Source organism: Halorientalis pallida (assembly GCF_049605515.1).
In the GTDB taxonomy this organism is placed as follows: domain Archaea; phylum Halobacteriota; class Halobacteria; order Halobacteriales; family Haloarculaceae; genus Halorientalis; species Halorientalis pallida_A.
The window spans coordinates 109,338-325,701 of sequence record NZ_CP187158.1 but is presented as its reverse complement, the minus strand read 5'-3'; the positions used below and the strand labels follow the sequence as shown (position 1 = coordinate 325,701).

The 216,364-nt window shown below is 67.3% G+C and carries 228 protein-coding genes, 5 tRNA genes and 1 other RNA gene (2 of these 234 only partly in view); 131 read left to right on the top strand and 103 right to left on the bottom strand.

The genetic code is table 11. From position 1 onward, the window contains the following. A protein-coding gene (locus ACOZ4N_RS03190; protein ID WP_092692830.1) for a dodecin crosses the window boundary here: on the top strand, positions 1 to 71 show its end. 130 nt of this gene lie to the left of the window's left edge; the window shows 71 of its 201 coding nt (coding positions 131–201); its start codon lies off the left edge, out of view; the stop codon is at positions 69 to 71. On the opposite strand, the gene ACOZ4N_RS03185 is transcribed toward ACOZ4N_RS03190, so the two are convergent. Further along, positions 68 to 427 (bottom strand): HesB/IscA family protein, encoded by a 360-nt coding sequence (locus ACOZ4N_RS03185; protein ID WP_424018495.1) that lies wholly within the window; start codon positions 425 to 427, stop codon positions 68 to 70. The two genes, ACOZ4N_RS03190 and ACOZ4N_RS03185, sit on opposite strands and share 4 nt — an antisense overlap. A gap of 205 nt (positions 428 to 632) precedes the next feature. On the opposite strand from ACOZ4N_RS03185, the gene ACOZ4N_RS03180 reads away from it, so the two are divergent. Together ACOZ4N_RS03180 and ACOZ4N_RS03175 are read left to right on the top strand one after the other, a co-directional pair. Then, on the top strand, positions 633 to 1,802 hold the full coding sequence (locus tag ACOZ4N_RS03180; protein WP_424018494.1) for a DUF7344 domain-containing protein: 1,170 nt from the start codon (positions 633 to 635) through the stop codon (positions 1,800 to 1,802). A gap of 90 nt (positions 1,803 to 1,892) precedes the next feature. Continuing rightward, complete coding sequence (locus ACOZ4N_RS03175) at positions 1,893 to 4,640, top strand: pentapeptide repeat-containing protein (protein WP_424018493.1); 2,748 nt, start codon at positions 1,893 to 1,895, stop codon at positions 4,638 to 4,640. A gap of 6 nt (positions 4,641 to 4,646) precedes the next feature. Here the strand turns inward: ACOZ4N_RS03175 and hisD are convergent, their stop codons facing one another. The 3 genes from hisD to ACOZ4N_RS03160 are packed head-to-tail and all read right to left on the bottom strand — an operon-like array spanning position 4,647 to position 7,188. Then, positions 4,647 to 5,918, bottom strand: coding sequence for a histidinol dehydrogenase (gene hisD / locus ACOZ4N_RS03170; RefSeq protein WP_424018492.1), 1,272 nt, complete (start codon positions 5,916 to 5,918; stop codon positions 4,647 to 4,649). Positions 5,919 to 5,967: 49 nt separating this feature from the next. Beyond that, complete coding sequence (locus tag ACOZ4N_RS03165; protein WP_424018491.1) at positions 5,968 to 6,300, bottom strand: hypothetical protein; 333 nt, start codon at positions 6,298 to 6,300, stop codon at positions 5,968 to 5,970. A 57-nt stretch (positions 6,301 to 6,357) separates the two neighbouring features. Further along, positions 6,358 to 7,188: a hypothetical protein gene (locus ACOZ4N_RS03160; protein WP_424018490.1), complete on the bottom strand. Its 831-nt coding sequence runs from the start codon at positions 7,186 to 7,188 to the stop codon at positions 6,358 to 6,360. 183 nt (positions 7,189 to 7,371) lie between these two features. Here ACOZ4N_RS03160 and ACOZ4N_RS03155 point away from each other — a divergent pair, with 183 nt between their 5' ends. Further along, positions 7,372 to 7,572: a hypothetical protein gene (locus ACOZ4N_RS03155; RefSeq protein WP_424018489.1), complete on the top strand. Its 201-nt coding sequence runs from the start codon at positions 7,372 to 7,374 to the stop codon at positions 7,570 to 7,572. Here ACOZ4N_RS03155 and ACOZ4N_RS03150 read toward each other — a convergent pair. Further along, positions 7,569 to 8,546: a J domain-containing protein gene (locus ACOZ4N_RS03150; RefSeq protein WP_424018488.1), complete on the bottom strand. Its 978-nt coding sequence runs from the start codon at positions 8,544 to 8,546 to the stop codon at positions 7,569 to 7,571. The genes ACOZ4N_RS03155 and ACOZ4N_RS03150 overlap by 4 nt on opposite strands. A 116-nt stretch (positions 8,547 to 8,662) precedes the next feature. On the opposite strand from ACOZ4N_RS03150, the gene ACOZ4N_RS03145 reads away from it, so the two are divergent. Then, positions 8,663 to 9,091, top strand: a complete 429-nt coding sequence (locus ACOZ4N_RS03145) for a universal stress protein (protein ID WP_424018487.1) — start codon at positions 8,663 to 8,665, stop codon at positions 9,089 to 9,091. On the opposite strand, the gene ACOZ4N_RS03140 is transcribed toward ACOZ4N_RS03145, so the two are convergent. The 3 genes from ACOZ4N_RS03140 to ACOZ4N_RS03130 form a co-directional block, all read right to left on the bottom strand. Then, the gene (locus ACOZ4N_RS03140; RefSeq protein WP_424018486.1) at positions 9,088 to 10,293 is read right to left on the bottom strand and encodes an anion permease; all 1,206 of its coding nucleotides are present in this window, start codon (positions 10,291 to 10,293) and stop codon (positions 9,088 to 9,090) included. The two genes, ACOZ4N_RS03145 and ACOZ4N_RS03140, sit on opposite strands and share 4 nt — an antisense overlap. A gap of 129 nt (positions 10,294 to 10,422) precedes the next feature. Further along, on the bottom strand, positions 10,423 to 10,689 hold the full coding sequence (locus tag ACOZ4N_RS03135; RefSeq protein WP_424018485.1) for a DUF7322 domain-containing protein: 267 nt from the start codon (positions 10,687 to 10,689) through the stop codon (positions 10,423 to 10,425). Then, positions 10,689 to 11,153, bottom strand: coding sequence for a pyridoxamine 5'-phosphate oxidase family protein (locus tag ACOZ4N_RS03130; protein ID WP_424018484.1), 465 nt, complete (start codon positions 11,151 to 11,153; stop codon positions 10,689 to 10,691). Before ACOZ4N_RS03130 ends, ACOZ4N_RS03135 begins: the two co-directional genes overlap by 1 nt. A gap of 185 nt (positions 11,154 to 11,338) precedes the next feature. On the opposite strand from ACOZ4N_RS03130, the gene ACOZ4N_RS03125 reads away from it, so the two are divergent. Continuing rightward, the gene (locus tag ACOZ4N_RS03125) at positions 11,339 to 11,932 is read left to right on the top strand and encodes an HdeD family acid-resistance protein (RefSeq protein WP_424018483.1); all 594 of its coding nucleotides are present in this window, start codon (positions 11,339 to 11,341) and stop codon (positions 11,930 to 11,932) included. Between the two features lie 12 nt (positions 11,933 to 11,944). Here the strand turns inward: ACOZ4N_RS03125 and ACOZ4N_RS03120 are convergent, their stop codons facing one another. The 4 genes from ACOZ4N_RS03120 to glyA all read right to left on the bottom strand — a co-directional run bounded on the left by ACOZ4N_RS03120 (position 11,945) and on the right by glyA (position 15,898). Continuing rightward, a complete protein-coding gene (locus ACOZ4N_RS03120; protein WP_424018482.1) occupies positions 11,945 to 12,442 on the bottom strand; it encodes an NUDIX hydrolase in 498 nt (165 codons plus the stop codon). A 4-nt stretch (positions 12,443 to 12,446) separates the two neighbouring features. Then, positions 12,447 to 13,340 (bottom strand): bifunctional methylenetetrahydrofolate dehydrogenase/methenyltetrahydrofolate cyclohydrolase, encoded by an 894-nt coding sequence (locus ACOZ4N_RS03115; RefSeq protein WP_424018481.1) that lies wholly within the window; start codon positions 13,338 to 13,340, stop codon positions 12,447 to 12,449. A gap of 80 nt (positions 13,341 to 13,420) precedes the next feature. After that, positions 13,421 to 14,590, bottom strand: a complete 1,170-nt coding sequence (locus ACOZ4N_RS03110; RefSeq protein WP_424018480.1) for a hypothetical protein — start codon at positions 14,588 to 14,590, stop codon at positions 13,421 to 13,423. 60 nt (positions 14,591 to 14,650) lie between these two features. Then, positions 14,651 to 15,898, bottom strand: a complete 1,248-nt coding sequence (glyA, locus tag ACOZ4N_RS03105) for a serine hydroxymethyltransferase (protein WP_424018479.1) — start codon at positions 15,896 to 15,898, stop codon at positions 14,651 to 14,653. A gap of 167 nt (positions 15,899 to 16,065) precedes the next feature. Between glyA and ACOZ4N_RS03100 the strand changes: the two genes are divergently transcribed. The 4 genes from ACOZ4N_RS03100 to ACOZ4N_RS03085 all read left to right on the top strand — a co-directional run bounded on the left by ACOZ4N_RS03100 (position 16,066) and on the right by ACOZ4N_RS03085 (position 21,182). Next, positions 16,066 to 18,135, top strand: coding sequence for a hypothetical protein (locus ACOZ4N_RS03100; protein ID WP_424018478.1), 2,070 nt, complete (start codon positions 16,066 to 16,068; stop codon positions 18,133 to 18,135). A gap of 230 nt (positions 18,136 to 18,365) precedes the next feature. Further along, a complete protein-coding gene (tbsP, locus tag ACOZ4N_RS03095) occupies positions 18,366 to 19,184 on the top strand; it encodes a transcriptional regulator TbsP (protein WP_424018477.1) in 819 nt (272 codons plus the stop codon). Between the two features lie 40 nt (positions 19,185 to 19,224). Continuing rightward, entirely contained in the window at positions 19,225 to 20,943 is a 1,719-nt protein-coding gene (locus ACOZ4N_RS03090) for a YcaO-like family protein (protein ID WP_424018476.1), read from the top strand. A gap of 89 nt (positions 20,944 to 21,032) precedes the next feature. Then, complete coding sequence (locus ACOZ4N_RS03085) at positions 21,033 to 21,182, top strand: hypothetical protein (RefSeq protein WP_424018475.1); 150 nt, start codon at positions 21,033 to 21,035, stop codon at positions 21,180 to 21,182. On the opposite strand, the gene ACOZ4N_RS03080 is transcribed toward ACOZ4N_RS03085, so the two are convergent. The 4 genes from ACOZ4N_RS03080 to ACOZ4N_RS03065 all read right to left on the bottom strand — a co-directional run bounded on the left by ACOZ4N_RS03080 (position 21,179) and on the right by ACOZ4N_RS03065 (position 24,852). Next, positions 21,179 to 22,318: a DUF63 family protein gene (locus ACOZ4N_RS03080; protein ID WP_424018474.1), complete on the bottom strand. Its 1,140-nt coding sequence runs from the start codon at positions 22,316 to 22,318 to the stop codon at positions 21,179 to 21,181. The two genes, ACOZ4N_RS03085 and ACOZ4N_RS03080, sit on opposite strands and share 4 nt — an antisense overlap. 91 nt (positions 22,319 to 22,409) lie before the next feature. Beyond that, a complete protein-coding gene (locus ACOZ4N_RS03075) occupies positions 22,410 to 23,201 on the bottom strand; it encodes an inositol monophosphatase family protein (RefSeq protein WP_424018473.1) in 792 nt (263 codons plus the stop codon). A gap of 26 nt (positions 23,202 to 23,227) precedes the next feature. Next, positions 23,228 to 24,394, bottom strand: a complete 1,167-nt coding sequence (locus ACOZ4N_RS03070) for a hypothetical protein (RefSeq protein WP_424018472.1) — start codon at positions 24,392 to 24,394, stop codon at positions 23,228 to 23,230. A 374-nt stretch (positions 24,395 to 24,768) separates the two neighbouring features. After that, positions 24,769 to 24,852: transfer RNA gene (locus ACOZ4N_RS03065), tRNA-Leu, on the bottom strand. A gap of 213 nt (positions 24,853 to 25,065) precedes the next feature. On the opposite strand from ACOZ4N_RS03065, the gene ACOZ4N_RS03060 reads away from it, so the two are divergent. After that, positions 25,066 to 25,239 (top strand): hypothetical protein, encoded by a 174-nt coding sequence (locus tag ACOZ4N_RS03060; RefSeq protein ID WP_424018471.1) that lies wholly within the window; start codon positions 25,066 to 25,068, stop codon positions 25,237 to 25,239. 14 nt (positions 25,240 to 25,253) lie between these two features. Here ACOZ4N_RS03060 and ACOZ4N_RS03055 read toward each other — a convergent pair whose 3' ends face one another. After that, the gene (locus ACOZ4N_RS03055) at positions 25,254 to 26,174 is read right to left on the bottom strand and encodes a sensor histidine kinase (protein WP_424018470.1); all 921 of its coding nucleotides are present in this window, start codon (positions 26,172 to 26,174) and stop codon (positions 25,254 to 25,256) included. 83 nt (positions 26,175 to 26,257) lie between these two features. Between ACOZ4N_RS03055 and ACOZ4N_RS03050 the strand changes: the two genes are divergently transcribed. After that, positions 26,258 to 26,746: a DUF309 domain-containing protein gene (locus ACOZ4N_RS03050; RefSeq protein WP_424018469.1), complete on the top strand. Its 489-nt coding sequence runs from the start codon at positions 26,258 to 26,260 to the stop codon at positions 26,744 to 26,746. A 67-nt stretch (positions 26,747 to 26,813) separates the two neighbouring features. Further along, entirely contained in the window at positions 26,814 to 27,605 is a 792-nt protein-coding gene (locus ACOZ4N_RS03045) for a succinylglutamate desuccinylase (protein ID WP_424018468.1), read from the top strand. A 3-nt stretch (positions 27,606 to 27,608) separates the two neighbouring features. Here the strand turns inward: ACOZ4N_RS03045 and ACOZ4N_RS03040 are convergent, their stop codons facing one another. Both ACOZ4N_RS03040 and ACOZ4N_RS03035 read right to left on the bottom strand, forming a co-directional pair. Beyond that, positions 27,609 to 28,064 carry a UPF0179 family protein gene (locus ACOZ4N_RS03040; RefSeq protein WP_424018467.1) on the bottom strand — a complete coding sequence of 152 codons (456 nt, stop codon included), beginning with the start codon at positions 28,062 to 28,064 and terminating at the stop codon, positions 27,609 to 27,611. A gap of 75 nt (positions 28,065 to 28,139) precedes the next feature. Continuing rightward, positions 28,140 to 28,520, bottom strand: a complete 381-nt coding sequence (locus ACOZ4N_RS03035; RefSeq protein WP_424018466.1) for a DUF5820 family protein — start codon at positions 28,518 to 28,520, stop codon at positions 28,140 to 28,142. Between the two features lie 573 nt (positions 28,521 to 29,093). On the opposite strand from ACOZ4N_RS03035, the gene ACOZ4N_RS03030 reads away from it, so the two are divergent. The 7 genes from ACOZ4N_RS03030 to ACOZ4N_RS03000 all read left to right on the top strand — a co-directional run bounded on the left by ACOZ4N_RS03030 (position 29,094) and on the right by ACOZ4N_RS03000 (position 38,745). Beyond that, on the top strand, positions 29,094 to 31,166 hold the full coding sequence (locus ACOZ4N_RS03030; RefSeq protein ID WP_424018465.1) for a PrkA family serine protein kinase: 2,073 nt from the start codon (positions 29,094 to 29,096) through the stop codon (positions 31,164 to 31,166). Continuing rightward, entirely contained in the window at positions 31,166 to 33,448 is a 2,283-nt protein-coding gene (locus tag ACOZ4N_RS03025; RefSeq protein WP_424018464.1) for a PrkA family serine protein kinase, read from the top strand. The genes ACOZ4N_RS03030 and ACOZ4N_RS03025 overlap by 1 nt, the downstream gene beginning before the upstream one ends. Next, positions 33,439 to 34,755, top strand: a complete 1,317-nt coding sequence (locus ACOZ4N_RS03020) for a YeaH/YhbH family protein (protein WP_424018463.1) — start codon at positions 33,439 to 33,441, stop codon at positions 34,753 to 34,755. Before ACOZ4N_RS03025 ends, ACOZ4N_RS03020 begins: the two co-directional genes overlap by 10 nt. Then, positions 34,752 to 36,752: a SpoVR family protein gene (locus ACOZ4N_RS03015; protein WP_424018462.1), complete on the top strand. Its 2,001-nt coding sequence runs from the start codon at positions 34,752 to 34,754 to the stop codon at positions 36,750 to 36,752. The genes ACOZ4N_RS03020 and ACOZ4N_RS03015 overlap by 4 nt, the downstream gene beginning before the upstream one ends. A 254-nt stretch (positions 36,753 to 37,006) precedes the next feature. Further along, the gene (locus ACOZ4N_RS03010; protein ID WP_424018461.1) at positions 37,007 to 37,543 is read left to right on the top strand and encodes a DUF7344 domain-containing protein; all 537 of its coding nucleotides are present in this window, start codon (positions 37,007 to 37,009) and stop codon (positions 37,541 to 37,543) included. Between the two features lie 38 nt (positions 37,544 to 37,581). Then, positions 37,582 to 37,974, top strand: coding sequence for a secondary thiamine-phosphate synthase enzyme YjbQ (locus ACOZ4N_RS03005; RefSeq protein ID WP_424018460.1), 393 nt, complete (start codon positions 37,582 to 37,584; stop codon positions 37,972 to 37,974). Positions 37,975 to 38,091: 117 nt separating this feature from the next. Then, positions 38,092 to 38,745 carry a helix-turn-helix domain-containing protein gene (locus ACOZ4N_RS03000; protein WP_424018459.1) on the top strand — a complete coding sequence of 218 codons (654 nt, stop codon included), beginning with the start codon at positions 38,092 to 38,094 and terminating at the stop codon, positions 38,743 to 38,745. A gap of 85 nt (positions 38,746 to 38,830) precedes the next feature. On the opposite strand, the gene ACOZ4N_RS02995 is transcribed toward ACOZ4N_RS03000, so the two are convergent. The 3 genes from ACOZ4N_RS02995 to ACOZ4N_RS02985 form a co-directional block, all read right to left on the bottom strand. Then, positions 38,831 to 40,813 (bottom strand): AMP-dependent synthetase/ligase, encoded by a 1,983-nt coding sequence (locus tag ACOZ4N_RS02995; protein WP_424018458.1) that lies wholly within the window; start codon positions 40,811 to 40,813, stop codon positions 38,831 to 38,833. Between the two features lie 230 nt (positions 40,814 to 41,043). Beyond that, positions 41,044 to 41,155: transfer RNA gene (locus tag ACOZ4N_RS02990), tRNA-Glu, on the bottom strand. 248 nt (positions 41,156 to 41,403) lie between these two features. Beyond that, a complete protein-coding gene (locus ACOZ4N_RS02985; RefSeq protein WP_424018457.1) occupies positions 41,404 to 43,407 on the bottom strand; it encodes a 3-hydroxyacyl-CoA dehydrogenase NAD-binding domain-containing protein in 2,004 nt (667 codons plus the stop codon). A gap of 189 nt (positions 43,408 to 43,596) precedes the next feature. Between ACOZ4N_RS02985 and ACOZ4N_RS02980 the strand changes: the two genes are divergently transcribed. The 5 genes from ACOZ4N_RS02980 (at position 43,597) to ACOZ4N_RS02960 (ending at position 48,813) form a co-directional block, all read left to right on the top strand. After that, positions 43,597 to 44,751, top strand: coding sequence for an acyl-CoA dehydrogenase family protein (locus tag ACOZ4N_RS02980; protein ID WP_424018456.1), 1,155 nt, complete (start codon positions 43,597 to 43,599; stop codon positions 44,749 to 44,751). Positions 44,752 to 44,904: 153 nt separating this feature from the next. Beyond that, positions 44,905 to 46,059 carry an acyl-CoA dehydrogenase family protein gene (locus ACOZ4N_RS02975; RefSeq protein ID WP_424018455.1) on the top strand — a complete coding sequence of 385 codons (1,155 nt, stop codon included), beginning with the start codon at positions 44,905 to 44,907 and terminating at the stop codon, positions 46,057 to 46,059. A gap of 96 nt (positions 46,060 to 46,155) precedes the next feature. After that, positions 46,156 to 47,310 carry an acyl-CoA dehydrogenase family protein gene (locus tag ACOZ4N_RS02970; RefSeq protein WP_424018454.1) on the top strand — a complete coding sequence of 385 codons (1,155 nt, stop codon included), beginning with the start codon at positions 46,156 to 46,158 and terminating at the stop codon, positions 47,308 to 47,310. A gap of 239 nt (positions 47,311 to 47,549) precedes the next feature. Beyond that, the gene (gene cysE, locus ACOZ4N_RS02965) at positions 47,550 to 48,164 is read left to right on the top strand and encodes a serine O-acetyltransferase (protein ID WP_424018453.1); all 615 of its coding nucleotides are present in this window, start codon (positions 47,550 to 47,552) and stop codon (positions 48,162 to 48,164) included. A 37-nt stretch (positions 48,165 to 48,201) separates the two neighbouring features. Continuing rightward, the gene (locus ACOZ4N_RS02960) at positions 48,202 to 48,813 is read left to right on the top strand and encodes a DNA-3-methyladenine glycosylase family protein (protein WP_424018452.1); all 612 of its coding nucleotides are present in this window, start codon (positions 48,202 to 48,204) and stop codon (positions 48,811 to 48,813) included. A 38-nt stretch (positions 48,814 to 48,851) separates the two neighbouring features. Here the strand turns inward: ACOZ4N_RS02960 and ACOZ4N_RS02955 are convergent, their stop codons facing one another. Further along, the gene (locus ACOZ4N_RS02955; protein WP_424018451.1) at positions 48,852 to 50,192 is read right to left on the bottom strand and encodes a RimK/LysX family protein; all 1,341 of its coding nucleotides are present in this window, start codon (positions 50,190 to 50,192) and stop codon (positions 48,852 to 48,854) included. A gap of 122 nt (positions 50,193 to 50,314) precedes the next feature. Between ACOZ4N_RS02955 and ACOZ4N_RS02950 the strand changes: the two genes are divergently transcribed. After that, on the top strand, positions 50,315 to 51,325 hold the full coding sequence (locus ACOZ4N_RS02950; RefSeq protein WP_424018450.1) for a succinylglutamate desuccinylase/aspartoacylase family protein: 1,011 nt from the start codon (positions 50,315 to 50,317) through the stop codon (positions 51,323 to 51,325). Positions 51,326 to 51,349: 24 nt separating this feature from the next. On the opposite strand, the gene ACOZ4N_RS02945 is transcribed toward ACOZ4N_RS02950, so the two are convergent. Next, a complete protein-coding gene (locus ACOZ4N_RS02945; protein WP_424018449.1) occupies positions 51,350 to 51,952 on the bottom strand; it encodes a DUF6517 family protein in 603 nt (200 codons plus the stop codon). 281 nt (positions 51,953 to 52,233) lie between these two features. Between ACOZ4N_RS02945 and sdhC the strand changes: the two genes are divergently transcribed. The 4 genes from sdhC to ACOZ4N_RS02925 are packed head-to-tail and all read left to right on the top strand — an operon-like array spanning position 52,234 to position 55,753. After that, a complete protein-coding gene (sdhC, locus tag ACOZ4N_RS02940; protein ID WP_092660340.1) occupies positions 52,234 to 52,626 on the top strand; it encodes a succinate dehydrogenase, cytochrome b556 subunit in 393 nt (130 codons plus the stop codon). A gap of 1 nt (position 52,627) precedes the next feature. Then, positions 52,628 to 52,996, top strand: coding sequence for a succinate dehydrogenase hydrophobic membrane anchor subunit (locus tag ACOZ4N_RS02935; RefSeq protein WP_424018448.1), 369 nt, complete (start codon positions 52,628 to 52,630; stop codon positions 52,994 to 52,996). After that, a complete protein-coding gene (locus ACOZ4N_RS02930; protein ID WP_424018447.1) occupies positions 52,993 to 53,892 on the top strand; it encodes a succinate dehydrogenase/fumarate reductase iron-sulfur subunit in 900 nt (299 codons plus the stop codon). The genes ACOZ4N_RS02935 and ACOZ4N_RS02930 overlap by 4 nt, the downstream gene beginning before the upstream one ends. Positions 53,893 to 53,923: 31 nt before the next feature. Beyond that, on the top strand, positions 53,924 to 55,753 hold the full coding sequence (locus ACOZ4N_RS02925; protein WP_424018446.1) for an FAD-binding protein: 1,830 nt from the start codon (positions 53,924 to 53,926) through the stop codon (positions 55,751 to 55,753). Between the two features lie 209 nt (positions 55,754 to 55,962). Here the strand turns inward: ACOZ4N_RS02925 and ACOZ4N_RS02920 are convergent, their stop codons facing one another. Continuing rightward, a complete protein-coding gene (locus ACOZ4N_RS02920; RefSeq protein ID WP_424018445.1) occupies positions 55,963 to 56,454 on the bottom strand; it encodes a cupin domain-containing protein in 492 nt (163 codons plus the stop codon). 156 nt (positions 56,455 to 56,610) lie between these two features. Between ACOZ4N_RS02920 and ACOZ4N_RS02915 the strand changes: the two genes are divergently transcribed. Continuing rightward, complete coding sequence (locus ACOZ4N_RS02915; protein WP_424018444.1) at positions 56,611 to 58,128, top strand: BGTF surface domain-containing protein; 1,518 nt, start codon at positions 56,611 to 56,613, stop codon at positions 58,126 to 58,128. Here the strand turns inward: ACOZ4N_RS02915 and ACOZ4N_RS02910 are convergent. Further along, a complete protein-coding gene (locus ACOZ4N_RS02910) occupies positions 58,125 to 58,805 on the bottom strand; it encodes an SOS response-associated peptidase (RefSeq protein ID WP_424018443.1) in 681 nt (226 codons plus the stop codon). The two genes, ACOZ4N_RS02915 and ACOZ4N_RS02910, sit on opposite strands and share 4 nt — an antisense overlap. A 75-nt stretch (positions 58,806 to 58,880) precedes the next feature. On the opposite strand from ACOZ4N_RS02910, the gene ACOZ4N_RS02905 reads away from it, so the two are divergent. The 5 genes from ACOZ4N_RS02905 (at position 58,881) to ACOZ4N_RS02885 (ending at position 63,187) form a co-directional block, all read left to right on the top strand. Continuing rightward, the gene (locus ACOZ4N_RS02905; protein ID WP_424018442.1) at positions 58,881 to 60,185 is read left to right on the top strand and encodes a 5'-deoxyadenosine deaminase; all 1,305 of its coding nucleotides are present in this window, start codon (positions 58,881 to 58,883) and stop codon (positions 60,183 to 60,185) included. A 66-nt stretch (positions 60,186 to 60,251) separates the two neighbouring features. Then, positions 60,252 to 60,356: transfer RNA gene (locus tag ACOZ4N_RS02900), tRNA-OTHER, on the top strand. 298 nt (positions 60,357 to 60,654) lie between these two features. Continuing rightward, complete coding sequence (gene glmU / locus ACOZ4N_RS02895; RefSeq protein WP_424018441.1) at positions 60,655 to 61,836, top strand: bifunctional sugar-1-phosphate nucleotidylyltransferase/acetyltransferase; 1,182 nt, start codon at positions 60,655 to 60,657, stop codon at positions 61,834 to 61,836. Positions 61,837 to 62,057: 221 nt separating this feature from the next. Next, positions 62,058 to 62,909: an SDR family oxidoreductase gene (locus ACOZ4N_RS02890; RefSeq protein ID WP_424018440.1), complete on the top strand. Its 852-nt coding sequence runs from the start codon at positions 62,058 to 62,060 to the stop codon at positions 62,907 to 62,909. Positions 62,910 to 62,998: 89 nt separating this feature from the next. Beyond that, on the top strand, positions 62,999 to 63,187 hold the full coding sequence (locus tag ACOZ4N_RS02885) for a DUF7576 family protein (RefSeq protein ID WP_424018439.1): 189 nt from the start codon (positions 62,999 to 63,001) through the stop codon (positions 63,185 to 63,187). A gap of 103 nt (positions 63,188 to 63,290) precedes the next feature. On the opposite strand, the gene ACOZ4N_RS02880 is transcribed toward ACOZ4N_RS02885, so the two are convergent. The 7 genes from ACOZ4N_RS02880 to ACOZ4N_RS02850 all read right to left on the bottom strand — a co-directional run bounded on the left by ACOZ4N_RS02880 (position 63,291) and on the right by ACOZ4N_RS02850 (position 69,477). Then, positions 63,291 to 64,577 carry a D-arabinono-1,4-lactone oxidase gene (locus tag ACOZ4N_RS02880; protein WP_424018438.1) on the bottom strand — a complete coding sequence of 429 codons (1,287 nt, stop codon included), beginning with the start codon at positions 64,575 to 64,577 and terminating at the stop codon, positions 63,291 to 63,293. A 57-nt stretch (positions 64,578 to 64,634) separates the two neighbouring features. Beyond that, on the bottom strand, positions 64,635 to 65,816 hold the full coding sequence (locus ACOZ4N_RS02875) for an alanine racemase (protein WP_424018437.1): 1,182 nt from the start codon (positions 65,814 to 65,816) through the stop codon (positions 64,635 to 64,637). Between the two features lie 113 nt (positions 65,817 to 65,929). After that, positions 65,930 to 66,364: a cyclic nucleotide-binding/CBS domain-containing protein gene (locus ACOZ4N_RS02870; protein ID WP_424018436.1), complete on the bottom strand. Its 435-nt coding sequence runs from the start codon at positions 66,362 to 66,364 to the stop codon at positions 65,930 to 65,932. A 96-nt stretch (positions 66,365 to 66,460) separates the two neighbouring features. Then, positions 66,461 to 67,024: a hypothetical protein gene (locus ACOZ4N_RS02865; RefSeq protein WP_424018435.1), complete on the bottom strand. Its 564-nt coding sequence runs from the start codon at positions 67,022 to 67,024 to the stop codon at positions 66,461 to 66,463. Between the two features lie 80 nt (positions 67,025 to 67,104). Then, on the bottom strand, positions 67,105 to 67,689 hold the full coding sequence (locus ACOZ4N_RS02860) for a hypothetical protein (protein ID WP_424018434.1): 585 nt from the start codon (positions 67,687 to 67,689) through the stop codon (positions 67,105 to 67,107). Positions 67,690 to 67,783: 94 nt separating this feature from the next. After that, positions 67,784 to 68,911: a copper-containing nitrite reductase gene (gene nirK / locus ACOZ4N_RS02855; RefSeq protein WP_424018433.1), complete on the bottom strand. Its 1,128-nt coding sequence runs from the start codon at positions 68,909 to 68,911 to the stop codon at positions 67,784 to 67,786. A gap of 161 nt (positions 68,912 to 69,072) precedes the next feature. Next, complete coding sequence (locus tag ACOZ4N_RS02850) at positions 69,073 to 69,477, bottom strand: MoaD/ThiS family protein (protein ID WP_424018432.1); 405 nt, start codon at positions 69,475 to 69,477, stop codon at positions 69,073 to 69,075. 131 nt (positions 69,478 to 69,608) lie between these two features. Between ACOZ4N_RS02850 and ACOZ4N_RS02845 the strand changes: the two genes are divergently transcribed. Beyond that, on the top strand, positions 69,609 to 69,917 hold the full coding sequence (locus ACOZ4N_RS02845) for a CGCGG family rSAM-modified RiPP protein (RefSeq protein ID WP_424018431.1): 309 nt from the start codon (positions 69,609 to 69,611) through the stop codon (positions 69,915 to 69,917). 61 nt (positions 69,918 to 69,978) lie between these two features. Next, positions 69,979 to 71,061, top strand: coding sequence for a TIGR04053 family radical SAM/SPASM domain-containing protein (locus ACOZ4N_RS02840; protein WP_424018429.1), 1,083 nt, complete (start codon positions 69,979 to 69,981; stop codon positions 71,059 to 71,061). On the opposite strand, the gene ACOZ4N_RS02835 is transcribed toward ACOZ4N_RS02840, so the two are convergent. Both ACOZ4N_RS02835 and ACOZ4N_RS02830 read right to left on the bottom strand, forming a co-directional pair. After that, positions 71,058 to 71,723: a helix-turn-helix domain-containing protein gene (locus ACOZ4N_RS02835; RefSeq protein ID WP_424018427.1), complete on the bottom strand. Its 666-nt coding sequence runs from the start codon at positions 71,721 to 71,723 to the stop codon at positions 71,058 to 71,060. The genes ACOZ4N_RS02840 and ACOZ4N_RS02835 overlap by 4 nt on opposite strands. Positions 71,724 to 71,791: 68 nt before the next feature. Next, positions 71,792 to 72,448 (bottom strand): helix-turn-helix domain-containing protein, encoded by a 657-nt coding sequence (locus tag ACOZ4N_RS02830; RefSeq protein ID WP_424018426.1) that lies wholly within the window; start codon positions 72,446 to 72,448, stop codon positions 71,792 to 71,794. A gap of 115 nt (positions 72,449 to 72,563) precedes the next feature. Here ACOZ4N_RS02830 and ACOZ4N_RS02825 point away from each other — a divergent pair, with 115 nt between their 5' ends. Next, a complete protein-coding gene (locus ACOZ4N_RS02825) occupies positions 72,564 to 72,842 on the top strand; it encodes a DUF2249 domain-containing protein (RefSeq protein WP_424018425.1) in 279 nt (92 codons plus the stop codon). Next, positions 72,839 to 73,180: a hypothetical protein gene (locus ACOZ4N_RS02820; RefSeq protein ID WP_424018424.1), complete on the top strand. Its 342-nt coding sequence runs from the start codon at positions 72,839 to 72,841 to the stop codon at positions 73,178 to 73,180. The genes ACOZ4N_RS02825 and ACOZ4N_RS02820 overlap by 4 nt, the downstream gene beginning before the upstream one ends. On the opposite strand, the gene ACOZ4N_RS02815 is transcribed toward ACOZ4N_RS02820, so the two are convergent. Genes ACOZ4N_RS02815 through ACOZ4N_RS02805 form a run of 3 tightly spaced genes read right to left on the bottom strand, consistent with a single transcriptional unit; the run spans position 73,177 to position 74,127 of the window. Then, positions 73,177 to 73,476: a cupin domain-containing protein gene (locus ACOZ4N_RS02815; RefSeq protein WP_424018423.1), complete on the bottom strand. Its 300-nt coding sequence runs from the start codon at positions 73,474 to 73,476 to the stop codon at positions 73,177 to 73,179. The genes ACOZ4N_RS02820 and ACOZ4N_RS02815 overlap by 4 nt on opposite strands. Next, positions 73,476 to 73,703 carry a DUF2249 domain-containing protein gene (locus ACOZ4N_RS02810; RefSeq protein WP_424018421.1) on the bottom strand — a complete coding sequence of 76 codons (228 nt, stop codon included), beginning with the start codon at positions 73,701 to 73,703 and terminating at the stop codon, positions 73,476 to 73,478. The genes ACOZ4N_RS02815 and ACOZ4N_RS02810 overlap by 1 nt, the downstream gene beginning before the upstream one ends. 52 nt (positions 73,704 to 73,755) lie before the next feature. Beyond that, a complete protein-coding gene (locus ACOZ4N_RS02805; RefSeq protein WP_424018420.1) occupies positions 73,756 to 74,127 on the bottom strand; it encodes a cupin domain-containing protein in 372 nt (123 codons plus the stop codon). 88 nt (positions 74,128 to 74,215) lie between these two features. Here ACOZ4N_RS02805 and ACOZ4N_RS02800 point away from each other — a divergent pair, with 88 nt between their 5' ends. Genes ACOZ4N_RS02800 through ACOZ4N_RS02790 form a run of 3 tightly spaced genes read left to right on the top strand, consistent with a single transcriptional unit; the run spans position 74,216 to position 76,118 of the window. Further along, positions 74,216 to 75,415 (top strand): hypothetical protein, encoded by a 1,200-nt coding sequence (locus ACOZ4N_RS02800; RefSeq protein WP_424018419.1) that lies wholly within the window; start codon positions 74,216 to 74,218, stop codon positions 75,413 to 75,415. A gap of 47 nt (positions 75,416 to 75,462) precedes the next feature. Continuing rightward, entirely contained in the window at positions 75,463 to 75,858 is a 396-nt protein-coding gene (locus ACOZ4N_RS02795; protein WP_424018418.1) for a hypothetical protein, read from the top strand. After that, complete coding sequence (locus ACOZ4N_RS02790) at positions 75,855 to 76,118, top strand: HalOD1 output domain-containing protein (protein ID WP_424018416.1); 264 nt, start codon at positions 75,855 to 75,857, stop codon at positions 76,116 to 76,118. The genes ACOZ4N_RS02795 and ACOZ4N_RS02790 overlap by 4 nt, the downstream gene beginning before the upstream one ends. Here the strand turns inward: ACOZ4N_RS02790 and ACOZ4N_RS02785 are convergent. Both ACOZ4N_RS02785 and ACOZ4N_RS02780 read right to left on the bottom strand, forming a co-directional pair. Beyond that, positions 76,115 to 76,711: a hypothetical protein gene (locus ACOZ4N_RS02785; protein ID WP_424018414.1), complete on the bottom strand. Its 597-nt coding sequence runs from the start codon at positions 76,709 to 76,711 to the stop codon at positions 76,115 to 76,117. The genes ACOZ4N_RS02790 and ACOZ4N_RS02785 overlap by 4 nt on opposite strands. A gap of 83 nt (positions 76,712 to 76,794) precedes the next feature. Beyond that, positions 76,795 to 77,442: a helix-turn-helix domain-containing protein gene (locus tag ACOZ4N_RS02780; RefSeq protein ID WP_424018413.1), complete on the bottom strand. Its 648-nt coding sequence runs from the start codon at positions 77,440 to 77,442 to the stop codon at positions 76,795 to 76,797. Between the two features lie 219 nt (positions 77,443 to 77,661). Here ACOZ4N_RS02780 and ACOZ4N_RS02775 point away from each other — a divergent pair, with 219 nt between their 5' ends. Genes ACOZ4N_RS02775 through ACOZ4N_RS02725 form a run of 11 tightly spaced genes read left to right on the top strand, consistent with a single transcriptional unit; the run spans position 77,662 to position 89,070 of the window. Further along, positions 77,662 to 78,264 (top strand): hypothetical protein, encoded by a 603-nt coding sequence (locus ACOZ4N_RS02775; protein ID WP_424018412.1) that lies wholly within the window; start codon positions 77,662 to 77,664, stop codon positions 78,262 to 78,264. Next, complete coding sequence (locus tag ACOZ4N_RS02770; protein ID WP_424018410.1) at positions 78,264 to 78,992, top strand: ubiquinol-cytochrome c reductase iron-sulfur subunit; 729 nt, start codon at positions 78,264 to 78,266, stop codon at positions 78,990 to 78,992. The genes ACOZ4N_RS02775 and ACOZ4N_RS02770 overlap by 1 nt, the downstream gene beginning before the upstream one ends. Then, positions 78,992 to 80,395 (top strand): cytochrome b, encoded by a 1,404-nt coding sequence (locus ACOZ4N_RS02765; protein WP_424018408.1) that lies wholly within the window; start codon positions 78,992 to 78,994, stop codon positions 80,393 to 80,395. Before ACOZ4N_RS02770 ends, ACOZ4N_RS02765 begins: the two co-directional genes overlap by 1 nt. Beyond that, the gene (locus ACOZ4N_RS02760; protein WP_424018407.1) at positions 80,388 to 80,567 is read left to right on the top strand and encodes a hypothetical protein; all 180 of its coding nucleotides are present in this window, start codon (positions 80,388 to 80,390) and stop codon (positions 80,565 to 80,567) included. Before ACOZ4N_RS02765 ends, ACOZ4N_RS02760 begins: the two co-directional genes overlap by 8 nt. Beyond that, positions 80,560 to 83,448 (top strand): molybdopterin-dependent oxidoreductase, encoded by a 2,889-nt coding sequence (locus tag ACOZ4N_RS02755; RefSeq protein ID WP_424018406.1) that lies wholly within the window; start codon positions 80,560 to 80,562, stop codon positions 83,446 to 83,448. Before ACOZ4N_RS02760 ends, ACOZ4N_RS02755 begins: the two co-directional genes overlap by 8 nt. Then, positions 83,445 to 84,515 (top strand): 4Fe-4S dicluster domain-containing protein, encoded by a 1,071-nt coding sequence (locus ACOZ4N_RS02750; RefSeq protein WP_424018405.1) that lies wholly within the window; start codon positions 83,445 to 83,447, stop codon positions 84,513 to 84,515. The genes ACOZ4N_RS02755 and ACOZ4N_RS02750 overlap by 4 nt, the downstream gene beginning before the upstream one ends. Then, positions 84,512 to 85,336: an ethylbenzene dehydrogenase-related protein gene (locus ACOZ4N_RS02745; protein WP_424018404.1), complete on the top strand. Its 825-nt coding sequence runs from the start codon at positions 84,512 to 84,514 to the stop codon at positions 85,334 to 85,336. Before ACOZ4N_RS02750 ends, ACOZ4N_RS02745 begins: the two co-directional genes overlap by 4 nt. Continuing rightward, positions 85,336 to 86,037 carry a molecular chaperone TorD family protein gene (locus tag ACOZ4N_RS02740; protein WP_424018403.1) on the top strand — a complete coding sequence of 234 codons (702 nt, stop codon included), beginning with the start codon at positions 85,336 to 85,338 and terminating at the stop codon, positions 86,035 to 86,037. Before ACOZ4N_RS02745 ends, ACOZ4N_RS02740 begins: the two co-directional genes overlap by 1 nt. Further along, positions 86,034 to 86,954 (top strand): phosphate ABC transporter permease, encoded by a 921-nt coding sequence (locus tag ACOZ4N_RS02735; RefSeq protein ID WP_424018402.1) that lies wholly within the window; start codon positions 86,034 to 86,036, stop codon positions 86,952 to 86,954. The genes ACOZ4N_RS02740 and ACOZ4N_RS02735 overlap by 4 nt, the downstream gene beginning before the upstream one ends. Then, positions 86,951 to 87,784 (top strand): HEAT repeat domain-containing protein, encoded by an 834-nt coding sequence (locus ACOZ4N_RS02730; protein ID WP_424018400.1) that lies wholly within the window; start codon positions 86,951 to 86,953, stop codon positions 87,782 to 87,784. The genes ACOZ4N_RS02735 and ACOZ4N_RS02730 overlap by 4 nt, the downstream gene beginning before the upstream one ends. Continuing rightward, positions 87,781 to 89,070 carry a P-loop NTPase gene (locus ACOZ4N_RS02725; protein WP_424018399.1) on the top strand — a complete coding sequence of 430 codons (1,290 nt, stop codon included), beginning with the start codon at positions 87,781 to 87,783 and terminating at the stop codon, positions 89,068 to 89,070. Before ACOZ4N_RS02730 ends, ACOZ4N_RS02725 begins: the two co-directional genes overlap by 4 nt. Position 89,071: 1 nt before the next feature. On the opposite strand, the gene ACOZ4N_RS02720 is transcribed toward ACOZ4N_RS02725, so the two are convergent. Continuing rightward, entirely contained in the window at positions 89,072 to 89,878 is an 807-nt protein-coding gene (locus ACOZ4N_RS02720; RefSeq protein WP_424018398.1) for a MarR family transcriptional regulator, read from the bottom strand. 148 nt (positions 89,879 to 90,026) lie between these two features. Here ACOZ4N_RS02720 and cbiT point away from each other — a divergent pair, with 148 nt between their 5' ends. From cbiT to ACOZ4N_RS02665, 11 genes are read left to right on the top strand one after another with little or no spacing between them, the layout of a single operon-like run. Then, positions 90,027 to 90,605, top strand: coding sequence for a precorrin-6Y C5,15-methyltransferase (decarboxylating) subunit CbiT (cbiT, locus tag ACOZ4N_RS02715; RefSeq protein WP_424018397.1), 579 nt, complete (start codon positions 90,027 to 90,029; stop codon positions 90,603 to 90,605). Further along, positions 90,602 to 91,375 carry a cobalt-factor II C(20)-methyltransferase gene (locus ACOZ4N_RS02710; protein WP_424018396.1) on the top strand — a complete coding sequence of 258 codons (774 nt, stop codon included), beginning with the start codon at positions 90,602 to 90,604 and terminating at the stop codon, positions 91,373 to 91,375. Before cbiT ends, ACOZ4N_RS02710 begins: the two co-directional genes overlap by 4 nt. Further along, positions 91,368 to 92,246 carry a cobalt-precorrin-4/precorrin-4 C(11)-methyltransferase gene (locus ACOZ4N_RS02705; protein ID WP_424018395.1) on the top strand — a complete coding sequence of 293 codons (879 nt, stop codon included), beginning with the start codon at positions 91,368 to 91,370 and terminating at the stop codon, positions 92,244 to 92,246. Before ACOZ4N_RS02710 ends, ACOZ4N_RS02705 begins: the two co-directional genes overlap by 8 nt. After that, positions 92,246 to 93,250 carry a cobalt-precorrin 5A hydrolase gene (cbiG, locus tag ACOZ4N_RS02700; RefSeq protein WP_424018394.1) on the top strand — a complete coding sequence of 335 codons (1,005 nt, stop codon included), beginning with the start codon at positions 92,246 to 92,248 and terminating at the stop codon, positions 93,248 to 93,250. Before ACOZ4N_RS02705 ends, cbiG begins: the two co-directional genes overlap by 1 nt. Next, positions 93,247 to 94,161 carry a precorrin-3B C(17)-methyltransferase gene (locus ACOZ4N_RS02695; RefSeq protein ID WP_424018393.1) on the top strand — a complete coding sequence of 305 codons (915 nt, stop codon included), beginning with the start codon at positions 93,247 to 93,249 and terminating at the stop codon, positions 94,159 to 94,161. Before cbiG ends, ACOZ4N_RS02695 begins: the two co-directional genes overlap by 4 nt. Positions 94,162 to 94,164: 3 nt before the next feature. After that, a complete protein-coding gene (gene cobJ, locus ACOZ4N_RS02690; protein WP_424018392.1) occupies positions 94,165 to 95,136 on the top strand; it encodes a precorrin-3B C(17)-methyltransferase in 972 nt (323 codons plus the stop codon). A 3-nt stretch (positions 95,137 to 95,139) separates the two neighbouring features. Beyond that, positions 95,140 to 95,391 (top strand): ferredoxin, encoded by a 252-nt coding sequence (locus ACOZ4N_RS02685; protein WP_424018391.1) that lies wholly within the window; start codon positions 95,140 to 95,142, stop codon positions 95,389 to 95,391. Next, on the top strand, positions 95,388 to 96,062 hold the full coding sequence (locus tag ACOZ4N_RS02680) for a cobalamin biosynthesis protein (RefSeq protein WP_424018390.1): 675 nt from the start codon (positions 95,388 to 95,390) through the stop codon (positions 96,060 to 96,062). Before ACOZ4N_RS02685 ends, ACOZ4N_RS02680 begins: the two co-directional genes overlap by 4 nt. Further along, positions 96,059 to 97,291, top strand: a complete 1,233-nt coding sequence (locus tag ACOZ4N_RS02675; RefSeq protein WP_424018388.1) for a CbiX/SirB N-terminal domain-containing protein — start codon at positions 96,059 to 96,061, stop codon at positions 97,289 to 97,291. Before ACOZ4N_RS02680 ends, ACOZ4N_RS02675 begins: the two co-directional genes overlap by 4 nt. A 15-nt stretch (positions 97,292 to 97,306) precedes the next feature. Next, positions 97,307 to 97,678: a DUF3209 family protein gene (locus tag ACOZ4N_RS02670; protein ID WP_424018387.1), complete on the top strand. Its 372-nt coding sequence runs from the start codon at positions 97,307 to 97,309 to the stop codon at positions 97,676 to 97,678. Next, positions 97,671 to 98,897: a transcriptional regulator gene (locus ACOZ4N_RS02665; protein WP_424018386.1), complete on the top strand. Its 1,227-nt coding sequence runs from the start codon at positions 97,671 to 97,673 to the stop codon at positions 98,895 to 98,897. The genes ACOZ4N_RS02670 and ACOZ4N_RS02665 overlap by 8 nt, the downstream gene beginning before the upstream one ends. 15 nt (positions 98,898 to 98,912) lie before the next feature. On the opposite strand, the gene ACOZ4N_RS02660 is transcribed toward ACOZ4N_RS02665, so the two are convergent. The 5 genes from ACOZ4N_RS02660 to ACOZ4N_RS02640 form a co-directional block, all read right to left on the bottom strand. After that, positions 98,913 to 99,176, bottom strand: a complete 264-nt coding sequence (locus ACOZ4N_RS02660; protein ID WP_424018385.1) for a hypothetical protein — start codon at positions 99,174 to 99,176, stop codon at positions 98,913 to 98,915. Continuing rightward, positions 99,169 to 100,239, bottom strand: coding sequence for a ribonucleotide-diphosphate reductase subunit beta (locus tag ACOZ4N_RS02655; RefSeq protein WP_424018384.1), 1,071 nt, complete (start codon positions 100,237 to 100,239; stop codon positions 99,169 to 99,171). Before ACOZ4N_RS02655 ends, ACOZ4N_RS02660 begins: the two co-directional genes overlap by 8 nt. 129 nt (positions 100,240 to 100,368) lie before the next feature. Beyond that, positions 100,369 to 101,145 carry a CbtA family protein gene (locus ACOZ4N_RS02650; RefSeq protein ID WP_424018382.1) on the bottom strand — a complete coding sequence of 259 codons (777 nt, stop codon included), beginning with the start codon at positions 101,143 to 101,145 and terminating at the stop codon, positions 100,369 to 100,371. Then, the gene (locus tag ACOZ4N_RS02645; RefSeq protein ID WP_092694277.1) at positions 101,145 to 101,330 is read right to left on the bottom strand and encodes a CbtB domain-containing protein; all 186 of its coding nucleotides are present in this window, start codon (positions 101,328 to 101,330) and stop codon (positions 101,145 to 101,147) included. The genes ACOZ4N_RS02650 and ACOZ4N_RS02645 overlap by 1 nt, the downstream gene beginning before the upstream one ends. Before the next feature lie 59 nt (positions 101,331 to 101,389). Then, the gene (locus ACOZ4N_RS02640) at positions 101,390 to 103,567 is read right to left on the bottom strand and encodes a VWA domain-containing protein (protein WP_424018380.1); all 2,178 of its coding nucleotides are present in this window, start codon (positions 103,565 to 103,567) and stop codon (positions 101,390 to 101,392) included. Between the two features lie 34 nt (positions 103,568 to 103,601). Here ACOZ4N_RS02640 and cobN point away from each other — a divergent pair, with 34 nt between their 5' ends. The 3 genes from cobN to ACOZ4N_RS02625 are packed head-to-tail and all read left to right on the top strand — an operon-like array spanning position 103,602 to position 109,010. Next, a complete protein-coding gene (gene cobN, locus ACOZ4N_RS02635; RefSeq protein WP_424018379.1) occupies positions 103,602 to 107,501 on the top strand; it encodes a cobaltochelatase subunit CobN in 3,900 nt (1,299 codons plus the stop codon). Then, positions 107,491 to 108,243 carry a precorrin-8X methylmutase gene (locus ACOZ4N_RS02630; protein WP_424018378.1) on the top strand — a complete coding sequence of 251 codons (753 nt, stop codon included), beginning with the start codon at positions 107,491 to 107,493 and terminating at the stop codon, positions 108,241 to 108,243. The genes cobN and ACOZ4N_RS02630 overlap by 11 nt, the downstream gene beginning before the upstream one ends. After that, positions 108,240 to 109,010 (top strand): cobalt-precorrin-7 (C(5))-methyltransferase, encoded by a 771-nt coding sequence (locus ACOZ4N_RS02625; RefSeq protein ID WP_424018376.1) that lies wholly within the window; start codon positions 108,240 to 108,242, stop codon positions 109,008 to 109,010. Before ACOZ4N_RS02630 ends, ACOZ4N_RS02625 begins: the two co-directional genes overlap by 4 nt. Positions 109,011 to 109,021: 11 nt before the next feature. Here the strand turns inward: ACOZ4N_RS02625 and ACOZ4N_RS02620 are convergent, their stop codons facing one another. The 3 genes from ACOZ4N_RS02620 to ACOZ4N_RS02610 form a co-directional block, all read right to left on the bottom strand. Beyond that, positions 109,022 to 110,200, bottom strand: a complete 1,179-nt coding sequence (locus ACOZ4N_RS02620) for an anion permease (RefSeq protein ID WP_424018375.1) — start codon at positions 110,198 to 110,200, stop codon at positions 109,022 to 109,024. Further along, positions 110,200 to 110,895: a hypothetical protein gene (locus tag ACOZ4N_RS02615; RefSeq protein WP_424018374.1), complete on the bottom strand. Its 696-nt coding sequence runs from the start codon at positions 110,893 to 110,895 to the stop codon at positions 110,200 to 110,202. The genes ACOZ4N_RS02620 and ACOZ4N_RS02615 overlap by 1 nt, the downstream gene beginning before the upstream one ends. Before the next feature lie 197 nt (positions 110,896 to 111,092). Continuing rightward, entirely contained in the window at positions 111,093 to 111,878 is a 786-nt protein-coding gene (locus ACOZ4N_RS02610) for a CbiX/SirB N-terminal domain-containing protein (RefSeq protein WP_424018372.1), read from the bottom strand. Positions 111,879 to 112,071: 193 nt separating this feature from the next. On the opposite strand from ACOZ4N_RS02610, the gene ACOZ4N_RS02605 reads away from it, so the two are divergent. The 6 genes from ACOZ4N_RS02605 (at position 112,072) to ACOZ4N_RS02580 (ending at position 116,988) form a co-directional block, all read left to right on the top strand. Then, entirely contained in the window at positions 112,072 to 113,241 is a 1,170-nt protein-coding gene (locus ACOZ4N_RS02605; RefSeq protein ID WP_424018370.1) for a multicopper oxidase domain-containing protein, read from the top strand. A gap of 49 nt (positions 113,242 to 113,290) precedes the next feature. Further along, positions 113,291 to 113,587 (top strand): Htur_1727 family rSAM-partnered candidate RiPP, encoded by a 297-nt coding sequence (locus ACOZ4N_RS02600; RefSeq protein ID WP_424018369.1) that lies wholly within the window; start codon positions 113,291 to 113,293, stop codon positions 113,585 to 113,587. 51 nt (positions 113,588 to 113,638) lie between these two features. Next, the gene (locus tag ACOZ4N_RS02595; protein ID WP_424018368.1) at positions 113,639 to 113,869 is read left to right on the top strand and encodes a DUF2249 domain-containing protein; all 231 of its coding nucleotides are present in this window, start codon (positions 113,639 to 113,641) and stop codon (positions 113,867 to 113,869) included. Between the two features lie 52 nt (positions 113,870 to 113,921). Beyond that, on the top strand, positions 113,922 to 115,292 hold the full coding sequence (locus ACOZ4N_RS02590) for a hypothetical protein (RefSeq protein WP_424018366.1): 1,371 nt from the start codon (positions 113,922 to 113,924) through the stop codon (positions 115,290 to 115,292). Positions 115,293 to 115,393: 101 nt separating this feature from the next. Next, on the top strand, positions 115,394 to 116,344 hold the full coding sequence (locus tag ACOZ4N_RS02585) for a ring-cleaving dioxygenase (protein ID WP_424018365.1): 951 nt from the start codon (positions 115,394 to 115,396) through the stop codon (positions 116,342 to 116,344). Then, positions 116,341 to 116,988: an alpha/beta hydrolase gene (locus ACOZ4N_RS02580; protein ID WP_424018364.1), complete on the top strand. Its 648-nt coding sequence runs from the start codon at positions 116,341 to 116,343 to the stop codon at positions 116,986 to 116,988. Before ACOZ4N_RS02585 ends, ACOZ4N_RS02580 begins: the two co-directional genes overlap by 4 nt. Here ACOZ4N_RS02580 and ACOZ4N_RS02575 read toward each other — a convergent pair. Continuing rightward, positions 116,983 to 117,825 carry a 3-keto-5-aminohexanoate cleavage protein gene (locus ACOZ4N_RS02575; protein WP_424018363.1) on the bottom strand — a complete coding sequence of 281 codons (843 nt, stop codon included), beginning with the start codon at positions 117,823 to 117,825 and terminating at the stop codon, positions 116,983 to 116,985. The two genes, ACOZ4N_RS02580 and ACOZ4N_RS02575, sit on opposite strands and share 6 nt — an antisense overlap. Beyond that, on the bottom strand, positions 117,822 to 118,001 hold the full coding sequence (locus ACOZ4N_RS02570) for a hypothetical protein (RefSeq protein WP_424018362.1): 180 nt from the start codon (positions 117,999 to 118,001) through the stop codon (positions 117,822 to 117,824). Before ACOZ4N_RS02570 ends, ACOZ4N_RS02575 begins: the two co-directional genes overlap by 4 nt. Before the next feature lie 98 nt (positions 118,002 to 118,099). On the opposite strand from ACOZ4N_RS02570, the gene ACOZ4N_RS02565 reads away from it, so the two are divergent. Together ACOZ4N_RS02565 and ACOZ4N_RS02560 are read left to right on the top strand one after the other, a co-directional pair. Further along, complete coding sequence (locus tag ACOZ4N_RS02565) at positions 118,100 to 119,308, top strand: iron-containing alcohol dehydrogenase family protein (RefSeq protein WP_424018361.1); 1,209 nt, start codon at positions 118,100 to 118,102, stop codon at positions 119,306 to 119,308. Next, complete coding sequence (locus tag ACOZ4N_RS02560; RefSeq protein WP_424018360.1) at positions 119,308 to 119,472, top strand: hypothetical protein; 165 nt, start codon at positions 119,308 to 119,310, stop codon at positions 119,470 to 119,472. The genes ACOZ4N_RS02565 and ACOZ4N_RS02560 overlap by 1 nt, the downstream gene beginning before the upstream one ends. 19 nt (positions 119,473 to 119,491) lie before the next feature. On the opposite strand, the gene ACOZ4N_RS02555 is transcribed toward ACOZ4N_RS02560, so the two are convergent. The 6 genes from ACOZ4N_RS02555 to ACOZ4N_RS02530 form a co-directional block, all read right to left on the bottom strand. Next, positions 119,492 to 120,241, bottom strand: a complete 750-nt coding sequence (locus ACOZ4N_RS02555; RefSeq protein ID WP_424018358.1) for a hypothetical protein — start codon at positions 120,239 to 120,241, stop codon at positions 119,492 to 119,494. Positions 120,242 to 120,244: 3 nt separating this feature from the next. Continuing rightward, a complete protein-coding gene (locus ACOZ4N_RS02550; protein WP_424018357.1) occupies positions 120,245 to 120,934 on the bottom strand; it encodes an HdeD family acid-resistance protein in 690 nt (229 codons plus the stop codon). Between the two features lie 151 nt (positions 120,935 to 121,085). After that, on the bottom strand, positions 121,086 to 123,521 hold the full coding sequence (locus tag ACOZ4N_RS02545) for an efflux RND transporter permease subunit (RefSeq protein WP_424018356.1): 2,436 nt from the start codon (positions 123,519 to 123,521) through the stop codon (positions 121,086 to 121,088). Further along, positions 123,521 to 127,057, bottom strand: coding sequence for a hypothetical protein (locus ACOZ4N_RS02540; protein ID WP_424018355.1), 3,537 nt, complete (start codon positions 127,055 to 127,057; stop codon positions 123,521 to 123,523). The genes ACOZ4N_RS02545 and ACOZ4N_RS02540 overlap by 1 nt, the downstream gene beginning before the upstream one ends. Before the next feature lie 264 nt (positions 127,058 to 127,321). Continuing rightward, positions 127,322 to 128,332 carry a sulfite exporter TauE/SafE family protein gene (locus tag ACOZ4N_RS02535; RefSeq protein WP_424018354.1) on the bottom strand — a complete coding sequence of 337 codons (1,011 nt, stop codon included), beginning with the start codon at positions 128,330 to 128,332 and terminating at the stop codon, positions 127,322 to 127,324. 109 nt (positions 128,333 to 128,441) lie between these two features. Next, positions 128,442 to 128,846, bottom strand: a complete 405-nt coding sequence (locus tag ACOZ4N_RS02530; RefSeq protein WP_424018353.1) for a DUF5518 domain-containing protein — start codon at positions 128,844 to 128,846, stop codon at positions 128,442 to 128,444. A gap of 616 nt (positions 128,847 to 129,462) precedes the next feature. Between ACOZ4N_RS02530 and ACOZ4N_RS02525 the strand changes: the two genes are divergently transcribed. After that, positions 129,463 to 130,512 carry a DUF4397 domain-containing protein gene (locus tag ACOZ4N_RS02525; protein WP_424018352.1) on the top strand — a complete coding sequence of 350 codons (1,050 nt, stop codon included), beginning with the start codon at positions 129,463 to 129,465 and terminating at the stop codon, positions 130,510 to 130,512. A 90-nt stretch (positions 130,513 to 130,602) separates the two neighbouring features. Here ACOZ4N_RS02525 and ACOZ4N_RS02520 read toward each other — a convergent pair whose 3' ends face one another. Genes ACOZ4N_RS02520 through ACOZ4N_RS02485 form a run of 8 tightly spaced genes read right to left on the bottom strand, consistent with a single transcriptional unit; the run spans position 130,603 to position 139,171 of the window. Continuing rightward, on the bottom strand, positions 130,603 to 130,983 hold the full coding sequence (locus ACOZ4N_RS02520) for a metal-dependent transcriptional regulator (protein ID WP_424019928.1): 381 nt from the start codon (positions 130,981 to 130,983) through the stop codon (positions 130,603 to 130,605). 22 nt (positions 130,984 to 131,005) lie between these two features. Then, a complete protein-coding gene (locus ACOZ4N_RS02515) occupies positions 131,006 to 132,196 on the bottom strand; it encodes an ABC transporter substrate-binding protein (protein WP_424018351.1) in 1,191 nt (396 codons plus the stop codon). Positions 132,197 to 132,255: 59 nt separating this feature from the next. Next, positions 132,256 to 134,205, bottom strand: a complete 1,950-nt coding sequence (locus ACOZ4N_RS02510; RefSeq protein WP_424018350.1) for an ABC transporter ATP-binding protein — start codon at positions 134,203 to 134,205, stop codon at positions 132,256 to 132,258. After that, positions 134,202 to 135,137 carry an FAD-dependent oxidoreductase gene (locus ACOZ4N_RS02505; protein ID WP_424018349.1) on the bottom strand — a complete coding sequence of 312 codons (936 nt, stop codon included), beginning with the start codon at positions 135,135 to 135,137 and terminating at the stop codon, positions 134,202 to 134,204. The genes ACOZ4N_RS02510 and ACOZ4N_RS02505 overlap by 4 nt, the downstream gene beginning before the upstream one ends. Next, complete coding sequence (locus ACOZ4N_RS02500; RefSeq protein ID WP_424018347.1) at positions 135,134 to 135,634, bottom strand: DUF7552 domain-containing protein; 501 nt, start codon at positions 135,632 to 135,634, stop codon at positions 135,134 to 135,136. The genes ACOZ4N_RS02505 and ACOZ4N_RS02500 overlap by 4 nt, the downstream gene beginning before the upstream one ends. Positions 135,635 to 135,636: 2 nt before the next feature. Then, positions 135,637 to 136,827, bottom strand: a complete 1,191-nt coding sequence (locus ACOZ4N_RS02495) for an ABC transporter substrate-binding protein (RefSeq protein WP_424018346.1) — start codon at positions 136,825 to 136,827, stop codon at positions 135,637 to 135,639. After that, the gene (locus ACOZ4N_RS02490; RefSeq protein ID WP_424018345.1) at positions 136,827 to 138,005 is read right to left on the bottom strand and encodes an ABC transporter substrate-binding protein; all 1,179 of its coding nucleotides are present in this window, start codon (positions 138,003 to 138,005) and stop codon (positions 136,827 to 136,829) included. The genes ACOZ4N_RS02495 and ACOZ4N_RS02490 overlap by 1 nt, the downstream gene beginning before the upstream one ends. A 2-nt stretch (positions 138,006 to 138,007) precedes the next feature. Continuing rightward, positions 138,008 to 139,171, bottom strand: coding sequence for an ABC transporter substrate-binding protein (locus ACOZ4N_RS02485; protein WP_424018344.1), 1,164 nt, complete (start codon positions 139,169 to 139,171; stop codon positions 138,008 to 138,010). Between the two features lie 127 nt (positions 139,172 to 139,298). Between ACOZ4N_RS02485 and ACOZ4N_RS02480 the strand changes: the two genes are divergently transcribed. Beyond that, positions 139,299 to 139,619, top strand: coding sequence for a zf-TFIIB domain-containing protein (locus tag ACOZ4N_RS02480; RefSeq protein ID WP_424018342.1), 321 nt, complete (start codon positions 139,299 to 139,301; stop codon positions 139,617 to 139,619). Between the two features lie 328 nt (positions 139,620 to 139,947). Here the strand turns inward: ACOZ4N_RS02480 and ACOZ4N_RS02475 are convergent. Further along, positions 139,948 to 140,022: transfer RNA gene (locus ACOZ4N_RS02475), tRNA-Arg, on the bottom strand. 139 nt (positions 140,023 to 140,161) lie between these two features. Here ACOZ4N_RS02475 and ACOZ4N_RS02470 point away from each other — a divergent pair. The 3 genes from ACOZ4N_RS02470 (at position 140,162) to ACOZ4N_RS02460 (ending at position 142,253) form a co-directional block, all read left to right on the top strand. After that, positions 140,162 to 141,022, top strand: coding sequence for a geranylgeranylglycerol-phosphate geranylgeranyltransferase (locus ACOZ4N_RS02470; RefSeq protein ID WP_424018341.1), 861 nt, complete (start codon positions 140,162 to 140,164; stop codon positions 141,020 to 141,022). 129 nt (positions 141,023 to 141,151) lie between these two features. Continuing rightward, complete coding sequence (locus ACOZ4N_RS02465) at positions 141,152 to 141,787, top strand: RAD55 family ATPase (RefSeq protein ID WP_424018340.1); 636 nt, start codon at positions 141,152 to 141,154, stop codon at positions 141,785 to 141,787. A gap of 58 nt (positions 141,788 to 141,845) precedes the next feature. Further along, positions 141,846 to 142,253: a CoA-binding protein gene (locus ACOZ4N_RS02460; protein ID WP_424018339.1), complete on the top strand. Its 408-nt coding sequence runs from the start codon at positions 141,846 to 141,848 to the stop codon at positions 142,251 to 142,253. A gap of 17 nt (positions 142,254 to 142,270) precedes the next feature. Here ACOZ4N_RS02460 and ACOZ4N_RS02455 read toward each other — a convergent pair whose 3' ends face one another. Then, positions 142,271 to 142,585 carry a DUF5798 family protein gene (locus tag ACOZ4N_RS02455; RefSeq protein ID WP_424018338.1) on the bottom strand — a complete coding sequence of 105 codons (315 nt, stop codon included), beginning with the start codon at positions 142,583 to 142,585 and terminating at the stop codon, positions 142,271 to 142,273. A 111-nt stretch (positions 142,586 to 142,696) separates the two neighbouring features. Here ACOZ4N_RS02455 and ACOZ4N_RS02450 point away from each other — a divergent pair, with 111 nt between their 5' ends. The 4 genes from ACOZ4N_RS02450 (at position 142,697) to ACOZ4N_RS02435 (ending at position 145,070) form a co-directional block, all read left to right on the top strand. Continuing rightward, entirely contained in the window at positions 142,697 to 143,092 is a 396-nt protein-coding gene (locus ACOZ4N_RS02450) for a DUF7548 family protein (protein WP_424018337.1), read from the top strand. A gap of 97 nt (positions 143,093 to 143,189) precedes the next feature. Beyond that, positions 143,190 to 143,501: signal recognition particle sRNA (gene ffs, locus ACOZ4N_RS02445), an RNA gene on the top strand. A gap of 236 nt (positions 143,502 to 143,737) precedes the next feature. Further along, positions 143,738 to 144,100 (top strand): VOC family protein, encoded by a 363-nt coding sequence (locus ACOZ4N_RS02440; RefSeq protein WP_424018336.1) that lies wholly within the window; start codon positions 143,738 to 143,740, stop codon positions 144,098 to 144,100. Positions 144,101 to 144,194: 94 nt separating this feature from the next. Beyond that, complete coding sequence (locus tag ACOZ4N_RS02435; RefSeq protein ID WP_424018334.1) at positions 144,195 to 145,070, top strand: formate/nitrite transporter family protein; 876 nt, start codon at positions 144,195 to 144,197, stop codon at positions 145,068 to 145,070. Between the two features lie 15 nt (positions 145,071 to 145,085). On the opposite strand, the gene ACOZ4N_RS02430 is transcribed toward ACOZ4N_RS02435, so the two are convergent. From ACOZ4N_RS02430 to ACOZ4N_RS02420, 3 genes are all read right to left on the bottom strand, one after another. After that, complete coding sequence (locus ACOZ4N_RS02430) at positions 145,086 to 145,970, bottom strand: mechanosensitive ion channel family protein (protein WP_424018332.1); 885 nt, start codon at positions 145,968 to 145,970, stop codon at positions 145,086 to 145,088. Next, positions 145,967 to 146,215, bottom strand: a complete 249-nt coding sequence (locus tag ACOZ4N_RS02425) for a YhbY family RNA-binding protein (RefSeq protein WP_092693833.1) — start codon at positions 146,213 to 146,215, stop codon at positions 145,967 to 145,969. Before ACOZ4N_RS02425 ends, ACOZ4N_RS02430 begins: the two co-directional genes overlap by 4 nt. Before the next feature lie 95 nt (positions 146,216 to 146,310). Beyond that, positions 146,311 to 146,595, bottom strand: a complete 285-nt coding sequence (locus ACOZ4N_RS02420; protein ID WP_424018331.1) for a ribonuclease P protein component 4 — start codon at positions 146,593 to 146,595, stop codon at positions 146,311 to 146,313. Between the two features lie 108 nt (positions 146,596 to 146,703). On the opposite strand from ACOZ4N_RS02420, the gene ACOZ4N_RS02415 reads away from it, so the two are divergent. From ACOZ4N_RS02415 to ACOZ4N_RS02405, 3 genes are all read left to right on the top strand, one after another. Then, positions 146,704 to 147,765 carry a glycosyltransferase family 4 protein gene (locus tag ACOZ4N_RS02415; RefSeq protein ID WP_424018330.1) on the top strand — a complete coding sequence of 354 codons (1,062 nt, stop codon included), beginning with the start codon at positions 146,704 to 146,706 and terminating at the stop codon, positions 147,763 to 147,765. A 25-nt stretch (positions 147,766 to 147,790) separates the two neighbouring features. After that, entirely contained in the window at positions 147,791 to 148,897 is a 1,107-nt protein-coding gene (locus tag ACOZ4N_RS02410) for a glycosyltransferase (RefSeq protein ID WP_424018329.1), read from the top strand. A gap of 89 nt (positions 148,898 to 148,986) precedes the next feature. Beyond that, on the top strand, positions 148,987 to 150,060 hold the full coding sequence (locus ACOZ4N_RS02405; protein WP_424018328.1) for a sensor histidine kinase: 1,074 nt from the start codon (positions 148,987 to 148,989) through the stop codon (positions 150,058 to 150,060). 51 nt (positions 150,061 to 150,111) lie between these two features. Here ACOZ4N_RS02405 and ACOZ4N_RS02400 read toward each other — a convergent pair whose 3' ends face one another. Genes ACOZ4N_RS02400 through ACOZ4N_RS02380 form a run of 5 tightly spaced genes read right to left on the bottom strand, consistent with a single transcriptional unit; the run spans position 150,112 to position 153,760 of the window. Next, complete coding sequence (locus tag ACOZ4N_RS02400; protein WP_424018327.1) at positions 150,112 to 150,573, bottom strand: hypothetical protein; 462 nt, start codon at positions 150,571 to 150,573, stop codon at positions 150,112 to 150,114. A gap of 49 nt (positions 150,574 to 150,622) precedes the next feature. Next, positions 150,623 to 150,937, bottom strand: coding sequence for a hypothetical protein (locus tag ACOZ4N_RS02395; RefSeq protein ID WP_424018326.1), 315 nt, complete (start codon positions 150,935 to 150,937; stop codon positions 150,623 to 150,625). Next, positions 150,934 to 151,953: a DUF7490 domain-containing protein gene (locus tag ACOZ4N_RS02390; RefSeq protein WP_424018325.1), complete on the bottom strand. Its 1,020-nt coding sequence runs from the start codon at positions 151,951 to 151,953 to the stop codon at positions 150,934 to 150,936. Before ACOZ4N_RS02390 ends, ACOZ4N_RS02395 begins: the two co-directional genes overlap by 4 nt. 60 nt (positions 151,954 to 152,013) lie before the next feature. Continuing rightward, positions 152,014 to 152,772 carry a DUF2797 domain-containing protein gene (locus tag ACOZ4N_RS02385; RefSeq protein ID WP_424018324.1) on the bottom strand — a complete coding sequence of 253 codons (759 nt, stop codon included), beginning with the start codon at positions 152,770 to 152,772 and terminating at the stop codon, positions 152,014 to 152,016. A gap of 58 nt (positions 152,773 to 152,830) precedes the next feature. Next, entirely contained in the window at positions 152,831 to 153,760 is a 930-nt protein-coding gene (locus tag ACOZ4N_RS02380; protein ID WP_424018323.1) for an NAD-dependent epimerase/dehydratase family protein, read from the bottom strand. A 256-nt stretch (positions 153,761 to 154,016) separates the two neighbouring features. On the opposite strand from ACOZ4N_RS02380, the gene ACOZ4N_RS02375 reads away from it, so the two are divergent. Further along, complete coding sequence (locus ACOZ4N_RS02375) at positions 154,017 to 154,682, top strand: hypothetical protein (RefSeq protein ID WP_424018322.1); 666 nt, start codon at positions 154,017 to 154,019, stop codon at positions 154,680 to 154,682. Here ACOZ4N_RS02375 and ACOZ4N_RS02370 read toward each other — a convergent pair. Next, positions 154,639 to 156,030, bottom strand: a complete 1,392-nt coding sequence (locus tag ACOZ4N_RS02370) for a hypothetical protein (RefSeq protein WP_424018321.1) — start codon at positions 156,028 to 156,030, stop codon at positions 154,639 to 154,641. The genes ACOZ4N_RS02375 and ACOZ4N_RS02370 overlap by 44 nt on opposite strands. A 91-nt stretch (positions 156,031 to 156,121) precedes the next feature. Next, entirely contained in the window at positions 156,122 to 156,439 is a 318-nt protein-coding gene (locus ACOZ4N_RS02365) for a hypothetical protein (protein WP_424018320.1), read from the bottom strand. Between the two features lie 131 nt (positions 156,440 to 156,570). Here ACOZ4N_RS02365 and ACOZ4N_RS02360 point away from each other — a divergent pair, with 131 nt between their 5' ends. The 6 genes from ACOZ4N_RS02360 to ACOZ4N_RS02335 all read left to right on the top strand — a co-directional run bounded on the left by ACOZ4N_RS02360 (position 156,571) and on the right by ACOZ4N_RS02335 (position 160,604). After that, positions 156,571 to 157,119, top strand: a complete 549-nt coding sequence (locus ACOZ4N_RS02360; RefSeq protein WP_424018319.1) for a tRNA (cytidine(56)-2'-O)-methyltransferase — start codon at positions 156,571 to 156,573, stop codon at positions 157,117 to 157,119. Between the two features lie 103 nt (positions 157,120 to 157,222). Further along, positions 157,223 to 157,756, top strand: a complete 534-nt coding sequence (locus ACOZ4N_RS02355; protein WP_129067325.1) for a transcription factor — start codon at positions 157,223 to 157,225, stop codon at positions 157,754 to 157,756. Continuing rightward, positions 157,756 to 158,421 carry a DUF2110 family protein gene (locus ACOZ4N_RS02350; RefSeq protein ID WP_424018318.1) on the top strand — a complete coding sequence of 222 codons (666 nt, stop codon included), beginning with the start codon at positions 157,756 to 157,758 and terminating at the stop codon, positions 158,419 to 158,421. The genes ACOZ4N_RS02355 and ACOZ4N_RS02350 overlap by 1 nt, the downstream gene beginning before the upstream one ends. Beyond that, a complete protein-coding gene (locus tag ACOZ4N_RS02345) occupies positions 158,418 to 159,185 on the top strand; it encodes a DUF5803 family protein (RefSeq protein ID WP_424018317.1) in 768 nt (255 codons plus the stop codon). Before ACOZ4N_RS02350 ends, ACOZ4N_RS02345 begins: the two co-directional genes overlap by 4 nt. A gap of 56 nt (positions 159,186 to 159,241) precedes the next feature. Next, positions 159,242 to 159,877 carry a chemotaxis protein CheC gene (locus tag ACOZ4N_RS02340; protein WP_424018316.1) on the top strand — a complete coding sequence of 212 codons (636 nt, stop codon included), beginning with the start codon at positions 159,242 to 159,244 and terminating at the stop codon, positions 159,875 to 159,877. A 31-nt stretch (positions 159,878 to 159,908) separates the two neighbouring features. Beyond that, the gene (locus ACOZ4N_RS02335; protein WP_424018315.1) at positions 159,909 to 160,604 is read left to right on the top strand and encodes a competence/damage-inducible protein A; all 696 of its coding nucleotides are present in this window, start codon (positions 159,909 to 159,911) and stop codon (positions 160,602 to 160,604) included. Between the two features lies 1 nt (position 160,605). Here the strand turns inward: ACOZ4N_RS02335 and ACOZ4N_RS02330 are convergent, their stop codons facing one another. Then, on the bottom strand, positions 160,606 to 160,746 hold the full coding sequence (locus tag ACOZ4N_RS02330) for a hypothetical protein (RefSeq protein WP_175452899.1): 141 nt from the start codon (positions 160,744 to 160,746) through the stop codon (positions 160,606 to 160,608). A gap of 132 nt (positions 160,747 to 160,878) precedes the next feature. Between ACOZ4N_RS02330 and ACOZ4N_RS02325 the strand changes: the two genes are divergently transcribed. Continuing rightward, positions 160,879 to 161,946: an ATP-NAD kinase family protein gene (locus ACOZ4N_RS02325; RefSeq protein WP_424018314.1), complete on the top strand. Its 1,068-nt coding sequence runs from the start codon at positions 160,879 to 160,881 to the stop codon at positions 161,944 to 161,946. A gap of 103 nt (positions 161,947 to 162,049) precedes the next feature. Then, positions 162,050 to 163,084, top strand: a complete 1,035-nt coding sequence (locus tag ACOZ4N_RS02320) for a PhoU domain-containing protein (protein ID WP_424018313.1) — start codon at positions 162,050 to 162,052, stop codon at positions 163,082 to 163,084. A 53-nt stretch (positions 163,085 to 163,137) separates the two neighbouring features. On the opposite strand, the gene ACOZ4N_RS02315 is transcribed toward ACOZ4N_RS02320, so the two are convergent. Next, positions 163,138 to 163,557 (bottom strand): DUF7528 family protein, encoded by a 420-nt coding sequence (locus ACOZ4N_RS02315; RefSeq protein ID WP_424018312.1) that lies wholly within the window; start codon positions 163,555 to 163,557, stop codon positions 163,138 to 163,140. 141 nt (positions 163,558 to 163,698) lie between these two features. Continuing rightward, positions 163,699 to 164,904 carry an LEA type 2 family protein gene (locus ACOZ4N_RS02310; RefSeq protein ID WP_424018311.1) on the bottom strand — a complete coding sequence of 402 codons (1,206 nt, stop codon included), beginning with the start codon at positions 164,902 to 164,904 and terminating at the stop codon, positions 163,699 to 163,701. Between the two features lie 127 nt (positions 164,905 to 165,031). Here ACOZ4N_RS02310 and ACOZ4N_RS02305 point away from each other — a divergent pair, with 127 nt between their 5' ends. The 4 genes from ACOZ4N_RS02305 to ACOZ4N_RS02290 are packed head-to-tail and all read left to right on the top strand — an operon-like array spanning position 165,032 to position 166,786. Continuing rightward, the gene (locus tag ACOZ4N_RS02305) at positions 165,032 to 165,217 is read left to right on the top strand and encodes a DUF7525 family protein (RefSeq protein ID WP_424018310.1); all 186 of its coding nucleotides are present in this window, start codon (positions 165,032 to 165,034) and stop codon (positions 165,215 to 165,217) included. 53 nt (positions 165,218 to 165,270) lie between these two features. Then, positions 165,271 to 165,495, top strand: a complete 225-nt coding sequence (locus ACOZ4N_RS02300) for a DUF7123 family protein (RefSeq protein ID WP_092660546.1) — start codon at positions 165,271 to 165,273, stop codon at positions 165,493 to 165,495. A 50-nt stretch (positions 165,496 to 165,545) separates the two neighbouring features. After that, the gene (locus ACOZ4N_RS02295; RefSeq protein ID WP_424018309.1) at positions 165,546 to 165,974 is read left to right on the top strand and encodes a CoxG family protein; all 429 of its coding nucleotides are present in this window, start codon (positions 165,546 to 165,548) and stop codon (positions 165,972 to 165,974) included. Further along, positions 165,971 to 166,786, top strand: a complete 816-nt coding sequence (locus ACOZ4N_RS02290; RefSeq protein ID WP_424018308.1) for a carbon-nitrogen family hydrolase — start codon at positions 165,971 to 165,973, stop codon at positions 166,784 to 166,786. Before ACOZ4N_RS02295 ends, ACOZ4N_RS02290 begins: the two co-directional genes overlap by 4 nt. A 211-nt stretch (positions 166,787 to 166,997) precedes the next feature. On the opposite strand, the gene ACOZ4N_RS02285 is transcribed toward ACOZ4N_RS02290, so the two are convergent. From ACOZ4N_RS02285 to ACOZ4N_RS02275, 3 genes are all read right to left on the bottom strand, one after another. After that, positions 166,998 to 168,524: an aldehyde dehydrogenase family protein gene (locus ACOZ4N_RS02285; RefSeq protein WP_424018307.1), complete on the bottom strand. Its 1,527-nt coding sequence runs from the start codon at positions 168,522 to 168,524 to the stop codon at positions 166,998 to 167,000. Between the two features lie 74 nt (positions 168,525 to 168,598). Continuing rightward, positions 168,599 to 168,961 (bottom strand): hypothetical protein, encoded by a 363-nt coding sequence (locus ACOZ4N_RS02280; protein WP_424018306.1) that lies wholly within the window; start codon positions 168,959 to 168,961, stop codon positions 168,599 to 168,601. A 93-nt stretch (positions 168,962 to 169,054) separates the two neighbouring features. Beyond that, a complete protein-coding gene (locus tag ACOZ4N_RS02275) occupies positions 169,055 to 169,852 on the bottom strand; it encodes an RIO1 family regulatory kinase/ATPase (RefSeq protein ID WP_424018305.1) in 798 nt (265 codons plus the stop codon). A gap of 94 nt (positions 169,853 to 169,946) precedes the next feature. On the opposite strand from ACOZ4N_RS02275, the gene ACOZ4N_RS02270 reads away from it, so the two are divergent. Further along, positions 169,947 to 171,089, top strand: coding sequence for an acyl-CoA dehydrogenase family protein (locus ACOZ4N_RS02270; RefSeq protein WP_424018304.1), 1,143 nt, complete (start codon positions 169,947 to 169,949; stop codon positions 171,087 to 171,089). 169 nt (positions 171,090 to 171,258) lie between these two features. Beyond that, a complete protein-coding gene (gene nth / locus ACOZ4N_RS02265) occupies positions 171,259 to 171,942 on the top strand; it encodes an endonuclease III (RefSeq protein ID WP_424018303.1) in 684 nt (227 codons plus the stop codon). 559 nt (positions 171,943 to 172,501) lie between these two features. Here nth and ACOZ4N_RS02260 read toward each other — a convergent pair. Further along, on the bottom strand, positions 172,502 to 172,987 hold the full coding sequence (locus ACOZ4N_RS02260) for a DUF7321 family protein (RefSeq protein ID WP_424018302.1): 486 nt from the start codon (positions 172,985 to 172,987) through the stop codon (positions 172,502 to 172,504). A 94-nt stretch (positions 172,988 to 173,081) separates the two neighbouring features. Between ACOZ4N_RS02260 and ACOZ4N_RS02255 the strand changes: the two genes are divergently transcribed. The 8 genes from ACOZ4N_RS02255 (at position 173,082) to ACOZ4N_RS02220 (ending at position 178,237) form a co-directional block, all read left to right on the top strand. Then, positions 173,082 to 173,972: a DUF7319 domain-containing protein gene (locus ACOZ4N_RS02255; protein WP_424018301.1), complete on the top strand. Its 891-nt coding sequence runs from the start codon at positions 173,082 to 173,084 to the stop codon at positions 173,970 to 173,972. A gap of 69 nt (positions 173,973 to 174,041) precedes the next feature. Further along, a complete protein-coding gene (locus ACOZ4N_RS02250) occupies positions 174,042 to 174,692 on the top strand; it encodes a halocyanin domain-containing protein (protein ID WP_424018300.1) in 651 nt (216 codons plus the stop codon). A gap of 2 nt (positions 174,693 to 174,694) precedes the next feature. Further along, a complete protein-coding gene (locus tag ACOZ4N_RS02245) occupies positions 174,695 to 175,084 on the top strand; it encodes a DUF7318 family protein (RefSeq protein ID WP_424018299.1) in 390 nt (129 codons plus the stop codon). Between the two features lie 2 nt (positions 175,085 to 175,086). After that, positions 175,087 to 175,962: a ubiquinol-cytochrome c reductase iron-sulfur subunit gene (locus tag ACOZ4N_RS02240; RefSeq protein ID WP_424018297.1), complete on the top strand. Its 876-nt coding sequence runs from the start codon at positions 175,087 to 175,089 to the stop codon at positions 175,960 to 175,962. A gap of 2 nt (positions 175,963 to 175,964) precedes the next feature. Further along, the gene (locus ACOZ4N_RS02235) at positions 175,965 to 176,768 is read left to right on the top strand and encodes a cytochrome b (RefSeq protein WP_424018296.1); all 804 of its coding nucleotides are present in this window, start codon (positions 175,965 to 175,967) and stop codon (positions 176,766 to 176,768) included. Between the two features lie 4 nt (positions 176,769 to 176,772). Then, a complete protein-coding gene (locus tag ACOZ4N_RS02230) occupies positions 176,773 to 177,534 on the top strand; it encodes a cytochrome bc complex cytochrome b subunit (protein ID WP_424018295.1) in 762 nt (253 codons plus the stop codon). 90 nt (positions 177,535 to 177,624) lie between these two features. Further along, entirely contained in the window at positions 177,625 to 177,978 is a 354-nt protein-coding gene (locus tag ACOZ4N_RS02225; RefSeq protein WP_424019975.1) for a DUF7315 family membrane protein, read from the top strand. Beyond that, on the top strand, positions 177,971 to 178,237 hold the full coding sequence (locus tag ACOZ4N_RS02220) for a DUF7314 family protein (protein WP_424018294.1): 267 nt from the start codon (positions 177,971 to 177,973) through the stop codon (positions 178,235 to 178,237). Before ACOZ4N_RS02225 ends, ACOZ4N_RS02220 begins: the two co-directional genes overlap by 8 nt. Before the next feature lie 372 nt (positions 178,238 to 178,609). Here the strand turns inward: ACOZ4N_RS02220 and ACOZ4N_RS02215 are convergent, their stop codons facing one another. Both ACOZ4N_RS02215 and ACOZ4N_RS02210 read right to left on the bottom strand, forming a co-directional pair. After that, positions 178,610 to 179,050, bottom strand: coding sequence for a DUF7313 family protein (locus ACOZ4N_RS02215; RefSeq protein WP_424018293.1), 441 nt, complete (start codon positions 179,048 to 179,050; stop codon positions 178,610 to 178,612). Between the two features lie 57 nt (positions 179,051 to 179,107). Then, on the bottom strand, positions 179,108 to 179,875 hold the full coding sequence (locus ACOZ4N_RS02210; protein ID WP_424018292.1) for an ATP-NAD kinase: 768 nt from the start codon (positions 179,873 to 179,875) through the stop codon (positions 179,108 to 179,110). Between the two features lie 120 nt (positions 179,876 to 179,995). Here ACOZ4N_RS02210 and ACOZ4N_RS02205 point away from each other — a divergent pair, with 120 nt between their 5' ends. Continuing rightward, positions 179,996 to 181,060: a polyprenyl synthetase family protein gene (locus ACOZ4N_RS02205; RefSeq protein ID WP_424018291.1), complete on the top strand. Its 1,065-nt coding sequence runs from the start codon at positions 179,996 to 179,998 to the stop codon at positions 181,058 to 181,060. Here ACOZ4N_RS02205 and ACOZ4N_RS02200 read toward each other — a convergent pair. After that, entirely contained in the window at positions 181,057 to 181,377 is a 321-nt protein-coding gene (locus ACOZ4N_RS02200; protein ID WP_424018290.1) for a C2H2-type zinc finger protein, read from the bottom strand. The genes ACOZ4N_RS02205 and ACOZ4N_RS02200 overlap by 4 nt on opposite strands. Continuing rightward, positions 181,374 to 182,768, bottom strand: coding sequence for a hypothetical protein (locus ACOZ4N_RS02195; protein WP_424018289.1), 1,395 nt, complete (start codon positions 182,766 to 182,768; stop codon positions 181,374 to 181,376). Before ACOZ4N_RS02195 ends, ACOZ4N_RS02200 begins: the two co-directional genes overlap by 4 nt. 149 nt (positions 182,769 to 182,917) lie before the next feature. Here ACOZ4N_RS02195 and ACOZ4N_RS02190 point away from each other — a divergent pair, with 149 nt between their 5' ends. Beyond that, complete coding sequence (locus ACOZ4N_RS02190) at positions 182,918 to 183,787, top strand: cytochrome c oxidase subunit 3 (RefSeq protein WP_424018288.1); 870 nt, start codon at positions 182,918 to 182,920, stop codon at positions 183,785 to 183,787. 18 nt (positions 183,788 to 183,805) lie between these two features. On the opposite strand, the gene ACOZ4N_RS02185 is transcribed toward ACOZ4N_RS02190, so the two are convergent. Then, positions 183,806 to 183,997 (bottom strand): hypothetical protein, encoded by a 192-nt coding sequence (locus tag ACOZ4N_RS02185; protein WP_424018287.1) that lies wholly within the window; start codon positions 183,995 to 183,997, stop codon positions 183,806 to 183,808. Positions 183,998 to 184,223: 226 nt separating this feature from the next. On the opposite strand from ACOZ4N_RS02185, the gene ACOZ4N_RS02180 reads away from it, so the two are divergent. Beyond that, the gene (locus tag ACOZ4N_RS02180; RefSeq protein ID WP_424018286.1) at positions 184,224 to 185,417 is read left to right on the top strand and encodes a PAS domain S-box protein; all 1,194 of its coding nucleotides are present in this window, start codon (positions 184,224 to 184,226) and stop codon (positions 185,415 to 185,417) included. Between the two features lies 1 nt (position 185,418). Here ACOZ4N_RS02180 and ACOZ4N_RS02175 read toward each other — a convergent pair whose 3' ends face one another. Continuing rightward, positions 185,419 to 186,876, bottom strand: coding sequence for a PAS domain S-box protein (locus tag ACOZ4N_RS02175; RefSeq protein ID WP_424018285.1), 1,458 nt, complete (start codon positions 186,874 to 186,876; stop codon positions 185,419 to 185,421). A gap of 150 nt (positions 186,877 to 187,026) precedes the next feature. Here ACOZ4N_RS02175 and ACOZ4N_RS02170 point away from each other — a divergent pair, with 150 nt between their 5' ends. After that, positions 187,027 to 188,319 carry a sulfatase-like hydrolase/transferase gene (locus ACOZ4N_RS02170; protein WP_424018284.1) on the top strand — a complete coding sequence of 431 codons (1,293 nt, stop codon included), beginning with the start codon at positions 187,027 to 187,029 and terminating at the stop codon, positions 188,317 to 188,319. Between the two features lie 112 nt (positions 188,320 to 188,431). On the opposite strand, the gene ACOZ4N_RS02165 is transcribed toward ACOZ4N_RS02170, so the two are convergent. Both ACOZ4N_RS02165 and ACOZ4N_RS02160 read right to left on the bottom strand, forming a co-directional pair. Next, a tRNA-Thr gene (locus ACOZ4N_RS02165) sits at positions 188,432 to 188,506 on the bottom strand. A gap of 84 nt (positions 188,507 to 188,590) precedes the next feature. After that, positions 188,591 to 189,628, bottom strand: a complete 1,038-nt coding sequence (locus ACOZ4N_RS02160; protein ID WP_424018282.1) for a class I SAM-dependent methyltransferase — start codon at positions 189,626 to 189,628, stop codon at positions 188,591 to 188,593. Positions 189,629 to 189,709: 81 nt separating this feature from the next. Here ACOZ4N_RS02160 and dph5 point away from each other — a divergent pair, with 81 nt between their 5' ends. Further along, complete coding sequence (gene dph5, locus ACOZ4N_RS02155) at positions 189,710 to 190,489, top strand: diphthine synthase (protein ID WP_424018281.1); 780 nt, start codon at positions 189,710 to 189,712, stop codon at positions 190,487 to 190,489. Position 190,490: 1 nt separating this feature from the next. Here dph5 and artA read toward each other — a convergent pair whose 3' ends face one another. Both artA and ACOZ4N_RS02145 read right to left on the bottom strand, forming a co-directional pair. Next, the gene (artA, locus tag ACOZ4N_RS02150; RefSeq protein WP_424018280.1) at positions 190,491 to 191,459 is read right to left on the bottom strand and encodes an archaeosortase A; all 969 of its coding nucleotides are present in this window, start codon (positions 191,457 to 191,459) and stop codon (positions 190,491 to 190,493) included. A gap of 159 nt (positions 191,460 to 191,618) precedes the next feature. Further along, positions 191,619 to 194,891: a BGTF surface domain-containing protein gene (locus ACOZ4N_RS02145; protein ID WP_424018279.1), complete on the bottom strand. Its 3,273-nt coding sequence runs from the start codon at positions 194,889 to 194,891 to the stop codon at positions 191,619 to 191,621. A gap of 571 nt (positions 194,892 to 195,462) precedes the next feature. Between ACOZ4N_RS02145 and ACOZ4N_RS02140 the strand changes: the two genes are divergently transcribed. Then, positions 195,463 to 195,750 carry a hypothetical protein gene (locus ACOZ4N_RS02140; RefSeq protein WP_424018278.1) on the top strand — a complete coding sequence of 96 codons (288 nt, stop codon included), beginning with the start codon at positions 195,463 to 195,465 and terminating at the stop codon, positions 195,748 to 195,750. Next, entirely contained in the window at positions 195,747 to 196,184 is a 438-nt protein-coding gene (locus ACOZ4N_RS02135; RefSeq protein WP_424018277.1) for a type II toxin-antitoxin system VapC family toxin, read from the top strand. The genes ACOZ4N_RS02140 and ACOZ4N_RS02135 overlap by 4 nt, the downstream gene beginning before the upstream one ends. Here ACOZ4N_RS02135 and ACOZ4N_RS02130 read toward each other — a convergent pair. From ACOZ4N_RS02130 to ACOZ4N_RS02120, 3 genes are read right to left on the bottom strand one after another with little or no spacing between them, the layout of a single operon-like run. After that, on the bottom strand, positions 196,174 to 196,929 hold the full coding sequence (locus ACOZ4N_RS02130) for a VOC family protein (protein WP_424018276.1): 756 nt from the start codon (positions 196,927 to 196,929) through the stop codon (positions 196,174 to 196,176). The two genes, ACOZ4N_RS02135 and ACOZ4N_RS02130, sit on opposite strands and share 11 nt — an antisense overlap. 46 nt (positions 196,930 to 196,975) lie before the next feature. Beyond that, on the bottom strand, positions 196,976 to 197,494 hold the full coding sequence (locus ACOZ4N_RS02125; RefSeq protein ID WP_424018275.1) for a TIGR04206 family protein: 519 nt from the start codon (positions 197,492 to 197,494) through the stop codon (positions 196,976 to 196,978). Next, positions 197,494 to 198,606 carry an OBG GTPase family GTP-binding protein gene (locus tag ACOZ4N_RS02120; RefSeq protein ID WP_424018274.1) on the bottom strand — a complete coding sequence of 371 codons (1,113 nt, stop codon included), beginning with the start codon at positions 198,604 to 198,606 and terminating at the stop codon, positions 197,494 to 197,496. The genes ACOZ4N_RS02125 and ACOZ4N_RS02120 overlap by 1 nt, the downstream gene beginning before the upstream one ends. A gap of 186 nt (positions 198,607 to 198,792) precedes the next feature. On the opposite strand from ACOZ4N_RS02120, the gene ACOZ4N_RS02115 reads away from it, so the two are divergent. Together ACOZ4N_RS02115 and ACOZ4N_RS02110 are read left to right on the top strand one after the other, a co-directional pair. Then, entirely contained in the window at positions 198,793 to 200,253 is a 1,461-nt protein-coding gene (locus tag ACOZ4N_RS02115; protein WP_424018273.1) for an APC family permease, read from the top strand. 1 nt (position 200,254) lies between these two features. Then, positions 200,255 to 200,911 (top strand): potassium channel family protein, encoded by a 657-nt coding sequence (locus tag ACOZ4N_RS02110; protein ID WP_424018272.1) that lies wholly within the window; start codon positions 200,255 to 200,257, stop codon positions 200,909 to 200,911. Here ACOZ4N_RS02110 and ACOZ4N_RS02105 read toward each other — a convergent pair. Together ACOZ4N_RS02105 and ACOZ4N_RS02100 are read right to left on the bottom strand one after the other, a co-directional pair. Then, positions 200,889 to 202,133 carry a cation:proton antiporter gene (locus tag ACOZ4N_RS02105; RefSeq protein ID WP_424018271.1) on the bottom strand — a complete coding sequence of 415 codons (1,245 nt, stop codon included), beginning with the start codon at positions 202,131 to 202,133 and terminating at the stop codon, positions 200,889 to 200,891. The two genes, ACOZ4N_RS02110 and ACOZ4N_RS02105, sit on opposite strands and share 23 nt — an antisense overlap. After that, the gene (locus tag ACOZ4N_RS02100) at positions 202,134 to 202,658 is read right to left on the bottom strand and encodes a cation:proton antiporter regulatory subunit (protein WP_424018270.1); all 525 of its coding nucleotides are present in this window, start codon (positions 202,656 to 202,658) and stop codon (positions 202,134 to 202,136) included. Between the two features lie 118 nt (positions 202,659 to 202,776). Between ACOZ4N_RS02100 and ACOZ4N_RS02095 the strand changes: the two genes are divergently transcribed. Continuing rightward, on the top strand, positions 202,777 to 202,977 hold the full coding sequence (locus ACOZ4N_RS02095; protein WP_092692014.1) for a hypothetical protein: 201 nt from the start codon (positions 202,777 to 202,779) through the stop codon (positions 202,975 to 202,977). A gap of 119 nt (positions 202,978 to 203,096) precedes the next feature. Further along, positions 203,097 to 203,579 (top strand): 50S ribosomal protein L11, encoded by a 483-nt coding sequence (locus ACOZ4N_RS02090; protein WP_424018269.1) that lies wholly within the window; start codon positions 203,097 to 203,099, stop codon positions 203,577 to 203,579. Between the two features lie 17 nt (positions 203,580 to 203,596). Here the strand turns inward: ACOZ4N_RS02090 and ACOZ4N_RS02085 are convergent, their stop codons facing one another. Further along, positions 203,597 to 205,219, bottom strand: coding sequence for a phytoene desaturase family protein (locus tag ACOZ4N_RS02085; protein ID WP_424018268.1), 1,623 nt, complete (start codon positions 205,217 to 205,219; stop codon positions 203,597 to 203,599). Between the two features lie 36 nt (positions 205,220 to 205,255). Between ACOZ4N_RS02085 and ACOZ4N_RS02080 the strand changes: the two genes are divergently transcribed. The 6 genes from ACOZ4N_RS02080 (at position 205,256) to ACOZ4N_RS02055 (ending at position 211,814) form a co-directional block, all read left to right on the top strand. Next, positions 205,256 to 206,269 carry a Brp/Blh family beta-carotene 15,15'-dioxygenase gene (locus tag ACOZ4N_RS02080; RefSeq protein ID WP_424018267.1) on the top strand — a complete coding sequence of 338 codons (1,014 nt, stop codon included), beginning with the start codon at positions 205,256 to 205,258 and terminating at the stop codon, positions 206,267 to 206,269. Between the two features lie 110 nt (positions 206,270 to 206,379). Then, positions 206,380 to 207,018, top strand: a complete 639-nt coding sequence (locus tag ACOZ4N_RS02075) for a 50S ribosomal protein L1 (RefSeq protein ID WP_424018266.1) — start codon at positions 206,380 to 206,382, stop codon at positions 207,016 to 207,018. A gap of 1 nt (position 207,019) precedes the next feature. Continuing rightward, positions 207,020 to 208,060, top strand: a complete 1,041-nt coding sequence (locus tag ACOZ4N_RS02070; protein ID WP_424018265.1) for a 50S ribosomal protein L10 — start codon at positions 207,020 to 207,022, stop codon at positions 208,058 to 208,060. A 31-nt stretch (positions 208,061 to 208,091) separates the two neighbouring features. Further along, on the top strand, positions 208,092 to 208,445 hold the full coding sequence (rpl12p, locus tag ACOZ4N_RS02065; protein ID WP_424018264.1) for a 50S ribosomal protein P1: 354 nt from the start codon (positions 208,092 to 208,094) through the stop codon (positions 208,443 to 208,445). Between the two features lie 158 nt (positions 208,446 to 208,603). Continuing rightward, positions 208,604 to 210,511 carry a histidine kinase N-terminal 7TM domain-containing protein gene (locus tag ACOZ4N_RS02060; RefSeq protein WP_424018263.1) on the top strand — a complete coding sequence of 636 codons (1,908 nt, stop codon included), beginning with the start codon at positions 208,604 to 208,606 and terminating at the stop codon, positions 210,509 to 210,511. 55 nt (positions 210,512 to 210,566) lie between these two features. Next, positions 210,567 to 211,814, top strand: coding sequence for a tripartite tricarboxylate transporter permease (locus ACOZ4N_RS02055; protein ID WP_424018262.1), 1,248 nt, complete (start codon positions 210,567 to 210,569; stop codon positions 211,812 to 211,814). On the opposite strand, the gene ACOZ4N_RS02050 is transcribed toward ACOZ4N_RS02055, so the two are convergent. Beyond that, positions 211,811 to 212,320, bottom strand: a complete 510-nt coding sequence (locus ACOZ4N_RS02050; protein ID WP_424018261.1) for a type IV pilin — start codon at positions 212,318 to 212,320, stop codon at positions 211,811 to 211,813. The genes ACOZ4N_RS02055 and ACOZ4N_RS02050 overlap by 4 nt on opposite strands. Positions 212,321 to 212,377: 57 nt before the next feature. Next, the gene (gene corA, locus ACOZ4N_RS02045) at positions 212,378 to 213,355 is read right to left on the bottom strand and encodes a magnesium/cobalt transporter CorA (RefSeq protein WP_424018260.1); all 978 of its coding nucleotides are present in this window, start codon (positions 213,353 to 213,355) and stop codon (positions 212,378 to 212,380) included. 258 nt (positions 213,356 to 213,613) lie between these two features. Here corA and ACOZ4N_RS02040 point away from each other — a divergent pair, with 258 nt between their 5' ends. After that, a complete protein-coding gene (locus tag ACOZ4N_RS02040; protein WP_424018259.1) occupies positions 213,614 to 214,138 on the top strand; it encodes a FlaD/FlaE family flagellar protein in 525 nt (174 codons plus the stop codon). A gap of 99 nt (positions 214,139 to 214,237) precedes the next feature. Then, positions 214,238 to 215,290 (top strand): hypothetical protein, encoded by a 1,053-nt coding sequence (locus ACOZ4N_RS02035; RefSeq protein ID WP_424018258.1) that lies wholly within the window; start codon positions 214,238 to 214,240, stop codon positions 215,288 to 215,290. Here the strand turns inward: ACOZ4N_RS02035 and ACOZ4N_RS02030 are convergent. Further along, positions 215,284 to 215,469, bottom strand: coding sequence for a hypothetical protein (locus ACOZ4N_RS02030; protein WP_424018257.1), 186 nt, complete (start codon positions 215,467 to 215,469; stop codon positions 215,284 to 215,286). The two genes, ACOZ4N_RS02035 and ACOZ4N_RS02030, sit on opposite strands and share 7 nt — an antisense overlap. Positions 215,470 to 215,659: 190 nt before the next feature. Here ACOZ4N_RS02030 and ACOZ4N_RS02025 point away from each other — a divergent pair, with 190 nt between their 5' ends. Next, positions 215,660 to 216,364, top strand: partial view of a PH domain-containing protein gene (locus tag ACOZ4N_RS02025; RefSeq protein WP_424018256.1) — the 5' portion only. The gene runs 684 nt beyond the window's last position; the window shows 705 of its 1,389 coding nt (coding positions 1–705); the start codon lies at positions 215,660 to 215,662; its stop codon lies off the right edge, out of view.

The window sequence follows — 216,364 nt, the reverse complement described above, 5'->3', positions numbered from 1 at the left end:
TGGAGATCGCGGCGGCGGAGAATCGCGAGTACCAGGCCGAAGTGGAGGTGGCCTTCGAGCTGGCCGACTAGGTCCGGAAGCTCTCGCCACAGCCACACTCGGAGACGACGTTGGGGTTCTCGACGTGGAACCCTTCGCCCTGCAGTCCGTCCTCGAAGTCCAGGACGCTACCTTCGATGTAGTTCATGCTGGCCTCGTCCACGAACACGCGCAGGCCGTGGTGTTCGAAGATGGTATCCTCGGCTTCGGGTTCGTAGTCGAACCGCATCCCGTAGGAGAGGCCGGCACAGCCACCCTGCTGGACGAACAGGCGCAACCCGGCCACGTCCGTGTCCATATCCTCACTCTCCAGCAGTCGGACTGCCTCCTCGGCGGCGGCCTCGGTGACCTCGATCTCGGTCTCGGCAGCCGCAGACGTTCCGCTCATGGACGTGGATACTGGACGAACGGTGTTAACTGTGTTGCCAGCCGGGGCCACGGACACAGTGTCGCGCTCGGTGACAGATCCAGCCCCGGTTTCGGAACGTAGGGCCCTGTTACCGCCTAGACCGGCGATATCGGGAGATCCATCGCGGTCGCCCTAATCGTTTTGGCAGTAGAGTCAACCCCGCGTCGGAGAAAGGAGAGAGTACATGTCCACCCCATCGCAGACGACCGTCGACGAGGCCGAACCGCGAGCCCTCTCGCGACTGCTGGCAGCACTCGCGGACGACCGACGGCGGCGGATCGTGTCGCTGCTCAGAGAACGACAGAGTGCGGTCTCCGAATCCGAGCTGGCGACCCTCCTCGCTAGCGCCGAGACCGACGTGCCCCTGCGCGCGGTCACCGACGAACAGTACGAGGCCGTCATCCTGAGCCTACGGCACCACCACCTCCCAACGCTCGAATCGGTCGGACTCGTCGACCGTGCCGACGAGACCGTCGCCTGGTCGGCCCCGGCCGAACCCTGCGCGACCACCGTCGAGACGGCACTCGGGCTGGACGCGTCGCCCGCGGACACGGGAACTGCGCTCGAACTCCTCGCGTCGGCGCGCCGCCGACTCGTGATCGATCACCTCCGCACCGAGGCGGAGACGACGGTCGACGAGTTGGTGAGAACCGTCACGGCGGGGAGCGACGACGAGAACGTCCGCGTCTCGCTGGTCCACAGACACCTCCCCAAGCTCGCGGACGCCGGCGCAATCTCGTACGACGAGACCGGCGAGGGGCGGGCAGTCACCTACGAGGGTCTGCCTGTCGGCGATGCGACCGTCGACGAACTGGTTCCTACCGGTGGCACGGAAGCCTGCGGCCGGACGGGCGACGACGCGGCGACCGTCGGGACGACCGAGGGGAGGGTTCGGACGCTGGAAGGCCGGGAGGCAATCGTCGCTCACGGCCAGGCGCTGTTCGACCGGGCAGACGACGAACTGTTCGTCATGATCACGACCGACGGGTTGCTCGCCCCGCTGTGTCTCGAACGGCTCCGGAACGCCGTCGACCGCGGCGTCGACGTGTACGTGGGTTCACAGACGGGAACGGTCCGGGATACGGTCCGGGAGGCGGTACCGGGCGCGACGATCTGGGAACCCCAGCGCAACTGGCTCGACCTGCCGGTGAGCCGCGACCGCCTCGGCAGACTGGTGTTCGCCGACCGCGAGGCAGTCATGCTCGGCACTATCGGCGAGAACGGCACCGAACGGGCACTGGTCGGGAGCGGTGCGGACGACGCGCTCGTCATCCTCCTCCGGGAACTCCTCGGCGAACGCCTCGACCACCTCGACGGCCAGAGCGACGACGTTCTCTCGCACCTGCCGCTCTGAGCGTGGGTGTCGGTCTCCGCGGCGACCGCTCGCCTGGCCGGAGGTGACAGACCACCGAAATATAAACCGTAGGGCGTGAACGAAGACACGATGACCGAGTCGTGTCGCTACACGGTCTCGCCAGACGAGGGGGACGATTTGGCGGGTCCCGTCGACGACGAGTGGACGTGTCCCCACGAGTCACATCCCGACGCGGAGTACTGTCTCTTTCACCTGCCACCGTCGGACCGGGACACGCTCGGTGTCGCGCCCGGGGAAGTCCGGGACGCGCTCCTCCGGGCCGTCGAGTCCGGCGACCGGGCGACGAACGCGTTCGTCGGTGCTCACTTCGACGGCCTCGACCTGCGCGCCCGGACGCTGGACGCCGACGACCGGTTCACCGTCGACCTGCGCGGCGCGGAGATCGAGGGGACGCTAGACCTCTCGAACGCCGTGATCGAACAGCCGCTCCGACTCGACGGCGCGCGGATCGAGGCGGTCGAGGCGACCGACACCTCCATCGAGGGCGCGCTCTCTGCACAGGGCGTCCACGTCGCGGGCGATGCCGACTTCGAGCGGGCGGCCTTCGACGGCCCCGTCGACTTCGACGACGCGGTGCTGGACGGCCGGACGGGATTCCGGAACGCCGACTTCGATGGCCGCGCGACGTTCGCGGACGCCGTCTTCGCGGACGCCGTCTTCGCGGAGGCGACGTTCGACGCCGACGTGGCCTTTCGCGGCGCGCGGTTCGTCGGCGACGCGGTACTCGCCGGCACGGAGTTCGCGGGCGGGGCCAACGTCGCGGTCGACGACGCGGACTTCTCCGGGGCGACCTTCGAGTCGACGGCCACCTTCGAGATGGCGCGGTTCCGGGCCGGGACCTTCATCGAGGCGACGTTCGGCGACGACGCCACCTTCGAGCGCGCCGCGTTCGACCGGGACACGACCTTCGCGGCCGCGCAGTTCCACGGGCCGGTCGATTTCACCCGGGGCGCGTTCGACGGGAACGCGGCCTTCGAGGCGGCCCGGTTCGAGCGCGCGGCCACCTTCGAGGAGATGGAGTGTGAGGGCGACGTGGTGTTCGCCGACGCGACCTTCGAGTCGACGGCGGGATTCGCCGGCGCGGAGTTCCGTGGCGGCTCGAACCTGCTGGTCGACGACGCGGACTTCTCCGGGGCGACCTTCGCCGACGAGGCGACCTTCCACATGACGCGGTTCCGGTACGCGAGTTTCGACCGCGCGGGGTTCGAGGCGGACGCCGGCTTCGAGGACGCAGACTTCGTTCGCGGCGGGAGTTTCGACGGCGCGCGCTTCGACGGCGAGGCCCGGTTCGCCGAGGCCAGTTTCGACGGTACGTCGACGTTCGCGAACCTGACCGTCGACGGCCCGCTCGTGTTCGAGGAGGCGGTGTTCACCGACGACGCCGCGTTCACGGACTGTCGCGTGACCGGGGACACCACCTTCGAGGGCGCGGAGTTCCGTGGCGGAGCCAACGTCGCCGTCGACGACGCGGACTTCTCCGGGGCGACATTCGAGGGGGAATTCACGGCCCGTCGCGCCTCGTTCCGGTGGGCGCGGTTCGACGAGGCGGCCGTCGGCGGCCCGGTCACGCTCGCCGAGGCGACATTCGAGCGGGGCTGTTCGGCCGTCGGGGCGACGTTCGAGGACACGTTCGACTGTCAGCACGCGCGCTTCGTCGGCGAGACCGACTTCCACGACGCACGCTTCGACGCGGTGCGGTTCGACGAGGCGGTCTTCGGACACGACGTGTCGTTCGTCGGAGCGTGGGTGGACGGCGCGGCGTCGTTCCGCGGCGTGGAGTTCCGCGGCGGCGCGAACGTGACCGTCGACGACGCGGACTTCTCGAACGTGACTATCGCCGGCGAGGCCACCTTCCGGGACGCCGCTTTCCGGCACGGCCGGTTCGACGACGCCACCTTCCGCGAACCACCGACCTTCGACGACGCCACCTTCCGGAAGGGGGCCGCCTTCGTCGACACGGCCCTGCCCGAGACCGCCTCGTTCGAGGATTGTTACGTGGAGCGTGACCTCCGCTTCGAGCCCGTTCCCGCGGCCGACGCCACCCTCGTCGACATGCACGACGCGGACCTGGAACACGGGCGGATCGCCCAGTCGGCCACGGGGAGCGTCTACTACGACCTGACCGACGCGACGCTGGGGTCGGTCACGCTCGCCCGCGACGAGGGCGACGACACGCCGCTTTTCGATTCGTTCCTGTTCGACAACACGGCGTTCGAGGAGTTCGACTTCTCGCGACACCGCGGCTACCTCGAACGCAACCAGTGGGAGATCCACCGGCTCTCGGACGCCTTCTCGGCCGCGACCGACGTGCGCCCCGACGGCGGGTTCGAGCCACAGGCCCTCGAATCCACCTACCTCAAGGCGAAAAACGGCGCGTCCAGCGTCGGTGACAACAAGGCGACCTCGGAGTTCTTCATGAAGGAGATGGCCTACCGCCGCCGGCAGTACCGGCGCGTCCTCCTGGGCGACGGGGACGGCGGTGCGCTCTCGAAGCCCCGCGCGCTCTCGAAGTGGCTGACCAACGCCTTCTTCCAGGCGACCTGTGGGTACGGCGAGCGCCCCTCGCGGGTCGTTCTCGTCTCCGCGCTCGTCATCGCGCTGTTCACGATCCCCTACGCCGTCGTCGGCGTCGACATCGCCAACAGCCAGGTCGCGGACCCGCTGGTCTACAGCCTCCAGTCGTTCACTAGTCTGGTACTCGACCCGCCACAGGGGGCCAACACGGTCGTCAACACCCTCACCGCCTTCGAGGGGTTCGTGGGCGGGTTCTTCATCGCCCTGTTCGTGTTCTCGCTCACCCGGTCGCTCCACCGGTAAGCGGGGTCAGTCCTCGAAGCGCTTCCGGACGCTCTCGGCGTGTGCCTCCAGTCCCTCGGCCTCGGCCAGCGTCGTGATCGTCTCAGAGAGGTCGCCGAGCGCGTCGTCGTCGAGCCGCTGGACGGTCGTCGAGCGCAGGAACGTGTCCACGGAGAGGCCGCCGTAGCGGCGCGCGCCGCCCCCGGTCGGGAGGACGTGGTTGGGACCGCTGGCGTAGTCGCCCGCCGCGACCGGCGAGTACGGGCCGAGGAAGACGCTGCCGGCGCTGTCGATGCGGTCGAGCAGGGCCTCGTCCTCGTCGGCGACGATGGCCAGGTGTTCGGCCGCGTACTCCTCGACGAACAGGACGGCTTCGCTCATCGACCGCGCGAGGAACACGCCGCTCTCGTCGTTGTCGAGCGCGCCCCGGATCGTCTCCTCGCGCTCGCGACCCGGGACCTGGGCCTCGACGGCCTCCGCGACCGCCTCGGCCAGCTCCGGATCGTCCGTGACCGCGACGACGGAGGCGTGGGTGTCGTGTTCGGCCTGCGCCACGAGGTCGGCGGCGACGAGTTCCGAATCGGCCGTCCCGTCGGCCAGCACGGCGACCTCGCTGGGCCCGGCCAGGAAGTCGATCTCCACGTCGCCCCGCACCTCGGCCTTGGCGGCCGTCACCCACCGGTTCCCCGGCCCGACGACCGTCTGGACGCGGTCGACGGTCTCGGTGCCGTAGGCCAGTGCCGCGATCCCCTGTGCGCCGCCGACCTGGTAGACGGCGTCGGCCCCGGCGATCTCGATGGCCGCGAGGGTGACCGGGTTGAGTTCCTCGGCGGGCGGCGTCGCGACGGCCACGTGATCGACGCCCGCCACTTTGGCGGGGATGACGCCCATCAGCGCGCTGGAGGGGTACGCGGCGGTGCCGCCGGGGACGTACACGCCGGCCCGCTCGACGGCGGTGAACCGGCGGCCCAGTTCCCGGCCGTCGAAGTCCTCGCGCCAGTCGTCGGGGACCTGTCGCTCGTGGAACGCGCGGACGTTGTCGGCGGCGGTCTCGATGGCCTCGCGCACGCCGTCGTCGATCTCCTCGACGGCGCGCTCGGCGGCGTCGGTCACGTCGAGATTGCCGACCGACACGTCGTCGAACTCCTCGCTGTACTCGCGAATCGCCACGTCGCCCTCCTCGCGGACGCGGCCGACGATCTCGCGCACGTCCTCGCGGACCTCCTCGACCCCGGCGTCGCGCGCGAAGATCGCCGCCCGCTCGTCGGGCCGCAACTCCGAAATCTCCCGGACGTTCATACCACTCCTCGTCGGGCCAGGGAAAAACGGTTGTCGAAATTCGGGCCGGTCAGGCGGCCGCGTCGGTCCCGTCGGGACTGTACGTGTTCAGCCGGTAGAGCAGTCGAGCCACGTCGAGGACGACCACGGCGGCGAAGATCCCCGACAGGGCGGCGGGCGGGTCCGCGACGGCGTAGGCTCCCCCGACGACCAGCGCGGCGACCCCGATCCGGAGGACCGTGTTGCCGGCGACGCTCGCCGCGACGGCCGAGGGGACCGGCGACGTCTCGTCGTAGCCGGCGAGCAGGAACGTCCACTCCCGGAACCTGATCAGGTAGCCCAGTACCAGCAAGAGCGCGGCCACGCCGAAGTACTCGATTGCGATGGAGGGCAGTCCGAGCATACTCGACGGTAGCCCGCGACGGTTCAAAAACGTTTCTCGGACCGAACGTTCGGTCCCTCAGGACCAGTTGTCCACGACCGTCGGCACGCACCCGTCGTCGGGCAGCGGGAAGCTGTCGTGATCGCTCACGTCGTCGGTCACGTCGTACTCCTCGTAGTTGTCCGGCGGTTCGCCTTCCGCGCCGGTGTCGCCGACGGCCTTGTCCCACTCCTTCCAGGCGTAGGTCCAGCCGAGGAAGTCGTCGTCGGTCTTGTAGTAGTTGCGGCAGGTGTCACAGTGGTCGGCGATGGCCTGGCCGTACTGCCCGTCGGTCGCCACCGAGTCGTTGTCGATGGCCCCGCCGAGGAAGTCGACCGATTCGACGGTCGTGTCGTATCCCCGGTCCATGAAGAACTCCAGACACTCCGCGACTGTTTTCGCGCCGCCGCCGTGAGCGACCAGCCTGATGTCGGTATCCGGCCGTTCGTCCTCGTAATCCCGGACGAACGTGCCGAGTTTGTCCGCGTTCCAGTCCGCGATGGTCACGGTCTGGCCCCAGCGGCCCTCGTCGGCGTCCCAGTCGTACCCGATCAGCGCCTCGTCGTAGCCTGCCGACCGGAGCGCGTCGTTGAACCCCCGCAGCGATTCCAGCGCGCCGGTCAGGCCCTTGTCGTATCGGTGGACGAACACGACCAGTTCCGACGGGGAGGCGTCGTCGGTGAGTCCCGGTATCGTGCCGCTGGTCTCGTAGTCGGTGCGGTCGTGTCGCGGCGTGTAGTCGACGCTGAACAGGCCCGCCGACAGGTGCCCGCGAGTGGTGATCCGCCCGGCGTACGACCCCTCGAAGGCCCCCGCCGTTCCGGTCGCCGCCGCCCCCAGTCCGACAGTGGTTGCCGCCCCTGTACCCACCGTGCGCAGATACGTCCGTCTCGTAACTCGCCTCGTTTCGTCCCCACGTCCCATAGTGCCACCCTTTCGAACCGCGCGATATGCTAAATAAATTATGCACCGTACCTCCGTGTCTTTATACGAAGGGAGCGTCAGACGCACGTCTGCCGGGGAGTTTTGCCCGTAGCGGTCCACGGAGCGTGTATGAGTTCGGAGTTCGTCTGGGGGGCGACGAAAGTCTGGCACTGTCAGGTGTGTGAGAGCCGCAACGTCACGACGGAGACGGACGTGTTCTCCGACCAGTGTCGCAACTGCACGATCTACAACCAGCTCGACTGGTCAGAGAGCGGCGAGGTCAGCGTCGTCGAGGCAAAGCGCATCGCCGAGGGCATGGAAGCCGACTAGGAGTACACCTGCGAGACCATGTGCAGGATCGAGAAGAAGACCGTCGCTCCGAGCAACAACAGGGAGACGAACAGCATCGGGACCGACGGGATCCAGCTCATTATCAGCCAGATCGTGACGAACGCGCTGATCAGGAACACGAAGTGAAAGGCCAGCCAGGGACCGACCTGCCGGAGTACGTCCCGCAGTGACCCGACACCCACGTCGCTGGTCGCCGCCGCCGTCGGTTCGTACCCCGAGGGAGTGTAGGCGTTCGTCGAGGCGTGTGCCGCCTGCCAGCCGTCGGCTCGTGCCCGGTCCCGCGGGTCCGCGCTGTGGCCTCCGGTCGCCGTCGACGTCGACGACGACGACGACCCCGAGAAGGCCCAGTCCTGGCCCGCGTCGGTCGACCACGTCCCGTACTCGTCCGTATCGCTCCCGCTGGCGTCGCTTCCGCTGGCCTCGCTGGCACTGGTGTCGGTTCCGCCAGCACCGGAGTCGGTGGTGCCGGCCCCGCCGGAATTCCCGGTCCCGGTGTCGGTCCCGGTGGTCCGGTCGGTCCGCTCCCGTCGGCCGGTTCGTCCCGTCCGGCGTGACCTGTCGCGGCCGCTCGAACTGGCTTCGGCGTGACTGGACCGGTAGCGCTGGTAGTTCTCGGCGTTCTCGTCCTCGTCGGTTCCCCGCTGAGTCGAGGTGTTCGACGACCCCGAGCCAGCCGCGGGGCCAGCCGACCCCGCGTCCTCGACGGACCAGGCGGAGCTGTCGAGGTGGTCGCGGACGTACGCGGTGTGGCCGACGCGGTCGTACCGACTGCGGGACGCCTCGTCGACCAGCACGTCGCGGGCGGCGGTGAGTCGCTTGAAGCTGTCGGCAGCGTCGGCGTCGTCACTCACGTCCGGGTGGGTCTCCTTGACCTGGGCCCGGTAGGCGTCCCGTATCGCCTCGACGTCGGCGTCGGACTCGACGCCGAGGACGCTGTAGAACGTCTCTGCCATGCGGGTGCCTGATTGTGTCACGTTCGTTCCCCGGAAGGTTAAATTTCACCCAGGTTCCGGCCGTGGCGCCCCGATCCATCGCCGGACTACTTGTGTCCGGGGCGACTACGGCCCGTATGGCCTCTCACGTGCTGGTACCGCTCGACGGGTCACCGCTGGCCGACGACGCGCTCGCGCACGCGCTCGACACCTTCGACTGCCGAGTGACGGTCCTGAACGTGGTGACCCCGCTGGACGGGGGGATGAGCGAGGGCGGCATCCTCGACGCCGACGACGAACGCGAGGACGCGGCCCGGGACCGCGCCGAGAACCTGATCGAGCGGGCGCGCCGCCAGGCCGAGGAGGCCAACCGTGACCTCGATACCGTCGTCGAGACGGGCGACCCGGCCGACACGATTCTGGCGTACGTCGACGACCACGACGTGGACCACGTCGTCATGGGCGGGCACGGCGGCGCGAAAAGCGACCTCGCCAGCCGCCTGCTCGGGACCGTCGCGACCGTCGTGGTCGGCGAGGCCCCCGTCACGGTCACCGTCGTCCGCTAGCCGAGGACGGCGGCCAGGACCCGGTAGAGTCCGAACCCGACGCCGACCGACGTGATCAGTGTCAGAATCCAGAACGTCAGCGTCACGCCGATCTTGCGCCGCGAGACGCCCGCCGACCCACCCGCGAGGCCGCCACCGATCACACCCGAGATGATGATGTTGTTGAAGGAGATGGGGATGCCCAGCGCGATGGCCGCCTGCGCGATGACGAATCCGGGGACCAGCGCGGCGATGGAACGGCGGACACCGAGTTGGGCGTACTCACGCGAGGTCGCCTGCAGGAGGCGTGGCGCGCCCATCCACGCCCCGCCGAGGATGCCGACCGCACCGATGGCGAGCAACGCGATCCCCGGCAGTCCGAGTTCGGCCCGATAGAGATTCTCCAGGGGCCCGGTCGCGAGGCCGACCTGACTCCCCCCGCTGGAGAAGGCCACGAGACTCCCCAGCACGACGAGGAACACTTTCACTCCGCGGTCCACCGACTGCTGGGTCGCCCGCCGGATGAACTGGAAACTCAGGGCCGCCAGGAGGGCGGTCGCGAGGGCGGTCGCGGCGAGTTCCGCGCCGGTCACGCCGGTTCGTGCGGCCATCCCGCCCGCGTACCCGGCGATGGAACCCTGGGGCTGGCCGGCCGGGGAAGGAATGATGCTCAACTGGACGTTCGCCACGATGCCGCCGACCAGCGCCGCCAGTAACGGCACGCCCACCGTCTCCGGAATGTCGTCGCGGCGCAGGACGGTCGCGGTGAGGTAGGCCAGTCCGCCGGAGACGGGGGGCACGAGCGCCCAGAACAGCGCGATCCGCTGGTACGTGCCGTACGCGGGCGCGCCGCCCAGCGAGAGGCCGACGCCGACCATCGCGCCCGTCGTCGCGAACGCGGCCGGCACGGGATAGCCCGAGTAGATCCCGAAGGCCATGAACGCGGTCGCGGTCAGCAGGCCGGCGGTCGCCGCGAGCGAGGTGATGGCCACGCCGTCGATCAGTCCCGCGCCGACGGTCTCGGAGATGCTACCCCCCTGGGTGAGCGCGCCGAGCGCGGCGAGGATGCCGATGAGGAAGGCCGCCCGCATCGTCGAGATGGCGTTGGCCCCGATAGCGGGGGCGAACGGCGGGGAGTTGCTGTTGGCCCCGAGCGTCCAGGCCGTGACTAACCCCGTGAGCGTCGCGAACGCGACCAGGCCCCAGAACACGAGTTCGACCACCGACTCATCGACCCCCGTGGCAGTCGTTGCTGACCGAGTGGGCGGAGCCGGCGGCGCGAATCGGACAGCGGATACCCTCGTGCATTCGGCGATGGTTCGTCCGGAGGGGTCAAAACCTTCGTGGGGAACTCACCGCCGCCGGTGCCACCGGACGATGCCACCGGCGAGCGCCAGCGCGACGACCCCACCGCCGATCAGCACCCCGCCGAGCGTCCACTGCCCCCGAAAGCCAGCGAGCATGAGTCCGAGACTCGCCGCGAACAGGCCCGCCTGGGCCAGTCCAGCGGCGGCGAGGAACCCCCAGAACGTCGCTGCGTCGGCGCGCTGGATCGAGTCCTCCAGCCCGTCGGGTGGCCCCGTCCCCTCCTCCTCGATCACGGAGAAGGGGTCGAACATCAGTCGAACCCCGGCGGCAGGCCGGTGTGTTTGACGCCGCTTCGCTCCTCGATCGGAAACCGGTAGACCGCCACGTCGGCCCCGGCCGCGGCCTCCTCGATCAGCCCCGGTCGCCAGGCGTCGGCCAGCAGGTCGTCGATGTCGTCCCACTCTGTCTCCGGGACTTCCTCGATCCGTCCCGTCAGCGAGACGCTCTCCCAGTTGTAGGGTGATTCGGCGCTATACACGAGAAAGCTGGCGCGCTCGGCCCGCTCGCTCAGGTCTACTTTCCGGCTCTGGCCGCCGACGACGTAGGTGAAGTAGAGTCGCGACTCGCCGTCGAAGCCGAAGGACAGCGGGAGCAGGTACGGCCCGTTCCCGGTCGGCAGTCCCAGCACCCCCATCCGCTGATTCGCGAGGAAGGCGTCGATCTCGTCGTCGGTCAACTGTTCGAGTCCGTACGCCCCCAGTTCGTCGACTGTCATCCCACCGCATACCAGAGGCCGGACGGGCATCAATCGCTCGCCGCCTCTCGGCCGGGGGACCTGTAGACCGGGCGAGGAATCGGCGGGAGACCGACGGGCCCGGCGCGAATCGCGCATGCGACCCACCACAACCAGCGAACGAACCCGAAAGTACGCTTTTCGAGACCTGCGACCAACGTCTACCCATGGTATCACGGCACACGGCTACCGAAAGGAGCGTCGACCAGGACCAGTTGATCCGCGGGAGCATGCTGGGCGGCGTGTTGCTCGCGCTGTTCGGCATCGTCGCGCTGTTCGCGCCGTTCGTGATCGGCCTGTCGCTGGCGGTCGTCCTCGGGGCGTTGCTCGTCGTCGGCGGACTCGTGCACGTCGCAGCCGCCTTCTCGGCGGGCAGTCTCCTCGGGCTCGGCTGGCAGGTGTTCCTCGGCCTCGTCTACGGGGTCGCCGGGATCGCGGTGCTGGTCAACCCCCTGCTCGGGCTGACCACGCTGACGTTGCTGGTCATCGGCTTCTTCCTCGTCAGCGGCCTGCTCCAGCTCGGCTGGGCGGTCACCGGCGGCGAGGGGAGCCGGACATGGCTCGCCGTCAGCGGCGTCCTCGGACTGTTGCTCGCCATCCTGCTGTGGGTCAACTTCCCCGCGGACGCGCTGTGGGCCGTCGGCGTCCTCTTCGGGGTGAACTTCCTCGTGACCGGCGTCTCGATGATCCTCCACAGCCGAGAGCGCCGCCCGGCCGCGGCCGTCGAGACGCCCAGCGAAGCCGGCGGACAGGGGACGTGACGCCGCCTCGGTTCAGTCGCGGCCCCGCCGAACGACCTCGCGGTCGACCGTATTCGCGGGGAGCTTCTCGACCCACTCGACGGCCTCGATCCCCTCGCCGTCGACGCCCGGATCGTCCGTGAGTTCCGTCGTCTCCGGCGTCGCGGTGTAGTGGGCGAAGTAGAAGGCGAGGCTGTCGTCGCCGCACTCGAAGGCGACTTCGGTGACGGCCACGAGCGAGCCGACACTGACGGGTACGCCGGTCTCCTCTCGGACTTCGCGGACCAGTGCCTCCGCGTGGGTTTCGCCAGGTTCGACCTCCCCGCCGGGGGCGAGCCACTCGCCGTCTTCCCGGACCAGCAGGACGCGACCCGCGTCGTCGGTGACGACCGCGCCGACCGCCCACGTCATCGGGTCGACCTTCGGTTCCAGTTCTGCGAAGCGGGCGGCGTCGACGGACTCGACTTTGCGGCGCGTCTCGACGCCGTCGCGGGCCGCCAGATCCGCGAACGCGGGATCGGTCGCGACCATCCGCTCAGGGGAGGGACACGTCGGTCCCGGTCTGGAGGCTCGCGGCTTTGACGGTGTTCCAGAGGAGCATCGCGCGAGTCATCGGCCCCACGCCGCCGGGGACGGGCGTGATCGCGCCCGCCACCTCCTTCGCGCTCTCGTAGTCCACGTCGCCGACGAGTTCGTAGCCCTTGTCGTTGTCGGCGTCGACACGGTTGATCCCCACGTCGATCACCGTCGCGCCCTCGCCCAGCATGTCGCCGTCGATCATCTCCGGGACGCCCGCCGCGGCGATCACGATGTCGGCTCTGCGGGTCCGAGCGGCCAGGTCCTCGGTCCGGGAGTGACACACAGTAACAGTAGCGTTGCCGCCCTCGGTCTTCTGGAGCAGGAGGTTCGCCATCGGCTTGCCGACGATGTCCGAGCGACCCACCACGACCGCGTCGGCCCCCTCGGTCTCGACGCCGGCGTCGGCCAGCAGTTTCTGGATGCCGTGGGGCGTGCAGGGCTTGTACCGGGCGTTGCCCGCGACGAGGCGACCGACGTTCTCGGGATGGAACCCGTCCACGTCCTTCAGCGGGTCGATCCGGCGGAGGACCTCGCGGTCGTCGACGTGGTCCGGCACGGGCATCTGGACGAGGATGCCGTTCACGTCGGGGTCGTCGTTCAGTTCGTCGATAGTGTCGAACAGTTCCTCGGCCGGTGCGTCGGGGTCGATCTCCACGTCGCGGGCCTCGATGCCGACCTCCTCGCAGTCGTCTTGCTTCATCGAGACGTAGGTCTCGCTGGCGGGGTCGTCGCTCATCAGCACGGTCGCGAGCGTCGGCGTCGTCCCGGCGTCGGCGAGCGTGTCGATGGCGTCGCCCAGTCCGTCGCGGACCGCCTGTGCGACGGCGTTCCCGTCGATGATCTCGGTCATGGCTGAACAGGCGGCGGGGCGACCCTTGAACGTCTCGAAAGCTCGCGGCGGGCCTGGCGCTGGCTCGCGACACCGGCGACTCAGATCGCCCGGGCCAGGTACGGACCGACGTCGAGGGCGGCGAGGAAGACGGCGAACACGACGGCGGGAACCCACACCGAGCGGACGCGTTCGTAACTCACACTCGCGATGGCGGCCACCGCCAGGTAGGCGGGGGCGCTCAGCACGATTCCCAGGGCCGCCGAGATCGCGTCGGGACCGAACAGCGCGCCGAGGACGAGCGCCCAGAACGCGCCGACGGCGATCAGTACGACGGCGGCGGTTACGCCGAGCACGAGCGCCAGCTCGCGCGCCTCGGGTTCGACCGATACCGCCCCGACCGATGCGATCCCCTCGACCGCCAGAACCGCCGCCAGGACCGGCAGGACGGCGCCCGCGGCGACGGTCGTGAGGACGAACAGCGGCCCGTCGAACGGAAACGGGACGGCCGCGAGGCGGAACGTCGCGACCAGCGCCGTCACCACCGCGACGGCACCGACTGCGCCGAACCGCTCGCGGAGTGACGCCTGAATCACGCCGTTGAACAACAGTCCGTAGGCACCGCCCACGAGGACCGGCGTCAGCACCGCGGTCACCAGAAGTGTCGTCAGCGGCGGCGGCCCGAAGTAGAACCCACCGGGTCCGGGGAACCCACCCGAGAGTACCGAGGCCGCGAACGGCGGCACTCCGCCAGCGATGGCGGCGAGCACGATAGCGGGACCGAGGATCGGCCCCGCCGCTACCCCCGGAATGGAGAGGGAGATTTCGACCCCGCGCCGGCGAGCGTACGCGACGGCGAGCAGTCCCATGGGGACGACGGTCCCGAAGAACAGCTCGACCACCGACGCCGGGAACGGTTCGATGTCGACCGTCCCGAGCAGGACGTACGCACCCACGGCGAGAACGCCCCACGTCAACAGCGGCAAGCGAACCGTATCCGCCGGTCTGATCGCCACGTCCGGCTCTGCCAGCCGGAGGAAGACGGCCGCGAGCGTGACCACGACGACGGTTCCGGCGGTGGCGTAGACGACCGTCCCGAGGAGGTGCGGGTCGAGCAATCGCGGCGGCAGCGCGTCGAGTCTGTCGACCACGCCGCCGACGACCGTCCGCGAGAGGAGGGTTCCGAGCAACACGGCCAGCAACCACCCGTACTCGGTGGTTTCGGGGCCAAAGCGGTCGACGGCGGCACGGTGGAGGGACTGACCGACCATACCCGCACGTGGCCCCCGAAATGGCAAAAAACCAACTGGCTCGGGCCGTCGCCGACCACGCTACTCGTACAACAGGTGGGCGTCGGTCAGCTTCTGGACGCGCTCTGCGGCGTCGGCCTTCACGTCCGCGTCGTCGTAGTCGTCGATCACGTCGGCGATGATGTCCGCGACCTCGCGGCACGCCGATTCGTCGAAGCCGCGGGTGGTGAGGCCGGGGGTGCCCGCGCGGATGCCCGAGGGGTTGAACGCCGAGCGCGTCTCGCCCGGCACGGTGTTGGCGTTGAGGACGACGCCCACGTCTTCGAGAGCTTCCTCCGCGTCCTTGCCCGTCGTCTCGGGATGGGACTCGCGCAGGTCCACGAGGACGAGGTGGTTGTCCGTCCCACCGGAGACCAGCGAGAGGCCGCGCTTCTGGAGCTGGTCGCCCAGCGCTTTGGCGTTCTGGATGGTCTGTTCGGCGTACTCCTCGAACTCGGGTTCGAGGGCTTCCTTGAACCCGACGGCTTTGCCGGCGACGTTGTGCATCAGGGGCCCACCCTGGCCGCCGGGGAAGACGGCGGGGTCGATGTCGTCGGCGTACTCCTCGTCGCACATGATGATGCCGCCACGGCCGGCGCGGATCGTCTTGTGCGTCGAGCCGGTGACGAAGTCGGCGGTGCCGACCGGGTTGGCGTGGACGCCGGCGGCGACGAGGCCGGTGATGTGCGCGATGTCGGCGAGGTGGTAGGCGTCGACGGCGTCGGCCGCCGCCTGGATGGCCTCGAAGTCGACCTCGCGCGGGTACGCGGAGTAGCCCGAGACGATGATGTCAGGGTCGAATTCCTCTGCCTGTGCGTGGAGGTCGTCGTAGTCGATGTAGCCCGTCTCCGCGTCGACCTCGTACTGTTCGACCTCGTAGAGCTGGCCGGTGAAGTTCGCGGGGTGGCCGTGCGAGAGGTGGCCGCCGTGGTTCAGATCCAGCGAGAGGATCTTGTCGCCGGGTTCGAGCATGGCGTAGTAGACGCCCTGGTTGGCCTGCGTGCCCGAGTGGGGCTGGACGTTGACGTGTTCCGCGCCCCACAGCTCCTTGGCTCGCTCGATGGCCAGTTCCTCGACCTCGTCGGCGTACTCACAGCCCGCGTAGTAGCGCTCGCCCGGGTAGCCCTCGGCGTACTTGTTGGTGAGCGCACTGCCCTGTGCTTCCAGCACCGCCTCGCTGACGTGGTTCTCGCTGGCGATCATCGCCAGCGTGTCGTTTTGCCGCTGCACTTCGCCCTCGAGGGCGTCCGCGACCGCCGGGTCCACTTCCCGGACGTGCTCGTAGTTCATGTTCGTGGCTCGGTCCTGGGCCGTCAATAATCTACCCTTCCAGCCCGGACTTTTCACCACCGATAGTCGCCCTGTAAAGAAACACCGGCAATCGTGGGCTATTTAATAACCCGGTCATACCCCGTCCGAAAAATAATGAGTGAGTAGTCCGTGCGAGTGAGTGTAGCATGATGGCCTGGGTGGCGGCCAATGGGGGGGTTAGAGCCATCGGGGGCGCCGGGGAGACGACGGTTCGGACCGTCGATTGGGAGGATCGCACGTCCGGGCCGGAGCTCGTCCAGCCGGTCGAGGACTGCGTGACCGGGAGTCTCTCCGAGTTGCGCGTTCCCGTTGAGAACGCAACGCTGACCGACGCGTCCGGGGGGCGGCGGTACGATTTGAGCGAGCCAGTGGCGCTCGATAGGGGCCAGTTCCTGCTCGACTGTCGGCTGGCAGTCGGCGGTGGACGGACGGCTGATCGCGAGCCGAGCATGGAACTGTACTGCCGGTTCGACGGCCCCGCGTTCGTCCGTCGTGTGGGCGACCAGGTCGTGGTCAGCCTCGGGGAGGAGCGACCGGTGACGCTCGGGTTCAGGGAACACTGCGAGGACCCGTCGACGGTCACCGTCCCACCGACGCCTGCCGGCGTCGCGGACGCGATCAGTCACCTGTCGGCGGCACTGCGGACGACCGGGCCAGCGCGGTCGCATCCGTCGATGCGGGATCACCCGCCCGTCGTCGAGGTGGGCGACGAGCGGTCGATCCCCGACGCCGTCGAGGCGGCGACGCCCGAGACGGGGATCGAACTCCAGTTGCCGGAGCGACTGGAGTACCTGTTCGTCGGCGCGCCGCTGGCGTACTATCTGGGCGCGACGGTGACCGTCGAGCCCGAGGCGACGCCGAAGCTGGTCGCCCCGAGCGCGGACGTGGAGTGTCGGTTCCGGGAACTCCCGACCTTCCAGCACGGCGTCGCACGCCTGCTCAGACAGGTGTTTTTCTACGATACGCTGGTCCGGGACCTGGAGGGGGAATCGCCGGCGTGTCGCGACGCCTTGCTCGACCGGTTCGACCTCGACCCGGCGACGTTGCGACGCCGGACGCCCGCCCAGCGGCTGGCGCGGTACTTCTGTGTCACGGAACCGGACTTCGACGAGTACCTGCCCGAGTGGCACTTCTCGACGTACGCCGCGCCGGAACCGGACAACGTCCAGTCGCTCCCGTACCTGCTGGACGCGTTGAGCCTGATCTACCTGCCCGAATCCTCGGAGCTGCGTGGGACGGAGTTGCTCGAACGGACGCTCGACGACTTCTACCGGTCCGGGAGTCACGCCAGCCGACGCTCGGTGGCGTCCGTCGACCGGGTGGACCCGGAGCTTCGGGCCGGGCGCATCCACGCCTGGCTGGCCGGTGGGGCACCCATCGACGCGTTCAAGACCTCGCCCCAGGCCTACGAGAACCGGCGGCGGTACCAGGACCGGCGCGGGACGCCCCTGTCGGTGACGGTCGTCCTCAACGACGAGGAGATGTACGACGAACACGCGGCGGTGGCGGACATCTACCAGGAGCGGTCGGCGGACCTGCCGCTGTCGGTCGACATCGAGGAACACCTCACGAGCGCGGAACTGGCCGAGGTGTTCGCCTCGCCCAACGACTTCGTCCACTACATCGGCCACTGCGACGCCGACGGACTGGAGTGTCCCGACGGTCGGTTCACCGCGTCGTCGCTGGACACCTGTGAGACGCGCACGTTCTTCCTCAACGCCTGTGGCTCCTACCACGAGGGACTGGAGCTGATCGAACGGGGCAGTGTCGGCGGCGCAGTCACGCTGACGAAGGTGCTGGATCGACAGGCCGCGAAGGTCGGCACGGCCTTCTCGCGCCTGCTCGTCCACGGGTTCGGGCTCGAACCGGCGATGCAGTTGTCGCGCCGGCGCATCATGATGGGGAAAGACTACGCCGTCGTCGGCGACGGGACCTACACGCTCGCGCCCACGCCGGACAGCCCGGTCGTGGGCTGGCTGGAACGCGACGACGGTCGCTTCCGCCTGTCCTGTGAGGCGCTGACCGGCCGTCGGATCGGCGACTGCTTCCAGCCGGCCTTCGCCGAGGAGTCGGCGTACCACGGGACGGCGACCGAGACCGTCCTCACCCGGGACGAACTGATCGAGGTCCTCTCGGAGACGCCGCTGCCCATCATCTACGACAGCGAGTTCCACTGGTCGGACGACCTCGCCGCGGAACTCGCGACCAGTCGCTGATCGTTTTCACTGCCGAAACGTTCTCGCCGGCCGCCGATATCCCCCGGCCGGCGGGTCTGCGGGCGGTTTTACTGTCCAACTGGTAGCCCGATATTCACTTTTGATATTCAGACCAAAGACATATAATTAGCCGGCTCGAAGCTCAGATGTATAATTGTTGGCCGAGTAATTCAACTCGTTATCAACGATAAAATTAAATACCGTAATACAATATATACATTCATAGGACGATGAGCCAAAACCTGCTTGCGGACGGCATCACGGACCTACTGAGGACCGAGTTGTCGGCTGCCCCCACCGAATCGTATCTCGTGAACCCCTCACGGGAGACCATCGAGGAGCTGGTATCGGTAATGAGTACGCTGGAGTCCCCACCCAGTGTGAACCTGCTGGCGGCGGAGCGCCCGCTGAAGGACGTGATGGACGACTTCATCATCGCGAGTCGTGCGGCGAACCTGATCGCCGACGGCGTCCTCGCGATCCGGACGGTCGAGAACCCGCCGGAGAACGCCCTGTTCGTCACCGACGACGAGGTCGTCGCCATCGTGGCGGCCGGCGAGACGGTGGCCGGCCTGACGACCGACGACGAGGCCTTCGTCGAGAGCGCTCGTGAGCGCTACGACGCCATCTGGGAGAGCGCCGACGAGTTCGGTCTCCGGACCCCGCCGCTGACGGAGGTCCGCGAGACGCTGTCGTCGGACATCAGCGAAGCCACGGCGACGGACTTCGACGAGGTGCTCGCATCTCTTCAGACCGCACGCGGCAACGGGGACGGCCTCGACGAGGTGACGATCAGCCTCCTGGTTGCCGCGAAAAACGGCGAGTTGCTGTACGACATCAGCAAGTGGGGCGAGGACATCGGCCTCGCCTCGAAGGCGACGTTCTCCCGCACCAAGACGAAGCTCGAAGACATGGGCCTGATCGACACCGAGAAAGTGCCCATCGACGTGGGCCGCCCGCGGCTCCGCCTGATGCTCGGCGACGAGCGGCTGGAAGACGCCGACTCCGACCAGCTGGCGAACGTGGCCCAGAGTCTGCTGTCGAGCTGAGGCCTGCGCTTTTTTCACCCCCGGTCGCGTTCGGCCACCAATGACAGTCGCTCTCGTCGGTTCGGGACCGGCACGTGACGCGGTCGCCGCGGCCCTCGCGGACGTGGACGCGCAGGTCACGGACCTCGATCCGACGGTCGTCGGCGGCGCCGACCTCGCCGTCGTGGTCGGCCAGGCCGGCGACGTGGCCTTCGAGACGGTCGACGAACGCGCCCGCGAGTCCGGCACGCCCTGGCTCGCGGTCGAGATCGGCGGCGTCGGCGGCTACCCCGTCGTCGAGGCCGCCGTTTCCGGCTTCGGTCCCGGGACCGCCTGCTACCGCTGTCTCCAGTCCCGCGTGCGCTCGAACGCCGACCCCGACCAGGAACCACAGGCCGCACCCGACGCCGAGACCGCGCGGTTCGCCGGGGCCATCGCCGGTCGGGAAGCCGCCAAACTCGTCTCCGGCAAGCGGTCCTCTGTCGTCGGCGGGGTGATCGAGGTCCCCCACGCCCAGCGACAGTTCCTGCCGGTCCCCAACTGCGTCTGTGCCGGCGAGCGCGACCGACGGCTGGGCGACGACCACGCCGACCGCGACCTGGACGAAGCGCTGACCCGCGCCGAACAGGGCCTCGACGAGCGAGTCGGCGTCGTCGCCGAGGTGGGTGAGGCCGAGTCGTTCCCGGCCCCCTACTACCTGGCCAACGTCGCCGACACGGGCGAATTCAGCGACGCGACGGCTCCCCGACAGGCCGCCGGCGTCGCCGCCGACTGGAACGCCGCGTTCATGAAGGCGCTGGGCGAGGGCTACGAGCGCTACAGCGCCGGGATCTATCGCACCGCCGAGTTCGAGACGGGGACGGCCGCCGGGATCGACGACGCAGTCCCGCCGTCCACGTTCGTCTGTGCCGACGGCGACGACTGGACGACCGCCGACGAACACACCGAGGTCGAGTGGGTGCCCGGCCGGAACCTCGATACCGACGGCGACGTGTGGCTCCCCGCGGAGTTCGTTCACTTCCCGCCGCCGACCGAGCGGTTCCGTCCGGCGGTGACCACGGGACTGGGACTGGGCAACAGCACCACCGAAGCGCTCCTGTCCGGGCTGTACGAGATTATCGAGCGCGACGCCGCGATGCTCTCGTGGTACTCCACCTTCGACCCGCTCGGCCTGTCGGTCGACGACGAGACCTTCGGCACCCTCCGGCAGCGGGCCAAGTCCGAGGGTCTGGACGTGGTGCCGCTCCTCCTCACCCAGGACGTGGACGTGCCCGTCGTGGCCGCCGCGGTCCACCGCGAGGAGTGGCCCCGCTTCGCCGTCGGCATCTCGGCCCACCTCGACCCGGCACGGGCCGCACGGTCGGCGCTGGCCGAAGCCCTCCAGAACTGGCTCGAACTCCGCGGGATGGGACCGGACGACGCCGCCGAGGAGAGCGGTGCCATCGGGCACTTCGCGAACTTCCCCGGCGAGGCGCAGACCTTCCTCGCCGTCGGCAGTAGCGTCCCCGCAGAACAGGTCGGCCCCGCGGAGGTTCCCGAGGGCCGGGACCACCTCGACGCCGTCGTGGAACGCCTGCGTGACGCGGACCTGGACGTGTACGGGTCGCGGCTCACCACCCGGGACGTGGACGCGCTCGGGTTCGAGGCCGTCAGAGCAGTCGTCCCGAGCGCCCAGCCGCTCTTTTTCGACGACCCGTACTTCGGCGAGCGCGCCGAGGAGATCCCCGAGAGCATGGGCTTCGAGGCCCGACTCGACCGGGACCACCACCCGTACCCCTAGGGAGAGATAGTTTTATTTCGGCGTGTGTGAAATGTACACATGGGGTTGCTCGCGGACAGGTCAGCACCGTCCGGTAGCGGCCCGTGTCCATGACGACCGAATTCGACCTCCCGTGTGCAGACTGTGGCCAGGCACTGGTCCGGCGACAGGTCGACCGCGCGGGTGCGACCGTGACCGTGGCAGCGTGTCAGAACTGCGGCGGTCGGTACTACCCGGAGTCCGCCCTGCGGAAGCTCTAGATGCCGAAGGTGGCGCGGATCATGTCGCGGGTTCCCGGGCCCAGTCCGACCGCGACGATAGCCGTCAGCAAGAGCAGGGCGTAGCGCGGACTCTCCTCGAAGATCTCCCGGTCGAAGATCCAGACGACCGCCAGCGCGACCACCAGTTTCACGAGCAGGAAGGGCCAGGACGAGCCCAGTGCCGTCAACAGCGACGCTGGCAAGATCGCCTCGGCCGTGCTGATGATGAACGCGTTCGCGGGGTGTTTCGGGCTGTAGACGGCGTCGACGCCGAGCGCGCCGAGCCAGTCGGCGGCGATCACGTTGGCGACGCCGTCGATGGCGTGGCCCCACAGCACGACCAGTCCGATCAGGCCCGTCCCGGCGTTGATCTCGGGCCGGAACCGGTCGACGGCGAAGTAGATCCCGCCGGCCAGGGCCGTCGCGATGAGGACCACGCTCAGGAGGACCTGCGGGTAAAACGCGACGTAGTCGGCCGACAACGCCAGCGAGACCAGATAGCCAAAGGTCAGGAGGAAGGCCGCGCTCCCGACCGCCACCATCGGTCCCGCGTAGGTCTCGACGTACCCCTCACGCCGGAGCCAGACGGTCACCAGGAGGGAACCCAGCGTCACGAAGAAGACGGTGAAGTAGATGATCGGACTGATGATCAGCGAGTTCCACGGGTAGGCGATGGCCTGGGTCACGCCCTCGGGAACGGCATCGTTGGCGTCCTCGACGACGCGGAGGGCACCGCCAAAGAGCATGAACGGGACCAGCGCGAAAAACAGGTCCCGGTCACGTCCCACGTCGAGCCGGCGGAGCAACTGGAGGACGCCGATCAGTCCGAACAGCAAGACGACCATGTACCCGACCTCCGAGACGAGCGTGTAGCCGGGTTCGGCGACGATGGCACCGCCCGTCACGGCCTGCTGACACGCGACCTGATTGTACAGCAGTTCCACGGAGCCGCCCCGGTGGACGGCACACAGCGCGTTGTTCGCGTCGGCGTAGACCGGCCCCCAGAAGTAGTGCCAGACGAACCCGCGGTAGACCGTGTCGTAGAACACCAGCGAGCCGAGGACCAGCGCCGCGACACCGGCCAGGGCGGTCAGCGTCCAGGCGCGCCCGGCGTCGATCCGCTCGGTCACCTGCATGCTCGACACCGCGCGAGCCGCCCGTTTCAGGGTTCCGATCCTGTGCGACTGGCGAACACGACCGGGACCGGTGGCTCGCCCGCTCGTATCCTCACTGGTCGACGCGCGCACCCACGTCCCGGGCCAGTTCCACCAGCCGCTCGTGGGCCTGCCCGTTCGAGGCCACCAGCCCCTGGCTGTCGTGTCGCCAGCGCTCACCGTCCAGATCCGTCACGGTCCCGCCGGCCGCTCGAACCATGTGCGCACCGCCGACCGAGTCCCAGGGGTTGGGCCGCCGCGTCGTGATCGCCGCGTCGAGCCCACCGCTGGCGACGAACGCCAGCGCCGACTGCATACTCCCGAGCCGGCGCATGTCACCACACTCCCGCACGACCGCGTCCGCGAGCGTGGCGTAGGCCTCACGGTCCCCGTGTGGACCCCACCCCAGCACCGCGACCGCGAACGTCTCCGGGTCGGCCCTGTCGCTGACCGAGACCGACTCCCCGTTCAGCCGCGTCTCCTCGCCTGCCAGGAACTCGTCGTCCATCGCGGGCATGACCGTCGCCGCGGCGACCGGTTCGCCGTCTTCGACACGTGCCACGCTGGTCGCCCACAGGCGCAACCCCCGGAGGTAGTTGGCCGTCCCGTCGATTGGATCGACGATCCAGGCCGGGCCGGTCGCCGGCACCGTCGACGGCGTGTCCGACTCCTCACCGACGACCGGCGCGTCGCTCTCCGCCTCCAGCAGCGCGACGACCCGATCCTGGGCGTCGGCGTCCGCGTCGCTCACCAGGTCGTTCTTGTGTGCTTTCGCCTCGAACCGAACGTCGGTCCGGAACCGCTCGACTGCGACCGTCCCGCCGGCACGGGCCGCGCGGGCCGCGAGGGTTGTCGGATCGTCCATATCGGACCCTCGCCGGCCGCGGACAATTAGGTGATGATCTGTTCGGCGGTCCGCATGTCCGAGGCGATGTCGTTCGATTCGACGGCCCGCTCGGCCGCGCGTCGTGCCTCGAAGAACTCCGGCTGGGGGTCGTTGTCGACTTTCACCTCGGACGCGCGGTGCAGCGCACCGGCCGCCGCCTCCAGTGCCTCCATGACCCCGGCGACTTCGTTCGCCTTCTCCTGAATGCCCGTCGACTCGTCGATGATTCCGAAACTGGACTGGGCGGACCCGAAGCTGAACTGGGCCGTACTGAGCGGCGAGAGTGCCTTTTCGTAGTTCTGTTCGTAGAACCGCGGCACGCCCTGCTTGAACGCGTCGATACCCCGCGCGGCGCTTTTGACACCGCCTCGAAGCTCTCGGAACGCCTGCAACTCCGCCCGCACCTGGTCGATCTTCTTCTCGTACACCTTCCCGATGGGATTGAACACGGAGACCGCCTCGGGGTCGATCTCGTTTTTCAGCGGCCGGTACAGCGACTGACCCTCGTCGCGATAGTCGTCGATGTTGTACGTCGTCTGTTTGGCCCGGAGCGTACTCTCCGCGTAGAGACGTTCGACCGCGAACAGGAACTCGTCGTAGGCGTCGATCAGCGCCTCCCGGACCCGTGCGAGGTCCTCCAGGAAGATCGTCACCTGCACGAGCGAGAGGATGATATTCTTCTGTCCTTCGGGCGCGTATTCGGTCGCTTTTTCGAGGGGGTCCCGAGCGTTCTGTGCCAGCGTCCGTATCTTCGGTGCGTGGAACGATTCGGTGGTCGCGTCCACGTCGAGCAGATTCGCGTCCGGGCCCGCGTACCCGACGTAGGTCGCGTAGGTCTTGCGAATCCGATCCATCGACGTGGCCATCAGTTCGGTCGCCTTCGGATCGGTCTCGATCGGCGTCGGTGTCGGCCCCGCGTTCTCGCCGAATCGCGAATCGAAGTTGGCCTCGAAGGAACTCTCGTTGAACTCGAAGTCCACCCCGTCGAAGTCCCCCATGGAGAAGTTCCGCTCGCTGCTCATGTCGCCGAAGTCGAACTCCGAGGCGTTGGAGTCGTTGATGAACCCGTCGACGTGCGCCCCAGGACCGCCCCCACGCCCGCTGCTGTCCAGTGCCCCACACCCAGCGGTGAGTAACGTGCCAGCCGTCGCAATGAATGTGCGACGTCTCATGAACTACTGCTCAGTAAATCGCCTCAACCTATTTAAAAATGCCCCGGCTAGAGCCGGTTCTTTTTACCGTCTACCGGAATCGAACGGTCGGCGGCCGCCCGGCTGGCGGCACCAGTTCACGAGTGGAGTTTGCGAGGGAAGATCGCTCCTGCGCACGGGACACCGCGTGTCCCGTTCGCTTCGAGGCCGCCCGGTCGCGGCCTCGCCGAACGGATCTTCCTGCACTGTTTGCGAGGGGCCGTAGTGGCCAACAGTGCGAGGGAAGGGATTTGAACTACGTCCAGACGGTCGGGCTCACACCGTTCGCCCGCTGCGTCTGGCCTCATTCAAACCCTTCTTCGCAGCCGAGCGCGCCGTCTTGGCGCGCTCAGGCATGCGAGGGAAGGGATTTGAACCCTTGGACCCCTACGGGAGCGGATCTTGAGTCCGCCGCCGTTTCCAGGCTTGGCTACCCTCGCACGCGTCCAGTACTCGGCTCTCGCCGGTATAAAGATTCCACGGAAGCGGGCAGGACCGGGAGAAGTTCCATATCTACACCGATACGAGCTATATTCCTCCTATACTCCAGTTCTGTCCGGCCTTTGCGATCTATTGGACGCAATTTCGGACTGAAAGTGACTACTTGAGCAAGTTTTATTGTAGTGGATTCACAAACGAGGAATGTCGAAGCGATGGACCGATCACCCCAGATCATCGAATCGATCCGCGAACGGTTCCGCCCGAGTCCGACCTACCGCTGTGGCGGTTGCTCGCTGTCGTTCGACCGCGAGCGTCTCAACTGTCCGGCCTGTGGCTATTCGGAGATTACAGAAGCAGGCAGCCGACGGTCGACAGCGAATCAGTGACCGACGCCCAGACCTCAGGCGACCGCCGTCTCGGTCGCCGACGGCAACTGGATTCTGATGATCGACCCGCGCGGTTCGTTGTCGATGACTCGAACGTCGCCGTCCGACTGGTCGACGAACACCCGAACGATCCACAGGCCCAGTCCCTGTGAGTGAAACATCGGTTTCTCGATCCCGTCTTCGAGTACGTCCCGCTCCATCTCCGGAATGCCGGGACCGTCGTCGCCCACGTCGAGTCGGACCGTCCCCGCGGGATCCGTCGTGACGGATATCCAGACGGTCGGATCGTCGGCGTCGTGGTGATCGACCGCGTTCCGGACGAGTTCCTCGACGACGACGTCGAAGCGGCCACCGATCCGAACCGGAGCCGCGTCCGGCAGTGTGGTCTCGATGGTCGCCGCCGGGAACGATTCGTCGAGGTCGGCGACGAGCGTCCGCAACCGCTCACGCAGGTCCACGGTTCGCTCGTCGTCGGCGGTTTCGAGCAGCGACTTCAGATGACGGGACTTCTCGCTCAGCGCGACGAGGTCGTCGGTCGCTCGCCGTATCCGTTCCATGTCCGCCTCGTCGACCCGTCCCGTCTCGATCAGGTCCGAACAGGACTTGATGACCGTACAGTGATTCCGGAGGTTGTGTCGGAGGACACGGTGGAGGACCGACAGTTGCGTCTTGGACCGTTCGAGTTCCATCCGCGTCGCGCGCAGTTGTTCGTCCCGATACGAGACCATCCCGTACAGGAGGACGCCCGATACCCCGACGAAAACCCAGCCCTTCCCCGTCATCACGGCATCGAACAGCGGGCCGGGCGGCAGGGCTGCGACCAGCAGTCGGTCCGAGAACGCGATCCAGGCACCGCCGACGACGACGTAAACCAGCGCGATTCGTGCCGGTGTGAGGTCCGCGAACAGCGATCTGTCCATCGTCGGTCCGTTCACCTTGCCAACACGTCCGGATAAAACCCATGACGAGCGCGGTCGATCCGACGGATTGACACCGGCGTCGGTGCAAGGGAGTTCCGATGGACGACCACACGCGCGACGACTCGGTGGGGCCGCCGGTCCGTGGGTCACCGACGGGATGGCGACCCACGGAGGACCGGTGGGAACACGGGACCCTCCGGCGTGCGACGGTCCACGGGGTTCGGTTGTACAACGTCGGCGAGTACCACGAGTCACACGACTGCTTCGAGGACGAGTGGTACAACTACGGCCGCGGGTCGACCGAGAGCAAGTTCCTGCACGGGATGGTGCAGGTCGCCGCCGGCGCGTACAAACACGTCGACTTCGAAGACGACGACGGGATGCGCTCGCTCTTTCGCACCGCCCTCCAGTATTTCCAGGACGTGCCCAACGACTACTACGGCGTCGACCTGCTCGACGTGCGGACGGTGTTGACCAACGCGCTCACCGATCCGACGGCGGTCGAGGGGTGGCAGGTGCGACTGGACGAGCGTCGGCCCGAGGCGACCGACGCCGACTTCGCGTACGCCGAGTCGCTGGAGCACTGACCTGTCCGGGACGGGACCCGGCACGGTTTCGTGGGTACTAAGACCGGTCGACCGTTGCTGTGAACCGATGCGAGTCGAGACCGTCGGCGACGGCCCCGCGGAGATCGCCGTCATCGGGGGCATCCACGGCGACGAGCCCTGTGGCGTCCACGCCGTCGAGACGTTGCTGTCCGCCGACGTCGAGTTCCGGCGCCCCGTCAAGTTCGTGATCGCCAACGAAAAGGCCCAGCAACGGGACGTGCGCTACGTCGACGAGGACCTCAACCGCGCGTTCCCGGGCGACCCCGACGGCGACACCCACGAGTCCCGGCTGGCTCACGAACTCTCGATGGAAGTGGCCGACTGTCAGATCCTCGCGCTCCACTCCACCCAGTCCTACGAGGGACTGTTCGCGCTGGTCGACGAAGTCGGCGAGTACGAGCGCCGGATCTGCCCACGCCTGTCGGTCGACGCCGTCGTCGAAACCTGCGAGTTCACCGAAGGCCGGCTGTTCGAGGTGACCCGTCGGCTGATCGAGGTCGAGTGTGGCTTCCAGGGCTCGGACACCGCAACCGAGAACGCCGTGCAGGTGACCCGCGAGTTCCTGGCCGCCGTGGGCGCGCTCCCCGACGACGAGGCCCCGCGCCGCGACGAGTTGCCGGTCTATCGACTCACCCATTCAGTCCCCAAGGACTCGGCGGAGGCCTACGACGTGTTCGCCACGAACTTCCGGCAGGTCCGAGCGGGGCAGCCCTACGCCGCGGCCGACGGCCAGGAGTACGTCGCCGAGCGCGACTTCTACCCCGTCCTGATGTCGCCGTACGGCTACGAGGACGTGTTCGGCTACGCGGCCGACCACGTCGGCACGCTCGAATCCTGAACCTCAGTCTTCCTCGACCGGCGGCGCGAACTCCACCAGCGTCAGGTCACGGTCCAGCATGCAGTAGTCGTGGGGTGGCTCGCCGACGACCTCGTTGATCTGGTACTCCACGTCGAACTCGGCGCCGGCCGGCTCACAGTACTCGTGTGAGGGACAGCCCGTGTGCGGACAGGGGCCTTCGAGCGCGGCTTTGCTGCCGGCGTAGGCCCCCTGGGCGTCGACGTTCGCGAGGACGGGTGCGGGTTCGACCTCGACCGCAGTCACCCCCGAATCGTGGACCGCACAGTCGAGCGTCGAGGCGTTCTCCCGGACCGCGGTCACGCGGTACTTCTGGCCGGCGGCGAGGTTGAGACACTGGTCCCGGTAGGGACAGCCCTCGCAGGCGTCGGCCGCCCCGTGATAGACGAACTCGGTCCCGACTTCGGCGAGTCGGGTCCCGACGAGCGTGACCGTAGTCATGGGTCCCTCTAGCTCCGGCCGGCGGTTAAGTCCCACCGTTTTTGCGGTTCGGTAGGCGGCAGGATTGCGCGCCAGTCACTCGCCGAGAATCGCGTCGAGTTCGTCGAGATAATCCTCCCGGGGGACCTGGTAGTACTCGCGCGGGTCGAACTCGCCGTCGGCGAATCGGGCGGCGAGGTCGTGGACGCCGGCGACGGCCTCGTCGCGGTCGTCGTAGCGCGCCGACGCGACCTCGATCTCGGGTTCCAGGGACAGCGTCACGTGCCAGGGGTCGTCGGGCGCGGGCTGGTGGCGGCCGGGGCGGCGGCCCCGCTGGCCCTTCGTGAGGTAGATGGTCGGCAGACAGGGCGCGGGAAACTCCTTGCTGTCGAAGATATCCGGGCGGTAAGCCAGCACGTAGCGTGTCTCACCCGCCGACCAGACCTCCCACCCGGCCGGTAGATCCGCGGAGTCCATACGTCCCGTTCCGGCCGACCGGTCTTGAGTGACGCGGTCTCGGCGGCCCCGCTCGTGCCCATCTGTTCACCCAGTATATAAAGCCGAGTTTGCAGGTACGGTGAACTGAACTGGCACCCCGGTTCCCGTGCCCGAGTTTCGGCCACTGAGACGGCCGGAACAAACGGGCCGAAAAACCGCTGTGGGGACAATGCTTATACCCGCGGGATTCTCATTAAATAAATAGTATCGGTGGTAAGCCCACCCATACACGACCCCCACTACCGCCCCTGCTCTCGCCGCCCAGGCACCCCGGTATTTTTTCGGGACTCTCCGATCTCGGGCGTTCTGGGCCGTGGGAGTGGTATGGATACACATGGCACGCAAACGGATCGGACCCGCAACCGGGCGGGCGCGCGGTTGCTCGCGTCGCGCGAGCGCGCGCTGTAGTCCGGGACGGGGCCGACCTGCCAGTCGCCGGCGGAGTGTGGGCTGGTGTGGTGGACGCCACCGAGACCTGCGGGCTCGCGCCCGTGGCAGCAGGGGGAACCGCGACCGCCGCGGTGGCCCCGCGTTCAATCTGTCCGTGATAGCATGACCGATACAAAGGAAACCCTCGCAGAGCTGAGTCGGGAGTACCAGGATTCGATTCCAGCGGACCTCAGAGAGACCCAGACGTTCGACTGGTACCTGGACCAGCTGTACGACCATCCGCGGATCGCCCGCAACGCCCACCAGCGCGTTGCCGACATGTTCGACTACTACGGGACCGAATACGACGAAGACGCCGGCGTCGTGGAGTACGCCCTCGCGGCCGAAGACCCGCTGAACGACGGCGAGAACACGTTCTACGGCCGGGTCATCCACGAGGCCATCCACGAGTTCGTCAACAAGGTCAAATCCGGCGCTCGCGGCCTCGGTCCCGAGAAACGGATCAAACTCCTGCTGGGCCCGGTCGGTTCCGGGAAGTCCGACTTCGACCGGCAGGTCCGCCGGTACTACGAACACTACACCCGCACCGACGAGGGGCGGATGTACACCTTCCGGTGGAGCAACCTCTGTGACATCATCGACGACCAGGACCCCGCCGACGACACCGTGCGGTCCCCGATGAACCAGGACCCCATCGTCCTGCTCCCACAGGAACAGCGCGAGCAGGTGATCGAGGACCTCAACGCGGAACTGGACGCCCCTTACACCATCCGCAACGAACAGGCGCTCGACCCGGCCAGCGAGTTCTACATGGACCGCCTGCTGGCCTACTACGACGACGACCTCGAAGCGGTGCTGGACAACCACGTCGAGATCGTCCGGATCGTCGCCGACGAGAACCAGCGCCGCGCCATCGAGACCTTCGAGCCCAAGGACAAGAAGAATCAGGACGAGACCGAACTCACCGGCGACGTCAACTACTCGAAGATCGCCATCTACGGGGAGTCCGATCCCCGGGCGTTCGACTACTCCGGCGCGTTCTGTAACGCCAACCGCGGGATCTTCTCGGGCGAGGAACTGCTCAAGCTCCAGCGGGAGTTCCTCTACGACTTCCTGCACGCGACCCAGGAACAGACGATCAAGCCCAAGAACAACCCCCGGATCGACATCGACCAGGTGATCGTCGGGCGGACGAACATGCCCGAGTACAAGGACAAGAAGGGCGACGAGAAGATGGAGGCGTTCAACGACCGCACCAAGCGGATCGACTTCCCCTACGTCCTCCAGTACGAGGAGGAGGCCAAGATCTACGAGAAGATGCTCCGGAACGCCGACCTCCCGGACATCCAGGTCGAACCCCACACCCTGGAGATGGCCGGCCTGTTCGGCGTCCTCACCCGGATCGAGGAACCCGATTCCGGCACCGTGGACATCGTCCAGAAGGCCAAGGCCTACAACGGCGAGGTCGACGAGGCCGAGGACGTCGACGTAAAGAAGCTCAAAGAGGAGGCCGCCGAGATGGCCGAGATCGGCGAGGGCATGGAGGGCGTCTCGCCCCGCTTTATCGGCGACGAGATCGCCGAGGCCATCATGGACTCGATGCACCGGAGCCGTGACTTCCTCTCGCCGCTGACGACGTTCAACCACTTCGAGGAGAACCTCGAGAATCACGGCTCGATCCCGGAAGACCGGTTCGAGACCTACTACCGCTACCTCGAACTCGTCCGCGAGGAGTACAAGGACCGGGCCATCGAGGACGTGCGCCACGCGCTGGCCTACGACATCGACGAGATCCAGCGCCAGGGCGAGAAGTACATGGACCACGTCATGGCCTACATCGACGACGACACCGTCGAGGACGAGATCACGGGCCGCGAGCAGGAACCCGACGAAACCTTCCTCCGGAGCGTCGAGGAGAAACTCAACGTCCCCGAGGACCGCAAGGACGACTTCCGCCAGGAAGTGTCGAACTGGGTCTCCCGGCGCGCCCGCGAGGGTGACACCTTCAACCCGCAGGACAACGACCGCCTGCGCCGCGCGCTGGAACGCAAACTCTGGGAGGACAAGAAACACAACATCAACTTCTCGGCACTGGTCTCCAGCAACGAGATGGACGACGACGAACGCAACGCCTGGGTCGACGCGCTGATCGAACAGGGCTACACCCGGGAAGGGGCCAAGGAGGTGCTGGAGTTCGCCGGCGCCGAGGTCGCCAAAGCCGAGATGGAAGAGTAATGGCCGGACACGATTACATCGACGCCGCGGATACCGCCCTCGAGGAGACCTACCAGGAGCCGATGAGCCTCGGCGAGTACGTCGACCTGGTACTGGAGAAGCCCCACCTGGCCTCTCACGCCTCGAAGTACCTGCTGTCGGCCATCGAGGCCGCCGGCACGCGGACGGTGATCGAGGAGGGCGAGGAGAAGGAGCGCTACCGCTTCTTCGACGACCCGCACAACGACGGCGAACACGCCATCCTGGGCAACACGGACACGCTCAACCAGTTCGTCGACGACCTGCGCTCCATCGCGGCGTCGCGTGGCAAAGACGAGAAGATAATCTGGCTCGACGGGCCGACCGCCACGGGTAAATCGGAGCTCAAGCGGTGTCTGATCAACGGCCTCCGCGAGTACTCCAAGACCGACGACGGCCGGCGCTACACCGTCGAGTGGAACGTCGCCGGGGCCGGCGGCGGCTCCTCGGGCATGACCTACGGGGACCAGCCGGTCAGCGACGAGGACGACTGGTACGAGAGCCCCGTGCAGTCCCACCCGCTGACGGTGTTCCCACAGGAAGTTCGGGCCGACCTGATCGCGGAGATCAACGACCGCCTCGACGACCACGTCCAGATCCGCGTCGAGGGCGACCTCGATCCGTTCTGCCGGGAGGCCTACGACTTCCTCGAAGAACAGTACCGCCGCCAGGAGATCGAGGACCTGTTCTCGGCGGTGACCGACCCCAAACACCTGCGGATCAAGAACTTCGTCGTCGACGTGGGCCGGGGCATCGGCGTCCTCCACAGCGAGGACGACGGCAGTCCCAAGGAGCGCCTCGTCGGCTCGTGGATGGCCGGCATGCTCCGGGAACTCGACTCGCGGGGTCGGAAGAACCCGCAGGCGTTCAGTTACGACGGCGTCCTCTCGCAGGGCAACGGCCTGCTCACCATCGTCGAGGACGCCGCTCAGCACGCCGACCTGCTCCAGAAACTCCTGAACGTCCCCGACGAGGGGAAGGTGAAACTGGACAAGGGCATCGGGATGGACATCGACACCCAGATGATCATCATCTCGAACCCCGACCTCGAAGCCAGGCTCAACCAGCACGCCGACCGCGAGGGACAGGACCCGCTGAAGGCGCTGAAGCGTCGCCTCGACAAACACGAGTTCACGTACCTGACGAACCTCTCGCTGGAGGCCCAGCTGTTGCGTCGGGAGTTGACCAACGAGACCGAGGTCTGGACCGCCCAGTCCTGGGACGAACTCGAATCGTGGATTCGGGAGCCCCTGCACATCCACGTTCGCGACTCGGACGCCGAGGTCAACGAGAAGGAACTGGCTCCCCACGCCATCGAGGCCGCCGGGCTGTACGCCGTCGTCACCCGACTCGACGACGAGGACGTGCCCAGCGGCCTCGACCTCGTGGACAAGGCCATGCTGTTCGACCGCGGTTACCTGCAGGAGGGCGACGAGCGCATCGAGATGGACGACTTCGAGTGGGACGGCGACGCCGACGACGGCGAGGGCGGCATCCCCGTCACCTACACGCGGGACGTGATCGCGGACCTGCTCCACGTGGAACAGGATCGCTACCACGCCGACCTGCCCGTCGAACACGTCATCATGCCCCGGGACATCCTCAACGCGATGGCCGAGGGGCTGGTCGACGCCCCCGTCTTCTCGGGCAGCGAACGCGTCGAGTTCGAGAACCAGGTGGTCGCCGTGAAGAATCACGTGTTCAGCCAGCAGGAAGACGACGTCCTCCGGGCGATCATGCGCGACAAGCGGGTCGACGAGGAGACCGTCGAGGAGTACATCGAGCACGTCTACGCCTGGGAGGCCGACGAACAGATCGAGAACGACCGCGGCGAACTCGAAGACCCCGACCCGCTGAAGATGAAGGTCTTCGAGATCGAACACCTCGGGCGGTTCTCCGAGGACAACTACGACGGACCGGAACCCGACGACGCCGTCGAGCAGTTCCGGACGAACAAGATCATCACCGCGCTGAATCGTCACGCCTGGCACAACCGCGACGAGGAGTTCCAGATCTCCGACGTGAACCCCAAGGAGATCCCCGTGATCAAGTCGGTGCTGGGCACCCACGACTGGGAGGACGTGCGGCGGACCTACGAGGACTTCGACCCCCGACAGTGGGACAACCCGCCCAGCGGCACCGAGACGGCGACCGTCAAGGAGGCCACCCTAGAGAACATGACCGAGATGTTCGACTACACGGAGGCCTCCGCCGAGTTGACCAGCCGCCACGTCATGAGCCAGGTGAGTTACAAATGGGACTGAAAGACGACCTCGACCGGTACAGAGAAGTCGGCGAGGAGCGCCGGCAGGACCTCGCGGAGTTCATCCAGTACGGCGACCTCGGGCAATCGCGTCCCGACGAGGTGAAAATCCCCATCAAGATCGTCGACCTCCCCGAGTTCGCATACGACCAGCGCGACATGGGCGGGGTCGGCCAGGGCGAGGACGCCGAGGAGGGCCAGCCCGTCGGCCAGCCCGAGCCCCAGCCCGGCGACGGCGACGAGGACGGCGAACCCGGCGAGGAGGGTGGCGAACACGAGTACTACGAGATGGACCCCGAGGAGTTCGCCCAGGAACTCGACGAGGAACTCGGCCTGGACCTCGAACCCAAGGGCAAGCAGGTCATCGAGGAGAAGGAGGGCGACTTCACGGACATCACCCGGACCGGTCCCACCTCCACTCTCGATTTCGAGTCGCTGTTCAAGAAGGGCCTCAAGCGCAAGCTGGCGATGGACTTCGACCGGGATTACCTGCGGGAGGCACTCAAGGTCGACGGCATGGGACCGGCGTCGGTCTTCGAGTGGGCGCGCGGCGAGAACATCCCCGTCTCGAAGGCCTGGCTGGAAGACGAGTACGACGCGTTGACCAGCGAGGAGAAGACCGAGTGGGCGTCGATGGACGAGATGGACGAAAACGTCGAGCGACAGTCCACCGCCGAGCGCATCCGCCGGGAGGGCGTCGATCAGATCCCCTTCCGCCGGGAGGACGAGCGCTATCGGTACCCCGAGATCATCGAGGAGCGCGAGAAGAACGTCGTCGTCGTCAACATCCGCGACGTGTCCGGGTCGATGCGCGAGAAGAAACGGGAACTGGTCGAGCGGACGTTCACGCCGCTGGACTGGTATCTCACGGGCAAGTACGACAACGCCGAGTTCGTCTACATCGCCCACGACGCGGAGGCCTGGGAGGTCGACCGCGACGAGTTCTTCGGCATCCGGAGCGGCGGCGGGACGCGCATCTCCAGCGCCTACGAGCTGGCCGCCGCCGTCCTCGAGGAGGAGTACCCCTGGCACGAGTGGAACCGCTACGTGTTCGCGGCCGGCGACTCCGAGAACTCCAGCAACGACACCGAAGAACGGGTGATCCCGCTGATGGAGGAGATCCCCGCGAACCTCCACGCCTACGTGGAGACCCAGCCCAGCGGGAACGCCATCAACGCGACCCACGCCGAGGAAGTGGAGCGCCACTTCGAGGGGAGCGACAACGTCGCCGTGGCGTACGTCTCCAGTCCGGAGGACGTGGTCGACGCCATCTACGAGATCCTGAGTACGGAGGAGGCAGACACATGAATTCGGATCGCTACGAAGCCAAGCGCATCGCCGAGGACCTCGAAGAACCGGTCGACGAGGCCTCGAACCTCGCGGAGAAACTGGGCCTGCACCCGTACCCGGTCAACTACTGGATCGTCGACTACGACGAGATGAACGAGTTGATCGCCTACGGCGGGTTCCAGCAGCGCTACCCCCACTGGCGCTGGGGGATGCAGTACGACCAGCAACAGAAACAGAGCCAGTTCCTCGGCGGGAAGGCCTTCGAGATCGTCAACAACGACAACCCATCGCATGCCTTCCTGCAGGAGTCCAACTCCATGGCCGACCAGAAGGCGGTCATCACCCACGTCGAGGCCCACGCGGACTTCTTCGCCAACAACGATTGGTTCGGGATGTTCGCGGACGACCCCGATGCCGCGGCCATGCTGGCCCGCCACTCCGAGACGATTGAGGAGTACATGCAGGACCCGGACATCGAACGGGCCGCGGTCGAGAAGTGGATCGATCACGTCCTCTGTCTGGAGGACAACATCGACCAGCACCGCCCGTTCGCACCGGTCGAGACCGACGGTCGTGACGAGGTGCTGGACCGCGAGGAAGACATCGAAGACATCGAGGCGAAACTCGACGAACTCGACCTCTCGGAGGAGGTCGTCGGGCAGGTGTTCGACGAGGACTGGCTGGAGGCCCAGCGCGACGACGACGGCGAGGTCACGTTCCCGGACGAACCCGAGAAGGACGTGATCGGCTTCCTCCGCCAGCACGGGATGGCCTACGACCGCGACGCCGAGAAGGCCGTCACGATGACCGACTGGCAACGCGAGATCCTCGAAATCCTGCGCCGGGAGGCCTACTACTTCGCCCCCCAGAAGATGACGAAGGTCATGAACGAGGGGTGGGCCTCCTACTGGGAGTCGGCGATGATGTCCAAGGAGGCCTTCGCCGCCAGCGACGAGTTCGTCAAGTACGCCGACCACATGGCCCAGGTGCTGGGCTCGCCGGGGTTCAACCCGTACAAACTCGGGCTGGAACTCTGGCAGTACGTCGAGAACACGGAGAACCGCCGTGAGATCGTCGAACGCCTCCTCCGGGTCGAGGACATCACCTGGCGCAACCTCCACGACCGCGTGGACTTCGAGCAGGTGCAGGACCTGATCGCGCCCGACCCGGAACTCACCGACGTTCCCAGCCACCTCGACGACCTCGACCCCGAGGACCCGCGGGTCGACGCCGAGGCACTCGAAGCCGCCCGCGAGGGCGAGATCGACGTGGCGAAATACCCCTGGAAGGTGCTGACCTACGAGGGGCTGGCCGAACGCCACTACTCGCTGGTCGAACCCCAGAACCGCGGGTTCGTCTCCCGTGTCGGACAGGAGGAACTCGAACGCGTCTCGCGGTACATGTTCGACGACACCCGCTACGAGAGCGTCGCCGAGGCCCTCGAGGACATCGACTACACCCGCGGCTGGGACCGGATGCGGGAAATCCGGGAGAGTCACAACGACGTGACCTTCCTCGACGAGTTCCTCACCCAGGAGTTCGTCGACGAGAACGACTACTTCACCTACGAGTACACCCAGTCCACCGGCGACTACCGGGTCACCTCGACGGACTACGAGGACGTGAAAAAGAAGTTGATGCTCCGGTTCACCAACTTCGGGAAGCCGACCATCGTCGTCGAGGACGGCAACTACAACAACCGCAACGAGTTGCTACTCGCCCACAAGTACAACGGCGTGATGCTCGACCTCGGGCAGGCCGAGGACACCCTCGAACGGGTGTTCGAGCTGTGGGGTCGGCCGGTGAATCTGAAGACCATCGTCAAGGAACTCGACGAACACGACATCGAGGTCGCCAAGCGCCGGGACCGCGAACCCGAACCCGAAGAACAGGGCAAACTCATCCGGTACGACGGCGAGGAGATCACGACCCGCGACCTGGACTGGGAAGAAGTCGAACACCTCGCCGCGACCGACGTGGACTACGACACGAAACCCGACGAGTGGCTGGCGTAGCCAGGCGGAACCCCCCGTGGCTCGTTCTCGGAAATCGAAGCCCGAACCGGTGCCCGTTATCACCAGTTATCAGATGTGTAATCCCGGACGGGACGGCCGTGGGTTCCCCCATATTAATCTGCCCCTCGTGTAGCGTAATGAGTTGTTAGGAGCCATTAACAGCAAAGAGAACGCTTTTCGAAGCGAGAATGCTATCGGTTAGAGACGGCAGAGACCGCGTCCCGAGCGACGCGGGCGGAGCCAGGAGGTGATCGATGGGAGCACAGACGACAGAACGGGCCGACCTCGACGCGGGCGAGATCCACGACATCCTCAGGAACGACCGGCGGCGGCTGGCGATCAAGTGTCTCCGCGAGCAGGATGGGGCGCTGAGCGTCCGCGACCTCTCGGAGGAAGTCGCGACTCGCGAGACCGGTGAATCCCCCGCACCGCGGGACAAACGCCGGAGCGTCTACGTCTCGCTCCACCAGACCCACCTCCCCAAACTCGACGACCTCGGGATCGTCAACTACGACACCGACTCGAAGGAGGTGCGCCTGCGTGACCGGGCGGCCGAAATCACGACGTACATGGAAGTGGTTCCCCGCTACGGGATCACCTGGGCGGAGTACTACCTCGTCCTGGGCATCCTCGGGTTCGGGACCGTCCTCGCCGCGAGCATCGGCACGCCGCTGCTGGGTGCCATCGGAACGCCCGCGGTCGCGGCCGCTTACCTCCTGATTCTGACCGGCTCGGCGGCGTTCCACGTCCGTTCACAGGACCGCGACCTCTTCGAAGGGCTACGCGCCTGACACGGGGTTTCAAGCGACCGTCGCCCGTCCGTCCCCCCATGGGCACCCACGCGACGTTCGAGGTCTCGACCGGCGAACGAGTGACGACCGAGGACATCACCGACCGGGTGGCGAGCCGGCTCCCGGCCGACGCCAGCGGGACCTGTACTGTCTTCGTCGAGCACACAACGGCGGGGATCAGCGTCAACGAGGCCGAACCGCGCCTGCTGGGCGACATCGAGACCGTACTCGCCGAACTCGTCCCCGAGACGGGCTGGGACCACGATCAGCTAGATGGTAACGCCGACGCCCACCTGCGGTCGATGTTGCTGGGCCGGGACGTGACGGTTCCGGTTGTCGACGGCGAGCCCGGCCTCGGAACCTGGCAGTCGATCCTCCTGGTCGAGTGCGACGGACCGCGAACCAGGACGGTGACAGTTGTGTGTGAGTGACAGTTCGGGAGACGGCTTCGGGACGATGGCCCCCGCGCGACGGAGGTGTGTGCCGAAACACATAATGTGCCGTGTACGAAAGGGACGATGACATTCGTTCGCTAACAGGACCCGCACATGAGGTATTTCGACTTCACAATTTCGCCGGAAGACGGGGCAATCCATCCCGCAGACAAGCTGATCGCCGATCAGCCGGACGTGACGCGGGACGCGCTGATGCACGTCAACTCGCTGGGGGACGGGACGGGCGTCCTCCTGTACCGGATCTACGGTGATCCCGAGCCACTGACGGAGGTCATCGACGAGTCGAACCAGGTCCTCGCCTGGGACGTACTGGACGTACAGGACGACGTGTTCCACCTCTACCTCCACGTCCCGCCGGGCCAGCCCGCGGGCGGCCTGATGGCGCTGGCCCAGAAGTACGCGCTCATCATCGACACGCCCCTGAAGTACACCGACCAGGGCGGCCTCCGGACGACCATCGTCGGGACCCACGAGATGCTCCGGAAAGCCCTGGAGGAGACACCCGACGGCGTCCGCTTCGCCGTCGAACAGGCCGGCCAGTACTCCCCCGACCGGGAGGACATCCTCTCGATTCTGACCGAACGCCAGCACGAGGTGTTCGAGACGGCCATCTCCGAAGGCTACTACGAGATTCCGCGGGAAGCGACCCACGAGGACATCGCCAACGCGCTGGGCTGTGCGCCCTCGACCGTCGACGAACACCTCAGAAAAGCAGAATCGCGCGTGCTGTCCGCGTTGATGCGGTAGGAGCGGGAGTGACGGTGAGAGCCGCGTCTCGCCTCGCGGCTATCGCCGCTCGGCTGTTCGGGGACACTCCCTGCGGTCGTGTCCCCTAGTCGTCCGCCGTCGCCGGTTCGCCCTCGTAGATCTTCGTCACCTTGTCCTGGAACTCCGACTTGATGTTGCGGCGCTTCTTCTTCAGCGAGGGGGTGAGCATGTCGTTTTCCGGCGTCCACTCGAGGTGGGCCAGCTCGAACTGCTTGATCGTCTCGTGTTTCTCGAGGTTCCGGTTGACGAGCTGGACGTCCTCGTTGACCCACTCCTTGACCCGCTCGTCCTCGCAGATTTCCTCTTTGGAGTTGGGCAGGTCGATGTTGCGGTTCGACGCCCATCGGGTAATCGCGTCGAAGTTCGGGACGATCAGGGCGGAGACGAACTTCTCGTCGTCGCCCATGATCATGATCTGTTCGACCCGCGAGGAAGTCGAGAACTCGTCTTCGATGGGTTCGGGAGCGACGTTTTTCCCCGTGTCCAGCACGATCAGGTTCTTCAGCCGGTCGTGGTAGACGAGGTAGTCGTGTTCGATGCGTTCGACGATGTCACCGGTCTTGAACCAGCCGTCGGCGGTGAACGCCTCCTCGGTCTTCTCGGGCATCTCCCAGTAGCCCTCCGTGACGTTGGGGCCCTTGATCAGCAGTTCGCCCACTTCACCCTCGACGTCCTCGAACTGGTCGTCGGCAACCTGTGACTCGTCGATCCTGATATCGACATCCGGCAGGGGCGGGCCGAGGGTTCCGGTTTCGAGGATCTCCGGCGGGTTCGTCGAGACGACCGGGGCGGCCTCCGTCAGGCCGTATCCCTCGAAGATTGGGATGCCCATTCCCTTGAACAGATCCGCGAGGTCTTTGCTCAGGCTCCCCCCGCCACTGACGAAGAAGTCGATGTTGCCGCCGAGTTCCTCTTTGACCTGCTTGAAGACGAGTTGGTTGGCGACGGAGCGTTTGATCTTCAGTCCGAGTCCGGGGTTCTCTGCCCGGCCGTAAGTACGGGCGACCTCGACGGCCCACTCGAAGATTCGCTCTTTCGTGTCAGACCCGCTGGCCTGCTCGCGCATCTCGTCGAAGATGCGCTCGTACACACGAGGGACGCTCGACCCGCCACCCGGCTTGATTTTTTGGATGTCCTCGCTGACGGTGTCGGTGCTCTCGGCGTAGCCGACCGTCACGCCGGACGCGAACATCAGGAAGTGCCCGGTCGTGCGCTCGAAGACGTGCGCCAGCGGGAGAAAGGAGATGGTCCGGCGGCCGGGATCCAGTGACGGAACGTCGTCGTCCTTGTCGGGTCTGGGGCCGACCCGCTTGCGGACCTGGTTGACGTTCGACCGGAAGTTGTGGTGGGTCAGCTTCACGCCCTTGGGCTTGCCCGTCGTCCCGGACGTGTAGATCAGACTCGCCAGGTCGTGCATGTCCTGTTCCTCGATCCAGGTCCAGTACTCGTCCTCGTCGAACCGCTCCTCGCCGAGTTCGTACACCTCCGAGAGGGTGTGGATCTGATCGACGTCGTCGTACTTCTCCAGTTCGTCGATGACGACGACGAACTCCAGACTGAGTTCGTCCTGCACCTTGATGATACGGTCGAGCAGATACTCGTTCTCGACGACGACACCGGTCGCACCGGGGTTGTTGAGAAGGTACTTGATCTGTTTCGGCGAGGACTCCGTGTACACAGTGGTGACCGTCCCACCTGAAGCCAGCAGTCCGAAGTCCGAGAGCGCCCACTCCATCCGGGGGTTGGACATGATCCCGACACGGTCGTCTTTCTCGACGCCGAGTTCGCGAAAGCCCGCCGCCAGTCGTCTGACGAGGGTTCGCATCTCGTCGTATTCGAGCGACGTGTACTCGCCGGGTTCGGGTTCGTCGATGATCTCCGGAGTGAGCGTCCGCTGATAGATCCCGCCCTTGTACATCTGGGCGTCGAGGTCGCCGTACCGCTCCGCCGCGTCCTCGAACATCTCGGGGAGCGTATTCTCCTCGATCACCTCGTCGGTGTACTCGCGCTCGTTCTCTCGGATCGTTTCGATGTCAGGTGGGGCCATGCATTGTGGTATCGCGTCAGTCGTTAAATATGCCCGGGTCGTTCATGATAGATGAAACGGGCATGGCCGCGTGCGTGCCTCTCCGGTCCGAATCCGATTGCACCGGCACCGTCCTGACCCGGTGAAATAAAGGGGCCCTGACACGAAAGCGAAGCGTCGGGCCGTTCGCAAATACGACAGGACACCGGCGACGCGACTGCGGAGGCTATCCGGATCGGTTCCCCTGAAAATGCACCGTCAGGGATTTGAACCCTGGTCCTCGGCTGTCTTCTGCCGTAGCCTTCGTGTTAGACTTTCGACACCGAAAGGCCAAGATGATTGGCCGGACTACACCAACGGTGCGCACTCATAGCTGAGAGGGGTTCGGTAATAAACCCTGCTTTTCGGAAGCGCAGTGGGGATCACTCACAGAGGGCAGGCGTGGCGAGGGCGGGCGACTTCCCAATCGAGAGTTCAGCGGCTCCCGGCGACGAGCAGTGACACGCAGCCGAATCGTCGAAAAAATCGCGACGGTCGGTCGAAGTCCGTTACTGACCCTCGAAATCGGGCTCACGTCCGTTAGACCGCAGGTCTAACGGCGTTCGCCGGACCTACTGCCCTTCGAAGTCCGGCTCACCGTCGCCCATGAAGGCGGTCATGCCCTCCATGACGTCGTCGGTGCCGATGAGGTGGCCGAAGGCCTGGGACTCGACTTCCAGTCCGGCCTCGGTGTCGTCGCGGCCCTTCAGCATGGCGCGCTTGGTCATCTTCTGTGCGACCGGCGGGCCCTGTGCGAGCTGTTCGGCCAGCTCCAGCGCCTCGTCGAACAGGTCGTCCTTCGAGACCACGTCGCGCAGGAAGCCGAAGTCTTCCATCTCCTCGGCGTCGTAGCGCTCGGCGGTCAGGATGATCTCCTTTGCGGGACCCTCGCCGATGACGTTGGCGAGGCGCTGGGTGCCGCCCCAGCCGGGGAGCAGACCGAGGTCGAGTTCGGGCTGGCCGAACTCGGAGCGGTTGGAGGCGATGCGGATGTCGGTACACATCGAGAGCTCCATCCCACCGCCGAGACAGAACCCGTCGATGCCGGCGACGACCGGGAGCGGGCACTCCTCCAGGCGGCCGAACGTGGCCTGGCCCTGTGCGGAGAGTTCCTGAGCCGAGAGCGGGTCGGCGCTGGTGGCCATGGACTGCACGTCGGCCCCGGCCGAGAACGCCTTGTCACCTTCGCCGGTGATCAGGATGGCGCGAACCTGCTCGTCGTCCTCGAAGATCTCGCGAGCCTGGTCGAGTTCGTCCAGCACGTCGAGGCTGATCGTGTTCATCCGGTGGGGCCGGTCGATCTTGATGTGACCGACCTGCTTCTCGTTGTGGCCCTCCGGGACGTCCACGTCGATGCGCTCGATGGCGATGACCTCGAAGTCGGGGCCGCTGTCCTCGTCGTCACCGGCACCGTCGTTGAACCCGCCCTGTTCGGCGGCTTCTTCGAGGTAGTCGGGGTGCTTGTAGCGGGCCGCACCGGTCTCCTCGTACAGTTCTTCGAGCTTGTTCAGGCACTTCTCGACGCCGTACTCGTCGATGGACTTGGTCGGGCCCTCGGGGAAGCCCGCACCCATCATGACGGCCTCGTCGATGTCCTCGGGCGGGGCCACGTCGCCGCCGACGAGGTTGGCGATCTCCTTCGCGAGCGCCGCGTTGAGGCGTTCCTCGACCTCCTCGCTGTACTCGTCGGTCGGCACGTCGGCACCGTCGCCGTCCTCGTAGTCGTAGAAGCCCTTGCCGGTCTTCTGGCCGAGTTCCTCGTTCTCGACTTTCTCCTCCATGATCGGAGCCGGCTCGTACTCGTCACCGAGCACGTCGTTCATGTAGTCCAGGACGTGGTAGGAGATGTCGATGCCGGTCATGTCGGCCAGCTCGAAGCTCCCCATCGGCAGGCCCATGTGGTACTTCGTCGTGGAGTCGATCTCCTCGACGGTGGCCACGTCCTCGCTGAGCATCCAGCAGGCCTCGTTCATCAGCGGGACGAGGATGCGGTTGACGATGAAGCCGGGCGAGTCCTTCCGGACGCGGACGGGGGTCTTGCCGAAGTCCTCGGCCAGATCCTCGATGACCTCGACGGTCTCCTCGGCGGTGTGTTTGCCGTTGATGACCTCGACCAGCTGCATCCGGATCGGCGGGTTGAAAAAGTGCATCCCGCAGAACTGCTCGGGTCGGTCCGAGACTTCCGAGAGGTCGGTGATCGACAGCGACGAGGTGTTGGTCGCGAAGATCGCGTGGTCGGGAGCGGACTCCTCGACCTCCTCGTAGACGTCCTCCTTGATCTCCATCTTCTCGGGGACGGCCTCGATGATCACGTCCGCGTTGCCGACGGCCTCCTCCATGTCGACGAGCGGTGTGACCGAATCGAGGGCCGCGTCGGCCTCCTCCTCGGTGATCGTGTCTTTCTCGGCCAGTTTCTGGAGGCTCCACTCGATGTCCTCGTAGCCGCTCTGGACGAACTCCTCTTTGATGTCGCGCAGCCGCACGTCGTACCCCGCGAGTGCGGCGACCTCGGCGATGCCGTGCCCCATGTTCCCGGCGCCAAGCACCGCGATGGTTTCGATATCTTCGAGTTGCATGAGTCATTGGAACACTCTCCGCCAGCCCCTTTCAGTGTTTTTCTTTGGCCGCAGAAACGGATTACAGTCCGTCTATCGTTTACTCTCGGCGGAAACATCGTTATCCTATCGCGATCAGCAACTAACAACGCTTGACGAGTTGTCTACCGATCACAAACAATTATGTTCCATAAGTCCTCACGGTGGCGTATGGATTTTGAACTACCAGAGGGAATCGACCAGATCCGGAAGGAAATCCGCCGCTTCGGCGAGAACGAGATCGAGCCGGTAGCCAAAGAGTACGACCGCGACGAGAAGTACCCCCACGAGGTCATGGACAAGGCCAACGAGATGGGCCTGCTCGGTGCCTCCATCCCCGTCGAGTACGGCGGTGCCGGCTACTCCGTCCTCGAGACCTCGATCATCTGTGAGGAACTGTTCGCCATCGACCCGGGGATCGGCTTCTGTATCGTGGCGTCCTCCTTCGGGACCGAAGCGATCCAGGAGTTCGGGACCGAAGACCAGAAAGAGGAGTTCCTCGAACCCGTCGCGCGCGGTGAGAAGATCTCCGGTGCGGCCATCTCCGAGCCCCACGCCGGCTCCGACGTGTCCTCCATCTCGACCCGCGCCGAGAAGGACGGCGACGAGTACGTCATCAACGGCAACAAGATGTGGATCTCGAACGGGTCGATCGGCGACTTCTTCGTCGTCCTCTGTCAGACCGACCCCGACGCCGAGGGCCGCTACAACGGCTTCTCCCAGATCATCGTCGAGTCCGACCGCGACGGCTTCGAGGCCGACAAGATCAAGGGCAAGCTCGGCATCCGCGCCTCCGACACCGCGGAACTGATCTTCGACGACGTGCGCGTGCCCGAGGAGAACGTTGTCGGGACCGAAGGCATGGGCTTCCTCCAGCAGATGCAGTTCTTCGACGCCACCCGCGTCGGGGTCGCCGCACAGGGTGTCGGTCTCGCCAAGGGCGCGGCCGACCGCGCGCTCGAATACGCACAGGAGCGCGAGCAGTTCGGCCAGCCCATCTCCGAGTTCCAGGCCATCCAGCACAAGCTGGCAGAGGCCTACACGGACATCGAAGCCGCCCGCAACCTGACCTACAAGGGTGCCTGGGCAGTCGACCAGGGCGAGCAGATCACCAAGCTCGCCTCCATGGCCAAGGAGTACGCCTCCCGCGTGGCAGTGGACGTGGCCAACGAGGCCGTCCAGATCCACGGCGGCGCCGGCTACGTCGACGACTTCGACGCTGAGCGGTTCTACCGCGACGCCAAGATCCTCCAGATCTACGAGGGCACCACCGAGATCCAGAAGAACATCATCGCCCGCGAGCTGATGGGCAAGGGCCTCTCGTAAGCCGTCGCGAGTTCACAACACGGGGGGTGTGGTCGGGTTCTGATCCCGGCACCTGCGCCCTAAATTTTTCTCTGTCGGATTCTCGAAACAATCACCAGTCCGTGGTAAGGGGTTGCAAAGGAGTATTAATACTGTAACCCCATTTGGGGGTGTATGGACTTCGAGCTTCCCAGCGAGATCGACCAGATCCGGGACGAGATCCAGCGGTTCGGTGAGAACGAGATCAAACCAGTCGCGAACGAGTACGACCGCGAGGAGAAGTATCCCCAGGAGGTCATGGACAAGGCCGCCGAGATGGGGCTGATGGGGGCCCAGATTCCCGTCGAGTACGGCGGGGCCGGCTACTCGATGCTGGAAGCGGCGATCATCTCCGAGGAGATGTTCGCCATCGACCCCGGCATCGCGCTCTGTCTCCAGTCGGCGTCGTTCGGTGCCGACGCCATCATGGAGTTCGGAACGGAAGACCAGAAAGAGGAGTACCTCGAACCCATCGGCAAGGGCGAGGCCGTCATGGGTGCGGCCATCTCCGAGCCCCACGCCGGTTCGGACGTGTCCTCGATCTCGACGGAAGCCGAGAAGGACGGCGACGAGTACGTCATCAACGGCAACAAGATGTGGATCACCAACGGCTCGGTCGGCGACTTCTTCGTCGTCCTCTGTCAGACCGACCCCGACGCCGAGGGCCGCTACAACGGCTTCTCCCAGATCATCGTCGAGTCGGATCGCGACGGCTTCGAGGCCGACAAGATCACCGGCAAACTCGGCATCCGCGCCAGCGACACGGCCGAGTTGATCTTCGACGACGTGCGCGTGCCCGAGGAGAACCTGGTGGGCACGCCCGGTATGGGCTTCCTCCAGCAGATGCAGTTCTTCGACGACACCCGGACCGGTGTCGCGGCACAGGGTGTCGGTCTGGCCCGCGGTGCCGCCGAGCGCGCACTGGAGTACGCTCAGGAGCGCGAGCAGTTCGGTCAGCCCATCTCCGAGTTCCAGGCCATCCAGCACAAACTCGCCGAGATGTTCACCGACATCGAGGCCGCCCGCAACCTGACCTACAAGGCCGCCTGGTCGGTCGATCAGGACGAGCAGATCACCAAACTCGCCTCCATGGCCAAGGAGTACGCTTCCCGCGTGGCAGTGGACGTGGCCAACGAGGCCGTCCAGATCCACGGCGGCGCCGGCTACGTCGACGACTTCGACGTGGAGCGGTTCTACCGCGACGCCAAGATCCTCCAGATCTACGAGGGCACCACCGAGATCCAGAAGAACATCATCGGTCGCGAACTCCTCGGCAAGGGCCTCTCGTAAACCGACGGTTACCGACTCGCGCACTTGGTTAACACTGTTAACCACACCTCAGTTTTATTGTTCATTGGTAATTACAGAGCTAGTGGAGCGACACAAATGAACTTCGAGCTTTCGGACGAACTGCAGCAGATTCGCCAGGAGGTGCGCCGGTTCGGCGAGAACGAGATCGCGCCCGTCGCGAACGAGTACGACAAGGAAGAGAAATACCCACACGAGATCGTCGAGAAAGGGGCCGAGATGGGGCTGACCGGGACCAAGATTCCGGTCGAGTACGGCGGTGCCGGCTACTCGACGCTCGAGTCCATCGTCATCGCCGAGGAACTGTACGCCATCGACCCCGGCATCGCCGGGTCGGTCCTCGGGACAGCGTTCGGCTGTGAGGCCATCCAGGAGTTCGGGACCGAAGACCAGAAAGAGCGGTTCCTCCCGGACGTGGCCGCGGGCGAGAAGATCGCCGGCGCGGCGATTTCGGAACCCGACACCGGCTCGGACGTGTCCTCCGTGAGCACACGCGCGGAGAAAGACGGCGACGAGTGGGTGATCAACGGCAACAAGATGTGGATCACCAACGGCTCGGTCGGCGACTTCTTCGTCGTCCTCTGTCGGACCGACCCCGACGCCGAGGGCCGCTACAACGGCTTCTCCCAGATCATCGTCGAGTCCGACCGCGACGGCTTCGAGGCCGACAAGATCACCGGCAAACTCGGTATCCGCGCCTCCGACACCGCGGAACTGATCCTCGAGGACGTGCGCGTGCCCGAGGAGAACTTGGTGGGAACGGAAGGTATGGGTTTCCTCCAGCAGATGCAGTTCTTCGACGCCACGCGGACCGGCGTCGCCGCACAGGGCGTCGGCATCGCGAAGGGCGCGGCCAACGCCGCTCTCGAATACGCCCAGGAACGCGAGCAGTTCGGCCAACCGATCGGGGAATTCCAGGCCATCCAGCACAAACTCGCCGAGATGTTCACCGATATCGAGGCCGCCCGCAACCTCGTGTACAAGTCGGCCTGGTCGGTCGACAACAAGGAAGAACAGCTGACGACGCTGGCCTCCATGGCCAAGGAGTACGCCTCCCGGGTCGCCGTCGACGTGGCCAACGAGGCCGTCCAGGTCCACGGCGGGGCCGGCTACGTCGACGACTTCCCGGTCGAACGGTTCTATCGCGACGCCAAGATCACCCAGATCTACGAGGGCACCACCGAGATCCAGAAGAACATCATCGCCCGCGAACTCCTCGGCGAGGGTCTCTGAGTCCCGCGGAGCGCCCCTCGACCAGTAGCGCACCACGGCACGGCCCTGATCCGCACCCGTTCCGGACAGCATTTATACGTGGGCGGCGACGAATTACGATATCATGCGCGTCCAGCGAACGCAGGCGACCGGCTCGCTCGCGACCAGCCTCGCCGACCGGCGCGGCTGTTGCCGGTGCTGACTCCCTTCTCGATCCGCTGGACGTACCGGCACTCTCCCGTCTCACACCACAGATTACAATGTTCGACCGACTCGACGATATCAGGAAACACGTCACCGAAGACGTCCGCACAGCGCTCGCGAAAGACCCGGCGGCCAAGAGCGCGCTGGAGGTCGCCCTGCTGTACCCCGGCCTCCACGCCGTCTGGCTCTACCGCATCGCCCACACCCTCTGGACCGGCGACCACCGCCTGGCCGCCCGCGCGCTCTCCGAGGTCGCCCGCTTTTTCACCGGCGTGGAGATCCACCCGGCCGCGACCATCGGTCGCCGGCTGTTCATCGACCACGGCCAGGGCGTCGTGATCGGCGAGACCGCCGAGATCGGTGACGACGTGCTGATGTACCACGGCGTGACCCTCGGTGGCGACTCCATGCGCCGGGCCAAGCGCCACCCGACGGTCGAGGACTGTGCGACCCTCGGGGCGAACGCCACGCTACTCGGAGCGATTACCGTCGGCGAGGGCGCGACCGTCGGTGCCGGGTCCGTCCTCACCGAGGACGTGCCGGCCGGTGCGACGGCCAAGGGGGTCCCCGCAGAGGTGACCGAGCGGGCCGAGGACCGCGACGATGCAGACGACGCGCGGGACCCGATGGCCGACGCCGAGTCCGAACCCCACTGGCTGGCCGACTGTTGAGGAAACGTATTTTGCCGCGCGACCCCTGTGCCGGGACGTGACAGGTCCACACGACGAGCTGGCGACCGACGCGTATCTCGGGCCGCTGATCGAGAGCCACGGCCGCCTGACCATCGAACCGGCCGACGACTTCTTCCGGCGGTTCGTCACGTCGATCCTCCGCCAGCAGGTGTCGATGGCCTCGGCGGCCGCGACCCGGGAGCGCCTGTTCGACGCCGTCGACGTGACGCCCGCCGGGATTCGACAGGCCGACGACGAGGTCCTTCGGGACGCCGGCCTCTCCCGGCAGAAGACCCGCTACGTCAACAACGTCGCCTGGGCCTTCGAACAGCGGGGCTGGTCCCGGGAGTTCTTCGCGGGCATGGACGACGACGAAGTGCGTGCGGAACTGACCGACGTGACCGGCGTCGGGACGTGGACCGCGAACATGCAGTTGCTCTTCTCGCTCGGCCGCGAGGACGTGTTCCCCGTCGGCGATCTCGGCGTCCGCAAGGGGATGGAGACCCTCTTCGACGCCGACCTCACGCGGGCGGAGATGGTCGAGGAGGCCGACCGCTGGCGACCGTACCGGAGCTACGCGAGTCTCTACCTGTGGCGTATCGAGGAGGACATCGCCGAGAGCGTCGCGGAAGTCGTCGGCGAGGACTGAAAGACGGGGCGGTCGAGGGGTAGGATCGGCTTACCGGCTCACTCCTCGGTGTCGGTCTCGGTCGCGGCCCGGTCGGCGCGTCGGGTCACGTCGACGTGGTAGTGTTCGAGGATGTCCCGGCCCAGCAGGAGTGGATAGTCCATGTGACTGCGGTCCTCGACACTCGCGGTGACGGTGTGCTGGCTCCCGCCGACGCCGACCACGAGGTCGACCACGGGCCGCGAACGCCCCTCTTTGACGCTGCCCGACCGGATCTTCACGATGTCCTTGATCGGGCCGGTGCCGATGTCGGCGGCCAGCGACGCGTCGATACTGGTCCGGGTCGCGCCCGTGTCGGATTTCGCGTAGACGGTCTCGGCGCCGCGGGTTCCCCGGACGACGACTTCCTCGGTGTAGCCGATGACGACCGGATCGGTCGCGTCGGGGGCCTCGACCTCGGGCATGCAGTCCGGCCGGGAGTCGTCCAGCGTGGTCGCCAGGTCCGCGACCGCCTCGTCGTCGACGGCCCCGCCGGCCCGCTCGATAGCGAGTTTGGCGATGTGGGGTGCGGGACTGATTCCGGTCGCACCGAACAGCCCCTTGAACCCGGCGGTGGGGTTGACCTCCAGCACGTACCAGCCGTCCTCGCCCTCGATCACGTCGACGCCGGCGTAGTCGAGACCGACGGCATCGGTCGCGCGGCGAGCGATCTCGGCTACCCGGTCGGGGAGGTCGTCGGTCACGTCGGCGGTTTCCCCGCCCAGCGCGACGTTGGCCCGCCACTCCTCGCCCTGTGCGGTGCGGGACATCGCGGCGATCACGTCGTCGTCGACGACGTAGACCCGGAGGTCGCTGTGGCGGTCGTCGCTCGGGGCGAGAAACTCCTGGAGGAACGCCTGCCGCGGGCCGACCTGTGCGTTGACGGTGTTGCCAGCGTCGACTTTCCAGGCCCCGCCGCCGTGGGTGCCGATGGCTGTCTTGTAGACGGCGGTGTCGCCGAAGCGCTCGCGGTCGGCGTCGAGCCGGTCGTTCGACAGCGCCAGCAGGGCGTCGGGAACCGGGACCCCGGCCTCGGCGAGCGCGGTGGCTGTGGCGAACTTGTAGGTCGCGGTCAGCGTCGGTGCCGGCGGGTTGAGCATCGGGCGCAGGTTGGCGATGGTAGCGGCGAGTCCGAGGCCCTCGGCCGGCTGTTTCTGTTTCGAGAGCAGGAGGCGGTTGACGATCACGTCGGCGTCCGGTTCGAGCGTCGCGCGACCCTCGCGAACGTCGATTGCGGTGTTCTCGCCGCGGAGCCACTCGGCCTCGTACCCCAGCGCCGTGACGGCGTTACAGATGGCCTTCGACTCCTTGCTGGTGTGGGGGCTGAGAACACCGATAGTGGGGTCCGTCGCGTCGGTCATGGTGGAGGGTACACCCGACCGAACGTATGTGTGGTGATCGGTCGGCGAGCAGTCCACTGTAGTGAGTTTCCGGACTCGAACCGTGTGAACGGTTTTTGTACTTGCCTGCCTCACACGTTGCCATGGCCGAGGGGGTATTCACGTACAGTGGCGGTCGGGTCGAACCCGGCGAGACCGACGACATCCGGTTTCCGGTCAGCGAGACGTATCTCGGTGACCCGATCCGCATCCCGGTGACGATCATCAACGGGTCGAAACCGGGGCCGACCGTCTACCTCAGCGCGGCGGTCCACGGCGACGAACTCAACGGGATCGAGGTGGTCCGCGAGGTCGCCCAGGAGTGGGACCACGACGGTCTCGAGGGCACGCTCGTCTGTCTCCCCGTCCTGAACGTCCCGGGATTCATGGCCCAGCAGCGCTACCTCCCGATCTACGACCGCGACCTCAACCGCTCCTTTCCCGGCGCGGAAGACAGCACGAGCGCCCGTCGGATGGCGGCCTCGATCTTCTCCGAATTCGTCGAACCCTGCGACCTCGGTATCGACTTCCACACCTCCACTCGCGGCCGGACCAACATGCTCCACGTCCGGGCCGACACCGACGACCCGCAGGTCGCCCGCCTCGCCAAGGCCTTCGCCTCACACGTCATCATCTCAAGTGACGGCCCCTCCGGGTCGCTCCGCCGGGAGGCGACCGACGCCGGCGTCCCGACCATCACCGTCGAGATGGGCGAGGCCCACCGCTTCCAGCGGGACCTGATCGACCGCGCGCTCGACGGCGTGGTGAGCGTCCTCGCCGAGTACGGCCTCCGCCCGACCGACGCCGTCCGCTGGCCGGGCTGGCGGACCATCGTCGGCGATCAGGACGAGAAGACGTGGTTGCGAGCCAACGCCGGCGGCGTCGTCGAGATGCACCACACGCAGGGCGCGCTGGTCCACGAGGGCGACCGGATCTGCACCATCACGAACCCGTTCAAGGCCGAATCCGATACGGTCTGTGCGCCGTTCACCGGCGTCATCGTCGGCGTCCTCGAAAACCCCCTCGTGTACCCGGGGAACCCGCTCTGTCACCTCGTCCGACTCGACGCCGACACGCTCCGGGCGGTCGAACGGGAACAGCTTAACGCGGAGTGAAAGACGTGGCGGCGTCGAGCGCGATCAGCTATCAGTCCGGTGCGTGAGGCCGTTCAGGAGGGTGACGACGTTGTCCTCCTCGCCAGAGGCCCGCTCGGGGTAGATGGCGACGACACCGATGTAGTCGCTCCCGTGTTTGAACTTGCCGGCGTGGATGACGACGTCGACCTCCTGTCCGGCGAGGGTCGCGGTTCCCTCGAACTGTTTGATCGAGCGCTCGGTGCCCAGCGCCGAGACGTTCTGACTCCCGGTCTGGTTCCCGACGGAGATGCCCTCGTAGCCGGTGTTGAACCGGGTGAGGATATCCTTCTCGGACATCTTCGAGAGCGGGTTGAGCGTCTGGCCGGCGATCTCGATCTGCGGACTGGAGAAGGCGACGAACACGGCCGCGCGCTGTTCGCCGAACTGTTCCAGCCCGACCTGTCGTTCGTACTGGGCGAGCCAGTTGGTCACGACGACTTCCCGGGTCTGTCCGGCGGCGCTGAACTCCCGGGTGACGTTCTTGTCCGTGACGTTGGTTTCTTCGTAACCGGTGTCTTCGAGCGAGGCGTCGGAGACGGTCGCTTTCGAGGCGGTAAAGGAGAGTGACTCCGTTCCGAGGAGGAAGCCACATCCCGCCAAGGTCATCAGTCCCGCGACGGCCACTACTGCCAGTATTCGTCTACGCATGGTGTACCAGTCAATTAATGGAGATGAGGGGGACCAATATGCGTTTCGGCCGGGCGGGCCGGATGCGGTGTGTGGGAAAGCCACAGCCGCCCCCGGATCGGGGTGGACGAACGGGGGGAAACACGTCGTCGAACCGGACAGTCGGAACCGAACATGAGCGGGCCGTCGGGGGCTGAAAAGTGGGATCAGGAGGCGAGGTAGAAACTACTATACACCCCCAGTACCTGCCAACGAACGTTATGAGTCAGTCGTACGACCGGGGCACCATCGAGGACTTCGGCCGGTGGAAGGAGTTCTCGGCCGGCATGTGGGCCTGGATCTTCCACAAGTTCTCCGGCTGGGTGCTGATCGGGTACCTGTTTACACACATCGCGGTGTTGAGCACTGCGACCCAGAGTGGGACGATGTACACGCAGACGATTCGCGGGCTGGAATCGCTCGCCGTCGTCCGCGTCCTCGAGGTCGGCCTGCTCGCGGTCGCCGTGTTCCACATCCTCAACGGCGTCCGCTTGCTGTTCGTCGACCTCGGCGTCGGACTGGAGGCACAGGACAAGAGTTTCTACGCATCGCTCGTCGTCTCGGCGGCCATCGTCGTCGCGAGCGTGCCGACCTTCCTCGCGGGGGCGTTCTAAGATGGCCGAACACTACTCATCCTTCGAGTACAAAGGGACGCGGTGGTTCCTCCAGCGGATCACCGCCGTCTTCCTGATCGGCGTCCTCGCCTTTCACTTCATGCTGTTGCACTTCGTCAACCACGCCGCCGAAGTTACCTTCCTGGGGACCCAAGCGCGGATGCAACAGGTCGGCTACTTCGGCACGATGGTCGCGTTCCTCGTGACCGCGACCTTCCACGGCGTCAACGGCGTCTACAACGCCCTGGTCAACCAGGGACTCACCGGCACACGCAAGACCACCGTCAAGTGGGTCCTGATCGTCGCGAGCGGCGTGTTGATCGCCCAGGGCATCCGGACCGCACTCTACATGGCAGGGATCCTCGCATGAGTACTGAAGTCAAAGAGAAAGAGACCGAGACCGAGACAGAGGCAGAGACCGAACCGGCGGAGTCGCCCCACCAGACCCGCCGGATGGAGCAAAAGCGCCAGCGCGCGGCCCAGCGGGACCTCGAGGAGGAAGCCCGCGAGGAGGTCGACGAGTCCGAGGAGACCGTCGAGATCAAGGTCTTCCGCTTCGACCCCGAGGTCGCCGGCAAGGAAGAACCACGCTTCGACACCTTCCACGTCCCCTTCTTCAAGGGGATGACGGTGCTCGACGCGCTCATCTACGCCCGCGACCACTACGACTCCTCGCTCACCTTCCGACACTCCTGCCGGCAGGCGATCTGTGGCTCCGACGCACTGTTCGTCAACGGGACCCAGCGCCTGGGCTGTAAGACCCAGATCGCTGACCTCGAAGACCACCTCGACTCGACCATCCGCATCGAACCGCTCCCCCACGCGGAAGTCGTCAAGGATCTGGTCGTGGACATGCAGCACTTCTACGACCAGATGGAGGCCGTCGAGCCGTTCTTCGACGCCGACGAACTCCCCGACGGCGAACTCGAAGAACAGCGCCAGGACCGGGAGAACCGCGAGAAGATCAAGATGTCCACGCGCTGTATCTGGTGTGGCGCGTGCATGTCCTCGTGTAACATCGCGGCCGGCGACAACGAGTATCTCGGCCCGGCGGCCATCAACAAGGCCTACCGCTTCGCGATGGACGAGCGCGAGGGGGAGAACCGCAAGCAACAGCGGCTCAACATCATCGAGCAGGAGCACGGCGTCTGGCGCTGTCAGACCCAGTTCTCCTGTACCGAGGTGTGCCCGAAGGACATCCCGCTCACCGAGCACATTCAGGAACTCAAGCGTGAAGCAGTGAAGAACAACTTGAAGTTCTGGTAATCCCTAGCGAACACAACCGCATTTAAAAACTATGTACGAACACGACGTTCTGGTCATCGGCGGCGGCGGAGCCGGATTGCGCGCTGCCATCGCGGCGCACGAGGAAGGTGCCGACGTGGCCATCGTGACGAAGCTCCACCCCGTCCGGAGCCACACGGGCGCGGCGGAAGGCGGCATCAACGCCGCGCTCCGGGACGCCGACTCCTGGGAAGACCACGCCTACGACACGATGAAGGGGTCGGACTTCCTCGGCGACGCGCCGGCCATCGAGACCTTCGCGAAGAACGCCCCCGACGAGGTCATCAACCTCGAACACTGGGGGATGCCGTTCTCCCGCGAGGAGGACGGCCGCGTCTCCCAGCGCCCCTTCGGCGGTCTCTCCTTCCCGCGGACGACCTACGCGGGTGCCGAGACCGGCCACCACATGCTCCACACGATGTACGAGCAGGTGGTCAAGCGAGGCATCGAGGTGTACGACGAGTGGTACGTGAGCCGCCTCGCGGTCACCGATCACGACGATCCCGAGGATCGGGTCTGTCACGGCTGTGTCGCCTACGACATCAAGTCCGGCGAGATTGCCGGCTTCAAGGCTTCCGGTGGTGTGATCCTCGCCACCGGCGGTCTCGGACAGGCCTTCGACCACACCACCAACGCGGTGGCCAACACCGGCGACGGCCCCGCGATGGCGTATCGGGCCGGCGTCCCGGTCGAGGACATGGAGATGATCCAGTTCCACCCGACCACGCTCCCCTCCACGGGGGTCCTCATCTCCGAGGGTGTCCGTGGCGAGGGTGGCATCCTCTACAACGACGAGGGCGAGCGCCTGATGTTCGAGTACGGCTACGCCAACAACGAGGGCGAACTCGCCTCCCGTGACGTGGTCGCCCGCGCGGAACTCACCGAAGTCAACGAGGGCCGCGGGATCAACGACGAGTACGTCCACCTCGACATGCGCCACCTGGGCGAGGAGCGCATCCTCGACCGCCTGGAGAACATCCTCCACCTGGCCGAGGACTTCGAGGGCGTCGACGGCCTCGAAGAACCGATGCCGGTCAAGCCCGGCCAGCACTACGCGATGGGCGGCATCGAGGTCGACGAGAACGGCGAGACCTGTATCAACGGCCTCTACGCCGCCGGCGAGTGTGCCTGTGTCAGCATGCACGGCGCGAACCGCCTGGGCGGCAACGCCCTGCCGGAACTGCTCGTCTTCGGCGCGCGCGCCGGCTACCACGCCGGCGGCCGCGACCTTGGCGAAGCCCGGATCGACACCGGCCCCTCCGCCATGAGCGAGGAGGAAGACGTCGACACGCCGGTCTCGCCCGGTGCCGTCGACGCCGGCGACGAGGACATCGCCGCCGACGGCGCACTCGTGGAACCGTCGGAAGTCATCGACCACCACGTGACCGCCGAGGAACGGCGCGTCGAGGACCTGCTCGAAAAAGACGACGGCGTCAACCACGCCGAGGTCCGGGCCGACGTGCAGGAGACGATGACCCAGAACGTCAACGTGTTCCGCCGCGAGGACAACCTGAAGGAGGCGCTGGAGGACATCCGCGTCGCCCGCGAGCGCTACCAGGACGTGTACGTCCGTGACCCCTCGCGCACGTTCAACACCGACCTGATCCACACCATCGAGACGCGCAACATCATCGACGTGGCCGAGGCCATCACGCTCGGCGCGCTCGCGCGCGAGGAGTTCCGCGGTGCCCACTGGCGCGAACAGCACCAGGAACGCAAAGACGACGAGTGGATCAAGCACACGATGCTCGCCTGGAACGACGGCAACCCCAAACTCTACTACAAGCCCGTCGTCCTCGAAGGCGAGAACAAGACCTACGAGCCGAAGGAACGCTCCTACTGAACCCACTTTTTACACGAGGGGGTGCGCTGTGCGCACCCCCTCTCTGCTCACGGACGGCGAAGCCGTCCGTTCGCATGGTACGAGGGACCGAAGGTCCCTCACTAGTCCAAAAACTTAGGGAAAAAGGCGCGACTCGCGTGATACCCGCGAGTGACCGCAGGGAACGAGCGGATGCCAGACACCTATCTAACCATATCCGCCCGACGGAGCTACCCCTCCAGCCCGTGCCGTTCGAGTAGTTCCGGCACGCTCGCGGGGTCCATCTCCAGCCCGTACTTCTCGTTCAGTTCCTCCAGCTGGGCCACTTCCGCCTCGTTCGGAACGCCGTCCTCGGGCAACACCGCCGCCGTCTCCTCGAAGAAGCCGGCGAACTCTCCGGGCGCGATGATTTCGAGAAAACGGAGCGGCCCGGGACCGGGATTCCAGAAGGTGTGCCAGACGCCGCGTTCCTTGACCGCGAACTCGCCAGCCTCGGCGGTCGACACCTGATCGCCCTCCTGTATGCCCATCGTCCCCTCGACGATGTAGGAAATCTCGTCTTCGTGGCTGTGCCGATGCATCGGGGCGGCGAGTTTTCCCGGCTCGAGCGTGTGTTCGACGACCGCGATTCCGCTCTCGGTCTCGTCCGGTGTGACTTCGAGGACGGCACCGAGGTTCTTGTTCAAACCGGCGTCGACATCGTAGGGCTCTCGGTCAGGCATACCAGAGACGACACACCATACGTGTCGTTGACATGTCCATCGTGATAACTGTAGGGGGCGGACCGACTCGACCCACCGGTAAGCCACCGGCTTCCGGCGGGTCCCCGGCCGGAATCCGACGCGTAACAATGGCCGAGTCGACGGTAGCCCGACCGCATGCTACCGTGGGGGTCCCACAGCGAGACGCGGCGTACAGTGTCCCAGCAGGCGGCCGTCTCGGGGTTCGTCTTGCTGATCGCGGTCGTCGGACTCGCGGCTCTGACCGCACCCGCGCAGGCGTCGGCTCACACCGGCCCAGCGCCGGCGAACCAGAGCGACGGCCACGGCGGGGCCATCGGTGACACCGTCGAAATCGAGGTGAACGTCCCCGACGGAGCGACGGGCCGCTACTTCCTGGGATCGAGGGAGGTCGCGTATCTGACGGGCGTCGCGTTCACCGACGACGGGGACGGCGAGGTGACGCTCTCGGTCAACACCTATCTCGCCGGCGGGCATCTCGGTGCCGAGCGTCGCGCGTGGTCGGCCGAGAGCGGGCGCATCACCAACGTCACGCGCTACACCGAACCGCTCTCCGACCCACTGGAACCGACCGTCTACGACGCGAATCTGACCGTCGGCGGCACCGAGCGCGCGGTCACACCGGTCCCGCTCCGGGCCGCCTCGGTCCGTGCCGTGAGCGTCGGCACCGCGCCGGCGAGTGCGTTCGGTGACGAGCCAGCGGATATCGCGTCGACACCGACCGACCGGATCGCCGTCGGTGATACGCTCGTCACGACGGTGGGTGTCGATGGCGTGTTCGGGCTGCTGGCGAGCCAGCCAGGCGAGACGACGACGGCCAGGTTCCGCTCGCTGTTGGACTCAGACAACGCGTCCTTCGAGATCCGACCCGGGACGGTGGACGCCGACCTCGATCTCGACCGGAGTTTCGAGAACGACGCCTTCGACGTGTACGCAGACGCGGACGCTGGCAATCTCACGGTGGTCGCGGACACGTCGGCGCTCCGGTACGAGGGCGACGTGAACGAACTCGAAGCCGGCGAAGACTACACCGTCGTGTTCGTGATCGAGTCCGAGAGCGGACTCAGCATCGAGGAGGCCGCCCGGGCGGACGACTTCCGGGCCACCGACCGGACTGCGACGTTCGAGACGGGATCGAACGGGACCGTGCAGGTACCGTCGGTGCCTCGTGCCCGACTCGCCGGGACCACCACGGTTGCACCGGGAACCGAACTCGTCGTCGAGGCGCGAGCGGGCGGCGTCTTCCTGCGCCGGAACCGGACGCGAGTCGGAACGGGGGGCGCGTTCGCGACGCTTCTGAACCTGTCGGCGGTCGAACCCGGAACCGAGTTCGTCGCGCGGATCGACGATCTGGAGGTGGAAACTCCCGGTGTCGTGATCGACGCGACGGAACGCACCGCCGACACCGGCCAGGGGGTGACACCACAGCAAACCGAATTCGGAACACCCGACGTGATCCCCCGGGACGAACGGAAGCCACTGGCCGAGCGGCGTTCGGTCGCCGACGAGTCGGTCACGTCACCGACGGCAACGACTACGGCGAACCGACCGACGAACACGACCGACGAGTCCGGTCCGGGGTTGGGAATCCCGGCGGCGCTCGTGGCGCTGCTGGTCGTCACGGGACTGGCGCTCGGGCGGAGGCGGGTCGCCTAATCCGCGAACTCCCCGAGCCCCGACTGCTCGGACTCGTCGGGTTCGATGATCGACGGCGAGTCGTTGCTGGGGTCGTTGACGGCCGTCGAGACGGGATACGCGTCGAGGTCGTCGCCGGGGTACGGCCGGCACAGCGACTCGCGCTCGTCGGGTCCTGCGGTCAGCCAGGTCTCCTCCTCGTCGCGGGGCAGGATCACGGGCATCCGGTGGTGGATCGGTTCCACGACGTCGTTCGGTTCGGTCGTGAGGACCGTGACCGTATCGAGCGTCCCGGCGTCGGTCTCGCGGCGCTCCCAGAGGCCGGCCATGGCGAAGGCAACGGTCCCCTCGACGTGGAACCGGTAGGGCTGTTTCGGGCCGCGCTCGACGGGTTTCCAGTCGTAGAATCCCGAGGAGAGGACGAGACACGGGCGGGACTCCCAGGCGGCCTCGAAGGCGGGTTTCTCGGCGGCCGTCTCCGACCGGGCGTTGATGAACCCCTCGTCGTCGGCGTCGGCCCACTCCGGGAGCAAACCCCAGCGAAATCGGTCGATCCGGTCGGGGGCCTCGTTCGTGACGACTTCGACTGGTTCGGATGGCGCGACGTTGTACCGCGGCCGGTAATCGTCGGGGACAGTCGCGTCGAAGCGCTCGCGGAGTTCAGCCGCCGGCGCGAACAGGGAGGTGCGGCCACACATGGGTCGACTGTGGGCCGGCGAACGGTTGGGTCTGTCGGGAGCTTTTTGCCCGGGACTGCCGAACGTGTGTGCGAGATGTTACTGTCGGGAACGGTCGTCGTGGACGCCGAGACGGTCGTCGAGGGTGGCGCGGTCGTCGTCGACGGCGACCGGATCGAGGCGGTGGGATCGGCAAGCGACCTCGGAGAACGCTATCCAGACCACGAGTCCCGGGAGTACGACATCATCGCGCCGGGACTCGTCGGCGGACACGTCCACTCCGTCCAGTCGCTCGGCCGCGGCATCGCCGACGACACCGACCTCCTGGAGTGGCTCACCGATCACGTTCTCCCGATGGAGGCGACACTGGACACCGAGGGCATGGAACTCGCGGCCGAGGTCGGCTATCTGGAGGCCATCGAGTCCGGCACGACGACGGTGATCGACCACCTGTCGGTCCACCACGCGGATCGAGCGTTCGAGGCGGCCGCCGACCTGGGCATCCGCGCCCGGATGGGAAAGGTGCTGATGGACCGGGACGCGCCCGCCGGACTGCGGGAGTCCGCCGACGGGGCGCTGGCCGAGAGCGAGCGACTGATCGAGCGCTATCACGACACCTGCGGCGGGCGCATCCAGTACGCCGTCACGCCGCGGTTCGCGATCAGTTGCACCGAGGCCTGCCTCCGTGGCGCGCGCGAGCTGGCCGACGCGCACGAGGGAGTCCGGCTCCACACCCACGCCAGCGAGAACCGGAGCGAGGTCGAACGGATCGAGGGGGAGACCGGCATGCGAAACGTCGAGTGGCTCCACGAGGTGGGGCTGACCGGCGAGGACGTGGTGCTGGCCCACTGCGTCTGGACCGACGGGCGCGAGCGGGAGATCCTGGCCGAGACCGGGACGCACGTCACCCACTGCCCGTCGGCGAACATGAAACTCGCCTCCGGGGTCGCCCCGGTCGCGGACTACCTCGACCGCGGCATCAACGTCGCGCTGGGCAACGACGGGCCGCCCTGCAACAACACGCTCGACCCGTTCACCGAGATGCGGCAGGCCAGCCTGCTGGGGAAGGTGGACGCGCTCGATCCGACGACTCTGCCCGCCCGGACGGTGTTCGCGATGGCGACGGCAAACGGGGCGAAAGCCGCCGGCTTCGAACGTGTCGGCCGACTCCGCGAAGGCTGGAGAGCGGACGTGATCGGCCTGCGGACCGACCGGATGCGGGCGGTTCCGATCCACGACGTCTACTCCCACCTCGTGTTCTCGGCGCACGGCGACGACGTGGCGTTCACGATGGTCGACGGCGACGTGCTGTACGAGGACGGCGACCACGTCGGCGTCGACGCGGCGGCGGTCAGGGAGCGGGCCCGCGGGTACGAGCTGGATGGCGCGGTCGGCGAGTGAGAACACCGGGCGATTTCGGGGGCACCGTAGGGTTCATACCGCTCGGAAACCAATCAATTAGCGCTTGGAAGGGTGGCTCAGTGGTAGAGCGCCGATGGTTGGACATGCCAGAAATCCGGCTATCGGTCAACCCGCAATGGGCTTCGCGTGGTTCAAATCCCGCCCCTTCCGTCCAGCGATTCATCCGACGAGGCGTGCCAACGCCGAGTCACAACTGAATCGCTGGGCGGTCTCCGGGATTTGAACGAGGCCAGTCGCAGCCCGGAACGACCGAGCGGAGCGAGGTCGGATGCCCGGACCGTCTGGACGTTGTTCAAATCCCGCCCCTTCCGTTCACACCGGACATTTCTCGTGAGGCGCGCCAGCGCCGAGCGATGCGTCCGGCCCTGGGGAGTTCGCGATAAGAATGCGGGTCCTACGCTGGCCAACAGCCGGTAGGGCTATGTGGGAGCCAGCGGCAGGGCCGAACATGCAGGCTGTGATCCTCGCCGCGGGAGAGGGGACGCGGATGCGTCCGCTGACGGCGTCGCTGCCGAAACCGATGTTGCCGGTCGCCGACCGGCCGCTCTGTGCGCACACTGCCGACGCCGCGGTGGAGGCCGGGGTCGACGAACTCGTCTTCGTCGTCGGCTACGAACAGGCGGTCGTCCGGGACCACTTCGGCGAGCGCTACCGGGGCGTGCCGGTGTCGTACGCCGTCCAGGAGGAGCAACTCGGGACGGCCCACGCGGTGCAAGCCGCCGAGGACCACATCGACGGGGCGTTCGCTGTCCTGAACGGCGACGACCTCTACGATCCGGCGGCGCTCTCGTCGCTGTTCTCCGGCGGCCCCGCGGTCGGCACGTACGCCGTCGAGGACCCGACACCCTACGGCGTCTTCGACGTGCAGGACGGCACCGTCACGGACATCGAGGAGAAACCGACGGAGCCGCCCTCCAATCTGGTCAACGTCGGCGCGTACGTCTTCCCCGCCGAGGCGCGGGACTGGCTGGACGTGCCGATGAGCGAGCGCGGCGAACACGAGATCACGGACGTGCTGGAGCGGGTGATCGGCGAGTTCGACGTGCGGACGGTCGCGGTCGAACGCTGGCTCGGCGTCGGCCGCCCGTGGGAACTGCTGGAAGCCAACGAGTGGAAACTCGACGACCTCGAACCCGCGGTCAGGGGCGACGTGAGCGAGGCCGCCGAACTCCGCGGCCCGGTCGTGGTCGAGGAGGGTGCAACGGTCGAACCGGGCGTCGTGATCGAGGGGCCCGCACTGCTCCGTAGCGGTGCGGACGTGGGTCCGAACGCGTACGTTCGGGGCTCGACACTGCTCTGTGAAGACACCCACGTCGGCAACGGCGTCGAGATCAAAAACAGCGTCGTCATGCAGGGGACGAACGTGCCCCACCTGTCCTACGTCGGCGACAGCGTCCTCGGACGGGACGTGAACTTCGGCGCGGGGACCCAGGTGGCGAACCTCCGGCACGACGACGAGGAAGTGAAACTGACGGTCAAAGGCGAGCGGGTCTCGACCGGCCGGCGGAAGTTCGGCGTCGTGGCCGGCGACGGGGCCAAGACTGGCATCAACACGAGCCTGAGTCCCGGGGTGACGCTCTCGCCCGGGGCGACGACGAAACCGGGCGAATCGGTCACGCGCGATCGCTGACTCAGGGCACCGCACCGACCGCCAGCGCGACGGAGAGGGCGGCGACAGCGAGACTCACGAGCCAGACGACGAGGCGTTTTGCGTTGGCGACGACCGAGGGCATGGTCGTCTGTTAGTGGCCCGGGACTTAATTTCACGCCGTTCGGTCGCGGTCCACCGCTTCCCGTAGCGACCGCCGTTGCAGGAATTATATGAGGTATGCCAGAGTGGAACAGTCACGGATGATCGAGACACCAGACCTGAGCGGTCAGACGGCGTTCATCACCGGAACCACCCGCGGCATCGGCAAGGCGCTCGCACTCGAACTCGCCGAGGCCGGCTGTAACATCGTCTCGACGGGCAAGACCGTCGACGACTCCGACACCGATCTGGAGGGGACGATCCACAAGACCGCGGAGGAGTGTGCCGAGAAAGGCGTCGACACCCACGCGATCCAGCTGAACGTGCGGGACGAGGACGCCGTCGAAGCCGCCGTCGAGGAGGCCATCGAGGAGATGGGCGAGATCAACATCGTCATCAACAACGCCAGCGCGATCCAGATGGCGAACGTCGAGCAGATGCCGGCCAACCGCTACGACCTCATGAACGAGGTCAACGTGCGTGGCACCTACCTGGTCTCCCGCGCGTTCATCGACCACCTCAAGGACACCGAGGAGGACGCGTGGCTCCTGACGAACGCGCCGCCGGTCGAGATCGACCGCTCGCCCGGCAAGGCCGCCTACTCGTGGTCGAAGATGGGGATGTCGTTCATCACGCTCTCGCTGGCCCAGGAACTGGGCGGCTACGACATCGGCTGTAACTCCTTCTGGCCGGTCACCGCCATCGACACGCGTGCGACCCGCTACTTCGGCATGGGCACCGAGGACGACTGGCGGACCCCCCAGATCGTCGCCGACACCGTCATGGAGATCCTCTCGCGGGACCCCGCCGAGTTCACCGGCAACGCGGTGTACGACGAGGAACTGCTCTCCGAGGCCGGCGTCACCGACTTCAGCGAGTACAACCTCACCGAGGGCGACCCCGCACCGATGTCGGCCCAGATGTTCGATCCCGAGTACGAACGCTCGATCTGACGAGCCCGACGGAGAGGCCGCCGCTTTCTGGCCTCGTCGCTCGGCGGCGATATGTGGGATTAAGTACGTCGGTTGCACAGGTACACTCAATGGTCGATCCGACATCGGATATCGGCGAGGACGTATCGGAGGACGACGCGCCCGTCTGTGAGACGTGTGGGGATGTTGTCGTCGACGAACCGGACCATCGTGTCATCACGTGGATCGAAGACGAGCAGGTGCAGTCGGCGCACTTCTGTAACGAGTCGTGCCGGATGGACTGGGACGGCGACCAGTAGACGCTCTCTCGGGGGACGGTCCGTTCTGGCGGTCTTTCTATCGAGGCCCTGTGCGGGGATGCGTCGGTAGCGCGACGGTGACCGGCTCAACTCGACGGCCAGTTCACTGTCCGAACAACCGGTCGAGGTGGTCGTTCAGGAACAGGCGGCCGGGATCACACTCCTCGCGAACGCGCCGGAAGGTGTCCCACTCCGGGTACAGGTCCGGACCGTCCGTGGCGTCGAGCGAGTGGAGTTTGCCCCAGTGGGGTCGGCCGTCGCGTTCCCGGAGTATCGACGCGGCGGCCTCGAAGTACCGGTCGTGGGGCTTGCGGTGGTACTTGTGGACGGCGACGAAGCCGGATTCGCGGCCGTAGGCGGGGCTGAGCGGGATGTCGTCGCCGGCGGTGTATCGAACTTCGACCGGGAAGGTGACCGGTTCGTCGTGTCGCTCGATCCAGCGCTTTAGCTCCCGGATCGCGGGCGCGATCTCGTCGGCCGGAATGCTCCACTCGCTCTCGGCGAACCGGACCGTCCGGTCGTGGGCGAACAGTTCGTGGCTCGGGCCGACGGCGCGGTCCGGCGAGAACGACCACGCGGCCACCCTGGTCGCGTACGGCGCGGTCGACGGGAACCGCGTCGAGAGTCGGCACAGCCCCTCCCACGCGAGGTTCTCGACCCGACTGTCGAAGTCGCCGCCCGTCCCGGTCCGCTCGGCGTCGGTCCGGTTCATCGTCTTGACGAAGGCCGTCTCCGTGTGCGGGAACCAGAAGAACTCGAAGTGGCGGTTCTCCGAGCGAAGTTCGGGGAGCCTGTCGAGACAGACTTCGAGCGCCATCGGCCGTGTCCGGAGTTCGAGGTCGTACGCGGGCACCACGTCCAGCGTGACCGTCGAGATGACGCCGAGCGCGCCCAGCGAGACCTGTGCGGCCCGGAACAGGTCTGGCCGCTCGTCGGGTGAACACTCGACGACGGTCCCGTCGGCGGTGATGAGGCCCATGCGAGCGACCTGCGTGGAGAGGATGCCCAGATCGCTCCCCGTGCCGTGGGTGCCGGTACTGATCGCCCCCGCGACGGTCTGGTCGTCGATGTCGCCGAGGTTCTCCATCGCCAGCCCGTAGTCGGCCAGTTCGCTCGACAGGTCCGAGAGCGGCGTCCCGGCGCGGACGGTCACCTGCTGGGCCGCTTCGTCGATAGCGACGATACCGGTGTAGTTCTCCAGCGAGACCAGCACGTCGCCGCTGGGGACGACCGGCGGGAACGAGTGGGCCGAGCCCGCGACACGGAGCGTGCCCGCCCCTGGCCCCAGGCCGGCGACCAGTTCGCGCAGTTCCTCCTCGGAGGCGGGCGTCTCCCAGTGCTGTGGGTGACACGACGCCGTCCCGGCCCAGTTGCGCCACTCACTGCTCATCGCGACCCTCCCGCTCGGCCCCAGGTCGTTCGTCGGTCTCGGCTGTCGGTGTGGTGGTTACATGAAACATGTCCCGTCACCTCGGTAGGTGGGTACCGTCTCGACGACCGCGCCGTCGGCGACGACCGCCATCGAGGCGAAGTTGCGACACAGTTCGCCGGCCTTCGCGTGGCGGCAGACGACCGGATCGCCCAGCGAGAGCGACCCGTCGTACTCGACCGGCGTCTGGACCTCGCCCGCGCCTTCGGTGTCGGTCAACGCGGCGTCCCGGGGGCGCGCGACGGTCGGCGTCTTGTCGGAGCCGGCGGGACCGGACGCGACGTAGCCGCCGCCGCGGCAGGTGTAGACGCCGTCGGCTGGTCGGCGGACGACCTCGATCGCGTACCCCGCCGCCGGCGTGTGCTGGAAGTCGTCGTAGTGATCGAACAGCGTCGGCGCGTAGAACCCGGAGCCGACGGTCACTTCCGTGACGGCTGGGTCGTCGGTCGTGTACGCCAGACTCCCGGTCCCGCCGCCGTTGACGAACCGGAGGTCGTGTCCACGGTCGGCCAGCGCGTCGACGATTGCCCCGCGGCGGTCGGCGACGGCGCGTTTCGACCGTTCTTTCAGCAGGCGGACGGCCGCGTCGACCGCCGCGTTGTTCGCGGGATTCCGATCCGGGAGGCCGGCGATCTGGCCCTCGTATCCCATCACCCCGTCGAGTCGGACGCCGTCGGTTCGCTCGATAGCGTCGGCCACCGCCAGTGCGTCGGCGGGCGTCCGAACGTCCGAACGGCGCGTGCCGAAGAACACGCCCAGATGCTCGCTCGACATGTCCACGTCGAGACAGAGCGGGACCTCGACGCCGGCCGCGGCGGCCACTTCGCCGGCGCGTTCGACGTGGGCCGCGCTGTCGACCATGAGCGTGATCGTCGTCCCCGACTCGACCGCCTCGCAGACGGACCGCAGTTCCGACCGTTGATAGACCGGATACGCCACGAGCAGGTCCTCGAACCCCCGGGCCGCCAGATGTGCGGCCTCCTGGCCGTGGTAGCACATGACGCCGCGCAACCCGTCGTGATCGAGGACGTACTCCATGATCGCCCGACATCGCAGTGACTTCGAGGCGATCCGAACGGGAAGCGAGCCGGCGCGTGACTGCACCTGCTCGACGTTCCGGTCCAGCGCGTCACGGTCCACGAACGCCAGCGGGAACTCCCGGTCGGCGAACACCTGCCGATAGTAGTCGTACTCTCGCATTCCGGCACCCACATCCTTGCGGATGGGTCACAACCCAGGGGATAGCGGGTATAGTTTCGGGGCCACTGATGAGGACAATTAAGACGCGGCGGCGGTCGGCGTCGGGTTGGTGGTTACTCGAACTCGCCGTCGGAGACGTCTTCCTCGGTCTGTCCGGCCATCTCCAGGCGGTGGTGGGGCAGGAAGTGTGCCAGGTCCGTCGTCGTGACGATGCCGACGGGCTTGCCGCCCTCGGTGACGGGCAACTTCTTGACGCCGTTGTTGCCCATGCGGTCGCCGGCGTTCTCGACGGTGTCGTCGGGCCGGATGGTCACGACCGGTTCGGACATCAACTGGCCGACGGTCGTGTCAGCCGGGTCCTTGCCCTGCCCGATGGACTTGACCACGTCGTACTCGGTGATGATGCCGTCGATGGGGTCCTCGCCGATGATGAGTGACCCGACGCCCTCCTCCGCGAACACACGCGCCACCTCTTCGACGGTCGCGTCCTTCCCGACCGTCTGGACCGGAGAGCTCATGATCTCGCTGACTGGCGTTTCGTCTGCCATAGCTGTACGTGGGCGGTCGTACGCCGCACTCTTAAGAGTAGCCCTCGACCGCCCGAACCGGGCGAGGGGAGCCCGATATACGCTCGCCTGGCGACCTCACTGACTGAGGCGCTCGCGCAGCTCCTCCATCTGGGTCTGGAGCTGTTCGAACCCGTCGAACGGCGTGCCGTCGGTCTCCTGCTGGAGCTTTTCGAGCTGTTCTTCGGTCTGTTCGAGGAAGGAGAGGGTCTGTTCTTCGAGGTCCTCGTGGGCCTGGCGAAGCTGTTCGACCTGCTGGTCGACCGACTCGACGTAGGACTCTGCGGCCGACTCGGCGTTGTCGAAGCCGGCCTCGGTGAACTCAAGCGCCTGCTCGTTGGCTTGCTGGGTCGCCTCCTCGGCGGCGTCGAACTGCTGGTCGATGGCCTCCCGGATCTGGTCGAAGTCCGTCTCGTCCTCGGGGACCATCCCCTCGATGGCGTCGAGGGTGCTGTGGATGGCCTCGCGCGTCATCTCCGAGCCGCGTTCGGACGCCTCGGCACCGCCTTCGACTCCGCTCAGCATCGCCTCGTTGAGCCGTTGCTGGAACTCGATGCCCTGCTGCATGGCCTTCTGGCTCCGTTCGAGCGCCTGCCGCTGGAGTTCGAACGCCTGGCTCACCGGATTATTGTCGTTTGCCATGTGCCGAGTGTCGATAGCCAGCCGTTTGAAGGCTAGTGATACGAAACTGGCAGTTCGGCCTCGCCCGATCACCCCCGAAATCAGTCGGCCGGCCCGGCCTCGTAGCCGGCCAATCGGGCGTGCATCGCCTCGAGGTCCCCCTGGAGCGTCGACAGCTGGCGGCGGAAATCGGCCACCTGCTCGGCTTTCTCGTCCTCGTCGAGGGACTCGACGTACTCGCGCAGTCGCGCTTCGAGCGCCTCGTGTTTGGCCAGCAAGACGTTGAGCCGGCGGTTGAGCGCGAGCAACAGCGACCGAAGCCCGCGCTCGTACCGGTCGAATCCCGCGTCGGCGGCGTCGACGAGTCGCTGGCCGGCGGTCTCGTTCGCACTCACGAGGGCGTCGAGCGGTCGCTCGACGAGTCGCCGGAGCGGGCCCGACTGGTCGGCGGCCGGGTCGCCGCGGAGCGCGTCGTCGAGCCAGCCGGCTCCGTCACGTACGGCGTCGGCACAGAACTCGACGACCGCCTCGCGTGTGGCCGCCTCCGCCTGCAGGCCGGCCAGCACCGCGTCGTCGATCTGGCGCTGGAAAACGAGTCCGTTCCACACAGCCATGCGGCCCTCACGGACGGCCGTCCGCTGGAGACCGAACGTCCGACCGAGCGCGTCGGCCTCGTGGTGTGACATATCACACCACAGTGTTTGGGGACGGATTAACTCTGGTGTCTAACACACCGAACGATATCGAGGGTCGAAACGGGAAGCCCGGTCCCGCAGTCGGTCACTCGTAGATGGGGCCTTCGTGGCTGGACCCCTTCGCGTCGGGGTCGTAGATCCGGTCGTTCTCGCTCCCGTTCACGTCGACTTCGGCGAGCAGGCCCTTCCGGGCGACCCGGGAGAGGGCGTGGTCGACGAGCTTGATCCGTTCGGGGACCGGCGTCTCCATCTCGCCGATCATACAGCTTCCCGGCGGGACCTTCATCGTCTGGATGTTCCTGTCCGCGTAGCCGGCGAAGTCGCCGTCCTCGGGGAGGCCGCCGTCGCGGTAGGCCTCGCTCCAGACGTTCCCGATGGGGTGGAAGTTACTGGAGAGGTTCGGGCCGCCGTCGACCAGGAACACCCGCACGCGGTCGCCCTGGTCGACGCCGACGGGGCCGTACCGTGCGGCCGCCCAGGCGTACTTCTCGCCGTTGAGGACCACGTACGTGGGGTTCTCGTCGGCCATCGCCTCGAAGTCGAACTTGTGGTGGCCCTCCTCGCCGGTGTCCTTGTCCGTGTACAGTTCGTGCTGGCCGAGGTACAGCTCCTGATCCACCTCGGGGAGTCCCTGCTTCGGCTCGACCAGGATCATCCCGAACATCCCGGCGCTGATGTGGTAGTCCAGGTTCGGGACGGCACAGTGGTAGATGAAGGCTCCGGGGTAGCGAGCCTGGAACCGCATCGAGTTCTCGCTGCCGGGGTTGGCCGTCGTCGCCACCGCACCGCCGCCGGTCCCGTAGACTGCGTGGAGGTCGACGTTGTGGGCCATCGCGTTGTCCGGCAGGTTGTCGAGGGTGAGTTCGACGGTGTCGCCCTGCCTGACGCGGATCATCGGGCCGGGGATCTGCCCGTCGAAGGTCATGTAGTCGAACGTGACGCCGGGTTCGATCTCGGCGGTCACCTCCTCGACTTCCAGCGTCACCTCGTGGGTCTTCGGGGACGACCAGTCGACGGGGTCGGGGAGGTCGGTCGGGTCCGCTGCCACCCGGTCCGCGTCGGTCTCGGCCGATCCGCCGGACTGGGCGGGGGTGGAGTCAGTCGCCGTCTCGGTCACCGATGGGGCCTCGTTCCCGGCACAGCCGGCGATGGTCGCCGCCGCGCCGCTGATCCCGAGGGCCTGCAGCCACTTCCGCCGCGTGGAGTCGAACATTGTGAGTCACCGTACATGTAGTCGTATCGGGCCGACGGGGATAAAGCGCGAAGTGCGTTCCTGCGGCGTGAGAAGCCTTCTCAGCCGGTAAGAACGGACTCGGGAAAACGCGAATCGGTTCGGATCGTTTATACCATCGCCGGGCCGAGAGTTCGGATTCCTCAGAGACAGAACATGAACGGGTAGACGAGCGCGACCCGGTCCCCGTCGTCGAGACGGGTGTCGAGACCCTCCAGTGACTCGTTGAACCGGCCGTTGACGAGTACTCGTGCGTACGCGCGAGTCTGTTCACCCTCGGGATTCGCGTTCCACGTCCCGGGCACGTCCTCGTCCACGGGTGCCCAGCCACGGGTGGTCGCCTCCGCCTCCGTCTCGGCGATGAGCATGTCGGCCACGTCGTACTCGTCGAAGAAGGCGTCGAGGAACGCCCGTAGCGTCGTCCCGGTAAAGGTAAACTCCAGTCGCGGCTGGCCAACGGCCGACCGGACGTGCCCGGTGCAGTTCACCGTCACCGTCGTCAGTCGCTCGTCGCTCCCGGTCTCGGACCCGACGGCTGTCCCTGGCATGGACACAAGTATTCAGGCGCCATCCCAAAACCCAGTGCCGAACACGTTCGTGTCGGCCGCCGAGTACGTTCGTGGAGACGAACATGTTCGCCAGAGATGGTTCGGGGGAGCGATGTCAACATGAACCCGAGATGACTGTCTCACACGATTCGGTCGAGCCGGTGACGGAGTCGACCCACGACAACTCCTGGTCGGCGAATCTGGAGAAGCCCCACCACGCCGAGGACCGGGAGCTGGTGGTCGCGCAGGCCCGCGACGCCGTCGACCACACGGTGGCGGGCAACCACGTCAACCTCGTGACCCACGGCGACCACGGCCACCCAGAGACGTACCTCTACGACGAACTCGACGCGGCCTACGGTGACGCCGTGGATTACGAGTACGTCGAGCAGTGTGGCTGTGGCGGCCACGTGACCCGCGTCCACGTCCGCGAGCAGTGACCGTTCCCGGGCGGTGGGAATCCTGCCCGCAGTTACGACGATCCGACGACCACCCCAACCTATGAACCGAGACCTCGACACGAGCCGACGGCCCCTGGTGTTGATCTGGGAAGTCACGCAGGCCTGTGAACTCGCCTGCGAACACTGCCGGGCCGACGCACAGTCGATGCGTCACCCCGACGAACTCACGACCGACGAGGGGAAGGCTCTCCTCGATTCGGCCCGGGAGTTCGCCGAGAACCAGCTCGTCGTCCTCTCCGGGGGCGACCCGTGCAAGCGATCCGACCTCACCGAACTGGTCCGCTACGGGTCAGAGCAGGGGCTGAGTATGTCTCTGACGCCCAGCGGCACCGACGAGTTGACCGCCGACGTACTGGACGACCTGTCGGCGGCCGGCCTCCGCCGGATCGCGCTCAGCCTCGACGGCGGCGACGCCGAGAGTCACGACGCCTTCCGCGGGGAGACCGGGAGCTTCGCGGCGACGGTGGACGCGGCCGAGGCCGCCCGCGATGCGGGCCTCCCGCTCCAGATCAACACGACGGTCTGTGCGGAGACGGTCGAACAACTGCCCGAGATCCGCGACCGCGTTCGCGAACTGGGCGCGGTGCTGTGGAGCGTCTTCTTCCTCGTTCCGGTCGGCCGCGGCCAGTTGCTCGACCCCATCGCCCCCGAACGAGCCGACCGCGTGATGGACTGGCTGGCCGAGACCGCCGACGAGGAACCGTTCGGCGTCAAGACGACCGAGGCACCGCACTACCGCCGCGTGAAGCTCCAGCGTCGTGCGGCGGACGGAGACGGGAGCGCCGACGCCGGACTCCAGCGACGGGGCGGCATCGTCGCCGGCGACGGCTTCGCGTTCGTGAGCCACACCGGCGACGTGTATCCCTCGGGCTTCCTGCCCGAATCGGCCGGCAACGTCCGGGAGGACGACCTCGTGGACTGCTATCGGAACTCGGACCTGTTCACCGCGCTCCGGGACCGTGATCGGCTCTCGGGGAAGTGCGGGGCCTGCGAGTTCCGGCACGTCTGTGGCGGGAGTCGGTCCCGGGCGTACGCGACCACCGGCGATCCGCTGGCGAGCGACCCGCTCTGCCCCCACGTCCCCGAGGGGTTCGATGCGGGTGAGGGGGCGACGGGCGACTAGAGCGACTCGCGGGCGACGGGTCCGAGGACTTTCTGCTGGGCGGCGGCGAGGTGTTCCGCGAGCGTCGACGGCGAGATGCCGAGTTCGCCGGCCACTTCCTCGGCGTTGGCCCCTTTCGGGTAGTCGAAGTAGCCCATCTCGTAGGCGGTCGCCAGGACCTCGCGCTGGCGCTCGGTCAGCCGCCCGGTGTCGACGGAGACGAAGCCGTTGCCGACGAGTTCGCCCGACTGGCTGAGGTTGCGGACGGCCACGTCGTCGAACCGCTCGCGGGCGGCGGCGACGATCTCGCGCACCCGGTCGGGATCCGGTGCGTAGAACACCAGGTACAGCGTCCCGTCGACGGCGTGCACGTCGCTGACCGGACAGCCGTAGCTCTCGACCAGATCCGCCAGACAGGTCTCGGCCTCGCACTGACAGCGGTACCGGACGCCCTCGTCGGTCCGGAACACCGGGTCGCCGTCGACGCCGTCGGCCGCCGAGTCGCTCTGGACCGTGAACTCCGTGCTGGTACTCGTCTGTGACCCGCAACTGGTCCGGGCGACCGAGTCGACCCGGGCCCCGGAATCGGTCGACGCGGCCGCGAGCGGACACTCACAGGGTCGCGTGATGGCGAGGGTCACCCTGACACCGGCCTGGATGGGGTCGGGTTCGGTCGTGCTCATACCTGCACGTTCACAGCCCCACGTCAAAACCGGCGGGCGACGTTCTCAGACTGTAGGAACGACGAACGTCACTGCGCCTCGGCGATCAGCCCCTCGTCGAGTTCCGCGACGAACTCCTTGACGATTGTCTCCTCGGCGCGGTGTAACGTCTCGCTGACGGTCGATTTCGCCATCCCGAGATGGTCGGCCAGCTCCGTCAGCGAACTCTCCCGCGGCGTGTCGTAGTACCCCTGCTGGACAGCTTCCACCACCAGGTCCCGCTGGCGGTCGGTCAGCAACTGGTCCGTCGAGTCGACCGTCCGCCGGACGTACTCCACGTCGAAGCTCATCCCGAACTGCTCCAGTTGCGAACCGAAGGTCGACAGCCGGTCCTGCGAGGCGGTCACCTCCACGGTCGCGCGGCCGTCGCGGATCTCGACCGGCGGTTCCAGCGGAATCCCCGACTCCTTGACCGAGAACAGCAAGAGCGGTTCGGTCGTCTCGAACTGGATCAGCGTCCGGTCGTCGGACTCGCCGAGCAGATCCAGCGACACGATGGTCTCGCGCTCCTGGATGCGCCGGATCACCTCCGGGAGGTTCGGGCCGCTGAGTTCGACCAGCCCGACGCCGGTCTCCCCGGTCGGGAGCGCCGCCAGCACCCGAAACTCCACGTCCGGATAGTCCGTCGAGAGGTCGCCGATCCAGGCCGCCTGGGGCAGTCGGACGCTCAGTTTCGCTCGTGGCATGGGTTACCCGATACTTGTCGGCACGCCGCCCAGTACGTGTCTCCGAACATGTTCGGTATTTCGTCCGAACTGGTTCGGGATAAGGGTTGGGGGCGGCCTCGACGAACGTTCGAGTATGGGAGTCGAATCCACAGACATCGCCCGCAGAGCCGTCGAGGAGACGGGTGCGCCGCGCTCGGCACCGCGGGAGCGACTGGACGCGCGGGATCTCGGGCCGCCCGAACCGCTGAAGCAGACGCTGGAGCGGCTCACGGAACTCGACGACGACACGGTGCTGGTCCAGCTCAACGACCGCGCGCCACAGCACCTCTACCCCAAACTCGACGACCGGGGCTACGCGTACGGCACCGTCGAACTGGACGCGGCCGTCGTGACCGTCGTCTGGACGCCGTGACCCGGACTGCCGAGTCCGACGCGGTCGGTGAGCGTCCCGGCGACGAGGCCACGGATGTCGCGCGCGCCATCGAGCGGATCGACGACCGCGCGGCCGCCGTCCGGGAGCGACAGGTCGAGCGTGCGCTGGCCGAACTGGAGACGGTGGGCGACCCCGACCCGGAGACACGCGCCGCGGTCCGCAGGCTGGCCGACCGGCTCACCGAGCGGCTTGTCGCGACGCCGAAAGCGGCGCTTCGACGGGCCGCGGATCGCGACGGTGGCGAGAACGAGACGGCGGCGGACCCGGGGGCCGACGACGAGGCCGTCCGCGTCGCGCTGGACCTGTTCGGCGATTAATCCTCGACCCGTCGAGAGAGTACCAGCAGTGCCTCGCTGTCCGCGACGGCCTTCGGGGACACCTCGCGGCGGCCGTCGAACCGGATCACGTCGTCCGGTTCGAGATCGTGGGTCTCGTCGTCGAGGTCGAGCGCGATCTCGCCCGAGAGCAGGTGCAGGACGACCGTCCGCTCGGGGTGGCGGTGGGGATCGACCCGCTCGCCGGCCGCCAGGTCGAGCCGGATCACCAGCGGTTCGTCGAACAGTTTCGCGTGGGGCGACCCGGTCAGTTCGTCGAGTGCGACGGTCTCGGCCATCACTGTTTGGGGAATTCCGCGACGAATTTCTCGGCCTCCTCGCGGCGCACCTCGTAGTTGTCCGCGTCGAAGGCGTCGACCTCGGCCTCCATCTCGTAGTACAGCGGTTTGGGATCGTGGTCGTTGATCAGCCGCAGCGTCTCACCGGAGTCCATCGCCGTGAAGGTGTCCATGATCTTCGGGTGTCGCTCCTTGGGTGGAATCTCGCGCACGTCGATTTCTGGCATACACCGACAGTTCCCACCGGGTCGTCCTCCGGGTTATCCCGAACGTGTTCGGTTACGGTTCGAACTCCCCCTGTTTCAGGCCCCGGCGGACGGGTTCGTGTTCGGCGTCGGTCGGGGGCGGTGCGGTCACCAGCACGGCTTCCAGGCGCTCGCCCTCGGTGGCTCTGACGCCGCGGTCCTGGCCGGCCGGGACGCTCACGACCGACCCCGGTTCGACCTCGTGGTCGGTGTCGCCGTCCCGGACGATCCCCTGCCCGGACTGGACGACGACCGTCACGTCGCTGTCGGGCGCGTGGACCGGGATGAACTGTCCGGGCTCGAAGTACGCACAGACGGCCTTCGAGCGCTCGGTTCGGAAGACGCCCTGCGCGCTGAACTGGTCGTCGGCGTAGTCCCGTTCGCTGTCGAGGTCCGTGGCTGGCATACCCGGAGCTACCGGGGCGGCGGGCCTGCCGGTTGTCCCGAACCGGTTCGGGACCGAGGCTTTTCACACCGGCGTGCGAGACGCCGCTATGTCGACGGCGAGCGCCACAGTCTCCCGGTGGACCCGCCGGTTCGTCGCGGCCGGGGCTTGCTGGCTGGTGCTGTGGAGCCTCGCCGCCCTGGTCGGCCTCCCGCGCCGGACCGAGGTGACCCTCGCGCTCTCTGGCTTCGTCTTCCACACGCTGTTCGGGAAGGCCTACGCGCTCGTCCCCGCCTACTTCGACCGTGAACTGGCCGTCCCCCGCGCGCCGACGGTGCAGTTGCCGCTCTCGGTTCTCGGGACTCTCGGACTCGCCGCGGCGGGCCTGCCGTGGGTCCCCGGACTCGTCGGTGCGTCCGGCGCAATCCTGTGGGCTACCGGCGTCGCGGTGTTTCTCGGGACACTGGCGTGGACGGTCAGGGACAACCTCGCCGGGGCCGAGACGGGAACGGGCGACCACGACGCGGCCCGGCGGCCGGTGGACCGCATGGCCAACGCCGCGATGCCCGTCGCGTTCGCGTATCTGGCTGTCGGAACAGCGGTCCTCGTCACGGCACACACCCCAGTCGACGCGCCGTTCGCGTACGCGCCCCAGCGAACGCACCTGTTCGCGGCGGGAACCGCCGCCCTGCTGGTCTTTTCCGTCGGCTTTCGACTGCTTCCCCGATTCTTCGTCGCCGATCCACCGAAACCGCTGGTCGCGGTCGCACTGTCGCTGGGCGCGGGCGCGCCGCTGATCCTCGCCCTGACGCTGCCAGCGGGGCCGATCTTCCGGTTCGGGGCGACGCTGGAAGCCCTCGCGGTCGTCGCCTTCGCGCTGGCGGTGCTGTGGCTGGTCGTCGAGAGCGACCGCGAGCGCGTCGGTCGGTACGGCGTCGTCCTCGGGGCGCTCTCGGGCGTCGCCGTCGTCGGACTCGGCCTCTCGTTCGCGTTCGTCGGCCTCGATGCGGCGCTCGTGGTGACCCACTACCGGGTCGCACTGGTCGGGTTTCTCGGATTGACCATCGTCGGCGTCGCCACGCAGTTCTACCCGCCGGCCGTCGGCGCGTTCCCCGTCGACGCCGACCGGCTGGCACTGGGCGCGATGGCGGCACTCGCGAGCGGACTCGTCGTCGACGCCGCGGGGCGGCTGGCCGATCAGCCGACTATCGCCACCGGTGGGCTGGCACTCGCGACGCTCGGGACGGTCGGGTACGCGTGGCTCCTGCTCGGCATCTTCCGGGAGCGAGCGCGAGGGGGGCCGGCGTGAACAATCCGGCAAAAATACTTTCAGGGAAGTCCCGACTCAATGGGTATATGCCATCCCGCGAACAGGCCAACGCCGAGATGATCTCGCGCTGGGACGCCGTGTTCCGGGCAGTCAGCGCGGAACCCCGACGACAGATCGTCGTCAACCTGATGGAGGCCCCGCCGGGCCGGGCGCTGTCGCTCCCGCAGGCGGCCAACCCGCCGTATCTGCTCGACGATCCGGAACGGCTCTCGACGGAACTGATACACACGCACCTCCCGTTGCTGGCCGACGAAGGGTTCGTCGAGTGGGACCGCGATCCGTTCTGCGTCGAGCGCGGGTCGGCCTTCGAGGAAGTTGCGACAGTGTTCGAGGCCTTGCACGGCCACGCGGACGAGATTCCACCGCAGTTGACCGAGGGGTGCCAGCGCCTCGAGGAGAAACGGGAGGGTGGGACAGTATGAGCCGCGAGAGCGTCGTCGTCGAACTGGTCCGTGCGGTCGCCGCGGTCGAAGGCGTCGAACCACACGAACTCGACTACTCCCTGTACGACTACGTCGACACGGAGGCTATCAGGTCACTGGCCGCGTTCGACCGGGAGAACTGGTCGCTGACCTTCGAGATCCCCGATCACGAGGTCACGCTCACGGGGACGGGCGAGATCAGGGTCGACGGCGAGGTACGGCGCCAGCTCGACGCCGTCGAGTTCGAGCGACTCGACTAGAACGGCGTCTCCGGCCCCTCTGCGTACCCCTCCTCGCTGGGGACGCCAGCCTGTCCGCCGCCAGCGCCACCGCGCTCGTCCGGGAGTTCCCCGGACTCCAGATACCGCGCCTCGTGGTCGCGCAGTTCCTCGTTGATCACGCCGCTTTTGTGGTGCATCTCGTCGACCCTGACCCGGACGAGGTCGTACTCGTGGCGGTCGGCGAGGCCGTTCCAGGCCCGGAACGACCCCTTCGCGAGCGTCGTACTCTGGGGACAGAACTCAGTCGTCGGCGTGAACTCGGCGACGAGGACGCGACGGTCGCCGGCGTCGGGGCCGTCGGTCGCGTCGCGCTCGCGCGCGTACCGGTAGCCGGCGTCGGGGTGGCGCACGTCGAGGTTCAACCGCGCGAGGTTGTAGCCGAAGGTCATGTCGTAGACGCCGCGCTCGTCGAACAGCGCGCGGGTCAACCGGTGGAAGGCGAGGTGGTCACGGCCGGTCAGCACGTCGTGATCGGCGAGGTACCTGCCGGGGTCGGGGATGCTCTCGGGAACGAACGCGTCGTAGTCGTCGAAGGTCGCGTCGTCGCCGGAGAACGGCGAGGGGATGTTCATACTGACGGGTACGGCCAGCCGCGCCGTGGGTGCAGTCCCGAACTGGTTCGGGTGGGGCTGGCCGCGTCCAGCGGCCGGCCGACTCAGGTCTCGTCGGCAGGCGCGCCGAACAGCGCGGCCATGAGCTTCGTCTGGGCGGCCGCGAGGTGTTCGGCGAACGTCGAGGGGGCGACCCCCAGTTCGGTCGCCACCTGCTCGGCGTTGGCCCCTTTCGGCCGCTCGAAGTAGCCCAGTCGGTGGGCGGTCCGCAACACTTCACGCTGTCGGGCGGTGAACGTCGCCTTGTCGACGAAGACTGGTTCGGAGTGACTGCCGGTCCCGTCCGAGCGCCGGAGCGACAGGACCGTGACGCCCTGTTCCCGTTCGCGCAGGTCGGTGACGACCTCACGGAGGACGTCCAGATCCTCGGAGATGAACGACAGTTCGATGGTGCCGTTCTCGGCCGTCACGTCCCGGACCGGACAGCCGTACTCCTCGACGCGCTCGCAGGCGCAGTCCTGTTCGGCCCGACGCTCGACTCGGTGGACCGCCTCCGAGTCGTAGCTGAAAATCCGTTCGCCGGGAACGTCGTCCCCGGCGACCGACTCGTCGGTCGTCACCTCGACGGTGACGGTCCCGTCGACCGGCTGGCCCTGCGAGACCGACCGAACGCGACCCCCGGTACTCATCGGCGCGACCGGACAACAGTTCGGTTCCCTGACCGCGACGGTCGCGAGAATCCCCTCGACCATGGCGAACCAGTTGCACGTGCCGGGACTAAACTGTTACCCCCATTTTAAAGGCCCCCTATTCAGTGGGTCGTCCTCTAACACCGGGGACGGACCAGGCACACGTATCCACGCGTCGACACCGACCCAGCGGGCTGGCGGACCGACAGATGCAGGGACGGCGTGGGTGTGTCCCCTCGTGGTCGGCCGGACCGGGTCGCGAACTGACTGCACGATACCACCATGCAAGGGAAAACCATCGTCATTCTGCTCGTACTGCTGGCAGTGTTGCTTCCGACGTGGTACGTGGCGGCACAGGGTGAGCCGCCGTCGGAGGAGATCGAGATCGACCAGAGCGTCAACGAGATACGCCCGCTGGGCGGCTTCGTCGATACGCCGACGAAGCTCTCGCCGAGTCAGGTCGGCGTGGTCGTCTGGGTCGCGCTGTTCGGACTGGTCGGAACCCTCGCCTTCTTCCACCGGTTCATGAACCGCGCGGCGAGACCCGACGAGGGCGCCGAGGCCACGGTGACCGAGACGGCCGCCGATGGCAGGGAGGCGACCGACGGGGGTGTCACGCTCCCCTGGATCGAGACCGAGGACCGCTGGCTCGTGGAGTATCACCCCTCCAGCGACGCCATCGAGGGCCTGATCGCCATGGGTGGGCTGACCGCCCTGACCATCGTGTTCGCCGCGCTGTTCACCGGCGAGTACCTCACGCTGGCTCGCACCCAGTACTTCGGCGTCTACGCGTTCGGGATGTTCATGTCCCTGACCGGCCTGACGGTCTCGTACTACGCCTGGTTCATGCCCCACCTCAAGGTGGCCGAACGGAGGGGTCACTGATGAGCCGCGACACGCCTTCACCGGACCTCGGGCAGTCCTACCCCGAACCCGACGAGGACGAGGGAGACGCGGACGACGGCGGGCCGGGCGAATCCGGATGCCCCTGTTCGGCCGGGGGTGGCGACGCCGACTCGGCCGGGCCGAGCCTCTACCAGGACTTCTACGGCGACGCCCGGGCGGAGATGGAGCGTCGCGACTACGCGAAGGCGCTGGCGACCATCGGCGGGCTGACCGCTATCGGGAGCCTCACCGCGCCGCTGGTGGGGCTCTCCCGGGTCTTCGAGCGGGAGTACACCGGCCCGATCTACTCCGACGGAGTCGCGCTGGTCGACGACGCCGGCGAGCGCATCGCCGAGGACCGCCTCGGCGAGGGCGAACAGCTCACCGTGTTCCCGGAACCGCGACCGGGGCTGGCCGACGCGCCGACCCTGCTGGTCCGGTTCCCGGAGGACGCCTACGGCGGCGACACCAAGTCGGCGTTCACCGTCTCGGGCTACGCGGCCTACTCGAAGGTCTGCACCCACGCCGGCTGTATGGTGGCCGACCGCGACGGGCAGACGCTGGTCTGTCCCTGCCACTCCGGCCGGTTCGACCCGCTCTCGGGCGCGGCGGTCACCGGCGGGCCACCGCCGACGCCGCTGCCACAACTCCCCATCACGCTGTCCAGCGAGGGGTATCTGGTCGCCACCGGCGACTTCGAGGGGCCCATCGGCCCCGGAGGTGAATGATGGGGCGACTCGACCGCATCTACGGCTTCTTCGACGACCGGCTGGACCTCGAGGAGAGTCGCTCGTTCCTCGGGAAGGCCTTCCCCGCCGAGGACTCCTTCTTGCTCGGCGAGGTCGCGCTGTTTTGCTTCCTGATCCTCGTGCTGACGGGGATGTTCCTGGGTTTCTTCTTCGAGCCCAGCACTTCCGAAGTCGAGTACGAGGGCAGCGTCGCCGAGTACCAGGGCGAGGAACTGCCCGAGGCGTTCGTGAGCGTCCTGAACATCACCTACGACGTGCCGTTCGGGATGCTCCTCCGGCGGATGCACCACTGGGCGGCGCACCTCTTTATCGCCTCCATGGCCCTGCACATGTTACGCGTCTTCTTCACGGGGGCGTACCGGAACCCGCGGGAACTCAACTGGCTCGTCGGGACCGGGCTGGCGGGCACGTCGATGTTCGCGGCGTACACGGGTTACGCGCTCCCCTTCGACGAGTTCGCCAGCACGGCGGTCGGCATCGGCTACAACGTGGCGAAGTCGGTGCCGCTGATCGGGGAGACGCTGGGGCAGATCGTCTTCGGCGGGAGTTTCCCGTCCAGTGCGACCATTCCCAGGCTGTTCTTCCTGCACGTGCTGGTCTTGCCGCTGGTGATCGGCGGCCTGCTGGCGTTGCACATGCTGATACTGATACGCCAGAAACACACCGAGGCCGAGCGGGACGGCGACGTGGCGGGCCGGGAGCCGGTCGACCGGGACGACGACAGCGTCGTGATCGGTCTCCCGGCGGTGCCAAATCAGGTGGCGGTCAGCGCCGTCGTCTTCTTCCTGACGCTGGCGCTGCTCTCCCTGCTGGCCGGCTTCCTGCCGGTCCACAACATCGCCGAGTACGGCCCCAACGATCCGGCGTCGACGCCGTCGCTCATCATGCCCGACTGGTTCCTGATGTGGGGCTACGGGTTCCTGAAGCTCGTGCCGGCGTGGCTGAGCTTCGATTTCCTCGGCATTCACGTCAGCGCCGAGTTCGTCGGCGGCCTGCTACTGCCGGGCCTGGTGTTCGTGGCCGTCGCGGTGTGGCCGTTCATCGACTACCACGAGGAACAGACCCACTTCGCGACCAGCCCCCTCAAGCGACCCTGGCAGACCGCGGTCGGCGTCGCCGGGGTGACGTTCATCATGGTCGCCTCCATCGCGGGGATGGACGTGATCGTCGCGGACATCGTGGGCTCGACGACGGCCGCGATCAAGCCCTACCTCCTGGCCGCGCTGTTTGCCGTTCCCATCGCGTCGGGGCTGATCACCTACGCCGTGTTGCGCGGTGGCGAGGAGGACCCGCCCGCGAGCGGGGAGAGCGCGGCGGCTGACGGCGGCGTCCCGGAGACGAACAGCGCGGGCGGCGGACCTGCGGAGGACACCGATGACTGAGATCACGTTGAGCGCACGGCGGTATCGCTGGCTGGATCGGGCGAGCAAACTCTGCGGGGTCGCGCTGATCGCGGTCGGCCTGGAGGTCGGCGGCGGCACGGCGGCGGGCCTCGCACTCGCGGCACTCGGAGTGCTGTGCGGACTGGCAACTGTGGTGATGACGGATGAGTGAACGACACGACACGACCGACGAATCCGACGGTATCGAGGCCGCACGCCGGGACTTCCTGAAGGGACTGGGTGCGGCGACCGCGGTCGGGGTCACCGGCTTCGGTCTGGGACAACAGAGCGAGATGGACAGTTTAGAGATCGTGGACGATCCCATCGGCTCCTACCCCTATCGGGACTGGGAGGACCTCTACCGCGAGGAGTGGGACTGGGACTCGAAGGCCCGGTCGACCCACTCGGTCAACTGCACAGGTAGTTGCTCCTGGCAGGTGTACGTCCGCAACGGCCAGGTCTGGCGGGAGGAACAGGCCGGCGACTACCCGCGATTCGACGAGAGCCTCCCGGACCCGAACCCGCGGGGCTGTCAGAAGGGGGCCTGTTACTCGGACTACGTCAACGCCGACCAGCGCATCCTCCACCCGCTCAAGCGCGTGGGCGAACGCGGCGAGGGCCAGTGGCAACGGATCTCATGGGACGAGGCGCTCACGGAGATCGCCGAGGAAGTCATCGACACCGTGCAGGCCGAGGAGTACGACGGGATCAGCGGGTTCACGCCGATTCCGGCGATGAGCCCCGTCTCCTTCGCCTCCGGCTCCCGCCTCGTGAACCTGCTCGGCGGTGTCAGCCACAGCTTCTACGACTGGTACTCGGACCTGCCGCCGGGCCAGCCGATCACCTGGGGCACCCAGACGGACAACGCCGAGAGCGCGGACTGGTACAACAGCGACTACATCATCGCGTGGGGCTCGAACATCAACGTCACGCGCATCCCCGACGCGAAGTACTTCCTCGAAGCTGCCTACAACGGTACCAAACGCGTGGGCATCTTCACCGACTACTCACAGACGGCGATCCACACGGACGAGTGGATCAGCCCGGAACCGGGCACCGACACCGCGCTCGCGCTGGGGATGGCCCGAGTGATCGTCGACGAAGGGCTCTACGACGAGGCTCACCTGAAAGAGCAGACCGACATGCCGCTGCTCGTGCGAGAAGACACCGGAAAGTTCCTCCGGGTCGACGAGGTTCCGGGCCTCACCACCGACGCCGACCGGCCCGACCAGATGTTCGTGATGCAGGACGCCCAGGGCAATCTCCGGGTCGCGCCCGGGTCGCTGGGCGAGCGTGACGGACAGTACGACCCCAGTGAGAGCATCTCGCTGAATTTCGAGCCCCAGTTGGCCGTCGAGCGGTCGGTGCAGACGACCGACGGGACCGTGCAGGTCCGCTCGGTCTGGAACAACCTGAACGACGAACTGGCGAACTACACGCCCGAGTACATCTACGAGGAGACGGGCGTCGGTCGCCAGACCCACCAGGAGATCGCCCGGGAGTTCGCCCAGGCCGAGAAGGCCAAGATCATCCACGGCAAGGGGGTCAACGACTGGTACCACAACGACCTCGGGAACCGGGCGATCCAGTTGCTCGTGACGCTGACGGGCAACCTGGGCGAACAGGGCACCGGCCTCGACCACTACGTCGGCCAGGAGAAGATCTGGACGTTCAAGGGCTGGAAGAACCTCTCGTTCCCCACCGGGTCGGTCCGGGGCGTGCCGACGACGCTGTGGACGTACTTCCACGCCGGCATCCTCGACAACACCGATCCCGACACCGCGGCGAAGATCCGGGAGTCAATCGAGAAGGGGTGGATGCCGCTGTACCCCTCCGAACGCGAGGACGGCACCCGCCCCGATCCCTCGATCCTGTTCTGCTGGCGTGGCAACTACTTCAACCAGGCCAAGGGGAACGTCGCGGTCGAGGAACAGCTCTGGCCGAAACTCGACCTGGTCGTCGACATCAACTTCCGGATGGACTCGACGGCGATGAACGCCGACATCGTCCTGCCGGCCGCCAGCCACTACGAGAAACACGACCTCTCGATGACGGACATGCACACGTACGTGCATCCCTTCACCCCGGCGGTCGAACCCCTCGGCGACTCCAAGACCGACTGGCAGATCTTCCGGGAACTGGCCGCGAAGATCCAGGAACTCGCCACCGAGCGCGGCGTCGATCCGGTCCCCGACCGGAAGTTCGACCGCGAGATCGACCTCCAGAGCGTCCACGACGACTACGTGCGCGACTGGCAGACCGGCGAGGCGGGCGCGCTGGCCGAGGACAAGGCCGCCGCGGAGTACATCCTCGAACACTCCGAGGAGTCGAACCCGTCGGACACCGACGAGCAGTTGACTTTCGACGAGATCGACGAGGAGCCAAAGCGGTTGCTCGCGACGGGGGATCACTGGACCTCCGACATCGAGGACGGCGAGGCCTACACGCCCTGGAAGCGCTACGTGCAGGACAAGGAGCCGTGGCCGACCTTCACGGGTCGCCAGCAGTACTACATCGACCACGACTGGTTCCTCGAACTCGACGAACAGCTACCGACGCACAAGCAGGGGCCGGTCCTGCAGGAGAAGTCCGAGTATCCGCTGGGGTACAACACGCCCCACGGCCGGTGGTCGATCCACTCGACGTGGCGCGACAGCACGAAGATGCTCCGCCTCCAGCGGGGGGAACCCGTCGTCTACATCAACCCGGACGACGCCGCGGAGCGCGGCATCGAGGACGGAGACACGGTCCGAGTGTACAACGACCTGGGTTCCGTCGAGGTGCAGGCCAAGATCTACCCCAGCAGCGAACCCGGGACGGTCCGGCACTTCTTCTCCTGGGAGAAGTTCCAGTACCCGGACCGTGACAACTTCAACACCCTCGTGCCCATGTACATGAAACCCACCCAGCTCGTCCAGTACCCCGAAGACACCGGCGAACACCTGCACTTCTTCCCCAACTACTGGGGCCCGACCGGCGTCAACAGCGACGTGCGCGTGGAAGTCGAGAAAGTCGACGACGGTACCGGCAGTCAGGGAGGTGACGGCCAGTGAGTTCCCAGTCCGACGGCAGCGGCACGCCCGAAGACGTGGACCTCGCCGAGGGTGTCGACCACCAGGTCGCGATGGTGATGGACCTGAACAAGTGCATCGGCTGTCAGACCTGCACCATCGCCTGCAAGACCAACTGGACCGAGGGCGGCGGCCGCGACTACATGTACTGGAACAACGTCGAGACCCGCCCCGGCTCGGGCTACCCGAAAGACTGGGAGGAGATGGGCGGCGGCTGGAAGTCGGAGGAACACGCAGAGCGCCAGCCCGGCCAGCTCCCCGACAAGGAGGCGTACGGCCGCGCCTGGGAGTTCAACCACGAGGAGATCTTCTACGAGGGCAGCGACGAACCCCTCCGCCCCATGGACGGCGCGGAGTGGGGTCCCAACTGGGACGAGGATCAGGGAGCCGGCGAGTACCCCAACTCCTACTACTTCTACCTGCCTCGCATCTGCAACCACTGCACCCATCCCTCCTGCGTCGAGGCCTGCCCTCGCAGTGCCCTCTACAAGCGCGAGGAGGACGGCATCGTCCTCGTGGATCAGGACCGCTGTCGGGGCTACCGCTACTGCGTCGAGGGCTGTCCGTACAAGAAGGTGTACTACAACTCGGTGACGAAGAACTCCGAGAAGTGCATCTTCTGTTACCCCCGGATCGAGGGTGAGGGGCCGGAGGGTGAGGTCAGGGCACCCTCCTGCGCGGAGGACTGTCCGCCCCAGCTCCGCATGGTCGGCTTCCTCGACGACGAGGACGGCCCGATCTACAAGCTGGTGAAAGAACACGAGGTCGCGGTCCGGCTCCACCCCGAGTACCGCACCGAACCGAACGTCTACTACATCCCCCCGTTCGCCCCGCCACAGCACTCGGAACGCGGCGAGAGCCTCGATTCCGAGCGCATTCCCCGGAACTACCTCGAAGAACTGTTCGGTCCGGAAGTCAACGAGGCGCTGAACACCATCGAGCGGGAGCGCGACAAGGTCGAACGCGGGGAGGAGAGCGAAGTGATGGACCTGCTCACGACGGAGAATCCGGCGAAACAGTACCGACTCGAAGTCTTCGACGAGGAATGACCATGAAACACAAAGAACTCACGCTGGCGGCCGCGCTCGCGGTGGCGCTGGTCGCCACGACGGTCGCGGTGCCGGCGATGGTCGATGCGCGACCGGCCTTCGCGGTGCCGGTCCACGACGCCGACGAGAGCGCGGCGCTCGACGATCCGGCCAGCGAGGACTGGGACGCCGCGCCCGCGGCGACCCTGCACCTGGCCAGCGCGGAGAGTGGCCTCCCCAACGCCAGTTCGACCAGCGTCGAGCAGGTGGACCTGCAGGCCGCCCGCTCGAACGGCCAGCTCTACCTCAAGCTCAGCTGGGCGGACGCGACGAGAGACACGTCGACGGCCGAGGTGCGGCAGTTCGCCGACGCCGTCGCGGTCCAGTTCCCGGTCAACGAGAGCGCCCGGCCGCCCATCGCCATGGGCGGGGCGAGCAACCGGGTGAACGTCTGGTTCTGGCGGGCGGACGGCACCAGTCAAGAACTGCTCGCGGGCGGCCCAGGCTCGACGACGCCGCTCGATTCGACCCTCGGGAACGCCAGCCGCTACGAGAACGGCACCTGGGAGGTCGTCCTCTCGCGGGACCTCTCGTCCGGCGGGGCAAACCGCACCGAGATTCCCGACGATCAGGACCTCGACGTGGCCGTGGCGGTCTGGAACGGCTCGAACGGCGAGCGCTCGGGCGTGAAAGCCGCCAGTAGCTGGCACTACCTGGCGCTGGGCGGTGGTCCGCAGGGCCCGCCGTACGAACTGCTGCTGTGGGCGGTCGCCGGCGCGGCCATCGTCGTCACGACCCTGGTGACCGTCGAGGGCGTCCGGCGAACGCGAGGTGAGGCCTGATGGCGGCCAACGAGGCGCCCGGCGGTCCGGGCCAGTTGGCCGGCGAAGTCGACACCGACGCGGGCGCTCGCGGCGCGATCTACGCCCTGCTGGCGGCCGCGTTCGATCAGCCCGACGAGGAACTGTACCGCGCCATCGACACCGGCGCCTTCCGCGATGAGGTCGCGGCGCTGGTCGACCGAACGGATCTGGACGTGGAGGTGCCCGACTTCGAGACCGACGACGACTACGAGAAACTCTGTGCGCGGTACAACGACCTGTTCGTCATCGGCTTCTCCGAGGTCGTCGACGCCACCGACGGAACGATGGCCCACGAGGAACCGCCTGTCTCGCTGTACGAATCGTCCCACCGGCCGGAGGTGTCCTGGAACGACGTGAATCTCGACCTGGCGCGGGCCTACGAGTACTTCGGCTGCCAGGTCGATCAGGACGAGCGCGACAACCACGATCACCTCCAGTTGCAACTGGAGTTCATGGGCTATCTCTGCCGACGGGAGGCCGCGGTCGATCCGGACGTGGCGGCCGCGCGACTGGACTTCCAGGACCGCCACCTTCGGGTGATCAGCGAGGCCGTCGCCGACGCCCTGGCCGCCGAACCCGGCACGGAGTTCTACGGCGACCTCGGCGAATTCCTCGACGACTTCACCGCCGCCGACGTGGAAGACCTGGCCGCCCGCCGCGAGGGAGGTGGGTCGGCGTGAGCGGCGAATCGCCCACCGCAGGACCGACCGCCGAGACTGCAGAGGCCGAGGAGAGCCGGGATTCGTCCCTGCTGTCCGCCCTGGCTCGGATCGACGTGGACGGCGACCGGGCCGCGCTGTGGGCCGGCGGTGCGGCCCTCACGGTCGTCGCCGCGGGCCTCGCGGTCAGAATCGCGCACAACGCACCGTTCGATCCGCTGGCGGTGCCGGCCGTCGTCTTCGACGCGCTCGCGGTCGGGACGCCGCTGGTGCTCGGCGCGGCACTGTTCGCCGTCGCGCTCACGACGACCGATCCGACGCGGCGCGTCGGCCTGCTGTTCGCGGGTGCGTTCGGGCCGCTGGCCACGATCTCGCCGGCGGCGACGCTCCCGGCCGTCGCGGGCGTGATCGGCGGCGGCGCGCTGGCGCTGGTCGGCTCGCTGGAGCGACCGACGACGTATCGAGAGGGTCGACGCGCGGCCGTGGTCGTCGGGTTCGTCGTGGCGGTCGCCGTCTCGCTCTCCCGGGCCGTCGGTCTGCTCGATGCGGGCATGACCGTCGGCGCGGGGCTGGCGCTCGTGGCGACCGCCGCGCTCGCCCTGCTCGTGCGGGTCGACCGCGTGGCCGCGCTGGCCGGACTGGCGGCCGCGGGCACCCTCGTCGCGGCTGCCGTCACCATGCCCTACCTTGCGGGGAGCGTCCTGCTCGTCGGACTGGGCGTCGTGGGCGTGCCGCAACTGCTGGTCGCACTGGCGCTGGGCGGCGGCGTCGCCGCGGCCGTCGCGGGCCTGCGCGAGGGGGTACCACTGCTGGCGGTCGGCGCACTGCTGATCGTGCTGGCGGGCGTGCCCGCCGCGCTCCCGCGGGTGATGGCGGTCCTGCTGGGGGTCGCGCTGGTGACGCGCGCGACCGCCCAGCGCCCGGAGGTGAGAGCGTGAGAGACCCCGAGGAAGCCACAGACGGCCCGCCCGACCCCCGAACGCACCCCGAGCAGAGTCCGGGCTTCGGCGAGAGCCCGGAGGGCCTGGAAGACATCGAGGTGAGTCGGGACATCACCATCGGCGACGCGACGCCCCGGGAACTCCAGGCGACCGATCTCGCGCCCGTCGCCGACGCCTCGACGGCCGAGAAGATCGAGGATCTGCTGGACGGCGATCACGTCGAGCGCCGGCGGGCCGCGCTCGCGCTGGGCGAGGAGCGTCCGGAGGAGGCGGTCCTGGACGCGGTGATCGCGGCGACGAACGACCCCGACGACGACGTGCGCCAGTTCGCGGTCGAGTCGCTGGCGGAACTGGGCGGCGAGCGGGCCGCCGCGGCGGTCGTCGAGACGCTTTCCGACGACGACCCGTGGGTGCGAGCCGAAGCCGTCGTCGCCCTGGACAACATCGACCGGATCGAGTACGCGGACCGCATCGAGGCGGCACTCGACGACGACCACCACGCCGTCCGCCGGAACGCCGCCATCTCGCTGTTCAAACACCGCGGCGAGGACCTCCTGCCCGTCCTGCTGGAGCAGTCCCGGGCCGACAGCGAGCGCCTGCGGGAGTGGGCCGCCCACCTCATGGCCGGGATCGAGGACGACCGGGCGACCGAGCGCCTGACCGAACTGGCCGAGGACGACGACGAGCCACAGATCGTCAGGAGTACGGCGGCCCGGGCCGTCGAGGCCGATCCCGGGAAGTTCCGGCGGCAGTTCACCGGCGGGATCGAGGGCGAGAGTACGGCGTTGCCGGGCGAAGACCGGCTCAACCGGAGACCCGATCTATGAGTTCAGAGGACACCACCACGACCGAACCGCTCACAGACCGCGTCGAGGCCGCGCTCCGCAGGGTGCGGGACCCCGACGCCGACGTGAACGTCTTCGAGGCGGGCCTGATCGACGACGTGCGGATCGACGGCGGCGACGTGACGGTCCAGGCCGACCTCTCGGAGTTCCCACCGAGCGAAGGGCAGGCCGTCACGTCGACGATGATGCGCGCCGTCTCCGACGTGGACGGCGTCGAGCGCGCCCACGTCGAGCAGGCACCTCGTTCCGTCGACACCGAGGACCGCGAGGTGGGCGTCGAGCGGGCCGACCGCGTGATCGCCGTCGCCAGCGCGAAAGGCGGCGTCGGGAAGACGACGGTGGCGACGACGCTGGCCTGCGCGCTCGCGGCCGACGGCGACGACGTGGCGCTGTTCGACGCCGACATCCACGGTCCGAACGTGCCCGAACTCCTCTCGGTCTCGGGACCGGTCCAGAGCGACGACGAAGGGCACCCCGTGCCGGTCGACGCGAGCGCCACCGACGCCGACGATTCGGCGGGCGACCTCGAAGTGATGAGCGTCGGCCTGATGAACGACAGCCAGCCGCTGGCCTGGCGGGGTGCGATGGCCCACGACGCCCTGACGGAACTGTTCGAGGAGACGGCGTGGGCCGGGCCCGACACGCTGGTGATCGATCTCCCGCCGGGGACCGGCGACGTGGCGCTGACCACCCTGCAGGAAGTGCGGGTGGACGGCGTCGTCTTCGTGACCACGCCGTTCCACGCCGCGGTCTCGGACACCCATCGTTCGCTCCAGCTGTTCGAGGAGAACGAGGTCCCCGTCCTCGGTGTGGTCTCGAACATGGGCGAGTTCGTCTGCGACTCCTGTGGCGAACACCACGACCTGTTCGACGGCGACGACCCCATCGACGCGCTCGACGCACCCGTCCTCGCCGAGGTCCCGTTCACCGGCGACATGCAGTCCCGACCCCGACCGACCGCCGACGGTGTGCCAGAGGTGGCTCGCGAACTCGGTCGAGCCGTCGGCGACCGGATCGAGGAGATCTGGACCGTCGAGGTTCCCGAGAACGCGGTCGACCTCCGAGGGGTGCCGCCGGAGGAACGCCGCGACCGCGTTCGTGACGCCTTCGAAGGAATCGAACCCGGCGAGCGGTTCGAGGTCGTCAGCGACCGGAATCCCGGCCCAGTCCGGGAGTTTCTGGAAGAACAGCTAGACGGCGAACTGGCGACGTTCCAGGTCAAACGGCAGAATCCGGAGACGTGGCGGTGCCGGACCGAGAAACCCTGAGTTACTCCGCGGCGTCGACGATCTCGTAACTCACGTTGTCTTCTCGCAGGCGGTCCGTGTGGCCAGCGAGGTCGGTCTCGACGACCAGCAGGAGGACGTCCAGTCCGCGGGTCGCGGCCTCGCGGACGGCTTCGGCCGTGCCGAAGCGCAGGTCGGGGTCGCAGTCGGCGGCGCGGGCGGCGGCCAGCGCCTCGGTTCCGGCGACCGCGAGCAGGTCCGCGTCGGCCGCGAGGTCGGCCACGCGGCCGGTGTCGGCGGCGCGACTCCCGCCGTTGTCGACGCGGGGCAGGGAGACGATGGTCACGTCGCCGAGTTCGTAGTCGAGGACGCCCTCGAAGTCGGTGACGCCCACGTCCGAGCCGGCGTCTGCGTCGGTGACCGCAACGGCCGTCGCGGAGCCGGTTGTCCCCGGTGTCGCCTGGAGGGTGCCGTCGTGCATCGACAGCGAGACGGCCTGTCCCTCCTCGATATCGCTCGCCGCCAGCGCCGTTTCGATCTCCACCTGCCCGATGACCTCCTCGGAGACGTGGGTGACGTACTCCTGTAAGCGGCTGGTGTGGGAGATGAGCCAGTCGACGCCTTCCTTGGTCACCTCGTACCGGCCCCGGCCGTGTTTCCGAACGAAACCCTGCTTGATGAGATCCTGCAGGTAGTCGCTGACCGCCTGGGACGTGATGCCGATGGCGTCGGCGACCTCCTGCTGGCTGACCGCTGGCTGGCGCTCGGCGATCTGGACGAGGATCTGGTAGCGCGTCGCGTCCCGCTTGCTCCGGAGCACGTTCGCGTCGCCGGACTCGTCCCCTGTCATGCCTCTCCGTGCGGCCCGGAAACTCAAGTACCTTTGCCATACTCCCGACGAACTTTCCCGAGAACGCCACTCTCGGTGCAGTTTGAAAATCTAGCTTTCGTTAGTACAACCAAAATTGTTTTATTCGAGACTCCGGTTGTATTCGGTGATGTCCCGCGTAGCGCTCCCACACGACGCGAAGGCGGGGCCGACCAAGCCCGAGGTCCGGGCCGTGTTGCTCTCGAAGCTGGGGCTCACGGACGCGGATCACTTCGTCGAGGTCGGCTCCTGTACCGGTGCGGTCACCATCGAAGCGGCCCGGCGCGCCGGTCGCGTCACGGCCGTCGAACGGAAGGAATCGCGCCTGGAGACGACACGGAAGAACCTGGCGGAAAACGAGACCACCGCCGCGGTGGACCTGCGGGCGACGGAAGCTCCCGCGGGATTGCCCGACGACGCCGACGCGCTCTTTCTCGGCGGCAGTCGCAACTACGAGGCCGTCCTCGATCACGCCGCCGAGACCGGCGTCGACCGCGTGATCATGAACGTCTCGCGGCTGGAGGTGGCCGGCGCGGCCACCGAGGCGTTCCGGGAGCGTGGCCTGCTCGAAGACGTCGTCCAGTTCCAGGTCAGCCACGGCTACGAACTCGCCGGCGCGACGAGTTTCGACTCGGACAACCCGGTCTACATGCTGATCGGGAGCGCGAGCGAAGCGAACGGGAAGCCGACCTCGGGAGGCCAGCGATGACCCTCTACGGCGTCGGGCTCGGCCCCGGCGAGGCCGACCTCGTGACAGTCCGCGGCAAGCGGATTCTGGAGACCGTCGACGTGGTGTACTCGCCTGGCCGACTCTCGCGGACGGTCGCCACCGCACACGTCCCAGAGGAGCGGATCGGGGACCTCGACTTCCCGATGACCCGCGACGAGGAGAAACTCCGGCGGGCCTGGAAGGAGGCAGCGGCCGAGATCGCTCCCCAGGCGCGGGAGGGCGACGCCGCCTTCGTCACGCTCGGGGACCCGAACGTCTACTCGACGTTCGGCCACCTGCGACGAACCCTCGACGCCTTCCACCCCGACGTGAACCTGGACGTCGTTCCCGGCGTCAGCGCCATGACCGCGTTCGCGACGGCGCTGGGCGTCGAGATCCCGGCCGGTTCGGGGCTCGCGCTCCGGGAGGCCGACCAGGGACGCTCGCCGACCGGCCCCGACCGCATGATCCTGTTCAAGGTGACCGACGCGCCCGCGACCCACCAGGGACTCGTCGACGCGGGTTACGACGTGACCTACGGCCGCCGGCTGTTCATGGAACAGGGCGAGACGGTCGTGACCGACGACCCCGGCGAGATCGACGAACGCGACTACTACACGCTGGCCTACGCGACGCGGAGCGACGCCGAGTCGGAACTGGCGACCGCGCAGTTCGAGACGGCCGACGACCGCAGTGGTCCCGTCACGGAGGAACGCGCGGAAGGCGTCGCCTGTGGCGACGAGCCACCGGAGGTGCGTTCGGATGACTGACACCGAGACCGACCCGCAGGATGCTATCGACGCGACCGCGGGCCGGGCCGAACGCGATTCCCGTGTCTACGAACACAGCGCCGGCGACGAACAGGAGGGGATCCCCTTCATCGGTGCCGGGCCGGGCGATCCGAAACTGCTGACGGTGGCCGGCCGCGAACTCGTCGAAGCCGCGGATCTCGTTGTTCACGCCGGCTCGCTGGTCAACAGCGAACTCCTCGACGAGTACTGCGCGGACGCGGAGACGGTCTCCTCTATCGGCAAGGACCTCGAAGAACTGATTCCGCTGATGCGGGACGCCTACGAGAACGGCGAGAACGTCGTCCGACTCCACAGCGGCGATCCGGCGATCTACGGCGCGGCGCTGGAACAGATGGACGCGCTGGAACACGAGGGTGTCCCGACCTACTTCGTCCCCGGCGTGACCGCGGCGTTCGCCGCCAGCGCCACCCTCAGAACGCAGTTGACCCTCAACGAGGTCTCGAACCACGTCGCGTTCACCCGGCCCCAGGGCAAGACGCTCGACGCAGACGAGGACCACATCGCCGAGTTCGTCGAGATGGGCGACGTGACGACCTGCGTCTATCTCGGCACTCACGCGGTCGCCGAGACGATGGACCGACTGCTGGAGCAGGGCCACGACCCCGAGACGCCCGTCGCGGTCGTCTACCACGCGTCCTGGCCCGACGAGGACGTGATCGAAGGCACCATCGCGACCATCGGCGACCGCGTGGAAGACGCGGGCTATCGCGCCTCGGCGCTGGTCATCATCGGTGAGGCGGTCGCGGGCGACGGCTACGAACGATCCTACCTCTACGACGGCTGGGCGTCGCGTGGGAGCGACGACGCGGAAACGGAGGCAGACGACTGATGAGTACGGACACGGACGACACGGCGGACGGGAGTACAGACGCGGACACTGACGGATCGAGCGGCGGCCACTGCTCGACCCCCGACAGCGACGGGGAAGTCGCCGAGGAGATCGCGATCGTTTCCTTCGAGCGCAAGTGGGAGACGGCGGAGGAAATCAAAGCGGAGATCGGCGACCGCTACGACACCATCGACCTGATCGAGTACCACGGCGAGGTCTTCGCCGAACACTGGGGCGAGTACGACTGCTTCGTCGGCCTGATGGCCAGCGGGATCGCGATGCGCAAGACCGCGCCCCTGCTGGACGACAAGTGGGACGATCCCGCCATCGTCGTCGTCGACGAGGAACTGACGTGGGCCATCCCGATCACCGGGGGCCACCACGGCGCGAACCAGGTGGCCGACGACCTCGCCACGATGGGCGCGGTGCCGGCGATGACCACGGCTTCGGAGGCCGCGGACAAGCAGGGCGTCGAGAAGCAGGCCAAGGCGCTGGACGCCCACGTCGTCAACGGCGACTCGACGGTGGCGACGAACCTCGCGGTTCTAGACGACGAACTCGGCCCGGTCGAACGCCTCGACGGTCCGAGAGCAGTCGTCGTCGACGACGACGTGACCGTGCTGAAACGGAACGGCGAGGACGGCGTGGTGCTGGGCACCGGCAGCGTCTCCGGCGCGAAGGCCGAGCAGTTCGAGACTGCCTGGAAAAGTGCCCTCGAAGGGACGGAGTACGACCTCGGCGACGTCGATTTCGTCGCGACCGGTACCCGGAAGGAAGACGAGGACGGACTGCTGGAAGCCGCGGCCGAACTGGATCTGGGCGTCGTCTCCTTCGAGAAAGCGACGCTGGAGGAGTTCGAGGGGCCGACGCCCTCCCGATCCAAGGAGTTGATCGGCTGGCCGGGCATCTCGGAGGCCTCGGCGATTGCAGGGGGCCGTGACCACGAACTCCTCAGTGAGAAAGAGCGCTACGACGAGGCCGTGACGGTGGCGGTCGGCCGATGAGCGGGACCGAGGAAACCGAGGGTGAGCGGACGCCGACCGAGGAGTACGGCACCCTCTACGTCGTCGGCATCGGCCCCGGACTCCCCGGCGGGATGACCCAGCGGGCCAAGGACGTCATCCGGACCGCGGACTGCGTGATCGCCTCGAACCTCTATCAGGAGTTCCTCCGGAAGGACGGCACTCTGCCACCGGAGAGCGCGGCCCTGGAGGCCGCGACGGACGGAGGGGCCGCGGCGAGCGAGGAGGGGGCCGTCCTGGAACGCCCGAACGGCGACCGGCAGACGCTGATCCGGTCGACGATGGGCCGGCAGGTCGAACTCGCCCGGGAAGCGTTCGAGCGCGTTCGTGCCGGGCAGACGGTCGCCCACGTCTCCGGCGGCGACCCGAACGTCTACGGAAAGAGCGACCTGCTGTTCACGATGGCCGAGGAGGACGGCGCGACGGACGTGCCCATCGAGATCGTCCCCGGCGTCACGGCGGCGCTGGGCGGGGCGGCCAACCTCGGCGCGCCCCTCTCGAACGACTTCTGTACCGTCTCGCTGTCGGACAAGTGGCGCGGCTGGGACGAGATCGCCGAGAAACTGCGCGCCGCGGCGATCTCGGGCTTCGTGATCGTCCTCTACAACTGCTGGCGCGACTACGAGCGGGCCATCGAGGTCGTCCGGGAGGAGCGGGCCGACGACGTGCCCGTCGCGATCATCAACGACGCCGGCCGCGACGACGCCGGCCGCAACGTCGACGGCGAAACGCACACGATCACCACCCTCGACGAGGTGACCGACCACGACGAGAAGGTCGGCGGGATGGGGTCGTCCATCCTGATCGGCACCCACGAGACCGAAGTCTGGGCCAACGACCACCGCGAGTTTCTCGTCACGCCCCGCGGCGGACGTGACGTGGAGGATTTCTGATCCATGAGTACCGACGATACCACCACGAGCGACGCGAGTACAGAGACGCAGACCGAATCGAAGTGTGGCGGAACGACGGCCACCGACGAGACGAGTAGTGAGTCGAAATGCGGTGCATCCTCGGACACGTCGAGTTCGAGTTGTGGCGCATCGACCGACGACGAGGAGGAAGTCGGCGCGACCGTCGACGACTTCGACGCCGATCCCGGCCAGCTGGTCGCGGTCGGTCTCGGCCCCGGCCAGCCCGAAGGGATGACCGACCGGGCCAAGACGGCGCTCGCTGACGCCGAACACATCGTCGGCTACACGACCTACGTCGAACTCCTGCCCGACGAGATCACCGAGTCGGCCGAGGACATCTACGACACGCCGATGTGCGGCGAAGTCTCCCGGACCGAGGAGGCCATCGACCGGGCGCTGGCGGGCAACGACGTGGCGATCATCGGCAGCGGCGACCCGAACGTCTACGCGCTGGCCGGCCTCGCACTGGAGATCGTCGAGTCGAAGGGCGCGACGGCCTCGATGCTGGATTTCGACGTGGTGCCCGGCGTCCCCGCCGCCCAGTCCTGTGCCGCCCGTGTGGGCGCGCCGCTGGTGAACGACACCGTCTCGATCTCGCTGTCGGACCACCTCACGGACATGCCGACCATCGAGTCACGGCTCCACGCCGCCGCCAAGGAAGGGTTCACCATCTCGATCTACAACCCCTGGAGCCGCAAGCGACGCGAGAACTTCGAGAAGTGCTGTGAGATCCTGCTGGAACACCGCGATCCCGAGACGCCGGTCGGCGTCGTCCACGCCGCGGGCCGCGAGGACGAACGGGTCGAGATCGTCGACCTGGAAGAACTGCCCGAACTCGGCGAGACCGACCTGATCGACATGACCACGACGATCCTCGTGGGCAACGAGGACACCTACGTCTGGGACGACCGGATGGTGACCCCCCGCGGGTACGAGACCAAGTACGACTACTGAGCCATGCCGGAGTACACCATCAGACTCGACCGGGAGGCCTGCGACGGCGTCTTCGCCTGCCTCGTCCGGGACGACCGGTTCACCGAGCGCGCGGACGGACTGGCTGGCATCGAGGGCGAGTCTGCCGACGGAGACGAGTCGACCGACGGGACGGTGACCGTCACGTTCGACGACGACCGGCGCGCCGACGCCGAGCAGGCCGCCGCGGCCTGTCCGGTCGACGCGATCAGCGTCACCGGGGAGGGAGAGCCGTGAGCGTCGAGACCGGCGTCCCCTCGGACCTGCTGGCCGGCCATCCGGAGACGGCCTACTTCTGGGGTCGCGTCGTCGGCGACGGCGACCTCGGCGAGGATTCGGTCACGGTTCGGACGAGCGACGAGACGGCGGCCCGTCGACTCGCCGCCATCGCCGGTGCCGAACAGGTCGACAAGCGCATCCGCGAGCGGGAGTACGCCCACGACACGTCGATCACCCGGACCGAGGAGGAGTTCACGGTGCAGGTGTTCGGCGAGTTGCCCGGTCGCGCCTCGGCGGCCTTCGGCCTGCCACGGGACGGCCAGCCCGGCGGCTACCGGTTCGACACCTTCGCCGACCACGACCGCGAACTCCTGCGTGGCCTGCTGGAAGGCTGTGGCACCATCTGCTTCAAGAGTTCCGCGGGAACGGTCGGTCTCTCCTTCGTCGCCGACGACCGGCGACTGCTGGAGACGATCCAGGGTCTGCTCGACGGACTCCCCGTCGACGCACCCACTGAGGAAATCGCCGAGACCTCCTCCGGCGGCTACTGGTTCGGCGTCGACGACGCGGCCGTCCCGACCGTCGGTCCGTGGCTCTACGAGGGGAGCGAGGAGACCGGGCTGTTCGCGCCGTCGCGGCGGCGGAAACTCCAGCGGAGCCTCGACCAGGCGGAGGAGGTCGACCCGTGAGTCGAAGCACGACCGGCGCGGAGGGCGGACGGCCCTTCGACGACGAGGCGGTCCTGCTGGTGGGCCACGGCTCCCGCCGCGAGAAGTCCAACGAGCAGGTCCGGGAACTGGCGGTCGCCCTCGAAGACCGACTGGGCGTGCCCGTCGACGCAGGCTTCCTCGAACTCGCGGAGCCGGCGATTCCCGAGGCCATCGACGGACTCGCGGGTGCAGTCTCGGAAGTCACAGTCGTCCCGCTCTCGCTGTTCGCGGCGAGTCACGTCAAGAACGACGTGCCGCTGGCCGTCCAGCAGGCCCGGGCCGAACACGACGGGTTGACCGTCAACAACGGCGCACACCTCGGGATTCACCCCGCCATCGTGGACCTGCTGGACGACCGCGCGGCCGCCGTCGAGGCCGAACTCGGCGTCGACCGGACCGAGGACGACGTACTCGCCGTCGTCTGTGCCCGCGGGTCGAGCGACCCCGACGCCAACGGCGACGTACACAAACTCGCCCGCTTGCTCGACGAAGGGCGCGAGTTCTCCCGCGTGGAGGCGTCGTTCATCGGCGTTACCGAACCCGTGCTGGAGGACTCCCTGCACGGCGTCGCCAAGCATCGCCCCGACGCGGTGGTCGTGCTTCCGTACATGCTGGGCGACGGCGTGCTGACTCAGCGCATCCGTGACCGCGCCGACGAGTTCGACGAGGAGTATCCCTACGTCGACGCGGCGGCGGGCGACCCGCTAGGCACGGATTCCCGATTGCTCGACGTGCTGGGCGACCGCTGGCAGGAGGCCCGGAGCGGGAGTGTGGAGATGTCCTGTGACACCTGCAAGTACAAGGTCGAACTCGACGGCTACGAGGAAGACGTGGGCGGCGCGCGAGCGATGCTCCGGGCGCTGACCCATCAAGAGACTCACGCCGACCGCGAGGACGTGGCCGACGACCCGCACGTCCACGACGCGCCCGAGAAACACGTCGCGGTCTGTACGAACCAGACCTGCGCCGCCGACGGCGCGCCCGCCGTCCTCGAACGCCTCCGGCAGGCCGTCCGGGACTCCGAGGAGTGCGACGCTCGGGTCACCCGCTCGTCCTGTCTCGGCCGCTGTGGCGAGGGGCCGATGGTCGCCGTCTATCCGGACGGCGTCTGGTACGGCGACGCCGACGAGGACGACGCCGACCGCATCGTCTCGTCCCACCTCGACCGGGACCGCATCGTGTCCGACCTCGTCGATCAGACGCTGTGATCGACACCGAATACTATGAGCTGTGACGAACTCGAAGCCCTGCGACTGGGCGTCATGACGGCACTCGGCATCGGCGACGAAAGCACGCGCGAACACGCGAGAAACGAACTGGAGGGCAGCATGGAGGGGCCCATCGAGGCCCTGGCCAACGCGGAGACGTTACCGGAGATCGAACGCCACCTCGACGCCGCGCTCGTCGACCTCGAAGAGGAGGTCGCGCGGATGGACCCGGACGACCCCGAGTACGACTACACGCGGGGCCGACTCGTGGCCGTCCGGGACGCCGAGCGGGCGATCCACAGGCTGACCCAGCAGGCCGAGAGCGTCCTCGACGGGTTCGGCGAAGCCCACCACCACCTCCACGAAGCGTTCCCCGTCGATGAGTAGCCTCGGCCGCCGAACGGTCTCGCTCGGAGAGGTCGAACCCGCCGGATCGCGCCACCTGGGCAAGCGGTCGGCCGTGGCGCTCGCAGACGACGCCGTACTCGTCGGGACGGCCAGCGGCGACCTGCGTGCGTTCGACCGCAATCTCTCGCCGCAGTGGACCGCCGGCGGAACCGGGACCGACGGCGGGAGCCTCGTCTCACTCGATACCTTCGAAGGTACCACCATCGTCGGCGAGCGCGGTCCATCGGGAATAGTCCGGTGTCACGACCTGGAGACCGGGGACCTGCGGTGGCACTACGAGACGGCCGACGATATCGGCGACCCACAGGATGAGACGCGGTTTCTCCTGCCGTTCGTCGCCGACGTGGTGGCTGGCGAGGAGCGAATCTACGTCGCGGCGCGGCGGTACGAGCGCGGCGACGACGGCCGAACGTTCCACAGCGTCGTCTACGCGTTCGATCCAGGTGGAACCGTCGAGTGGCGCTACCGTGCGGACGCCTCGCCGATCAGCCTCGCCGTTCGGGACCGTCGCGTGGCCGTTGCCTACAACCGCTGTCCCGGAGACCACCAGTGCGGGCTGGTCGTGTTGGATCGGGAGTCCGGTGACGAACGCATGACGTGGGACCCCGGGACCGACGGCGGCCGACGAGTCGGGGACGTGTCCCTACTCGCCGACGGGGTCGCCGTCGCGAGCCACGGCGACTACTGCGGCTACCTGCTGGACGGCGACGGCGGTCACCGCTGGCGGGTTCCGCTGGCGACGCCCGCGACGGTCGACGGCGAGCGGGTCTACGCCTACCCGAACCACGTCCACGCCACGTCGGCGGGCGCGGTGTTCGTGACCGGCAACACCTACCCCGAGGACGGGCGCGAGACAGAGGCGCGACACCACGACGAACACACGGCAGTCGGGGTCACGCTCGACGGCGAGCGCGCCTGGCGCGAACCCGTCGGCGGGTTCGCGACCGGCATCGGGACTGCGGGGGACCGCATCGCAGTGCCCAGCGCACAGCACTTCCGGGACCGCGACGCCACGTGCCACGGGCTACAGGTTTTCGACGCGGCCGACGGCCCGGTGTCGGCCCTCGACGCCGACGGCGTGGTCACGGCCGCGGCGCTCGACGACGAGATCGTGGTCGCCGTCGAAGAACCAGTCGCGTACCACGACGAAACCGAGCGGCGGGGGGCGTACCGCGCGCTCGTACACGAACGAGAGTGAGTCGGTCTGGCCCCCTCAGAGCCGTTCGTTGAGTTTGTAGATTTCCAGTGCCTCCAGCCGCGGGTCGGACGAGGCCGTCGCGTTCGCACCGACGGAGGTCCCGGCGACGCCCTCGTTGGTCGCGCTCCCGGTCCCGGAGTCGAGGATGTAGGCGACCTCCTTCTCGATCTCGGCGACCGGTTCGCCGAGTTCCTCGCTCGCGTCCTCCAGCGCCTGCTCGATCTCCTCGTCGGAAGCGGTGAACTCGCCGCCACCGCCGATCTCGGTGAGGTCAGTCATCCGCGACACCTCCGGTGACGACGTTGCTCTCGTCGAGGTCGAGTTTCTTCGCGTAGGTCTCGGCGTGGTGTTCGATGCGGCCGTCGTAATCGGTCTCGTTGGCCTCGTTCGCGGCTCGCTGGGCCACCTGCGAGAAGGTGTTCGGTGCGTAGTGTTCGAGGTCCAGCGTCTCCTTGAACTGGCCGTGCCACAGCTCCATCCCGCGCTGGATGAGCCCGTCGAAGTCCGCGCCCAGCGGGTCGTCCATCGCCGCCGAGACGAAGTAGGCGGTGTCGATGACGTGGGGCAGACACTCCAGTGACTCCTCCCAGATCGCCTCGTCGACGCCCTGGTACTCGGGGATGCCCTGCCGTTCTTTCTCCAGGAGTTCCGAGAGCAGTTCCAGTCCGTGGGTGACGTGGCGGCCCTCGTCGGTGCTGACGAACTGGAAGCCCTTGTTCAGCAGGGGGAGCGGCGACTCCTGCATCATGTTGTTCTTCAGGAAGTAGCCGCCGCGGGCGGCGATGCCCTCGACCATCATGTGGTAGGTCGTGGCGGCGCGGGCGATCTCGACGGGATCGCCGTTGTTCGCCGCCAGCGCCATGTGTGCGCCCTGTCGCTCGCCGAGTTTGGACATCCCGCAGGCCGAGGTCCGGGGCAGGGGCTGGCCACCCCGGCGGATGTCCAGGTGCGTCTCCGGAAACACGTCGTCCATGACGGTGTTGATGTACATGTCGAAAAACTGCGTGTGTTTGGCCTCCGTCATGGCGAACACCGTCGCGTACATCTCCTTCTCGATGGAGTCGTCGAGGTACGGCGAGGCCATCTGCTCGATGATGCGCCGACCGTCCTCCGCGACCGCGTGTTCCAGGTCGACGAACGCCGCGATCAGCCGGGCCCACTGCTCTTTCTCCTCGGGTTCCAGCGAGCCCCAGACCTCGATGTCCTCGTCGACGCCGATGGCGTCGACGAGCTTCGACACGTCCCAGGTGCCGAGTTCGATCCCCTTCTGGTACAGCTCGAACCACTTGCTGTCCATGTCCACGCGACCCGTCTCCACCACTGGCATGTCTTGCAACGACATACCAGAACCCACGTGAACGTATCGCGTAGGGATTCCCCCGGAAAATGTTGGCAATTTATGCCACACCCGTCCGAAACGAACATGTTAGGCCACGAACCGGGTGTTCTCGCGACGAAGCGCGAATCCGGCTCAATCCGACGAGGGACGCGGGTCCGACGGGACCGACCCGACGGAGCCTGCCGTGGTGGTCTCGTCGGTGTCGGCCGAGAGCCAGGCGTGTGTTGCGGCCAGCAGCGTCCAGACCATCGCCTGACCGAAGACGACCTGGGCGCGGAACGCGGCGACGAACGCGGCCGGGAGCGACTGTGTCGCCGGGTTCGCGGGGAGAACGAACGCGAGACCGACCAGCAGACAGAACGGCACCGCCGCGCCGGCGAGGGCGCGCCCTCGACCGCGGTCCCGGAGTCGCGTGTAGGCGTATCCAGCGAGCAGGCAGGCGGTCAGTCCGGCGAGCATCATCCCGGCGTAGAGGCCGAGCCGCGCGTCCGTCGAGAGTGCCTGTTCGACGCCCGGTGGCTGGGGCGGCAGGACGAGCCAGGGGGCACCCGAGACGGTGACGAAGCCGCCCGCCGCCGCGATGGCGCTCTCGACGGCCCCCGACCCCGGAATCGCCGGTTCGAGGAAGTAGAAGGCCAGACCGAACGTGACGACGCCGAGCAGGAGGCCCCAGAACACGCCGCCCGCGACGCTGATCAGGGGCGCGGAGACGACGCCGAGAACGCCCGACGCGCTCTCGTGGCCGCCGTGGTCGTGACCGCCCTCGCCCGCGTGGTGGCCGCCGTGATCGCCGGCCAGTCCCTCCGCCGCGGCGATCATCGGGTTCGCCAGGACGGCGACGAAGATGCCGAGTGCGACGCCGGCGACCAGCCCAGCTTTCAGCCCGCGCACCAGATACGATTCGAGCATCAGTGGCAGGTGATTCCGGCGGCGTGCCGCGCGTTGTGCAGCGAGTCGTGGACCAGCGGTTCCTGAACGAACAGGAGCGTGAATCCGACGATTGCGAGCAGTGCGAGTCCGAGCGCGACCCGTGGCGTCGTCAACGCCGGCCGCGCCGATTCGATGCGTCCGTGAACGGTGTTCGCTGTCGCCATAGTAAACTACGGTTGTAAAACAGCAACCTTGGTTGTAAAACTTTCGAGTGCGCCAAACCTCAGTTGCGGTCGACGGCGGCGCTCACGCGGTCGGCCGACAGCGCCGACAGGGGTACGCGGTCGGCGTCGAGCGTATCACAGACGAGGTCGGTCACCGCCGCACGGGTCCCGTCCCCGGCGTCCACGACGACGGTCTGGGGGTCCAGCGTGGCCAGTTCGCGGGCGGCCGCGCGTGTCTCTGCGGTCGGACTCCCGTCGGCGACGTTGGCCCGGCCGTCGGTGACCAGCACGACGACTGCGGCGTCGGGGTCGGCGCGTTCCAGTACCGCCCGCGCCGACCGGAGGCCGTCGGGCAGGGGCGTCCGGTCGCCCGTCGGGAGGTCCTTGAGGTGGCGGGCCGCGCGGGTCACGCTGTCGGTCGGCGGGAGGATCACCTCGGCCTCGTCGCCCGCCGCCGCGACGAACCCGACCTCGTCGCGGGCCTCGTAGGCGTCCTGTAGTAGTTCCAGGACGGTCCCTTTCGCCGTCCGCATCGCGCCTCGCATCGACGCGCTCGCGTCGACGACGAACAGGACCAGTGCCTCGGTATCGCCGGCCCGGACCGACTGCCGGAGGTCGCGCGACTCGACAGACGAACCGCCCCTCTGGGCCGCCGCCCGCACGGAGGCCGCTGCGTCGATACCGTCGCTCCCGTCGGTCGGCGTCGTCCGCACGCGGGCCCCCTCGGCGTCGGGACTCGGGGCCGAGCGTGCGCGCGAGCCACCGCCGTCCGATTCGCCCTGACCCAGCGAGTCGGCGCCCGACAGGTCCGGCGCGGCGGCGTCCCCGACTTCCGCGCGTCGCTGGCCGGGGAGCAGCGGTGTGGCCGGCGTGGCGTCGTCCTCGTCCTCGCCCTCCGAATCGGTCCCGGACTCGTGTTCGTGGTCACCGGACTCGCCGTCACCGCCCGTGTCACCGTCGGCGGTCGGCGAGGGTTGCGTGTTCCGGCCGCCACCATCGTCGGAGTGGTCTCGGCCGTCGGAGCGGTCGTCGTCGCCGTTGCCGGATCGGTCGCCGCTCTGGCCGTCCGCTGGATCGCCTCCGTCGGATTCCGACGCGTCGTCGCCGCCCTCTGCGTCTTTCGAGTCTTCGGGACTCTCCTCGCCCGCGTCGGTCTCGCTCCCGTCGTCGTCCGTCCCGTCCGGCTCGTCGCCGTCGGCCTCCTCGCCGTCCTCGAAGTGATCGTCGAGAACGTCCTCCGGATCGGGCGCGTCCTCGAAGGGTCGGGACTGGAGTCGATGCGGGAGCGCCAGTTCGGCGGCCCGGCGCACGTCGGACTCGATCACCCTCGCGCGGCCATCGAGCGCCGCGAGCGCCCGGGCCGCCCGCGCCGTGGCGATGTCCCCACGGTGGCCGTCGACGTCCGCGTCACGACACAGCTCGGCGATATCGGCCGCGAACTCCTCGGGCAGTGCCACGTCCCCGAGGGCATCACGCGCCCGCTGGAGTCGGGCGGCGGGGTCCGCGTCCCGCTCCGGCCCCGAAGACTCGCCGAGCGCCCGGCGGATGATCGCCACGCGGTCGTCGATCTCGCGACACCCCGTCACCGTGGCCTGGAGGGCGAAGCGGTCCCGGAGCTGGGGGCGGAGGTCGCCCTCCTCGGGGTTCATCGTCCCGATCAGGGTGAACTCGGCGGGGTGGCTGACGCTCACGCCGTCGCGCTCGACGCGGTTGACGCCGCTGGCCGCCGCGTCCAGCAACACGTCCACCAGGTGATCGTCCAGCAGGTTCACCTCGTCGACGTAGAGGATACCGCGATTGGCCCGCGCCAGCAGTCCCGGCTCGAACTCGCTGTTTCCGTCGAGGGCATCTTCGACGGAGAGCGTCCCGACGACCCGATCCCGGGTCGCACCGAGCGGGAGCGTGACGAGCGGCACCGACCGCGTCTCGACCGGCGGATCGTCACGGTCCCGGCAGTCCGCGCACTGTCCAGCGGGGTCGTCGGGCGGACAGCCGTACGGGCAATCCGCGACCGCTCGTTGCTCTGGGAGTAAATCCGCCAGTGCGCGGACGGCCGTCGACTTGGCCGTCCCCTTCTCACCGGACACGAGGAGTCCGTCGAGGTCGTCGTTCGCCGCGACGACGAGTAAAGCCTGCTTGAACTCCGCCTGCCCGACGATCTCGCCGAACGCCGGCCTGCTCGTCCCGCGCTCGGCCCGGGCCTGCGAAGCTTTTTTGCCGTCGCCGTAATCAACCATACTTGCGTTAAGTAAACAGAGGTTTAACAACGTTATGCCGAAGATCGGGTTATACACTGCGACGGAGAACGAACTGGGCGCGGTCCAGCGCGCGGCCGCGGAGGTCGAGACCGACCTGGTCGTGCGCTCGGACGGGGACCTCGACGACGTGGCCGACGTGGACGCGTTCGTCGACGAATTGACCGACGCGACGGCGGTGGTGTTCTGGTTGCACGGCGGCCAGGACAGCATGCCGGGCTACGACCACGCCCGCGACCGACTGGCCGAGGCTGGCGTCCCGCTGATCGTCGAGTCGACCGGCGACGCCTTCGCCGCCGAGGACACGACGGTCGCCAGCGCCGAACGGGAGCGGGTCTGTGACTATCTCGAACGGGGCGGCACGGCCAACGTCGCCAACTGTCTGCGCTATCTCTCGGCTACCTACGCGACCGACGCCGACCCGGCCTACGACGACCCCGTGGACCTCCCGACCGAGGGCGTCTACCACCCCGATCACCCGGCGGCGAGCTACGACGAACTCGTCGAGACCTTCGACCCCGACGCGCCGACCGTCGCGATCTGGTTCTACGAGTCCCACTGGGCACACGAGAACACGCGCTACGTCGACGCGCAGGTCCGGGCCGTCGAGGCCCAGGGCGCGAACGCGCTCCCGATCTTCTGTGAACCCGCCACCGACGCCGACGGCCAGTGGGACGCCGAGCGCGTCACCGAGGAGTGGTTGCTGGACGCCCGCGGCGACCCCGTCGTCGACGCCGTCCTCTCCTCGTTCATGTTCTCGCTGTCGATGGACGAACGCGGCCGGAGCGCCAGCGACGAGGGCGACTCCGCCGAGGACGTGTTCCTCGACAGGTTGGGCGTCCCCGTGATCCAGACCGTGACGACGATGCGCTCGCGGTCGCGCTACGAGGCCAGCGACACCGGCGTCATGGGGTTCGAGCTGGCCCTCTCCGTCGCGCTCCCCGAGTTCGACGGCAACGTGATCACCCATCCCATCAGCGGCAAAGAGCGGACCGACGACACCGCGGACATCGGGAGCGCCCCGAAACAGCACTTCCCCATCGACGACCGCGTGGACCACGCCGCCCGCCTGGCGGTGAACTGGGCCGAACTCCGCCACACCCCGAACGAAGACAAGCAGGTCGCCGTCGTCCTCCACAACTACCCGCCCAGCGACGACGGCATCGGCACCGCCTTCGGCCTCGACAGCCCGGAGAGTACCGTCAATCTGCTCGACGAACTGTGCGCTCGTGAGTACGACCTCGGTGGTCACTCGCCCCCGGATGGACAGTCGCTTATCGACGATCTCACCGCGCAGCTGACCCTGGACGACCGCTGGGTCGCCCCCGAGGACGTGCGGGAGTTGTCCGTCGACACGGTCGCGCCCGACCGATACGAAGGGTGGTTCGCCGAGTTAGACGAGCGGTTCCGCGAGAACGTCGTCGACGAGTGGGGCGAGGCCCCCGACCGGGCGTTCGCCATCCCGGGCGTCGAATTCGGGAACGTCCTCGTCACCGTCCAGCCGCCGCGCGGGTTCGGCATGGACCCCTCGAAGGTGTACCACGACTCGGACCTCCAGCCGCCACACGACTACGTGGCCTTCTACGAGTGGCTCAAGCGGGACTTCGACGCCGACGCCGTCGTCCACCTGGGCACGCACGGCAGTCTGGAGTGGCTTCCCGGCAAGACCGTCGGGCTGGACGGCGAGAGCGCGCCCGACCAGTTGATCGACGCGATTCCGAACGTCTACCCGTACATCATCAACAACCCCGGCGAGGGCACGCAGGCCAAGCGCCGCTCGTACGCGGCCGTCGTGGACTACCTCACGCCCGTCATGTCCAACGCCGGCACCTACGACGACCTGGCCGACCTGGAGGAGCTGGCCGACCGCTATCGGGAGGCCGGGATGGAGGACGCCCGCACGGACGACGGTGAGGCGCTGGCCGACCGCATCCGCGAGACCGTCGACGACCTCGATCTGGCCGTCGAGCTGGGTATCGCCGGGGAGATCGACGAGCAGGCAGATGTCAGGGGGCCAGACGAAGCTGGCTCCACGCTGGCAGAGGGCGAGGTATCGGGCGAGGACCTCGACATCGACGAACTCGTGGAGCGCATCCACGAGTACCTGACAGACGTGAAGACGACCCAGATCCGGCTCGGGCTGCACACGATGGGCGAGCCGCCCGAGGGCGACCGACTGACGGAGTACCTGGTCGCGCTCACGCGGCTCGACAACCCCGGCGGACCGAGCCTCCGCGAGGCCGTCGCGGGCGTGCTCGGCGTCGACTACCAGCGGATGCTCGACGAGCCCGGGACTTACGACGAGGACCTCGGAATGACCTACGCACAGGCGGCCGACGAAGTGTACGAGACCAGTCTCGACCTCGTGGGGACGCTGGCCGCCCACGACTTCGACGTGCCCGAGAGTGAGGCCGGGGGCGACAGCGAGGTCAACATGAACCTGCTGGTCGTCGACATCGACCCGCTCGGGGACGCCCGCGTGAAGTCGGGCGCACACGAGGACCTGCGAGAGGCGCTGGCTTTCATCTGCGAGGAGGCCGCGCCACGCGTCGCGGGCGCGAGCGAGGAGATTCCCCGCACCGCGGACGCGCTGGCCGGCGAGTACGTCCCGCCGGGCGGTTCGGGCGCGCCAACCCGCGGCGGCGTCGATCTGCTCCCGACTGCGCGAAACTTCTACACGCTCGATCCCCGGAAGGTCCCGGCCAAGAGCGCGTGGGACGTGGGCCGCGAGGTGGCCGACGGCGTGGCCGAGCGTCACCGGGAAGACGAGGGCGAGTACCCCGAGGAGATCGGCGTGGTCGCCTGGGGTACCCCGACGGTCCGGACGCGCGGCGAGACCATCGCGCAGGTACTCGCGCTGATGGGCGTCGAACCACAGTGGACCGACGCCGGCCGCGTGGACGGCGTGGAACCGATCCCGCTGGCGGAACTCGACAGACCCAGAATCGACGTGACGACCCGCGTCTCCGGCCTGTTCCGGGACGCCTTCCCCGCGGCGGCCGGCGTGATCCACGACGCCGTCGACGCCGTGGTCGATCTGGACGAACCCCACGACCGAAACTACGTCAAGAAACACGTCGAGCAGGAGGCCGAGGAACTGGAAGCGGAGGGGCTCGACGCGAGCGAGGCCCGCGACGCGGCCAAACACCGCGTGTTCACCACCCGCCCGGGCGGCTACGGCGCGGGGACGAACAAGGCCGTCGACGAGGGCAACTGGGACGACCGCGGGGACCTCGCCGACGTGTACGTCCAGTGGGGCGGCTACGCGATGGGGTCCCGTGGGAAAGTCTCCGAGGCCCACGACGCCTTCGAGCGCCGCCTCGGCAACGTCGACGCCACCGTCAAGATCGAGGACACGGCCGAGCAGGACGAGTTCGACTCCTCGGACTGGTACGCCTTCCACGGCGGGTTCATCACCGCCGTCGCGGAGACGAGCGGCGAGGAACCCGCGTCATACGTCGGCGACTCGGCCGACCCCGACAACGTGGACGTGTACACCAACGAGGAGAAGGTCCGGAAGGCGATGCGGGCCCGCGTCCTGAATCCGGAGTGGATCGAGTCGATGGAGGACCACGGCTACAAGGGCGCTGGCGACCTCTCGTCCACCGTCGACGTGGTGCTGGGCTGGGACGCCACCACCGGCGTCGTCTCCGATCACCTCTGGGACGACGTGGCCGAGAAGTTCGCCTTCGACGAGGAACGCCAGGACTGGCTGAAAGAGGTCAATCCCTGGGCGCTCGACTCGATCACCGACACCCTGCTGGAGGCCATCGAGCGGGGTCTCTGGGACGCCGACGAGGCCACCGAAGATCAGTTGCGCGATTTGAACCTCGAAGTCGACGGCGATCTGGAGGAACGCGCCGCCGCCGACAGCGCCGGTCGCGATTCCGAGGAGGTGCCCAGCGATGACGACTGATGGCGCGACTCCGGAGGAGTCGCGAGATGGAAGCGGTGCAACCGCCGACGCTGATGGCTCGAATTTCGAGGAGTACGCCGACCTCGGCGCGACCACCGAGAACGCCATGGAGATCGCCGAGACCTCGATGGACCGCGTGCGCGAACTCGTGCCCGACGAGACGCTGGCGGACCGGATTCGCCAGAAGTCGGTCCACGCGACCGGGGACCCCGAGTTCCAGCACCTGGTCCGGTTCACGGGCGAGACCGACGACGAACCCGTCGTCGCCGGCGCGCGGGCGGTCGAGGGCGAACGCCCAATCGTCACCGACATCACGATGGTCAAATCGGGGATCACCGGCCGCGGGCACGACTGCCCGGTCCGGAAGGCCATCGGCAACGGCGCGGACCTCGCGGCCGAGACCGGCATGACCCGCACCGCCGCCTCGGTCCTCGAACTCGACCGCGAGGGCGTCTACGACGACGCGATTGCCGTCGTGGGCAACGCCCCGACGGCGGCGCTCGCGCTGGCCGACTGCATCGAGGACGGGACGAGGCCCGCCGTCGTCGTCGCCACACCGGTCGGATTCGTCAAGGCCGCCGAGAGTCGGAAACGCCTGCGCGAGGTGGCCGCCGAACACGGCGTGCCCGCGATCACGAACGTCGGCCGCCGGGGCGGGAGCGGGCTCGCCGCCGGGCTCACGAACGAACTCGTTCACGTCGCCAGCGACGTACGGGACGGCGAGGTGGAACTCCCGGAATGACCGACGACTACGATCTCGATTCGGGCCCCGACCCGGCCGCGTTCGCCGCGCGCCGACCGGAAGCGGTCGATCCCGACGACCCGATCCACGCCGTCGGCATCGGTCCGGGGAACCCCGAGTTCCTGACGCCGCGGGGGCGGCGTGCCATCGCCGAGGCCGACGTGGTCGTCGGCTTCGAGACGGTGGTCGAGTTCGTCGCGGACCTGACCGACGCGGCCCTGCTAACCTGTGGCTACCGGGACGAGGGCGAGACCCTCGCCCGGTTCGCCGACCGCGTCGCGAGTGGCGAGCGCGGCACGGCGGTCCTGATGGGCGACCCGAACCACTCGGGGTACCAGTTCCTCGGGAAAGTAGAGCGTGCCGCCGAGGAAGCCGGGGCCGGGCCTGTCCGAGTCGTCCCGGGGATCTCGGCGCTCCAGATGGCGGCTTCGCGTGCCCGGACGCCGATGGAGGACACGACGTTCGTGACCCTGCACAAGAGCGGGGACCTGTCGGCCGATCTCGAACGGCTCCGGCGTGACGTGGGCGAGCGGCACCTGCTCGTCCTGCCCCGGCCCTACGACCTGATGCCCGGGGACGTGGCCGCCGAGTTGGTGGACGCCGGCGGGGCCGACGCGCTCCCGGCACTGGTCTGTGAACGGCTCACTCACGAGACCGAGTCCGTCACGGAGACGACGCTCGGGGAACTGGCCGAACACGCCGGTGGCGACGGTTCCGACGAGACACCTTTCTCCGATCTGTCGGTGCTGGTCGTGCGGCGAGCGTAGGCCGGGGCCGCTCAGAGACCGAAGATTGGGACGAAGCGGAAGGTCAGGTACGCCCCGAGCGTCGCGATGGCGGGCACGACGTTCTGCATCAGGACCACGCGCGCCGTCGTCGCGGGGTCGAACAGATCGCCCGCACTCGGAACGTGCTTCGGGTCCTCCTCGCCGATGGGTGGTAACTCCTCGCCCGGTTCGTCGTCGGCCAGCGCGTCGATGGAGACTGGCGGCGCTTTCTCTTTCCGTACCGCCTCCGGAACGGTCACTGGTCGAGTCGCTCGTCCCCATCCGAGCCCGATGATCGACACCGTTGCGATGATGACGAAACTGGCGGGAATGCCGAGGATCGAGAGGAACACGACGAGCGTGGAACTGACCGACGCGACGACGATGGCGGCGGTCAGCGGGAGTTCGGTGATGTCACTCCCCATCGTCTCCAGTGTCCGCCGGGCGATCGTGAACGCGCCGACGGCCACGGCGACCCCACCGAGGATGATCGCGGGGTCCATCGCCAGTTCGCCGCTCCCGACCAGCGGTGCGACGGCGTTGGCGATGTTCGAGGTTCCGGAGCTGAAGGCCATCAAACAGCCGATCGCGACGACGGTGACCGTCCCGATCAGCTCCCGGCGGTTGGTCGTCCGGTGGAGTCGAGGGATCGGAAGGACCCCCGAGCGATCGATATCGAGGAGTGGCCCGTCGCTGCGCTCCATCGCGACCATGCGATTGAGCCGCGCGTAGAAGTAGCGACCGATGATCAGCGACACCCAGAAGCCGATGATCGGGGAGACGATCCACCAGATGACGATCTCACCCATGACGGCGAGATCGAGTACGTCGCCGGCCAGTGCCAGGCCGGCTATCGCGCCCACTGCGGTCATCGACGTCGACGCCGGCACGCCGAAGACGTTCCCGACGAGCAGGGCGATCCCGATGAAAAAGAGGACCGCGATGGACGTTTCGAGCGTGAACACACCGGTGTTGGTCACCAGTTCCGTCCCGAGTTTCGTCACGACGTTCCGACCGATGGTCCAGGCACCGAGGAAGAAAAACACCCCCATCAGCGCCGCCGCTCCCGTCTTCGAGATCGCGTCCGCACCGACTGCGGGGCCAAAGGCCGGCCCCGTCGTGGAGCCGCCGATGTTGTACGCGACGAACATCGCCACGAGGACGCCCACGACGAGCAGTAGCTCGACCATCAGTTCCACCTGTCTTCGCGGTCCGACGTCTCGTCCTCGTCTTCGTCCTCGTCCGCCGATTCGCCGTCGTCCAGTTGTTCTTCGAGCGTCTCCTCGACGGTCTCCGTCACCTTCTCCTCGACGGTCTCGCCGACGGTTTCTTCGACCGCTTCACCGACCTTCTCCTCGACGGTCTCGCCGACCGTCTCCTCGACAGTCTCGCCGACCGCCTCCTCGACAGTCTCGCCGACCGTCTCCTCGACCGTTTCCCCGACCTTCTCTTCGACCGCCTCGCCGACTTTCTCCTCGACGGTTTCGTCGACCGTCTTCTCGACCGACTCACCGACCGTCTCCTCGACGGTCTCGCCGACGGTTTCTTCGACCGTCTCACCCACTTTCCGTTCGACCGTTTCGCCGACAGTCTCCTCGACGGTCTCGCCGACGGTTTCGTCGACTGTCTTCTCGACGGTCTCGCCGACTTTCTCCTCGACCGTCTCGTCGACGGTCTCCTGGACGGTCTCTTTGACCGCCGTGGTCATCCAGTCCGGGTCGAACCGGGCCATCTTCCAGACGACGTGGATGAGATAGGAGAGCAGGACGCCGAAGCCAAAGGCCAGGCCGATGGCGTTGTCGGCGACCACGATCAGCGCCACCGAGAGCGCGATCAGTAGACCGTAGGTGAGGTCGACTATCGAGTCGACACGGCTCGGGTTCACAGTTCACCCGACGCGGGCGCGGACAGTTCGAGGACGAGAGCGCGTTGCTGGGTGCCGGTTCGCGAGAAATACACGTACATCGTATCGGAGGAGGTCACGATTCAAGAGTGTTAGCAAAGTCGCTCGGGAGTCGACGGCAGGTGAGAACGGGTGACACTCGACGGACCGACGGGCGTCAAGATCGAGGGCTCGTCGAGCTAGGGTCGGCCTTCGCCGTCGGTAGCGACAGAGCGCGCACCCTGAACGAGCGCGTCCTCGAAGGAGGCCGGCTGAGTGCGGTCGGCGGTCGCCAGTGCGCGCTGGCGGGTGATCTCGCCCTCGATGGCGTCGGTCACGAGCGAGTGGTCGCCCAGCGGGTCGGCGTAGGCCATCCCGCCGCGGTCGAGTTCGAGCTTGGCGGGGATGCGGCGGTCGGTCGTGGCGTTCGCAGTCAGAAAGAGCGGGACGGCGACGGATCGCTCGGTCTCGACGGCGTAGCGGACACACTCGACGGCGGGGTTCTGGAGGAGATAGGTGGGTTCGACGGCGGCGTAGTCGGTGCGCTCGGCGATGCGTGTCGCGTGGTACTCGACCATCTGTCGGTGGTACGGCTGGGAACTGCTGCCCTGGCCGACGAGGACGAGCGTCCCGTCGCGGTCGGCCTCGACCAGCGCGGTCGCACGCTCGATCACCAGCCGGGTGATCGCCGGGCTCCGTCCGATGGGTTCACAGTACCGGACGGTCCCGTCGAACGCGGGGAAGGTCCGCGGCAGTACGTCCGTCGTCTCGCGGCTGTGGGCCAGCGCGGCCGGGACGACGTACACCACGCCCTCGGGCAGGGAACGGAACCGCTCCCGGAGTTCACGGCCGGGTTCCTCGGAATACGTCACGGCGTGGGCTGCGTCGACCGCACCGCGGCGCGCGATGCGGTCCGCGTGGGTCGCCAGCGTCTCCCTGACGTGTGTCCCCTCCTGCCCGACGAGTACGAGTGTGTCCTGGGTCATGGATGGATTACAAGTTCGCTTTGACTACAGCAAGCGAGCTTGCCCAAGCTGATGCGAGAGAGCAGGAAATAAGTTTTGGTCAGGGGGCCGAGACTCACCAGGACGTCCTTTGGCCGAACATGTTCGAGTGAATTCCCGAGCCGTTGGAATTCCCATGCCCCGTATATATCAAAGCCCCCAAGATGAAGGTGTCATGAGCGACCAGATGAGTGCGCCCGGAACGCGGTTCTCGCGTCGTGATTTCGTGAAGGCAACTGGCGGTGCGGCGACCGTCGCGCTGGCCGGGTGCCAGGGCGCCCCGCGCGCCGAGAACACTGCCGGGACGCCGGAGACGACCCCGGCGTCACAGTCGAACCAATCGTCCCTGCCGGCGGCGGCCCCGCCGGAGATGATCGATCTCGCCGAGCAGGACAACAAGGTCACCCTGAAGACCCAGCCGGCGCGGCTCCCCGTCCACCCCGAAGATTCACTCGGTGGACCCATCGAACTCCCGCGGGTGTGGGCGTTCCAGGCCGACGACGGCCAGCCCAGTGTCCCCGGCCCCGTCCTGCGGGCCCAGGAAGGTGACGTGATCGAGGTGACGCTCGACAACACCGACGGCAAGCGGCCACACACCGTCCACTTCCACGGCGTCCAGAAGGCCTGGAAGGACGACGGCGTCCCGACGACCTCGGGCATCAAGGTTCCGGCCGGCGAAACCCACACCTACGAGATCCCCGCGAACACGCCCGGGACCCACGGCTACCACTGCCACTATCAGACCCACGAGCACATCGAGATGGGGATGTACGGCATCTTCCGGGTCGATCCGAAGGGCTACGAGGAGGCCGACCGCGAGTACTTCCTGACCGTCAAGGACTGGGACTCCCGGCTCTCCCGGATGTACGCCGGCGAGGACGTGACCTACAGCGCCCACCGGCGCAAGGCCGACGTGTTCACGATCAACGGACGGAGCCTGCCCCGGACGCTCCACCCCGAGGACGGCTCGCCGCTGATCGTCAGCCAGGGCGACACGGTCCGGGTCCACCTCGTCAACGTCGGCGGGTACATGGCCCACCCGATGCACACCCACAACCACCGGTTCGATCTGGTCGAGAAGGACGGCACCCAGCTCCCCGAACCCCTCCAGTACGAGCGCGACATCACGAACATCGCGCCCGCAGAGCGCCGGACCATCGAGTTCGAGGCCAGCGCCGAACCCGGCATCTACCTGATGCACTGCCACAAGGTCAACCACGCCACCAACGGCCTCGACGCCGCCGCGTCCTACCCCGGCGGCATGGTCACCGGCATCGTCTACGAGGAGGCGATGGACACCGACATCTTCGCCGACCTGATGGACTACGCCGGCTACGAGATGTGACGAACCGGTTCGGCACAACTGACACCCAGCCCTCGGACTGAGGCGATACATGGTCGAAAAACCCGAACGCGCCCGCGTCGGCGACGCGCCGCGGGACGCCACCGAACGCGAGTGGGAGGTGTTCGTCCGCGAGGAGACGGACGGCCGCATGCGGTACGTCGGGAGCGTCACGGCCCCCGACGCCGACGTGGCCTACGAGCAGGCGACGAAGCTGTTCGCCTGGTTCGCCGAGGACGTGTGGCTCTGCCCGGCCGATGCGGTCAGGCGGTACTCCACCCACGACCTCGACGAGGACGCCGATCCCGTCCCGCTCGACACGGGCGATGAACCCCGAACCGTCGAGTGAGCCGAACCGGTTCGGGACAAGACCGACCGCGATTTACACGAACCTCGAACTATGAGCCAGGATGCACCCACCCACAGACGGCTCGACGTGCGCGACATCGACGGCGAACCGTTCGACGAGATCATGGCGGCGCTGGAGGACCTCCCCGAGGACGGCCGGCTCCGCCTGATCAACAGCTTCGAGCCGGAACCGCTGTACGGCGTGCTCACGGAACGCGGGTTCACCCACGAGACCGAACAGGTCGGCCCCGAGGAGTTCCACGTCGATATCGAGCACGCCTGAGCCGAACACGTTCGGCCACACTCGTTCGGCCGGTCGCCACGTACCTTCGACCATGAGCGTCGTTCCTGGCGACATCGACACCGGACAGGGGCCGCCGATGACCGTCCCGCTCCGGCACTTCGTCGTCGCGGTCGGCTTCCTCGTCGGCGCGACCGCCCTCGCGGCCGCCGACGCCGCTCGTACACTCCCCGGACTGGCGGGTCTCGCCCACGTCCACCTCCTGCTGGCCGGCTGGGTCTGTATCACCATCATGGGCGCGATGACCCAGTTCGTGCCCGTCTGGTCGGGCGTCGCGCTTCACTCCCGACGACTGGCGAGCGCCCAGCTCTGGCTGGTCGCCACCGGACTCCTCGGGATGGCGGGCTGTTTCCTGCTGGCCGCCCTGCCCTGGGTCCACGTCTTCGGGACGCTCGCGCTCGCGGGGTTCTGGACGTTCGCCTACAACATCGGGCGAACCCTGGCCCGCGTCGACGGCCTCGACGTGACTGAAGCGCACTTCGCGTTCGCACTCGCCTGTTTCCTGGCCGTGACGACGCTGGGCTTCCTGCTCGCGCTCTCCTACGCGACGCCCGTCTTCGCCGCACTGCCGGTCGCGCGGACCGGCGCGGTGAGCGCACACGCCACGCTCGCCGTGTTCGGCGCGATCCTGACCACCGTCTTCGGCGCGCTCTACCAGCTCGCGACGATGTTCACCCAGACGGAACTCCACGGCGTCGATCACCACCTCCGCCGGGTCGAGTCCTACGGGTACCCCGCCGGCGTCCTCGCGCTCGCGACCGGCCGGCTGGTGGGGTCCGCGCCGCTCGCACGGGTCGGCGGCGCGCTCGTGTGCCTCGCCGTCGCCGGCTTCTCGGTCCTGCTGGCTCGCAGACTGATCGAGACCCGCGTCGACCGGACGCCGATGCTCTCGCGGTACGCCGTCGTCGCCGTCGCGATGGCCGGCTGGAGCCTGCTCTCGGCCCCGGCGTGGCTCACCGATCCCCTCGCGCTCGCGCACCGATTCGGCGGGCCCGATACTGTCCACCTGCTCGCGCTGGGCGTCGTCGGGTTCGTCGTGCTCGGCACGCTCTACCACATCGTTCCCTTCATCGTCTGGGTCCACCGGTACAGCGACCTGCTCGGGTTCGAGGACGTACCGATGATCGACGACCTCTACACAGACCGACTGGCAGCGGTAGATTTCGGCCTGTTTTCCGCCGGTACAGCCGGACTCGTCGCCGCGGACCTGCTGGCTCTGCCCGCCGTGGCCGTCCCGCTCTCGGGAGCGCTCGTGGCCGCCGGGACCGTCGTGTTCGCCGTGAACCTGCTCTCGGTCCTGCGGAACCACAGCCCGCGGACGCTCGGCGGCGTCCTGTTCGGCCGGGCGAGCGGCGAGGAGGACGCCGGCGCGGACGACGGCGCGAGGGAGGAACGCCCGGCCTGACGGAGCCGTCCGGTGACACTGGCGTCACCTGATAACACCCCGGCCAGAGAGCGCCTATATGCCTCGGTCGCGTAGGTGGTCACATCCCAGGAGTCCACCAGATGAGCATTCAGACACCCGGCATCCACCACGTGACGGCCATCGCGAGCGATCCGCAGGCCAACGTCGACTTCTACACCGACGTGCTCGGCCTGCGGCTCGTCAAGCGCACCGTCAATTTCGACGACCCGCACACGTACCACCTCTACTACGGCGACGAGGTCGGCACGCCCGGCACGATCCTCACGTTCTTCCCGTTCGAGGGCGGCCAGCCCGGCTCCGTCGGCCGCGGCCAGGCCAGCGCGACCGCGTTCGTGATCCCCGAGGGATCGGTCGCGTTCTGGGTCGACCGCCTGGAATCGGAGGGGCTGGCGGTCGAGGACCCCGTCGAACGGTTCGCCGAAACCGTCGTCGCCTTCGAGGACCGGGACGGCCAGCCGCTGGAACTCGTCACCGGCGAGAGCGATATCGAACCCTGGACCGACGGGCCGATTCCCGCCGAACACGCAATCCGCGGGTTCCACGGCGTGACGCTCGACTCCCTCGATCCCGAGGCCACGGGAGATCTGCTCGAGGCGATGGGCTTCCAGCGCGTCGCCCAAGCGGGCGAGCGAGCGCGCTACGAAGCCGACGGCGAGCGCGCGACCGCGGTCGACGTTCTCGACCGCCCCGATGGCGACCGCGGTCGGCAGGGCACCGGTACCGTCCACCACGTCGCCGTCCGCGCCCCGGACGCAGAGACACAGCTGGACTGGCGCGAGGAACTGATCGAGCAGGGCCAGCGCGTCACCGAGCAGAAGGACCGCCAGTACTTCCAGTCGATCTACTTCCGGGAGTCCGGCGGCGTCCTCTTCGAGATCGCGACCGACCCGCCGGGCTTCACCCGCGACGAGTCGGTGGCCGAACTCGGGAGCGACCTGAAGCTCCCGCCGTGGCTCGAATCGGACCGCGAGACCATCGAGTCCCAGCTCGCGGAGATCGACGAACCCACCCCCGCGGAGGCCGAGCGATGACCGGGCCACACCAGGACCAGCCGCTGGTCACCGCCGGGACCGACCTCGACGACGCCGCGGTGGCCGTCGTGCTGACCCACGGCCGCGGCGCGAGCGCCGAGAGCATCGTCCAGCAACTCGGCCGGGAGATCCACCGCGACGGCGTCGCCCTGCTGGCCCCACAGGCCGCCCGAAGCACCTGGTATCCCAACTCATTCCTCGCGCCCGTCGAGCGCAACGAGCCCGGCCGTTCCTCCGGCCTGCAGGCCGTCGAGAACGCCGTCGAGACGGCCGTCGACGCCGGCGTCCCTCACGAGCGCGTCCTGCTCGTCGGGTTCTCGCAAGGCGGCTGTCTCTCCAGCGAGTTCGTCGCGCGCACCCCCCGCCGCTACGGCGGGCTGGCGGTCCTCTCGGGCGGATTGATCGGCGAGACGGTCGATCCCGACGACTACCTCGCGGTCGAGGGCGACCTCGACGGGACCCCGGTCTTCCTGGGCTGTAGCGACGTGGACCCGCACATCCCGGAGGAGCGCGTCCACGCGACCGCCGAGATCCTGGACGACCTCGGCGGCGACGTGACGACCCGCATCTACGAGGGGATGGGCCACGGGGTCAACGCCGACGAACTCGATCATCTGGACGGGCTGGTCGCCGACCTCCTATAGCCCGAGAATCTCGCGGGCCTGCTCGGTCGTCGCCACGGGTCGGCCCAGCGTCTCCGCGATACCGGCCACGCGCTCGACCAGTTGCGCGTTGCTCTCGGCCAGTTCGCCACGCTCGTAGTAGACGTTGTCTTCGAGGCCGACGCGGACGTGGCCGCCGAAGAGGATGCCCATGGTTGCGAACGCGAGCTGGTGGGGGCCAAAGCCGAGCGTGTTGAACAGCGTGCCCGCGGGCAGGTCGTCGATGGAATTCAGGAAGTTCCGCGGGCGCGGTCGGGTGAGCGTCCCCGAGCCGAAGATCAGCGTCGCGTACAGCGGCTCGGCGAGGTCGCGCCGCTCCAGCAACTGGTGGGTCTCGTTGATGTGCCCGTCGTTGAACAGCTCTAGCTCGGGTTTGATGCCCCGATCCTGCATTTCCTCGTGGAGCGCGTCGACGGTGGCGCGCGTGTTCTCGCTCGTGAGCCGGTCGTAGCGGTTCAGCGGCCCCATGTCGAGACTGGCCATCTCCGGCGGCGGGTCGGTCCGGAGCGGTTGGGCGCGGGTCTCGACCGGCGCGCCGGTCCCGCCGGTCGAGTGCTGGACGATCACGTCGTCGGTCCGGGCCCGCACCGCGTCGGTGACCGCCTGGAACCGCTCGGTCGAGAACGCGCGCTCGCCGTTATCCTGTCGAGCGTGGAGGTGGACGACGCTCGCGCCGGCGGCTTCGGCCGCGGCGGCGGCCGCGCCGATCTCGGCTGGCGTCTCCGGGATCGCCGGAGTGGCCTCCTTGCCGTGGACGCCGCCGGTCAGCGCCGCGGTGACGATCACCGGCTCCCCGGCGAGGTAGGTCTCGTAACTCATTCGTCTGCCTCCAGGTAGATCTCGCAGTCGGTGGCGTGGTCGAGGTCGTGCCGGTCGTTGCAGATGTCCGCACGCATCGGCTGGACGAAGGTTTCGGCGGCCGTGCAGTAGGCACGGTCAGTGTCGAAACTGTGCTCGGCGTCCTCGCGGCGGTACGCCAGGTAGGGGCAGACCATGGGAGCCACAGGCACGGCGCGGGTAAAACCGTTCGGCGCGGGACCGGTGTCGATACTGGGGCGGCACGCCTAATGCCCCGGCTCTCCCAACGGCGAGTATGGACGACTACGGCGACGGATTCCGATTCGCCTACGACCACGGCCCGATCCAGTACGGCCGCGGGTGTGTCGACGCGCTGGCCGACGAACTCGCGGGGATCGGTGCCGAACGGGCGATGATAGTCTGTGGCAAAACCGTCGGGTCGACCCCCGACGTGATCGACCCCGTCGAGGACGGCCTCGGCGAGTACCACGCCGGCACGTTCGCCGGGACGACACCGGACAAGCGCCTGGGGTCGGCCGTGGCCGGACTGGAGGCCATGGAGGATCTGGACGCCGACGCGCTGGTGAGTCTCGGCGGCGGGAGCAGTCTCGACGTGGCCAAGGCCATCGCAGTACTCGCCGGCCGAGAGGAGTCGCCGGCGGAACTCGCGGCCGAACTCGAGTCGACGGGCACTATCGCGACGCCCGAGGACGTGCCGCCCATCGTCGCGGTCCCGACGACGCTGGCCGGGGCCGACCTCTCGATAGCCGCGGGGATCACCGCCACCCCGGCCTCCGGGCTGGTCGAGGAACCCGTCGGCGGCGGGCTGTTCGGACAACAGCTGATGCCCGCCGCCCTGCTGTACGACCCCGACCTGTTCGCGACGACGCCGACGGATATCCTCGCGGGCTCGGCGATGAACGGCTTCGACAAGGCCATCGAGGCCCTCTACGCCAGCACGCGGACCGCCCTGACGGACGCGACGGCCAAGCGGGCGCTGGAACTGCTCTCGGCGGGCCTCCCCGACCTGCGCGAGGACACGGACGAGGCCCTGGAACAGGTGGTCCCCGGGATCGTCCTCGCACAGTACGGGGCCTCTCGCCCCGACGGGATGACACTCTCGCTGTTGCACGCGTTCGGCCACGGGCTGACCGCCGGCTACCCGGTCCAGCAGGGGGTCGCCCACGCCGTGATCGCACCCCACGCGCTCGACTACCTCTTCGAGCAGGTCGACGGCCGCCGTCGCCTGCTGGCCGACGGCCTGGGCGTCGACACCGGGGGCGCGAGCGACGAGGAACTGGCCGACGCCGTGGTCTCACGGGTCACCGAGCTCCGCGACGCGCTCGATCTACCGTCCAGCCTCCGCGAGGTCGACGGGATCGAGCAGTCGGACCTCCACGACATCGCGGCGTACACGCTGGACGATAGCCTGATGGGCTACGCGCCGGCCGAGCTAGATCCGACGGTCGAGGACCTCGAACGTGTCCTCCGGGAGGCGTGGTGATGGGGGCGGCGGACGAATCCCCGCGCTGTCGGCTCTGCGGGTCGGACCTGACGACCGGACTCGTCGCGACCGGCCGCCGCGTCGGCTGTTGTAACGCCACACCCATCGTCGGGACCTGCCCGGAACACGGCCCGCTCGGCCCGCATCACGTCGTCGACGGGTGAGTGTCTGCGTTCCACATCGTCACACCAGCAGAACCAGCCCGGCGTAGACCGCGGCCCCGCCGAGGAAGGCGAGAAAGCGGCTCTGCCCGGCCTCGGGGAGTTCCTCTTTCAGGACGTTCAGGACGACACTGCCGGCGACGAACGCGAACAGCAGTGCGAGCGAGAAGGGGCCGATCTCGGTGAGCGCGCCGACCAGTCCGCCCAGAAGCGTGCCCGCGACGAGCAGGTAGCGGCCGCGGTGGTCGAAGGCATCGCCGTGGTGGCGGTGGAATCCCTCGTCCGTGACGACGAAGTGCAGTCCCATCGCGACCGTGTAGAAGACGTAGTTGACCGGTCCGGGCCGCTCCTGGTGAAAGAGGAGGTAGCCGATCACCCCGCTGTAGACGGCGAAGACGGCGAGGTGTGTCCAGTAGAGGGTCGTCGAGGATTCGGTATCCCCGCCACACCGGTGGGCGACGGTGACCTCGACGCCGTAGAAGGCGACGAAGCCCGCCAGTGCGACGAGGTAGGCGAGCTGTTCGGCCGGGAACGCCTCGCCGAGGCGCTCGCCGACGACGAGTGCGACTTCGCCGACCTCGGGGAGGACGAGGACGAAGACGTACGCGACGGCGGCCCCACCGCCGGCCGAGAGCCACTGGCGGACCCGGGCGGAGGCCGCGACCTCACCGCGACCGCCGAGAGTGTGAGCGAGCGCGAGTGCGAGCACGAGCGGCGCGGCCAGTCGCGGGTCGGGACCGCCCGACAGCGACGCGAGTGTGAGCGGCGGCACCGATCAGGACGATCCGGTGCCCGACTCGCCGACGCGCCGGGTCGTGCCGACCTCCCTGGCCGACGGGGCGGCCGCGCCGACGAGGACCAGCGCGAGGCCGGAGGTGAGCAGGTTCACCCCGAACAGTAGCCCGACGGCCCAGTCCGCACTGGCTGGGAACCCGAGCAGGATCAGCGAGGACAGCAACACCGAGACGATGCCGGAGGCCAAAAGCCACCCCCAGTTCTCGTTGGCCCGCAAGCGCAGGCCCATCACCAGCTGGACGACGCCCTCGGCCAGGAAGTAGACGGCGAGGACGAGCGTCAGCGCCACCAGTCCCAGCGCCGGGTTGGCCAGCATCGTGATGCCCGCGAACCCGTAGAGGAGGCCCAGGACCACGGCGAAGATCGAGCCACGCCACCCCCGTGCCGAGAAGGCCGCGGCGGTGTGGACGAGCGCGCCGACGACGAGGAAGCCGCCGAGGAGGATCGAGATCGCGATGCCCGTGACGTACGGGACGAGGATCGCCGCCAGCCCCAGCAGGACGAGCAACACGCCACCGAGCATGACGGACGTCCGGTTCCGGGCGAGCGACCGCTCCGAGCGGCTGTAGGTCGGGCCGGGGGACCGTTCCCGAGGCGCGGCGTTCCGTGTCTCGGCCGCCTCGGCGGTGCTATCGCGGTCGTCGGTGTCGTGTTGGTCGTCGGAACTCATGGGTTGGTGGGTTCGCGCTCGAAGGGCGTCGACGGTCGGCGGAATCGCGTCGAAGTTCGACAGCCGGGGAAAAAGCGGTATTTCCGGAACGGGTGTCCGAGCGGGGCCCGGTTGTTTCGGCGTAGTTGCCCGACGGTGCCGATTACGTCGTCTATCGCGCCCAGACGGCGATGGCCGACGGCGTGACGACGAGGGCGACGGCGTAGGAGTAGACGATGCTGAGCGCGGTCAACAGACCGAACTGGCCGAGGACGGGCGTGAGCGCGAACACGAGGACGCCGATGCCGGCCGCGGTGGTGAGCATACTGCCGGTGAGTGCGCCGCCGGTTCCCGCGACGGTCCGCCGGAGCGCCGGGAAGGGGTCACCGTCGTCGGTCTGTCCGTCGTACTCGTCGGCGAACCGGTGGACGACGTGGGCCGAGTAGTCGATACCGAGGCCGATAGTGATCGAGAGGATCGTCGCGGTGAAGGCGTTGAACGAGAGGCCGAGCAGGCGCATCGTGCCGGCGATCAGCGCCACCGACACCGCGATAGGGACGAGGTTGACGAGGCCGAGCGCCGGCGCGCCCTCCAGCACTGCGTAGACGGCGACCAGAAAGACGGCGACCAGCAGAAGCGCCGTGACGAGGCTCACAAGCGCCGATTCGAGGATCAGCGCGGCGATGGACTGGAAGACGACGACCTGCCCGGTCGCGGTCGCCTCGAACCGATAGCGGTCGGCCACCGCGCGGGCGTCGGCGGTGACCGCGTCCTGTGACGCCGTGGCTTCGGTCGTGTACTCGACCTTCGCCGCCCGGCGGTTCTCGGTGAGGTACTGGCGCGCCCGGTCGCGCTGTGGCGAGGCGAGCAGGGCGTCGTAGACCTGCCGGAGATTGTCGTCGGGCACACCGTCGTCGTCCACGTCGTTGCGCTCGACCAGTGCCCGGAACCGGTCGGACTCGTCGGCGTAGTCACGGATCACGGTCACGATGCTAGTGGTCTCGGCGTCCCGGCCGCGGGCGACGAACGAATCCGGTGGGTTTCGCCAGGCTTTCTGGAAGGATTCCAGCGTCGTGTCCCGCGTTAACGGCCCCTGGACGAAGATGGTCACCGACTCCCCCTGGACGGCCTCGAAGTTGTCTTCGAGGAACTGGATATCGCGAGTGACGGTATATCGACTCGGCGCGAACGGTTCGGGCAGGTCTTCGAGGTAGCCGGGCGTCTCCTCGGGCGGCAGGAAGTCCTCCTCGGAGAACGCAGTGTCGATACCGGTCGCGTAAGCGGCCGAACCGGCCGAAATCAGGAGGACGACGAACAGGAACGCGAGCGGGGCGCGCCGTGCAACCGCGACGCCGCCCGAGAGGACGCTGGCCAGTCGGGACCCCTCCCGACCGAGCGGTTGCTGGCCGAACGTCGGGAGGTCGCGGGCCGCGCGGAACCGGTCGCTGGCGACCTTCGCCGCCGGCAGAAAGAGGCCGAACACGAGGAAGGTGATGGCGATGCCGACGGCGGCGACGATTCCGAACTGTCGGATCGGCTGGAGTGCGCTGGTCAGGTTGGCGGCGAAGCCGATGACGGTCGTCCCGGTGACGATGGCGAAGGCCACGAGCAACTGGTCGAGCGCGCGCCGGATCGCCGCCGCGACGGTCGCGCCGGTGACCCGTTCCTCGCGGTAGCGGTTGATCGTGTGGATGCCGAAGTCGATGCCGACCGCCAGCAACAGCGGCGGCACCGCGATCAGGAATTGCGTGAACGGGATGCCAGCGAGGCCGAGAAACCCGACGGTCCAGACCAGCGTGAGCGCGAGCGAGAGCGTCCCCAGCACGAGATCGACGGGATCGCGGTAGGAGACGATCAGGAAGGCGAGGATCAACGCCGCGGCGGCCGGCACGACGACGAGCAGCGAGTCCGCGATCACGTTGGCGAACTCCGCAGTGACGATTCCCTGTCCGAACACCCGGATGTCGGCATCGAGCGCGCCGACGATCCCTCGCGCCCGGAGCTGGATCGGTGTGAGCGGGCCGGGCTCGCCGCCACCGCCGCCGCCCTCGTCGAGTTCCGCCGGGATGCGGTGGGTGACGACCGCGACCGTCGCGCTCGCGGTCGCGGTCGTCGGGTTGAAGTCGTCGCTCAGGAGGTCGGTGAACGACGGGCGATCCGAGAGATCGGCGACCGCGGCGTCGATCTCGGCTTCGCTGGCGCGGTCGAGCGCGCGGCGCTTCTCGGCGAGGGACTCGGCGTCCGGGTCGAGTTCCGTGGCGATCAGCCCGGCCGCACTCTGGGTCGACTCGACCCGGAGGTCGGGACGGTCGGCCAGCGCGTCGAGCGCCCGCAACGTGGCGCGCAGTTCGGCCTTCGAGAGGATGTTCCGGTCGGTCTGGATCAACTGGGTCGTCCCACTCGACGGCCCGAACGGCGTCCCGAACTCCCGTTGCACGTCCTCGAAGGCCTCCTGTGCCGGCGTGCCCTCCGTGAACTGTTCCGTCCCGGCGGTCGTGGAGACCCGGCCGAGACCGACGGCCAAGAGCGCGGTCACCAGCAGAAAGACGATAACGACCGTCTTCGGCCGCTCGACGATCCAGTCCGCGACGCTCTCGGTGGCGTTCATCACTCGGTCCGGACCTGCCGGCCGACCAGGCCACCCGTCAGGGCGAGCAGGGTGACGACGCCCAGCGGCCAGAGCCGCCCGATCAGGCCCTCCTCCTCGGGTTCGGTGACGTTCACGCCGACCTGGTAGGTCTCGGACAATTCGGTGTCGCCGTCGGGCAGTTCGTACTCGAAGTCGACGCGGAGCGGGACGGTTCTCGCACTCGCGTCACCGGCGGCGCGCAGGTCGAAGTCGAGTCGGACGGTCTCGTCGGGGTCGAGGACGGGGACGAACGCCTCGTCGTCGTCGCTCTGGAGCGGATCGTCGACGAACACCTTCGCGTTCACGTCCCGGAGCGTCTGGTTCCGCGTGTTCCGGACGACGAGTGTCACGGTGCCGGTCTCGCCGCGGGCGACCGCCGCGTCCACGCCACGGACGGCGAAGCGGTCGCGCTCGGGACGGACCCGGACGCGGGCCGTGAGTTCGCCGCTCGCCGTCCGGTCGCCGTCCCGGTCGGCGTAGGCCACGCGGAAGCTGAGTAACCGTGGCGTGGCCGCGGCGTCCTCGGTGATCTCGACCGGGACGGAGAACGGACTCGACCCACCGGCCAGGAGGTCGCCGAGGGCGAACGCGGTCTCTCGTGGGTTCGTGGTCTCGGTATCGGTGCGCAACCGCAGGACTGCGGCGGTGACGTTCCTCGGCCCCTCGTTGCGGACGCGACCTTCGACGACGCCCTCCTCGGCGACCCGGAGGGTACTCGTGACGTTCGTGATCGCGAAGGTCTGTTCGGGAAGCGGGACGACACCGAACCGGATCGGCCGGCTCTCGCGGTCGTCGCCTTCGGCGTCCCGGTAGGCCACCAGCGCCCGGACGGCGTAGGCCTGGACGGCGCTGTCGTTTGCGGCCCGCACCTCGTACTCGACGGTCCGGTTCTCACCGGGGTCCCACCCGCCGACGAACCGCGTGGAGTTGTCCGCACCGCCGACGGTGAGTTCGGCGCTGTTCGACCGGAGCGCGACCCGGGCGTCGGTCACGGACTCGTTGCGCCGGTTCGTGACGGTGAGCGCGAGCGTGCCAGTGTCCCCGACCTGTGTCTCGACGGTGGTGTCGACGACCGCGAACCCGTCGCGTTCGGCACTGACGGCCACCGTGACCGTGTCCCGGTCGCTCCGCCGGCGGTCGCCGGCGTCGGTCTCGTACTCGACGGCGACGCGGAGCTGGCGAGGCCCGGGTTCGGCGTCTTCGGCCACCTCGAACGGGTAGGTGAACGCCGCACTCTCGTCGACAGTGAGGTCGCCGAGGGGTACCGACGGCCGGTCGGCGGTGATGGCCTCGTCGCCCGTCGCCACGACCAGCGCGGCGTTGGAGACGTTCCGCGAGCCGGTGTTCTCCACGCGGCCCTGCACCGTGCCGCCCTCGCCGACGCGGAGCGTCGCGGTGACGTTCCGGACCGCGAAGGCCTGCTCGGCGTCGGGTTCGACGCTCGTCCGGATCGGGTCGGATCGCCCGTCGTCACCGTCGACCGTGTACGCGACCCGGACCGTGAGCGGGTACGCGGCGACCGCGGAATCGTTGGCCGCGGTCACGTCGACGGTGACGGACTCGTTGTCGCCGTCCGCCCACGCGCCGACGAAGCGGGAGGCGTTGGTCCCGCCGCCGACGAGGAGGGCGTCGCTCCGGGCGGTGAGCGACACCCGCGCGTCCGTGAGGTCCTCGCCGACCTCGTTCGACAGCGTCACCGTGACCGTCCCCTCCTCGCCCACCTGTACGTCGCTCTCGACGGCTTCGAGGTCGAAGTTCGGTTCTTCCTCGTCGACCTCGGCCGCACCCCGGAGGACGGGGCTCTCGCGGGGATCGCCCTCACCGTTCAGGTAGTCGACGACGAACTGAACCTGCACGTCGCCGGGTTCGGCGCCGTCGGGCACCCTGACCGGGAGTTCGAAGTCTTCGTCCTCGCCGGCGTCGAGGTCGCCCAGCACCACCGACTCGCGGCGGGCGACGACGGTCGCGTCGGTCTCGCCGATTGGATCGACGGCCACGTCGGACCCGGTGACCAGCCGGATCGCCGCGTCGGTGGCCGGGGCCGGTCCCTCGTTGGTAATCTGGCCGCTGATCGTGCCGTCGGCGTCGACTTCGAGGTCGGCGTCGAGCTCCGACAGCGTGAACTCCTGTCGTTCGTCGGGCGTGACGCCGAATGTGAGGTCGCGCGACCGCCGCCGGTCGCCGTCGGGATCGACGTAGCGGACGACGGCCTCCAGCGCGTACGCCTGGGTCGCCGAGCGATCGGTCGGCGTCGCCGAGAACGTGACCGACTCCGTGTCGCCAGCCTCCCAGTCGCCGATAAAGCGGGTCGCCCCGGCACCCGCGGCGCCACCGTTCTCGCCGGTTCCCTGACGGCCGGCGCTCCCGTCGACCAGGAGCGCACCGGTCCGTGAGCGGACCAGTACCGAGGCCTCCGTGAGGTCCGCCGATCCCGTGTTCTCCAGGTCGAGTTCGACCGTCCCCTGCTCGCCGACCTGGAGGTCGCTGTCGACGGATTCCACCTCGAAGCGGCCCTGCTCGGTGACGACGAGTTCGACCGGGACCGTGACGGTCTCGGTGTCTCGCTCGCTGTCGTTCGCGTCGATCTCCCCGGTGAACGCGTACTGGATCTCGGCGTCGAGGTCGTAGGTCCCCGGGTCGGCGTCGTCGTCGACGGCGAGTCGGAAGTCCGCGCGCGAGACCGACCCGCTCTGGAGGTCTCCCAGCGGGACCGTTCCGGACTCGACGGTCACGGGCGCGTCGCCCTCGGTGAGCGCCACTCGGACGTTTCGGGCGGTGGTGACTGCCCGCTCCGCTTCGGGGTCGGTCCCCGTGCCGCCGTCGTCGACGGTTCCCGAGTTGACGACGCTGACCGCCAGCCGTCGGTCGACGCCCGGCTGAACGGTCCGGTTCGGTGCGAACGCGTCGAGGTCGGGCTCTCCCGTGACCGGTTCGGTCTGTTCCGGTGTGGGGGCAGTTCCGCCGCCGGGGGCCGGCGTTCCGGTTCCGTCGCCAGGCGTCGGCGTCGGTCCTGACTCCGACGGGGTGGGCTCGTCGGGCTCTCCGTCGAACGGTGCCTCTCCGGCCCCACCGTCGGTCGGCGATTCTTCGGACGGTGGCGGCCCGTCCCCCGTCGTCGATTCGCCGTTATCGTCCCCGTCGGCGGGAGTCCCATCGTCGCCCGGCGTGTCTCCGTCGGGTCCATCCGACGGTGTGTCGCCGCCTCCGTCGGATTCGTCCGGGGGTCTCTCGCTACCGCCGTCCGCTCCGTCCGGCGGCGACTCTCCGCCGTCATCGTCGTCGGGGAACCCGGTCCGTTCCGGGCTACCGGTGGGAGTTCTTTCGTCGTCGTCCTCACAGTCGTCGCTCGGTGTAGTGGGGGAGGGAGTCACCGGAGGCGGAGTGGCCGTCACCGTGTCGGTCGAGTCACACTCGTCGGTGCCCGGTCCAGTGTCGCCGGTCCCGGGATCGGCCAGCGAGAGGCCCGCGCCGAGGGCGGTCACGGTGACCGCCAGCAGGATGGCGCGGCGTTTCATTGGCTGATGGCCGCGGCCCGAACCCGATCGGTCGACGGGGCGCGATCCGCACGCCGAAAGCGTCGATCCGTGGGCACCAGTCGACCGTGCCGGTACCCACTGCCGCTCGGGGCGGGGCAGGTTTCCCAGTCGTCGGTGGCCAGTCGCATCTTTCGCCGACTCTGGTGCCAGAGACCCGTTAGTACGCGGTCTGTACGCGCCGGTTAACGGGAGCGTATTCGCAAGGAACGATTTTTGAACCAGTCTACGACCCACGGCGGACCGTCACACGAGTTGTGAGAGCACGACCAGTCCGATCCCGAAGGCGTACGCGGGGATGAGATAGCCCAGCACATTGCCGGGCACGACCCTGACGAGGTACGGCGCGACGACGGCGGCGACGACCGATCCGACGAGCAGCGAGGGGAGCAACCGGTAGTCGACTGCGAATCCGGCGGCGAACAGCGTCAGGTACACGACCGTCCCGACGAGCGAGACCAGCCCCTCCGCGAGAGAGGTGATCGCCGTCGCGGTCTTCTCGTAGACGCCGGCGAAGATCTGCCCGAGGGTCACGACGGGTCCGAAGCCGGCCCCAGAGATGCCCTTGTTGACGCCCGCGAGCAGGGCGAACCCCGCCAACCGGCGTGGGCGGTAGACGGTCGAGCGGGGGAGGGACTGGCGGGCGATGCCGACGAGGCCCATGCCGATCACGAGGACGGCGACGTACCCCTCGATCAACGCCGCCGGAAGGCCAAGCGCGAGGTACGCGATCAGGACCGAGATGACCGTTCCCGTGATACCGCCAGCGGCCAGCACGATCACCGCGCGGGTCGCGTCGGTCAGGGGCGGCCGGATCGAGAACTCGGCGTTCTCGAACTCGTGATGCATCGCACCGGCGAGTAAGCCGGTCATACTCTCGGTGACGAACAGCGCGGGGACGACTTCCAGCGGGGCGTACCCCAGCGAGAACAGGAGCGGCGAGAGCGCCGTCCCGAACCCCATGCCCGAGGCCGAGTCCAGCGTCTCGAAGACGACACCGGCGACGATCACCGACGGGACGAACAGGCGGCTGACGGCGGTGGGATCGGCCGGTCGCACACCGGCGGCCCAGACGCTGGCGAGGAGTCCGACGGTGAACACGAGCGCGAGCCAGCCGAGTCGGCGTCGGGTTCGGGTACCGATCCGGGCTCGATCCGCGAGCGGTCGGTCGTCGAGCTCGCGCGCCACGGCGTCGATCTCGGGCTCCCGGTACGCCGGCTCGACGGCCTCGATGTCCGTGATCCGTCCCTCTGACATCGCTCCCGTCGGTGGAAGTCGGACACCGAGATTGTAATCTAGCGCGTACTGGCTGTCGCTGGCGGCCGTGAACTAGTGGGAAAAGAGGGTCGTGAGTCGGATCGAGGATTCAGCGGCCGGCCGGGCGGCCGGCGGGTTCGGGTTCGCGTCGCTTGACCATGCCGCCGAGGCCGCCGCCGATGGCACCGGGAATCGCGTGGAAACCGAGGAACAGCGCCCACACGAGAACGGTCGCGAGGCCGACGAGGCCGAACAGCACCGTTCCCAGAACCGCCAGAATACCGCCGACGATCAGCGCGCCGAGCGTGGTCCCGACGATGCCGTTGACTGCCCCGTTCCCGACCCCGTCGCCGGCGATGTAGCCCGCGACGAACCCACCGAGGAGGCCGGTGGCCGCCCAGCCCACGCTTGGGAGCGTGATGCCCGTCAGCGGGAGGGTCAGCCCACCGAGAATCCCGATGGCGAGGGTGACGACGAATCCGGAGAGTACTGCGCGCGTGTCGAGTGTTGCCATAACGTCTAGAACTACGACGGCTGAGACCGTAACCGTATGTGACAAGTTCGGTCTTTTCCTCCGTCTTGCGTGGCTCTGCGTGGCGCTTTCGGCCCGATAGCTCCGTGTCGGTCGGCTCGGTTCGGAGAGCGAACGTCACCTCGATCACTGACCGAGCGTTGGAGGGCGTCGTCGCGCCGGCGTAATCCGAGTCCCGACAGCCGGCGAAACGATTGGGAATCGGCTTACCCGCGCTGCAACTGGACCGACGTTTCGCTCCGGGCGACAGTCAGTCCCGACGAGTCGAGCACGAGTCCACCCCGGCGCAAATTCAGTCGGTGTGCCGATAGAAAGCCGGATAAAATCGTAACCACCCGGGAATCGAGAGCCGCCACAGTCGTGGCTACGTGGTTCGTGCGGATCGGTTCAGAACCCGCCACTGAGGGGATTCGACCGTCGTTTGGCCGGTCGAGGACGTTCAGTTCCGGGGACAGCAGACCGTCTGTTCGGGGCCGGAACGCCCGTCTCTCTCGCTCGTGACAGTTCCGGCTATCTGCACTTACGTGAGCGTGCAACAGTCGTCCCGTCTGCTACTTTCCACATAACCAAGGGTTGGCCTGTGGTGGACTGGTGGTGCATGGTTTCAGTAAGAAAGCGCAGTACGCAGGTGGTGGCGATTACGCTGCTCTTAGTCGCCGTCGGGGGGCTGGCAGTCGTCGGCCCCACGCTCGCACAGGAGGACGACGAAGACGACGAGGAGGAACCGGGCTCTCAGATCCGTCTCGTACACGGGGTAGCCGACGGTCCCGCCGTGGACGTGTACATCGACGGTGAGCGCGTCCTCCAGGAAGTCGATCCCGGCGAGGTGATCGACTATCAGGAGGTCGAGCCAGGGAACCACAGCATCGTGCTTGTTGCGGCCGAGGAACCCGGTGGCGTCGTCCTCGATACGCGGGTCGAGACCGAAGAGCGGGGCAACTACACCATCGCGGCCACCGGCCAGTTCGAGGGCGGGGACGGTGAGACCGAGCCCGTCGCCCTGCTCGACAACGCGACCGAGGTGCAAAGCGAGTTCGCGGCCGTCCGACTGGGCCACCTCGTCCGCGGTGCCCCCGACGTCACGGTGACGCTCAACGCCACCGGCGGCGTGGTGTTCGAGCAGGTCCCGTTCGGCGAATCCACGCAGTACAAGACGATCCCCGAGGGAGAGTACACCCTCGATATCCGCGCAGATGGCGCGGAGGGTGACGTCATCGCGACCGTCGATGCTGATCTCAGTGGCGGCGAGGCCACGTCCTTGCTCGCCATCGGCGCGGAAGACGAAAACGAGACCCTCCAGGTCCTCCAGCAGACCGACCCCACCGGTCCGGAAGAACTCTCGCCCGATATCGTTCCCCAGCCAAACGGTGACGAAGCGGCTGCCACCGACGAGGAAGACGCCGAGGCGGACGACACCGACGAGGAAGACGCCGAGAACGAGACCGACGGAGAACCGCTCGATATCAACGAGACCGACGTGACCGAAGCGGTCACTGACGACGAAGATACCGACGAGGAAGACGCAGCTGACGAGGACGCTGCAGACGCCACCGATGGGGAGGCCGAGGACGAAGCCGACGGGGAAGAGACCGGTGACGAGACCGACGAAAGCGACGAAGAAACCGAGACGGTCACGCCCGAGGAGTGACGAGCGCACCGGCTTGAGCGCCGACGCCGGGTCGACCTCGATCCTGTGACGGCCGACCCTCTTTTTCGGATCGATACCGAGCAGCGGCGGCTACGGGGACGATTCCGCGGGTGTCGGCCCGTCGTCGGACAGGAGCAGGAAGGCGAGCCGTGCCGCGATGTCGGGGCTCACCGACCCGGCCAGCCGCATCGCCCCAGTCTCGTGATCGTCGAGGTCGAGTACGTCCCGGAAGAACCACGAGAGCGTGACGTACCGCTCGTGCAGGTCGGCGGCCCGCGACCGGCCCTCGGCCGTGAGCGTCGCACCGTCGTACGGTTCGTAGGTGATCAGCCCCTTCGAGTCGAGCCGCTGGCACATCTCGGTCGTCGCCGCCGGTGACTTGTCGAGGCGATCCGCGAGCTGGCCCGGCGGGATCGGCGGCGAGCGGCGCTGTTGCTCGACGTACAGCGCGAGCAGGTACTGGTCGACCATGGTCGCGGTGTCGGGCACGGGTTCACACCCCGTCGACGATGTCGCGAACGCGCTGGCGGTCGAACAGCTGGTTTTCTGCGGGCACCTCGGGGAACCGCTCGGGGTCGAACTCGCCGAACTCGTCGGGATAGAGCTGCTGTGCCAGCATCTCCGTCTGGAGGAGGTTCACGATGGGCCCCTGCTCACCGTAGGGACCCGGGTAGACGTTCCGCTCCTGAACGGCGGTGAGTTCGCTGCCGACGGAATCGGTCGCCATCGGATCGACGTACTGCTCGCGGAACGCCGACGCGGAGAAACTGCTCGTGTCGCCGGTGGTCCCGATCCCCCAGTGGACGAGGATGATCTCGGGGTCCACGTCGAGCAGTCCCTCGTAGTCCGTGGTTCCCTGTTCCTCCATCTCCGCGGGGAACGCACTCGCCACGTCGAGGTCCCGATAGGGTTTCATCTCGTAGCCCTCGCCCTGGGTGTGCAGGGGGTAGAACTTTCCCTTGGCCGGTTCGGAGCCGCCGTTGACGAGTCCGACCTCGGGACGCTCGCTCTCCGGTGGCAACCGCGACTGGATCTCGGACTGGACCTCGTCGTGGAGGGTGGCGAACGCCTCGTATCGCTCCCGTTCCTGAAACAGCGTGGCCAGTTTCTCGAAGGCACCGTACAGCGAGTAGAGCTTGTAGTCGTGGAACTTGCGCCGACGGCGGCAGTTGTTCCCGAACAGGGGCGCGACGTTCTCCGCGATCTCCTCGGTGTCGTCCTCGTCCCAGTCGTCGTCCCAGCCGGTCCCGTGGAGGTAGTTCGGGTCCATCAGGATCACGTCGGGATCGAGTTCGTAGAACACCTCCTTGTCCCAGCCGCCGGCGTCCCAGTTGGCGAAGGCGGTGAGTTCGTCCTGAGGCGGCACGTCGAGGCCGAACGGCTCGAAGAAAAAGCCCGGAATCATGTTCCCCGCGGTGAGGAACCCGTCACGCTGGCCGAGCGCGAACGCCATGTCAGCCCACCCACCGTTGTACACCATCCACGTCTCCGGGACCTCCTCGAAGGAGACACACCCCGACGGGACGATACACGCCTCGTAGCTCCCCTTCGATTCCGTCGGTGTGCCGCCCCCGCCGGCCCCCATCAGATCGCTACACCCGGCGACCGCACCGCCGAGAGCGGCGCTCGCCGACGCGAGAACCCGTCTCCGATTCACCCGTTGTCGACCGTCCGTCCGTGGCATGTTTTTAGGCTCGCCTAAAACACACAAGTAGGTTTCGGATTTTAGGTCGGCCTAAAAAGTCAGCTCCGGTGGTTCGGTCCGAACTCGGTCGGCGACTCGGTTCGGGGATCGATCTCGCCGGCCTGGACGGCCCAGAGGTCGGCGTAGAGGCCGTCGCGGTCGAGCAGTTCCTCGTGGGTCCCGCGTTCGACGATCCGGCCGTCCTCGAGGACGAGGATGCGGTCGGCGTCCTTGATCGTCGAGAGCCGGTGGGCGATGGCCAGCGTGGTTCGGTCGGCCGTAATCTCCGCCAGGGAGCGCTGGATCGCCAGTTCCGTCTTCGTGTCGACGCTCGCGGTCGCCTCGTCGAGGACGATCACGTCCGGGTCCTGCAGGATCGTCCGTGCGATGGCGATGCGCTGTTTCTGGCCGCCGGAGAGTTTCACGCCGCGTTCGCCGACCTCGGTGTCGTAGCCGTTCGGGAGCGCGGCGACGAACTCGTGGGCCTCGGCGGCGCGTGCCGCGTCCCGAACCTGCTCGTCGCTGGCGTCGAACCGGCCGTACCGGACGTTCTCGGCGATGGTTCCGTCGAAGAGGTAGGTGTCCTGGCTGACGAACCCGATCGAGGCGCGGAGGCTCTCGGTCGTCACGTCCCGAACGTCGTGGCCGTCGAGGCGGATCGCCCCCTCGTCGGCGTCGTACAGGCGCGCGAGGAGTTTGGCCGTCGTCGACTTGCCCGAGCCGGTCGGGCCGACCAGGGCGACGGTCTCGCCGGGTTCGGCCACGAAGTCGATGCCGTCGAGGACGTGTTCCGCGTCGGGCTGGCGTCCCTGCCCGCCCGACCGCTCCGACGCGGGTTGCGTATCACTGCCGTACGAGAAGTGGACGCCGTCGTACTCGATCCGCCCGTCGACCGCCTCCAGCGCCACCGCGTCGGGCGTGTCGTCGATGTCGACCGGCACGTCGAGCAGGCCACAGATCCGCTTGCCGGACGCCCGGGCGTTCTCGTACCAGTCGACGATGTTCGACAGCTGGGCGAGCGGACCGGTGAGTTGCTGAGTCAGCAGCACGAACACGACGAAGTTCCCGACGGTGAGCCGTCCCGAGAACACCAGGGGCGGGCCGGAGAACACCCAGATCCCGCCGAGGACGAACGTCGCCAGCAACGCGACGCCGGTCAGAAATTTCATCCCCGGCCGGTAGAAGTAACTCAGCTTCATCGCCGCCATCTCCGCGACGAACAGGTCCCGGGACACGTCCCTGACCCGCCCGGTCTCGTAGTCCTCGGTGGTGGCGGTCTTGACGAGTTCGATCCCCCCGAGGCTGTTCTCCAGCCGCGTGTTGAGATTCCCCACTTCGGTCCGGTGGGCCGCGTACCGGGGTTCGATGGCGCGCATGAACCACCACGTGAACGCCACCAGCATCGGGACGACGCCGAGCGTGAGGAGTGCGAGTTGCCAGTTGGTGTAGGCCAGCAGCGTCGTGATACCGACGACGAGGACACCGATCCGGACGCTCTCGCTCAGGGCGTTGTCGAGGAAGATCTCGAGGTTCGAGGTGTCGTTGTTGAGGATCGACATGATCTCCCCGGTCTCCTTGTCGTCGAAGAAGGCCATCCCGAGGCGTTGCATCTTCTCGTAGGCGTCCGTCCGCACGTCGTACATGACGCCGTGAGCGAAGAAGTTCATCGCCATCCCGCGAATCCACGAGAACAGCGCGGACGCGAACAGCGCCGCCCCCACCAAGGTGGCCGAGAGCCAGAACTGTGCGGCCGGGGCCGTCGGCAACCACGACCCCGGCACCAGCGGGAGGGCGTACTCGCCCTGCCCGGTGAACACGGCGTCGATGGTCGTCCCCAGCACGACCGGCGTCACCAGCGTCGCGGCGTGCGTGACGACGCTCGCGACCAGCCCGAGCCAGAGCCACCGGGAGTGGTCGCGTCCGTACCGGCCGAACAGTCGCCGGAGGGGCTTCTCGACCCGCTCGCGGTGCGGTTCGAGGAGCGACTCGTCGGCCTCGGGACCGCTCATGGCTCGTCGAGATACGAGCGGATGGTGTCGTCGTCGAGCGAGTCGAGGACGACCGTCGGGTCGTCGAGTCCGTCGACGATGGCGTCGTCGTCGAGGGTCGCGGCCAGTCGGCGGTGGCCGCGCTCGGCGCGCCGCTCGATCTCCGCGTCGTCGATGTAGGCCGCCAGCTTCTCGTCGATGACCGCCTCCCGAACGCGGTCGACCGTCTCGGCCTCGCGACTCAGGTCGTCGAGCACCTGACCGTCGAACCACTCGCGCCAGCGCTCGCGGTCGGTCCACTCGTCGTCGAGTTCGGCCGCACGGCGCACCCAGTCGACGCGGTCGGCGACCGCGTCCCAGTAGCCGTCGTCGCGTCGCGCATCGGCGATCAGGGTGCGCGCGACCGTCGCACCGTGCCCGGCGGCGACGATGGCCTGATCGGCCACGCCGGCCAGCGGACCGGCGACGTACAGCCCTTCGATTGGTGTCCGGCCGTCGTCGTCGGGATACTCGCGGTCGAAGTACGCCTCGCTCTCGCCGTCGTGCTCGTGCGTCGTGAACATCGCGTCCTGCGTCCCCAGCGGCCGGAGGTAGTCGGCGTCGTACTTCGCCGCCGCGACGAGCCGGTCGGTCTCGACGACGCGACCCTGCTGGGTCTCGACGCGGAATCCGGTGTCGGTCCGGGTGACCGATTCGACGAGGTCCGAAACCAGCTCGGCCCCGAACTCGCGCATCTGGGCCCGGGCCAGTTCGTAGAACGTCGCCACGTCGATCCCGCCCGGGAACCCCAGGTAGTTCTCCAGGTGGGCACAGCGCTTGAGCGAGGAGCGACCGCGGTCGAACACCAGCGTGTCGAGGCCGGCCCGGGCACAGAACACGGCCGCCGACGCGCCAGCTGGCCCACCCCCGACGATCACGGTTTCCGCAGTCCGCCGGTCCGTCTCGTCGGTCACGCGTCCTCACCCAGTTTGGAGTCCAGTTGCCGCGTGACGAACTCGTCGTCGAGCAGGGAGTCCGGCCCCGTGAAGTGGACGACCGGCCCGTTCTCGACGCGCAGCCACTCGTCGTTGCCGCTGCCGGCGAGCGTCACGGTCTGTCGGGAGTGGGGCAGGCCGTTCGCCCGTCGCCGGTCGGTGGCTTCCCGGACCGCGGCGAGGTCGACCGCGCCCTCCTCGACCGTCGAGACAACGAGGTCGTGCTGGGTCAACTCGGGGTCCAGTTCCCGCATCGCGGTCCGGTACCGGCGGGCCGCCGAACACGCTCGCTCGGCGTCGGCGTACGACGCGAACCGCGCGTCGGTCACCGGTTCGGGCCGAACGCCGGAGTCGCGGCAGGCGACGACGAACTCGCCGTCCTCCGTTCGGCGGTCCTCGATCCGGGCCCGGGCCGTCCTGATCGTCTCGAGACGGGTGGTCCCGTTCCCGTCGCTCGCAGTGTGGGTGTCCGACACGGCTACACCTCGCCCCGGATCGCGGCCGCGACCCGTTCGCGGTCGAACAACTGCTCCTCGGACGGAATCTCCGGATACGGATCGCCGTCGGCGTACGCGGGCCACTCGCCGAAGCGGTCGGGGTAGAGTTGTTTTGCGGTCATCTCGGTCTGGAAGAGGTTCATGATCGGGCCCTGGTAGCGCATTCCCTGGGGATAGACTCGCCCGTTGCTGACCGCGCCGAGTTCCTGCCCGATGGAGTGTGACTGGAGTTGCGACCGGACCTCGGCCATGTCGTAGTTCGGCGTCAGGCCCCAGAGGTGGAGTATCACGTCCGGATCGGCCTCGGCCATCGCCTCCCAGCCGACCTCGCCCCAAAGCTGACCCCAGTCCCGTTCGGCGAAGGCGTCGCGAGCGCCCAGCGGGCGCGTGTCGGCCAGCCAGTAGCCCGGCTTGTTGAGATGGTACGTCCAGAAGGCGTCGCCGCTGTAGGTGACCCGGACGGCCGTGGGCCGTTCGTCCTCCGGCGGCAGGTTCGACTCGATCTCGGCGAGCATCTCCGACCGGACCGACGCGAGCGCCTCGTACCGGTCCCGTTCCCGGAACACGCTGGCGACCGTCCCGAACAGGTCCCAGAGCCCGTAGTACTCGTAGTCGCTGCCACCACTCGGCGGGTCGGCGTGGGTCCCGCTGTAGAAGTTGCCGACCCACGGCCCGACCTGCTCGCTCACCTCCTCGACGTCGTTCTCGTCCCAGCCGTCCTGGTTGGCCGCCCACACCGGATCGGCGAGGTGTACGTCGCTCCCGTGAGCGATCACCGACTCCTTCGAGAGCCCGTCGCGCAGCGGGTCGGCCAGCCGCGACCAGTCCAGCGAGACGCCGTCGAGGTGGTGATAGTAGTGGTTCATCGTCGTCCCGGACATCTCCGGGACGTACACCGAGTCGAGCGCGTCCCCGTGTCCGAGTGCGACGGCCATGTCCGCGTACTGCGGGAAGACGGTGAACACCGAGTCGGGCACCGCGTCGAACTCGACGGTCCCCGTCGGCGACATCGTCACCGAGTAGGTCCCGTCAGTCCGGGTCGATCCCGCGCTGTCGCTGCCGACGAGGTCCGAACAGCCCGCGAGCGCACCGCCGGCCGCGAGCGCCGCCCCGGATTCGAGTGCGGTCCGGCGCGTCACTGCCGGAGTCGGCTCCGTATCGTCCCCGGCCATCAGACATCGCCCCGGATCGCGGCCGCGACCTGTTCGCGGTCGAACAACCGTTCCTCGGCCGGAATCTCCGGATACGGCCCCTCCTCGTAGGTGGGCCACTCGCCGAAGGTGTCCGGATAGAGTTGCTTGGCAGTCATCTCCAGCTGGAACAGGTGCATGATCGGCCCCTGGTAGCGAGCGCCCTGGGGATACATCCGACCGTTCTGGACCGCGGTGATTTCCGAGGCGACGGGGTCCGAACGGAACGCTTCCTTCCGTTTGGGCAGACTCGTCCCCGGCTCGAAGCCGCCGAGGAAGAAGATCACGTCGGGGTCGGCCGAAAGCAGCGTCTCGAAGTCGACGACGGTGTTCGTCTCGATCTCGCCGTCGAAGGCGTCCGAAACCCCGAACGGCCGCGTGTGGGCAGTCAGGAATCCCGGGTTGTTCACCGTGTACGCGTAAATCTCGTCCAGATCGGCCGAGGCGAGCATCACCGCAGAGGGCCGCTCGGACTCCGGCGGGAGGTCCGACTCGATGGTCGACACGAGGTCGTCGTGGACCGCGGCCAGTTTCTCGTACCGCTTCCGTTCTCTGAACGCGTCGGCGACGATCTCGAACTGCTCCCAGAGGGTGTAGTACTCGTAGCCCTCCTGCCAGCCGGGAGCCGGTTCGGTGTGGCGGTCACTCAGGGAGTTGCCGAACCACGGGGAGATGTTGGTGGCGACCTCCTCGAAGTCCTCGCGGCTCCAGGCGTCCTGTTCGGCGATCCAGGCCGGATCGGCGAGATGCACGTCGCTGTCCAGTTCGTAGAGTTTCTCCTTGCTCGGTTTCCACGAGGAGTACAACCCGGTCCAGTCCAGCGTGACGCCGGGCAACCGCTCGACGAACTGGTTCCAGAGGCCGTCGTAGTAGTCCGGCGCGTGCATCGCGGTGATCGAGTCACCGCGACCGAGCGCGAACGCCATGTCGGCGTGGTGGGTCAGGCGCGTGAAGACCGTCTCCGGCGGCTCCTCGAAGGTGACCTCGCCCATCGGCGACATCGACACCGTGTACGATCCCGACCCGGATTCCGTATCGTCGCTTCCCCCGCCGAGGATACTCGAACAGCCCGCGAGCCCACCGCTGGCGGCGAGTGCAGTGCCGTATCTCAGTGCGTCCCTGCGTGTCGGCGTCGTCCATCGAATCGTGTCGTCGGTCATACTCAGAGGTCCCCCGTGATCGCGTCCGCAACCCGCTGGTGGTCGAACAGCTGTGCGTCCGCGTTCGAGAGCGCGTCGACCCCGCGCCACTCCCCGAACTCGTCGGGATAGAACTGCTTGGCCGCGATCTCGGTCTGGAGCAGGTTGATGATCGGGCCCTGATAGGACGTGCCACCGCGGTAGAGCCGGTCGTTCTCGACCGCCGAGAGCCGCTGACCGACCGGGTCCGCTCGCATCTTCGCGGTCCGCTCCTCGAACTCGGTCTTCGAGGCGTGAGAGAGCCCGTACGAGAAGACGAGCACGTCCGGATCGACTTCGAGGATCTGCTCGTAGTCCCACTGCGCGTAGCCACCGTCGATGTGGGGGCCGAAGGCGTCCTGAACGCCCAGATCCTGATACTGTTTTTTCCCGTTGCCCTCACCGATGGGATAGGCGTAGAACGAGCCGTTCTCGAAGTCGGAATTGATCGACAGGAGTCCGATCTCCGGTCGTTCCCCTTCCTGCGGCAGGCGCGATCGTACCTCCTCGATGAACGAGTCGTGGACCGACGCGAGCGCCTCGTACCGGTCACGCTCCTGGAACACGTCGGCGATCTTCTCGAACGCCTCGTACAGCGAGTAGTAGCGGTAATCGTGCCAGTCCTGCCCGCGCCGACGGATGGAGTTGCCCACGATGGGACCCACTCGCTGGTGGATTTCGTCGAAGTCCGACGCCGAGAGCCCGTCCGCCAGCCGCTGGAGGTGGTTGGGATCGAACAGGTGTACGTCACACCCCATCTCGTAGAACACCTCCTTGTCGATACCGCTCTCGCCCATCAGTTGCTGGACGCCATCGAAGGACACGTCGACCCCGGGGAGTGTGTCGTACAGCTGAATCGGCCAGTTCTCCGTGAAGACGAGGCCGGAGAGCCGGTCGAGCTGGCCGAGCGCGATTCCCATATCCCCGTACGTGCTGAAGTAGGCCATCCACGTCTCCGGGACCCCCTCGAACTCGACGGTCCCCATGGGTGCCATCTCCACCGTGTACGGGTCCCCGGAACCGTCGGGTGTCGTCCCGCCGTCCCTGCCGACCAGACTACTACAACCGGCCAGCCCCCCACCAGCGATGGCAGCAGCGCCTGTCTTCACGTACGTCCTGCGCGTCACGTCACGTCGTGATCGATCCATACGGTTTAGGCTCGCCTAAATACATAAACCGCTTTCGAAATTTAGGGAAGCCTAAATCGAAGGTAGATATCCATGCCCCACGCCAGTGGCCGAAGTTTTTTCCACGTTCTACGAACATGTATGATCGATGACAGCGAGCAACTCGTTGAACTGTCTGGCGTGTGGGACAACGCTCGATCAACGTACGGAACACGGCGTCACGATAGATTACTGCCCGAACTGTGGGGGCGTCTGGCTCGACCCCGGCGAACTCGAACAGCTCACCGGCCACGAGAGCCACAGCCACCACCGCGACGTCGACGTCGATATCGAGGGCGAGGAGGAAGCTGAAGACGAGGGCGGCATCCTCGGCACCATCGCGGGCGCACTCGGCGGGGACGCCGAAGACGGTGAGTTCGAGGACGAAGGCGAGATGGACACAGGATTCGAGGAAGAAGAGGACTTCTGAGCCCGATCTCCGCGACAATACGGCGGTTCCCTCTCCAGCATCCGAGAGGGCCGGGACGACAGTACAACTGGCAGTCCAGTGCCGCCGTTGGGATCTGTCCGACCCTCCGTCGCTCCCAGTGACAGCCAGATATCCGTTCGACGTATGAGGGGTGTCAACACTTTCGAGCCCCAGCCGATGTGGCGCTATCGGTCGAGCGGGACCCGTAACGAGGGAGCACTGCAGGATTTGAACCACGGTCGTTCCGCTCGCTTCGCTCGCTACACACCCTGATTCAAATCCTTCGCGGACACGTTGCTGGCGCTCACGGATTGTTCACGCCACCAAGTGGGCGCTGCAGGATTTGAACCCGCGACAGCTTGGTCCGAAGCCAAGTACTCTGTCCAGACTGAGCTAAGCGCCCTCGGTCGCTCGGTAATCAACCTGCCGTGTTAAACCACTCGGTTGGCGTCGGTCGATGGGACGTAGAGGCACGGTCCCGGAGCGGACCACTGGCGAGGCGTATCGGGTGGTTTATCAGTCGGTCGTCGGGAGGACAGCACATGGGAACGGTGGAGCGCGTTCGCGGGCTGGTAGAGTTGACGCGGCCGGTCAACGCCATCGCGGCAGGCGTGCTGACGTTCATCGGCGCGTTCGTGGCCGTCGGCAGTTCGCTCCCGGCCGTGCCGGTCCTCGCGGCCCTCGTCGCGACGGTGCTGGCCACCGGCGCCGGCAACGCCATCAACGACTACTTCGACCGGGAGATCGACCGGATCAACGCGCCGGACCGCCCGATCCCCCGTGGAGCGGTGTCGCCGCGGGGGGCGCTCGTCTTCAGCGCCGCTCTCTTTGTGATCGCGGTCGTACTCGTTCTGGCGCTGTTACCGCTCCTGGCCATCGGCATCGCCGTGTTCAACCTGCTCGCGCTGATCACGTACACGGAAGTGTTCAAGGGGCTCCCCGGTGTCGGGAACGCGCTGGTGGCGTATCTCGGCGGGAGTACGTTCCTGTTCGGGACTGCGGCGGTCTGGCCGGTCGATACCACCGTTCTGGCCTCGGTCGTGGTCCTCTTTTTGCTGGCCGCGCTGTCGACGCTCGCTCGGGAGATCATCAAGGACGTGGAGGACGTGGCGGGCGACCGCGAGGAGGGGCTGAACACACTGCCGATTGCGGTGGGGGAGCGACGGGCGCTCGGTCTCGCGGCGGGGCTGCTGGTCGTCGCGGCGCTGGCGAGTCCGGTGCCGTATCTGCTCGGGACGTTCGGTGAGGCGTATCTCGTGGTGGTCGTGCCGGCGGATCTGGTGATGTTGTACGCGGGCTACGAGGGGTTCGGCGACCCGACAGCGGGCCAGTCACACCTGAAGTACGGGATGTTTCTGGCGGCGGTCGCCTTCGTGGTCGGGCGTGCAGTGACGCTGGCGTAGCCGCGTCCGCGGGCGGTCAGCAGCGGTCAGTACACAAAAGCATATATGTATGCCGGCAGCACAGTATAGTATACCAGGACCGGCCGCGTCCAGTTGCTCGCGGTCGAGTGCTCTCAACGAGGCCATTCCATGTACGATCTGGGTACGGAGTTCGGAAACGCGACGGTCGATCCCGGGACCAACATCCTCGTCGCCGGGCCGCCGCTGTCGGGCAAGCGCGAGTTAGCGATGCGTGCCCTCGAAACCGGGTCCGAACAGGGGGACGGGTCGATCATCGTCACGACGCGGGACAACTCCGACCGCGTGCTGACGGACTATCGCTCCTTGCTCACGGACCCCGACGAGGCGCACATCGGCGTCGTCGACTGCGTCACCAAACACCAGGGTCAGTCGGCCTCGGATACGGACGTCGTCAAGTACGCCTCCTCGCCGGTCGACATGACCGGTATCGGGATCAAGTTCTCCGAGTTCGTCGAGGAGTTCTACCGCAACCGCAACAGCAAGCGCAACCGCGTGATGGTCGACTCGCTGTCGACGCTCCTGCTGTACTCGAACCTCCAGACCGTCTTCCGGTTCATGCACGTGTTCACCAGCCGCATCGAGAACGCCGACGCCGTCGGCATCCACGTCATCGAGTCGACCGCCCACGACGAGGAGACGATGAACACGCTCATCCAGCTGTTCGACGGCGTCGTCCGCACCGACGAGGATCGCTCGGTCACCCTCCAGTTACCCGGCGTCGACACCGAAACCGTCGGCCCCTGACTCCGGGTCGGCCCCCGTCGCCAGCAGTCTTTTGGTCGCGCCCGGCCTCAATTTTCCCATGCCAGTCGAGACAGACGACGAACTCCGTGAGATACTCGACCTCGAAACCATCGCCGTCGTCGGCTGTTCGTCGACCGCCGGGAAAGCCGCCCACGACATCCCAGCGTACATGCAACGCCACGGCTACGAGATCATCCCGGTCAATCCCTACGCGGACGAGATTCTGGGCCGAACGGCCGTCGATTCACTGGCCGACGTCGAGGCGGAGATCGACATCGTCGACGTGTTCCGCCCCAGCGAGGAGGTGGCCGGCATCGTCGACGCGGTCCTCGAACGCGACGACGTGCAGGTCGTCTGGATGCAACTGGGCATCGAGGACGACGAGGCGGCCGCCAGGGCCGAAGACGCCGGGCGCAGGGTGGTACAGGATCGCTGTCTGAAAGTCGAACACCAGCGGCTCGTCTGAGCGGACGGGGTCGCCGGTCAGTCCTCGGGTTCGGCCGCGCTCCCACCCGCCGCACCGCTGGTTTCGGCACTGTTCTCGGCGTCGGCCTCCTCGATGGCGGCCTCGGCGAGAACTTCGTCCACGTCGATCCCCTGCTCGCGGGCCATCCGTTCGATCAGCACGCGCTGCTCGTCGAGGTCGTGTTCCATCGCGTCGACCTGCTCGCTGGTCTTCTCGACTTTCGACCGGAGGTCGTCGATCTGTGCCCGCAACTGGTTCATCTTCTCGTAGAGGTCCTCCGCCGCCGAGATCATCTTCTCGATCTTCTTTTTCGTGTCACCGAGTCCGACCATGCGGGAGCGTTTTGCGCGCATACTTGTGGCCGTTTCGGCTGGCCGCCGCGATGGTGGCTCGGCCGACGGCACAACGCCGCGGTTAAGTCCGGGCGGTGAGCAGGTGCGGGTATGGACGACCTCCGGATCGCCCCGCTGGTCGGTATCGTCGGCTGTCTGGCCGTCCTCCTGGCGCTGGGTGCCCCGTACGTCCTCGTCGAGGACGCCGGCGGCGTCGGCCTCTACTACGGCTCCGGCGCGGTCAATCCCCTGCTGGCTGCCCTGTTCGCCATGGTGACGCTCATCGCGCTGGCCGCCGGTCGCGAGGGTCGCTCCGATCCGGCGATGGCTGCCGGCGTGGCGCTCGTGCTCGGCGCGGCGATCACCGTGATCGCGCTCGTGTGGGCGCTCACCGCCCGCGTCGACGTGATCGCCATCGACACCGCCCACCGCTGGATCGTCGCCGGCGTGAGCGTCCTCGTCCCCGCCGGGTCGGCGTGGTTCGCCCGCGCACTGGGGCTGGTGTGACCGGCCAGTGCCGTGACTCGGACAGCCCCCGGCCCCCGTCGAAACCGGACGACGGGAGCGCATCCGAAAGGCCCTTATGGGGCTCCGGATAAGGAGGGAGTGGACTAGGTCGGGCAGTTAGGCCCTGCTCAGAACCCGCGATATGGTCTTCAGCGGGGACCGAAGCTCGGGGGCGTCCGGTCAGACGGACGCGGGCCCCGCAAGCCAACTTAGAAGCCTCGTCCTGCGGGGGCGGCGGTCCCCACGGGCTCGCCTGCAGGGGCGATCCGGTGGGGTTAATCGGAGACACCCCGTCAGGCGCGGAAGCGAGCAGCGGATCACCGGACACCCGTCGCTCGTAGGGTCGCGGGGTGGAGGAGGCACGCGGGATTACCCGCGCCCGAACGCCGGGCAAACCCGAGGTCCATTCCATTCATCCTAAATTTTTACTTCGGAGGGTGCGCTCCGCGCACCCTCACTCGCAAAAATTTAGTATAAAAACTACCCGGACGCTCGGCTTCGCCTCGCGTCCGGTGAACCGCGGCGCAAAGCGCCGCGGATGCTGGTGAAGACCGCGATCCGCACTTCCGGGACCGCCCTATCGACCGTGGCAGTACTTTCCGTCGTCACCAGTGACATATCCCGGCCAAGTAATTCTTATGACGCATGACAGAGTTAGAATTTATTACCTTCGCTTGTTCCGACCCGGACACACTGGCCGAATTCTGGGCGGCCGCACTGGACGGCGAGCGCCGGGAACTGCCGGGGTCGCTCGATCCAGAAATCGTCGACCGGCCCGGAGCGGGTCCGGATCTGCTGTTCAAGCGACTGTCGAAAGGGACCGAGCGGGACCTGCCGATCCACCTCGATCTGTCGACTTCGGATCGGGAGGGAACCGTGGAACGACTTCGGGACCTCGGTGCTTCGGTCCGGGAGACCAAAACCGAGGAGTACGAGACCCACACTGCGACGTGGACCGTGATGGAAGATCCCGAGGGCAACGGCTTCTGTGTGAGCGAGTACCGATAGCCGGGCGTCGACGGTGACAGCCCGGCCGAAATCCAGCACGCTTTTTCGGCTCGCGCTCCCGGTTCCGACTGGAAACTTCGTTCCGCGTACCAGTATGGCTCGGAGCGACGAGGCTGATTCGAGAAGCGGCGTCACGTCGGACCGACCGGAACGGGAACGGCTCGACGACTCTCTCTCCTACCACGACATCCTCCAGCGCGAGATTCGGAACGCACTCCGGGAGATCAGACGGCCGACGCCGGCGGTGTTCATCTCCGGCGTCTCGGCGGGCCTGAACGTGAGTTTCGGCGCGCTGTTCATGGGGATGGTGCTGTCGCTGTCGAACGGATTCTCGTCGCCGGTCGTCGCCCGGCTGACCCTCGGCTCGGTCTCGACCATCGGCTTCCTGTTCGTCATTCTCGGCCAGACGGAGCTGTTTACGGCCCACACGACCATGGCCATCCTGCCGGTGCTGGACGGGCGGGCCTCGCTCCGCGACCTCGGCGAGCTGTGGGCGGCCGTCTACGTCTCGAACCTCCTCGGCTGTGCCGGATTCGTCGTCCTGATCGCCATGCTCGGCCCGACGCTCGACATCGCCGGTGGCGCGGCGTTCACCGCGCTCGCGACCGAACTGGTCGACCCGGCCGGACCAGCGATCTTCCTCAGCGCCGTCATCGCCGGCTGGCTCATGGGGCTGGTGACGTGGCTCGTCGCCGGCTGTCAGGACACGACCAGTCGCGTCCTCGTCGTCATCATCGTCACCGCCGGCATCGGGTTCGCCCCCTTCCACCACGCCCTTCTCGGGACGACGGAAGTGCTGAGCGCCGTCGTCCTCGGCCCGGCCGTCACGCTGGCCGACTTCGGCCACTTCCTCCTCTGGACGACCGCCGGAAACGTCGTCGGCGGCGCGGTGTTCGTGGCCCTGCTGAACTACGGCCACGTCGCTTACTTCGCCGGGAGCGAATACAGTTACTACGACGAGAATCAGTGAGTCAGCGGACCCCGGTCAGGACTCCGCGAGCGCGTCGACGTTCTCGATGGAGAGGTCGCCGCCGATGGTGCGGTTCGGGTAGGGGATGTCGATCCCTTCCTCGTCGAACCGCTCTTTGACTGCGGTGACGTACTCGCCGCGGACCTTCACGAAGTCCGCGCGGCTGGGGTTGTCGATCCAGATGCGCGATTGCAGACCGACCGAGGAGTCACCGAGTTCCGTCAGCCGCACGGAGGGTTCGGGGTCGTCCATGATGCCGTCGTGGTTCTCGGCCTCCTCGACGATGATCTCGGTCGCCTTGTCGATGTCGTCGTCGTACCCGATGCCGAACAGGAACTTCAGGCGGAGTTGCTCCTTTGCGACGGGATTCTTGATGACGCCGCCGGTCAACTGGGAGTTCGGGACCGTCAGGAGTTCGTTGTCGAACGTGCGGACCCGCGTCACGCGCAGTGAGATGTCCTCGACGACGCCCGAGTAGCCGTCCCACTCGATCCAGTCGCCGATGCGGAAGGGCTTGTCCGTGTAGATGAACACGCCGGCGACGAAGTTCGCGAGGACGTCCTGCATCGCGAAGCCGATAGCCAGCGTGGCGGCCGCACCGATGGTCGCGATGGCGGTGAGGATGTTCCCGTACCCGGCGAAGGTGAAGGCGATGGCGACCGCGGCGAAGGCGGTCACGATCCGCACGAGTTTCACGAGCGGTTTGCGCGCGTGTGCGTCGAGGTCCCGCCGCTTCAGCACACGGTTGACGACGGGGACGACGGAAATCCGGCCCAGGATGTAGAGGACGAGAAAGGCGACGAGAAACGTGATGGCCGAGCCGACAGCACCCGCGGCGGGGATGCCGAGGTCGGCGAGTTGATCCGCGAGAAACGTGTTCGCGGACTGCAGCGGGATCACCGCTCGATCACCGCCGTGTGCCCCCGGGTCCTGGCGAGGTCACCGCTGACCCGCTCTGCCAGGTCCTCGGCCAGGTCCTCCGTCGTGGTCCCCCCACGCGCCGCACGGAGGAATTTGACTTTCACCATGTCGCGGTCGTCGAGCTGGTCCGACAACTCCTCGACGACGGACTCGACCCCGTGCTTCCCGACCCAGACGGTCACGTCCAGATCGTGCATCCGCCGGCGCTTCTCCTGTTCGGTCATGTCGTCTTCACTATACGGCAACCGTTCTTAAAAGCTATCACCGACCGAGCGTGTGCGATGCCGTCTCATTCCCGCGTTCCGTCGGCTCGGCGCGGTCAGTACGGGTATCTCGCGTGCCCGCCACAGTCACAGGTAATCACCACGTGGCCGTCCCGGGTCCGGACGCGGGCGTTCACGCCGGGCTGGAGGTAGGCGTCACAGCGGTCGCAGGTGAACCGCTTGAACTCGGGCGGGAGCGAGAGCCGGTTGCGCTCGGCGACGCGGCGGGCACGGCGGACGTACGCCCGGGCGCGGTCGGTCTCGCCCGCGGACGTCGCGGCCTTCGCGAGCGCCTGGAGGCGCTCGATGCGCTCGGCGGCCAGTTGCTCCTCGCTGGGCATACCCGTGACTCACCGGGCGAGACGGGGTATAGGTTCTGCTTGCCGTCGCGGCGCCGTCCTTCGTGTTCTTTCGGTAGGGTTTTTTCCCACGCTCGTCTCGCCTCGCCTGTGCAGGCGCTCAACTACCTGGAACTCGCAGGGAAACTCGACCGGAGCGGCATCGGGACGGCCGTCGAGCAACAGCGCCGTGCGCTCGCCGAGACGGACGTGGACGTGCGCACGTCGCCGTGGGCCGGTGGCGATCCGGTGAGCGGACTGCGACGTGCCGTGACCGACGGCGACGCCTTCGCCGATTTCGATCTGGCCCACTGCAACATGATCGGGCCAGGGACGGTCGCGGTCGCCCGGTACGCGCGCCGCAACGGCGTCCCGCTGGTCTTGCACTCGCACGTCACCAGCGAGGACTTCGCCGAGAGCTTTCGCGGATCGACGTATCTGGCCGACCCACTGCGGCGCTACCTGCAGTGGTTCTACTCCCTGGCGGATCTGGTCCTCTGTCCGAGCGAGTACACGAAACAGACCATCGGTTCCTACCCCGTCGACGCACCGATCCGGCCGATCAGCAACGGGGTCGACCTGGAATCGCTGGACGGATACGAGGACTGCCGGCAGGAGTACCGCGACCGGTTCGATCTGGAGGGGATGGTGGTCTTCTCGGTCGGCAACGTCTTCGAGCGCAAGGGCCTGACGACGTTCTGTCGCCTGGCCCAGGAGACCGACTACGACTTCGCCTGGTTCGGCCCCTACGACACGGGGCCACAGGCCTCACAGACCGTCAGGGAGTGGACGCAGGACCCGCCCGAGAACGTCACGTTCACGGGCTGGATCGACGACAAACGGGGCGCGTTCGGTGCCGGCGACGTGTACCTGTTCCCCACGAAAGCCGAGAATCAGGGCATCGCCGTACTGGAGGCGATGGCCTGCCGGAAAGCCGTCGTCCTCCGGGACATCCCGGTGTTCGAGGAGTTCTACACGCACGGCGAGGACTGCCTGAAGTGTGAGACACGCGCGGAGTTCCGGGAGGCGCTGGCGGAACTGGCGGCGAACCCGGATCTGCGCGAGCGACTCGGGGAGAACGCTCGCGAGACGGCCGAACGACACGCGCTCGGACGCGTCGGGCAGGAGCTGAAAGGAATCTATCATGATCTCGTCGATGACACAACGTATTAGAGACCGGTCGTCGAACGGTCCGGCGATGGGTCGGACCGTCGCCGTCTTCACCGACACGTATCTGCCGACGGTCAACGGCGTGACCTACACGGTCCAGACCTGGCGGAAACGGTGGGCGGATCGCGGCGGACGAATGCCCATCGTCTATCCCGGGACCGACGATTACGAGCCCGGCGAGGACGAACACCCGGTCAGGAGCATCGAGTTTCCGTTCTACGACGGGTTCCACGCCGCGGTCCCGGGCGTCCCGGACGACATCACGGCGGCCGACCCCGAGCTGGTTCACACCCACACTCCGTTCCTGCTCGGTCTCAGCGGCCTGAAGTTCGCCCGGAGCCACGGCGTCCCGCTGGTGGCCTCGTACCACACACCGACGGCCGAGTACGCAGACTACATCGCGGAAGGGTGGCTCCGCTCGCCGGTCGAGCGGGCCGCCCGGGCCTACGAGAAGTGGTATCTCAACCGGGCGGAGATGGTGGTCGTCCCGAGCGAACCCGCTCGCCACCACCTCCGGGAGATCGGCGTCCGGACGGCGGTCGAGGTCGTCCCCAACGGGGTCGACACCGACCGGTTCGGTCCGGTGGACACGAGCCAGTTCGTCGAGGCGCACAATCTCGACACCGGGAAGCCACTGGTCGGTTACACCGGACGGCACGGGTACGAGAAGCAACTCGACCTCATCGTCGAGGCTACCGACGGGATGGACGTGACCGTCGTGTTCGGCGGCGACGGCCCGGCCCGGGACCGGCTGGAGAACCTGGCCGCCGACGCCGACGTTGACGTGCGTTTCCTCGGCTTCCTCGACCGGGAGGACCTCCCCGCCTTCTACAGCGCGCTCGACGTGTTCGCGTTCCCGAGCCCCGTCGAGACACAGGGACTGGTGGCGCTGGAGGCCAACGCCTGCGGAACGCCCGTGGCGGCCGTCGACGCCGGCGCGCTCTCCGATACCGTCGTCACCGGTGAAACTGGCTACCGCGCACCGCCGGGCGACGCCGAGCGGTTCCGGACGGCCATCGAGCGGACGCTCGCCGAGCGCGACGCGTTGCGCGAACACTGTCTCGACCGCCGGGACGCCGTCAGCGTCGACCACGCCGTCGACAAACTCTCGGACGTGTACGAGATGTTGCTGTAGGGAGCGAGCGTGGCCTTCGAGTCTCGTGCCGTGAGCAGGGTTCATTACCGTGGCCGCCATCGATCCGACGAATCGACGGGCCGCAGACCATGATCGACGACAGGGACCAGCGACGGACGGTCGGTTTCGGAGTGGCGTCGCTCCTGATCGTGTCGTTCCTGCTGTTGGCCACGAACGTGGCCCTGATTCTCAGGTCGAACGCGGCGGAGGTGACGGTCGCGTTCTGGCTGATCGCGCCGACCGCGGTGATCGTCCTGCTGGTCGCGGTCGCCGTTTGGGTCCGGGCGGACCGCGACCGTGCGAGGTACCTCACTCGCGTCGCGGCCTGGGCGTTCGTCGGTGCGGCCGCCCTGGGTATCGGCGGCGCGCTGAACGGATACCTGAACGCCGTCGAGGGCGTCAGGTTGGGCTCGACGGTGGATCTGTTCGTGGGCTGGGCCGCCGGCGGCCTGCTCGACGGCGGTCTCATCGGGATCTACGACGCCGAGCGACGGCTCGAACGCGAACGCACCGAAGAAGCTCGACAGGAGGCCGAACAACTCGCGGCCGGGCTGTCCGTCGTCAACCGCGTTCTGCGCCACGATCTGCGCAACCACGCGACCGTCCTCGAAGGACAGATAGACGCACTCGACGCCGACGACGAGGACGTCGAGACCATCCGGCGACACGTCGACCGGATCGTCGAGCTGGCCGAACAGGGCCGACAGATGGAGTCCGTCCTCCGGACCGACGACCGGATCGTCGTCGACGCGAGCACAGTCGTCGAGCGTGTCACCGCGGACCTCGATGCCGTCCACGCGGACGCGTCGATCACGGTCACCACGCCCGACTCCGCACCGGTCACCGTCGGCAGCATGTTCGAGGTCGCAGTCGAGAACGTCGTCGAGAACGCCATCGTCCACAACGACAGTCCCGAGCCCACCGTCGACGTGACCGTCACGAACGGGGACGGAACCGTGGCAGTGACGGTGAGCGACGATGGCCCGGGGATTCCGGACCACGAACTCGACATGCGGGAGTTGCCCGCCGAGTCCGCACTCGAACACAGCAACGGACTCGGCCTGTGGCTGGTCGACTGGTTCGTCGAACGGTCGGAGGGCGACCTCCACATCGAGACCGACGACGACGGCAGTCGGGTCCGGATGGTCCTGCCACGGGCCTGAGCGGGTGCTGACTGGCGGACGAAACGTGAAAATTCGAGACCGCGAGCGGCGTCAGTCTTCGAGCGCGTCGGCGATCCGGTCGAGCGTCCGCCGGATGTCGTGGACCTCGTCGCGGAGCTTGCGGACTTCCCGGGTTAGCTCCTCGTTGTCGCTGCCCCCTTCCTGTCCGCGACCGCGGCCTTCACCGCCGGGACCGCCGGGACCCATACCGCCGGGGCCGCCACCGCCGGGACCCATGCCGCCGCCGGGACCGCCGCCCATCATGCCGCCCATCATCTGTGCGAACGGGTTGCCGCCGCCGCCCATGCCACCGGGGCCGCCACCGCCGCCCATCATCTCTTCGAGGCGCTCCTCGCGGCTCATGCCTTCACCCTCCTCGCCCTCGCCTTCCTCGGCTCGCTGCTGGCGGATCTCCTCGACCCGCTCGCGGAAGGACTTCTCCTCGCCCTCGCTCTCGGGTGCCTCGCTCTCGCTCTCTGCTTCTGTCTCCTCGGAAGGATCGTCGTCTGCCATGGGTCCCGGTTCGGGAGCGGCTGGGAAAAGGATTGTCGTGTCCGACGACTCAGGACGGCACCGATCCGAGCCGGCGGGCCAGCCGCGCGATGCCCGCGACCGCGCCCAGCAGCAAGGCGAGGTTGAACGCGGCCATCACGACGGGCTGGTAGCCCGTCCCGACCCAGACCTCGATGGCCCGGGTCGCGCTCAGGTAGAACTGCGCCGTCGCCCAGATCGCGGCGACGACCAGCAACACCAGCGCGCCCCACTGGAGCTGTTCGAAGATGTCCATCTCGCCGTCCATCGGGCCGGACGCGTCGGAGCCCCCCGGCGACGGATCGGCGGTCGGTGCGTCGTCGGTCGTGTCGGTCGAATCTGTCATCGGAACCTCCGTGCGTAGATGGCCACGACGAGGACGGCGAGGGCGGCGACGCCCACGCCGAACCCGGGGCCGGACTGCGTCGTCGTTCCTCGCTGTTCGGCAGCGGACTCGGTCTGCTGGACGTCCCGGTCCATCTCGAAGTCGCTCGTGTCGAGCGTGTCAGCCGACGCGTTGGTGGTGTTGACCGTCACCGTCTGATTCGGGTTGAGGGTCGCGGTGGCCTGGGCCGTCCCGACGAGCACGTCGTCGGCCTGGATCATCGCCATCAGTTTGTAGTTGTAGTCGTCGGGCACCGTCAGCAGCGTCGAGGGCGTGGCCGTCCGTCCCGGTCGGATCGACCCGACCCGCCTGACCGACCGGTCGGCGACGATGTTCGAGTCGGCCTGCCGGGCCAGGAAGGTGATCTTCAGCCGGTCGTTGGCCACGTCACCGGTGTTGGTCAGGTAGGCGGTGACGTTCAGCGTGGCCGAGGACCCCTCGGCCTCGGCGATGGAGAACTGGATCGGGGGCAACTGCCCGGAGCCGAACCCCTCGAAGCTGTGGAACTCCACGCCGGTCCGGGCGTACGCCGGCTGGAGACCGCCGACGCCGCGGACCGTCTTCGTGCCCGACGCGACCCGCTCGCCGTCCTGGTAGACGAGGGTCTCGATACGGTAGTCGCCGTCGCGGTCCACGCTGACGTTCTGGACGACCGGGACCTCGCGGGTCCCCTCGACGGTCCCGACCTCCCGAGTGGTCTCCGCAGCGATCAGGTCGGTGTCGAGATCGACTGCCCGGACCAGCACCGTCACGTTCTCGCCGGGGCCGCCGTCGTGAGAGAGGCGACTCCGCACGGACAGCGTAGCGGTCCCGCCGGTTACCTCGTCGGCGGCGATGGTCTGTTCACGGACGGAGAGGTCGGAGGGCGGTGGATCGGGCGTCGCGTCGGCCAGCGCACCCGGCGCGACGGCGACGAACAGGGCGGCCGCGACGAGGACCGCCCCCGCCGCGCCCAGGAGTTTCGTTTCACGCTCCATACACGACGATCCGCGCTCCCCGGTAAGTGTTTTGTGTGAAACACGACTGGCGCGAAGGAATCAGAACGCGCCGAGGCTGGCCTGGAGGTCTCGATCCGTCCCGCCCGCCGAGAGGTCGTAACCGACCAGATCGCGCATGTCCACGGCGAAGGTCGTCCCGCCGTTGTCGAGGACGAGGACCCGGCCCTGGGTGCCCCGCACGGTACCGGTCAGCAGGGTCTCCGCGACCGGGCGGTCGGCCAGCGCGAACCCGTAGTCGAAGTCGTAGGTCTCCTTTGGATCGTGGTCGGCCAGCAGGTCCCGCCACGCTCGCTCGTCCACGTCGCGGTGGAGGCCCTCGATCTTCGTCGGGACCCGCACCCGGTCGCCCACCTCGCGGGCGATATCGGCCTCGACCTGCCGGGCGATCCGGCCGTCGGCGACCGTCCGCAGGTGGGCCGCCCTGTCGGCCCCCTGCTCGCGCAGGCGAGTGTCCAGCCGCCAGGATCGGGTGACACCGACCTTGAACGTCGCCGGGCCGAACGCCGCGAGGTAGACCGCGTGTTCCTCCCGACAGGAAGGCAAGGGGAGGTCGCAGTTCCCGACACAGCGGGCGCAGGCCCACCGGCTCGTGTGGTCGTCGCAGTACGGTGCCGTCGGAGTCGAACAGGCTTCGTGAGTGCCGTCGCTGATCGTGCCGGCGCAGTGGCGGTCGTCGAGGGTGTAGGCGAGATCGGTCCCCGGCGCGAGCGACAGCCGGTCGAGCCCCTCGGCCGTGGACAGTTCCAGCGCGGGGTCGCGGTCGTCACCGACGCCCGTGTCGTACCCGACGATCTGCACGGGTCCGCGTACGAACCGGGCGATAAAAGGACTGCCGTTGGGCGCTTCGGGTCGTCAGTCAGTGCTCCTGCACGAGTTCTTCGGCGGCCTGCCGGACCGCGTCGTCGCTGGACTGGTCGGGTTTCCAGCCCAGCGCCGCTAGCTTCTCGATGGACAGGCGCATCCGTGGTACGTCGCCGACCCAGCCGCGGTCGCCGCCCGTGAACTCGTACTCCGGATCGAGCCCCATCGCGTCGCTCACGATGTCGGCGATGGTGGTGACCGACGTGGTGGTCCGGGTCCCGAGGTTGTAGACGTTCAGGTCGTCGTCGGCGTTCTCCACGACGTGGCACATGGCGTCGACGCAGGATTTCACGTGCATGTAGGACTTCTCCTGGCGGCCGTCGCCGAGGATCTCCAGCGAGTCCGGGTTCTCCCGGAGCTTGTGGATGAAGTCGGGGATGACCGCGCCCTTCTGGAGGCGCGGGCCGACGATGTTGGCGAAGCGGTAGACCCACGCGGTCATACCGTAGCTCTTGGCGTAGACGGAGATGAGCGACTCCTCGGAGAGCTTGCTCGCGCCGTAGGCCGAGATGGGCTCCATCGGTGCGAAGTCCTCGGGCGTGGGCCGGGGCGCTTCCCCGTACACCGTCGAGGAGGAGGTGAAGGCGATGTTGTCGACGCCGACCTCGCGCATCCGTTCGAGCACGGTGAGGGTGAGGTCGCCGTTGAGTTCGTACTGGGCGCGCGGGTCGTCGGTGTCCACGGTCCTGTCGGCCGCGAAGTGGAAGACGCCGTCCAGGTCCTCGGTGATGACCGCCTCGGCCACCGCGGGGTCGGTGAGGTCGCCCTCGACGAATTCGACGCCGTCGGGTACCCACGAGGGATCGCCGTTCGAGCAGTCGTCGACCGCCCGCACGTCGTTGTCCTCGACGAGCCGTTCACAGAGGTGTGAGCCGACGAAGCCCGCGCCGCCGGTCACCAGGAGTGATTTTCCTGTCAGGTCCATACCATTCCTGCGAAACCACCGGTCAAGACACTTGTGAATGGGGCCAGCACTGCCACACGGTTCGTGCGTTCCTCGGGTCCGAGCGACCGCCCGTAGCCACCCGGTCAGTATCCGTCGCCAGCCCGCAAGTAGCCTTATTCCATCCCCACGTGCAGCCGGCACACGTCGCAGGTGTGCAGATGATTGCAGGAACGCGAACGAACGGACCCGACGTGCAGCGACGACGACCCACCGTGTATCCGGTCAGGGAGCGGCGATGACCGGCCCGTGTGAGTGGCTCGCGACCCGGACGAGCCAGCGCACGCTCGCCCGGTTGACCCTCGCGTTCGCGGCCGGATTCGTCGTACTCGGTGCGAGCGTCACCTGGTACGTCGGGAGCGTCGGCCTCTCTATGGGCGCGATGGCCTACGACGGCGACGACCGGACGGTCGTGATCGATGCGAGCGAGCGTGCCGCCTTCGCCAGCCACTACGACGAGCGGACGGAGGTCGGCTGGTGTCTCTACGGGACGACCAACGAGTCACACGTCCGCATCGCCGAGGTGGTCCCCGCCGCGCCCGTGAGCCAGGGGTCGGAACGCGTCACGTTCACCTGCCTGCCCGAGACGGCGGGGCAGTTGCTCGCCGGCGAGAACGCCGCCCTGCTGGGCACTGTCCACAGCCACCCCGGCCACGACGAGAGCGAACTGAGCGGACTCGACATCGCGCTGTTCGGCCGTCTCAGCCCCCTCGTCGACGTGATGGGCGTCTACACCGAAGCCGACGGTCCCGCGTTCTTCACGACCGGCAGTATGACCAACCCGCTCGACACGCGAGTGGTCGGCGACGGGACCGACGGACCGGGAGACGGCCAACCGCGCAACCGGTCGGCCCGACTCCTCAACGGATCGGCCGACCCTGCCGTTCGAGATAGATCGCGGTGAGGTAGCCGCCGGCGGCACCCAGCGCGGCGGGGAACATGACGCCGCCGAGCAGGACGATCGAGGCGAGGTCGTTGGCCGTCGGCAACACGGCGGCGAACAGCCGCGGACTGAACGGCATCGTCACGACGATGGTGCTCAGCGGCAGGAGGATCGTGAGGAAGATCACGCCGGTCGCGTATCCGAGGACGATCCGCGCACCGAACTTCGCGGCTTCGAGCTTGGTCGTGATGCTGTCGCGGTCCAGATACGCCCGCAGGAAGCCGGCCAGTACCGTGACCAGCGCGACGGCGATCAGGATCACGGTCCCCTGACTCCCGAAGCCGGGCTGGAACTGTATCGTCGAGAGAAAGCCCGCGATGCTGGCGACGAGTTTCTGTGGCACCGTCAGGGAGAGTTCCTGGGCGACGCTGTCGGCACCGGCGGCGGCGGCCTGCTGTTGGATCTCCTGGAGCTGGGCCTCCGCCCGATCCGGCACCGGATCGAACAGCAGGAACGTGACGAGCAGTCCACCGGCCACACCGATCCAGCCCGAGATACGGCTGGTGAAGCCGGTGTCGTCGTCGAACGCGTAGACCGACAGTCCACCGAGCGCACCGACGGCCGCGGGCACGACGAGCCCGACGACCAGCAGTCGACCGACGAGTTCCTCGACGCCGAAGACGAGGCCGAGCAGCAGCGCGACGGGGAACGTACCGGCGACGACCGCCGTGCCGGTCGTGGCGTGATCGACCATCTCACCCTCGACCGCGTAGTTGCGCGAGAGGTATCGCCCGCCGATGTAGAGGACGAACGGCCCGAGGAAGTACAACAGCAACAGCGCCGCGTCCGGGTTGGTCTGCAGGAGGTCGATGGTGTTGGCGAGTTTCTGCTCGACCGACGGGTAGTCCGACGGATTCACGTCCGACAGCGAGTCGAAGCTCGCACCACGGAGGAACGTCGAGACGATGGTCTCGGCCGAGCCGAAGCTCGCGACGACGAAAAACAGCGTCGCCGCGGCCGCGAGTGGCTCGAAATCGAGGAAGATCAGCGCCGCCCCCGCCAGCAGTCCGAACGGCAAGAGTACGGACGCGGTGCCGAAGACCGCACCGGCAGTCAGCGGGAGGTCGCTCAGCGCGGCCTGCAGCTGCTCGGCCAGCCCCTGCTGCTGGCCCACCGCGTTCCCACCGGGCCCGCCCATCTGTTGGCCCTGCGCCGGTTGCTGTCCCTGCGCGGACTGCTGTCGATTCGAGTCCACGGGGTCGCCCCCGTCCCCAGCCGCCACGGTCTGGCCGGCCTCGATGGCCGCCCCACACGAGGGACACGACGACGCGTCCGCCGCCACGTCACGTCCGCAAGCCTGACATTCCATGGATGCAATGTGTATTGAAATTTGATAATAAGGTAACGGAATCTTCCAGGTACGGGAGTTGAACACACTCGCCACAGAGCGAAACGATCGGTCAGAGAGTCTCCCGGAGCGTCGCCCCGTAGGTCACGTACAGGACGGCGGCCGGAATCGTCACGACGAGCCCACCGAGATTCCAGAGGATCTGGCTGAATGGCTCGGGTGGAGCCAGCACCGTCCCCGCGAGAAACGAGCCGAGCGTGGCGAGCGCACAGGTGGTCACCACTCGCTCGCGGCGGGTCTCGGGCGCACGCTTGGCGAACAGCACGTCGGAGGAGGTCAGATAGGTCGCGACGATCATCACCGTCCAGAAGACGATCATCACCGCCAGAATGGCGGTTTCCGGGATCGAAGCCACGGAGAGCGGGCGCATGGCGGTTCCTTTCCCGGCGGCTGTGTAACTCTTTGCATCCTCGGAGCGGGGACGGTCGGCCGGCGATGGGGAGTCAACGGTGCCACCGGTGGATCGAAACCCCCTAACCGGGCAGGGTTCTTCGGGGGCATATGCAGGGAGACCCCGAGGTCGCGGTACTCAGACTCGGCCACCGGCCGGGCCGGGACGAGCGGATCACGACTCACGTCGGGCTGACCGCGCGGGCGCTTGGGGCCGACCGCGTGATCCTCGCCGGCGACGGTGCGAGTCGGGCCGAGACCATCGCGGACATCACCGAGCGTTTCGGGGGCCCCTTCGCGGTCGACACCGTCGAGTCCTGGCGACCGATCCTCCGGGAGTGGGAGGGCAAGATCGTCCATCTCACGATGTACGGCGAGGAGGTCCAGACCGTCGAAGACGGGATCCGCGAGGCCCACCGCGAGCGACGGGAACCGCTGCTCGTGGTGGTCGGCGCGGAGAAGGTCCCCTTCGACGTGTACGAGGACGCCGACTGGAACGTCGGCGTGACCAACCAGCCCCACTCCGAGATCGCCTCGCTCGCGGTCTTTCTCGACCGCCTGTTCGAGGGGCGAGAACTCGACCGGGAGTGGGAAGACGCCGAGAAAGTGGTCGTCCCGCAGGCGGTCGGGAAGCGTGTCGTCGAGGCCGACGACGAGTAGTCGGCGACTACAGACAGGCCGGGCTCGGACAGCCCCGGGAACGCACGATGTCGGGGATCCGGTTCGGTGCTTTTAAACGAACTAGGCACGGATAGATACACCAATGGCTTTTGAGGAACTCTTGGAGGACCCGGTCATACAGAAGTACCTCCACGAACTGGTGGGCCCGAAGGGGATGCCCGTCGCGGCCGCACCGCCGGACGGCGAGGTGACGGACGAGGAGCTCGCAGAAGAGTTGGGGCTGGAGCTCAACGACGTTCGCCGCGCACTCTTCATTCTCTACGAGAACGACCTGGCGAGCTATCGCCGGCTCCGCGACGAGGATTCGGGGTGGCTGACCTACCTCTGGACCTTCGAGTACGACAAGATTCCCGAGAAGCTCGAGGAGGAGATGTACCGCCTGCTGGACGCGCTGGAGGACCGCGAGCAGTACGAACACGACAACGAGTTCTACCTCTGTGACGTGTGTGGCATCCGCTTCGAGTTCGGCGAGGCGATGGACTTCGGGTTCGAGTGTCCCGAGTGTGGCTCGCCGGTCGACGCCATGGAGAACACGGCGCTGGTCCAGGCCATGGAGGACCGCATCGACGCCCTGCGCGACGAACTGAACGTCGAACGAGAAGAGACCGAAGCCTGATGGTCGTCCTCGCAACGAAGTGCTACGTCGACGGCGACGCCCGCGAGCGCGCACTCGACGGACTGGGCTCGCTGATCCAGAACGCGGTCGGCGATCTGGACGTGAGCTACGAGGTCGGCCTCCGGGACGACGACTTCCCCTCCGTGACCGTCGAGGGCGAGGACGCCGTGATCGCCCGGAACCTGCTCCGCGAGGAGTGGGGCGCGATCACGCCGGACTTCGAGGCCGGCGAGACCTACGTCGGCACCCTCGAATCCTGGGACGCGGACGGATTCGTCCTCGACGCCGGTCGGGAGGTCCGGATTCCGGCAGACGAGATCGGTCTCGGCCAGGGGTCGCCCGAACAGATCCGCACGCGGTTCGGGCTGGTCCAGCACCTCCCGCTTTCGTTCGTCTGGGACGACTCGCCACGCCTCTCTGACGACCAGCGCGACGACCTGTACGACTGGACCCGCGGGACCGGTCGGGTCAACGTCAACAGCGCGACCCGGGCGGAAGTGCGGGCCACCGTCAACCGCGCGGGCCACGCCCAGGACATCGTGACCGTCGAGCGGCAGGGCCTGCTCGAACAGTCGGTCATCTGCAAGGAGGGGACCGACCCGCCGGGACTGGTCGCCAGCATCGGCACACACCTACCCTCGGAGATCCTCGCCGTCGTTCCATGAATCGTCGCCTCGTCCTCGGAGTCGTCGCGCTGGCCGCCCTCGTCACGCTGGCGGGCTGTTCGGTCCTCGGTCCCGGAGAGCCCGACGCCGAGGCGCTGGGCAAGAACGTCTCGTACAACTGGTCGACCGACGCGAACGCGACCATCGACATCAACGACACGCGCTACGAGGCCGTCTACCGCGTCGAGAACCGGTCGTCCATCGAACTCTACGACCGGGACGCGCTGGGAACGGAGCACCCACTGGAGATCGAGGGCCTGAAGTTCCGGTTCCGGAACGGGACCGTCCGGAACCTCACCGCGGACGACGTGGAGCTGAGCCGCAAGCGCATGACCGTCTCCATCCCCGGCGAGAACGTCTCCGGGAAGGTGGCGTTCTCCTCGCCGCGGAACGGCAAGAGCTTCAGCCTGCCGACCTTCCTCTCGGGGCGATACGTGGTGACGCTCCCCGAGAGCGCTCGCGTCGGCGTCCCGATCCTCGCGCAGGTCAGCCCCGGCGGCTACGACTCGACGCTCCGGAACGACCGCGTGACGCTCACCTGGGACGACGTGGAGCAGCGGTCGCTCTCGATCCGGTGGTACCTGGAGCGGGACCTGTGGCTGTTCGGCGGACTGGTCGTGATAGCCCTGCTACTCGGCATTGGTGGCACGCTGTACTACCTCCGGCAGATCCGCGCGCTCGAAAGCAGGCGCGAGGAGGTCGGACTGGACGTGGACACGGGCGACGACTTCGACGACGACGGGCCGCCGCCGGGAATGCGGTAGTTCGGGGCTCGAAGCGGCCAAAAGCTTGAACCGGGCGGCCACCCTCCCCACTGTGAATGCCGCTGTTAATCGACGTGCGGAAGCTCCGGATCATCAACGTCCTGATGGAGAGCGGTGCGGGCAACGTCGCCGACTCGCTGTCGTCGCTGGCGGGGCTCGACGCGTCGGTCGCGGTCAAGAGCCTCTCGATGGTCGAGCCGGGCGACATCCCCGACGAACTGGGCGACGAGCACGTGTTCTGTGCCTCGATCAAGTTGACCGAACCCCCCTACGGCTACTTCGTCATGACCTTCGGGATGGAGACGGCGGTCAACGTCGCCGAACACATGACCGGACGGGACGTCGACGGCGAGTTGAACCAGTTCCACGAGAGCGCCCTCCAGGAGATGTGTAACATCTTCACGTCCGGGTTCATCGACGGGCTGGCCAACACCCTCGGACGCTCCATCGAGATGGGCACGCCGGAGCTCGAACGCGGGACCGGCCGCGAATTGATGACGTCGAACCTCTCGCACATCACCGACGACTCGCTGGCCATCGTGCTGGACTCACAGGTCGACGTGACCGAACCCCGCCGGGAGTTCCGGATTCGGATCTTCCTCGTCCCCGACCCCGGTGCCTTCGTGAACGTCCTCGATCACCTGGAAGTCGAGGACATCCGGACCGAGGAGCCGGACGTGGCGGGACTGTAGGACTTTTATTCGCGGGTCGCTAACCCGAGGTATGCGCGTCGCGCTGGTCACGGTGGGCGACGAGTTGCTCGCCGGGGACACGGTCAACACGAACGCCGCCTGGCTCGGCGAGCGACTCACCGAGCGGGGGGCGACCGTCGAGCGAGTGACGGTCGTCCCGGATCGGATCGGGGAGATCGCCCGCGTGGTCAACGAGTACCGCGCCGAGTACGACGCCGTCGTCGTCACCGGCGGACTGGGGCCGACCCACGACGACGTGACGATGGACGGGGTCGCCGCGGCCTTCGGTCGCGAAGTGACACGGAGCGAGGAGGCCCTCGCCTGGCTCGAGTCGGAGGGCGGCTACGCCCGCGAAGACCTCGCCGAGGGCACCGCCGACATCCCGGCAGGTGCGGAGATGCTGCCGAACCGCGAGGGCGTCGCACCCGGCTGTGTCCTCGAGTCGGTGTACGTCCTGCCGGGGGTGCCGGCAGAGATGAAGACGATGTTCGAGGCCGTCGCGGACCGGTTTTCGGGCGAGCGCCGCCACGTCGAGACCGTCGAGGCCGACGAACCCGAGAGTGCCCTGCTCACCCGGGTCCGGGACGTTCGCGACCGCTTCGACGTGAAAGTGGGGAGCTACCCCGGCGAGACGGTCGAGATCAAACTGGAGAGTACCGACGAGACCGAGGTTCGGGAGGCGGCCGCGTGGCTGGCCGACCGGGTCGAGAAACCGGAGAAGGAGTGAGTCAGCGGTAGAGGTAGGCGATCCACGCGGCGGCGAGCAGGAGACTCACCAGGCCGACGAGGGCCCCGGCGCTGTTGATGACGGCCGTCTGGACGCCCGGCTCCGTCGCGTTCGTGGCGGCGGTCGAGAGTATCGCGTTCATGATCGGTCGTTCCGACCGCTGGGTCTTAAGAATCCCGAACCACGGGCGGAGCGTCTCGTCAGTTGAGAGGTCGGGAGTGACTGGCCTGCCGTCAGCGGACGGCTTTTGACCCTCCCGCGGGTACGTCCGACAATGCGAACTATTGGGGTCGTCGTCAACCCCATTGCCGGGATGGGTGGCCGCGTCGGGCTGAAAGGGACGGACGGGAAAGTCGACGAAGCGCGCGCACGCGGTGCGGAACCGCGCGCGCCGTCACGTGCCCGTGCGGCCCTCGACCGAATCCACGAACTCGCCCCCGAGACGGAGATTATCACCTACGATGATCCGATGGGTGCGGGACTCGCCCGGGAGGCCGGCTTCGAGCCGACCGTGGTCGGCACGGCCGAGCGCGACGAGACCACGGCGGCCGACACGCGGGCCGCCGTCGCTGACTTCCTCGACCGGGGCGTCGATCTGATCCTGTTCGTCGGCGGTGACGGGACCGCGGTGGACGTGGCCGAGACGATCCTGGAGTGCGACGCCGACGTGCCGATGCTGGGCGTCCCCGCTGGCGTCAAGGTGTACTCGTCGGTGTTCGGGGTCACGCCACGTGCCGCGGGCCAGATCGCCGCGTCCTTCGAGGACACCGAACGCGCCGAGGTCAACGACATCGACGAGGACGAGTACCGCGAGGGGGAGGTCCACACGGAGTTGCGCGCGGTAGTACGGGTGCCGGCGGCCGAACAGCGCCAGGCGAGCAAACAGCTCGGCGGTGGCACCGTCGAGAGTCTCGCGGCAGGCGTCGCCCGCGAGGCCCGCGACGGCGTGACCTACGTCCTCGGTCCCGGCAGCACGGTCGGCGCGGTCAAGGAGGCGCTCGGGTTCGAGGGGTCACCGCTCGGCGTGGACGTGTGGCGCGACGGGGAGGTACTGGTCGCGGACGCGAGCGAATGCGAGATTCTCGACGCACTCGGCGAGGAGAACGTCATCGTCGTCTCGCCCATCGGCGGGCAGGGATTCGTCTTCGGCCGCGGGAACCAGCAACTCTCGCCGGCCGTCATCCGACAGTGCGACCTCGAAGTCGTCGCCTCGAAGTCCAAGCTCGACGAAATCGGGACGCTCCGGGTCGACACCGGCGATACCGACCTCGACGAGGAACTCCGCGGGTGGCTCCAGGTTCGTGTCGGCCGGTACGAGCGACGGCTGATGCAAGTGATTTAGGAACGTGGGGTTTCTGCCTGATCGATCAAGCACTATTACATTCGTCAGCGGATTAAGTGGTGTATAGATAAGATTAAGGTCGCTGGGGTATGACAAAGGGAGTATGGAAACGCGGAAAGTGCAGCGGCTCGGTCCCTCCACGCTGGCGATGACCCTACCGGCGGAGTGGGCGTCCGAGCACAACGTCGAGAAAGGCGACGAGGTGTCTCTCCGCATCGGCGGCAAAGGGACGCTCACCGTGATGCCCGAGTCGGTGCAGACCGAGGAATCGGAAGCGATCATCTACACCGAAGACCTGGACGCGGACGCCGTCGAGCGGGCCATCGTGGCCCAGTACGTCCTCGGGCGGCGCATCATCCACGTCGAGGCGGGCGAGGACGGCACCCTGAAATCCGAACACATCAACGCCGTCTACAACGCCGAGACGCAGCTGATGGGCCTGGGCGTCATCGAGGAGACCCCCGAGCGCATCGCCATCCGCTGTTCGGTCGACCCCGAGGACTTCACGCTGGACAACCTGCTGGAACGGCTGGAATCGACGGGCTCGACGATGCGCAACGAGGCCGTCAAGGCGCTGGCCCACGGCAACCCCGACCTCGCCCAGCGGGCGCTCAACCGGGAACGGCAGGCCAACAAGATCTTCGTCCTCCTCCTGCGATTGATCTTCACGGCCTACCAGAACCCGAACCTCGCACGGGCGGTCGGTCTGGACAACGGCTTCCCGCTGATCGGGTACCGCTCCATCGCGAAGAACCTCGAACTCACCGCGGACAACGCCGAGGACATCGCCGAGATCGTCCTCGAAACCGAGGGGCACACGCTCAACGTCGAGTCCTCGACGATGCGGCGCATCCGGGAGTTCACCGATCAGGTCAACGAGATCACCGAGATGGCCGTCACCGCCGCCGTCGAACGCGACTACGACGCCGCCATCGAGGTCCGGGAGCTGTACGCCGAGATCGGCAACCGCGAGCAGGACATCCTGAGCGACCTCCCGGAGATGGAGAACGAGGAACTGCTCCGGGTCCGGGAGGTGCTGGTCAGCCTCCAGCAGACCGCCCAGTACGCCGTCCGGAACGCCGAGATCGCGACGAACCTGGCGCTCAACGAGGAGTCCGTTCACACGGAGATCCAGTAACGCCTCACTGTCCCTTCTTCGAAACGACGTGACCGGCTGGCGAGCGAAGCGAGTTAGTCCGCAGTCGCTTCGTCGCCGGTGCCGTCGGGCGTCGTCTTCCGCACCGTCAGCGGACTCCGGCGCGTGATCGTACAGTCGAACGCCGGATGTTCCGCGTAGTGACGCACGAGCATGTGCCGGCGCGAGCCGGTGATGCCGGACCGACTGACCGCGTCGGCCGTGAACTCCGTCGGCAGTCGCTCGTAGAGCCGGCGCACCTGTTCGAAACTCTCGAACACTTTGCTGTTGCCGGCCGAGTCGGCACCGCGTCTGGAGACGACGTACGCGCCGTCGTCGCGGTACTCGCCTGCGGTGTGCAGGTACTCCTGGCGACTCGTCAGCGCGTCGTCGATCTTCCCCCTGAGTTCGGTCGCCTGTTCGCGGGTCAACTCGTGGGTCACCCCGTCGACCTCGACCCGGATGCGATCCCCCATCGCCGTAACACCCTTCCCGGTGTCGCGATCCTCGTTACCCTCGAAGAACGCGACCAGGAGCGTCAGCACTCCGTGTCATGCAACCACACGTTTCGATGCGTGTGATAAAGCCCTGTCCGCGGGATGACATGGTGTTTTAAGTCAGCCCAGCAGTCCGCCGTCGTCGTCGGTCGTCGTCACCGACCCGCCGGTGTCACCGTCGGTACCGTCTGCGGTCTCCGTGGTGGAACCCTCGTCGGTCGTCGTCTCGGACGACCCGCCGTCTGGACTCCCGTCCGTCGGAGCCGTCGGGGTCGTCTGGCCACCCTCGCCGTCACCGCTGCCGGAATCTGAACTTCCGCTGGCGCTTTCGTTTTTCGTGCCGAACATATCGGTCTCGATGGTGGTCCGGTAGTCGAGCGGGTCGAGCGGGATCCGGAACGACCCGGTGCCCCCGAGTCCGCCACCGACGGCGTCGTCGGCGGGGTCGACGACGGCGTAGAACTGGATCTCCAGTTCGGTCACCTGCCCGTTTCGGAGGTGGGTCACCCACCAGTCGTCGAGGTTCCGGTTCCGGATGGCGACGTCGGCCCGGATGCGCTGGGTGGTCCGGGGGAGAATCGTCGCCACGTCCTGGCTACTGCCCTCGCCGACCTGTACGTCGTTCATCGTGATCGTGTACCCGAGTTCGGAGATGGCGTAGGGGTACTGTTTGGGGTTGTACGCCCGGAACGACATCGCGATGGGCGTGCGTTCACGGGACAGGTCCGCCCGGTCCCAGCGGGCGCTCGTCTCGTTGACGAACAGGATCGGGTCCGAGGGGAACGAGCGGCCCGCCTCGATGGGGCGCGTCTCCGAGGAGTTGAACTGGCCGATCAGGTCGGTCTCGATGGTTCGTTTCTGCGGGAGGCTGATCCGGCGACCCCCGAGCAGGCCCGACCTGACGACGGCGTCGATCACGACCTCGGTCCGCTCGCGGTTCTCGATGTGTGAGTGCCACCACGGCGGGATGCGGTCGTTTTGCATGTAGGTCCGGAACGAGAGCGTCGAGTTGCCCGAGTCGATGGAGAGCCCCTCTTTCTGCCCGGTGGCCATGGATACGTCGTTCATCTGCACGGTGTAGTTGACCGTCGTGCCCGACAGCGAGACCCCGACCGGGTTGGGGTTGGTGACGACCATGTCGGTCTCGATGACGGTGGTGGAGTTGTTGACGGAGCCAAAGCGGTTCTCGACGGCCCCGACGCCGGGGACGCCGATCACGCCCAGGAGGACGGCGAGGACGACCAGCACGACCAGTCCACCCCCGACCGACCCGGCTATGCGAAGCTTACTGCCGAGAAACGCCGACTGAATCCGTTCGGTATCCATTGGCGGGGTGTGGTACAACGGATCGGATATGTCTTCCGGCCGACAGCGGGGGCACCGGCGAGACGGGGCGCAGACGGCAGTAGCGCGGTTCGAATAAACTAAGTACGCGCTACCGGTAGCCCGCACAATGGCAGAAACCGGACTACAGTCGGACAAGGCGCTGGGCCTCGGACTGCTCTTTGGGGCGCTCGGCATCGCCGGAGCAGTCGTGATGTACGTGGCGGCCGCACAACAGCTGTTGGCCGGCTGGGGCTTTGCCCTCGCGATCGTGTTCGGATCGCTCGCCGTCGCCGTGATTCACGTCTTCTCGTAGGCAGGCGTTTCGCTAAAACGAGAGCTTAAAGGTCTGGACCGCCTACGTCTGGTATGGCCGATTTCAGCGAAGAGGAACAGCGTATCCTGGAGCACCTCCGTGACCAGGTCGGCGGGGACGAAGCCTACGTCCGGGCCAAGAACATCGCCGAGCAGATCGGACTCTCGGCGAAGCAGGTCGGTGCGCGCCTCCCCCGACTGGCCGAGAAATCCGACGACGTGGACATCGAGAAGTGGGGCCGTGCGCGGTCGACGACCTGGCGCGTCACCCGAAGTTGAGTCTCGAGGGAAGTCGGACTCTTTTTTGACCGGCGGTCCGAAGGTAGGCTATGACCGTCCGGGTCGAGCGGACGTTCGAGTTGCCCGCCGAACGGGACCGCGTATGGTCGTTCATCGCAGACCCGGAGAAACGGGCCCGTCCGATCAGCGTCGTCGACGATTTCGAGAAGACGGGTGAACGCACCGCGACGTGGTACGTCAGGCTCCCGATCCCCGTCATCGACAGACGCGTCGCCATCGAGACCGAGGAGACCGAATTCGACCCGCCACGATACGTCGAGTTCGTCGGTCGCTCGAAGGTGATGCGCGTCGTCGGCGAGCACGAACTCCACGAGACCGACGCGGGCACCCGCGTCGAGAACCGCTTCACCGTCGACGGCAAACTGCCGGGCGTCGAGCGCTACTTCAAGCGGAACATGGACGAACAGCTCCGCAACATCGAGGCCGCGATCCGCGAGGACCTGGGGATCGAGGCGTGAAGGTCGCGCTGGCCCAGCTGTCCATCGAACCCGGCGACGTGCGCGGCAACGTCGACCGCGCAGTCGCCGCCGTCGAGCGGGCCGCGGCGACGGGCGCGGACCTCGTGGCCCTCCCCGAGATGTTCTCGGTCGGCTACTTCGCCTTCGACCTGTACGCCCGCACCGCGGAACCGGTCGGCGGCGAGACACACCGGCGACTCGCCGCGGCCGCACGCGAACACGGCGTCGCCGTCCTCGCCGGTACCGTCGTCGAAGACCTCGGCGCGACGGCCGCACAGACCGACCTCGCAGTACCGAGCGAGGAGGGGCTTGCCAACACCGCCGTCTTCTTCGACCGTGACGGACAGCGCCGCGCAGTCTACCGGAAACACCACCTTTTCGGGTACGATTCGGCCGAGTCCGACATGCTGGTCCCCGGCGAACGCGCGCCCGTGGTCGAATTCGAGGGGTTCGGCGTCGGGATCACGACCTGCTACGACCTGCGCTTCCCGGAACTCTATCGGGACCTGGTCGACGACGGCGCGACGCTCGTACTCGTGCCGAGTGCCTGGCCGTACCCGCGGGTCGAACACTGGCAACTCCTCCCGCGAGCGCGGGCCGTCGAGAACCTCGCCTACGTGGCGACGATCAACGGGAGCGGCGCGTTCGAGGACGCGGAACTGCTGGGGCGCTCGACGGTCTACGATCCGTGGGGGACGGTACTCGCGAGTTCCGACGACGACCCGGCGCTGGTGACCGCCGACCTCGACCCGGAGAAAGTCGCGTCGGTCCGGGCGGAGTTCCCCGCGCTGGCCGACCGTCGGAACGGGTGAGCGGTCCGAATATTTATGCAGTGGGCAGCCCAACCATCGGTTGCCGGTACGGCGCTTTTCACGTCACGCCGGCAACTAACAGGCGCCCGCCTCGCTGCTCGGCCACCGCCACTCGGTCCGTCCGGCGGCGTCGAGAGACGCCAGCCGCCTCGTCCCGTCGGCGAGACCGACTCCGGTCGGGATGCCGGCCGGCTGGAGCCGGTTTCGACGGTCACTCCTCGGTCGTGATATCCGCCGACAGTCCCTGTGCCATCTCGATGTCTTTGGAGTTGTTGAGCGTCCACGCCGTCCGTTCGGTGACGGCCTCGATGACCTCGCGGGCGCTCGGTGCGCCTTTGCCCGATTTCTTGACGCCGCCGAAGGGTAGCTGGACCTCCGCGCCGATACAGGGCAGGTTGGCGTAGGCCAGGCCGACCTCGCCGTGGTCGCGGTAGTAGTTGAGTTGCCGGTAGTTCTCCGAGACGATGGCCCCTGCCAGTCCGTAGGGCACGTCGTTGTGGATCTCGACGGCGCGCTCGATGGCCCCGCTGTAGGGGATCAGGGCGACGTGGGGGCCGAACACTTCCTCTTTCAGACAGCGCATCTCGGGGTCGTACTCGGTCTCGTAGACGAACGGGCCGACCCAGTAGCCGTCTGCACTGCCGTCGGGGATTTCCCCCTCGTCCAGTTCGGCGCGGTCGACGAGTACGTCCACGCCCTCCTCGCGCGCCAGTCGGTTGTACTCGTGGAACTTCTCGACCTGGCTCTCGTCGACGACGGGCCCCATGAACGTCGACTCGTCGAGTGGGTCGCCGACCGCCACGTCCTCGGCGAGATCGACGAATCGCCGCTTGAACTCGTCGTAGACGGCCTCGTGGACGATCAGGCGCTCGGCCGAGACACAGCGCTGGCCGGTCGTCTTGAACGCCGACATCACCGCGGAGTGGACGGCCACGTCGAGGTCGGCGTGTTCGGTGATCACGATGGCGTTTTTCCCACCCATCTCCAGGGCGACCTCCCGTCCGGGTTCGCCGCCGAGTTTGTCCGCGATCGAGTGTCCGACCTCGGCCGAGCCGGTGAACAGGACGGTGTCGACGCGGTCGTCCTCGACGATGGCGTTGCCGGCCTCGCCGAAACCCTGGACCATGTTGAACACGCCCGGCGGGACGCCGGCGTCGTCGAGCATCTCGGCGACGACCTGTCCGCACCACGGCGTCTGTTCGGCGGGCTTCCAGACGACGGTGTTGCCCTCCACCAGCGCGACGGCCATGTGCCAGAACGGGATGGCGACGGGGAAGTTCCACGGCGTGATACAGCCGACGACGCCGCGCGGACTCCGCCGCATGTAGGAGTCCTTGCTGGCGATCTCGCTGGGCACCACGTCGCCGTGGGGGTGGCGGGCGTTGCCCGCGGCCCACTCGACCATGTGCCAGGCCTCGGTCACGTCGGCTTTGCCCTCGCTGATCTCTTTCCCACACTCGCGGGTGACGATCTCGCCCAGTTCCGCGTGGCGATCCCTGAGTTCGTGGAACACCTCCCAGAGGTGTTCCGCGCGGTCGACGTACGAGAGGTCACGCCAGACCGGATACGCCTCGGTGGCCGCCGTCACTGCGCGCTCGACCTCGGCCGGTGTCCCGCGGTAGAACTCGCCCAACGACTCGCCGGTCGCCGGGTCGACGCTCTCGAACCGCTCGCCGCCGCCCTCGATCCACTCGCCGTCGACGTAGTGGCCTGCCGGACCCTGGATTTGCTGGCTCATAAGCTCCGGCAAAAATTGCATCGGCGAGGATAAAAATCCATCCCCGCTTGGCGGTTCGGTGGTCGGAGGTCAGGTCAGAGGAACCCACCGTCTTCGGTCGTCGTGGTCTCGTTCTCGGGCATCGATGGGGTTCCCTCGGTCGTCTCCTCGCCCGGCAACGCGGGTTCCTCGGTGGTCGTCTCCTCGCCCGGCATCATCGGCGTCTCCTCCTCGGGTGTCCCCATGCCATCCTCCGTTGGTGTCTCCATCTCCTCCGCTGTCGGTGTCTCCATCTCCTCCTCGGGCGTGCCGCCGAGTCCCCCACCTTCGGGCGTGCCGCCCGCCTCGCCGGCGGGACTGGTCTCGTTACCGCCATCCTCCGGGCCGGCACAGCCCGCCAGCGCGGCGGCGGCCGCGGCCGTCCCAGCGAGCAGTCGTCGGCGTGTGAGTCGAGTCATCGGCACGCGGCGGTTCCGAACCCAGCGTGATAGCTATCCGCCGCCTACTCGGGGAGTACGCCGGCCGTTACGGGTGAAACGGTCGACGGCCCGTCAGGTCGCCTCCCGCTCGATCTCGCCCTTGACCGCGGCCGCGTCGAAGCTGTGGTCCGGACGGATGTTGACGAAATCGAGGAACGCTCGCGCGTCGAGCAGGTCCGCGGGCGAGTACGCCGTCAGTGCCGCTGCGACGGCCTCGCGGGCTCCGATCTCGGGAGCCAGCGCCCCCAGGGCACAGGCCACGTCGTAGGCCCGTGCGTCGTCGAGGCCGTCCCCGCGGACGTTCGTCGCGTCGATGAAGTAGAGGTCGCCCTGAGCCACGAGGACGTTCTCCGCCCGCAGGTCGCCGTGGACCAGCCCGTCGGCGTGCATCCTCGAGAGCGCGGAAAACAGCTCCGGGGCGTGCCCCTCGACGGTCGCCGCGTCCAGCTGATCGAGCGTGCGGAATTCCGGGAGGAACTCCAGTACGAGGACGCCGAAGCCGTCGACCTCGAAGGCCTCCAGGGGTTCGGGGACGTTGAGCCCGAGTTCGCGCATCCGCTGGGTCGCGGCGAGTTCGTGTTCGGCCATCTCGACCGGCGAGTCGTAGTGGCCGAAAAACCCCTCCGTGCCGCTGGAGAACGCACCGAGGTTCCGCCCGGCTGTCAGGAGCGCGTGGACGAGCGTGTGCCGGTCGGTGATGACCTTCACGAACACCTCGTCGTCGATGACCAGCGGGGTCGACAGCCAGTTATCGGCCTCCAGGAAGGTCACGCGATTGGCGGGCAGATCGTACCGCTCGGCGACCGCCTCGACGACCGGTTCGACCGCCGCTGCCGAGAGCTGGCCCCTGAGCAGTCGACGGATCGCCATCGGTTCGAGGGAGACGGGCCACGGACAAAGCCTTTCGGCCCTGCGACCGGTTCGACGGCCGAGAGCTTTTGTCGTCCCCGTGCCATGGAGCGCCATGGACTTCGACCTCCCCGACGAACACCGGATGATCCGGGAGACGGTCCGAGAGTTCTGTGCCGAAGAAATCGAACCCATCGCACAGGACATCGAGGACGACCACCGGTTCCCCGCGGAGATATTCGACGAACTGGCCGACCTGGACGTGATGGGCGTCCCCGTCGCCGAGGAGTACGGCGGCCTCGGCGGCGACTACCTCATGTACGCACTCGTCGCCGAGGAACTCGGCCGCGTCTCCGGCAGCATCGGCCTCTCCTTCGTCGCCCACACGTCGCTGGGCGCGAAACCCATCGAGGCCTTCGGGAGCGACGAACAGAAAGAGGCGTGGCTCCGCCCGCTCGCCGAGGGCGACGGGCTGGGCGCGTGGGCGCTGACCGAACCCGGGTCGGGGAGCGACGCCTCGAACATGCAGACGACCGCAGAGCGTGACGGCGACGGCTACGTCCTGAACGGGACCAAGCAGTTCATCACCAACGCCAGCGTCGCCGAGTCCATCCTGGTGAAAGCCGTCACCGACCCCGAGGCCGGATACGACGGCATCTCCACCTTCATCGTCGACCCCGAGGCCGACGACGGCTTCTCGGTCTCGACCGTCTGGGACAAGATGGGACTGAACGCCTCGCCGACCTGCGAGATCCAGTTCGAGGACTGCTGGGTCCCCGAGGAGCGCCTGCTCGGCGGCGAAGGCGAGGGGTGGACCCAGACGATGAAGACGCTGGACGGGGGCCGCATCTCCATCGCGGCGCTCTCGGTCGGGCTCGCACAGGGCGCGTTCGACGCCGCACGCGAGTACGCACGCGAGCGCGAACAGTTCGGGCAATCCATCTCGAAGTTCGACGCCGTCCGGGACAAACTGGTCTCGATGGACCGGAAGATCGAACGCGCCCGCCTGCTGACGCACAAGGCCGCGACGACCTACGACGCCGGCGGCGACGCGACCCGCCTCTCGTCGCTGGCCAAACTCGACGCCAGCGAAATCTCCCGGGAGGTCGCCGAAAACGCCGTACAGGTGCTGGGCGGCTACGGCTACACCGAGGACTTCTCGCCCCAGCGGTTCTATCGCGACGCCAAACTCATGGAGATCGGCGAGGGGACCAGCGAGATTCAACACGCGATCCTGGGCGACGAACTCGGCCTCTGAACGCGACCCGGCGAATCCATTTGTCCGAAGGCGCGACCACCGCGGCCCGTGACCTGACAGTCGCCGCGAAGCGTCCCGCGGGAGCGCGACACAGCGCTTCGCGACCGCCAGCGTGTCGCCTGTTCGCCCCAAACGGAACGGCAAAGGTCCCGGGGTCCGCTGACCCGGTATGGGCACGCCGCTCTCCTCGCGCGAGGAACAGACCGAGGAAGTAATCGACCGTCTCCACGCCGAGTATCCGGACACCACCATCTCGCTGAACTTCTCCAACCGGCTGGAGTTGCTGATCGCCGTGATCCTCTCGGCACAGTGTACCGACGAGCGGGTCAACAAAGAGACCGAACACCTCTTCGAGAAGTACGAGTCGGCCGAGGACTACGCCGCGGTCGACCAGGACGAACTCGCCGAGGACCTGAACTCCATCACCTACTACAACAACAAGGCCGGCTACATCACGAACGCCTGTCGGACAATCGTCGAGGACCACGACGGCGAGGTCCCGGACACGATGGCCGAGCTGACCGACCTCCAGGGCGTCGGTCGGAAGACGGCCAACGTCGTCCTCCAGCACGGCCACGAGGTCGTCGAGGGAATCGTCGTCGACACGCACGTCCAGCGGCTGACCCGTCGGCTGGGCATCACGGAGGAGGAACGCCCGGAAGCCATCGAGCAGGACCTCATGCCGCTGGTCCCCGAGTCCGAGTGGCAGGACTTCACCCACCTGCTGATCAGTCACGGTCGAGCGACCTGTTCGGCACGGAACCCCGACTGCGCGGACTGTATCCTCGAAGACATCTGCCCGTCCTCGAAGGTGGACAGCGACGTGGATCTGGCCAGCGGCGAGGCCTGGTAAGTCGTCCCTTACTCGCGGTATCGCGGCTGATCGTCGACCGATCCGACCGGCCGGTGGTCCGCGGGTCCTGTTCAGAACGGCTTACCGCGGCCGCGACGCGCTGGTCCGCCCGGCGACGACCTGGCCGCCAGCACTCCACCGAAGTGTGCCCGAGCCGCAACCATCCGTAGTCAAGCGGTAGCGATAGCTGAAAAGGCGGCTCACAAGCCCGAATAGCCCGAAAAAACGGTTATACGTCTATCGTGCGCTTACTGAATCGTAGGGTCGATAGGAAGACCCTACGGAGACGAGACGTGGCCGACGCCACGCCGCGACGCCGCACTCTCGGGCAAACGCGGCGTCACTGACGATCCGTCGCTCGGTTCGACCCGCGTCGGCCTGTCGGAACGCGACGACACGTCGTCTTCGCGCGACAATCTCCCCCTACCCACTTGCACCCACCACACGGGCGTCGGTCGGCCAGCACCCACCCGGATCGACACCCGTTTTCCGGTCCCCTCCGCGATCGGTATCGGGCATCATCCTGTCATCCCTGGCCGGGCTCTCCGGCCACTCACTTCTAGAGGTACTTGATCGCGTACCGGCCGACGCCGACGACGTACGCGAGGATCCAGAAGAACGTGTAGCCGAACACGCCGATCCGGATGCGCCGTCGCCAGAACTGCATCCTGTCGGACCCGATCTCGTCGAGCAACACGTCCTCGTCGTAGTCGTGATAGAGGTCGTGTTCCCACTTCGCCCTGAAGACGCGAACGATACCCGTGAACCCGAACGCGAGCATCGCGTAGGCCTGCAGGCCGAGGAACGCGTGTATCGCGGCGGCCCCGGCCATCTGATCGAACAACCGCGGGGCCATCCACAGGACCATCGGGACCGTAGTCAGCGTGAGCCCGGTCCCGATGAACTTGAGATGGTGGGTCAACACACCCCACGTCACGTCCTCGGCGTCGATCATGATCCAGGCCCCGTAGAGGAAACAGGGGAAGCTCAGCGAGACCGCGACGAGGACGAGCGTCGCGATCATCGCGTCCGACAGGGCGACCATAGCCAGGCCTAGGGACAGGGGCCGCTAAAACGTGCCGAAACCGGGGGAACGCGGGTCGGAAAGCGTATACGGCTTCCCCCCGTATCGCCGGCAAATGGCCGATCCAGAGTCGACGTCCGCCGGCGACGAGGACGGTCCAGCCGACGCTGGGACGGGTGCGCCAGCGAGCGACAGCCCGGACGACGCGGAGGCGGTGTCGACCGACGAGTTGCGCGAACAGGTCGAGGCCCAGTACGACTTCGACGACTTCGGCCCGGAGCAGATGGCCGAGATGAGCGCCGACGAGTGGGAGGCCGCGTTCGACCCCGACACGTGGATCACCGGCCAGGAGTTGCTCGACCGGGTCGAGGCGGACCTCAAGAACCGGGTGGTCGTCCGCGACGTGTTCGCACGCGTCGAGCGCCTGAAGGACGGCCGAGTGGTCGCTTACTCCGACGAGGGGTACGCCACCGTCTACCCGGACGGCAGCGTCGAGGGGTTCGGAACCGTCTTGCGGGACGTGAAACCCGTCGTCGCCCTCTGTTCGATGGACGAGTACGACGTACCCGACATGCCGGAGGGCGAGGTCCTGCCCCAGCCGACGGAGGTGCCCGAGGGGAGCGGCGAACTCGGGAACCTGATGCTCCAGTTGGTCGGCGGGATGCAGGTGCTGGCCGGGATCGGCCTGCTCGGGGCCTGGATCGTGTTCAGTCTGAACGTCGTCGCTATCGTCGCCGGGTTCGGCTTCCTGTTGATCGGGGTCGCCCTGTTTTTCACCGTGGCGAACGCTCGGCTCTCGGACCGGTTCCGGGCCGAGGAGTACCGCAACCGGTTGCGAGCCATCGGGATCGAGGACGGTGAGCGCCCGGACTTCCTCCCCGTCGAGGACGACGAGTGGCGGGACGGAGCTGACGGATCGAGTGGGGAGTCCACGGCGGAGATCGGGGCCGCCACGGCGGCCGACGAGCGCGACGAGGAGGCCCACGGTTCCGGACCGGTTTCCTGAGTGTCAACCCCGGTCTCGGGGCCGTATTCGGTGGGTTTATACAAACCCAGTCCTGAGTCCGATGTGTACATGAACAGGCGGGACTTTATCCGGACAGCCGGCGGGGCTGCCGGCGCGACCGCCGCCGTGTCTGCGAGTGCAGGCACAGCCGCCGCGTCCTCCGAAGGCGGCGGTGGTGGCGGCGCAACCAAGCCGGACTTCGGTGGCTGGCTCGACGGCGCGAACGGCTACAGCGGGTCCGTCGCCGACAAGACAGGTAACAAAGAGGTGACGGTCAAGGTCGGGGCCGGCAGCCAGGGCTACGGATTCAGCCCGGCGGCCGTCCACGTCGACACGGGAACGACCGTCAAGTTCGAGTGGACCGGGAACGGCGGCGCACACAACGTCGTTTCCCAGGGTGACGGCCCGCTCGATTCCGGGTCTGCCGTCGGCGGCTCCGGCGTCCAGTACGAGCACACCTTCGAGGAGAGCGGCATCTTCAACTACAAATGTGGCCCCCACGAGGGGCTCGGCATGAAGGGGTCGGTCGTCGTCGGATCGGACTACCCGACGGTCGAAGCAGGCGGTGGCGGCGAGAAGAGCCTCCACGAGATGGGTGTGCCCTTCCAGGCCCACTACGTCGGCCTGGCTACCATCCTGATGGTGCTCGTGTCGCTGGTTTTCACCTTCTTCCTGCTGAAGTACGGTGAATCGCCACACACCAAAGGAGGGAACGACTAACGATGTCCTCGGAAGGTAGCAGTTACGGCGACATCCACCGGTACGAACCGCCCAGGGAGAGTACGGCCGCCGCGCTGGCCATCGTGTTGCTGACGGTCGTCGAGATCATCTTCGTCGGCCTGTTCACCTACGGCCTGATCGGCGGCTGGGGACTGTCCGAGGTCGGGAACATGTTCCTCGGCGGCATCCTCGCGGTGATCTTCATCGACCTGGCCTTCATCCTCCTTTTGTACCGCAAGGAGTTCCTCCCCGACGTGATGATCGTCAAGAAGCGTCGGCGCAAGTGGGAGGACCTGTACATCCGTGAGGATCAGGTCGACGGCGAGTCGTTCACCGACGAGAGCCCCTGGGAAGGAGTCAAACGGGCGCTGTATCCCTACTACAAGAGATAATTATGCCACTTGACGAAGACAAATATCCGAGCGAGACGGGTCGGCGGCGCTTCGTGAAAGGCGTCGTCGGCAGTGCTGCGTTGTCCAGCGTCGGTGTCGGCGGTGCGGTCGCCCTGGACACGGCGACATCGCCCACCGGTGTCGGCGGTGGGATCACGCAGTTCGTAGGCATCGAGAACACGGACGGTCCGGCACCGCGCGGAATGCCGCTGGTTCCGCTGACCATCGACTCCGACGGTGCGCTGAAGGGTCGCTGGCCCGAAGTGAAGACCGAGACCGTGCAGGGTCGGGAAGTCACCATCGCGGAGACGACGATCGAGGGAACGACGTACTCGTCGGCCTGGTACCAGTACTGCGGCATCCAGACTGCGGAGGGGCTGAGTCCCGACGCCGATCAGGACAACTTCTTCCGGGCCGTTCCCGGTGCGTCGCTTTCGTGGCAGTCCGAATCGAAGGAAGCCGGCGAGAAGTTCTTCGTGGACGACTTCGACGACTACGAGAGCTGGGGCAACGGCATCGGTCAGAGCGGTCTGGGCAAACCCGCGAAGGGGCAGTGGCGCTCCGACGGTGACGTGCAGACCATCCCGGTGCAGGTGCTTCGCAGCCCGGAAGTCTCGAAGGTCGCCAACGGCGAGGGTCGCTACAGCGACATCCCGGCGGACGTCCGGAACTTTTTCGACGCGGCGACCGAGCAGGACTTCATGGCCTGGCTGAACAAGTGCACCCACTTCTGCTGTGTCCCCGGGTTCAAGACCTACGAGGGCAGCGCGAAGTTCGGCGCGGAAGATCGGGTGTACTGCCAGTGCCATCAGTCGGTGTACAACCCGTTCAGTCCGGTCAGCAAGTCATTCGTCGCGCTTCCGCGGCCGGGTGAATAACAATGAGTCTCGAGAAAAAAGACGAACACGATCACAAAGGCTGGATGGAGGAGCGCGACCTCACGGTGCTCGAGGAGCGCTACCTCACCCTGTTGATGTGGCTCGACAAGCGGCTCCGGTTGGTCGACTACCTGGAACTGCTGGAAGACCTCTACTACAAGGTCAACATGCAGATGCCAAAGAGCCACACCGAGCAGTACGGGCTCGACAACAAGTTCTGGTACTGGTACCCGCTGTACGCGCTCGGGTCGTTCTCGACCATCGCGTACCTGGTGGCGGCGGTCTCCGGGGCCTTACTCGGGTTCTACTACGCGCCGGCCGCAGCGGGCGCGTCGGGCGACCCGACGGTCGCCTTCGAGTCGCTGCGATACATCATGCAGGATCTGAACTTCGGGTACATGCTCCGGTCGATCCACCGCTGGAGCGCCCAGGTGATGACAGCGGCAGTGTTCCTGCACATGCTCCGTGTCTACTTCACGGGCGCGTACAAGGAGCCCCGCGAACTCAACTGGATCATCGGCATCGTGCTGATCTCGCTGACGATGGTCTTCGGGTACAGCGGGTACCTGCTCCCGTGGAACCAGCTGAGCTACTGGGCGGGGCAGATCGGCGTCGAGATGGCGCTTTCGATCCCGCTGGCGGGTGAGTGGACGGCCCAGCTCCTGTTCGGCGGCTTCACGCTGACGCAGGCCACGTTGCAACGGATGTACATCCTGCACGTGTTCTTCCTGCCGTTCATCGTGACCGGCCTGATCGCCGTCCACATCGGCATCGTCTGGATGCAGGGCATCGCGGAACCACACTAATACAATGAGCGACAACGACACTCCCGAAACGGAGACCGACGGTGGTACCGGCATCGTCCCGCCGGACGACGAGACGCCCACCTGGAGCGAGCGCAAAGAGCGCACCCAGGGGCTCTCCCGGCTGACCTACGAGTACTTCGAGCGGGCGCGCCGCGAGGACCAGGACCTGCGCCAGGAGTCCAGTTACGTCGAGCGTGACGTGCTGGGCTTCCCGGCCTGGCCCCACGAGATGATCCGGAACCTCGCGCTGACGAGTTTCTTCGTCGGTATGATCATCTTCCTCTCGGCGACGCTGCCGCCGGAGATGATGCCGCCGGCGAACTCCTCGAGTACGCCCGCGGTCATCCTGCCCGACTGGTACCTCTACTGGTCCTTTGGCCTGCTGAAACTCGGCCCGCTCAACCCCGAGCTGGCCCTGCTGGGCGGGAGCAAGCTGATGGCCGACCGGACCTACGGCGTCCTGGCGAACCTGGTCGTCGTCGGTGCGATCACCATCGTCCCGTTCCTCAACAAGGGGGCGGCGCGGCGGCCGGTCGAACAGCCCTTCTGGGCGTCGGTCGGCGTCTTCGGTGTGATCTTCGCGTTCACCATCGCCGTGCTGTCGGTCAAGAACCTGGTGCCGATGGACTCGCACCTCCTGTTCGACCTGACCTTCCTGCTCCCGTTCGTGGGCGGGTTCATCAGCTACGCGATCCTCAAGTCGATGCGCGAGGGGTACATGTTCACCCTCAACCGTCGGTACTACCGGCTGCGGCCGCCGAAGTGACGGTCCGTCCCGCCTGACGGTCGACTGCCTGTTCATCCTTTTCCCATGACATCAGACGACGAGCCCGATCCGTCCGAGGCGTCACCAGAGATAGAATCCGCCTACACGGCCGGCAGTGAGTCGTCGAGCGAGACGACGGAGCGCGAGACGGACGGCGACGGAAGTGCCGACCGCGACATCGAAGTTCCGATGCGAGTCTACAAGGCGATCACGGTGTTCACGACGCTGTTTGCCATCGTGACGGTCGTCGGCGGGTTCGTGGTGCTGGACTCGGCGACCAACCGGGCGACCGCGTCGCTCTCGGAGATTCAGCCAGTCGCGGCGCTTTTCGGCGTCGGGCTCATCCTGGCCGGAGCGGCCGCTTACGCGTTCTCGACACGGTTCCGTGCAGAGGGAATGGGAAAGTCTAAAGACGACACCGCCGAAGGTACAGATAATGGCTGACGAATTCGCCAAGGGTCTCGGGATCCTGACGACCGCGGGACTGGCCTGGATGGTGCTGGCGGGCTGGTACACCACGGCAAGCTTCGAGGAAGGACAGCTACTCGCGGCGCCGCCGTCGGACCCAGGCGTCTACGCCAGCATCGGGCTCGTCCTGAAGGACGCACTGTTCTGGTTCGCGGTCCTGGGCGCGCTGACGTTCTGGGTCGTCGTCCCGATGGTCGAACAAGCGCGCGAGGCCTGGGCCGAGCGCAGTAGCTGATCGCACTCACATCAACGGTTCTTGGCTGCCCGTCGCACTGGCCTGTGAAACGGGCGGCCGTCACTCGCTTCTCACCATCATCCGGTACGTCGAAGTGTGTCGACACGCCGAGCCAGTGCCGACCTCGCGGCGAGCGCCCGTCGACGAGTCACTTTGGACGTGATCGATCGCTGGTCACGCATCGGGCCACGCAGGGACCGGACACGAGCAGGGGGCGACGCGTCTGATTGCGACGGGGCGTGCTTCGGAGGTGGGAGGCGCGGTCCGAGCCTGAGGATTCGACGGGACGACCTCACCGCTGGCGGTTTCGGCATCGAAACCTGTCCCACAGTGGGCGGGTGACCGGTGACGCAAAAAAGAGCCCTGCCGCGTTCAGATGACCTTCCCGACGAGGCCCTCGACCAGGAAAAAGAGGCTGAGGTACGCGATGTACATGAGTGCGAGCAGGGACGCGCCGATGGCACCCTTTGGTCGCTCGATGTCGATCCCGCGTCGGGCCTCGACCTTGCGGGCCTCGAACTCGAAGAAGTCCGCGATGAAGACGCCGGCGACGAGGACGGAGACGACGACGCCGGAGTGGGCGTGCAGCGTCGTGTAGTAGAAGGCCGCGAGGATGAACAGGACGTTGCTCGCGGCGTGGATCGGGTTCCGCTTGACTGCCTCTGCGCCGCCCTCCTCGGCCTGCGTGACGTGTTGCCGGTAGGTGAACGCCCGGGTTCCGATGTTGATCACGGCGAGCGCCAACAGGACGTACTCCATCTGGCCACCCAGGATCGCGTCCAGCGGGCCAAACAGCGTTACCGAAGGTTGCATATCCGAATCTCCGTCCGTGACGCTTTAGTGTTTTTCCAATCCGTCCGCGCGGACGGCTCAGCGTGGGTCCGTGTACGGGTGACCGCTCTCGGGCACCGAGAGGACCGGGAGCCTGTCGGCGACCGAGAGCGAGACCGGTACACCGGGGTCGATTTCGTCGACGCGGCGGTCGTCGGCCAGCAACTCGACGGGCACTTCGTCGCGCTCGACGCGCAGCGAGACGGTGTCGATGTCGAGGATCCAGTGGTCGTCGTCGGTCGCGAACGGCGCGATGGGTGCGACAGCCGCCACGCCCGTGTCGTGGGCGACCACGGGCGCGTCGACGCGGCGAGCGTACCCGTGGGAACCTGCGGGAGTCGCGACGACCACGCCGTCGGCCCGGAACTGCGAGACGGTGGTCCCGTCGGTCGCGACCGCGTACTCGGAGATGCGCGCCGGTTCGGCGGTGAGAAGCGTCACGTCGGCGAGCGCACGGGCCCGGCGGGCGTCACCGACGTGGACGCCGAGGACGGGATAGGAATCGACCTGTCCCGCACCGGCGACGAGGGTGTCCATCGCACCCTCGACGCGCGACCGTGGGACCGACCGGACGCCACGGCCCGCTTCGACGGGGAGCACCGGGGTTTCGGGTAGCTCCGACCGTGCGGCGAGCGCGAACAGCGCGTCCTCGCCGACGGTGACGAGGGCGTCGGGTGCGGCCGCGAGGACGGTATCGAGGTCGCCGGTCTCGGGAGTGCCGCCGGCGGCCGTGACGGCGTCGGTGACGCGGTCGGCGGTTCGCTCCCCGACGACGCCGACGGTCGCGCGCTCGGCTGGATCACTCATCGGTGTCCCGTGGGGCCCCGGCAGGCAAAAGCATGCGGTCTCGGGAGCGGCGGTGACGACAGCCGCCGGAGGAGGCCGTGTTTCTGAACACTTTTGAGGAGCGGGTGTGACCACTCGGGTATGCGAGACGTGCTCAGGGAGTGGCGACCGGTGGTCGACGAGGCCATCGAGGAGTTGCTCCCGCGAGTCGTCGACGAGTCGTATCTCGCGGAGTTTTTCGGTCCGGCGAGCCACGCGTACGACCCGGACGCGATCCAGGTCGCGCTGGCCGACCCGATCTGGGAGTTGCTGGACAGGGGGGGCAAGCGGTGGCGGGCCGTCGTGTTCTTGCTACTGGTCGAAGCCTTCGGGGAGGAGCCCGACGAGTACCTCCCCTACGCCTGCATCCCCGAAATCCTCCACAACGGGACGATCATCGTCGACGACGTGGAAGACGGGGCATCGAAGCGGCGTGGCGAGGCGGCGATCCACCACGTGTTCGGGACCGACATCGCACTGAACGCCGGGAACGCGATGTACTTCCTCCCGCTGAAAGTCATCACCCACGACCCGGGCGACCTCGACGCCGAAACCCGGTTGGCGGCCTACGAGATGCTGATGCACGAACTCAACCGCACGCATCTTGGACAGGGAATGGACATCACCTGGCACAACGAACGGGAGATCGACATCACGGAGGCACAGTATCTGGAGATGTCGGCCTGCAAGACCGGCTGTCTCGGTCGGATCGTGGCCCGGCTGGCGGCCATCGTCACCGGCCAGTCCGACGCGGTCGAGGCGGCCGTCGCCAACTACGCCCAGCAGATGTCCATCGCCTTCCAGATCGGCGACGACATCCTCGACGTGGAACACTCGCTGGACAAGGCCGGCGAGTTCGGCAAGGCCTTCGGCAACGACATCCGGGAAGGCAAGAAGACGCTCATGACCATCCACGCCGTCGAGAACGCGACGCCCGAGGACGCCGCCCGCCTCGAAGAAATCCTCTGGGCCGAGGACAACACCGACGCGGAGATCGAGTGGGCCCTCGAGCTCTACCAGTCGACCGGCGCCATCGAGTACGCCCGCGAGCGGGCCCAGTCGCTCTCTGAGCGAGCGCGAACGCACCTCGACGGTCTGGACCTCGACCCCGAACCGAAAGCACAGCTCGCGGAGTTCACCCGCTTCGTCGTCGAGCGCGACGTCTAGGCGAACACGGAGTAGGTGATCAACAGCCCGAAGTACAGGAGTACCAGCGCACCGAGTGCCTTCAGCCGGAACAGCCGCAACCGCTCCTGTTCGCTCTCGTACGCCGCCTCGAACGCGTCACGCTCCGACTCGTCGAGGGCATCGGGGTGGTCGATCCCACGGTGGAGCGCCAGCAGTTCCTCGTCGGCGAACGGTGCGCCACAGTGAGCACAGACCGACGGATCCGCGTCGGGCGGGAGGTCGTACTCCGCAGGAATCTCCGGCTCGGGGCCGGTAACGGTGCCTGATCGGTCGGTCGACTGGGTCGTGTCGGTCATAGGAACGGTGGCGTGACGCTCGGTTGCGAGACGATCCAGAGACTGGTCATGGTGTAACAGATCATCACCAGGGTGAACGTGTACTGGCTCCGGATGGCCTGGAGTCGGCCGGGGAACCGGTCGAAGGCCGCGGCGTGGGCGACCCAGATGGCCAGCAGGTGCCCCAGCAGGACGAAGGTGAGGTTGAGCGCGCCGAACCAGCCCGGGACCACCCCGACGGGGACTTCTCCGGTCGCAGGCCCGGCAAGCGGTGTCGGGGCGACCGCGAGCGCGGCCGGGGCGAGCGAGAGGAAATACTCCAGATAGTGGGCCAGGTGGTAGCCGGCGGCGATGGCCAGAAGCGGCGGCGCGAACCGCTGGGCCAGGACGCGGGTCGAGACGTACGAACCGGCCAGGCGGCGCGCACCGCGAGCCGCCAGCCAGTAGGCCCCGAAGAAGGTCAGGTAGCCGGCGACCAGTGCGGCCGGGTAGAGGACCGCGGGCGGGACGCCGACGCCGACGATCCAGGTGGCGAACCCGCGCCACAGCGGGGTCGCGACCAGTCCGTCGTAGGTGGTGACCCAGACGAGCGCGACCACGAAGGCCACTTCGTCGAGGCCGTCGACGAGACGGGCGTCCGTGAGCGCGCTCCCGGGGAGTCGGAGCCGGAGGCGGCCCGTGTCGTCGTCGCGAGTCAGGGGGGCGACCCGGCCGTAGTACCGGAAGACGCGCGCGACTGGATCGGCGTCGGCGAACCACTGGTCGGGGCCGAAGACGAACGCGCCCGCGAGCGTCACGGCCGCGTAGCCGAGGATCGTGGTCGCGAGCAGTCGGGGGTCGTCGGCCAGCGGACTGACGACTTCGAGCCAGATCAGCGCGAGCAGGCCGACGACGCTCGGCCAGGCTCCGAAGCGGTCCGGATAGTCGCGGTCGAGCGTCGGGAGGGCGGTCGCAATCGTTCGGAAGGGGTTGAGGACCGGCCAGCTGTTCCCGACGAGGTAGGTCGTCATGGTGAAGCCGGCCCACCAGCCGACCCAGACGAGCAACAGGCCGAGATTGGCCAGCGCGGCGTCCGGACCGAACAGGCCGATCCCGACGATGGCCGCGAGCCCGGCGAGGCCGGCGAGGTGGCCCAGGACGACGAGGAGGCGGCGGGCGGGAACGACGGCGTCCCGGCCCCACCCGTGGAACTCCTGGATGAACAGCCGGTCGGTGACGAAGGAGGACAGCAGGAACGAGGCCCCGACAGCGCCGCCACCGGTGAGCAGGAACAGCCAGGTCGGAATCCGTATGGACTCCCGGCTGCCCGCACCGAGACTGCCGCCGTGGGCCGCGGCGGTCCCGACGAACAGCGTGGCGGCCAGCACCGGAACGAGGAGGCGGCCACAGTGGCGACGGAGTGACGGACGCATCTGTCGACGCTTGGGATGGGCCGATGGAGTAGCTTCCGGAATGGGACGGGCTGGCCGCCGTGGGGGTGGCCGGCAACGGGCGGGAGTGGCCCCCAGCGGCGACGACTTGGGCAGGTTTTTACCGGTCGACTCGTAACCCTCATTCACATATGGGCGTCGCAGACGAAACTTCGGACGACCACGGTGGCCACGGCGGTCACCACCTGCCCGCGGTCGACGACTGGCCGCGCGGGTTCGGTGAAGCCAGCTGGTGGCCGTTCATCACGGCCATCGGCGGCAGTGGCTTCTACATCGGCGCAGCGCTGTACGTGCTGGGCCGAGGTGACAGCGCCATCGTCGGCCCGATGGTCGGGCCCGGGGTCTTCATCGCGAGCGCGGTGATGTTCCTGGGCGGCCTGTACGGCTGGCTCTACCACGCCTTCGTGGTCAACTTCTGGGAGCACGGCACCGGTGAACACGACGACTCGACGTTGCGGCTGGCGATGATACTGTTCCTCGGGACGGAGATCGCCACCTTCGGCGCCGGGTTCATCTACTACTTCTTCATCCGGGCGGGCACGTGGCCACCGGGTGAACTCCCCGAGCTGTTCGGGACGCTGGTGATCGTGAACACGCTGATCCTGATCGCCAGCAGTTTCACCCTGCACTTCGCACACACCGGTCTCCTGAAGGACAACCGCAAGCAGTTCCTCGGCCTGCTGGGGATCACCCTGTTGCTCGGGATCATCTTCATCGCCGGCCAGGTCTACGAGTACTACGAGTTCATCGTCCACCGCGGGCTGGAGTTCCAGGGCGCGGTCTTCGGCAGTGCCTTCTTCGGCCTGACCGGCCTGCACGGCCTGCACGTGACGCTGGGCGCGATCCTGCTGTCCATCGTGTTCATCCGCGGGCTGCTGGGCCAGTACTCGGCGGAACGGCACACCTCCGTCAGTACGGTCTCGATGTACTGGCACTTCGTCGACGTGGTGTGGATCTTCCTCGTCGTCGTACTCTACGTCGGCGCGGAGTTCGGCATCTGAGACGGCCCTCGATTCTTTTTAGCGCAGATCCGGCACCAGCGGCGCGTCCGCCTCCGCGGTCGCCGCGGCGTCCGACCGGGCGCCTGCCCGGCGGTCGCGGCCTCGCAAATCGGTCCCGGCAGCGCCGCCGTCCGTCCGGGTGACGGAACGGGGCATCGTCGGGACGAGCGGTGCGAAATCGGCGCTTGCGTCTGTCGTGTCGTGTGGCATGTGTCGTCGGTGTGTGGCAGTCGAACGGCTGTACGCGGCGGAGAATCAGGCGGAGCGACGTACGAATATCATGATCATTTGTTCACGATACAGTGAGACGGATGAGATAATAAACGTTCCTATCATCGTGAAATAAAACGTGGAGAACAGCGCAACTGGTTTAAACAGCGAGTGGGATTCGATGTGTTGCCAACACTTATCACGAAACGTGCGCAGTTGATGATCAATGGTACAGGTCGGCCGGGGTCCGCTCAGAGTGTGTTACGTCGGTGGAGACGAGGAGGTGGCGGACTGGATCAGAGCGGGGTTCGAGCGCGTCGACCCGGAGGTACGGCTGGTCGTGGAAGCGACGTTCGAGGACGGCCTCGAACGGATCGCCGAGGCACAACAGCGGATCGACCCGCAGATGCGGAGTCCACTCGCCGACACGGAGGACCCGTTCGACTGCCTGGTCTGTACGGACGACGCCGAGTACGATCCGGTGGCGTTCGTGGAGGCAGTGCGTGCAAAGCAGGACGATCTACCCATCGTCCTCTTTGCCGCGAACGGGGACGAAGAACTCGCCAGTGATGCCATCTCTGCAGGTGTCAGCGACTACGTGACGACAGACGGGGAAGATCCGACCGGGACGCTCGCCGAACACGTGGTCGCACTCTGTTCGGAGTATCGGGACGAGTTGAGCGAGAAGCGCCGCGGCGAACAGGCCCAGCGTCTGCTGGAGGCCAACCCGGATATGATCAGCGTCGTCCGCCCGGGCGCGGCGATCACCTACCAGAACGAGACGATCACGGAGGTACTCGGCCACCCGGTCGAAGACCTGAAAGGCACCGTACCCTACGACCGGATTCACCCCGAGGACTGGCGTCGCCTGCGCGAGGAGTTCTACGACGGCGTCATCGACACGGACCGTCCACCGAGCGCCGAGTTCCGCATCGAGGACGCCGACGGCGACTGGCGCTGGGTCGAGGCCCGCGGGCGGAACCTGCTCGACGACCCGCTGGTCAACGGGTTCGTCGTCACGACCCGTGCTATCGACGACCGCAAGCGTCGCGAACAGGATCTCGAAGGGTACCAGCGCGTCGTCGAGAACGTCGGCGACCCCGTCTACCTGCTCGACCCCGACGAGCGGCTCACGTGGGTCAATCAGGCCTTCCTCGAACACACCGGGTACGAACGGGCGGTCGTCGAGGGCGCTCAGGTCTCCCGGTTCATGCGCGAAGAAGACCTGAAGCGGGGTCGGGAACTGGTCGCCGACCTGCTCGCGGACGACGACCGCCGCTGGGGCGTCTTCGAGTTCGCGACCCAGACGGTCGACGACGAGGTGCGGTGTTACGAGGCCAACGTCGCCGTCATCACCGACGACGACGGTCAGTTCCAGGGGACGGTCGGCGTCCTCCGCAACGTGACCGATCGAGAGTGACTCACTCGCCGCCGACGCCGGTGATCTCGACGCGTGTCCCGCCGTCGGTACTGTCAACGATCCGGAGCGACCAGCCGTGTGCCTCGGCGATCCGCCGAGTCAGCGCGAGTCCGAGCCCCGAGGCTTCGTGATCGGTCGTCTCCCCGTATTCGAGCAGGCGGTCGCGGTCGTCGTCGGGAATGCCCGGGCCGTCGTCCGCGACGTAGAAGCCGTCGGCCACGTCACCGACGGTCACAGTCACGTCCGGCCCGGCGTGTGTCACCGCGTTGTCCAGCACCTGTTCGAGGAGCCGGCGGAGCCGGTCGCGGTCCGCGAGGAGTCGCCGGTCGGTTTCGACGTGGATCGACGCCGCGTCGGTTCCACAGTCGCCCCACACGGTCTCGACCAGCGATGCCAGCGCCAGCGATTCGGTCTCCTCGACCGGCTTGCCCTTCCGGGCGAGCGTGACCAGATCGTCGATCAGCGTCTCCATCCGGTCGGTCGAACGTTTGACCGCGTCGAAGTGTTCCTCGGCGTCGTCCATCTCGCGGGCCAGCTGGAGCCGGCCCGAGATGACGTTCAGCGGGTTCCGCAGGTCGTGTGAGACCGCGCCGATCAGCTCTTCGAGACGTTCGTTCTGCCGTTCGAGTTCGCGTTCGTAGGCGATCCGGTCGGAGATGTCACGCGCGACTCCGGCGATGCCGACGGTCTCACCGGCGTCGTCGGTCAGCCGTGCGCTCCGGAACTCGACTGGGACCTCGCCACCGTCGCGTCGCTGAACGGCGGCCTCGACCGTCGCCCGCCCGGTCTCGAAAGCCTCGTCGATGGCGTCGGTGATCCGCTCGCGATCCCCCGGCGCGAAGAAGGACGTGGGGTCCATCCCGTCGATTTCGGTGTCTTCGTACCCCGTGACGCCGGGAATAGACTCGTTCCAGTAGACGACGGTCCGGTCCCGGTCCAACACGAAGAATCCGTCCTGAACGGTGTCGAGGGCGTTCGCGAGGACGGCCCCCTGCCCGCCCAGATCGAGGTCGGCCAGTTCGGGTCGTGCCGAGGGTTCCGATCCGCCGTCGGTGTCGACGCGACTGCCCTGGCCGACGGCCGCGAGGATCTCCGAGGCCAGCGTCGCGTACCGGTCCGTGCCCGACCCTTTCTGCAGGTAGCCGGAGATTGCGGATTCGATGTCGGCGTCGATCCGTGCGCGGTCACGGCCGGTAAACAGGATACACGGGAGATCCGGATCGATGTCGTTGACGACCGTCACGAACTCGGCACAGTCCATGTCCGGGAGGTGATAGTCGCTGACGAGACAGTGGACGTCACCCGCACGGACGCTGTCGAGTGCCTCGGCAGCGGTCTCCGCGGAGGTCACTTCGAGGCGGTCGTCCTCGCGGCGGAGAAAGGTCGCGGCCAGATCGACGATTTCGGGGTCGTCGTCGACGTGCAGAACCCGAACCCGATCGACATCGGCGTCACTCATGCCAGCCCCTTCGGTGAGTGTACTGTTAAGGGTTGAGGGCGTTTCGGCGCCCAACGTCGTCGCCCCGCCGCAGTATGGACCGACTACTCCCCGACACCCGGCGTCGGGAAGCGAACGCATAACCAAACGCCCCCACCCACATCCGGGGCCATGGACAACGTCGCCGTCGTCGTCCTCGATACGCTACGGTACGACGAGTTCACCAGCGCCTTCGACTGGCTCCCCGGCCGTCGGTTCACCAGCGCGTTCTCCCCGTCCCACTGGGCCGTTCCCGTCCACGCCGCCCTGTTCACCGGCCGCTACCCCAGCGAAGTCGGCGTCCACAGCCAGTCCCCCGACCTCGACTGTCCAGCCCCGACCCTGGCCGAACGCCTCTCGGCCGCAGGCTACCGGACACGCGCGTTCACCGCCAACCCTCACCTCCGCCGCGACGACGGCTGGGCGCGCGGCTTCGACGAGTTCGTCGGCTATCACAGCCTCGACGCTTACCACCCCGACTCGTTCGACTGGGGCGAGTGGGTCGACGACAACACTACGACCGGCTACCGCCGCTACCTCGATGCCGTCTGGCAGTGCCTGCGCGCCGACTGCGACACCGTCCGGTCGCTCCGGGAGGGCTACGACCTCCTGACCCGTTCACCGGCCGACGGCGGCGCACGGGCCGTCCGCGACCGCCTGCGAGCCACCGACTTCGGCGACCGGGAACTTTGCTTCGTCAATCTCGCGGACGCTCACCCGCCCTACTACCCGCCGAGCCCAGGCGACGACCCGGTCGACGTGGCCGCGGCCGACGCCGTCACCGACGCGTCCATCGACCTCGACCGCGCCCGCCGGGCCTACCGCCGTTCGGTCGCCACTCTCGCGGAGACCTACCGCGACATCGTCGCCGAACTCCGCGACGCGTTCGACTACGTGATCACCTGCTCCGATCACGGCGAACTGTTCGGCGAGTACGGCATGGTCGGCCACTCGTTCGGCCTCTCCCCCGAGTTGACACGGGTTCCGCTCGTCGTCAGCGGCCCCGATCTGGAGGGCCGCGAGAACCGCGTCGTCAGCCTGCTCGACGTCCACCGGACCGTCGCGGACCTCGCCGGGATCGAGCTGGACGGCCGCGGCCAGAACCTGCTGGACGACCCCCAGCCCGTCGACCGCCTCGTCGAGTACCACGGGCCGCCCCCCGGGCAAGCGGACGAGTTCGAGCGCAGGGACGCCCCGCTCGACGCTCTCGAACGCCGTCGGTCACCGCTCTGGGGCTTCGTCGCCGCCGACGGCTCCTACGCCTACGAGACCCACACCGACGGCTTCCGGACCGTCGGCGAGTTCGACGGGGACCCCCAGGTGCGACTTCGTAACCTCCGTGCCGACCTGGACATCCGCCCCGTCGAAGACGAGTCCCCCTCGGATTCCGTCCGCGAGCGACTGCAAGAGCAGGGCTATGCGTGAGTCGATAGTTCGGGTGGAGAGGATCGTGAACCACGGTCACAGCAAAGCTGCTCCCTGATTGCAAATCCCACCACAGAGGTCGCTTTCGACCTCGCAGTGCTCGGTCAGAAAGAGCCGGTGGAGGGATTTGAACCCTCGGCCTATTCCTTACGAAGGAATCGCTCTAGCCAGTCTGAGCTACACCGGCATTTTCTTTCTCGCACTCTGTTGTCGGCGTATAACCGCAATAAGGATTGCGGATCGAACCGACCACCAGAAGCGCCACCGCCTCTCACACCCGCGTCAGTCGAACGTCCAGAACCACGTTGAGTTCGTGTGGGGCGTACGACCGCACCGTGTGGCGCGTTTCGACCGTCACGTCGTACGCCGGTTCGGCCGCCGCCCTGATCGCCCGCTCGCCGGGGCCGTAGGGATCGTCCTCGTGCTGGATGTCGTAGTAGTGCAGGACCGCCTCGTCGCCCGCCAGCGCCACCGCCGTGTCGAGGAACTCGTCGGCACTGTGGGGCAGGTTCATCACGATCCGGTCGGCCCAGTCCTCGTACTCGCCGGCCACCTCGCGAACACCGTCACTTCGCTGCGCTCGTGACGAGCCCGAGACTACGTCTCGGACGTCCCCCTGGATGGCCGTCACTCGGTCCGCGACGCCGTTGCGGCGGGCGTTCTCCCGGAGGTACTCCACGGCGACACCGTTCAGATCGACACCGACGGTCTCGGCCCCGCGGTCGGCGAAGGGTATCACGAAGGGACCCACGCCCGCGAACATGTCGAACGCCCGCTCGTCCGCCTCGACCTGCTCGGCGACGCGGTGGCGTTCGGTCGCCAGCCGCGGCGAGAAGTACACCTCGGCGAGGTCGACCGCGTACTCACAGCCGTACTCGCGGTGGACCGTCTCCGTCGCCGCCCCGTCGCCGGCCAGCACCTCCCAGTCTCTGACCCGGAGGTCGCCTTTGACCTTCGAGGCGCGGTTCAACACCGTGTGGACTGGCAGTGCCGACTCGACGATGGCGTCGGCCAGCGCGCGTGCGCGCTCGTCGTCGTCCTCGTCGACGATCGCCACGTCGCCGATGCGTTCGTAGGAGGCATCGAAGTCGACCAGCTCCGCGGGCATCGTCTGGGTCTCTCGGACGGGTGCATCGTGATCGACAACCTCGAACTCGTCGGGCACGGCCGCCGGGTCGACGACGGGGATATACAGCGATCCCTCGTCGTGTTCGATCTCGTGAGTGTCGTCGATCAACTCGGCGGCCGCGAGGTCCTGGCGGGCACGCTCGCCGTCCTCGCGGGCGACACGCACGCATGGCACCGACATGTCTGTTCGTGGGCCACCGCGGGCGGTAAGCCTTCGGTTCCATGCCGGGCCGTTTAACCGCCCCGCCCGCCCAGCAGGTGTATGCTCACGTTCGTCGGTCTCGGACTGTACGACGAGCGCTCGATCACCGTCGCGGGCCGGGAACGGCTCCGCGATGCCGACCGGGCGTTCGCCGAGTTCTACACCTCCAAACTCGTCGGCACCACCGTCCCGGAGCTGGAGACCCACCACGGCGTCGACATCGAGGTCCGCGACCGTGCCGGCGTCGAACAGGACCCCGACCCGATCCTCGACGCCGCGGCCGAGGGCGACGCCGTCTTCCTGACCGCTGGCGACCCGATGATCTCGACCACCCACGTCGACCTGCGGTTGCGCGCTCACGACCGCGGCATCGAGACCCGCGTCGTCCACGGCACGACCGCACAGACCGCTGCGAGTTCGCTGACCGGTCTCCAGAACTACCGCTTCGGGAAAGCCACGACGCTCCCCTTCGAGCGCGCCCACGGCGGCGACGGCGTCCCCGACAGCGTCGTCGAGACCGTCGGCGACAACGCCGACCGCGGCCTCCACACGCTCGTCTATCTCGACATCAAGGCCGCCGACGACGACTACATGACCGCCGACACCGCCGCCGGCCTGCTCGCGACCGAGTACGACCAGCGCCTCGCCGTCGCCGTCTGTCAGGCCGGCAGTGCCGACCCCACGGTCGTCGCCGACGACCTCGTGGCGCTGGCCGACCGGGACTTCGGCCCACCGTTGCACCTGCTCGTCCTCCCCGGCGACCTCCACCTGCTCGAACGGGACGCGCTGGTCGAACTGGCCGGTGCTCCCGAAACACTCGTCGAGAATCGGACGGTATAGCTCACTCGCCGTCGGCGCGGACCGGCGCGGCACCGAGCGCACCCTGGAGGTCGTACTCGCTGCCCGTGGCCATGTAGAGCAGGTCCTCGATCACGATCAGGACCTCGGGGAGTTCCCGCACGACCAGCCACGTGATCACGACCAGCGCGAGGACGGACCCGGTCTGGGCGAGAATCCGGTCGGCCCAGTAGTACGACACCAGCCCGGGATCGGCCGCCAGATCGAACGCGAACACGCTCGCCGTCAGCTCCGGGACCAACTGCATCTTCATGTTGCCGAAGGAGAGCCCGATGAACACGTTCCGGACGAGGTTGAGCGCGTAGATCACCGGGATCGACACCGCCAGCGCGCGGAGCTTCCGCCGGAGGGGTGCACGGACCGCCGCGATCAGCCCCACGAAAATAGCCATACTCCCGATGCCGGTACACGCGATGATGATCGTATAGGTGATCCGATACCCCGGTTCGGGATGGAAGACGAACGTGTTCCGGAACGACTCGTGACTCGAATCGATGGCGCTCCCGAGAACGACCTCGGGCTGGTAACCCAGCAGGCTCATCAGGAACTCCGTCTGCCGGGTGACCATCTCGATGAGAACCTCCTGCAGGACGAGAATCGCCTCGAAGGGCAGAAAGACCGCCCCCATCACCGCGATGGCTCGCGAGAGGACGAACAGCGAGTCACGACCCCGTCGGAGCAGGACCGCCACGTACAGGCAGCCGGGGACCGCGATCAGCGTCCCGATACCCTCGACGATGCTCTTCTGCACGAACGCGAAGTGGTAGATCTGGGTGAACCAGAAAAAGGCAAAGAGTCCCCAGGCGGCGACAGTGACGGTCCGGGCGAGGTCGCGGTGCAGGTCGTACCAGTCGAGGAGTGCACCAGCAGCGAACGTCGCGACCACCAGCCACGCCAGCGGATCCGACCACTGCGTGAACCACTCCAGGACGCCCAGCACCGTCTCGATCATTCAGGCAACCGTACGGCCAAGTCGGTCATATGTCTTGTCGTTACTGGAGCGGCCGGCACACGACCGCGGTGGACGAGTCACGACTGCTGGCCGTAGCCGTCGCTACTCGGGTAGCGTCGAAAGAAAAGCGTCGATTAAGGCCGGAAAGGATTCCGGTAGTTAGTCGCGGCGACGGACTGCGAGCAGCGCAGCGGCGACCAGTGCGACCAGTGCGAGCACGGCGGTGAAGCCGGGCCCAGTCTGGGTGGTCGTCTCTGCGGGCTCGTCAGTAGCCGGCTCTTCAGTCGGCTCTTCCGTCGGCTCTTCGGTCGGCATTTCGGTCGGCTCTTCCGTCGGCTCTTCCGTCGTGTCCGTCGGCTCCTCGGTCTCGGGCGAGACCGAAGCGGAGTCGCTCACGGCGGTGCCGTTACTCGTGGTGTACGGACCGTCCGGACTGTCGGGACCGGTGAAGTCCAGAGCCTCGTTGCCGTTCGTGTCCATGTGAGCGACCGCGTAGAGCGTGGTCTCACTGGACAGCGGGCTGATCTCGATCGTTTCCGTGAAGTCGCCCTCGCTGATGTAGCTGGAGGTGCCAACTATCTCACCGCTGGCGGAGCCGGTGCGGATCGAGACGAAGCCACCGTCGGACACGGTGCCGCTGACTTCGACGGCGCCGTCCATGACTTCCTGGTCGTCGAAGGTGATCTCGGCGGTCGGCGCGTCACCGATGACACCAGGCGTGTCATAGTCGTCGTCGAAGCCCTGTGCGTTTGCGACGAACGACGCGTTCTGTGCGCGGTCCGAGAGGTCGACCTCGGTGCTGAACGTGCCGTTCTCGGTGACGATCGCCGTCGGGTCCTCGAGGAACGGACTGTCGCCCGTGGAGCGGAGCCGGATGTTCAGCTCCGTCCCGGGTGCGACGCTCGTGGAGCCCGAGATGACCTGACCCTGGGCGGCGGCGACACGGATGACGCCACCAGCGTCGGTGTCGAAGTCGATGGACTGCTCGACGATGGACGCCTCGTCAGTGACGGTCTCCGTGTCGTCACCGATGTCGGAGTCCTCGAAGGTAGTCCAGTTGGCGACGTAGTCCTCACCGTCAACCATTCCGAGGCTGGCGGCGCTGGGACTCGGGACACTGCCATCCGAGAGGTCGTCTCGGATCAGCTGCGCGTTGGCTTCGTCGATGACGACGAACAGCGAGGAGTTGCGCTCGTCCGGAACGACCTTCATGCCGTTACCGGTCGTGGCGCTCAGGAGCAGCTCTTTCTCCTGCTGGTTCGCGGCCGTCGTGCCTTCGGTCTGCACGATGCTGAACTTGTAGTCGCCGCTCTCGTCGTAGTTCGTGATCGTGTCGAACGCCTCGGCGAAGTCGTCGGAGGTCTGATCCTCGACGAGCTTCAGGGCGCCGAACATGCTGGTCGACTGGACCTGATAGACCAGGACGTCGTCCTCCGCGACGGAGTTGTCCGTGGTCAGTTCGCCGTTGCCGGCGAACTCGTAGATCTCGGCGGGCTCGTCCTCCTCCACGTCGGAGAAGAGGTCGCCGGGCATCGTCCAGCTGGTGATGCCGGAGACCTGCGGTTCGACGATCTGGACCGTACCGACGTCGAGTTCCTCACCGTTGGTCGAGGTAACGTTGACGTCGTACTGTGCAGGTTCCATCGGGCCGTCGATACCGGCATCGGGCAGGTTACCGTCCTGACCGAGCGGACGCATGCCCGTGATCGAGACTTCGTCCTCGTTGTCGTCGGCCGAGATGGCGTACGTCAGCGAGACGTTCGCTCGGGCGTTCTGCTCGGCCGTGGTGCTGGACGAAAGGCTGTTGAAGTTCGTCCCGCCGCTCGTGACGACGGTGTTGAGGTAGCTCGGGAGGTCGTCGTTCCGACCCGCGAGGTAGGTGTTGACGTTGACCGTGACGATGCCGTCGTCGTTACCGTCCTCGATGTCGAACGTGGCGTTGAAGTTGACGTCGTTGAAGCCAAGGTTGACCGTGGCTTCGTCCGTCTCTTCGAGCTGGATCGGGATGACAGCGTAGTCACCCTGTGCGGCCGTGGCGACGCCACCGCGGAGGATGGTCGCGTCAACGTCCTCTTCTTCTTCGACCGTGACGGTCGAGGTGTCCGTGACACCGGTGTCGGTGACCTCGAACTCGAACTCGTAGTCGCCCGTGTCGATGTCCGAGAAGTTGGCCGTGATGTTGGCGTCACTGTTGACGCCACTGAAGACGACGCCGTCACCGCTGACGCCGCCCATGTCACTCGCGTCAGAGATACTGCTGACGGAGTTGTCGTCGTCACCGTCCTCGAACTCGTCGTTGAAGACTTCGACGACTTCGGCGTCGTCGAGGCCGTCAGCCGTGACCAGCAGATCGTAGCCGGTCCGTGCGGAGTCGGCCTCGAGGTAAATCTCTTCCTGCGCCGAGGAGTCGGACTGGAAGCCGACGTTCACGTTCTGCGACGTGACGGCGAAGGAAGCAGCCTGGACGACCTCGTTGAGTTCGTCGTTAGTGGCTGCAGACGCGACTTCACCGTTACCGTTGAATTCGTCACCGTCCAGTTCATTGTAGTCGCTGTTGCCAGCGATACCGTCGTTGTCGAAGTGGATAACAGCGTTGTTACCCTGACCGTCCGTAATCGCGTAGGTGCCCTCGAGGTTCTCGGTGTTGATGATCGCTTCACCGTTGTTATCGAGGGAGACCTCGCGAACGAGGGAGCCGGACGGGATGCGTTCGCCGCCACCGTCGGCGCTCTCAGTCTCGCGGATGTCGACCTGACCGCCGGCCAGACTGGGCTTCTTCAGGACGAGGCGCTGACCCTGCCAGTAGGTGCTACCGGAGTTGAGCGTCTCGTCGTACCGGTTGTTCTGGCGCTCGGTCGGGTCGTTGTCCTGCTGCGTCTGGATGCCGCTGGCGACGTTGACCGTCACCGAGGGCGAGGTCAGACCCGAGACATCGTTACCGTTGCTGTCCGTGAAGGACGCATCGGCAGTGTAACTGCTGCCACCAGCAACGTTCCAGATGATGGAGAGGCTACCCGAGAACGTAATGTCGTGCGGGGAGGACCCGACATCGGACGTGCTGGGGCTGATGTCGATGTTGAGTTGTTCCTGACCGTTCGCGAAGGACGTGCCGTCGACGGAGATCGAGTTAGCGTTGTCGTCCTGGACGTTGATCGTGTGACCACCGTCAGCGAACTCGGCTCCGGACGGCAGGTCAACGGTCAGCGTGTCCGTGTCACCATCAACCTGGACGTCGTCGATCGTAATTGAGAAACTGTGCGTCGCGTTTTCGCCCACGTCAACCGTGGACGGGCTGTCAAGGGTGCCGAACGAAGAGGCACTCTGGTTTGCCGCCGCAGCCGCTCCCGAGAGCGCGATGGTGCCGGCGAATACCGACGTAACCATCAGCGTCGCGAGGATGAGACTGCGAATTTTGTCTCGTGTTCCTGTCATAGTTTGTGTTTGTGCTTTTCGGGCGGTGCCAGCATCTTTCCCGGAAGACAGCCGCGGCCCGCACGACCGCCGCGGGGAGACTGCCAAACCGTACTCGATACTGTCACCATGGGTAGGGGTACGGTCGGAACAACTGGCGCTCGTTATAAATGCTTTGTGGTCAAATCCGCGGCTTGACACCACCCCACATACCAAAATATCGCCGTTTCGAGCGCCTATTTCGGTGATTTGGCCTCAGATGTGAGGATGTCAGTCGTTCGTGTCACAGGCGTCTGACACGAGCGGTCGGATAGCAGCCCCTCTCACCTGGCGCGCAGTCGGGACAGTAGCTGAAGGCTTCCAGACAGGAACCAGTAACCAACCGAGAGCTCGAACGAACGTTCGAGTGGGCCAACAGAGAGTACGGGGACGAACCTGTCGTGTGGCCGGGTCGTTGTCAGTTCGTGACGATCTCGACTTCGTGGCCGTCGAGAGCCACAAAGAGCACCGGCTGGTGGTCCAGCTGTTATCGGTGTCTGTTACAGCATCAGGTGGAGAAACGTTTACCCAGTAGAGGATACTACGGTTTTTCATGGCCACGTCCGTCAAGATGGACGAGGAAACCAAGTCCCGACTGGAAGAACTGCAAGCCGAGATCAAGCTCGAAACGGGACGGAAGGTGACACAGCAGGAGCTCCTCGACAGGATCGTCACGCACGCGCTGGCGACCAAGTCTGAGGTCGTCGATTCCTTCAGGGAACGGACGGTCCCGCTGAGCGACGAGGAGATCGAGGCGTTCAACGAGGGAACGTTCGACTCCGGGACGGAGACTGACGAGGACGACATCGACCGGCTCGTCTACGAGGAGGATCACCTGTGAGCGTCCTCGTCGATACCGGCGTGCTGTACGCCCACCACGACGAGGGCTCGTCCAGACACGACTCGGCGGTCGCGGCGATGAACGCGATCAATCGCGGCGAGTACGGCCAACCCTACGTGAGCGACTACATCTACGACGAGGCCGTGACGCTCACGCGTGCCCGTGCGGACGACCTCGAACCCGCGAAGCGCATCGGCCGACGAATCCGCGGCGCTGGCGATTTCACGTCACCGTTTCGGATGCTCCACGTTACGGCCGACCGCTTCGAGGCCGCAGTCGAGACCTTCGAACGGTACGACGATCAGCCGCTCAGTTTCACCGACGCGGCCAGCGTCGCGCTCTCTGAGACGGAGGGAATCGACCGGATCTGCAGTTACGACGACGATTTCGACGGGATCGTGGACCGGTTCGACCCGTCCACGATCAGTTCGTGACGATCTCGACTTCGTGCCCGTCCATCGTCTTGGTGAACGCGTAGCGGTCACCACAGCTCTCGGGGTCGCGGTAGTCCTCGGCGTGGCGGGTCAGCAGGGTGTCCCAGAACTCGTGGAGGTCGTCGGCCTGGACCGCGATGTGTCCCCAGGCGTCGCCGATGTCGTACGTGCGCCCGTCGTAATTGTACGTGAGTTCGACGGACATCTCCTCTGGGGCGGCGCCCTCGGGTTTGAGGAAGTACAGTGCGAAGTCGTCGAACTCCTCCCGCCGAAAGAGGTCGTACTCCAGTTTCCGGGTGAACCAGCCGATGGCTTCGTCGGCGTCCTCGACGCGGAGCATGGTGTGGTCGAGGCTCCACTTCGCGCCGTGGTCGCGCTCGACGATCTCGATCTCGTGGCCGTCCGGGTCGGTGACGAACGCGTACTGCCCGCCACAGGAGTCGGGATCGCGGTAGTCCTCGACACCCTCGGCCATGAGTTCGTCGTAGGCCTCGTACACGTCGTCACAGCGCACGGCGATGTGACCCCAGGCGTCGCCGAAGTCGTAGGTCCGGCCGTCGTGGTTGTACGTGAGTTCGAGCAGGGCACCGTCCTCGTGTTTGTCCGCCGGGCCGAGGAAGACGTTCGTGAACGTCTCTGCCTCCCAGCGGCCGTACTCCTCGTAGTCGAAGTGTGTCTGGTACCACTCCAGGGACTCGTCCAGATCCTCGACGCGCATCATCGTGTGGTCGAGCGTCGCGTGCATACCCGTTGGCTGGGGTGGCGCGCCGAAAAGGATATCGACGCCGGGTTCAGTACCGGAAGATCGACGCCAGATCCGACCGGTAGTACCGCCAGACGAGTCCCCACAGCAGGATCGTCCCGAACGGGATGGCGACGTAGGGCCCGGGGCGACCGAGAAAGCCCAGTGCGAACACCAACTGCCCGAACCCGGCGAAGACGAACATCGCCGCCGTGACCCGCTGGTCCTCACGCCAGACCAGTCCCGCGAGCGCACTCAGGAGTCCCACTGCAAAGAGCAGGACGCCCAGCCCCCACGCGTTCATGTACTCCGGGCGGGCGGCCGAGAACCGGAAGTAGTAGTCGGTGAGCAGGGCGAATCCCGCTGGGTCGAAGTTGACGATGCCGAAGGTGAAGAACAACGAGAGGTAGCCGTCGGTGAGGACCGCGTTCCAGGGGGCGACCGCGACGGCGATCAGCACGGGGAGACGGCGATACCGTCGGACCGTATCGGGAACAGGTTCGGGCAACTCCTGTGCCTCGTCCCGGGTGTCGTCGTGTCGCCGTTCCCCGCCGTCGTCCCCGGCCATCACTTGCGGGTCACGAGCCGGAGTACGTCCTCGTCCGCGAGTTCGTGGTCGGTCCCGACCTGTTGCTCGTCGTGTTTGGCGCTGGGTCCGGAGACACGGGCGAAGCGGAAGCGTTCCTCGAACTCGCCGCCGAGTTTCTCACAGGCGTCCTCGACGGTGTCGCCCGAGCGGAGGATCAGGGGCTCGTCGTAGTCGACGCCCCGGCCCGGCTTGTCCATGTAGATCCGGATCAGCCCGAGCGCCTCCCAGATCTTCTCTTTCAGCGCGTCCAGGCCTTTCCCCTCCTCGGCGCTGATGAACACCGCTTCGTCGGGGTCGATGTCGTGGTCCCGGAGGTTCTCCTCGACGGTGGGCAGGTAGTCCTTTTCGATCAGGTCGGCCTTGTTGACGACCTCGATGGAGGGGAGATAGACGCGGTTGTCCATCACGCCGTCGATGAGGCGGTCGATGTCGACCTGCTCGCCGACGGTCACGTCGGCGTTGACGAAGCCGTTCTCACGGAGGACCTGCTTGATCGTCTCCTCGTCCAGATCGAGGTCGACGCTGGCGTTCACGTCGATGCCGCCTTTCCCCTTCCGGCGGATGGTCACCCGCGGCGGTTCGGTGTCGACCCGGACGTTGTTCTTGTACAGTTCTTCGCGCAGGCGCGCGTACTGGTCGATCTCGAACACGTCCATGACGAAGACCACGAGATCGGCCGTCCTGACGACCGAGAGGACCGCCTGTCCGTCACCACGGCCCTCGGCGGCCCCCTCGATGAGGCCGGGCACGTCCAGCATCTGGATGTTCGCGCCGTTGTACTGGAGCATCCCGGGGTTCACGTCGAGGGTCGTGAACTCGTACTCGCCGACCTCGCTGTCGGCGTTGGTCAGGGCGTTCAACAGCGTCGACTTGCCGACGCTGGGGAAGCCCACGAGCGCGACGGTGGCGTCGCCGTGTTTCTCGACGGCGTACCCGCCGCCACCGCCGGAGCCGGACTGCTGTTTCTCGAGTTCCTCTTTCTTCTGTGCGAGTTTGGACTTCAGCCGGCCGATGTGGGCCTCCGTCGACTTGTTGTACGGAGTCTCGGCTATCTCCTCCTCGATCTCCTCGATCTCCTCCTCCAGGCCCATTAGGGGACAGTCGGCAACCGCGACTCAAAAGCGCTTTCGTTGGGTCTCGTCGCTGGGCCCGACCCCACGGACTGGGAATCGCGCCGAGGAATTATGAGTCACGGGTGAGAGACCTACGACGGATGCACACCGGAACCGACCGGCCTGTCGCTCCGATCCGGACCCACTGGCACCGGGAGGGTATCGATGAGTAGCGGCAGTCACGGCGAACGCAAACCCGAAGCGGAACTCGGCCTGCTCGACGCCACCATGATCGGCATGGGCGCGATGATCGGCGCGGGCATCTTCGTGTTGACCGGCCTGGCCGCGGAGATCGCCGGCCCGGCCGCGATCGCCGTGTTCGCGCTGAACGGCGTCGTCACGGCCTTCACCGGCCTCTCCTACGCCGAACTCGCCTCGGCGATCCCCAAGAGCGGCGGAGGGTACGCCTTCGTCCGCGAGGTGTTCGACGACCTGAGTTCGTTCCTGATGGGCTGGATGCTCTGGTTCGCGTACATGATCGCCGGCGCGCTGTACGCGCTGGGTTTCGCCCCCAACTTCCTCGAACTGCTCCACGTCTACGGGTTCGCGCCGGCCCCCGATCAGGTGGGCGCGGTCGCGCTCCCGCTGCTCGACGCCGCCGTCCCGGTCAGCGTCGGCCTGGCGTTCACCGCGGTCCTGTTACTGGTCGCGCTGAACGCCGCCTCGACTGCGGCAAGCGGGAGCGTCGAGACCATCTTCACGCTCGTGAAGGTCGGCATCCTCGTCGTGTTCGTCGCCTTCGGCGCGCTGTCGCCGATGTTCTCGACCGCCGAGTTTCAGCCACTCTTCCCCGCGGACGGCGGTGCCTTCGCCATCCTCCCCGCGATGGGCCTGACCTTCATCGCCTTCGAGGGGTACGACCTCATCACGACGGTGACGGAGGAGGTCAAGAACCCGCGCGAGAACATCCCCAAGGCGATCTTCCTGAGCCTCGCCGTGACCGTCGTGGTATACCTGGCGGTGGTTACGGTCGCCGTCGGGACGCTCGGAGCGCAGGGCCTGGCAGAGGCCGGTGAGGCCGGCATCGCACAGGCGGCGACCGAGTTCATGCCGACGGGCCTGCCGGTGATCCAGAACGGCGGGGCGATCATCGTCTTCGGCGCGGTGTTCTCGACGCTGACCGCACTGAACGCCGTCGTCATCGCCTCGTCTCGGGTCGCGTTCTCGATGGGCCGGGAAGGCCAGCTCCTCCCCTCCATCGGGCAGTTACACCATCGCTTCGGGACGCCGTTCGTCGCGATTATCGCGAGTGCGGTCGTCATGCTGGGTTCAGTGGCCCTGCCGACCAAGAGCGCGGGCAACATGTCCAGCCTGTTTTTCCTGCTCTCCTTCATCGTCGTCAACGGCGCGGTCATCCGGTTGCGCCGGGAGCGACCCGACATGAAACGACCCTACGAGATGCCCTACTATCCGGTCCCGCCGATACTCGGAATCGTGCTGAACCTGGTGTTGACGGGCGTCCTCGTCTGGTATCTGGTGCAGACGGACCCGCTGGCGCTGGTCCTCAGCGTCGGCTGGATACTGCTCGGCGGGCTGGCCTATCTCGGCCTGAACCGATGGCGGTCGGCCGGGGAGGCCGGTGGGACCGGGACGCCTGCGGACGCGGTTCCACAGGAGGACGACTGACATGACTCAGGACCTGAACGTCATCATCGTTGGCGGTGGACGCGTCGGTTTCCAGACAACGGCCATCCTCGCCGAGCGGGGCCACGACATCACCGTCGTCGAGCGTGACCCGGAGGTCTGTGACGCGATGGCCGACGAGTACGTCGCGACGATCATTCAGGGCGACGCGACCGATCCGGCGATCCTGGAACAGGCCGACGTGGCACGGGCGGACGTGATCGCTGGCCTGACCCAGAACACCGGCGTGAACCTCGCCGTCTGTCTCGAAGCCACGGAGATGAACGGCGACGGCCTCCGGACCATCGCTCGCGTCGACCGCCTCGGCGGGGAGGAGTACACACGGTTCGTCGACGCCGTCGTATTTCCCGAGCGCGCAGGCGCGCGCATGGCCGCGAACGAGATTATCGGTGGCGACGTGGAGAGCATCAGCGACGTGACCGAGACCCTCGACATCGTGCAGGTCCGGGTGGCGGAGGGTGCGCCGGCCGCGGGCAAACGGCTGGCGAACGTCAACTTCCCGACGGGGACGCTGGTCATCTCCGACGACGACGGCGAGCGCATCGCCGGCCCGGACACCACCCTCGACCCCGGGAAACGCTACGTCGTCGCCGTCGAACCCGACGTGGCCGACGAGGTCATGAACCTGCTTCGGGGCTGACCGCGAGTTTTCGCAGCCCCTCGATCACGTTCGCGTTCTGGATCAACAGCGTCCCGACGATGCTCATCACCAGTACGTAGCCGACGGCGAAGGCCGGCACGACCTCGCCGAGCGTCCCGGCGTTGCCCCCGGCAGTCGCCGCCAGCGTCGCGAGGATCAGGGAGAACTCGCCCCGTGGCACCATCCCGAGGCCGACCCGGAGCGAGCGCCGGGGATCGAGGTCGTACACCCGACCCGACAGCGTCCCGCTCAGGAGTTTGCTCGCGGTCGTCACGACCACCGCGGCCGCCAGCAGGAGTGCCACGTCCGCCAGCAGGGTCACGTCGGTGGTCAGCCCGATAGCGAAGAAGAAGACGGCCGCGAAGAAGTCGCGGGAGGGGGCGATGACGTGTTCGATGCGTTCGGTGTGTTCGGTCCCGCTGAACGCGGTGCCGACGAAGAAGGCCGCGACGGCCTCGCTGACACCCATCGCGAGCGCGACGCCCGCGACCAGCGTCGTCACACCGAGCACGCGCAACAGGAACAGTTCGTCCGAGCCAGTACTGAACAGCCGTTCGACGACGCCGGTCCCGTACCACGCGGCGGCGAGCAACACGCCGAGGAAGGCGAAGGCGGTCCCGACCGAGACGGCGGCGTCGGCCAGCGAGCCGCCGCCGAGCGCCACCGCCGAGAGGACGGCCAGGTAGATCGCGATGAAGATGTCCTCGAACACCAGCGTGCCGAGGATCGGCCCGCTCTCGGGGTTTGCCACCCACCCCTCGTCGATGATCGACTTGGTGATCACGGCCGACGAGGAGATGTAGACGATCCCCGCGAGAAACAGCGTCTCGACGGGCCCGAAGCCGAAGGCGAACCCGAGTGCGAGGCCGACGCCGAAGTTGAGTACCAGGTCGATCACGCCGATGGTCGCGATGCGGCGGCCGTCCCCGAGCAACTGGGAGACGCTGAACTCCAGTCCCAGGAAAAAGAGCAGGAGGACGATCCCGAGTTCCGCCAGGCCGGCGACGAGGTCGCTGTCGGAGACGAGTTGCAGGGACACGTCGCCGACTGCGCCGAGCGCGACCGGGGAGAGGTCACCCAGCGTGGTCGGATAGTTCGGGCCCACGAGGACGCCGATCACGATGTAGGCGGGGATGACCGACAGGCCGTACCGGTGGACGAGGGAGCCAGCGACCGCGAGCGCGGTGATCGCGATACCGATCTCGTAGAGCGCGACGGCCATCTATTCGTCCTGACCCTCGTCGCTGTCGGTCGCGTCGCCGGTGTCGCTCCCGCCGAGCATCGCCTCCAGGCTGTTCTGTTCCTCGCGGGTGCCCAGCGTGACCAGCACGTCGCCGCCGGCGAGTTCGAACGCCGAATCGGGGTTCGGATGGGTGTGATCGCCGCGCTGGACGGCCAGCACCGAGATGCCCGTCTCCTGCCGGAGGTCGGTCTCGCCCAGCGTCTTGCCGGCCAGTTCCGAGTCGGCGTGCAGGTCGAGCCACTCGATGAAGGCGTCACCGAGGGGGACCTGTACCTCGTCGGTCTCGACGGGCTGGAAGAACGCGCCCTCGATGATCGAGCCGAGCTGGCGGGCCTGCTTGCCGGCGACGGAGAACAGTTTCTCGCTGTCGGCGTCGGGGTCGGGGCGGCGGTAGACCTCGCGTTTGCCGTCGTGGTGGATGAGGACGACCAGCCGCTCCCCACCGCCGATCTCGAGTTCGAACTTCTTGCCCACGCCGGGCACCTCGGTCTCGTAGACGGTCATGCGGTGAGATTGCGGGGCCGGAGTATAAATCCCGTGTGGGCGCGCAGGCCCGAGATCCGGAGACGCGCGGGCGTCCGTTTCGATACACCTATACGGCGAGATGGCTTTTATGCGGGTGATGCCCGACGCGGCTCTGCTGCGCGACAGTACGCAAATCCTGCTCCCGGAGGAAGCGCTCGACGGCCTCCGGGAGGATCTGGAGCACCGGTTTACGCTAACGATTCGCTCTGAGGAGCAGGGGGTACGCATCCTCGGCAGTCCCGTCGAGATCAAGGAGGCGAGCGCGTACCTCTCTCGAAACGGCATCTCGGTCCAGTAGTCGGGCGCTGCCGCCCGCGGGTCCCCGCTTTTTCCACCGCAACCCGAGAGCGTGTGCCCCGTCGACACGCCGGCCGCGGAAAGCAACCGTTAAAAGCGCGCCTCCACGATAGGTTCGATATGGCTGGAACCATCGAAGTACTCGTCCCTGGCGGGCAGGCCAACCCCGGACCGCCGCTCGGCCCGGAACTCGGCCCGACGCCCGTCGACGTGCAGGCAGTCGTCCAGGAGATCAACGACCAGACCGAAGCCTTCGACGGCACCGAAGTCCCCGTCACCGTCGAGTACGACGACGAGGGCGACTTCGACATCGAGGTCGGCGTCCCGCCGACGGCCGAACTCGTCAAAGACGAGGCCGGCTTCGAGACCGGCAGCGGCGAACCCCAGGAGAACTTCGTCGCCGACCTGTCGGTCGATCAGGTCAAGCAGATCGCCGAGCAGAAACACCCGGACCTGCTGGCCTACGACCTGAAAAACGCCGCCAAGGAAGTCGTCGGCACCTGCACCTCGCTGGGCGTCACCATCGAAGGGAACGACCCCCGCGAGTTCAAAGAGCGCATCGACGAGGGCGAGTACGACGACAAGTTTGCGGCAGAGGCCTGACCCGAACGGCCCACTTCTCATTCGCTCGTCAACCCACCCAGTAGCGACTGCGCCGTGGCGTCCTCCCGGACCGCCGTCGCGGTGTGTTCGGCGCTGATCAGACACATCGGGAGTCCGATGCCCGGCGTGGTGTACCCCCCGACGTAGTAGAGGCCGTCGGCACCACCCCGGTGGCCCGGGCGGAGCGGGCCGGTCTGGCGGAGCGTGTGGGCCAGCCCCAGCGCGGTCCCGCGTGGCGCGTTGACCCACTCGGCGAACTCCGAGACACAGGCCGTCTCCTCGAAGACGATCCGGTCGCGCAGGTCGACCCCGGTGTGTGCCGCCAGGTCCGCCAGCACCTGCTCGCGGAACCGGTCCCTGACCTCGGGACCGTCGTCCAGTCCCGGTGCGACGGGAACGAGGACGACGACAGTGTGGTGTCCCTCGGGGGCCGCGTCGTCGTCGGTCAGCGACGGGACGTTCACGTAGTAGGCCGGGTCCGCTGGCCAGGCCGGCTCGTCGAAGATCGTCTCGAAGTGTGGGTCCCAGTCCTCGGGGAGGATCAGCGTGTGGTGTTCCAGCGGCGCCACGTCGCCCTCGACGCCCAGATAGAGCATGAACGCCGAGGGGGCGTAGGTCCGGTCGGTCCAGTAGTCGTCGCCGTGCTGGCGCGCCCGCGCGGGCAGGAGGTCGCGCTCGGCGTGTGCCGGGTTGGCGTTACAGACCACGCGATCCGCGCGCAGGCGGTCGCGCTCGGTGGTGACCGTCGCGGGCGGTCCGGGGTTGATCGCAGTGACGGCCTCGCCGGTGCGGAAGGTGACTCCGTGTTCACGCCCGAGGTCCCGCAGGGCCTCGACGAGGCTGTAGATGCCGTTCTCGGGGTAGAGCACGCCCAGTTCGAAGTCGACGTGGGCCATGAGGTTGTAGAGTGCGGGGGTGTTGTGGGGCGCGCCGCCGAGGAAGACGAGCGTGTACTGGACGAGTTGCCGGAGTTTCGGGTGGTCGAAGTAGTCGGCGGCGTGGTCCTGCATCGACCCGAGGAAGGTCAGGCCACGCGCCGAACGCATCACGTCGAGATCCGCCCAGTCCCGGAGCCGGGGCCGGTCCTCGTAGACGAACCGCTCCATCCCGATCCGGTAGGTCTCGGCCGCCTCGTCGAGGTACGACCGGAAGGCCTCGCCCGCGCCCGGCTCGTAGGACTCGAAGATCTCCGCGACGGCCTCGGGGTCGTCCGGGACCGCAACCTCGTCACCGTCCTTCCAGTGGATCCGGTAGTGCGGATCGAGCCGTTCGAGCGCGTAGAAATCGTCCGGATCGTGGCCGAACTGCGCGAAGTAGCGCTCGAACACGTCGGGCATGAGGTACCAGGAGGGACCGGCGTCGAACCGGAACCCCTCGCCCTCGATGCGGGTTGCCACACCGCCGAGGTCGTCGTTGCGCTCGATCACGGTCACGTCGGCACCCATCGCGGCCAGGTACGGGGCCGTCGCCAGCCCGCCGACGCCGCCGCCGACGACGACGGTTCGCTCGCCGGCCAGCGGGTCACCGTCGAGATCGGGACCGTCCGGTCCGCGGAAGCCCTCACCGTGCATGGTCGTCTCGACTAGGGAGTGAACCCATTTCGAGCCTGTGCCGAATTCCTGCGGGTCGGGAACGGCCACCCACCCTTTTTCCGACCGACTCCCTAGTCGGAGTCGATGTTCGGCGTCGTCGAGCGACGACTTCCGACCGATGACGACGGGGCGGCCGGTCGCCTGCTGGTGGCGTCGTGGGCGCTGTTCGCCGGCCTGACCGTCCTGTTCGGGGCCGCCACCGTCTCCGGGGCGACCGTACCGATACGCCTCCAGTCCATCGCGTACCTGACGCTGATGCTCGGGGTCAGCCTTCCCCACGGTGGGTTCGAGCACGTCGCCAACCTCCGCGGGCGCGGGGAGTCGTTCCAGGCCCGCTATCTGCTGGCGTACCTGCTGTTGATCGGCGCGTCGCTGACCGTGTTCGTCCTCGCACCGGTCGCGGGCCTGGCACTGGCGGTCGCCATCACCTGCCTGAAAGGCGGATTCGGTGGACTCCACGTCCTCGAATCGACGACCGCGGGCGATCACCTGAGGGGTCGGTCACAGCGGGTTCTCGGTGCGCTCGTCCGTGGGGGCGCGGTGATGGTGGTCCCGATGGTCGCGCACCCTGGCGTGTTCTACATGGTCAGCGACTACATGGTGTCGCTGTTCGAACCCGGTGCGATGGCCGGTGCCGGTTGGGTGTTCGAGTCGCCCGCCCGCGACGTACTCGGGGGCGTGTACCTGCTGGCTCTCCTGGCCCATCTGGGGTGGGGGTACCTGCGGGCCGACGGCCCCGGTTCGTGGCTCCCGGAGGCCGGCGAGACGCTGTTGCTGGTGGCCTTCTTCGCGGTGGTCCCGCCGATCCTGGCCGTCGGCGTCTACTTCCCGTGCTGGTACGCGACCCGCCAGACTGCTCGGTTGAGCGCCGACGGCCGGTCGCTTCGCGCGGTACTCGCCCGGGTCGCTCGCGGTGCCGTCGCCCCGTGGCTCGGCGCGCTGGTGCTGCTGGCCGCGCTGGCGGTCGCGCTCCCGAGCGCACCGACGACCCCGACCGGGTGGGTCGCGCTGTACAGCGTGTTCGTCGCCGTGATCGCGGTGCCACACGTCCTCGTCGGGTCGTGGCTCGACCACCAGCGCGGGATCTGGACGACGTGAGCGGTTCGGTTCGACGGGTTTAAGTTTCCGATTGGCCACGTTCCGGGTGAGACAGGCTTCGCCTGTTTCACTGACCCGTAGGAGCGTTACGCGTACTACGGAGGTGAACGATGGCAGATCAGGACATAGAGCAAGCAGTATCTAGCGCACTTGAGGAGGCACCGCCGCGGAACTTCCGCGAGACGGTCGACCTCGCTATCAACCTGCGCGACCTAGACCTCGACGACCCGTCGAATCGCGTCGACACTGGCGTCGTCCTCCCCGAGGGGACGGGCCAGGAGACGAGTATCGTCGTCTTCGCGGAGGGCGAGACCGCCCTGCGTGCAGAGGACGCCGCCGACGACGTGCTGGACGGCGACGACCTCGAAGAACTGGGCGACGACGACGACGCGGCCAAGGACCTCGCCGACGAGACCGACTTCTTCATCGCGGAGCAGAACATGATGCAGGACATCGGTCGCTATCTCGGTACCGTCCTCGGTCCGCGCGGGAAGATGCCGGAACCGCTCGACCCCGACGACGACGTCGTCGAGGTCGTCAACCGAATGAAAAACACGGTGCAGCTCCGGAGCCGCGACCGGCGGACCTTCCACACGCGCGTCGGCGCGGAGGACATGGACGCCGAGTCCATCGCGGACAACATCGACGTCATCCTCCGGCGCCTGCACGCCGAGCTCGAGAAGGGCCCGCTGAACATCGACTCGGTGTTCGTCAAGACGACGATGGGCCCGGCCGTCGAGGTGGCCTAACATGAGCGCAGAACGCAAGACAGAGACCATCCCGCAGTGGAAGAAGGAGGAGGTCGACGACCTCGTCGCCACGCTGGAGAGCTACGACTCGGTCGGCATCGTCAACATCGCCGGCATTCCGAGCCGTCAGCTCCAGGACATGCGGCGCAACCTCCACGGCACCGCCGAGCTCCGCGTCAGCCGGAACACGCTGATGGAGCGTGCCCTCGACGAAGTCGACGACGGGCTGGAGGACCTCACCGAGTTCATCGGTGGACAGGTCGGCCTCATCTGTACGAACGACAACCCGTTCACGCTGTACCAGCAGCTGGAGGCCTCGAAGACCTCCGCACCGATCAACGACGGCGAAGTCGCCCCCAACGACATCGTGATTCCGGAGGGCGACACCGGGATGGACCCGGGCCAGTTCGTCGGTGAACTCCAGGCCGTCGGCGCTGAAGCCCGGATCCAGGAAGGCTCGATCCAGGTCATGGCCGACTCGACGGTGCTGGAGGCGGGCGAGACCGTCGACAGCCAGCTCGCCAACGTGCTGAGCGAACTCGGCATCGAGCCCAAGGAAGTCGGGCTGGACCTGCAGGCCGTGTTCGCCGACGGCGTCCTCTTCGAGCCCGAGGAGCTCGAACTGGACGTCGACGAGTACCAGGCGGACATCGAGGCCGCCGTCGCGGGCGCACGCAATCTCTCGATCAACGCCGTCTACCCGACCGCACAGACCGTGGGGTCGCTGCTCGGCAAGGCGTCCGGCGAGGCCAAATCGGTCGGCCTCCAGGCGGCCATCGAGGACGAGGACTTCATGCCCGACCTCATCAGCAAGGCGGACGGGCAGGTCCGGGCGCTGGCGGCCCAGATCGACGACCCCGAGGCGCTCCCCGAGGAGCTCCAGGGTGTCGAGACGGCCGAGCCCGAGACCGAAGCGGAGCCCGACGAGGGCGACGACGAGGACAGCGAGGCGGACGACGAGCCCGAGGCTGAACCCGACGACACCGACGACGATGACGACGACGGTGACGCGGGCGATGCGATGGGCGCGATGTTCGGCTAACAACTAAATACCACCAACAAGACTACGAACCATGGAATACGTTTACGCAGCACTCATCCTGAACGAGACCGGCGAAGAGATCAACGAAGACAACATCACGGGCGTCCTCGAAGCGGCGGGCGTCGACGTCGAGGAGTCCCGCGTCAAGGCCCTCGTCGCGGCCCTCGAGGACATCGACATCGAGGAAGCCGTCGAACAGGCCGCAGCGGTTCCGGCCGGCGGTGCGGCTGCCCCCGCGGGCGGCAGCGCCGACGCCGAACTCGAAGAGGGCGGCGACGACGAAGGCGGCGACGAAGGCGGCGACGAAGCCGAAGCCGAAGACGACGGCGGCGACGACGAAGACGAGGGCGACGGCGGCGAAGGCCTCGGCGAGCTGTTCGGCTGATCGCGGCCCAGCAATCTTCTCCGTTTTATTTCCGTTCGGTAGTGGCGTCGCTTTCCGGCCCCACGCTGACCCACAGACGACGGTGGAGTGGTCATATCGGTACGTAGTTTTACATAGCTGTCCGTGCGAGACCGAAGCAAGGCCCGTTCTCGAACACGATGGAGGTGCAAGTAACGCCGTACACCCTGCCACTGGGATTTGCGGTCCTGATCGCGACCGTCGGGGCGGTGATCGCCTGGCGCCAGCGGAAGGGCCGCACCGAGATCTGGGCGATGGGCGTGCAGATCTCCCTGGCGCTGTGGTCGCTGTTCACGCTGTTGACCGTCTCGACGGTGTCGCTGTTCTGGAAGCGGCTGTGGTTCGCGCTCTTTCTCCCGACGATTCCACTGCTCGTCGTCACGACCTGTCTGTTCACGGTCCACTTCGTGGGCCGTCGGGACTGGCTCACCCGGCCACGCGTGATCGCCCTCCTGGCGTTCCCCCTGCTCACGCTCGCGCTCACGCTGACCGACGGGATCCACGGGCTCTTTCTGGTCGATGTCGGTGTCGACCGGAGTGGGTCGTTCGCCCTGCTCACCTACGAGTACGGTATCGGTGTGTACGCCATGGCGGCTGTCGCCTACAGTATCGCCATCGGCTACAACGCGTTGCTGGCCCGGCGGATGCTTCGCTCCCGGAACGTCTATCGACAGATCAGCGCGGTCATCTCCGTGTCGACGCTGGTGATCGGGCTCGTGACGGTCCTCTCGTTTGTCGAGCTCAGTCCGTTCCCACACTTCATGCTCGTCCCGTTCGTTTACCTCGTGGTCGGTGTCCTCCTCTTGCTGGGGACGGGGAGCGTGACGTTCGTCCGGATGGTCCCTATCGACCGCGTACTCGCGATGGTCGGGTCGCGGTTCGACAGCACCGTCCCGCTGGCCCGGGACTTCGTCCTCGAAGCCGTCGACAACGGCATCATCGTCGTCGACGACGAGGACCGGATCGTCGACGTCAACTCGACGGCAAAGCGGATGCTCGGACTGGACCAACCGGTCGGGCAGCACCTGACCGCCGTCGTCCGGCCGGAGTGGGTGCTAGAGTGTGGGGAGGTGGGCCCGGTACTCGACGGGGACGAACCGGTCCACGAACTCGACGACGAGGCGTGGGTCGAGACGCCCGACGGCGAGCGGTGTTATCAGGTGACGATCTCCGCGCTGAGCGAGGGCGAGCAGGCACGTGCACACGTCATCCTGCTCCACGACATCACCGACCGAAAGCGTCGGGCGGAGCAACTACAGGACCAGAAGGAGACGTTGCGGTCACGGAAACAGCAACTCGAACACCAGAACGAACGGCTCGACCAGTTCGCGGGCATCGTCTCCCACGACCTGCGGAACCCGCTCAACGTCACGTCGGGCTACCTGGAGCTGTTCGACGCGCGGATCGAGGGCGACGACGACACCGTCGAAGTCGACGCCGAAACCGTCCACGAACTCGAACGGGCCACCGACCGGATGGCGGCCATCATCGACGACGCCCTGACGCTGGCCCGGGAGGGGAAAGCGGTCACCGAAACCGAGGCCGTCGATCTGGCCGAGACCGCCGAGACTGCCTGGGAGACCGTCGACACCGCCGAGGCCACGCTGACGGTCGACGCCGACGCCGTGATCGCGGCCGACCGTGGCCGGTTGCGAACCATCTTCGAGAACCTCTTTCGCAACGCCGTCGAGCACGGTCGCGAGGACGTGACCGTCACCGTCGGCGACCTGGATCGCAACGGGGAGACCGGATTCTTCGTCGCCGACGACGGGCCCGGTATCCCGGACGGACGGAAAGACGAGGTACTCGAACACGGGTTCACCACCAGCGACGGCGGGACCGGATTCGGACTGGCCATCGTCGACGACGCCGCCAGCGCACACGGCTGGGACGTGACCGTCACCGACAGCGAGGCGGATGGCGCACGCTTCGAGTTCACCGGCGTCGGCCGACCGAACGACGACGGGCGGATCAGTGACGCCCTCGACGGCGAGCACGGACCGTCACTACGACCCGAATCCGACACCCAGCCCGCGAGCGAAGACTGACACGACCGGCTGGGCGACGAGCCCTTAAGTAGGAACGCGGGACCACCCGTTCTCGATGGCAGTCTCGACCTGGCTGGGTGTCCGGATCGCGGTCGCGCCGTCGGCCGCGGCCCTGGCGCTCGCGTTCGTCGCCGGCGGTGCGGCACTCGGCGTCGTGAGCGGCCTCGTGCCGGGACTCCACGCCAACAACATGGCGCTGTTGCTCGCCGCGGGGGCGTCCGCGGTGCCCGGGCCGCCGCGGCTAGTCGGGGCGGCGATGCTGGCCGCCGGGACGATGCACACCTTCCTCGACGTGGTTCCGGCGCTGTCGCTGGGCGTCCCGGACCCGGCGATGGCCGCGAGCGCACTCCCCGGCCACGAGCTGGTGCTGGCGGGCCGGGGCCGGGAAGCGCTCAGGCTGTCGGCGCTCGGCAGTGGGCTGGCGGTTGCACTGGCCGTGCCGCTGGCGGTCCCGGTCACCGAGGCGGTGACGGCACTGTATCCGACGATCCGGGCCAACCTGTCGGCCGTACTGGCGGCCGTGGCGGTCGGGCTGGTGACGACCGAGGGGAGCTATCGGGCGAAAGTAGGTGCCGGGCTCGCCCTGACGGCCAGCGGTGTCCTGGGACTCCTGACGCTCGATCTCCCGACGGACGGGCTGGTGAGTGCCGGCGGGACGCTGGCACCGCTGTTCGCGGGGTTGTTCGGCGCGCCGGTCCTCGTCGAGGCACTGGGCGGGGGCGGCGTTCCGCCACAGGACGACGCGACGATCGCGCTCTCGAAGCCGGCAGTCGGTGGGCTCTCGGCCGCGGGCACGCTCTCGGGCGCGGTCGTGGGGTTTCTCCCGGGCGTCTCCAGCGCCGTGGCGGCGACGGGCGCACTCCTGGCCGTCCCGTACCGCTTCGGCGCGCGGGGGTTCGTGGTGATCACGAGCGGCGTGAACACGGCCAACACGATCTTCGCGCTCCTGGCGTTGCGCGCGCTCGGGTCGCCACGGACGGGCGTGCTGGTCGCCCTCGAATCGAGCGGGGCACCGCTTTCCTTCCCGCTCTTGCTGGCCAGCGTCGCGCTGACGGCCGCGCTCGGGTTCGTCCTCGTCCCGACGGTCGGGGACCGCTACCTGTCGCTGGTCGGCGCGCTGGACTACCGGATACTCTCGGTCGCCGTGCTGACACTGTTACTCTGTCTCTCGTTCGTCTTCGCCGGCCCCGTCGGAATCGGCATCTTCGCGGTCGCCACGGTGATCGGGCTGGTCCCGCCGCGGTTCGGGTCGCGGCGGGCGGCGCTGATGGGCGTGTTGCTCGTCCCGCTGGCGCTGGGTTAGCAGTACGTCGCCGCCGGCCCGGTCGCTCGCCGTTCGATCTCGACCTCCTGCACGATGTGTGACGTTTCCTGATCGGGGCGGTAGATCAACTGGTAGGTTTCCCCCTGACAGGCGGCGTTGAGGTCGCCGTCGCTCCCGTGGCCGTCGATGTGGACGTGATCGTCGGCCTTGATTTCTTCAGTGCCAGTCCACACGTCGGCCCAGGCCACGTCGTTCCCGTCGCTGTCGACGACGAACAGTTTCGTCCCGTCGACGGTCTCACCGCCGGTGTGGGTGATGTTGAGATACGGCCGGTCGGCGTCGTTGCCCGCCCCGTCGGCCTGGTAGTGGGTGTCGAGAGTGAACTGCGGCGCTGGCGTCTCCATCGAGCCCCCGAAGCCGAGTGCGAGGTTCCCGACGACCGCCGCCAGGATCACGACGATGGCGACGACGAGGACGACACCGACGACGTTGGAGACGGCGCGGTCGTCGTTCCCGGGCCGGAATCGGGGACGAGAGTCGCTCATTATCCGGAATAGCCCAGCCTGCCACTTAACCCCACGAACGGTGTCGACGGCCGAAAGCTACAAATATTCCTTCCGTTTGAAGTATACGAGCATCCCGCCGGCGATGACCACCATCAGGAGCAGGACCGCCGGGTAACCGTACCGCCAGGTCAACTCGGGCATGTTGTACGGACTGGCGGCGAAGTTCATGCCGTAGACGCCGGCGACGAAGGTCAGCGGGAGGAAGATGGTCGCGATGACCGTCAACACCTTCATCACCTCGTTGGTCGACTGCGAGAGCGTGTTGAGGTAGATGTCCCGGGTGCCCGTGGTCAGGTCCCGGTAGGTCTCGGTGAGGTCGACGACCTGGACGAGGTGGTCGTACACGTCCCGGTAGTACTTCTCGGTCTCCTCGCGGACCTGCGAGGGACCGCCGCGAGCGAGGACGCCGACCGCCTCTCGACAGGGCCAGGCGACTTTCCGGAAGGCCAGCAGGTCCCGCCGGAGCGCGTTGATGTCTTCGAGCGTGCCGATATCGGTCGAGACCGTGACGGCCTCCTCGATGGCCTCGATGTCCGTCTCCAGGTCGTCGAGGACGGTGAAGTACTCGTCGACGATCATATCGACCATCCGGTAGGCGGCGAAATCCGGGCCGCGGTCGAGGATGCGACTGTCGCCCCGGAGAACCGCGTCCCACACCTGGTCGACGGGATCGTCGGGGGCGACCGACAGCGAGACCACCCAGTCATCGCCCACGCAGATGCCGACGGCCTCGGCGAGGATCTCCTCGTCGAAGGGCTGCTCGCCGCGGGCCAACTCGACGGTCTTGACCAGCGTGAACGCGTAGTCGTCGTAGGGCTGGGTCTTGGCCCGGACCTCGTTGCGAACGTCCTCGACGACCAGCGGGTGGATCCCGAAGGTCTCGGCGACGGTGTCGAGTTCGTCCGGGTCCGCGTCGCTGACCCTGACCCAGGTCGTGCCGGCCGCGTCCCTGGCGGCGGCGAGCTCGTCGTACTCGGTCACGCCGTCGGGTCCGTAGACGACCGCCGCGATCACGGCCGGCCCCTCCGGCCCAGTGTGGCAGTGCGGGTGGGCACGTCCCGGCTCGGTTCGCCGTGCATACGCCGCCAGTCGCCCGCACGGATCAAAAGCGTTCCCGGGGTCGCGGAGGGGGCGGGCGGCTGTCGCCCGTCTGTCGTGCGTCGGACGCGTGACAGACGCTGTACGATTTCCGGCGGAGAGAACCCACAGAGGGCACTCGGGCGGGTGTAAGGTTTAACATACTGGGGGAGAAATCTCTACGCAACCGAATACATGACGATCAATCCACGCGATTACGACCTCGACGAACTCCGGAAGATGGCCCGGGAGCGGGGTGACAGGCCCCGGTCGGGCGGTGACGGGAGCGACGCGCCCAGACCGCCCACGGGCGACGGCGAGGAGAGCGCGCGCCCGGAGCCCAACGGCTGGGACAGCCTCGACTCGGAGACGCCGTCGCGCGACCAGTTCCAGAACGGGCTCTACCGGGAACTGTTGCCCCTGGAGGCCGGCGTCGACGATCTCGAAAAACCGTATCTCGACGGCCTCCCCGAGAGCTACGCCGCCGAGTACGTCATCTTCGAGTGGCTGGAGTTCCTGCTGTCGAACTTCGGCTACCAGGGAACCAACGAGGCCCTGCAGTACTACGAGTCGGTCGGCTGGCTCACCGAGGACGTGGAGGCGGCGCTGAACGACTACCTGCTCGGGCTGGAGAGCCCCAGCGAGGAGCCACGCGGCGGCACCGTCGACGACCACAAACTCAGTCTCGTCTACATCGCGCGGCTCGTCTCGATGCGGTAGTCGGCCGACTGTTTCCCCGTCCGTCGTCGCCGCTACGTGTTTCGATTCCGAGTATAGGGAGAGAATATATACCAGAGCCGTGAGTAGCCGCGGCCGATCATGAGTGATGACGAAGATTCGGACGGACCAGTGCCGGTCGGGGTCAAACTGGGGAGTACCCGGACCGTGATCGCCCTCCCGGACGGCGAGGGTGACCTGGAGACGATCCGGACGCTGACCTGTCTGGCCACCTACGAGGATCAACTCACCGGCGAGGAACGGGTGCTGTACGGCGACGAGGCGGCGACGGAGTACCCCGACCGCGCGCAGTTCATGCTGCGCTCGGGCCTGCCCGAGGACGACGACCGGGCCGAGTTGACCAAGAAGTTCTTCGACGCCCTGATCGAGGAACACGACGTGCCCGCCGACAGCGTCGTCGTCTACGCCATCCCGACCATCGACAACGAGAAGGGACTGGCCAACCTCGAATCGGTGATCGAGGAGAGCGCCATCGGCGAGGCCGGTGTCCAGAGCTATCCCGAGTCGCTGTGTGGCTCGATCCCCGCCATCGGGGACGACCTGGAGGCGATCAGCGAGATCTTCACCGCGGTCAACATGGGCTCGACGAATCTGGAGGCCTCGGCGTACCGGCGCGGCGAGCAGTTGACCCCGTTCGCGACCGGCGCGGTGACGGGCAACGAGGTCGACCGGATGATCGCGAACAACGTCGAGGAGGAGACCCAGGGCCGGGTCAACATCGACAAGACGACCGCCCGGGAGTACAAGGAAGACCACGCCGACTTCGTCGACTTCGAGCCGTTCACCGACGTGATTCAACAGCCCGGCGGCGGCTCACACGAGTTCACCATCGAGCGGAGCGTGATGGACGCCTGCAACGACTACCTCGACGAAGTGGTCGACGAGATCGCGAACAGTTTCCTGCCCGATCTGGCCAACGACTACATGAAGGTGTACCAGCTGGCGCTGGACCAGCCCATCGTCCTGACGGGCGGGATGGCCTGTGTCCCGGGCATCGTCGAGGAGTTCGAGGAGCGCCTGAGCGAGGAACTCCAGCGTGAGGTGACGGCCACCGCACCCGAGCGGCCCGACCTCTCGGCGACCGTCGGCGCACAGCGCATCGCCGCCCACCTGATCGAGAGCGACAGTTACTGATCGCCGGATCCGGCCCAGCACCGGTGCCAGCGCGTGACCTTCGGCCCGTCGGTCCCCGTCTCGGTCACGGCCGTCGTTCGGGCCCGGACTGTGGACTCCTCGGCTCGGCTCTCGCCGTTCTCGCGACTGTTCTCGACACGTCTGAGGTCGTCGGGCAGATCCAGCGCCAACCGTGGCATACCCCACAGGGAGGCGACGGATCCACCTAAACCCCAGTCAGACACACGTCGGCGCTGTGGCACACGCGCGGGGCGCTCGACGAGACTGTAGCTTTATTTTACTATTTATAGTGTAAATATAACGTCTGACGCACCCTTTATCGAGCGCATGACTCATTATCAATGAGCATCATTGTAACTGTGCGAACCCATGTTGGCTTCCCAGGACGAGAACGCGATTTCCGACGAGGAGTTGCTTACAGGGACGGGTAGCGGGGGCGTATTCGCGAGTGGCTATCTCCACGACAAGCCGCTCATCGAGTACCTGGGAGCCGCCGAACGCGTCGCGTTTCTATTATCGAATAAGAAAAAGGGCGTCAGACGGGAGAGCGACGAGGGCGCGACGGCGTACACGCCGGGCGACGGGTATCAGGCCATCGCGGCCATCACCGACACGCGCGTTCTGTTCGTCGTGGGCGACAGCAACGGGACGGGCGATACCTCGTTTGCGGTTCCGTACACCGAGATCGAGGACGTAAAGACCCGGAGCGGGATGCTCACGAAGGGCGTCGACATCTGGACGACCGAGGGTGTCAAGTGGCACTTCGCGGTCCGGAGTACCGTCGACATCGAGCCCGCGGTCGAGTATCTGGAGCGGGCCGCAGTCGTCTGGTCGCGCGTCGAGAGTCAGCTCAGACACGCGCGCAAGCACCTCGTCGACGTTGACGACAGGCTCTCCGAGGACGACCACGACGCGGCCCGCGCGGCCGCCAGCACGGCCAGGGATCACGTCGAGGAGGCCCAGCGGAAAGCGCCGGAGCTGACGACCAACCGTGACGACGCCGTCTGGGAGCGCGTCCACGAGGTCGAACAGCGCCTCGACGCGAGCGTCATGAAGATCCACGTCTCGCGGGCC

What these genes read in the sequence shown, in the direction of transcription:
- ACOZ4N_RS03130 (WP_424018484.1), bottom strand. Translation starts at nt 11,153, where the DNA reads ATGACAGTCGACGAACTGGGGGCGTACGGACTCGAACAGTTGACCGAC.
- ACOZ4N_RS03185 (WP_424018495.1), bottom strand. Translation starts at nt 427, where the DNA reads ATGAGCGGAACGTCTGCGGCTGCCGAGACCGAGATCGAGGTCACCGAG.
- ACOZ4N_RS02040 (WP_424018259.1), top strand. Translation starts at nt 213,614, where the DNA reads ATGACGATCAATCCACGCGATTACGACCTCGACGAACTCCGGAAGATG.
- ACOZ4N_RS02330 (WP_175452899.1), bottom strand. Translation starts at nt 160,746, where the DNA reads ATGAACGCGATACTCTCGACCGCCGCCACGAACGCGACGGAGCCGGGC.
- ACOZ4N_RS02400 (WP_424018327.1), bottom strand. Translation starts at nt 150,573, where the DNA reads ATGGCAGACGACGATCCTTCCGAGGAGACAGAAGCAGAGAGCGAGAGC.
- ACOZ4N_RS03010 (WP_424018461.1), top strand. Translation starts at nt 37,007, where the DNA reads ATGGGAGCACAGACGACAGAACGGGCCGACCTCGACGCGGGCGAGATC.
- ACOZ4N_RS03155 (WP_424018489.1), top strand. Translation starts at nt 7,372, where the DNA reads ATGAGTTCGGAGTTCGTCTGGGGGGCGACGAAAGTCTGGCACTGTCAG.
- ACOZ4N_RS02470 (WP_424018341.1), top strand. Translation starts at nt 140,162, where the DNA reads ATGGGAACGGTGGAGCGCGTTCGCGGGCTGGTAGAGTTGACGCGGCCG.
- ACOZ4N_RS02705 (WP_424018395.1), top strand. Translation starts at nt 91,368, where the DNA reads ATGACTGACACCGAGACCGACCCGCAGGATGCTATCGACGCGACCGCG.
- ACOZ4N_RS02115 (WP_424018273.1), top strand. Translation starts at nt 198,793, where the DNA reads ATGAGTAGCGGCAGTCACGGCGAACGCAAACCCGAAGCGGAACTCGGC.
- ACOZ4N_RS02090 (WP_424018269.1), top strand. Translation starts at nt 203,097, where the DNA reads ATGGCTGGAACCATCGAAGTACTCGTCCCTGGCGGGCAGGCCAACCCC.
- ACOZ4N_RS02250 (WP_424018300.1), top strand. Translation starts at nt 174,042, where the DNA reads ATGAACAGGCGGGACTTTATCCGGACAGCCGGCGGGGCTGCCGGCGCG.
- ACOZ4N_RS02160 (WP_424018282.1), bottom strand. Translation starts at nt 189,628, where the DNA reads ATGTCGGTGCCATGCGTGCGTGTCGCCCGCGAGGACGGCGAGCGTGCC.
- ACOZ4N_RS02320 (WP_424018313.1), top strand. Translation starts at nt 162,050, where the DNA reads ATGGAAACGCGGAAAGTGCAGCGGCTCGGTCCCTCCACGCTGGCGATG.
- ACOZ4N_RS02345 (WP_424018317.1), top strand. Translation starts at nt 158,418, where the DNA reads ATGAATCGTCGCCTCGTCCTCGGAGTCGTCGCGCTGGCCGCCCTCGTC.
- ACOZ4N_RS02275 (WP_424018305.1), bottom strand. Translation starts at nt 169,852, where the DNA reads ATGGCGATCCGTCGACTGCTCAGGGGCCAGCTCTCGGCAGCGGCGGTC.
- ACOZ4N_RS02645 (WP_092694277.1), bottom strand. Translation starts at nt 101,330, where the DNA reads ATGGCGACAGCGAACACCGTTCACGGACGCATCGAATCGGCGCGGCCG.
- ACOZ4N_RS02485 (WP_424018344.1), bottom strand. Translation starts at nt 139,171, where the DNA reads ATGGATCGATCACGACGTGACGTGACGCGCAGGACGTACGTGAAGACA.
- ACOZ4N_RS02350 (WP_424018318.1), top strand. Translation starts at nt 157,756, where the DNA reads ATGGTCGTCCTCGCAACGAAGTGCTACGTCGACGGCGACGCCCGCGAG.
- nth (WP_424018303.1), top strand. Translation starts at nt 171,259, where the DNA reads ATGGGCACGCCGCTCTCCTCGCGCGAGGAACAGACCGAGGAAGTAATC.
- ACOZ4N_RS02210 (WP_424018292.1), bottom strand. Translation starts at nt 179,875, where the DNA reads ATGAGTGATCCAGCCGAGCGCGCGACCGTCGGCGTCGTCGGGGAGCGA.
- ACOZ4N_RS02930 (WP_424018447.1), top strand. Translation starts at nt 52,993, where the DNA reads ATGAGTACTGAAGTCAAAGAGAAAGAGACCGAGACCGAGACAGAGGCA.
- ACOZ4N_RS02300 (WP_092660546.1), top strand. Translation starts at nt 165,271, where the DNA reads ATGGCCGATTTCAGCGAAGAGGAACAGCGTATCCTGGAGCACCTCCGT.
- ACOZ4N_RS02915 (WP_424018444.1), top strand. Translation starts at nt 56,611, where the DNA reads ATGCTACCGTGGGGGTCCCACAGCGAGACGCGGCGTACAGTGTCCCAG.
- ACOZ4N_RS02395 (WP_424018326.1), bottom strand. Translation starts at nt 150,937, where the DNA reads ATGACAGATTCGACCGACACGACCGACGACGCACCGACCGCCGATCCG.
- ACOZ4N_RS02840 (WP_424018429.1), top strand. Translation starts at nt 69,979, where the DNA reads ATGAACCGAGACCTCGACACGAGCCGACGGCCCCTGGTGTTGATCTGG.
- ACOZ4N_RS02880 (WP_424018438.1), bottom strand. Translation starts at nt 64,577, where the DNA reads ATGAGCAGTGAGTGGCGCAACTGGGCCGGGACGGCGTCGTGTCACCCA.
- ACOZ4N_RS03120 (WP_424018482.1), bottom strand. Translation starts at nt 12,442, where the DNA reads ATGGTCGCGACCGATCCCGCGTTCGCGGATCTGGCGGCCCGCGACGGC.
- ACOZ4N_RS02180 (WP_424018286.1), top strand. Translation starts at nt 184,224, where the DNA reads ATGGTACAGGTCGGCCGGGGTCCGCTCAGAGTGTGTTACGTCGGTGGA.
- ACOZ4N_RS02985 (WP_424018457.1), bottom strand. Translation starts at nt 43,407, where the DNA reads ATGCAACTCGAAGATATCGAAACCATCGCGGTGCTTGGCGCCGGGAAC.
- ACOZ4N_RS02455 (WP_424018338.1), bottom strand. Translation starts at nt 142,585, where the DNA reads ATGGTCGGACTCGGTGACACGAAAAAGAAGATCGAGAAGATGATCTCG.
- cobJ (WP_424018392.1), top strand. Translation starts at nt 94,165, where the DNA reads ATGAGTACCGACGATACCACCACGAGCGACGCGAGTACAGAGACGCAG.
- ACOZ4N_RS02585 (WP_424018365.1), top strand. Translation starts at nt 115,394, where the DNA reads ATGAGCATTCAGACACCCGGCATCCACCACGTGACGGCCATCGCGAGC.
- ACOZ4N_RS02920 (WP_424018445.1), bottom strand. Translation starts at nt 56,454, where the DNA reads ATGCCTGACCGAGAGCCCTACGATGTCGACGCCGGTTTGAACAAGAAC.
- ACOZ4N_RS02550 (WP_424018357.1), bottom strand. Translation starts at nt 120,934, where the DNA reads ATGAGTTCCGACGACCAACACGACACCGACGACCGCGATAGCACCGCC.
- ACOZ4N_RS03045 (WP_424018468.1), top strand. Translation starts at nt 26,814, where the DNA reads ATGCGAGTCGAGACCGTCGGCGACGGCCCCGCGGAGATCGCCGTCATC.
- ACOZ4N_RS02995 (WP_424018458.1), bottom strand. Translation starts at nt 40,813, where the DNA reads ATGGCCCCACCTGACATCGAAACGATCCGAGAGAACGAGCGCGAGTAC.
- ACOZ4N_RS02050 (WP_424018261.1), bottom strand. Translation starts at nt 212,320, where the DNA reads ATGAGCGACTCTCGTCCCCGATTCCGGCCCGGGAACGACGACCGCGCC.
- ACOZ4N_RS03040 (WP_424018467.1), bottom strand. Translation starts at nt 28,064, where the DNA reads ATGACTACGGTCACGCTCGTCGGGACCCGACTCGCCGAAGTCGGGACC.
- ACOZ4N_RS02755 (WP_424018406.1), top strand. Translation starts at nt 80,560, where the DNA reads ATGAGTGAACGACACGACACGACCGACGAATCCGACGGTATCGAGGCC.
- ACOZ4N_RS02140 (WP_424018278.1), top strand. Translation starts at nt 195,463, where the DNA reads ATGGCCACGTCCGTCAAGATGGACGAGGAAACCAAGTCCCGACTGGAA.
- ACOZ4N_RS02565 (WP_424018361.1), top strand. Translation starts at nt 118,100, where the DNA reads ATGGACGACTACGGCGACGGATTCCGATTCGCCTACGACCACGGCCCG.
- ACOZ4N_RS02630 (WP_424018378.1), top strand. Translation starts at nt 107,491, where the DNA reads ATGACGACTGATGGCGCGACTCCGGAGGAGTCGCGAGATGGAAGCGGT.
- ACOZ4N_RS02780 (WP_424018413.1), bottom strand. Translation starts at nt 77,442, where the DNA reads ATGGTCGAGGGGATTCTCGCGACCGTCGCGGTCAGGGAACCGAACTGT.
- ACOZ4N_RS02255 (WP_424018301.1), top strand. Translation starts at nt 173,082, where the DNA reads ATGGCCGATCCAGAGTCGACGTCCGCCGGCGACGAGGACGGTCCAGCC.
- ACOZ4N_RS02595 (WP_424018368.1), top strand. Translation starts at nt 113,639, where the DNA reads ATGAGCCAGGATGCACCCACCCACAGACGGCTCGACGTGCGCGACATC.
- ACOZ4N_RS02720 (WP_424018398.1), bottom strand. Translation starts at nt 89,878, where the DNA reads ATGACAGGGGACGAGTCCGGCGACGCGAACGTGCTCCGGAGCAAGCGG.
- ACOZ4N_RS02725 (WP_424018399.1), top strand. Translation starts at nt 87,781, where the DNA reads ATGAGTTCAGAGGACACCACCACGACCGAACCGCTCACAGACCGCGTC.
- ACOZ4N_RS03015 (WP_424018462.1), top strand. Translation starts at nt 34,752, where the DNA reads ATGAATTCGGATCGCTACGAAGCCAAGCGCATCGCCGAGGACCTCGAA.
- ACOZ4N_RS03000 (WP_424018459.1), top strand. Translation starts at nt 38,092, where the DNA reads ATGAGGTATTTCGACTTCACAATTTCGCCGGAAGACGGGGCAATCCAT.
- ACOZ4N_RS02100 (WP_424018270.1), bottom strand. Translation starts at nt 202,658, where the DNA reads ATGACCGTCTACGAGACCGAGGTGCCCGGCGTGGGCAAGAAGTTCGAA.
- ACOZ4N_RS02340 (WP_424018316.1), top strand. Translation starts at nt 159,242, where the DNA reads ATGCCGCTGTTAATCGACGTGCGGAAGCTCCGGATCATCAACGTCCTG.
- ACOZ4N_RS02835 (WP_424018427.1), bottom strand. Translation starts at nt 71,723, where the DNA reads ATGAGCACGACCGAACCCGACCCCATCCAGGCCGGTGTCAGGGTGACC.
- ACOZ4N_RS02030 (WP_424018257.1), bottom strand. Translation starts at nt 215,469, where the DNA reads ATGCCACGGTTGGCGCTGGATCTGCCCGACGACCTCAGACGTGTCGAG.
- ACOZ4N_RS02825 (WP_424018425.1), top strand. Translation starts at nt 72,564, where the DNA reads ATGGGAGTCGAATCCACAGACATCGCCCGCAGAGCCGTCGAGGAGACG.
- ACOZ4N_RS02205 (WP_424018291.1), top strand. Translation starts at nt 179,996, where the DNA reads ATGCGAGACGTGCTCAGGGAGTGGCGACCGGTGGTCGACGAGGCCATC.
- ACOZ4N_RS02975 (WP_424018455.1), top strand. Translation starts at nt 44,905, where the DNA reads ATGGACTTCGAGCTTCCCAGCGAGATCGACCAGATCCGGGACGAGATC.
- ACOZ4N_RS02260 (WP_424018302.1), bottom strand. Translation starts at nt 172,987, where the DNA reads ATGGTCGCCCTGTCGGACGCGATGATCGCGACGCTCGTCCTCGTCGCG.
- ACOZ4N_RS02520 (WP_424019928.1), bottom strand. Translation starts at nt 130,983, where the DNA reads ATGGTCGACCAGTACCTGCTCGCGCTGTACGTCGAGCAACAGCGCCGC.
- ACOZ4N_RS02450 (WP_424018337.1), top strand. Translation starts at nt 142,697, where the DNA reads ATGGACGACCTCCGGATCGCCCCGCTGGTCGGTATCGTCGGCTGTCTG.
- ACOZ4N_RS02285 (WP_424018307.1), bottom strand. Translation starts at nt 168,524, where the DNA reads ATGAGCCAGCAAATCCAGGGTCCGGCAGGCCACTACGTCGACGGCGAG.
- ACOZ4N_RS02850 (WP_424018432.1), bottom strand. Translation starts at nt 69,477, where the DNA reads ATGCCAGGGACAGCCGTCGGGTCCGAGACCGGGAGCGACGAGCGACTG.
- ACOZ4N_RS02245 (WP_424018299.1), top strand. Translation starts at nt 174,695, where the DNA reads ATGTCCTCGGAAGGTAGCAGTTACGGCGACATCCACCGGTACGAACCG.
- ACOZ4N_RS02230 (WP_424018295.1), top strand. Translation starts at nt 176,773, where the DNA reads ATGAGCGACAACGACACTCCCGAAACGGAGACCGACGGTGGTACCGGC.
- glyA (WP_424018479.1), bottom strand. Translation starts at nt 15,898, where the DNA reads ATGAACTACGAGCACGTCCGGGAAGTGGACCCGGCGGTCGCGGACGCC.
- ACOZ4N_RS02525 (WP_424018352.1), top strand. Translation starts at nt 129,463, where the DNA reads ATGGTTTCAGTAAGAAAGCGCAGTACGCAGGTGGTGGCGATTACGCTG.
- ACOZ4N_RS02925 (WP_424018446.1), top strand. Translation starts at nt 53,924, where the DNA reads ATGTACGAACACGACGTTCTGGTCATCGGCGGCGGCGGAGCCGGATTG.
- ACOZ4N_RS02375 (WP_424018322.1), top strand. Translation starts at nt 154,017, where the DNA reads ATGACCGGCCCGTGTGAGTGGCTCGCGACCCGGACGAGCCAGCGCACG.
- ACOZ4N_RS02570 (WP_424018362.1), bottom strand. Translation starts at nt 118,001, where the DNA reads ATGGTCTGCCCCTACCTGGCGTACCGCCGCGAGGACGCCGAGCACAGT.
- ACOZ4N_RS02600 (WP_424018369.1), top strand. Translation starts at nt 113,291, where the DNA reads ATGGTCGAAAAACCCGAACGCGCCCGCGTCGGCGACGCGCCGCGGGAC.
- ACOZ4N_RS02620 (WP_424018375.1), bottom strand. Translation starts at nt 110,200, where the DNA reads ATGGTCGAGCTACTGCTCGTCGTGGGCGTCCTCGTGGCGATGTTCGTC.
- ACOZ4N_RS02775 (WP_424018412.1), top strand. Translation starts at nt 77,662, where the DNA reads ATGCAAGGGAAAACCATCGTCATTCTGCTCGTACTGCTGGCAGTGTTG.
- ACOZ4N_RS02075 (WP_424018266.1), top strand. Translation starts at nt 206,380, where the DNA reads ATGGCAGATCAGGACATAGAGCAAGCAGTATCTAGCGCACTTGAGGAG.
- ACOZ4N_RS02170 (WP_424018284.1), top strand. Translation starts at nt 187,027, where the DNA reads ATGGACAACGTCGCCGTCGTCGTCCTCGATACGCTACGGTACGACGAG.
- ACOZ4N_RS02110 (WP_424018272.1), top strand. Translation starts at nt 200,255, where the DNA reads ATGACTCAGGACCTGAACGTCATCATCGTTGGCGGTGGACGCGTCGGT.
- ACOZ4N_RS03005 (WP_424018460.1), top strand. Translation starts at nt 37,582, where the DNA reads ATGGGCACCCACGCGACGTTCGAGGTCTCGACCGGCGAACGAGTGACG.
- ACOZ4N_RS03150 (WP_424018488.1), bottom strand. Translation starts at nt 8,546, where the DNA reads ATGGCAGAGACGTTCTACAGCGTCCTCGGCGTCGAGTCCGACGCCGAC.
- ACOZ4N_RS02670 (WP_424018387.1), top strand. Translation starts at nt 97,307, where the DNA reads ATGAGCTGTGACGAACTCGAAGCCCTGCGACTGGGCGTCATGACGGCA.
- ACOZ4N_RS02875 (WP_424018437.1), bottom strand. Translation starts at nt 65,816, where the DNA reads ATGCGAGAGTACGACTACTATCGGCAGGTGTTCGCCGACCGGGAGTTC.
- ACOZ4N_RS02185 (WP_424018287.1), bottom strand. Translation starts at nt 183,997, where the DNA reads ATGCCACACGACACGACAGACGCAAGCGCCGATTTCGCACCGCTCGTC.
- ACOZ4N_RS02240 (WP_424018297.1), top strand. Translation starts at nt 175,087, where the DNA reads ATGCCACTTGACGAAGACAAATATCCGAGCGAGACGGGTCGGCGGCGC.
- ACOZ4N_RS02510 (WP_424018350.1), bottom strand. Translation starts at nt 134,205, where the DNA reads ATGAGCGGTCCCGAGGCCGACGAGTCGCTCCTCGAACCGCACCGCGAG.
- ACOZ4N_RS02195 (WP_424018289.1), bottom strand. Translation starts at nt 182,768, where the DNA reads ATGCGTCCGTCACTCCGTCGCCACTGTGGCCGCCTCCTCGTTCCGGTG.
- sdhC (WP_092660340.1), top strand. Translation starts at nt 52,234, where the DNA reads ATGAGTCAGTCGTACGACCGGGGCACCATCGAGGACTTCGGCCGGTGG.
- ACOZ4N_RS02365 (WP_424018320.1), bottom strand. Translation starts at nt 156,439, where the DNA reads ATGCGCCCGCTCTCCGTGGCTTCGATCCCGGAAACCGCCATTCTGGCG.
- ACOZ4N_RS02200 (WP_424018290.1), bottom strand. Translation starts at nt 181,377, where the DNA reads ATGACCGACACGACCCAGTCGACCGACCGATCAGGCACCGTTACCGGC.
- ACOZ4N_RS02490 (WP_424018345.1), bottom strand. Translation starts at nt 138,005, where the DNA reads ATGACCGACGACACGATTCGATGGACGACGCCGACACGCAGGGACGCA.
- ACOZ4N_RS02740 (WP_424018403.1), top strand. Translation starts at nt 85,336, where the DNA reads ATGGCGGCCAACGAGGCGCCCGGCGGTCCGGGCCAGTTGGCCGGCGAA.
- ACOZ4N_RS02215 (WP_424018293.1), bottom strand. Translation starts at nt 179,050, where the DNA reads ATGCAACCTTCGGTAACGCTGTTTGGCCCGCTGGACGCGATCCTGGGT.
- ACOZ4N_RS02070 (WP_424018265.1), top strand. Translation starts at nt 207,020, where the DNA reads ATGAGCGCAGAACGCAAGACAGAGACCATCCCGCAGTGGAAGAAGGAG.
- ACOZ4N_RS02815 (WP_424018423.1), bottom strand. Translation starts at nt 73,476, where the DNA reads ATGGCCGAGACCGTCGCACTCGACGAACTGACCGGGTCGCCCCACGCG.
- ACOZ4N_RS02540 (WP_424018355.1), bottom strand. Translation starts at nt 127,057, where the DNA reads ATGAAACGCCGCGCCATCCTGCTGGCGGTCACCGTGACCGCCCTCGGC.
- ACOZ4N_RS02745 (WP_424018404.1), top strand. Translation starts at nt 84,512, where the DNA reads ATGACCATGAAACACAAAGAACTCACGCTGGCGGCCGCGCTCGCGGTG.
- ACOZ4N_RS03070 (WP_424018472.1), bottom strand. Translation starts at nt 24,394, where the DNA reads ATGAGACGTCGCACATTCATTGCGACGGCTGGCACGTTACTCACCGCT.
- ACOZ4N_RS02955 (WP_424018451.1), bottom strand. Translation starts at nt 50,192, where the DNA reads ATGACCGACGCGACGGACCCCACTATCGGTGTTCTCAGCCCCCACACC.
- hisD (WP_424018492.1), bottom strand. Translation starts at nt 5,918, where the DNA reads ATGAACGTCCGGGAGATTTCGGAGTTGCGGCCCGACGAGCGGGCGGCG.
- ACOZ4N_RS02870 (WP_424018436.1), bottom strand. Translation starts at nt 66,364, where the DNA reads ATGGCAGACGAAACGCCAGTCAGCGAGATCATGAGCTCTCCGGTCCAG.
- ACOZ4N_RS02335 (WP_424018315.1), top strand. Translation starts at nt 159,909, where the DNA reads ATGCGCGTCGCGCTGGTCACGGTGGGCGACGAGTTGCTCGCCGGGGAC.
- ACOZ4N_RS02580 (WP_424018364.1), top strand. Translation starts at nt 116,341, where the DNA reads ATGACCGGGCCACACCAGGACCAGCCGCTGGTCACCGCCGGGACCGAC.
- ACOZ4N_RS02310 (WP_424018311.1), bottom strand. Translation starts at nt 164,904, where the DNA reads ATGGATACCGAACGGATTCAGTCGGCGTTTCTCGGCAGTAAGCTTCGC.
- ACOZ4N_RS02765 (WP_424018408.1), top strand. Translation starts at nt 78,992, where the DNA reads ATGGGGCGACTCGACCGCATCTACGGCTTCTTCGACGACCGGCTGGAC.
- ACOZ4N_RS02530 (WP_424018353.1), bottom strand. Translation starts at nt 128,846, where the DNA reads ATGGCAACACTCGACACGCGCGCAGTACTCTCCGGATTCGTCGTCACC.
- ACOZ4N_RS02370 (WP_424018321.1), bottom strand. Translation starts at nt 156,030, where the DNA reads ATGGAATGTCAGGCTTGCGGACGTGACGTGGCGGCGGACGCGTCGTCG.
- ACOZ4N_RS02640 (WP_424018380.1), bottom strand. Translation starts at nt 103,567, where the DNA reads ATGGTTGATTACGGCGACGGCAAAAAAGCTTCGCAGGCCCGGGCCGAG.
- ACOZ4N_RS03050 (WP_424018469.1), top strand. Translation starts at nt 26,258, where the DNA reads ATGGACGACCACACGCGCGACGACTCGGTGGGGCCGCCGGTCCGTGGG.
- ACOZ4N_RS02575 (WP_424018363.1), bottom strand. Translation starts at nt 117,825, where the DNA reads ATGAGTTACGAGACCTACCTCGCCGGGGAGCCGGTGATCGTCACCGCG.
- cysE (WP_424018453.1), top strand. Translation starts at nt 47,550, where the DNA reads ATGTTCGACCGACTCGACGATATCAGGAAACACGTCACCGAAGACGTC.
- nirK (WP_424018433.1), bottom strand. Translation starts at nt 68,911, where the DNA reads ATGTTCGACTCCACGCGGCGGAAGTGGCTGCAGGCCCTCGGGATCAGC.
- ACOZ4N_RS02125 (WP_424018275.1), bottom strand. Translation starts at nt 197,494, where the DNA reads ATGGCCGGGGACGACGGCGGGGAACGGCGACACGACGACACCCGGGAC.
- glmU (WP_424018441.1), top strand. Translation starts at nt 60,655, where the DNA reads ATGCAGGCTGTGATCCTCGCCGCGGGAGAGGGGACGCGGATGCGTCCG.
- ACOZ4N_RS02665 (WP_424018386.1), top strand. Translation starts at nt 97,671, where the DNA reads ATGAGTAGCCTCGGCCGCCGAACGGTCTCGCTCGGAGAGGTCGAACCC.
- ACOZ4N_RS02120 (WP_424018274.1), bottom strand. Translation starts at nt 198,606, where the DNA reads ATGGGCCTGGAGGAGGAGATCGAGGAGATCGAGGAGGAGATAGCCGAG.
- ACOZ4N_RS03125 (WP_424018483.1), top strand. Translation starts at nt 11,339, where the DNA reads ATGGTATCACGGCACACGGCTACCGAAAGGAGCGTCGACCAGGACCAG.
- ACOZ4N_RS02435 (WP_424018334.1), top strand. Translation starts at nt 144,195, where the DNA reads ATGGCTCGGAGCGACGAGGCTGATTCGAGAAGCGGCGTCACGTCGGAC.
- ACOZ4N_RS02035 (WP_424018258.1), top strand. Translation starts at nt 214,238, where the DNA reads ATGAGTGATGACGAAGATTCGGACGGACCAGTGCCGGTCGGGGTCAAA.
- ACOZ4N_RS02890 (WP_424018440.1), top strand. Translation starts at nt 62,058, where the DNA reads ATGATCGAGACACCAGACCTGAGCGGTCAGACGGCGTTCATCACCGGA.
- ACOZ4N_RS02660 (WP_424018385.1), bottom strand. Translation starts at nt 99,176, where the DNA reads ATGACTGACCTCACCGAGATCGGCGGTGGCGGCGAGTTCACCGCTTCC.
- ACOZ4N_RS03135 (WP_424018485.1), bottom strand. Translation starts at nt 10,689, where the DNA reads ATGTTCGACCCCTTCTCCGTGATCGAGGAGGAGGGGACGGGGCCACCC.
- ACOZ4N_RS03035 (WP_424018466.1), bottom strand. Translation starts at nt 28,520, where the DNA reads ATGGACTCCGCGGATCTACCGGCCGGGTGGGAGGTCTGGTCGGCGGGT.
- ACOZ4N_RS02625 (WP_424018376.1), top strand. Translation starts at nt 108,240, where the DNA reads ATGACCGACGACTACGATCTCGATTCGGGCCCCGACCCGGCCGCGTTC.
- ACOZ4N_RS03145 (WP_424018487.1), top strand. Translation starts at nt 8,663, where the DNA reads ATGGCCTCTCACGTGCTGGTACCGCTCGACGGGTCACCGCTGGCCGAC.
- ACOZ4N_RS02145 (WP_424018279.1), bottom strand. Translation starts at nt 194,891, where the DNA reads ATGACAGGAACACGAGACAAAATTCGCAGTCTCATCCTCGCGACGCTG.
- ACOZ4N_RS02305 (WP_424018310.1), top strand. Translation starts at nt 165,032, where the DNA reads ATGGCAGAAACCGGACTACAGTCGGACAAGGCGCTGGGCCTCGGACTG.
- ACOZ4N_RS02280 (WP_424018306.1), bottom strand. Translation starts at nt 168,961, where the DNA reads ATGACTCGACTCACACGCCGACGACTGCTCGCTGGGACGGCCGCGGCC.
- ACOZ4N_RS02440 (WP_424018336.1), top strand. Translation starts at nt 143,738, where the DNA reads ATGACAGAGTTAGAATTTATTACCTTCGCTTGTTCCGACCCGGACACA.
- ACOZ4N_RS02130 (WP_424018276.1), bottom strand. Translation starts at nt 196,929, where the DNA reads ATGCACGCGACGCTCGACCACACGATGATGCGCGTCGAGGATCTGGAC.
- ACOZ4N_RS02460 (WP_424018339.1), top strand. Translation starts at nt 141,846, where the DNA reads ATGCCAGTCGAGACAGACGACGAACTCCGTGAGATACTCGACCTCGAA.
- ACOZ4N_RS02175 (WP_424018285.1), bottom strand. Translation starts at nt 186,876, where the DNA reads ATGAGTGACGCCGATGTCGATCGGGTTCGGGTTCTGCACGTCGACGAC.
- ACOZ4N_RS02270 (WP_424018304.1), top strand. Translation starts at nt 169,947, where the DNA reads ATGGACTTCGACCTCCCCGACGAACACCGGATGATCCGGGAGACGGTC.
- ACOZ4N_RS02380 (WP_424018323.1), bottom strand. Translation starts at nt 153,760, where the DNA reads ATGGACCTGACAGGAAAATCACTCCTGGTGACCGGCGGCGCGGGCTTC.
- ACOZ4N_RS02190 (WP_424018288.1), top strand. Translation starts at nt 182,918, where the DNA reads ATGGGCGTCGCAGACGAAACTTCGGACGACCACGGTGGCCACGGCGGT.
- ACOZ4N_RS02810 (WP_424018421.1), bottom strand. Translation starts at nt 73,703, where the DNA reads ATGCCAGAAATCGACGTGCGCGAGATTCCACCCAAGGAGCGACACCCG.
- ACOZ4N_RS02360 (WP_424018319.1), top strand. Translation starts at nt 156,571, where the DNA reads ATGCAGGGAGACCCCGAGGTCGCGGTACTCAGACTCGGCCACCGGCCG.
- ACOZ4N_RS02805 (WP_424018420.1), bottom strand. Translation starts at nt 74,127, where the DNA reads ATGCCAGCCACGGACCTCGACAGCGAACGGGACTACGCCGACGACCAG.
- rpl12p (WP_424018264.1), top strand. Translation starts at nt 208,092, where the DNA reads ATGGAATACGTTTACGCAGCACTCATCCTGAACGAGACCGGCGAAGAG.
- ACOZ4N_RS02325 (WP_424018314.1), top strand. Translation starts at nt 160,879, where the DNA reads ATGCGAACTATTGGGGTCGTCGTCAACCCCATTGCCGGGATGGGTGGC.
- ACOZ4N_RS03110 (WP_424018480.1), bottom strand. Translation starts at nt 14,590, where the DNA reads ATGGTCGGTCAGTCCCTCCACCGTGCCGCCGTCGACCGCTTTGGCCCC.
- ACOZ4N_RS02405 (WP_424018328.1), top strand. Translation starts at nt 148,987, where the DNA reads ATGATCGACGACAGGGACCAGCGACGGACGGTCGGTTTCGGAGTGGCG.
- ACOZ4N_RS02800 (WP_424018419.1), top strand. Translation starts at nt 74,216, where the DNA reads ATGTCGACGGCGAGCGCCACAGTCTCCCGGTGGACCCGCCGGTTCGTC.
- ACOZ4N_RS02465 (WP_424018340.1), top strand. Translation starts at nt 141,152, where the DNA reads ATGTACGATCTGGGTACGGAGTTCGGAAACGCGACGGTCGATCCCGGG.
- ACOZ4N_RS02605 (WP_424018370.1), top strand. Translation starts at nt 112,072, where the DNA reads ATGAGCGACCAGATGAGTGCGCCCGGAACGCGGTTCTCGCGTCGTGAT.
- ACOZ4N_RS02760 (WP_424018407.1), top strand. Translation starts at nt 80,388, where the DNA reads ATGACTGAGATCACGTTGAGCGCACGGCGGTATCGCTGGCTGGATCGG.
- ACOZ4N_RS02655 (WP_424018384.1), bottom strand. Translation starts at nt 100,239, where the DNA reads ATGTCGTTGCAAGACATGCCAGTGGTGGAGACGGGTCGCGTGGACATG.
- ACOZ4N_RS03180 (WP_424018494.1), top strand. Translation starts at nt 633, where the DNA reads ATGTCCACCCCATCGCAGACGACCGTCGACGAGGCCGAACCGCGAGCC.
- ACOZ4N_RS03100 (WP_424018478.1), top strand. Translation starts at nt 16,066, where the DNA reads ATGATGGCCTGGGTGGCGGCCAATGGGGGGGTTAGAGCCATCGGGGGC.
- ACOZ4N_RS02845 (WP_424018431.1), top strand. Translation starts at nt 69,609, where the DNA reads ATGACTGTCTCACACGATTCGGTCGAGCCGGTGACGGAGTCGACCCAC.
- ACOZ4N_RS03085 (WP_424018475.1), top strand. Translation starts at nt 21,033, where the DNA reads ATGACGACCGAATTCGACCTCCCGTGTGCAGACTGTGGCCAGGCACTG.
- ACOZ4N_RS02515 (WP_424018351.1), bottom strand. Translation starts at nt 132,196, where the DNA reads ATGCCACGGACGGACGGTCGACAACGGGTGAATCGGAGACGGGTTCTC.
- ACOZ4N_RS03030 (WP_424018465.1), top strand. Translation starts at nt 29,094, where the DNA reads ATGACCGATACAAAGGAAACCCTCGCAGAGCTGAGTCGGGAGTACCAG.
- ACOZ4N_RS02945 (WP_424018449.1), bottom strand. Translation starts at nt 51,952, where the DNA reads ATGACCTTGGCGGGATGTGGCTTCCTCCTCGGAACGGAGTCACTCTCC.
- cbiT (WP_424018397.1), top strand. Translation starts at nt 90,027, where the DNA reads ATGTCCCGCGTAGCGCTCCCACACGACGCGAAGGCGGGGCCGACCAAG.
- ACOZ4N_RS02865 (WP_424018435.1), bottom strand. Translation starts at nt 67,024, where the DNA reads ATGGCAAACGACAATAATCCGGTGAGCCAGGCGTTCGAACTCCAGCGG.
- ACOZ4N_RS03075 (WP_424018473.1), bottom strand. Translation starts at nt 23,201, where the DNA reads ATGGACGATCCGACAACCCTCGCGGCCCGCGCGGCCCGTGCCGGCGGG.
- ACOZ4N_RS02685 (WP_424018391.1), top strand. Translation starts at nt 95,140, where the DNA reads ATGCCGGAGTACACCATCAGACTCGACCGGGAGGCCTGCGACGGCGTC.
- ACOZ4N_RS02935 (WP_424018448.1), top strand. Translation starts at nt 52,628, where the DNA reads ATGGCCGAACACTACTCATCCTTCGAGTACAAAGGGACGCGGTGGTTC.
- ACOZ4N_RS02695 (WP_424018393.1), top strand. Translation starts at nt 93,247, where the DNA reads ATGAGCGGGACCGAGGAAACCGAGGGTGAGCGGACGCCGACCGAGGAG.
- artA (WP_424018280.1), bottom strand. Translation starts at nt 191,459, where the DNA reads ATGATCGAGACGGTGCTGGGCGTCCTGGAGTGGTTCACGCAGTGGTCG.
- ACOZ4N_RS02410 (WP_424018329.1), top strand. Translation starts at nt 147,791, where the DNA reads ATGGGTCGGACCGTCGCCGTCTTCACCGACACGTATCTGCCGACGGTC.
- ACOZ4N_RS02905 (WP_424018442.1), top strand. Translation starts at nt 58,881, where the DNA reads ATGTTACTGTCGGGAACGGTCGTCGTGGACGCCGAGACGGTCGTCGAG.
- ACOZ4N_RS02495 (WP_424018346.1), bottom strand. Translation starts at nt 136,827, where the DNA reads ATGGCCGGGGACGATACGGAGCCGACTCCGGCAGTGACGCGCCGGACC.
- ACOZ4N_RS02785 (WP_424018414.1), bottom strand. Translation starts at nt 76,711, where the DNA reads ATGAACATCCCCTCGCCGTTCTCCGGCGACGACGCGACCTTCGACGAC.
- cobN (WP_424018379.1), top strand. Translation starts at nt 103,602, where the DNA reads ATGCCGAAGATCGGGTTATACACTGCGACGGAGAACGAACTGGGCGCG.
- ACOZ4N_RS02105 (WP_424018271.1), bottom strand. Translation starts at nt 202,133, where the DNA reads ATGGCCGTCGCGCTCTACGAGATCGGTATCGCGATCACCGCGCTCGCG.
- ACOZ4N_RS02770 (WP_424018410.1), top strand. Translation starts at nt 78,264, where the DNA reads ATGAGCCGCGACACGCCTTCACCGGACCTCGGGCAGTCCTACCCCGAA.
- ACOZ4N_RS02390 (WP_424018325.1), bottom strand. Translation starts at nt 151,953, where the DNA reads ATGGAGCGTGAAACGAAACTCCTGGGCGCGGCGGGGGCGGTCCTCGTC.
- ACOZ4N_RS02055 (WP_424018262.1), top strand. Translation starts at nt 210,567, where the DNA reads ATGGCAGTCTCGACCTGGCTGGGTGTCCGGATCGCGGTCGCGCCGTCG.
- ACOZ4N_RS02910 (WP_424018443.1), bottom strand. Translation starts at nt 58,805, where the DNA reads ATGTGTGGCCGCACCTCCCTGTTCGCGCCGGCGGCTGAACTCCGCGAG.
- ACOZ4N_RS02220 (WP_424018294.1), top strand. Translation starts at nt 177,971, where the DNA reads ATGGCTGACGAATTCGCCAAGGGTCTCGGGATCCTGACGACCGCGGGA.
- ACOZ4N_RS02950 (WP_424018450.1), top strand. Translation starts at nt 50,315, where the DNA reads ATGGCCGAGGGGGTATTCACGTACAGTGGCGGTCGGGTCGAACCCGGC.
- ACOZ4N_RS02560 (WP_424018360.1), top strand. Translation starts at nt 119,308, where the DNA reads ATGGGGGCGGCGGACGAATCCCCGCGCTGTCGGCTCTGCGGGTCGGAC.
- ACOZ4N_RS02095 (WP_092692014.1), top strand. Translation starts at nt 202,777, where the DNA reads ATGCCCGACGCGGCTCTGCTGCGCGACAGTACGCAAATCCTGCTCCCG.
- ACOZ4N_RS02480 (WP_424018342.1), top strand. Translation starts at nt 139,299, where the DNA reads ATGACAGCGAGCAACTCGTTGAACTGTCTGGCGTGTGGGACAACGCTC.
- ACOZ4N_RS02830 (WP_424018426.1), bottom strand. Translation starts at nt 72,448, where the DNA reads ATGCCACGAGCGAAACTGAGCGTCCGACTGCCCCAGGCGGCCTGGATC.
- ACOZ4N_RS02885 (WP_424018439.1), top strand. Translation starts at nt 62,999, where the DNA reads ATGGTCGATCCGACATCGGATATCGGCGAGGACGTATCGGAGGACGAC.
- ACOZ4N_RS03025 (WP_424018464.1), top strand. Translation starts at nt 31,166, where the DNA reads ATGGCCGGACACGATTACATCGACGCCGCGGATACCGCCCTCGAGGAG.
- ACOZ4N_RS02425 (WP_092693833.1), bottom strand. Translation starts at nt 146,215, where the DNA reads ATGACCGAACAGGAGAAGCGCCGGCGGATGCACGATCTGGACGTGACC.
- ACOZ4N_RS02315 (WP_424018312.1), bottom strand. Translation starts at nt 163,557, where the DNA reads ATGGGGGATCGCATCCGGGTCGAGGTCGACGGGGTGACCCACGAGTTG.
- ACOZ4N_RS02060 (WP_424018263.1), top strand. Translation starts at nt 208,604, where the DNA reads ATGGAGGTGCAAGTAACGCCGTACACCCTGCCACTGGGATTTGCGGTC.
- ACOZ4N_RS03175 (WP_424018493.1), top strand. Translation starts at nt 1,893, where the DNA reads ATGACCGAGTCGTGTCGCTACACGGTCTCGCCAGACGAGGGGGACGAT.
- ACOZ4N_RS02980 (WP_424018456.1), top strand. Translation starts at nt 43,597, where the DNA reads ATGGATTTTGAACTACCAGAGGGAATCGACCAGATCCGGAAGGAAATC.
- ACOZ4N_RS02235 (WP_424018296.1), top strand. Translation starts at nt 175,965, where the DNA reads ATGAGTCTCGAGAAAAAAGACGAACACGATCACAAAGGCTGGATGGAG.
- ACOZ4N_RS02610 (WP_424018372.1), bottom strand. Translation starts at nt 111,878, where the DNA reads ATGACCCAGGACACACTCGTACTCGTCGGGCAGGAGGGGACACACGTC.
- ACOZ4N_RS03090 (WP_424018476.1), top strand. Translation starts at nt 19,225, where the DNA reads ATGACAGTCGCTCTCGTCGGTTCGGGACCGGCACGTGACGCGGTCGCC.
- cbiG (WP_424018394.1), top strand. Translation starts at nt 92,246, where the DNA reads ATGAGTACGGACACGGACGACACGGCGGACGGGAGTACAGACGCGGAC.
- ACOZ4N_RS02710 (WP_424018396.1), top strand. Translation starts at nt 90,602, where the DNA reads ATGACCCTCTACGGCGTCGGGCTCGGCCCCGGCGAGGCCGACCTCGTG.
- ACOZ4N_RS02590 (WP_424018366.1), top strand. Translation starts at nt 113,922, where the DNA reads ATGAGCGTCGTTCCTGGCGACATCGACACCGGACAGGGGCCGCCGATG.
- ACOZ4N_RS03080 (WP_424018474.1), bottom strand. Translation starts at nt 22,318, where the DNA reads ATGCAGGTGACCGAGCGGATCGACGCCGGGCGCGCCTGGACGCTGACC.
- ACOZ4N_RS02295 (WP_424018309.1), top strand. Translation starts at nt 165,546, where the DNA reads ATGACCGTCCGGGTCGAGCGGACGTTCGAGTTGCCCGCCGAACGGGAC.
- ACOZ4N_RS03165 (WP_424018491.1), bottom strand. Translation starts at nt 6,300, where the DNA reads ATGCTCGGACTGCCCTCCATCGCAATCGAGTACTTCGGCGTGGCCGCG.
- ACOZ4N_RS03020 (WP_424018463.1), top strand. Translation starts at nt 33,439, where the DNA reads ATGGGACTGAAAGACGACCTCGACCGGTACAGAGAAGTCGGCGAGGAG.
- ACOZ4N_RS02790 (WP_424018416.1), top strand. Translation starts at nt 75,855, where the DNA reads ATGAGCCGCGAGAGCGTCGTCGTCGAACTGGTCCGTGCGGTCGCCGCG.
- ACOZ4N_RS02535 (WP_424018354.1), bottom strand. Translation starts at nt 128,332, where the DNA reads ATGTCAGAGGGACGGATCACGGACATCGAGGCCGTCGAGCCGGCGTAC.
- ACOZ4N_RS02545 (WP_424018356.1), bottom strand. Translation starts at nt 123,521, where the DNA reads ATGAACGCCACCGAGAGCGTCGCGGACTGGATCGTCGAGCGGCCGAAG.
- ACOZ4N_RS03115 (WP_424018481.1), bottom strand. Translation starts at nt 13,340, where the DNA reads ATGACCGAGATCATCGACGGGAACGCCGTCGCACAGGCGGTCCGCGAC.
- ACOZ4N_RS02080 (WP_424018267.1), top strand. Translation starts at nt 205,256, where the DNA reads ATGTTCGGCGTCGTCGAGCGACGACTTCCGACCGATGACGACGGGGCG.
- ACOZ4N_RS02860 (WP_424018434.1), bottom strand. Translation starts at nt 67,689, where the DNA reads ATGTCACACCACGAGGCCGACGCGCTCGGTCGGACGTTCGGTCTCCAG.
- ACOZ4N_RS02970 (WP_424018454.1), top strand. Translation starts at nt 46,156, where the DNA reads ATGAACTTCGAGCTTTCGGACGAACTGCAGCAGATTCGCCAGGAGGTG.
- ACOZ4N_RS03060 (WP_424018471.1), top strand. Translation starts at nt 25,066, where the DNA reads ATGGACCGATCACCCCAGATCATCGAATCGATCCGCGAACGGTTCCGC.
- dph5 (WP_424018281.1), top strand. Translation starts at nt 189,710, where the DNA reads ATGCTCACGTTCGTCGGTCTCGGACTGTACGACGAGCGCTCGATCACC.
- ACOZ4N_RS02355 (WP_129067325.1), top strand. Translation starts at nt 157,223, where the DNA reads ATGGCTTTTGAGGAACTCTTGGAGGACCCGGTCATACAGAAGTACCTC.
- ACOZ4N_RS02795 (WP_424018418.1), top strand. Translation starts at nt 75,463, where the DNA reads ATGCCATCCCGCGAACAGGCCAACGCCGAGATGATCTCGCGCTGGGAC.
- ACOZ4N_RS02650 (WP_424018382.1), bottom strand. Translation starts at nt 101,145, where the DNA reads ATGCTCGAATCGTATCTGGTGCGCGGGCTGAAAGCTGGGCTGGTCGCC.
- tbsP (WP_424018477.1), top strand. Translation starts at nt 18,366, where the DNA reads ATGAGCCAAAACCTGCTTGCGGACGGCATCACGGACCTACTGAGGACC.
- ACOZ4N_RS02420 (WP_424018331.1), bottom strand. Translation starts at nt 146,595, where the DNA reads ATGCCCAGCGAGGAGCAACTGGCCGCCGAGCGCATCGAGCGCCTCCAG.